Origin of the sequence: Brevundimonas fluminis (genome assembly GCF_003934285.1) — a bacterium.
Taxonomy (GTDB): Bacteria; Pseudomonadota; Alphaproteobacteria; order Caulobacterales; family Caulobacteraceae; genus Brevundimonas; species Brevundimonas fluminis.
In genome coordinates, this window is the sequence record NZ_RQWJ01000002.1 from 651,643 (window position 1) to 857,352 (window position 205,710).

Annotated in this window: 206 protein-coding genes, 4 tRNA genes and 1 other RNA gene (1 of these 211 only partly in view); 106 read left to right on the plus strand and 105 right to left on the minus strand. The window is 70.5% G+C overall.

Annotation, left to right across the window (positions count from 1 at the left end; all coding sequences use genetic code 11):
• The 3 genes in view from EFJ44_RS03810 to EFJ44_RS03820 are tightly spaced (at most 37 nt apart) and all read left to right on the plus strand, a layout consistent with a single transcriptional unit that may run on beyond the window.
• Window positions 1–411, plus strand: the 3' portion of a protein-coding gene (locus EFJ44_RS03810; RefSeq protein ID WP_125255836.1) for an acyltransferase family protein. Its footprint begins 681 nt before the window's first position; the window shows 411 of its 1,092 coding nt (coding positions 682–1,092); the start codon falls outside the window, past its left edge; its stop codon occupies window positions 409–411.
• Window positions 408–884 (plus strand): DUF411 domain-containing protein, encoded by a 477-nt coding sequence (locus tag EFJ44_RS03815; RefSeq protein ID WP_125255837.1) that lies wholly within the window; start codon window positions 408–410, stop codon window positions 882–884. The genes EFJ44_RS03810 and EFJ44_RS03815 overlap by 4 nt, the downstream gene beginning before the upstream one ends.
• Window positions 885–921: 37 nt before the next feature.
• Window positions 922–1,410: a YybH family protein gene (locus tag EFJ44_RS03820; RefSeq protein ID WP_125255838.1), complete on the plus strand. Its 489-nt coding sequence runs from the start codon at window positions 922–924 to the stop codon at window positions 1,408–1,410.
• Between the two features lie 6 nt (window positions 1,411–1,416).
• Here EFJ44_RS03820 and copD (EFJ44_RS03825) read toward each other — a convergent pair whose 3' ends face one another.
• The 3 genes from copD (EFJ44_RS03825) to EFJ44_RS03835 form a co-directional block, all read right to left on the minus strand.
• The gene (copD, locus tag EFJ44_RS03825) at window positions 1,417–2,331 is read right to left on the minus strand and encodes a copper homeostasis membrane protein CopD (RefSeq protein ID WP_125255839.1); all 915 of its coding nucleotides are present in this window, start codon (window positions 2,329–2,331) and stop codon (window positions 1,417–1,419) included.
• Window positions 2,332–2,334: 3 nt separating this feature from the next.
• On the minus strand, window positions 2,335–2,697 hold the full coding sequence (copC, locus tag EFJ44_RS03830; RefSeq protein WP_125255840.1) for a copper homeostasis periplasmic binding protein CopC: 363 nt from the start codon (window positions 2,695–2,697) through the stop codon (window positions 2,335–2,337).
• A 97-nt stretch (window positions 2,698–2,794) separates the two neighbouring features.
• A complete protein-coding gene (locus EFJ44_RS03835) occupies window positions 2,795–3,073 on the minus strand; it encodes a heavy-metal-associated domain-containing protein (RefSeq protein ID WP_164511838.1) in 279 nt (92 codons plus the stop codon).
• Between the two features lie 37 nt (window positions 3,074–3,110).
• Between EFJ44_RS03835 and EFJ44_RS03840 the strand changes: the two genes are divergently transcribed.
• The 7 genes from EFJ44_RS03840 to EFJ44_RS03870 all read left to right on the plus strand — a co-directional run bounded on the left by EFJ44_RS03840 (window position 3,111) and on the right by EFJ44_RS03870 (window position 11,022).
• Window positions 3,111–3,515: a hypothetical protein gene (locus EFJ44_RS03840; RefSeq protein WP_125255842.1), complete on the plus strand. Its 405-nt coding sequence runs from the start codon at window positions 3,111–3,113 to the stop codon at window positions 3,513–3,515.
• 94 nt (window positions 3,516–3,609) lie between these two features.
• Window positions 3,610–4,881: a TolC family protein gene (locus tag EFJ44_RS03845; RefSeq protein WP_206426855.1), complete on the plus strand. Its 1,272-nt coding sequence runs from the start codon at window positions 3,610–3,612 to the stop codon at window positions 4,879–4,881.
• Complete coding sequence (locus EFJ44_RS03850; protein WP_125255843.1) at window positions 4,878–6,128, plus strand: efflux RND transporter periplasmic adaptor subunit; 1,251 nt, start codon at window positions 4,878–4,880, stop codon at window positions 6,126–6,128. The genes EFJ44_RS03845 and EFJ44_RS03850 overlap by 4 nt, the downstream gene beginning before the upstream one ends.
• An 11-nt stretch (window positions 6,129–6,139) precedes the next feature.
• On the plus strand, window positions 6,140–9,316 hold the full coding sequence (locus tag EFJ44_RS03855; protein WP_125255844.1) for an efflux RND transporter permease subunit: 3,177 nt from the start codon (window positions 6,140–6,142) through the stop codon (window positions 9,314–9,316).
• Window positions 9,313–10,041, plus strand: a complete 729-nt coding sequence (locus tag EFJ44_RS03860; RefSeq protein WP_125255845.1) for a HupE/UreJ family protein — start codon at window positions 9,313–9,315, stop codon at window positions 10,039–10,041. The genes EFJ44_RS03855 and EFJ44_RS03860 overlap by 4 nt, the downstream gene beginning before the upstream one ends.
• Before the next feature lie 15 nt (window positions 10,042–10,056).
• A complete protein-coding gene (locus EFJ44_RS03865; RefSeq protein ID WP_125255846.1) occupies window positions 10,057–10,671 on the plus strand; it encodes a transmembrane anchor protein in 615 nt (204 codons plus the stop codon).
• On the plus strand, window positions 10,672–11,022 hold the full coding sequence (locus EFJ44_RS03870) for a DUF3147 family protein (RefSeq protein ID WP_125255847.1): 351 nt from the start codon (window positions 10,672–10,674) through the stop codon (window positions 11,020–11,022).
• A 77-nt stretch (window positions 11,023–11,099) separates the two neighbouring features.
• Here EFJ44_RS03870 and EFJ44_RS03875 read toward each other — a convergent pair whose 3' ends face one another.
• The 4 genes from EFJ44_RS03875 to cpdR all read right to left on the minus strand — a co-directional run bounded on the left by EFJ44_RS03875 (window position 11,100) and on the right by cpdR (window position 13,583).
• Entirely contained in the window at window positions 11,100–12,428 is a 1,329-nt protein-coding gene (locus tag EFJ44_RS03875; RefSeq protein ID WP_125255848.1) for a type II toxin-antitoxin system HipA family toxin, read from the minus strand.
• A complete protein-coding gene (locus EFJ44_RS03880; protein ID WP_125255849.1) occupies window positions 12,428–12,679 on the minus strand; it encodes a helix-turn-helix domain-containing protein in 252 nt (83 codons plus the stop codon). Before EFJ44_RS03880 ends, EFJ44_RS03875 begins: the two co-directional genes overlap by 1 nt.
• Window positions 12,680–13,046: 367 nt before the next feature.
• Window positions 13,047–13,121, minus strand: a tRNA-Val gene (locus EFJ44_RS03885).
• Between the two features lie 105 nt (window positions 13,122–13,226).
• Complete coding sequence (gene cpdR / locus EFJ44_RS03890; RefSeq protein ID WP_125255850.1) at window positions 13,227–13,583, minus strand: cell cycle two-component system response regulator CpdR; 357 nt, start codon at window positions 13,581–13,583, stop codon at window positions 13,227–13,229.
• Between the two features lie 101 nt (window positions 13,584–13,684).
• Between cpdR and EFJ44_RS03895 the strand changes: the two genes are divergently transcribed.
• Window positions 13,685–14,494 (plus strand): N-formylglutamate amidohydrolase, encoded by an 810-nt coding sequence (locus EFJ44_RS03895; RefSeq protein ID WP_125255851.1) that lies wholly within the window; start codon window positions 13,685–13,687, stop codon window positions 14,492–14,494.
• Window positions 14,495–14,722: 228 nt separating this feature from the next.
• Here the strand turns inward: EFJ44_RS03895 and EFJ44_RS03900 are convergent, their stop codons facing one another.
• Entirely contained in the window at window positions 14,723–15,421 is a 699-nt protein-coding gene (locus EFJ44_RS03900; RefSeq protein ID WP_125255852.1) for a DUF599 domain-containing protein, read from the minus strand.
• A 99-nt stretch (window positions 15,422–15,520) separates the two neighbouring features.
• Here EFJ44_RS03900 and ppa point away from each other — a divergent pair, with 99 nt between their 5' ends.
• The 8 genes from ppa (at window position 15,521) to EFJ44_RS03940 (ending at window position 25,776) form a co-directional block, all read left to right on the plus strand.
• Entirely contained in the window at window positions 15,521–16,090 is a 570-nt protein-coding gene (gene ppa, locus EFJ44_RS03905) for an inorganic diphosphatase (protein WP_125255853.1), read from the plus strand.
• A gap of 4 nt (window positions 16,091–16,094) precedes the next feature.
• The gene (locus tag EFJ44_RS03910) at window positions 16,095–16,964 is read left to right on the plus strand and encodes a TIGR01459 family HAD-type hydrolase (RefSeq protein WP_125255854.1); all 870 of its coding nucleotides are present in this window, start codon (window positions 16,095–16,097) and stop codon (window positions 16,962–16,964) included.
• 38 nt (window positions 16,965–17,002) lie between these two features.
• Window positions 17,003–17,464, plus strand: a complete 462-nt coding sequence (locus EFJ44_RS03915; RefSeq protein WP_125255855.1) for a MaoC family dehydratase — start codon at window positions 17,003–17,005, stop codon at window positions 17,462–17,464.
• Window positions 17,465–17,466: 2 nt separating this feature from the next.
• A complete protein-coding gene (locus EFJ44_RS03920; RefSeq protein ID WP_125255856.1) occupies window positions 17,467–18,414 on the plus strand; it encodes a bifunctional riboflavin kinase/FAD synthetase in 948 nt (315 codons plus the stop codon).
• Window positions 18,415–18,550: 136 nt separating this feature from the next.
• Complete coding sequence (gene ileS, locus EFJ44_RS03925; protein WP_125255857.1) at window positions 18,551–21,457, plus strand: isoleucine--tRNA ligase; 2,907 nt, start codon at window positions 18,551–18,553, stop codon at window positions 21,455–21,457.
• 3 nt (window positions 21,458–21,460) lie between these two features.
• Window positions 21,461–23,320 (plus strand): cobaltochelatase subunit CobT, encoded by a 1,860-nt coding sequence (gene cobT / locus EFJ44_RS03930; protein ID WP_125255858.1) that lies wholly within the window; start codon window positions 21,461–21,463, stop codon window positions 23,318–23,320.
• 73 nt (window positions 23,321–23,393) lie between these two features.
• Window positions 23,394–25,079 carry a putative bifunctional diguanylate cyclase/phosphodiesterase gene (locus EFJ44_RS03935; RefSeq protein WP_164511839.1) on the plus strand — a complete coding sequence of 562 codons (1,686 nt, stop codon included), beginning with the start codon at window positions 23,394–23,396 and terminating at the stop codon, window positions 25,077–25,079.
• A gap of 190 nt (window positions 25,080–25,269) precedes the next feature.
• Window positions 25,270–25,776, plus strand: a complete 507-nt coding sequence (locus EFJ44_RS03940) for a hypothetical protein (RefSeq protein WP_125255860.1) — start codon at window positions 25,270–25,272, stop codon at window positions 25,774–25,776.
• A gap of 58 nt (window positions 25,777–25,834) precedes the next feature.
• Here EFJ44_RS03940 and EFJ44_RS03945 read toward each other — a convergent pair whose 3' ends face one another.
• Window positions 25,835–26,233 (minus strand): hypothetical protein, encoded by a 399-nt coding sequence (locus EFJ44_RS03945; RefSeq protein ID WP_125255861.1) that lies wholly within the window; start codon window positions 26,231–26,233, stop codon window positions 25,835–25,837.
• Between the two features lie 67 nt (window positions 26,234–26,300).
• Entirely contained in the window at window positions 26,301–26,906 is a 606-nt protein-coding gene (locus EFJ44_RS03950) for a DNA-3-methyladenine glycosylase (RefSeq protein WP_125255862.1), read from the minus strand.
• A 76-nt stretch (window positions 26,907–26,982) separates the two neighbouring features.
• Between EFJ44_RS03950 and EFJ44_RS03955 the strand changes: the two genes are divergently transcribed.
• Together EFJ44_RS03955 and scpA are read left to right on the plus strand one after the other, a co-directional pair.
• Window positions 26,983–28,377: a methylmalonyl-CoA mutase family protein gene (locus EFJ44_RS03955; protein ID WP_125255863.1), complete on the plus strand. Its 1,395-nt coding sequence runs from the start codon at window positions 26,983–26,985 to the stop codon at window positions 28,375–28,377.
• Window positions 28,374–30,524, plus strand: coding sequence for a methylmalonyl-CoA mutase (scpA, locus tag EFJ44_RS03960; RefSeq protein ID WP_125255864.1), 2,151 nt, complete (start codon window positions 28,374–28,376; stop codon window positions 30,522–30,524). Before EFJ44_RS03955 ends, scpA begins: the two co-directional genes overlap by 4 nt.
• Window positions 30,525–30,528: 4 nt before the next feature.
• On the opposite strand, the gene EFJ44_RS03965 is transcribed toward scpA, so the two are convergent.
• The 8 genes from EFJ44_RS03965 to EFJ44_RS04000 form a co-directional block, all read right to left on the minus strand.
• Complete coding sequence (locus EFJ44_RS03965; RefSeq protein ID WP_125255865.1) at window positions 30,529–30,942, minus strand: DUF6491 family protein; 414 nt, start codon at window positions 30,940–30,942, stop codon at window positions 30,529–30,531.
• Between the two features lie 8 nt (window positions 30,943–30,950).
• Window positions 30,951–31,361, minus strand: a complete 411-nt coding sequence (locus EFJ44_RS03970) for a hypothetical protein (RefSeq protein ID WP_125255866.1) — start codon at window positions 31,359–31,361, stop codon at window positions 30,951–30,953.
• A gap of 25 nt (window positions 31,362–31,386) precedes the next feature.
• Window positions 31,387–33,180, minus strand: a complete 1,794-nt coding sequence (gene mnmC2 / locus EFJ44_RS03975; RefSeq protein WP_125255867.1) for a tRNA (5-methylaminomethyl-2-thiouridine)(34)-methyltransferase MnmC2 — start codon at window positions 33,178–33,180, stop codon at window positions 31,387–31,389.
• A gap of 104 nt (window positions 33,181–33,284) precedes the next feature.
• On the minus strand, window positions 33,285–33,548 hold the full coding sequence (locus tag EFJ44_RS13765) for a hypothetical protein (protein WP_164511840.1): 264 nt from the start codon (window positions 33,546–33,548) through the stop codon (window positions 33,285–33,287).
• A 125-nt stretch (window positions 33,549–33,673) separates the two neighbouring features.
• Window positions 33,674–33,946: a hypothetical protein gene (locus EFJ44_RS03985; RefSeq protein WP_125255868.1), complete on the minus strand. Its 273-nt coding sequence runs from the start codon at window positions 33,944–33,946 to the stop codon at window positions 33,674–33,676.
• 3 nt (window positions 33,947–33,949) lie between these two features.
• Window positions 33,950–34,360 (minus strand): hypothetical protein, encoded by a 411-nt coding sequence (locus EFJ44_RS03990; RefSeq protein ID WP_125255869.1) that lies wholly within the window; start codon window positions 34,358–34,360, stop codon window positions 33,950–33,952.
• Window positions 34,361–34,451: 91 nt separating this feature from the next.
• The gene (gene motA / locus EFJ44_RS03995) at window positions 34,452–35,321 is read right to left on the minus strand and encodes a flagellar motor stator protein MotA (RefSeq protein WP_125255870.1); all 870 of its coding nucleotides are present in this window, start codon (window positions 35,319–35,321) and stop codon (window positions 34,452–34,454) included.
• An 84-nt stretch (window positions 35,322–35,405) separates the two neighbouring features.
• Window positions 35,406–37,205, minus strand: a complete 1,800-nt coding sequence (locus tag EFJ44_RS04000; protein ID WP_125255871.1) for a long-chain-acyl-CoA synthetase — start codon at window positions 37,203–37,205, stop codon at window positions 35,406–35,408.
• A gap of 334 nt (window positions 37,206–37,539) precedes the next feature.
• Here EFJ44_RS04000 and EFJ44_RS04005 point away from each other — a divergent pair, with 334 nt between their 5' ends.
• On the plus strand, window positions 37,540–38,133 hold the full coding sequence (locus EFJ44_RS04005; protein WP_125255872.1) for a hypothetical protein: 594 nt from the start codon (window positions 37,540–37,542) through the stop codon (window positions 38,131–38,133).
• 50 nt (window positions 38,134–38,183) lie between these two features.
• Here EFJ44_RS04005 and EFJ44_RS04010 read toward each other — a convergent pair whose 3' ends face one another.
• Genes EFJ44_RS04010 through EFJ44_RS04020 form a run of 3 tightly spaced genes read right to left on the minus strand, consistent with a single transcriptional unit; the run spans window position 38,184 to window position 41,008 of the window.
• Window positions 38,184–39,467, minus strand: coding sequence for a PQQ-dependent sugar dehydrogenase (locus EFJ44_RS04010; RefSeq protein ID WP_241209668.1), 1,284 nt, complete (start codon window positions 39,465–39,467; stop codon window positions 38,184–38,186).
• Window positions 39,468–39,514: 47 nt separating this feature from the next.
• Window positions 39,515–40,054: a lipocalin family protein gene (locus tag EFJ44_RS04015; RefSeq protein WP_125255874.1), complete on the minus strand. Its 540-nt coding sequence runs from the start codon at window positions 40,052–40,054 to the stop codon at window positions 39,515–39,517.
• A gap of 60 nt (window positions 40,055–40,114) precedes the next feature.
• On the minus strand, window positions 40,115–41,008 hold the full coding sequence (locus EFJ44_RS04020) for a DUF1206 domain-containing protein (RefSeq protein ID WP_206426856.1): 894 nt from the start codon (window positions 41,006–41,008) through the stop codon (window positions 40,115–40,117).
• A gap of 96 nt (window positions 41,009–41,104) precedes the next feature.
• Here EFJ44_RS04020 and EFJ44_RS04025 point away from each other — a divergent pair, with 96 nt between their 5' ends.
• The 3 genes from EFJ44_RS04025 (at window position 41,105) to EFJ44_RS04035 (ending at window position 43,785) form a co-directional block, all read left to right on the plus strand.
• Window positions 41,105–42,040 (plus strand): ABC transporter ATP-binding protein, encoded by a 936-nt coding sequence (locus tag EFJ44_RS04025; protein ID WP_125255875.1) that lies wholly within the window; start codon window positions 41,105–41,107, stop codon window positions 42,038–42,040.
• A complete protein-coding gene (locus EFJ44_RS04030; protein WP_125255876.1) occupies window positions 42,040–42,807 on the plus strand; it encodes an ABC transporter permease in 768 nt (255 codons plus the stop codon). Before EFJ44_RS04025 ends, EFJ44_RS04030 begins: the two co-directional genes overlap by 1 nt.
• A gap of 81 nt (window positions 42,808–42,888) precedes the next feature.
• On the plus strand, window positions 42,889–43,785 hold the full coding sequence (locus tag EFJ44_RS04035; protein ID WP_125255877.1) for a hypothetical protein: 897 nt from the start codon (window positions 42,889–42,891) through the stop codon (window positions 43,783–43,785).
• Between the two features lie 6 nt (window positions 43,786–43,791).
• Here EFJ44_RS04035 and EFJ44_RS04040 read toward each other — a convergent pair whose 3' ends face one another.
• On the minus strand, window positions 43,792–44,172 hold the full coding sequence (locus EFJ44_RS04040; RefSeq protein ID WP_125255878.1) for a hypothetical protein: 381 nt from the start codon (window positions 44,170–44,172) through the stop codon (window positions 43,792–43,794).
• A 90-nt stretch (window positions 44,173–44,262) separates the two neighbouring features.
• Here EFJ44_RS04040 and EFJ44_RS04045 point away from each other — a divergent pair, with 90 nt between their 5' ends.
• The 3 genes from EFJ44_RS04045 to EFJ44_RS04055 are packed head-to-tail and all read left to right on the plus strand — an operon-like array spanning window position 44,263 to window position 45,742.
• On the plus strand, window positions 44,263–44,607 hold the full coding sequence (locus EFJ44_RS04045; RefSeq protein WP_125255879.1) for an ArsR/SmtB family transcription factor: 345 nt from the start codon (window positions 44,263–44,265) through the stop codon (window positions 44,605–44,607).
• Window positions 44,604–45,089 carry an SRPBCC family protein gene (locus EFJ44_RS04050; RefSeq protein ID WP_125255880.1) on the plus strand — a complete coding sequence of 162 codons (486 nt, stop codon included), beginning with the start codon at window positions 44,604–44,606 and terminating at the stop codon, window positions 45,087–45,089. Before EFJ44_RS04045 ends, EFJ44_RS04050 begins: the two co-directional genes overlap by 4 nt.
• On the plus strand, window positions 45,086–45,742 hold the full coding sequence (locus EFJ44_RS04055; protein WP_125255881.1) for a glutathione S-transferase family protein: 657 nt from the start codon (window positions 45,086–45,088) through the stop codon (window positions 45,740–45,742). Before EFJ44_RS04050 ends, EFJ44_RS04055 begins: the two co-directional genes overlap by 4 nt.
• Here the strand turns inward: EFJ44_RS04055 and EFJ44_RS04060 are convergent.
• Both EFJ44_RS04060 and EFJ44_RS04065 read right to left on the minus strand, forming a co-directional pair.
• Window positions 45,714–46,451, minus strand: a complete 738-nt coding sequence (locus tag EFJ44_RS04060; RefSeq protein ID WP_125255882.1) for an NAD-dependent deacylase — start codon at window positions 46,449–46,451, stop codon at window positions 45,714–45,716. The genes EFJ44_RS04055 and EFJ44_RS04060 overlap by 29 nt on opposite strands.
• Window positions 46,452–46,462: 11 nt before the next feature.
• Window positions 46,463–47,287, minus strand: coding sequence for a hypothetical protein (locus tag EFJ44_RS04065; protein WP_125255883.1), 825 nt, complete (start codon window positions 47,285–47,287; stop codon window positions 46,463–46,465).
• Window positions 47,288–47,555: 268 nt separating this feature from the next.
• Here EFJ44_RS04065 and EFJ44_RS04070 point away from each other — a divergent pair, with 268 nt between their 5' ends.
• From EFJ44_RS04070 to EFJ44_RS04120, 11 genes are all read left to right on the plus strand, one after another.
• A complete protein-coding gene (locus tag EFJ44_RS04070) occupies window positions 47,556–48,128 on the plus strand; it encodes an OmpA family protein (protein WP_125255884.1) in 573 nt (190 codons plus the stop codon).
• A gap of 65 nt (window positions 48,129–48,193) precedes the next feature.
• Window positions 48,194–49,300, plus strand: a complete 1,107-nt coding sequence (locus EFJ44_RS04075; RefSeq protein WP_125255885.1) for an S-(hydroxymethyl)glutathione dehydrogenase/class III alcohol dehydrogenase — start codon at window positions 48,194–48,196, stop codon at window positions 49,298–49,300.
• Window positions 49,301–49,310: 10 nt separating this feature from the next.
• The gene (locus tag EFJ44_RS04080) at window positions 49,311–49,712 is read left to right on the plus strand and encodes a VOC family protein (protein WP_125255886.1); all 402 of its coding nucleotides are present in this window, start codon (window positions 49,311–49,313) and stop codon (window positions 49,710–49,712) included.
• Window positions 49,713–49,773: 61 nt separating this feature from the next.
• Window positions 49,774–50,166, plus strand: a complete 393-nt coding sequence (locus EFJ44_RS04085) for a VOC family protein (protein WP_125255887.1) — start codon at window positions 49,774–49,776, stop codon at window positions 50,164–50,166.
• A gap of 70 nt (window positions 50,167–50,236) precedes the next feature.
• Window positions 50,237–50,935, plus strand: a complete 699-nt coding sequence (locus EFJ44_RS04090) for a hypothetical protein (protein ID WP_206426857.1) — start codon at window positions 50,237–50,239, stop codon at window positions 50,933–50,935.
• Complete coding sequence (gene fghA / locus EFJ44_RS04095) at window positions 50,935–51,768, plus strand: S-formylglutathione hydrolase (RefSeq protein WP_125255888.1); 834 nt, start codon at window positions 50,935–50,937, stop codon at window positions 51,766–51,768. Before EFJ44_RS04090 ends, fghA begins: the two co-directional genes overlap by 1 nt.
• Window positions 51,769–51,771: 3 nt before the next feature.
• Window positions 51,772–51,996: a hypothetical protein gene (locus EFJ44_RS04100; RefSeq protein WP_125255889.1), complete on the plus strand. Its 225-nt coding sequence runs from the start codon at window positions 51,772–51,774 to the stop codon at window positions 51,994–51,996.
• A gap of 89 nt (window positions 51,997–52,085) precedes the next feature.
• Window positions 52,086–52,694, plus strand: coding sequence for a superoxide dismutase (locus EFJ44_RS04105; RefSeq protein WP_125255890.1), 609 nt, complete (start codon window positions 52,086–52,088; stop codon window positions 52,692–52,694).
• Window positions 52,695–52,794: 100 nt separating this feature from the next.
• Window positions 52,795–53,739 (plus strand): MBL fold metallo-hydrolase, encoded by a 945-nt coding sequence (locus EFJ44_RS04110; RefSeq protein ID WP_125255891.1) that lies wholly within the window; start codon window positions 52,795–52,797, stop codon window positions 53,737–53,739.
• 150 nt (window positions 53,740–53,889) lie between these two features.
• The gene (gene rpsD / locus EFJ44_RS04115; protein WP_125255892.1) at window positions 53,890–54,507 is read left to right on the plus strand and encodes a 30S ribosomal protein S4; all 618 of its coding nucleotides are present in this window, start codon (window positions 53,890–53,892) and stop codon (window positions 54,505–54,507) included.
• 86 nt (window positions 54,508–54,593) lie between these two features.
• Complete coding sequence (locus tag EFJ44_RS04120; protein WP_125255893.1) at window positions 54,594–55,022, plus strand: hypothetical protein; 429 nt, start codon at window positions 54,594–54,596, stop codon at window positions 55,020–55,022.
• 4 nt (window positions 55,023–55,026) lie between these two features.
• Here EFJ44_RS04120 and EFJ44_RS04125 read toward each other — a convergent pair whose 3' ends face one another.
• Both EFJ44_RS04125 and grxD read right to left on the minus strand, forming a co-directional pair.
• The gene (locus EFJ44_RS04125; protein ID WP_125255894.1) at window positions 55,027–55,455 is read right to left on the minus strand and encodes an acyl-CoA thioesterase; all 429 of its coding nucleotides are present in this window, start codon (window positions 55,453–55,455) and stop codon (window positions 55,027–55,029) included.
• A gap of 6 nt (window positions 55,456–55,461) precedes the next feature.
• Window positions 55,462–55,809, minus strand: a complete 348-nt coding sequence (gene grxD / locus EFJ44_RS04130) for a Grx4 family monothiol glutaredoxin (RefSeq protein ID WP_125255895.1) — start codon at window positions 55,807–55,809, stop codon at window positions 55,462–55,464.
• A 111-nt stretch (window positions 55,810–55,920) separates the two neighbouring features.
• On the opposite strand from grxD, the gene EFJ44_RS04135 reads away from it, so the two are divergent.
• Window positions 55,921–56,997, plus strand: a complete 1,077-nt coding sequence (locus EFJ44_RS04135; RefSeq protein WP_125255896.1) for a flavodoxin family protein — start codon at window positions 55,921–55,923, stop codon at window positions 56,995–56,997.
• A 3-nt stretch (window positions 56,998–57,000) separates the two neighbouring features.
• Here the strand turns inward: EFJ44_RS04135 and EFJ44_RS04140 are convergent, their stop codons facing one another.
• From EFJ44_RS04140 to map, 7 genes are all read right to left on the minus strand, one after another.
• On the minus strand, window positions 57,001–57,924 hold the full coding sequence (locus EFJ44_RS04140; RefSeq protein WP_125255897.1) for an aldo/keto reductase: 924 nt from the start codon (window positions 57,922–57,924) through the stop codon (window positions 57,001–57,003).
• Between the two features lie 2 nt (window positions 57,925–57,926).
• Window positions 57,927–58,166, minus strand: a complete 240-nt coding sequence (locus EFJ44_RS04145; protein WP_125255898.1) for a BolA family protein — start codon at window positions 58,164–58,166, stop codon at window positions 57,927–57,929.
• Between the two features lie 58 nt (window positions 58,167–58,224).
• Entirely contained in the window at window positions 58,225–58,740 is a 516-nt protein-coding gene (locus tag EFJ44_RS04150; RefSeq protein WP_125255899.1) for a GNAT family N-acetyltransferase, read from the minus strand.
• Complete coding sequence (locus tag EFJ44_RS04155) at window positions 58,737–59,720, minus strand: glycosylasparaginase (RefSeq protein ID WP_241209669.1); 984 nt, start codon at window positions 59,718–59,720, stop codon at window positions 58,737–58,739. The genes EFJ44_RS04150 and EFJ44_RS04155 overlap by 4 nt, the downstream gene beginning before the upstream one ends.
• Window positions 59,721–59,869: 149 nt before the next feature.
• Window positions 59,870–60,592 carry a RadC family protein gene (gene radC, locus EFJ44_RS04160; protein WP_125255900.1) on the minus strand — a complete coding sequence of 241 codons (723 nt, stop codon included), beginning with the start codon at window positions 60,590–60,592 and terminating at the stop codon, window positions 59,870–59,872.
• Between the two features lies 1 nt (window position 60,593).
• A complete protein-coding gene (locus EFJ44_RS04165) occupies window positions 60,594–62,123 on the minus strand; it encodes a M28 family peptidase (RefSeq protein WP_125255901.1) in 1,530 nt (509 codons plus the stop codon).
• A 58-nt stretch (window positions 62,124–62,181) separates the two neighbouring features.
• Window positions 62,182–63,003 (minus strand): type I methionyl aminopeptidase, encoded by an 822-nt coding sequence (gene map, locus EFJ44_RS04170; protein WP_125255902.1) that lies wholly within the window; start codon window positions 63,001–63,003, stop codon window positions 62,182–62,184.
• 86 nt (window positions 63,004–63,089) lie between these two features.
• Between map and EFJ44_RS04175 the strand changes: the two genes are divergently transcribed.
• Window positions 63,090–63,848 (plus strand): competence/damage-inducible protein A, encoded by a 759-nt coding sequence (locus EFJ44_RS04175; RefSeq protein WP_125255903.1) that lies wholly within the window; start codon window positions 63,090–63,092, stop codon window positions 63,846–63,848.
• Between the two features lie 4 nt (window positions 63,849–63,852).
• The gene (locus EFJ44_RS04180) at window positions 63,853–64,761 is read left to right on the plus strand and encodes a sugar phosphate isomerase/epimerase family protein (RefSeq protein WP_125255904.1); all 909 of its coding nucleotides are present in this window, start codon (window positions 63,853–63,855) and stop codon (window positions 64,759–64,761) included.
• A gap of 1 nt (window position 64,762) precedes the next feature.
• Here the strand turns inward: EFJ44_RS04180 and EFJ44_RS04185 are convergent, their stop codons facing one another.
• Window positions 64,763–66,262 carry a DEAD/DEAH box helicase gene (locus tag EFJ44_RS04185; RefSeq protein WP_420897369.1) on the minus strand — a complete coding sequence of 500 codons (1,500 nt, stop codon included), beginning with the start codon at window positions 66,260–66,262 and terminating at the stop codon, window positions 64,763–64,765.
• Between the two features lie 366 nt (window positions 66,263–66,628).
• Between EFJ44_RS04185 and EFJ44_RS04190 the strand changes: the two genes are divergently transcribed.
• Complete coding sequence (locus tag EFJ44_RS04190) at window positions 66,629–68,677, plus strand: TonB-dependent receptor plug domain-containing protein (RefSeq protein ID WP_164511841.1); 2,049 nt, start codon at window positions 66,629–66,631, stop codon at window positions 68,675–68,677.
• A gap of 21 nt (window positions 68,678–68,698) precedes the next feature.
• On the opposite strand, the gene EFJ44_RS04195 is transcribed toward EFJ44_RS04190, so the two are convergent.
• The 7 genes from EFJ44_RS04195 to aroA all read right to left on the minus strand — a co-directional run bounded on the left by EFJ44_RS04195 (window position 68,699) and on the right by aroA (window position 76,140).
• Entirely contained in the window at window positions 68,699–68,938 is a 240-nt protein-coding gene (locus tag EFJ44_RS04195) for a hypothetical protein (RefSeq protein WP_125255907.1), read from the minus strand.
• Window positions 68,939–69,087: 149 nt separating this feature from the next.
• Window positions 69,088–71,028 (minus strand): peptide MFS transporter, encoded by a 1,941-nt coding sequence (locus tag EFJ44_RS04200; protein WP_125255908.1) that lies wholly within the window; start codon window positions 71,026–71,028, stop codon window positions 69,088–69,090.
• A 312-nt stretch (window positions 71,029–71,340) separates the two neighbouring features.
• A complete protein-coding gene (gene mscL / locus EFJ44_RS04205) occupies window positions 71,341–71,763 on the minus strand; it encodes a large-conductance mechanosensitive channel protein MscL (RefSeq protein ID WP_125255909.1) in 423 nt (140 codons plus the stop codon).
• Window positions 71,763–72,053, minus strand: a complete 291-nt coding sequence (locus EFJ44_RS04210) for an integration host factor subunit beta (protein WP_125255910.1) — start codon at window positions 72,051–72,053, stop codon at window positions 71,763–71,765. The genes mscL and EFJ44_RS04210 overlap by 1 nt, the downstream gene beginning before the upstream one ends.
• A 281-nt stretch (window positions 72,054–72,334) precedes the next feature.
• Window positions 72,335–74,041 (minus strand): 30S ribosomal protein S1, encoded by a 1,707-nt coding sequence (rpsA, locus tag EFJ44_RS04215; RefSeq protein WP_125255911.1) that lies wholly within the window; start codon window positions 74,039–74,041, stop codon window positions 72,335–72,337.
• Between the two features lie 126 nt (window positions 74,042–74,167).
• A complete protein-coding gene (cmk, locus tag EFJ44_RS04220) occupies window positions 74,168–74,827 on the minus strand; it encodes a (d)CMP kinase (protein ID WP_125255912.1) in 660 nt (219 codons plus the stop codon).
• Window positions 74,824–76,140: a 3-phosphoshikimate 1-carboxyvinyltransferase gene (aroA, locus tag EFJ44_RS04225; RefSeq protein WP_125255913.1), complete on the minus strand. Its 1,317-nt coding sequence runs from the start codon at window positions 76,138–76,140 to the stop codon at window positions 74,824–74,826. The genes cmk and aroA overlap by 4 nt, the downstream gene beginning before the upstream one ends.
• A gap of 105 nt (window positions 76,141–76,245) precedes the next feature.
• On the opposite strand from aroA, the gene EFJ44_RS04230 reads away from it, so the two are divergent.
• Complete coding sequence (locus tag EFJ44_RS04230) at window positions 76,246–76,707, plus strand: TIGR02300 family protein (RefSeq protein WP_125255914.1); 462 nt, start codon at window positions 76,246–76,248, stop codon at window positions 76,705–76,707.
• Between the two features lie 117 nt (window positions 76,708–76,824).
• A tRNA-Ala gene (locus EFJ44_RS04235) sits at window positions 76,825–76,900 on the plus strand.
• Window positions 76,901–76,944: 44 nt separating this feature from the next.
• Here EFJ44_RS04235 and copD (EFJ44_RS04240) read toward each other — a convergent pair.
• From copD (EFJ44_RS04240) to EFJ44_RS04250, 3 genes are all read right to left on the minus strand, one after another.
• Window positions 76,945–77,847 carry a copper homeostasis membrane protein CopD gene (copD, locus tag EFJ44_RS04240; protein ID WP_125255915.1) on the minus strand — a complete coding sequence of 301 codons (903 nt, stop codon included), beginning with the start codon at window positions 77,845–77,847 and terminating at the stop codon, window positions 76,945–76,947.
• Window positions 77,844–78,203, minus strand: a complete 360-nt coding sequence (copC, locus tag EFJ44_RS04245) for a copper homeostasis periplasmic binding protein CopC (RefSeq protein ID WP_125255916.1) — start codon at window positions 78,201–78,203, stop codon at window positions 77,844–77,846. Before copC (EFJ44_RS04245) ends, copD (EFJ44_RS04240) begins: the two co-directional genes overlap by 4 nt.
• Before the next feature lie 73 nt (window positions 78,204–78,276).
• Window positions 78,277–78,849 carry a tetratricopeptide repeat protein gene (locus tag EFJ44_RS04250; protein ID WP_125255917.1) on the minus strand — a complete coding sequence of 191 codons (573 nt, stop codon included), beginning with the start codon at window positions 78,847–78,849 and terminating at the stop codon, window positions 78,277–78,279.
• Between the two features lie 60 nt (window positions 78,850–78,909).
• Between EFJ44_RS04250 and EFJ44_RS04255 the strand changes: the two genes are divergently transcribed.
• The 3 genes from EFJ44_RS04255 (at window position 78,910) to EFJ44_RS04265 (ending at window position 80,170) form a co-directional block, all read left to right on the plus strand.
• Entirely contained in the window at window positions 78,910–79,353 is a 444-nt protein-coding gene (locus EFJ44_RS04255) for a DoxX family protein (RefSeq protein ID WP_125255918.1), read from the plus strand.
• Between the two features lie 95 nt (window positions 79,354–79,448).
• Window positions 79,449–79,868: an Hsp20 family protein gene (locus EFJ44_RS04260; protein WP_125255919.1), complete on the plus strand. Its 420-nt coding sequence runs from the start codon at window positions 79,449–79,451 to the stop codon at window positions 79,866–79,868.
• A 47-nt stretch (window positions 79,869–79,915) separates the two neighbouring features.
• Complete coding sequence (locus EFJ44_RS04265) at window positions 79,916–80,170, plus strand: DUF1150 family protein (RefSeq protein ID WP_125255920.1); 255 nt, start codon at window positions 79,916–79,918, stop codon at window positions 80,168–80,170.
• Between the two features lie 4 nt (window positions 80,171–80,174).
• On the opposite strand, the gene EFJ44_RS04270 is transcribed toward EFJ44_RS04265, so the two are convergent.
• From EFJ44_RS04270 to EFJ44_RS04310, 9 genes are all read right to left on the minus strand, one after another.
• On the minus strand, window positions 80,175–80,639 hold the full coding sequence (locus EFJ44_RS04270; protein WP_125255921.1) for a PTS sugar transporter subunit IIA: 465 nt from the start codon (window positions 80,637–80,639) through the stop codon (window positions 80,175–80,177).
• Window positions 80,640–80,735: 96 nt separating this feature from the next.
• Window positions 80,736–81,356: a ribosome hibernation-promoting factor, HPF/YfiA family gene (gene hpf, locus EFJ44_RS04275; protein ID WP_125255922.1), complete on the minus strand. Its 621-nt coding sequence runs from the start codon at window positions 81,354–81,356 to the stop codon at window positions 80,736–80,738.
• A 75-nt stretch (window positions 81,357–81,431) separates the two neighbouring features.
• Window positions 81,432–82,937: an RNA polymerase factor sigma-54 gene (gene rpoN / locus EFJ44_RS04280; RefSeq protein ID WP_125255923.1), complete on the minus strand. Its 1,506-nt coding sequence runs from the start codon at window positions 82,935–82,937 to the stop codon at window positions 81,432–81,434.
• A 60-nt stretch (window positions 82,938–82,997) separates the two neighbouring features.
• Window positions 82,998–83,288, minus strand: a complete 291-nt coding sequence (locus EFJ44_RS04285) for a hypothetical protein (RefSeq protein WP_125255924.1) — start codon at window positions 83,286–83,288, stop codon at window positions 82,998–83,000.
• 55 nt (window positions 83,289–83,343) lie between these two features.
• Entirely contained in the window at window positions 83,344–84,141 is a 798-nt protein-coding gene (gene lptB, locus EFJ44_RS04290) for an LPS export ABC transporter ATP-binding protein (protein WP_125255925.1), read from the minus strand.
• A gap of 24 nt (window positions 84,142–84,165) precedes the next feature.
• A complete protein-coding gene (locus EFJ44_RS04295; protein WP_241209670.1) occupies window positions 84,166–84,660 on the minus strand; it encodes an LptA/OstA family protein in 495 nt (164 codons plus the stop codon).
• 2 nt (window positions 84,661–84,662) lie between these two features.
• Complete coding sequence (lptC, locus tag EFJ44_RS04300) at window positions 84,663–85,316, minus strand: LPS export ABC transporter periplasmic protein LptC (protein WP_125255927.1); 654 nt, start codon at window positions 85,314–85,316, stop codon at window positions 84,663–84,665.
• Window positions 85,317–85,319: 3 nt separating this feature from the next.
• The gene (locus EFJ44_RS04305; protein ID WP_125255928.1) at window positions 85,320–85,934 is read right to left on the minus strand and encodes a ribonuclease D; all 615 of its coding nucleotides are present in this window, start codon (window positions 85,932–85,934) and stop codon (window positions 85,320–85,322) included.
• A gap of 133 nt (window positions 85,935–86,067) precedes the next feature.
• A tRNA-Leu gene (locus EFJ44_RS04310) sits at window positions 86,068–86,154 on the minus strand.
• Window positions 86,155–86,332: 178 nt separating this feature from the next.
• Here EFJ44_RS04310 and EFJ44_RS04315 point away from each other — a divergent pair.
• Window positions 86,333–87,304, plus strand: a complete 972-nt coding sequence (locus EFJ44_RS04315; protein ID WP_125255929.1) for a complex I NDUFA9 subunit family protein — start codon at window positions 86,333–86,335, stop codon at window positions 87,302–87,304.
• Between the two features lie 4 nt (window positions 87,305–87,308).
• On the opposite strand, the gene EFJ44_RS04320 is transcribed toward EFJ44_RS04315, so the two are convergent.
• Window positions 87,309–88,109 (minus strand): undecaprenyl-diphosphate phosphatase, encoded by an 801-nt coding sequence (locus EFJ44_RS04320; protein WP_125255930.1) that lies wholly within the window; start codon window positions 88,107–88,109, stop codon window positions 87,309–87,311.
• A gap of 27 nt (window positions 88,110–88,136) precedes the next feature.
• Window positions 88,137–89,243, minus strand: coding sequence for a citrate synthase family protein (locus EFJ44_RS04325; protein ID WP_125255931.1), 1,107 nt, complete (start codon window positions 89,241–89,243; stop codon window positions 88,137–88,139).
• Between the two features lie 115 nt (window positions 89,244–89,358).
• On the opposite strand from EFJ44_RS04325, the gene EFJ44_RS04330 reads away from it, so the two are divergent.
• Genes EFJ44_RS04330 through queG form a run of 3 tightly spaced genes read left to right on the plus strand, consistent with a single transcriptional unit; the run spans window position 89,359 to window position 91,693 of the window.
• Window positions 89,359–89,922 carry a hypothetical protein gene (locus EFJ44_RS04330; protein ID WP_125255932.1) on the plus strand — a complete coding sequence of 188 codons (564 nt, stop codon included), beginning with the start codon at window positions 89,359–89,361 and terminating at the stop codon, window positions 89,920–89,922.
• Window positions 89,923–89,958: 36 nt separating this feature from the next.
• Window positions 89,959–90,636, plus strand: coding sequence for an FtsZ-binding protein FzlA (gene fzlA / locus EFJ44_RS04335; RefSeq protein WP_125255933.1), 678 nt, complete (start codon window positions 89,959–89,961; stop codon window positions 90,634–90,636).
• Window positions 90,637–90,661: 25 nt separating this feature from the next.
• Window positions 90,662–91,693 carry a tRNA epoxyqueuosine(34) reductase QueG gene (gene queG / locus EFJ44_RS04340; protein WP_125255934.1) on the plus strand — a complete coding sequence of 344 codons (1,032 nt, stop codon included), beginning with the start codon at window positions 90,662–90,664 and terminating at the stop codon, window positions 91,691–91,693.
• 4 nt (window positions 91,694–91,697) lie between these two features.
• On the opposite strand, the gene EFJ44_RS04345 is transcribed toward queG, so the two are convergent.
• Together EFJ44_RS04345 and EFJ44_RS04350 are read right to left on the minus strand one after the other, a co-directional pair.
• Window positions 91,698–92,243 carry an FKBP-type peptidyl-prolyl cis-trans isomerase gene (locus EFJ44_RS04345; RefSeq protein ID WP_125255935.1) on the minus strand — a complete coding sequence of 182 codons (546 nt, stop codon included), beginning with the start codon at window positions 92,241–92,243 and terminating at the stop codon, window positions 91,698–91,700.
• The gene (locus tag EFJ44_RS04350; RefSeq protein ID WP_125255936.1) at window positions 92,227–93,426 is read right to left on the minus strand and encodes a threonine ammonia-lyase; all 1,200 of its coding nucleotides are present in this window, start codon (window positions 93,424–93,426) and stop codon (window positions 92,227–92,229) included. Before EFJ44_RS04350 ends, EFJ44_RS04345 begins: the two co-directional genes overlap by 17 nt.
• Before the next feature lie 145 nt (window positions 93,427–93,571).
• Between EFJ44_RS04350 and EFJ44_RS04355 the strand changes: the two genes are divergently transcribed.
• The 3 genes from EFJ44_RS04355 to EFJ44_RS04365 all read left to right on the plus strand — a co-directional run bounded on the left by EFJ44_RS04355 (window position 93,572) and on the right by EFJ44_RS04365 (window position 94,930).
• A complete protein-coding gene (locus EFJ44_RS04355; protein WP_125255937.1) occupies window positions 93,572–94,096 on the plus strand; it encodes a hypothetical protein in 525 nt (174 codons plus the stop codon).
• A gap of 20 nt (window positions 94,097–94,116) precedes the next feature.
• Window positions 94,117–94,656 carry a BA14K family protein gene (locus EFJ44_RS04360; protein WP_125255938.1) on the plus strand — a complete coding sequence of 180 codons (540 nt, stop codon included), beginning with the start codon at window positions 94,117–94,119 and terminating at the stop codon, window positions 94,654–94,656.
• Between the two features lie 79 nt (window positions 94,657–94,735).
• Window positions 94,736–94,930: a hypothetical protein gene (locus tag EFJ44_RS04365; RefSeq protein ID WP_125255939.1), complete on the plus strand. Its 195-nt coding sequence runs from the start codon at window positions 94,736–94,738 to the stop codon at window positions 94,928–94,930.
• A 4-nt stretch (window positions 94,931–94,934) separates the two neighbouring features.
• Here EFJ44_RS04365 and EFJ44_RS04370 read toward each other — a convergent pair whose 3' ends face one another.
• The 3 genes from EFJ44_RS04370 to rplU all read right to left on the minus strand — a co-directional run bounded on the left by EFJ44_RS04370 (window position 94,935) and on the right by rplU (window position 96,500).
• Window positions 94,935–95,468: a GNAT family N-acetyltransferase gene (locus EFJ44_RS04370; RefSeq protein WP_125255940.1), complete on the minus strand. Its 534-nt coding sequence runs from the start codon at window positions 95,466–95,468 to the stop codon at window positions 94,935–94,937.
• Window positions 95,469–95,634: 166 nt separating this feature from the next.
• A complete protein-coding gene (gene rpmA, locus EFJ44_RS04375) occupies window positions 95,635–95,925 on the minus strand; it encodes a 50S ribosomal protein L27 (RefSeq protein ID WP_125255941.1) in 291 nt (96 codons plus the stop codon).
• Between the two features lie 26 nt (window positions 95,926–95,951).
• Window positions 95,952–96,500 carry a 50S ribosomal protein L21 gene (gene rplU / locus EFJ44_RS04380; RefSeq protein WP_125255942.1) on the minus strand — a complete coding sequence of 183 codons (549 nt, stop codon included), beginning with the start codon at window positions 96,498–96,500 and terminating at the stop codon, window positions 95,952–95,954.
• Window positions 96,501–96,651: 151 nt separating this feature from the next.
• Here rplU and EFJ44_RS04385 point away from each other — a divergent pair, with 151 nt between their 5' ends.
• The 4 genes from EFJ44_RS04385 to EFJ44_RS04400 all read left to right on the plus strand — a co-directional run bounded on the left by EFJ44_RS04385 (window position 96,652) and on the right by EFJ44_RS04400 (window position 100,712).
• Window positions 96,652–97,920, plus strand: coding sequence for an SAM-dependent methyltransferase (locus EFJ44_RS04385; protein ID WP_125255943.1), 1,269 nt, complete (start codon window positions 96,652–96,654; stop codon window positions 97,918–97,920).
• A gap of 61 nt (window positions 97,921–97,981) precedes the next feature.
• Window positions 97,982–98,638 carry a hypothetical protein gene (locus EFJ44_RS04390; protein ID WP_125255944.1) on the plus strand — a complete coding sequence of 219 codons (657 nt, stop codon included), beginning with the start codon at window positions 97,982–97,984 and terminating at the stop codon, window positions 98,636–98,638.
• 9 nt (window positions 98,639–98,647) lie between these two features.
• Entirely contained in the window at window positions 98,648–99,586 is a 939-nt protein-coding gene (locus EFJ44_RS04395) for a cation diffusion facilitator family transporter (protein ID WP_125255945.1), read from the plus strand.
• Window positions 99,587–99,617: 31 nt separating this feature from the next.
• Entirely contained in the window at window positions 99,618–100,712 is a 1,095-nt protein-coding gene (locus tag EFJ44_RS04400) for a CobW family GTP-binding protein (protein ID WP_125255946.1), read from the plus strand.
• On the opposite strand, the gene EFJ44_RS04405 is transcribed toward EFJ44_RS04400, so the two are convergent.
• A complete protein-coding gene (locus tag EFJ44_RS04405) occupies window positions 100,709–101,080 on the minus strand; it encodes an ammonium transporter (protein ID WP_206426858.1) in 372 nt (123 codons plus the stop codon). The two genes, EFJ44_RS04400 and EFJ44_RS04405, sit on opposite strands and share 4 nt — an antisense overlap.
• Window positions 101,077–101,373 (minus strand): autorepressor SdpR family transcription factor, encoded by a 297-nt coding sequence (locus EFJ44_RS04410; protein ID WP_125255947.1) that lies wholly within the window; start codon window positions 101,371–101,373, stop codon window positions 101,077–101,079. Before EFJ44_RS04410 ends, EFJ44_RS04405 begins: the two co-directional genes overlap by 4 nt.
• A gap of 127 nt (window positions 101,374–101,500) precedes the next feature.
• Between EFJ44_RS04410 and EFJ44_RS04415 the strand changes: the two genes are divergently transcribed.
• The 5 genes from EFJ44_RS04415 (at window position 101,501) to EFJ44_RS04435 (ending at window position 107,862) form a co-directional block, all read left to right on the plus strand.
• A complete protein-coding gene (locus EFJ44_RS04415; protein WP_125255948.1) occupies window positions 101,501–102,211 on the plus strand; it encodes a hypothetical protein in 711 nt (236 codons plus the stop codon).
• Between the two features lie 40 nt (window positions 102,212–102,251).
• Entirely contained in the window at window positions 102,252–103,217 is a 966-nt protein-coding gene (locus EFJ44_RS04420; RefSeq protein ID WP_125255949.1) for a WD40 repeat domain-containing protein, read from the plus strand.
• A gap of 30 nt (window positions 103,218–103,247) precedes the next feature.
• On the plus strand, window positions 103,248–103,940 hold the full coding sequence (gene mtgA, locus EFJ44_RS04425) for a monofunctional biosynthetic peptidoglycan transglycosylase (protein ID WP_125255950.1): 693 nt from the start codon (window positions 103,248–103,250) through the stop codon (window positions 103,938–103,940).
• 87 nt (window positions 103,941–104,027) lie between these two features.
• Complete coding sequence (locus tag EFJ44_RS04430) at window positions 104,028–105,902, plus strand: M2 family metallopeptidase (protein ID WP_125255951.1); 1,875 nt, start codon at window positions 104,028–104,030, stop codon at window positions 105,900–105,902.
• A 103-nt stretch (window positions 105,903–106,005) separates the two neighbouring features.
• Window positions 106,006–107,862, plus strand: coding sequence for a ubiquitin-activating E1 FCCH domain-containing protein (locus tag EFJ44_RS04435; RefSeq protein WP_125255952.1), 1,857 nt, complete (start codon window positions 106,006–106,008; stop codon window positions 107,860–107,862).
• Window positions 107,863–107,865: 3 nt separating this feature from the next.
• On the opposite strand, the gene EFJ44_RS04440 is transcribed toward EFJ44_RS04435, so the two are convergent.
• Window positions 107,866–108,777: an isopenicillin N synthase family dioxygenase gene (locus EFJ44_RS04440; RefSeq protein WP_125256086.1), complete on the minus strand. Its 912-nt coding sequence runs from the start codon at window positions 108,775–108,777 to the stop codon at window positions 107,866–107,868.
• 222 nt (window positions 108,778–108,999) lie between these two features.
• Here EFJ44_RS04440 and EFJ44_RS04445 point away from each other — a divergent pair, with 222 nt between their 5' ends.
• From EFJ44_RS04445 to cysC, 4 genes are all read left to right on the plus strand, one after another.
• The gene (locus tag EFJ44_RS04445) at window positions 109,000–109,671 is read left to right on the plus strand and encodes a YiaD family glycine zipper/OmpA-like lipoprotein (RefSeq protein ID WP_125255953.1); all 672 of its coding nucleotides are present in this window, start codon (window positions 109,000–109,002) and stop codon (window positions 109,669–109,671) included.
• Window positions 109,672–109,812: 141 nt separating this feature from the next.
• Entirely contained in the window at window positions 109,813–109,974 is a 162-nt protein-coding gene (locus tag EFJ44_RS13770; protein ID WP_164511842.1) for a hypothetical protein, read from the plus strand.
• Window positions 109,975–110,019: 45 nt separating this feature from the next.
• The gene (gene cysD, locus EFJ44_RS04450) at window positions 110,020–110,937 is read left to right on the plus strand and encodes a sulfate adenylyltransferase subunit CysD (protein WP_125255954.1); all 918 of its coding nucleotides are present in this window, start codon (window positions 110,020–110,022) and stop codon (window positions 110,935–110,937) included.
• A complete protein-coding gene (gene cysC, locus EFJ44_RS04455; RefSeq protein WP_125255955.1) occupies window positions 110,937–112,763 on the plus strand; it encodes an adenylyl-sulfate kinase in 1,827 nt (608 codons plus the stop codon). Before cysD ends, cysC begins: the two co-directional genes overlap by 1 nt.
• Before the next feature lie 117 nt (window positions 112,764–112,880).
• Here the strand turns inward: cysC and EFJ44_RS04460 are convergent, their stop codons facing one another.
• Both EFJ44_RS04460 and EFJ44_RS04465 read right to left on the minus strand, forming a co-directional pair.
• Entirely contained in the window at window positions 112,881–114,044 is a 1,164-nt protein-coding gene (locus EFJ44_RS04460; protein ID WP_125256087.1) for an OmpA family protein, read from the minus strand.
• A 139-nt stretch (window positions 114,045–114,183) separates the two neighbouring features.
• On the minus strand, window positions 114,184–114,843 hold the full coding sequence (locus EFJ44_RS04465) for an acylneuraminate cytidylyltransferase family protein (protein WP_125255956.1): 660 nt from the start codon (window positions 114,841–114,843) through the stop codon (window positions 114,184–114,186).
• Window positions 114,844–114,920: 77 nt separating this feature from the next.
• Between EFJ44_RS04465 and EFJ44_RS04470 the strand changes: the two genes are divergently transcribed.
• From EFJ44_RS04470 to EFJ44_RS04485, 4 genes are read left to right on the plus strand one after another with little or no spacing between them, the layout of a single operon-like run.
• Window positions 114,921–115,700: an ABC transporter permease gene (locus tag EFJ44_RS04470; RefSeq protein WP_241209672.1), complete on the plus strand. Its 780-nt coding sequence runs from the start codon at window positions 114,921–114,923 to the stop codon at window positions 115,698–115,700.
• A gap of 24 nt (window positions 115,701–115,724) precedes the next feature.
• Window positions 115,725–116,906: a KpsE/RkpR family capsule polysaccharide export protein gene (locus EFJ44_RS04475; RefSeq protein ID WP_206426859.1), complete on the plus strand. Its 1,182-nt coding sequence runs from the start codon at window positions 115,725–115,727 to the stop codon at window positions 116,904–116,906.
• Window positions 116,903–117,580 carry an ABC transporter ATP-binding protein gene (locus EFJ44_RS04480; protein ID WP_125255957.1) on the plus strand — a complete coding sequence of 226 codons (678 nt, stop codon included), beginning with the start codon at window positions 116,903–116,905 and terminating at the stop codon, window positions 117,578–117,580. Before EFJ44_RS04475 ends, EFJ44_RS04480 begins: the two co-directional genes overlap by 4 nt.
• Window positions 117,577–119,928 (plus strand): glycosyltransferase, encoded by a 2,352-nt coding sequence (locus EFJ44_RS04485; protein ID WP_164511843.1) that lies wholly within the window; start codon window positions 117,577–117,579, stop codon window positions 119,926–119,928. Before EFJ44_RS04480 ends, EFJ44_RS04485 begins: the two co-directional genes overlap by 4 nt.
• Before the next feature lie 9 nt (window positions 119,929–119,937).
• Here EFJ44_RS04485 and EFJ44_RS04490 read toward each other — a convergent pair whose 3' ends face one another.
• Entirely contained in the window at window positions 119,938–124,149 is a 4,212-nt protein-coding gene (locus EFJ44_RS04490; protein ID WP_125255959.1) for a DUF4214 domain-containing protein, read from the minus strand.
• A 120-nt stretch (window positions 124,150–124,269) separates the two neighbouring features.
• Between EFJ44_RS04490 and argB the strand changes: the two genes are divergently transcribed.
• Genes argB through dapD form a run of 3 tightly spaced genes read left to right on the plus strand, consistent with a single transcriptional unit; the run spans window position 124,270 to window position 126,700 of the window.
• A complete protein-coding gene (gene argB / locus EFJ44_RS04495; RefSeq protein WP_125255960.1) occupies window positions 124,270–125,196 on the plus strand; it encodes an acetylglutamate kinase in 927 nt (308 codons plus the stop codon).
• Entirely contained in the window at window positions 125,193–125,852 is a 660-nt protein-coding gene (locus EFJ44_RS04500) for a pyrimidine 5'-nucleotidase (RefSeq protein WP_125255961.1), read from the plus strand. Before argB ends, EFJ44_RS04500 begins: the two co-directional genes overlap by 4 nt.
• Window positions 125,849–126,700 carry a 2,3,4,5-tetrahydropyridine-2,6-dicarboxylate N-succinyltransferase gene (dapD, locus tag EFJ44_RS04505; protein ID WP_125255962.1) on the plus strand — a complete coding sequence of 284 codons (852 nt, stop codon included), beginning with the start codon at window positions 125,849–125,851 and terminating at the stop codon, window positions 126,698–126,700. Before EFJ44_RS04500 ends, dapD begins: the two co-directional genes overlap by 4 nt.
• A 13-nt stretch (window positions 126,701–126,713) precedes the next feature.
• On the opposite strand, the gene fba is transcribed toward dapD, so the two are convergent.
• From fba to EFJ44_RS04540, 7 genes are all read right to left on the minus strand, one after another.
• Complete coding sequence (gene fba, locus EFJ44_RS04510) at window positions 126,714–127,799, minus strand: class II fructose-bisphosphate aldolase (RefSeq protein ID WP_125255963.1); 1,086 nt, start codon at window positions 127,797–127,799, stop codon at window positions 126,714–126,716.
• A 110-nt stretch (window positions 127,800–127,909) separates the two neighbouring features.
• Complete coding sequence (locus EFJ44_RS04515) at window positions 127,910–129,106, minus strand: phosphoglycerate kinase (RefSeq protein WP_125255964.1); 1,197 nt, start codon at window positions 129,104–129,106, stop codon at window positions 127,910–127,912.
• Complete coding sequence (locus EFJ44_RS04520; RefSeq protein ID WP_125255965.1) at window positions 129,103–129,438, minus strand: hypothetical protein; 336 nt, start codon at window positions 129,436–129,438, stop codon at window positions 129,103–129,105. Before EFJ44_RS04520 ends, EFJ44_RS04515 begins: the two co-directional genes overlap by 4 nt.
• A 32-nt stretch (window positions 129,439–129,470) precedes the next feature.
• Window positions 129,471–130,478: a type I glyceraldehyde-3-phosphate dehydrogenase gene (gene gap, locus EFJ44_RS04525; protein WP_125255966.1), complete on the minus strand. Its 1,008-nt coding sequence runs from the start codon at window positions 130,476–130,478 to the stop codon at window positions 129,471–129,473.
• A 104-nt stretch (window positions 130,479–130,582) separates the two neighbouring features.
• A complete protein-coding gene (locus EFJ44_RS04530) occupies window positions 130,583–131,875 on the minus strand; it encodes a S41 family peptidase (RefSeq protein ID WP_125255967.1) in 1,293 nt (430 codons plus the stop codon).
• Window positions 131,875–133,458: an ATP-binding protein gene (locus EFJ44_RS04535; RefSeq protein ID WP_125255968.1), complete on the minus strand. Its 1,584-nt coding sequence runs from the start codon at window positions 133,456–133,458 to the stop codon at window positions 131,875–131,877. The genes EFJ44_RS04530 and EFJ44_RS04535 overlap by 1 nt, the downstream gene beginning before the upstream one ends.
• Entirely contained in the window at window positions 133,455–134,162 is a 708-nt protein-coding gene (locus EFJ44_RS04540) for a response regulator (protein WP_206426860.1), read from the minus strand. Before EFJ44_RS04540 ends, EFJ44_RS04535 begins: the two co-directional genes overlap by 4 nt.
• 129 nt (window positions 134,163–134,291) lie before the next feature.
• Here EFJ44_RS04540 and EFJ44_RS04545 point away from each other — a divergent pair, with 129 nt between their 5' ends.
• The 3 genes from EFJ44_RS04545 to EFJ44_RS04555 are packed head-to-tail and all read left to right on the plus strand — an operon-like array spanning window position 134,292 to window position 137,522.
• Window positions 134,292–135,011 carry an EF-hand domain-containing protein gene (locus tag EFJ44_RS04545; protein WP_125255970.1) on the plus strand — a complete coding sequence of 240 codons (720 nt, stop codon included), beginning with the start codon at window positions 134,292–134,294 and terminating at the stop codon, window positions 135,009–135,011.
• Between the two features lie 55 nt (window positions 135,012–135,066).
• Window positions 135,067–136,299 (plus strand): S41 family peptidase, encoded by a 1,233-nt coding sequence (locus EFJ44_RS04550; RefSeq protein ID WP_125255971.1) that lies wholly within the window; start codon window positions 135,067–135,069, stop codon window positions 136,297–136,299.
• Complete coding sequence (locus tag EFJ44_RS04555; RefSeq protein ID WP_125255972.1) at window positions 136,296–137,522, plus strand: S41 family peptidase; 1,227 nt, start codon at window positions 136,296–136,298, stop codon at window positions 137,520–137,522. Before EFJ44_RS04550 ends, EFJ44_RS04555 begins: the two co-directional genes overlap by 4 nt.
• Here EFJ44_RS04555 and purT read toward each other — a convergent pair.
• The 3 genes from purT to tkt form a co-directional block, all read right to left on the minus strand.
• Window positions 137,519–138,715, minus strand: a complete 1,197-nt coding sequence (gene purT, locus EFJ44_RS04560; RefSeq protein WP_125255973.1) for a formate-dependent phosphoribosylglycinamide formyltransferase — start codon at window positions 138,713–138,715, stop codon at window positions 137,519–137,521. The two genes, EFJ44_RS04555 and purT, sit on opposite strands and share 4 nt — an antisense overlap.
• On the minus strand, window positions 138,712–139,479 hold the full coding sequence (locus EFJ44_RS04565; protein WP_125255974.1) for a hypothetical protein: 768 nt from the start codon (window positions 139,477–139,479) through the stop codon (window positions 138,712–138,714). Before EFJ44_RS04565 ends, purT begins: the two co-directional genes overlap by 4 nt.
• 69 nt (window positions 139,480–139,548) lie before the next feature.
• On the minus strand, window positions 139,549–141,498 hold the full coding sequence (gene tkt, locus EFJ44_RS04570) for a transketolase (RefSeq protein ID WP_241209683.1): 1,950 nt from the start codon (window positions 141,496–141,498) through the stop codon (window positions 139,549–139,551).
• A 139-nt stretch (window positions 141,499–141,637) separates the two neighbouring features.
• Between tkt and EFJ44_RS04575 the strand changes: the two genes are divergently transcribed.
• From EFJ44_RS04575 to EFJ44_RS04600, 6 genes are all read left to right on the plus strand, one after another.
• Window positions 141,638–141,889 (plus strand): hypothetical protein, encoded by a 252-nt coding sequence (locus EFJ44_RS04575; protein WP_125255976.1) that lies wholly within the window; start codon window positions 141,638–141,640, stop codon window positions 141,887–141,889.
• Window positions 141,889–142,206, plus strand: a complete 318-nt coding sequence (locus EFJ44_RS04580) for a cell division protein ZapA (RefSeq protein WP_125255977.1) — start codon at window positions 141,889–141,891, stop codon at window positions 142,204–142,206. Before EFJ44_RS04575 ends, EFJ44_RS04580 begins: the two co-directional genes overlap by 1 nt.
• 96 nt (window positions 142,207–142,302) lie before the next feature.
• Window positions 142,303–142,464: non-coding RNA, 6S RNA (ssrS, locus tag EFJ44_RS04585), on the plus strand.
• 97 nt (window positions 142,465–142,561) lie between these two features.
• Window positions 142,562–143,119 (plus strand): 5-formyltetrahydrofolate cyclo-ligase, encoded by a 558-nt coding sequence (locus EFJ44_RS04590; protein ID WP_241209673.1) that lies wholly within the window; start codon window positions 142,562–142,564, stop codon window positions 143,117–143,119.
• Window positions 143,116–143,940 carry a TIGR00282 family metallophosphoesterase gene (locus EFJ44_RS04595; RefSeq protein WP_125255978.1) on the plus strand — a complete coding sequence of 275 codons (825 nt, stop codon included), beginning with the start codon at window positions 143,116–143,118 and terminating at the stop codon, window positions 143,938–143,940. Before EFJ44_RS04590 ends, EFJ44_RS04595 begins: the two co-directional genes overlap by 4 nt.
• 274 nt (window positions 143,941–144,214) lie before the next feature.
• Window positions 144,215–144,661, plus strand: a complete 447-nt coding sequence (locus EFJ44_RS04600) for a hypothetical protein (protein ID WP_125255979.1) — start codon at window positions 144,215–144,217, stop codon at window positions 144,659–144,661.
• On the opposite strand, the gene EFJ44_RS04605 is transcribed toward EFJ44_RS04600, so the two are convergent.
• From EFJ44_RS04605 to EFJ44_RS04635, 7 genes are all read right to left on the minus strand, one after another.
• Entirely contained in the window at window positions 144,637–146,127 is a 1,491-nt protein-coding gene (locus tag EFJ44_RS04605) for an amidohydrolase family protein (protein ID WP_125255980.1), read from the minus strand. The two genes, EFJ44_RS04600 and EFJ44_RS04605, sit on opposite strands and share 25 nt — an antisense overlap.
• Before the next feature lie 65 nt (window positions 146,128–146,192).
• Window positions 146,193–147,761: an alkaline phosphatase D family protein gene (locus EFJ44_RS04610; RefSeq protein WP_125255981.1), complete on the minus strand. Its 1,569-nt coding sequence runs from the start codon at window positions 147,759–147,761 to the stop codon at window positions 146,193–146,195.
• A 54-nt stretch (window positions 147,762–147,815) separates the two neighbouring features.
• Window positions 147,816–149,192 (minus strand): cytochrome P450, encoded by a 1,377-nt coding sequence (locus tag EFJ44_RS04615; protein WP_125255982.1) that lies wholly within the window; start codon window positions 149,190–149,192, stop codon window positions 147,816–147,818.
• Between the two features lie 44 nt (window positions 149,193–149,236).
• Window positions 149,237–149,662 carry a DUF305 domain-containing protein gene (locus tag EFJ44_RS04620; RefSeq protein ID WP_125255983.1) on the minus strand — a complete coding sequence of 142 codons (426 nt, stop codon included), beginning with the start codon at window positions 149,660–149,662 and terminating at the stop codon, window positions 149,237–149,239.
• Between the two features lie 2 nt (window positions 149,663–149,664).
• Window positions 149,665–150,036 carry a hypothetical protein gene (locus EFJ44_RS04625; RefSeq protein WP_125255984.1) on the minus strand — a complete coding sequence of 124 codons (372 nt, stop codon included), beginning with the start codon at window positions 150,034–150,036 and terminating at the stop codon, window positions 149,665–149,667.
• Window positions 150,033–152,249, minus strand: coding sequence for a phosphoribosylformylglycinamidine synthase subunit PurL (purL, locus tag EFJ44_RS04630; protein ID WP_125255985.1), 2,217 nt, complete (start codon window positions 152,247–152,249; stop codon window positions 150,033–150,035). The genes EFJ44_RS04625 and purL overlap by 4 nt, the downstream gene beginning before the upstream one ends.
• A 33-nt stretch (window positions 152,250–152,282) precedes the next feature.
• On the minus strand, window positions 152,283–153,092 hold the full coding sequence (locus EFJ44_RS04635) for a hypothetical protein (RefSeq protein ID WP_125255986.1): 810 nt from the start codon (window positions 153,090–153,092) through the stop codon (window positions 152,283–152,285).
• Between the two features lie 152 nt (window positions 153,093–153,244).
• Here EFJ44_RS04635 and EFJ44_RS04640 point away from each other — a divergent pair, with 152 nt between their 5' ends.
• Window positions 153,245–153,586 (plus strand): hypothetical protein, encoded by a 342-nt coding sequence (locus tag EFJ44_RS04640; protein WP_125255987.1) that lies wholly within the window; start codon window positions 153,245–153,247, stop codon window positions 153,584–153,586.
• A 23-nt stretch (window positions 153,587–153,609) separates the two neighbouring features.
• On the opposite strand, the gene EFJ44_RS04645 is transcribed toward EFJ44_RS04640, so the two are convergent.
• From EFJ44_RS04645 to purC, 6 genes are all read right to left on the minus strand, one after another.
• Window positions 153,610–154,257, minus strand: coding sequence for a hypothetical protein (locus EFJ44_RS04645; protein WP_125255988.1), 648 nt, complete (start codon window positions 154,255–154,257; stop codon window positions 153,610–153,612).
• Window positions 154,258–154,262: 5 nt separating this feature from the next.
• Complete coding sequence (locus EFJ44_RS04650; protein WP_125255989.1) at window positions 154,263–154,964, minus strand: hypothetical protein; 702 nt, start codon at window positions 154,962–154,964, stop codon at window positions 154,263–154,265.
• A gap of 97 nt (window positions 154,965–155,061) precedes the next feature.
• Window positions 155,062–155,724: a phosphoribosylformylglycinamidine synthase subunit PurQ gene (gene purQ / locus EFJ44_RS04655; protein WP_125255990.1), complete on the minus strand. Its 663-nt coding sequence runs from the start codon at window positions 155,722–155,724 to the stop codon at window positions 155,062–155,064.
• A 33-nt stretch (window positions 155,725–155,757) separates the two neighbouring features.
• Entirely contained in the window at window positions 155,758–156,225 is a 468-nt protein-coding gene (locus tag EFJ44_RS04660) for a YbhB/YbcL family Raf kinase inhibitor-like protein (protein ID WP_125255991.1), read from the minus strand.
• Window positions 156,226–156,262: 37 nt separating this feature from the next.
• Window positions 156,263–156,493 (minus strand): phosphoribosylformylglycinamidine synthase subunit PurS, encoded by a 231-nt coding sequence (gene purS / locus EFJ44_RS04665; protein WP_125255992.1) that lies wholly within the window; start codon window positions 156,491–156,493, stop codon window positions 156,263–156,265.
• The gene (gene purC, locus EFJ44_RS04670) at window positions 156,493–157,251 is read right to left on the minus strand and encodes a phosphoribosylaminoimidazolesuccinocarboxamide synthase (RefSeq protein ID WP_125255993.1); all 759 of its coding nucleotides are present in this window, start codon (window positions 157,249–157,251) and stop codon (window positions 156,493–156,495) included. The genes purS and purC overlap by 1 nt, the downstream gene beginning before the upstream one ends.
• Before the next feature lie 252 nt (window positions 157,252–157,503).
• Here purC and EFJ44_RS04675 point away from each other — a divergent pair, with 252 nt between their 5' ends.
• On the plus strand, window positions 157,504–157,827 hold the full coding sequence (locus EFJ44_RS04675; protein ID WP_206426861.1) for a DUF1476 domain-containing protein: 324 nt from the start codon (window positions 157,504–157,506) through the stop codon (window positions 157,825–157,827).
• Window positions 157,828–157,952: 125 nt separating this feature from the next.
• Here EFJ44_RS04675 and EFJ44_RS04680 read toward each other — a convergent pair whose 3' ends face one another.
• Together EFJ44_RS04680 and purB are read right to left on the minus strand one after the other, a co-directional pair.
• The gene (locus EFJ44_RS04680) at window positions 157,953–158,549 is read right to left on the minus strand and encodes a fasciclin domain-containing protein (protein ID WP_125255995.1); all 597 of its coding nucleotides are present in this window, start codon (window positions 158,547–158,549) and stop codon (window positions 157,953–157,955) included.
• Window positions 158,550–158,646: 97 nt separating this feature from the next.
• On the minus strand, window positions 158,647–159,948 hold the full coding sequence (purB, locus tag EFJ44_RS04685) for an adenylosuccinate lyase (RefSeq protein WP_125255996.1): 1,302 nt from the start codon (window positions 159,946–159,948) through the stop codon (window positions 158,647–158,649).
• A gap of 137 nt (window positions 159,949–160,085) precedes the next feature.
• Between purB and EFJ44_RS04690 the strand changes: the two genes are divergently transcribed.
• Complete coding sequence (locus EFJ44_RS04690) at window positions 160,086–160,751, plus strand: glutathione S-transferase (protein WP_125255997.1); 666 nt, start codon at window positions 160,086–160,088, stop codon at window positions 160,749–160,751.
• A 207-nt stretch (window positions 160,752–160,958) separates the two neighbouring features.
• Here the strand turns inward: EFJ44_RS04690 and EFJ44_RS04695 are convergent, their stop codons facing one another.
• Together EFJ44_RS04695 and EFJ44_RS04700 are read right to left on the minus strand one after the other, a co-directional pair.
• Window positions 160,959–162,578, minus strand: a complete 1,620-nt coding sequence (locus EFJ44_RS04695; protein ID WP_125255998.1) for a lytic transglycosylase domain-containing protein — start codon at window positions 162,576–162,578, stop codon at window positions 160,959–160,961.
• A gap of 130 nt (window positions 162,579–162,708) precedes the next feature.
• A complete protein-coding gene (locus EFJ44_RS04700; RefSeq protein ID WP_125255999.1) occupies window positions 162,709–163,512 on the minus strand; it encodes a uracil-DNA glycosylase in 804 nt (267 codons plus the stop codon).
• A gap of 186 nt (window positions 163,513–163,698) precedes the next feature.
• On the opposite strand from EFJ44_RS04700, the gene EFJ44_RS04705 reads away from it, so the two are divergent.
• From EFJ44_RS04705 to EFJ44_RS04740, 8 genes are all read left to right on the plus strand, one after another.
• Window positions 163,699–165,351 carry an electron transfer flavoprotein-ubiquinone oxidoreductase gene (locus tag EFJ44_RS04705; RefSeq protein WP_241209684.1) on the plus strand — a complete coding sequence of 551 codons (1,653 nt, stop codon included), beginning with the start codon at window positions 163,699–163,701 and terminating at the stop codon, window positions 165,349–165,351.
• A gap of 55 nt (window positions 165,352–165,406) precedes the next feature.
• The gene (locus tag EFJ44_RS04710; protein WP_125256001.1) at window positions 165,407–167,215 is read left to right on the plus strand and encodes a tetratricopeptide repeat protein; all 1,809 of its coding nucleotides are present in this window, start codon (window positions 165,407–165,409) and stop codon (window positions 167,213–167,215) included.
• Window positions 167,216–167,219: 4 nt separating this feature from the next.
• On the plus strand, window positions 167,220–168,119 hold the full coding sequence (locus EFJ44_RS04715) for a 4-(cytidine 5'-diphospho)-2-C-methyl-D-erythritol kinase (RefSeq protein WP_125256002.1): 900 nt from the start codon (window positions 167,220–167,222) through the stop codon (window positions 168,117–168,119).
• Window positions 168,120–168,312: 193 nt separating this feature from the next.
• The gene (locus EFJ44_RS04720; protein WP_125256003.1) at window positions 168,313–169,263 is read left to right on the plus strand and encodes a fasciclin domain-containing protein; all 951 of its coding nucleotides are present in this window, start codon (window positions 168,313–168,315) and stop codon (window positions 169,261–169,263) included.
• 79 nt (window positions 169,264–169,342) lie between these two features.
• Window positions 169,343–170,254 (plus strand): glycine--tRNA ligase subunit alpha, encoded by a 912-nt coding sequence (locus tag EFJ44_RS04725; RefSeq protein ID WP_420897375.1) that lies wholly within the window; start codon window positions 169,343–169,345, stop codon window positions 170,252–170,254.
• A complete protein-coding gene (locus EFJ44_RS04730) occupies window positions 170,251–170,664 on the plus strand; it encodes a hypothetical protein (RefSeq protein WP_125256005.1) in 414 nt (137 codons plus the stop codon). The genes EFJ44_RS04725 and EFJ44_RS04730 overlap by 4 nt, the downstream gene beginning before the upstream one ends.
• Complete coding sequence (gene glyS / locus EFJ44_RS04735) at window positions 170,664–172,784, plus strand: glycine--tRNA ligase subunit beta (RefSeq protein WP_125256006.1); 2,121 nt, start codon at window positions 170,664–170,666, stop codon at window positions 172,782–172,784. Before EFJ44_RS04730 ends, glyS begins: the two co-directional genes overlap by 1 nt.
• 67 nt (window positions 172,785–172,851) lie before the next feature.
• Window positions 172,852–173,232 (plus strand): DUF559 domain-containing protein, encoded by a 381-nt coding sequence (locus tag EFJ44_RS04740; RefSeq protein ID WP_125256007.1) that lies wholly within the window; start codon window positions 172,852–172,854, stop codon window positions 173,230–173,232.
• A gap of 31 nt (window positions 173,233–173,263) precedes the next feature.
• On the opposite strand, the gene EFJ44_RS04745 is transcribed toward EFJ44_RS04740, so the two are convergent.
• The gene (locus EFJ44_RS04745) at window positions 173,264–174,016 is read right to left on the minus strand and encodes an SIMPL domain-containing protein (RefSeq protein WP_125256008.1); all 753 of its coding nucleotides are present in this window, start codon (window positions 174,014–174,016) and stop codon (window positions 173,264–173,266) included.
• A gap of 170 nt (window positions 174,017–174,186) precedes the next feature.
• Between EFJ44_RS04745 and EFJ44_RS04750 the strand changes: the two genes are divergently transcribed.
• Window positions 174,187–174,259 (plus strand) — tRNA-Ile (locus tag EFJ44_RS04750).
• Here the strand turns inward: EFJ44_RS04750 and EFJ44_RS04755 are convergent.
• Entirely contained in the window at window positions 174,257–175,738 is a 1,482-nt protein-coding gene (locus EFJ44_RS04755) for a right-handed parallel beta-helix repeat-containing protein (RefSeq protein WP_125256009.1), read from the minus strand. The genes EFJ44_RS04750 and EFJ44_RS04755 overlap by 3 nt on opposite strands.
• Before the next feature lie 14 nt (window positions 175,739–175,752).
• A complete protein-coding gene (locus EFJ44_RS04760; RefSeq protein ID WP_125256010.1) occupies window positions 175,753–177,207 on the minus strand; it encodes a tetratricopeptide repeat protein in 1,455 nt (484 codons plus the stop codon).
• Window positions 177,208–177,455: 248 nt separating this feature from the next.
• On the opposite strand from EFJ44_RS04760, the gene EFJ44_RS04765 reads away from it, so the two are divergent.
• The 6 genes from EFJ44_RS04765 (at window position 177,456) to EFJ44_RS04790 (ending at window position 183,063) form a co-directional block, all read left to right on the plus strand.
• A complete protein-coding gene (locus EFJ44_RS04765) occupies window positions 177,456–177,953 on the plus strand; it encodes a GAF domain-containing protein (protein WP_125256011.1) in 498 nt (165 codons plus the stop codon).
• 49 nt (window positions 177,954–178,002) lie between these two features.
• Complete coding sequence (locus EFJ44_RS04770) at window positions 178,003–178,680, plus strand: SDR family NAD(P)-dependent oxidoreductase (protein WP_125256012.1); 678 nt, start codon at window positions 178,003–178,005, stop codon at window positions 178,678–178,680.
• A 2-nt stretch (window positions 178,681–178,682) separates the two neighbouring features.
• Entirely contained in the window at window positions 178,683–179,504 is an 822-nt protein-coding gene (locus EFJ44_RS04775) for an HpcH/HpaI aldolase/citrate lyase family protein (RefSeq protein WP_125256013.1), read from the plus strand.
• Window positions 179,501–181,513 carry a capsular polysaccharide biosynthesis protein gene (locus tag EFJ44_RS04780; RefSeq protein WP_241209674.1) on the plus strand — a complete coding sequence of 671 codons (2,013 nt, stop codon included), beginning with the start codon at window positions 179,501–179,503 and terminating at the stop codon, window positions 181,511–181,513. Before EFJ44_RS04775 ends, EFJ44_RS04780 begins: the two co-directional genes overlap by 4 nt.
• A gap of 48 nt (window positions 181,514–181,561) precedes the next feature.
• Window positions 181,562–182,713, plus strand: a complete 1,152-nt coding sequence (locus EFJ44_RS04785) for a beta-ketoacyl-ACP synthase III (RefSeq protein WP_125256014.1) — start codon at window positions 181,562–181,564, stop codon at window positions 182,711–182,713.
• Window positions 182,714–182,796: 83 nt separating this feature from the next.
• Window positions 182,797–183,063 (plus strand): hypothetical protein, encoded by a 267-nt coding sequence (locus tag EFJ44_RS04790; protein ID WP_125256015.1) that lies wholly within the window; start codon window positions 182,797–182,799, stop codon window positions 183,061–183,063.
• A gap of 69 nt (window positions 183,064–183,132) precedes the next feature.
• Here the strand turns inward: EFJ44_RS04790 and EFJ44_RS04795 are convergent, their stop codons facing one another.
• A complete protein-coding gene (locus tag EFJ44_RS04795; protein ID WP_125256016.1) occupies window positions 183,133–183,657 on the minus strand; it encodes a porin family protein in 525 nt (174 codons plus the stop codon).
• A 219-nt stretch (window positions 183,658–183,876) separates the two neighbouring features.
• Here EFJ44_RS04795 and EFJ44_RS04800 point away from each other — a divergent pair, with 219 nt between their 5' ends.
• Window positions 183,877–184,461, plus strand: a complete 585-nt coding sequence (locus tag EFJ44_RS04800) for a hypothetical protein (protein WP_125256017.1) — start codon at window positions 183,877–183,879, stop codon at window positions 184,459–184,461.
• Window positions 184,462–184,535: 74 nt separating this feature from the next.
• On the opposite strand, the gene ppdK is transcribed toward EFJ44_RS04800, so the two are convergent.
• Window positions 184,536–187,226 carry a pyruvate, phosphate dikinase gene (gene ppdK / locus EFJ44_RS04805; RefSeq protein WP_125256018.1) on the minus strand — a complete coding sequence of 897 codons (2,691 nt, stop codon included), beginning with the start codon at window positions 187,224–187,226 and terminating at the stop codon, window positions 184,536–184,538.
• Window positions 187,227–187,382: 156 nt separating this feature from the next.
• Between ppdK and EFJ44_RS04810 the strand changes: the two genes are divergently transcribed.
• Window positions 187,383–189,482 carry a malate synthase G gene (locus tag EFJ44_RS04810; RefSeq protein WP_125256019.1) on the plus strand — a complete coding sequence of 700 codons (2,100 nt, stop codon included), beginning with the start codon at window positions 187,383–187,385 and terminating at the stop codon, window positions 189,480–189,482.
• 1 nt (window position 189,483) lies between these two features.
• Here EFJ44_RS04810 and EFJ44_RS04815 read toward each other — a convergent pair whose 3' ends face one another.
• From EFJ44_RS04815 to EFJ44_RS04825, 3 genes are all read right to left on the minus strand, one after another.
• On the minus strand, window positions 189,484–190,854 hold the full coding sequence (locus tag EFJ44_RS04815; RefSeq protein ID WP_125256020.1) for an HlyD family type I secretion periplasmic adaptor subunit: 1,371 nt from the start codon (window positions 190,852–190,854) through the stop codon (window positions 189,484–189,486).
• On the minus strand, window positions 190,851–192,578 hold the full coding sequence (locus EFJ44_RS04820; RefSeq protein WP_125256021.1) for a type I secretion system permease/ATPase: 1,728 nt from the start codon (window positions 192,576–192,578) through the stop codon (window positions 190,851–190,853). The genes EFJ44_RS04815 and EFJ44_RS04820 overlap by 4 nt, the downstream gene beginning before the upstream one ends.
• 79 nt (window positions 192,579–192,657) lie before the next feature.
• Entirely contained in the window at window positions 192,658–193,893 is a 1,236-nt protein-coding gene (locus tag EFJ44_RS04825; protein WP_125256022.1) for an ammonium transporter, read from the minus strand.
• A 322-nt stretch (window positions 193,894–194,215) separates the two neighbouring features.
• Here EFJ44_RS04825 and EFJ44_RS04830 point away from each other — a divergent pair, with 322 nt between their 5' ends.
• A complete protein-coding gene (locus EFJ44_RS04830) occupies window positions 194,216–197,044 on the plus strand; it encodes a M16 family metallopeptidase (RefSeq protein WP_125256023.1) in 2,829 nt (942 codons plus the stop codon).
• Window positions 197,045–197,105: 61 nt separating this feature from the next.
• A complete protein-coding gene (locus EFJ44_RS04835) occupies window positions 197,106–198,551 on the plus strand; it encodes an aldehyde dehydrogenase family protein (RefSeq protein ID WP_125256024.1) in 1,446 nt (481 codons plus the stop codon).
• A 61-nt stretch (window positions 198,552–198,612) separates the two neighbouring features.
• Here the strand turns inward: EFJ44_RS04835 and EFJ44_RS04840 are convergent, their stop codons facing one another.
• The 4 genes from EFJ44_RS04840 to EFJ44_RS04860 form a co-directional block, all read right to left on the minus strand.
• Window positions 198,613–201,285, minus strand: coding sequence for a TonB-dependent receptor domain-containing protein (locus EFJ44_RS04840; RefSeq protein ID WP_125256025.1), 2,673 nt, complete (start codon window positions 201,283–201,285; stop codon window positions 198,613–198,615).
• A gap of 83 nt (window positions 201,286–201,368) precedes the next feature.
• Window positions 201,369–202,808 carry a hypothetical protein gene (locus tag EFJ44_RS04845; protein WP_164511816.1) on the minus strand — a complete coding sequence of 480 codons (1,440 nt, stop codon included), beginning with the start codon at window positions 202,806–202,808 and terminating at the stop codon, window positions 201,369–201,371.
• Window positions 202,809–202,995: 187 nt separating this feature from the next.
• Window positions 202,996–203,787, minus strand: a complete 792-nt coding sequence (locus EFJ44_RS04855; protein WP_125256028.1) for a PDZ domain-containing protein — start codon at window positions 203,785–203,787, stop codon at window positions 202,996–202,998.
• A 41-nt stretch (window positions 203,788–203,828) separates the two neighbouring features.
• The gene (locus tag EFJ44_RS04860; RefSeq protein WP_125256029.1) at window positions 203,829–205,418 is read right to left on the minus strand and encodes an alpha-glucosidase; all 1,590 of its coding nucleotides are present in this window, start codon (window positions 205,416–205,418) and stop codon (window positions 203,829–203,831) included.
• Window positions 205,419–205,710 lie beyond the last annotated feature (292 nt).

Consider the following 205,710-nt stretch of genomic DNA (forward strand, 5'->3'; position numbering starts at 1 on the left):
CTGCTGGCGCTGATGCAGACCGGCGCGGACGACCGGCTGATCGTTCTGGCGGCGGGACCCTTCATCCTGTCGCTCGCCATGCTGGCGAAGAGCGGCGTGCGCACAGTCCTCTCTCACCCAGCGCTGCTCTTCGGCGGCGAAGCGTCATTTGCACTTTACCTCGTCCACATCCCGATCCTGATGGTCTGGCGCAACGCGGCCCAGGCGTTGTTCGACCTGCCGGGGGACTACAGGATGCAGCTTGCGGAACTGGCGGCGATGCTTGTGTTGACGCTCGTGGCGGCGGCGGCCATCCATGTGTTGGTCGAGCGTCCCGGACGAAGGGTCTTGCGCGGAATGTTCGCGCCGATGTCGTCGGACCCTTCGGAAGCCAGACGTTCGGTCCACAGCGATCAGGGAGAACCGCTATGAACGCCATCTCGATGTCGCGTCGCCTTGTCCTGGCGGCCATCGCAACTGTCGCGACGACCGGGGTGGCCTGCGCCAAGACGCCTCCGCCTCGTGACCTGACGGTCTATAAAACGCCGACGTGTCCCTGCTGCGACGGCTGGGTCGCCCACATGCGCGAGGCCGGCTTCACCACCGCCGTCACCGTGGTGGACGATCTCCAGCCCATCCGCCAACGCGCCGGATTGCCGGATGCTCTGGCGTCCTGCCACACCGGGATGATCGGCGGCTATGTCGTGGAAGGCCATGTCCCGGCGGCGGACGTCATTCACATCCTAGACCAGAGGCCGTCGGCCGTCGGTCTTACGGTTCCCGGCATGCCATTGGGGTCGCCGGGCATGGAGACGCCGCAGGGGCGTCGGCAGCCCTACGACACCTTGCTGGTGCTACGCTCCGGCGAGACCCGAGTCTTCGCGCGTCACAATCAGCCGGCCTGACACGGCCACCAAGATCAACATCCAACTCGGAGCCGTGATGTCCCGCAAATGTTTCGCCCTCTTCCTGTCTATCGCGGCGCTTTCGGCTGCGCCCGCCTTCGCCCAGGATCACGCCCATGGTGCTGATGCTGCGGCCTCCGTGGCGGCCGAGGCCACGGAGGCCGCGACGGTCGTCGACGCCTTCCACGCCGCCTTGCAGTCCGGCGACACGGCCGGCGCCCTGAACTTCCTGGCTCCCGACGTGATGATCTTCGAGGGCGGCGGCGCGGAGCGGTCGCGCGAGGAGTATGCGTCCCACCACCTGGTCTCCGACGCCGCCTTCTCGGCCGCCACCGAGGCGTCGGTCACGCGCCGATCAGGATGGGCGTCGGGCGACGTCGCCTGGATCGTCAGCGAGGGCCGCACGACGGGCCAATTCAATGCCCGCGCGGTGAACCTGCTGACCGTAGAGACCATGGTGCTGAGGCGCGGCCCCGAGGGCTGGCGCATCCAGCACATCCACTGGTCCTCGCGCACGCCCCGCTGACGGCGATCACATCGAGGCAGGCGGTGGCAGGGTGCCCATCACGGCGACGACCGCCAGGAGCATCGCGCCCGCCGCCGTTTCGAGGACGACGCTGCGACGCAGGCTCAGGATGACGGGTCCGGGGTCTTCGTTTTTCGCGAGCGCGGACCCCAGCGCCGGGACGTGTCGGTAGCGATTGTCGGCCGCCAGGACGGCCATCCACCCGAACAGCAGCAGCTTGACCACCAGCAGAGCGACATAGGCCCCGGCGCCGAACGCCTCTGGACTCGGAGGCCCGACCAGGAACGCGGTGTTGACGAGCCCGCTGACGACCAACAGGCCGACCGCTGCGGTGCCGATCCCGGAGAACCCGGCCAAGGCGCGGTGGATCGCCGGATCGTCCGACACCGATCGACGCGTCAGCAGGCATACGAAGGCGGCGAGCGCGCCCAGCCAGACCGACGCCGCTAGGGCATGGACGAGGTCGGCCCCCAGATGCAGCCAGCGCCCCGCGCCTTCGGTCGCCGCGCCATGCCCGGTCCAGGCGAAGCTCGCCGTGACGATTGCTCCGAGCACGCCCGCCAGCAGCCAGAGGGCGCGTGTGGGCCGCAGGATCAGGACCAAACCGAGAGCCACGATGCCCGCGATCGTCCGCACGACGTAAGCCTTGCCCAGGGCCGTGCCGGTGATCATGAACGACAAGGAAGAGGGCTTGAGCGCCTCGCTCAACGATCCCGCCATCACGGCAGTCTGAGCGGTCAGGCCCGCCAAGGACCCGACAGTGACGACCACCGCCGCCGCGATCAACGTCGGCCGCAGCCAGTTCAGGGCGAGCCGATCCGCACTGCGCAAGCCGTAGATGAGGAACAGCGGCACGCCCATGAGGACGACCGCGCCGACATACTGAAGCCAGCGCAGGGCGATGACTGCGAGGTCGAGCACCGCCTATCGCACCGTAAAGCTGTAGGTCCCGGTCATGCGGTGGCCGTCGCTGGACGCGATGCGCCACTCGACGCGATAGACGCCGGCCGCGAGCGGGCGTGTCATGGTTCCGGTCAGCGTCTTGCCGTCCTCGGACGCCGCGACCCGGATCGCGACCTTCTCGCCCGCCGCATTTACCACGTCGAAGCTGGAGAAGGCGGGCACGCTGCGCTCGCTGAAGGTCAGGCTGACCGTCCGCGTCGGGGCGATGATGGAGTTCGCCGCCGGGTTCGAGCTTACCAAGCGAGCGTGGGCGGAGGCTGGCCCAGCGGCGAGCGCCACGGCGGCGACGACCGCGACGAACGGGGCGGGGTGGAAGGGACGCATACTCAGTCTCCAGACATTTGGCCGTTTCCGACCTTCGGCTGATCTACGCGCGCTGGGCGCGTTTCCCTCATTCTCACTGGCACCATTGCCTGCGCGCTCATCCTATTGAATAGCCCGCGCGCTCAATGACTTCCCTGACGCGAGCCGCATCGACGTCGCCTTCGATGCGCACGGTGCCGCTCGCGATCTCGACCTCCGTGCGCGCCGTCGGCACCACTTCCAGAACGGCCGCTTTCACCGTTGCGACGCAGTGACCGCAGGTCATCCCATGGACTTTCAACTCAACCATCGTCGTCGCCTTTTCACTCGACGACGACACAGGTGGGGTCTCCCCCCATGGGAAGGTCAAGGGCGGATGATCGACGTTGCCGAACACAGCCCGAGCGGTTACACGGACCGAAGGAGCGTCGATCTTGCCGCAAGCCTTCCGCATCTTTTGCATCTGCCTCAGCGTCGCCCTTCTGGCGGTGTTGAACGTGCATGCCCTGGCGGAGACGCAACACGCCGCCGGCCACGGCGCCGGCTGGCCGCCTGTGTCGTTGACGTCCGTCGATGACAACCACGGTGTTCATGTGCATGTCGCGCCGGCCGAGGCTTCAGATGAAGACCCGGAGACGGACGGCGATCAACAACCCATCGGGCACCATCACCACAGCGGCGGTGATCCGCACGCCGCGATCCCGACGCTTTCGCGGTCTCCGGTTCATGTTCTCGCCTTGGCGGCCGACCCGCTGACGCCCGGCGCGGATCACGCCTTGGTTGGCTGGGACCGAGAAGGCCCGGAAGACCCTCCGAAACGGACGCTGACGGTTATCTGAACCGGCGCGGCCGAGCGGTCGCGCGCGCCCTTTTTCGGAGATTTCCTTGAGACACCCAACCGCCGGCTTGGCCGGACGGCGGGCGCGAGCCGCGATGGCATCCGCGCTCGCCCTTACCGCAGGCCTTGGCCTGCCCTGCGGCATGGCCTTGGCCCAGAACGCCGCGACCGCCGAGGCGCCGCTTCCGACGCTGACGCTGCCGGACGCGCTCGCCCGCGCGGCCCAGGCTGACCCGAGCATCGCCGGAGCGGACGCCCGCTCCCGTGCAGCCGAGGCCGGCGTCCGTCAGGCCGATGTGCGCACCAACCCCCGTCTCGGCGTCGCGGTCGAGAACCTGCCGACAGTCGGCGGCGGCGGACTGATCGACCGCACCGAGGTGCGCGTGACATATTCCCAAGAGTGGGAGCGCGGCGGGGATCGCGTCGCCCGCACGGGCCGGGCTCGCAGCGAAGCCGATCTGGTCGCGGCGGAAGCGCGGGTGAAGCGGCTGGACCGCCTGGAGCAGGCGCAGCTCGCCTACATCGAAGTGCTGATCGCCGAGGCCGAACTGGACGTCGCACGGCAACGGCTTGCCTTAGCGGAGCGGGTTCAGGCCGAGACCTCACGCCGGGTAGCGGCGGCGCGCGATCCCCTTTTCGCAGGGTCGCGGGCGGAGGCGGAGTTGGTCGAGGCCCAGATCGATCTGGACCAGGCGGAGACGAGGCTGCGCGTCGCCCGCATCGCCTTGGCGAAGTTCTGGGACGGCACGGTGGACTTCTCCATCCCGTCGGCCCTGTTTTACGACACTTCCGCCTCGCGGCTGCCTGTCGGCGACATCGCCCAGGCAGACCTGCTCGTGTTCCATGCGCGGCGCGATCTGGCGGCGGCGGACGCCGCCGTCCAGCGCGCCGCCGCCGTGCCCAACGCCACGGTCGACGTCGGCCTGCGGCACGACTGGGATACGGGGGGCGTCGGCCTGGTGATCGGCGGATCGATCCCGCTTCAGCGTTACGACCGCAACCAGGGCGCCATCGATCAGGCGGAGGCCCTGGCGACCGCCGCGACGGCGGACCGAAATGCGTTCCGCTTGGAGAAGGACCGCGAGGTCGCTCGGCTTCAGGTCGACATCTCGGCCGGCGCCAGCGAGGCCAGACGCCTGCGCGAAGACGCCCTGCCGCTGGCCGAGCGCGCCGTCGCCGAGGTCGAGGCCGGCTTCGCCAGAGGCGGCTTCACCTACAACGACGTGGTCTCCGCCCACCGCTCCCTGCTCGATCTGCGGCTGCGGCTGGTCGAGGTCCTTTCCGAACTCCATCGAGACGTCGCGCGCCGTGACCGGCTGACCGGCGCCCACGATCCCCTCATCCTGCAATCGGAGGCGCGCCGATGAGCCCGTCCAATCTCATCCGGGCGGCTGCGGCGGCCCTGTTCCTGGCCGGCGTCGTCGGCGTCGCGTCCTGCTCGGACGCCCCGTCCGCCGAAAAGGCCGAAGCCGAGGCCGGCGACTACGAGCGCGGCCCGCACAACGGCCGCCTTTTGCGGGATGGCGATTTCGCCCTGGAGATCACCCTCTATGAGGAAGGGCCAGAGCCGCTGTTCCGGCTGTATCCGTATCTGAAGGACAAGCCGCTGGACCCGCGCCAGGTTCAGGCCTCGATCGTGCTGACCCGGCTGGGGCCGAAGGTCGATCGGTTCACCTTCACGGCGGAGAACGACTATCTCGCCAGCCCCGGCGTGGTGTTTGAGCCCCACTCCTTCGACGTCGCGGTGTCGGCGACGCGGGGCGGCCGGCGATCCGCCTGGACCTATGCCTCCTATGAGGGGCGGACCACCATCTCCGCCGACGCCGCCCGCACCGGCGGGGTCACGGTCGAGCGCGTCGGCCCGGCGGTTCTCGGAGAAACCCTGCCGCTGACCGGCCGGGTCGAAATCACCCCGGAAGGGCAGGCCGAGGTCCACGCCCGCTATCCCGGCCGCGTCATGGCGCTGAACGTCCAGCTCGGCACGCGGGTGTCGCGCGGACAGGTGATCGCCCGCGTCGAGTCCAGCGAGAGCCTCCAGACCTATTCGATCACGGCGCCCGTCTCGGGCATCATCGTCGAGAAGAACGTCAACGTCGGTTCGATCACCGGCGGCGCTGACCCGATGCTGAGGATCGGCGATCCGACCCGGCTCCACGCCGAGTTCCTGCTCTACCCTCGCGACGCCGAGCGCGTCCGGGCGGGCCAGAGGGTCACGGTCAAGAGCCTGGCCGGCGACTACACCTTCAACGGGGCGATCGAGGCGGTCCTGCCCTCGACCGACCTGACCAGCCAGGTGATGATCGCCCATGTCGACCTGCCCTATCAGGGCGGCGTCTGGCGGCCGGGCCTGGGCGTCTCAGGCGAAGTCCAGGTGGGCGCGGGCGAGGTTCCACTGGCGGTGCGCACCCGCGCGCTCCAGCCCTTCCGTGATTTCACCGTTGTCTATGCCCGCTTCGGCACGACCTATGAGGTGCGGATGCTGGAACTGGGCAGGCGGACCCCGGAATGGACCGAAGTCTTGTCCGGCATCGACCCCGGCGTCGACTACGTCGTCGACGGCGCCTTCCTCATCCGCGCGGACGTCGAGAAGTCCGGCGCGAGCCATGACCACTAAAGGCGCGGACCATGCTTGAACGCATCATCGCGCTGTCGATTCGGTTCCGCTGGATCGTCATGGCGCTCGTCCTTCTTGCCTGTGCGGTCGGCGTCTGGAGTTTCCAGCGTCTGCCCATCGACGCCACGCCGGACATCACCAACGTCCAGGTCCAGATCAACACCGAGGCGCCCGGCTTCTCGCCGCTGGAGTCCGAACAGCGGATCACCTTCCCGGTCGAGACCGCCATCGCGGGCCTGCCGGGGCTGGAATACACCCGCTCCATTTCCCGCTATGGCTTGAGCCAGGTCACCGTCGTCTTCGAGGACGGGACGGACATTTACTTCGCCCGCCAGCTCGTCAACGAGCGGCTCCAGGCGGCGCGCAGCCAGCTACCCGAGGGTCTGACGCCCGAACTCGGCCCCATCGCCACGGGGCTGGGCGAGATCTTCATGTATACGGTGGAGGTGGAGCAGGGGGCGCGCCGTCCCGACGGCGAACTCTACACGCCCGAAGACCTGCGCACCCTCCAGGACTGGGTGATCCGGCCCCAGCTTCGGAACACACCCGGCGTCACCGAGGTCAACACCATCGGCGGCTTCGAGCGCCAGTATCACGTCACCCCCTGGCCGGATCGCCTCGCTGCCTATGGCGTGACGATGGCGGAGGTGGTCGAGGCGCTGGACCGCAATAACGCCAACGTCGGCGCGGGCTACGTCGAGCGGTTCGGCGAGCAGTATCTGGTGCGCGTGCCGGGGCAGGCGACCTCGCTCGAAGACCTCGGCGCCATCATCGTCTCGAACCGCAACGGCGTGCCCGTGCGGGTCGCCGACGTCGCCGATCTGATCATGGGCGAGGAACTGCGCACCGGAGCGGCGACCGAGGATGGCCGCGAGGTGGTGCTGGGCACCGTCTTCATGCTGGTGGGCGAGAACAGCCGGACGGTGGCCCAGGCCGTCGCCGCGCGGCTGGAGACGGCGGCCGAGGCCCTGCCCGCCGGCGTGCGCGCCGTGCCGGTCTATGACCGGACCGACCTGGTCGATCGCGCCATCCATACGGTGGAGAAGAACCTGGTCGAAGGCGCGCTTCTGGTCATCGTCGTGCTGTTCCTGCTGCTCGGGAACATCCGCGCGGCCCTGATCACGGCGGCGGTCATCCCCATCACTATGCTGATGACCATCACCGGCATGGTGCGGACGGGCGTGTCCGGCAATCTAATGAGCCTCGGCGCGCTCGACTTCGGCCTGATCGTCGACGGGGCCGTCATCATCGTCGAGAACTGCCTGCGTCGGTTCGGCGAGGCGCAGCACCGAAAGGGTGGCCTGCTGACCCGTGACGAGCGGTTCGCCCTGGCGGCCTCGGCCTCCAGCGAGGTGATCCGGCCGTCCCTGTTTGGGGTCCTGATCATCACCCTGGTCTATGTGCCGATCTTCGCCCTGACAGGGGTGGAGGGGAAGATGTTCCACCCCATGGCGATCACCGTCGTCATCGCCCTGACCTGCGCCCTGGTCCTGTCGCTGACTTTCGTCCCGGCAGCCGTTGCGATGTTCGTCACCGGCAAGGTCGAGGAAAAGGACAGCTTCGTCATGCGCGGCGCCCGGCGCTTCTACCAGCCGGCGCTGGACATGGCGTTGCGGATGAGGGTCGTCTTTGTCGCCGTGGCCGTGGCGCTGGTTGTCATCGCTGGGTTCGGCGCCAGCCGCATGGGCTCGGAGTTCATCCCGAACCTGGACGAGGGCGACATTGCGCTGCACGCCCTGCGCATCCCAGGCACCAGCCTGACCCAGGCGGTGCAGATGCAGGCGGCGCTGGAACGACGGCTGTCGCAGTTCCCCGAGGTCGAGCGGGTCGTGTCGAAACTCGGCACGGCCGAAGTCGCCACCGACCCCATGCCGCCGTCGGTCGCCGACACCTTCATCATGCTGAAGGATCGCAAGGACTGGCCAGACCCGAGGAAGCCCCGCGCCCAGCTTGTCGCCGAGATGCAGGAAGCGGTCGCCGAAGTTCCCGGCAACAATTACGAGTTCACCCAGCCGATCCAGATGCGGTTCAACGAACTGCTGTCGGGCGTCCGGGCCGACGTGGCTATCAAGGTGTTCGGCGACGATCTGGACGAGCTTTTGGAAGTCGCGGACGGGATCGAAGGCGTGGTCGGCGACATCGAGGGCGCCGCCGACGTCTCGACTGAACAGGTCACGGGTCTGCCGGTTCTTCAGATCACGCCGGACCGCGCCGCTCTGTCGCGGCTGGGCATCAGCATGGAAGATGTGCAGCAGGTGGTTTCGGCCTCCATCGGGGGCGTCGTCGCCGGTCAGGTGTTCGAGGGCGATCGGCGCTTCGATGTCGTCGTCCGTCTGCCCGAAACCCTGCGCCAGGACACCGAGGCGATCGGACGCCTGCGCATCCCGGTGCCGGGCGCGGGCGGACCCGCCTTCGTGCCGCTGGAAGAGATCGCCACCGTCGTCGTGGAGAAGGGACCAAACCAGATCAGTCGCGAGGACGGCAAGCGCCGCGTCGTCGTCACGGCCAATGTGCGGGGTCGCGACCTCGGCTCCTTCATCGCCGAGGTTCAGGAGAAGGTCGGGGCCGAGGTCGAGGTGCCGCCCGGATACTGGATCAGCTACGGCGGCACGTTCGAGCAACTGATTTCGGCTGCCAAACGCCTTCAATTTGTGGTGCCGGTGGTGCTGCTGCTAATCTTCGGCCTGCTGTTCGCCCTGTTCCGCTCGGTGAAGGACTCCGCGATCGTCTTCTCCGGCGTGCCCTTGGCCCTGACCGGCGGAGTGGCGGCCCTGGCGATGCGGGGCCTGCCGTTGTCGATCTCGGCGGCGGTCGGCTTCATCGCCCTGTCCGGCGTCGCCGTGCTCAACGGCGTCGTCATGGTCAGCTTCATCCGAGGTCTGATCGAGGAGGGCAAGCCGCTGGGCGAAGCCATCCGCGAGGGCGCCCTTACCCGGCTGCGGCCCGTGCTGATGACCGCCTTGGTCGCCAGCCTGGGGTTCGTGCCGATGGCCGTGAACGTGGGCGCCGGAGCCGAGGTCCAGCGTCCGCTGGCGACCGTGGTCATCGGCGGGATCATCTCCTCGACGATCCTGACCCTGCTGGTCCTGCCCGCCCTCTACAGCCTCGTCCGCGGCCGTCCGCCGCGCCCAGCCGGCACACGGCGAACTTGGCTGAACCGTCTTCCCTTCTACCGGAATGACGCATGACCGCCGCGCCCCCTCGATGGGCCGCCTGGCTGAGGACGCCCGCCGGCGTCCTCATACTGGGGCTGCTAATCCTGTTCCTGAACGGCCTGCTCACGGCCGCCTTCGCCCATGGCGTCGCCGATGGCGACAAGGGCTACATTCAGGAGACCTCTGGCTTCCTGTTCTGGCCGTTTCTGTATCTAGGGGCCAAGCACATGGTCACCGGCTACGACCACCTGCTGTTCCTGCTGGGGGTGATCTTCTTCCTCTACCGGATGAAGGACATCAGCATCTATGTGACGCTGTTCGCCGTCGGCCACTCCTCGACCCTGCTGCTGGGCGTGCTGACCGACGTCAGCGTGTCCAGCTATCTCGTCGACGCCATCATCGGCCTGTCGGTCGTCTACAAGGCGCTCGACAACATGGGGGCCTATCAGCGCTGGTTTGGGGTCCAGCCCAACACCAAGGTCGCGACGCTGGTGTTCGGCCTGTTCCATGGCTTCGGCCTGGCGACCAAACTCCAGGACTTCAACCTGTCGCCCGACGGCCTGATCGGGAACCTGCTGGCGTTCAACCTTGGCGTCGAGATCGGCCAGCTTCTGGCGCTAAGCGCCATCCTGATCGTCATGGGTTTCTGGAGGAAGACCTCCGGCTTCTGGCGTCACGCCTACACCGCCAATGTGGTCGTCATGACCCTCGGCTTCATCCTGGCGGGCTATCAGCTCGTCGGCTTCTTCGTCGCCTGACCGGAGACCTGACCCATGTATAGCGCCGACAAGCCCGACGCCTCCGAACTGCCCTCGACCGGCCAATTGCTGAAATCCACCGGCATCGCCGCCGTGATCGCATCGGCCCTCCTCGTCACCGTCGTCCTGCCGGCCGAATACGGCGTCGACCCCACCCGGATCGGCTCGGTTCTCGGCCTGACCGAAATGGGCCGCATAAAGATGCAGCTCGCCGCCGAGGCCGAAACGCAAGATGCGGGTCTGGCCGTGGCCGCGACTGCCCCAGCCGCCGTCACCACCACCGCCCCGGCCGAGACGACCTCTGCGACGAGCGGCCAGCGCTCGGATGAAACCGTCATCACCCTCGCCCCCGATCAGGGTGCCGAGATCAAGCTGGTGATGGCCGAGGGCGCACGCGTCCGCTTCACCTGGACCAGCAGCGGCGGTGCGATCAACTACGACACCCACGCCGACCGTCCCGGCACGCCCTACCACGGCTACGGCAAGGGCTCGGAACAGCGGGTCGAGGGCGAACTGGTCGCCGCCTTCGACGGCAGCCACGGCTGGTTCTGGCGCAACCGCACGGGTGAGCCGGTGACCATCACCCTGCGCACCGAGGGCGCGTATTCAGAGGTCAAACGGGTGGTCTAGATGCTCTACTTCGTCCTGAAGGCGGCGATCTCCGGCGTGCTCATCGCTGCGATCTCGACCGTGTCCAAACGCTACCCCGGTTTCGGCGCGCTGATCGCGTCCCTGCCTCTGATCTCGGTGCTGGGGATGATCTGGCTTTGGCGTGACCGCCCGGACGCGGAGAATATGGCCCACCATGCCGTGGCGACCTTCTGGTTCGTCCTGCCGTCCTTGCCGATGTTCCTCGTCACCCCGGCGCTTCTGAAGACGGGCTTCAATTTCTGGGCGGCCCTGATCGCGGGATGCCTGCTCACAATCGTCCTCTATAGCCTGATGATCTGGCTCGGACCGAGGTTCGGCCTGCGGCTGTGAAAGCGAGCCCCAAGCCCAGCGATCGGCATCTCGAACCGCCGAAGGCGGACATTCTGAATGTCGGAAACCATTCATCTTCAGAACTCTCCGTAAGCCGTCTCTAGTATCGTGAGGCGCCGCGGCAGGATGGCCTTGATCGCCTCGTGAGCCTCCGTGTGAAAGTCGGGCGGCATTTCGCCGAGCGCTCGATCCGGCGCCGTCCGGACCGCCTCCATGATCTCGTCGATGACCCTGCGCATAAGCGACGGACCCAGCCCTCCGGCCTTGCCGCTTTCGATGAAATGCCGACCCACCACGTCGTCGATCCGATAGTGCGGCGTGGCCCCCACGCTCATGGCAAGTCGATATTCCCTGTGACGGATCTGCCTGCGATCGAACGCCGGCTGGGCGGTCAGCACGTCGTAGAAGGGCGTCAGTTCAAAACGCCCGCCCGGGCGCAGGAACAGGCTGAAGTTCTTGGCATGACCGTCCGTGGCTCCGATCAGCCAGAACAGGATCTGGCTCCGGAAGAAGGCTGCCCTGTCCCGTGCGGGGTCGTCCGCCTCCTGGAGACGCTCGAGGATCTGCAGCGTGCCGGGTCCCCCTCTGTCCTGATACTTCTGGCTGGAAGGGAAAGACAGCGCCTGGCACAGGTCTTCCTGCGGAAGGCGAAGCAGTCGGCCGTCCGCTCGCCAGGTGCGATCGAACCGTTCGACGACCAGGGCACGTCTGTCTCCGAACGTGGCGATTTCCGTCGTGGCCGTCTGCAGCCCGAAGGCGCGCATCAGCGCCAGACAGTAGTGTTCATTGTCGACGCTGTGGCTGAGATCGATCTCGCCTGAAGCCGTCGGAATCCGACCGAGCTGGGGCTTGATGATGTGGGTGGTCGGCGTCGTCCCGACAGGTCGCTTCCATCGCCCCTCGTGGAACAGAAGAGCCGTCTTCTCCTGTGCCCCGGCGATGGAGATCCTGAAGCCCTCGTCGGGATTGATCCCCATGGGCGCCCGCGCAAGATTTGCGAGCAGGTGTTCGATTTCGGCGTCGCTGATGTCCTCCGCCCTGATGCCCCCAGAAACGTCAGCGTCGAGGCCGTCAGGCAGGAACTGCATCGCGCCGATGCAGTCTCGCCCGATCTGCTCCAGCAGACTGTAGGCGTCAGCCCCCTTCGCTCCGGTCTTCTCGGCCACCTGGCGGCGAACCGCCGGGCTGTCGGGCAGCAGGTTGTCGAATACGGCCGTCACCGCCGCGCCGCGCCGGGCGGACTTCTGGAGCGGCAGAGACAGGGACACCGGGAAGGCGTTCGACCAGTCGAGCCAGTCGCGATCGTACTGGAAACTTACGGCGCCGCCGGCATCCTTCTGCAGGTGGCCGACGAGACGACCGTTGATCAGGACATTGAGCGGGGGATGTGTCCTCGCTCGTCCCATCAGAAGAGGTCTGCGATGTCTTCAGACGAGCTCTTCGTCCGAGGCTGGATCGTCATCTCGAGGTCCAGGGCGGAAAGCACGGCGTAGATTGAGGACAGGCGGGTGCCCGGCTGGCCGCTTTCGAGCTTGGAGAGCATTTCCTGGCGCAGGCCCGCGAGGCCGGCCAGTTCGGTCTGGCTCAGACCCCGCTGCTTGCGATGTCGCTGGATCAGAACGCCCAGCTGTTTCGGCGATCGGGCAAACGCACTCATATCGCACCTCCTATTCGGTATCGCGCATACCGGAAGTTTATGCGTTTTTCAACATATTTTTACTTTATGCGGTTTAGCGCATAATGATGGATTATGCGCTAAACCGCATAAGCTGACAGGCGGCCAGCGCCGTTGAGCGGAGTCGAAACTCCCGGGACACCCTCCGAAGTCGGAGGGCTGGGGCTCCGACGGGAACCATGAGCCTACTGCCCCACCAGCACATTTTCAGTGCAGGGCGTTTCGCCGAAGTTCGCGCTGTTTCAGTTCTTCTGCCCCACTAGCGCCCCACTAGCCCAGAAACGCAATGCGCGGACGGGCGAGAGGTCGCCCCGAACCTCGCTAGATGGCTGATTTTCTTGAAGAAAAATGGTGGACGCGACAGGGATTGAACCTGTGACCCCTACGATGTCAACGTAGTGCTCTCCCGCTGAGCTACGCGTCCGCCGTGGCGGTTCCGGCGTCGCGCTGGGCGGCCCCGGAACGGGAAGGCGGGGTCCATAACCCGCCGGATCGCGGGCCGCAAGTCCCGCCCTTCGACCTATGGCCGTCAGGCGGCGATCATCTTCTCCACCTCGCCCACCAGGTCGCGCAGGTGCACGGGCTTGGACAGAACCTTGGCCTGGGGCGTGGCCTGGGCGGCCGAAAGGGCGACCGCGGCGAAGCCGGTGATGAACATGATGCGCAGGCCGGGCTGGCGCTGGGCGGCGACGCGGGCCACCTCGATGCCGTCGGCGCCGGGCATGACGATGTCGGTCAGAAGCAGGTCGTAGGGGCCGTGATCGAGGGCGTCGATGGCGTCGTCGCCGTTCTCGCAGTCGACCACCGAATGGCCGGCCCGCTCCAGCGCGCGCGTCAGGAAGCCGCGCAGCGAGGAATCGTCTTCCGCCAGAAGAATGCGCGCCATGTGTGGTTCGTGGTCCCCGATTGAGCCCGCACTCTAGCCGCGCATCCGTAAACCGGCCATGAAAACCGGCGGATTCGCAGGGGGTTGGAAAGACGGCGACGATGAATCAGGACGCGGGCGGACGAGGGGAGGGGCGGCCGGCGACGGCGTGGGTGTTCGCCTCTCCCCACTCGGGCGCCGCGGTTCCCGCCGACATGCGCGCCGCGCCGGGATTGTCCCGCCGCAGCCTGAGAAGCGCCGAGGACGCGCTGGTCGACCGCCTGATCGGGTCCGGCGCGGCCCGGGGGGCGGCCCTGTTGCTGGGCGGCGTCAGCCGCGCCTATGTGGACCTCAACCGCGGACCGGAGGAGCTGGATCCTCACCTGATCGAGGGGCTGGAACCCGGACGGCCGGTCTCGCCCCGGGCGGCGGCCGGGTACGGGGTGATCCCCAGGCTGTCGGGCGACGGACGGCCGCTGAACGGGGCGCGCCTGACGCGGGCCGAGGCCGAGGCGCGGGTCGCGGCCTGGCACGCCCCCTATCACGCCCGGCTCACGGCGCTGATGGAGGCCGCGAAAGAGGCGCATGGTCGGGCGATCCTGGTCGACTGGCACTCCATGCCGGCGTCGCGTGAGGCGGGCGCCCCGCAGGTGGTGATCGGCGACCGGCACGGCGAGGCGTGCGCGCCGGAGCTGACGCGACGGCTCAAGGGTCTGTTCGAGGCCGAGGGTTGGCGCGTGGCGCTGAACGCCCCCTACGCCGGGGGGTGGTCGACGCAGCGGTGGGGTCGGCCGGGCGAGGGGTTCGAGGCGGTGCAGATCGAGCTGGACCGGGGGTTGTACCTGGACCCGGCCACCCTGCGGCCCGGTCCGGGCTGGGCCCGATGCAAGGCCGGGGTGGAGCGCGTGATCGCCGCCCTGCTGCCCGGATGAAAAAAGGGCCGCGCCCGGGGGCGCGGCCTGAAAAGTCTATAGGGAGGAAACGCCCAGGAAGGGCATGACGCCCGAAGGCGTCACGGTGAAGTTAGGTTGCAGTGCACAATCCGTCAAGGCGCAATCGTCTGGCGCGGATCACGACGAGTAACGCGTTTTCGGTGCGCCGTTTCGAGCTGTAACCGATTTCATGCGCGAAAATCGTTCCGGGGCGACGCGGTCGCCGCATCATCGACCCATGTCGGGGTCCAGCAGCCGGCGGGCCTGACGGATGGCGCGGGCCGCGGGCGAGCCCGCCTGACGCCACAGCAGCAGGGCGAAGGCGAGGATGACGCCGCCCGCCAGCCACCATGGCCCGAACAGCCAGGCCGCCGCAGCCAGCGCGAAGTAATAGGCCCTCACCCCCTGGCTGAAGGCCGAGAGGGCCGGGTTCAGCAGGTCCGCCGCCGCGGCGCCCAGCGCCACCCGGTCCGCCTCTGTGTGGGCCTCCGGAGAGGCGCCGATCAGCGCCAGCGCATAGTTCATCTGGCGGATGGACCAGATGAAATCGAGCAGGCCGCGCACGAGGCACAGCAGGATCAACCCCAGCTTGATCTCCAGCAGGCGACGCGGGACGTCCTCCGCGCCGACGGCGGCGAAACCGTCCAGCGCCTGCTGGTCCCCGAACAGGATGCCCGCCACGGCGGCGATCAGGAGCAGGTTGGTCGAGGCGAAGAAGCCGCCCGAGTTGATGGTGTGGCCCATCAGCTGGCTGTCGACCAGACGCGGCGCCTCGCGGTGGCTCATGGCCGTCATCCACACGCGGCGGATGACCATCATGTCGTCGTTCAGCGTGCCCGTGCGGCGCGCGAGAAGGCCCAGCAGCGGGCCGTAGCCGAGCCAGCACAGGGCGAAGAGGGCCAGCGCGAAACCGTCCAGAAGGGTCATCCGCCACGCTCCATGGGCGCCGTGCGCGCCTTGCCTCCGCCACGACCGGGGACTATCACGCCCGCCTCCCCGTCTCGCAGTCGCACAATCAGGCCCGTCATGAACATCGACGCCATCCCCGTCGGCCCCAATCCGCCCTGGGACCTGAACGTCATCATCGAGATCCCGCAAGGGGGTCTGCCGGTCAAATACGAGATGGACAAGGCGTCCGGCGCCCTGTTCGTCGACCGTTTCCTGCACACCGCCATGTACTATCCGGCCAACTACGGCTTCGTGCCGCACACCCTGTCGGCCGACGGCGACCCCTGCGACGTGCTGGTGCTGAACCCGACGCCGGTGGTGCCCGGCTGCGTCATCCGCTCGCGCCCGATCGGCGTGCTGATCATGGAAGACGAGAAGGGCATGGACGAGAAGATCCTGGCCGTGCCGGTCGACGCCCTGCATCCCTACTACACCGACGTCGCCAGCTATCGTCAGCTGCCGGCCATCATGATCGAGCAGATCGAGCACTTCTTCCTGCGCTACAAGGACCTGGAGAAGAACAAGGACACCACGGTCAAGCGCTGGGGCGACGCCGGCGAGGCCGCCGAGCTGATCGCCCAGGGCATCCGGGCGCACAACGACAAGCTGAAGGCCGACGGCAAGTCCGGCGCGGCCAACGCGGCCTGACCGAATGAGCGCCCCGCCCGCGCCCCTGCCTCATCTGGAAGCGGTCGCCGGCGACTATGACGTGCTGTTCTGCGACGTCTGGGGCGTGATCCACAACGGCCGGGAGAGCTGGCCGGGGCCGTGCGAGGCGCTGGCGAGGTTCCGCGAGCAGGGCGGCAGGGTCGTGCTGGTTTCCAACTCGCCGCGGCCCTCCTCGGACGTGGTGGCACAGCTGGACCGGCTGGGCGTGCCGCGTGAGAGCTGGGACGCCTTCGTCACCTCGGGCGACGCCACCCGCATGGTGCTGGCCGACCGGGCGCCGGGGCCGGCCTGGGTGATCGGTCCGGACCGCGACTGGCCGCTCTACGAGGGGCTGGGTCTGAAGACGGCGCACGGCGCCGGGGACGCGGCCTTCATCTCCGTGACCGGTCCCTACGACGACGCCGTCGAGACGCCCGAGGACTATCGCGAGCGGTTCCTGCCCGCCGCCGCCCGCGGGATCGAGATGATCTGCGCCAATCCGGACAAGGTCGTGCGCAAGGGCGACGACCTGATCTATTGCGGCGGCGCGCTGGCCGACCTCTACGCCGAGCTGGGGGGGCCGGTGACGCTGGCCGGCAAGCCGTTCGCCCCGATCTACGACCTGTCGATGATCGAGGCCGAGCGTCTGCTGGGTCGCCCGGTCGATCGCGCTCGGGTGCTGTGCGTCGGCGACGGCGTCGTCACCGACGTGAAGGGCGCGAACGATCAGGGGCTGGACTGCCTGTTCGTCGCCGCGGGCATCCACGACGCGGCGGCCGACGACGACGGCCTGCTGGATCCGGCGCGGGCCAGGGCCCTGCTGGAGGCCGAGGGTCTGACGGCCAGGTACGCGGCGCTCGAACTCGCCTGGTGAGAGTGGCCAAAGCGGGCGGACGCGGCTAAGCCCGGCTCATGACCCAGAGCGTTCAGGCCCATCCGTCGGGCGGCTACATCCTCGAGGAACTGTCGGTCGGCATGACGGCCGAGAAGGCCGTTCCGGTGGACGAGGCGCGCATCCAGCAGTTCGCCGAGGCCTCGGACGACTTCAACCCGCTGCACGTCGACGAGGCGTTCGCCGCGAAGACCGCCTATCGCGGGCGCATCGCGCACGGCCTGCTTTCGGCGTCGTTCGGATCGGCGGTCGTGGGGATGATCCTGCCCGGCGCAGGGTCCATCTTTCTGAGTCAGAACACCGCCTTTCACAAGCCGGTGCGGATCGGCGACGTGGTGACCGCGCGCGTCACCGTGGCGGCGATCGATCAGGAGAGCGCGCGGGTGACGCTGCGCTGCGAGGGCCTGGTCGGGGACGACGTCGTGCTGGACGGCGAGGCCACCGTGCGCGTGCCGCGCCGACGCCGACCGGCCCGGGACTGAGAATGGCCGCCCGCATCGTCCGGGCCTGGCGCGACCTGCCGGCGGAGCTGAAGGGCGCGGCGGTGGCGGTGGGCGCCTTCGACGGCGTGCACCGGGGACATCAGGCCGTGATCGCGCAGGCGCGCGAGGCGGCCGAGCGCCTGGGCGCCCCCCTGGCCGTCGTCAGCTTCGACCCGCATCCTCGCCGCTGGTTCCAGCCGGACGCCGCCCCCTTCCGCCTGATGACGCCCGACCAGATGGCGCGCGCGCTGGGCGATCTGGGCGTCGCGACGCTGTTCCTGCTGCCGTTCGACGCCGAAATGGCGGCGATGACCCATGAGGCGTTCGCCGGGGACGTGCTGGCCGACGGCCTCGGCATTCGGCACGCGGCGGTCGGCTTCGACTTCACCTTCGGCAAGGGGCGCACGGGTTCGCCCGAGGCGCTTCGCGCGCTGGGTGGGCGGCTGGGCTTCACCGTCTCCACAGTCGACCGGATCGACGACGCCGGTGGGCTGAAGTTGTCGTCCAGCGCGGTGCGCGAGGCCCTGAATGCCGGAGACATGGCGCGCGCCGCCGCCATCCTGGGCCGGCCCTTCGCCATCGAGGGCGAGGTGATCCACGGCGACAAGCGCGGCCGCACGATCGGCGTGCCGACGGCCAACGTGCCGCTGGGCGACTACATGCGTCCCGCCTTCGGGGTCTATGCGACGCGGACGCGTCTGCCCGACGGCCGCGTCGTCGACGGCGTCGCCAGCCTTGGCGTGCGGCCGATGTGGCGGCTGGAGGAGCCGCTTCTGGAGGTCTGGCTGTTCGACTTCGACGGCGATCTGTACGGCCAGACGGTGGAGACGGAACTGGTCGCGTTCCTGCGCCCGGAAAAGAGCTTCGAGGGCCTCGACGCCCTGAAGGCCCAGATCGAGGCGGACGCCGCCGCGGCGCGCGAGGCACTGGCGAATGCCCCCCGCGGCTGATAGACCGCAGACACCATGACCGTCCGCGTGATCCGTGTGATTTCGATTAGCCGCCCGGCGTAGCGCCGCAGGGCCTTCCCCGCGCACGCCGGGATCATTTCGAACTTCACGCGAACGATCGAACGACGAGAGACTCATGGCCGACGCCGGCGACACTGCTGCTTCCCCCACGCGCGACTGGCGCGAGACCGTCTTCCTGCCGGAGACGCCCTTTCCCATGCGCGGCGGCCTGCCTCAGAAGGAGCCGGAGATCCTGGCGAAGTGGGGCGACCTGTACGGCGACCTGCGCAAGCTGCGGCAGTCGCAGGGCGCCCCGCTGTTCGTGCTGCACGACGGCCCGCCCTACGCCAACGGCGACATCCACATCGGCCATGCGCTGAACAAGACGCTGAAGGACTTCGTGGTGCGGTCGCAGTTCCTGTTGGGCAAGGACGTCGATTACGTGCCCGGCTGGGACTGCCACGGCCTGCCCATCGAGTGGAAGATCGAGGAGCGGTTCCGCGCCGAGGGCAAGCGCAAGGACGAGGTGTCCAAGGCCGCCTTCCGCGCCGCCTGCCGCGAGTACGCCGCCGGCTGGATCGACGTGCAGATGGCCCAGTTCAAGCGGCTGGGCGTGCTGGGCGACTGGGCGAACCGCTACGCCACCATGGACTTCTCCACCGAGGCGGCCATCGTCGCGGAGTTCCACCGCTTCAAGAACTCCGGACAGCTGTATCGCGGCTCCAAGCCTGTGATGTGGTCGCCGGTCGAGCGCACGGCGCTGGCCGACGCGGAGATCGAGTACCACGACCACGTCAGCCCCACGGTCTGGGTGAAATTCCCGGTGACGGGCGCGAGCGACGACCACGACGACGACCTGCTGGCCTTCCGCCACGCGACGCCCTCTGTGGTGATCTGGACGACCACGCCGTGGACCCTCCCGGCCAACCGGGCGATCAGCTATGGCCCCGAGATCGACTATGGCCTGTACGAGGTCACGGCGATGGAGACGGGGCTGGAGTTCGAGCCCTGGGCCAAACCGGGCGACCGGTTGATCGTCGCCGACAAGCTGGCCGAGGACGTCTTCAAGGCCGCGAAGATCGCGGCCTGGACGCGGATAGACGCGATCAATCCCTCGGGCCTGGAGTGCGCCCACCCGCTGGCGGCGCTGCATTCCGGCTACGGCTTCTCGGTGCCGCTCCTGGCCGGCGACCACGTCACGGACGACGCGGGCACGGGCTTCGTGCACACGGCGCCCGGCCACGGCGCCGACGACTATGAGGTGTGGAAGGCGCACGGCCATCATGAGGTGCCCGACACGGTGGACCCGGACGGCGCCTACTATCCCTCCGTCCCCCTGTTCGCGGGCCTGAAGGTCATCGAGACCGAGGGCAAGAAGGACAAGATCGGCAAGTTCGGCCCGGCCAACAAGGCGGTGACCGAAGCCCTGATCCAGGCCGGAAACCTGCTGGCGCGCGGCCGGCTGGAGCATTCCTATCCGCACAGCTGGCGCTCCAAGGCGCCGGTCATCTTCCGCAACACGCCGCAGTGGTTCATCAAGATGGACGCGCCGCTGAAGGGCGGAGACACGCTGCGGGAACTGGCGCTGACGGCCATCGACGACACGTCCTTCCATCCGGCGGCGGGCAAGAACCGCATCCGGTCCATGGTCGAGGGCCGACCCGACTGGCTGATCAGCCGCCAGCGCGCCTGGGGCACGCCGCTGGCCATGTTCGTGGACAAGCACACCGGCCAGCCGCTGAACGATCCTGAGGTGGACGCCCGCATCCTGGCCGCCGTGCGCGAGGGCGGGGCCGACGCGTGGTTCGAGCGGCCCGACGCCGACTTCCTGGGCGTGCACGACCCGGCCAACTACGAGAAGATCACCGACATCCTGGACGTCTGGTTCGACAGCGGCTGCACCCACGCCTTCACGCTGGAGGGTCGCGCCGACAGCCACTGGCCGGCGGACCTGTATCTGGAAGGGTCGGACCAGCATCGCGGATGGTTCCAGTCCAACCTGCTGGAAGGCTGCGGCACCCGCGGCCGGGCCCCCTATCGCGCGGTCCTGACGCACGGCTTCACCCAGGACGAGAACGGGGAGAAGATGTCCAAGTCGCGGGGCAACACCACCGACCCCGCCGTGGTCATCAAGGAATCGGGCGCCGACATCCTGCGCCTGTGGGTGGCGCTGGTGGACTATGCCGAGGACCAGCGGATCGGGAAGCAGATCCTGCAGACCACGGTCGACGCCTATCGCAAGCTGAGGAACACCGTCCGCTATCTGCTGGGCGCGTTGAACGGCTTCGACGAGGCCGAGCGGATCACCGACTACGACCAGTTCCCGCCGCTGGAGAAGTTCATCCTGCACCGCCTGTGGGAGCTGGATGGGCAGGTGCGCGCGGCCTACGCCGAGTACCGCTTCCAGGACGTCGTCCGGCCGGTGCTGGAGTTCTGCTCCGGCGACCTGTCGGCGCTGTATTTCGACGTCCGCAAGGACAGCCTGTACTGCGACCGCCCCGACGCGATCCGCAGGCGGGCGGCCCGCACGGTGATGCACGAGGTCTTCCTGCGCCTGACCGCCTGGCTGGCCCCGCTGACGCCCTTCACGATGGAAGAAGCGTGGGGCACGTTCGCGCCGGAGGGCGGCTCGAACTGCGCGCGGGTGATCCCGGAGACCCCGGCCGCGTGGGAGAATGCGGCCGAGGCCGGGCGGTGGGCGAAAGTCGAGACGGTGCTGGAAGTCGTCAACGACGCCCTCGAGGCCGCGCGCCGCGACAAGCGCATCGGCGGCGCGCTCGACGCATGGCCGATCGTCACCGGCCCGGCGGGGATCTTCGCACCATTCGAGGGGCTGGATGCCGCCGAGGTGTTCCGCACCTCGGGCGCCGAGCTCCGCGAAGGCGGCGACGCCGTGACGGTCGAGGTCCAGGTGGCCGGGCATGCGAAGTGCGCCCGCTCCTGGCGGCGCGTGCCGGACGTCGGCTCCGATCCCGAATACCCGGAGCTCAGCGCGCGCGACGCCGACGCCGTGCGGTGGCTGGACTCGCGGAAGGCCGCATAAGGCATGGCCGACGACAGCCCGCAGGAGGTCTTCAAGCGCGCGCTGGCCCATGCCGCGCGGGCCCTGGCCGAGCGGGCGGAGCTGGAGGTCAGCTACGGCTCCGACGGGCCGCGGCTGACCGCGGACGGGCTGGTCTTGCCGCATCCGCCACGCGATCCATCGGGGCCGGAGGCGGCGAACCTGCGGGGCCAGGCCGACCGCATGGCGCTGCGCCTCGCCAACCACGACGAGGCCCTCCACGGCCGCTCGCGACCGTCCGATCCGCAGGCGGCCGAGGTCTATGACGCGCTGGAGCAGGCTCGGGTCGAGGGATTGGGCGCGCGGGTCATGGCCGGAGTGCGCGCCAATCTGGACGCCGCCACCCTGACGCGGCTGGAGCGGACCGGCGCCCTGCGCGTCACCGACGCCGAGCGAGTGCCGGTGAACGAGGCCGTGGCCCTGATGGTGCGCGAGCGCCTGACCGGCACGCGCGCGCCGGACGGCGCCGGGGCGCTGCTGGATCTGGTGCGCGACGCGCTGGAGACGCGCGCGGGCAGGGAGCTGGACGCCCTGGTCGACGCCGCGGAGGACCAGACGGTCTTCACCGAGCGGATGAAGGCGGTGCTGCGCGCGCTGGACCTCGACCCCGGCGACGGTCAGGGCGACGACGCCTCGGACGACGCCGGCGAAGATGAGCCCGATCCCCAGGAGCCGGACGCGGCCGACGATCAGGACGAGGACGATGAGGACCCCGGCGGCGGCGACGGCCAATCGATGGAGGGCACGGCCGACGACGACCAGTCCGATCAGGAGCGCCAGTCGCGCCCGGACGGCAGCCCCGTCGAGAGCGACGGCGACGCCTCCGACATGGGCGAGGAGATGCCCGACGCCCCGCCGCAGCGGTCGGGCAAGGGCGCGAACGGGCCGGACCCCGCCGCCTATCGCGTCTTCACCACCGCCTTCGACGAGACGATCGACGCGGCCGACCTGTGCGATCCGGTCGAGCTGGGGCGGCTGCGCGCCCTGCTGGACCAGCAGCTTTCGGCCCTGTCGTCGGTCGTGGCCCGGCTGGCCAACAAACTGCAGCGCCGCCTGATGGCCCAGCAGAGCCGCAGCTGGACCTTCGATCTGGAAGAGGGCGTGCTGGACGCCGCGCGCCTGAGCCGCGTGATCGTCGATCCGACCAGCCCCCTGCTGTTCAAGGCCGAGAGCGACAGCCCGTTCCGCGACACGGTCGTGACCCTGCTGCTCGACAACTCCGGCTCCATGCGGGGCCGGCCGATCATGGTGGCGGCGGTCTGCGCCGACATCCTCGCGCGGACGCTGGAACGCTGCGGCGTGAAGGTGGAGATCCTGGGCTTCACCACCCGCGCCTGGAAGGGCGGGCAGAGCCGAGAGGCGTGGATCACGGCGGGCAAGCCGGCCAATCCCGGTCGCCTGAACGACTTGCGCCACATCATCTTCAAGGCGGCGGACGCTCCGTGGCGCCGGGCGAAGAAGAACCTCGGCCTGATGATGCGCGAGGGCCTGTTGAAGGAGAACATCGACGGCGAGGCCCTGCTGTGGGCGCACGAACGGCTGATGGCGCGCCCGGAGCAGCGGCGCATCCTGATGGTCATCTCCGACGGCTCGCCGGTGGACGACTCGACCCAGTCGGCCAACCAGCCGCTGTATCTGGACCGGCACCTGCGCGAGGTGATCGCGGACATCGAAAATCGCTCGCCGGCCGAGCTGCTGGCCATCGGCATCGGCCACGACGTGACCCGGTGGTACCGACGCGCGGTGACGCTGGCCGACGTGGAGCAGCTGGGCGGGGCCATGGTGGAGAATCTGGCCGCCCTGTTCGAGCAGGAATCGTCCACAGGTCGCCGCCGCGCGGCCTGACCCGTTCACCTCCGTTAAACCACGCCTGCACACCCGACGTTCAGCCGGGCCCCCTAGGTATGGGACGATGGCCATGGACCCGTCGCCCCGTCCGACCGCCTCCCGCCCCGCCGCGCGCGGACCCGTCCGGCTGTCCGCACTGTCGACGCTGGGCGTGCGGATGCTGCTGATCCAGACCCTTCTGGTCGCGTCGGTGCTTGCCGTGGTCGGCGCCTCGATGGGGTTGAGCCTCGGCGAGGACATGTTCCTGGTCTGGCTGGCCGTCGCGGGTCTGGTCGGCGCCGCCATGCTGACGCTCGGCAGTCTGGCCGCCTCCGGCACCGTGACCCGCCCGATCGACCGCCTGAACGACGCCGTGCTGGCTCTGCAGAAGGGCGAGCACGTCGAGGTCGAGGTCACGTCCGACGACGAGATCGGCCGCCTGTCGAAGGGCTTCAACGCCATGGTTTCGGTCCTGCGCGATCGCGAGGACAAGCTGACCCATCTGGCCCTGCACGATCACGAAACCGGCCTGCCCAACCGCCGCTTTCTCGAGCGCCAGTGCGCGCGGACCCCAGACGTGCGCGTCGTCGTCGTCGGGCTCGACCGCCATGAGGTCGTCCGGGGCGCGATCGGTCATGACGCCATGATCGCCCTGCTGCGCACTCTCGGCGCGCGTCTGGCCGTGCTGTCGGGCGGCGCCGCCATCGCCCGGATCGGCGCGGACGCGCTCGGGCTCGCCATGGCCGGCAAGGACGCCGACGCCGTGGAAGACATGGTCGCACGCCTGCTGCAGGCCTCGGAAAGCCCCATCATCGTCGCGGGCGCCCCCATCGACGTGTCGCTGCGCGTCGGTGTGGCGGGCCGGGGCGGGCCGGGCGCCAAGCTGGATTCCCCCATCGATCGCGCCGCCGTGGCGGTGGAACAGGCCCGCGCGGCCCATCGTCCCTGGGGCCGGTTCGACGAGGAGGCCTACGGCGACCCCGCCGCGGCCCTGTCCCTCATCAGCGAACTGATGTCGGCGCTGTCGCACGATCAGGTCGGCGTCGCCTATCAGCCCAAGTGGGACTGCCGCGCGCGCCGGGTGACGGGCGTCGAAGCCCTGATGCGCTGGACCCACCCCCGCCGCGGGGCGGTGCCGCCCGACTTGTTCATCGGCATGGCCGAGGAGACCGGCCACATCCGCGCCCTGACGGAATGGACCGTCCGCCGCGCCATCGACGACCAGCGCCGTCTGGCCGACGCGGGCCACCAGGTCTGCATGTCGGTCAACCTGTCCGGCCGACTGCTGGCCGACGAAAGCTTCGCCGAAACCCTGATCGTCGCCGCCCGCGGCGCTGCGGGCCGGCTGCGCGTCGAAATCACCGAAACCGCCGCCATGCACGATCCGGAGGCCGCGCTGCGCATCATCGACCGGCTGGTGGCGGGCGGCATCTCGGTCTCGCTGGACGACTACGGCTCCGGCCTGTCGTCGCTCGCCTATCTGAAGCGGATTCCGGCCGACGAACTGAAGATCGACAAGGCCTTCGTCATGGGGCTGGACCAGTCGTCTCGCGACGCCCTGCTGGTCAAGTCGACCATCGACCTGGCCCACGGCCTGGGCATGAAGGTCACCGCCGAGGGCGTGGAGACCGAGACCTCTCTGGCCCTGCTCAGCGGCATGGGCTGCGACATGGCCCAGGGCTACTACGTCGGCCGTCCGGTTCCGCTGGACGAGCTGATCGCCAAACTGGACGCCGACGCCGATCGCAGCGGCGGAAACGCCACCGCCGTGGCCTGACGGCCGCCCGACTTCGGGAAGTTCGCATTTCTGCCGCGCGAAACCGTCCGCGACCGTACGTGTTCGCCATCAGGACGCCGTCGGCGGTCACGGAGACGGACGCTCGCCCCGAAGCGTCCTGATCAGGTCGCGCTTGTCAGCATCCCGGGCATGGCGCAGGGTTTTTCCCGGATGAGGGAGGGGTCGGCCGATGCTCGCCTTGCTGCTGTCCCTGACGATCGCGTCGTCGGCGCAGGACCCGGCGCCGGGCGTGCAGGACCCGCCGCCGCCTGCCGCACCCCGGCCTGCCGCGGGAGAGTCCGCCGTGGCGACCCTCCAGGGCTGCGCCATGGAAGGGGAGCGCTGGGTCTGCCGCTACCAGATGCCGGAAATCCGGGTGGTCGAGCAGCCGCCGCGGAGTCTCTCCGTCCAGCCGGCGACCGCGCCCGCCGGGGCGCCCGCGGACGTGGGCGTGCTCAGCGAGGCGGACCGCGCGCTGGTGACCCGATGCGCCGACGCCGGGTGGTGGTCGCTTTGCCTTCCGGGAGACCGTCGGCGGGCCCGGGAACTCAAGGACGCCGCCGCCGCCTATGACGCCAGGAGGCGCGACGTGGCCGGGCTGCTGGCTGAAGGACGCTGCGAAGCCGCGGTGAACGCGGCGCTGCAGGCCGGGCATCTGAATCTGGCGCGCGAGGCGCGGGCCTTCTGCGGCCGCTGAGTTCCGCCCGTGAAAAAAGGCGCCGGTCGCCCGGCGCCTTTTTCGATCCCGGTCCGGATCACTCCGGCGCGACGCAGTCCGTGCGGTCGCGGCAGTCGGCGAAGCGCACTTCCGGCGGATCGATGATCACCTCGGACGGACGCACGATGACTTCCGGCCGCTCGATGAAGATCTGCGCCGGACGCACGCGCACGGGCGGGGCGTCGACGTAGACCGGCGGTCCGGCGATGTGAATCACCGGGCCGGCGACGTCGACCGGACGGCCGATGACGCGGATGCCCGGAGGCGTGATGCGGATGGGCGCCCCGGGCGAAACCGGACGATAGAAGTCCACCACGCGGGTGCACTCGCAGTATTCGTGGTCGGTATGCGGCCGCTCCGGGCAGCCGTGCGGGTCCGGCATGGCCATGCCCGCGGTCAGCGAAAAAGTAAGCGCCGTCGAAAGCAACTCGATCATGGACATCCCCTCCAGCCGAACCTCGGTATCCGAGATATGGTTAACGAGCATACGGTCAAGCCGGTCGTCAATCGCTCGTTCCGATATTCGCCTGAAAGGCGAGCGGACACCGTGCGAAGGGACGGCTCAGCCACGGGGAGCCGGCTTCGCCCCAGCGACGGGGCAGGTCTGCGGCCTTGGTGATGCCGATGCGCGGGCCGCACGCCAAGGCAGGGGACGCCGCGCCCGGCGTCAGCGAGAAAGGCGCCGCCAGCATCGGAGCGTGATCGAGCGAGGCGTCGACGCCCAGCGCCTGACAAAGCCGGGCCGGTCCGGAGCACAGCAGGCGCGCGGTCTCGACGCCCCGGCGCGCGCGCATCGCTTCCAGACCCTGCGTCGGTTCCAGCGCCCGGATCAGAACGGCCCCGCCCGGGCGGTCGCCGCAGACGAGGTTCAGGCACCAGTGCAGGCCGTAGATGCGGTAGACGTAGGCGTGCCCCACCGGCCCGAACATGGCCGCGTTGCGGGTCGTGGGACCGCGGAAGCTGTGGGCGGCGGGATCGCCCGCGTCATACGCTTCGGTCTCGACGACGCGGCCGCCGACGCCGTCGACCGACAGCATCGCGCCGATGAGCCGCCGCGCGACCTCGTCCACGGGCCGGGCGAAGTCGTCGGGTGAGAAGGCGTCGGGCATGGGCGTCAGGTGCGGCCCGGCCCGCGGCGGGTCAAGGCGGTTTGACCCGGTTCGCGCCCGGCCGCATTAAGCCGCCATGCCGAACGTCGCCTTTCCGACCCCCACGCCCGCCGACTGGCGCCTCCTTGCCGAGAAGGCGCTGAAGGACCGGTCGCCGGAGAGTCTGGTTCATCTCGATGCGGACGGCCTGGCCGTGCGGCCGCTTTACGCCGCCGCGACCGGCGTGACCCCGCTGTTCGCGCCCCGGCCTTCGGACGCCGACGGACGCGCCTGGGAACTGCGGGCGCAGGTGGAGTCCGACGATCCGGTCGAGGCGAACAGGCAGGTGCTGGCCGAGCTGGAAGGCGGCGCCGCCTCGGTGCTCCTGTCCGGCGCGGTGCTGGCCGACAGCGAGCCTCTCGGCCGCGCCCTGGACGGGGTGGCGCTAGAGCTCGCCGCCGTGGGACTGGACGCCGGTCTCCGCGGGCCCGACGCGGCCAACGCCCTGGCCGTGGTGGCCAAGGGCGCGCCGCGCGCCCGCCTGATGTTCCACATGGACCCCGTCTCCGCCTTCGCCGCGACGGGGGAGGCTCCGCGGACGCTTGAAGAGCACTTGACCCTGGCGGCCAACACCGCGGCGCGTCATGCCGACGCCTATCCCGAAGCGAGCTTCTTCCTGGCCTCCGGACGGGCGGCGCATGAGGCCGGCGGATCGATCGCCCAGGAACTGGCCTTCGCCGCCGCGAACGCCGTGGCGTTGGTGGAGGCCGCGCGCGGGGCCGGAATGTCGCCGGAGGCGGCGCTGCACGGCACGGTCCTCGGCGTGGCGGTGGATCAGGAATACTTCGACGGTGTGGCCAAGGTGAGGGCCCTGCGCCTGATGTGGCGGTCGATCTGCGTCGGCTACGGCGTCGAGCTGGACGCCAGCATCGAGGCGCGGTCGTCGCGGCGAATGCTGTCGGCGCGGGACCCCTGGCCCAACCTGCTGCGGCTGACCGCGGCAGGCTTCGCCGGGGCGGTCGGCGGGGCGGACGCCGTGGTTCTGGACGCCTTCACGCAGGCGTGCGGGGTCCCCGACGACTTCGGCCGGCGGCAGGCGCGGAACACCCAGTTGGTGCTCATGGAAGAAGCGAACCTCGGTCGGGCGGACGATCCGGCGGCGGGCAGCTGGTATCTGGACCAGCGCACGCGCGAATTGGCCGAGGCGGCCTGGGCCGAGTTCCTGTGGATCCAGTCCGAGGGCGGGGTCGTGGAATGCCTGCGCGGCCATCTGATCCAGCCGCGCGTCGCCAGGGCGCGTCAGACGCTCGAGGCGGCGCTGGCGAACGGCGGCGCCCATCTGGTCGGGGTGACGAAGTTCGTCGATCCGCATCCCCGACCGGCGGCGGCGACGCCCAAGCCCGTGGCTGCGCCGGACGGCGGCGGCGACGCCTGCGTGCCCATGACGCCCATCCGCCTCCCCGCCTCCCTCGAGGGGGGGGGCGCCCGATGAGCGCTCCGGATTTCTCGAAGATCGCCCTCGATCTGTCGCCGGTCGGCGCGGGTCCCGCGCGGGAGTCATGGTCCACCCCCGAAGGCATCGAGATCGCGCCCGCCTATGACGCGTCAGCCCTGAACGGACTGGACTTCATCCACGGTCTGCCCGGCATCGCGCCGTACCACCGCGGCCCCTATCCGACCATGTACGCCCAGAATCCGTGGACGGTGCGCCAGTACGCGGGCTTCTCCACGGCCGAGGAATCGAACGCCTTCTACCGGCGCAATCTGGCCGCCGGGCAGAAAGGACTGTCGATCGCCTTCGATCTGGCCACGCACCGTGGCTACGACAGCGACCATCCGCGCGTGAAGGGCGACGTCGGCATGGCGGGCGTGGCCATCGACAGCATCTACGACATGCGGACCCTGTTCGACGGCATCCCCCTGGACCAGATGTCGGTGTCGATGACCATGAACGGCGCCGTACTGCCCATCCTCGCGCTCTACGTCGTGGCGGCCGAGGAGCAGGGCGTCTCGCCCGAAAAGCTGACCGGGACCATCCAGAACGACATCCTCAAGGAGTTCATGGTCCGCAACACCTACATCTATCCGCCCCAGCCCTCGATGCGGATCATCGCGGACATCTTCGCCTGGACGGCGGCGCACGCGCCGAAGTTCAACTCGATCTCGATCAGCGGCTATCACATGCAGGAGGCGGGGGCGTCCGCCGATCTGGAGCTGGCGTACACCCTGTCGGACGGGATCGAGTACGTCCGGGCGGGCGTCGAGGCGGGCATGGACGTGGACGCTTTCGCGCCGCGCCTGAGCTTCTTCTGGGCCATCGGCATGAACTACTTCATGGAGGTGGCCAAGATGCGGGCCGGCCGCCTGCTGTGGGCCGAAGCGGTCGCCAAGTTCGGGGCGAAGAATCCGAAATCGCTGGCCCTGCGCGCGCACTGCCAGACGTCCGGCTGGTCTCTGGCGGCGCAGGACGTCTTCAACAACGTGTCGCGCACCATGGTCGAGGCCATGGCCGCGGCCGGCGGCCAGACCCAGAGCCTGCACACCAACAGTCTCGACGAGGCCCTCGCCCTGCCGACCGACTTCTCGGCCCGCATCGCCCGCAACACCCAGTTGCTGCTGCAGATGGAGACGGGGCTGACCCGCGTCATCGATCCGTGGGGCGGCAGCTTCTACGTCGAGCGGCTGACGCACGAACTGGCCGAAAAGGCGCGCGCCCACATGGCCGAGGTGGAGGCGCTGGGCGGCATGGCCCGGGCCATCGAGGCCGGCGTGCCCAAGCTGCGCATCGAAGCGTCGGCGGCGAAGACCCAGGCCAGGATCGACACCGGCCAGCAGACGGTCGTCGGCGTGAACCGCTACCTGTCCGACCAGATCGACGACATCCCGGTGCTGAAGGTCGACAACGCCGCCGTTCTGGCCGCCCAGATCGACAAGCTGAGGCGGCTGCGCGCCGAACGCGACGAGGCCGCGACGCGGGCGGCGCTCGACGCCTTGACGGCCGGGGCCAAGGGGGACGGAAACCTCCTGGCCCTGTCGATCGACGCGGCGCGGGCCAAGGCCACCGTCGGCGAGATTTCCGATGCGCTGGAGGCCGCCTTCGGCCGGCACGTGGCCACCGTTCAGACGGTCTCGGGCGTCTATGCGAAGGAGGCGGGCCGCGACGCGCGCTTCGCCCGGGCCCGCGACATGGTCGCCGCCTTCGTGGAGAACGACGGCGGACCGCCCAGAATCCTGATCGCCAAGCTCGGTCAGGACGGACACGACCGGGGCCAGAAGGTGGTCGCCACCGCCTATGGCGACCTCGGCTTCGAGGCGACGGCCGGCAGCCTGTTCCAGACTCCGGCCGAGGCGGCCCGGGAGGCTGTGGAGAAGGGCGTCCACGCCGTGGGGGCCTCCTCCCTCGCCGCCGGCCATCTCACCCTTGCGCCCGAACTGATCGCCGAGCTGAAGAAGCTGGGGCGCGAGGACATCATGGTCGTCGTCGGCGGGGTGATCCCGCCCGCCGACGTCCAGCCGCTGCTCGACGCGGGCGTGGCCGCCGTCTATCCGCCCGGCTCGGTCGTCGCCGAAACGGCCATCGACCTGATCGAAAAGCTGAACCGGCGCCTGGGCTACGCCCAGCCGAAGCCGGGCGGCTGACGCGTCAGGGGCGCAGCCGGGGCTCCAGCGCCGCGATCTCGCCCTCCGTCAGGCGGCGCTCGACGCGCGCCCGGCAGCGCGTGTCGTTCTCGCCCTGGAGTCCGGGGCCCGAGACGGCGATTTCGACGGAGTCGCCGACGCAGGCCCGTCCTCCGCCCGGACCGGCCGTCAGCGCGATGCTGCGGGCCGAGGACATTCCGCGGCAGAAGCCGCTGTTCAGTTCATAAACCTGCCCCCGTCCGGCCCGGACGTAGACCTGGGCGTCGCTGGCGGCGCGAAAGTTGCGGACTGTGTCCGGGATGAAGCAGGCGCGTTCGCCTCGTCCCCCGTCCACGGTGGCGGGCGGCACGTCGCCCGCCGCGCACGCCGAGAGGGCGAATCCGGCGATCGGCAGAAGGGCGGGGAGCAGGCGTTTCATTGACGGCCTCACGGACGTTGGTGGCTGGGCAGGGCGGCGATCTCTTCGGCGGTCAGCACGCGCATCACGCGGGCGCGGCAGACGTCGGTGGACGAGGACGCGCCGGGCGTGGCGATGCGCAGGGAGTCCGACGTGCACAGGCGCCCCCCGCCGATTCCGCCGGCGTCCGGCAGGAAGGCGAGCCGCTGCGCGAAGTCCAGGTTGTTGCAGCCGTAGGCTTCGATCTCGAACACGTCGCCGCTTGCGGCGCGCACGAACACCTGACCCGTCCGGCCCTGACGGAAATTGCGGACCTGGTCGCTGCTGAAGCAGCGGGTCTCGGCCCGGGGCGAGCCGTCTTCGGTCATTCCGTCCGTCGTCGGCGCGCAGGCCGATGCCGAGACGGCGGCGGCCGTGGCCGCGATGAGCAGGATGCGCATGATCTGTTCCTCCGCCTTCCTCGCCTTAACGATCCTTGCGATCACGCCGTTCCGCAAGCCGGACCGGCGACACGCGCGTGGCCAGTCGCGCGGGAAGGGGGGAGGGCGCGCCGACCGCCAGGGCGGCGACGTGCTCGCCCAGCAGAGGGGCCAGGGCGAAGCCGCGTGAGCCCAGGCCCCCCAGCACGAAGACGCGGTCACCCAGCGCGCCTGCGACGGGCAGGCGGTCGGGCGTGGTCGCGCGGATCGCCGCTCGCGCGTGCCGGATCGTCGTGCGGCCGACCTGAGCGGCGAGGTGCGGCAGGCGCGCGGCGAGGGCGTCCAGATTGCGCTTGGTGTCCGCCGGGTCGACGCCGACGTCGGTGCGATCCCGATCGTGCGTCGCGCCGAACAGGAGGCCGTCGACCGTGGGCGCGACGTAGCCGCCCCACGCGGCGACGGGGCCGCCTGGTCCCTCGATCCATTCCGCCTGTCCGCGCACGGGACGCAGTCCCAGCTCCGGCGCCAGGGCGTCCAGGCCCCATCCCGCGGACAGAACGACGGCGTCGGCCTCCAGGGTCGCGCCGTCGTCGCTCCTGATGAGGACGCCCCGACCCTGAGTCTCCACAGCGATCGCGCGCAAGCGTGCGAGCTCGACGCCGGCGGCCCACGCCTCCAGCACCATGGGCGGGCGGACGACCATCGCCCGAGCCATGAGCAGTCCCCCGTCCGCCCGGGGTCCGCCCAGCCGGCGGGCCGTCTCATCCGCAGACAGCCGGGTCATCGCGCCCGCGGGCCAGAGGTCCTGCACCGCGACCTTGTCGTAGCGCGCGCCGTCCCGGGCCGTCTGCTCGAGCTGGATCACGCCCCGCGCCAGAACCGCGCCGTCGACGGCGTCGTAAAGGTCACCCGCGCGCGCGAGGGACTGGGCGAACAGGGCGGCGATGTCGCGGTCGCCGACGTCGAGCCGCGGCGTGACCAGGGCGGCCGGGAAACCCGACGCGCCGGCGCCCGGCGCCTCCGCCTCGATCAGGATCGGCTCGGCGCCCAGTTCGAGGAGCGCGCGCGCCGTGGCGAGGCCGGCGACGCCGCCGCCGACGACCGCGACGCGCCGCTTGGGCGATGTTGGGGCGATCGTTCCCGCCGCCCGCGCCTCCAGCCGTTCGCGCTTGCGGCCATGGCCGGGGCGCTTGTCGACCGTGAAGCCGCGGTCCTGAAGGCCGCGCCGCACCGCGCCGGCGACGGTGAAGGTCGCCGCCGCCGCGCCGGGGGCCGAGCGGGCCGCGACGAGGTCGAGCACGGCGTGGCTCCACATCTCCGGATTGGCGGCGGGGGCGAAGCCGTCGAGAAACCAGGCGTCGGCGCGACCGCTCCAGTCCATGAGGGCGCCTTCGACGGGCGCCACCGCCAGATCGAGGGTCACGCCCCAGTCGCGCGGCAGGAGAAGCCGGTGGAAGCCCGGCGTCCCGGAAGGCCAGGCGGCGATCAGCGCGGCCGTGACGTCCGCCAGTTCGGGCCAGGCGGAAAGCGCCCTGCCGGCCTCCTCGCGCGACAGAGGGAAGGCCTCGACGGAGAAGACGTGCAGGCGACCGCCTGCCGGTCGCGTCCGGAGCCAGAGGTCGATCAGGGCGGCGACGTTGAGCCCCGTCCCGAAGCCCAGCTCGGCCACGGTGAACCGGTCGCGGCCGGCCCATCCGTCCGGCAGGCCGCAGCCCGACAGGAAGACCGCCCGGCTCTCGGCCAGCCCATCCTCGCGGGAAAAGTAGACGTCGCCGAAACGGCCGGAGACCGGCGCGCCGTCTTCGGTCCAGTCCAGTCGGGGGGAGCGGTCTTCGGTCATCGCGCTCGCGGTGCCACCACGAGCGCCTTTCGCGCAACGAAAAAGGGCCGCCCCGTGAGGAGCGGCCCTTTCCGTCAGAGGCCCGAAGGCCTCTTCAGCTCAACTTAGTGAGCGGCAGCCGGGGCTTCGGCAGCGGCCGGAGCGGCAGCGGCGTCGGCGGCCGGAGCCGTCGCGGCGTCGGCAGCGGCGGTTTCGGCGGTCGCGGCGGCGGCGCCGGCTTCGGCGGCGGCGGTTTCGGCCGTGGCGGCGGCTTCGGTGGCTTCGCCGGCGGCGGCTTCGGCTTCAGCGGCCTTGTCCTCGGCGGCGGGCTGGCAGGCGGCCAGGGCCAGGGCGGCGGCCGAAGCGGCGATCAGGGCAACGATGCGCATTTTGAAATTCCTTAAGGAGGATCACGGGGTCATGAATCCCCGCACCCCTGCAATAACGGAATCGTGAGCCCCCCCGCAAGCGAATTCTCACGGGTTCGTGATCCGTGGGAAGTCGCCTGCCGACGTCAGCGCGGCGGCGTCGGGGCGGAGGCGCTCGGCTCGACCGGCAGGACCGGCGGCGGGTCGCCCGGCCCCGGGTTGATCTGCGGAGGCGGCGTGCCGTCCTCCGGGGGCGGCGCCGGCTCCGGCTGCAGGGCGCCCGGCGGGGTCGGCTCGGGCGGGGCGGCGCCCGGTTCCGCGCCCTGCGGGACCGAAGCCCGGTCTTCCGCCGGTTGCCCGCAGGCGGACACGCCCGCGGTTGCGGCGGCCGCCAGGGCGATCAGAAGGGTCCTTCGCATCGCTCAGTTCTTCTTGTCGAGTTGAGGATTGGTGGGCGAATAGGCGTACGGCATGACCTGGCCCGTCTGGGTGCCGGCGGCCGCCTGGGTCTCGCGCGTGTTGCGCGAGGGCGCATCGGCGGGGATGGAACTGTCGACCTGGCCGGTGACGGCGACGGAGCCGGACGTGCCCGAGGTCGAACCGGCCGTGCCGCCGGTCGAGGTGGAACCCGAGCCGCCCGAAGACGCGCCCGACGCGCCGGACGTCGCGGCCGAAGATTCGGTCGAGCCGGAGGCCATGTCGCCCGTGGCCGTCGTGGACTCGGCGTCCATGGCGGCCTCGTCGACGGCGGGTTCTTCGGCCGGACGGTTGCAGGCGGAAAGGCTCAGGGCGGCGGCGCCGGCGGCGGCCAGCATCAGGGTGCGAGACGTCATGGAAACTCTCCCGTTCAGTCCGGCGCGGCGCCGGGACCTGCAGGAGATAACCCCGGTCGTCCGATGACGGTTCCGTGACCGCCCGTGATCGTCAGGCCTCGGTCGGAGCGTTCGACAGCGTCTCTTCCATCTCGGCGAAGCTGGGCTGGGCGCCGGAAGGAATGTCGCCGCGGCCGATCTCGCAGGAGATCTGGGCGGCGTTGCCGTGCAGGTGGGCCACCAGCACCGACTGGATGATCTTGTAGAAGGCGCCGTCGCCGTCGACGATCTCTTTCAGGCGGCTGGCCATCGGCCCGACCAGTCCATACGCCAGGAACACGCCAAGGAAGGTGCCGACCAGGGCGCCGCCGATCATGCCGCCCAGCACCTCCGGCGGCTCGGTGATCGAGCCCATGGTCTTGATGACCCCCAGCACGGCGGCCACGATGCCCAGCGCGGGAAGGCCGTCGGCCATGGTCTGCAGGGCGTGGGCGCCGGCGAGGCCCTCGTGGTGGTGCTTCTCCAGCTGCTTCTCCATGGCGTCCTCGATCTGGTGCGGATCCTCGAGGTTCATGGTCATCATGCGCAGGGTGTCGCAGATGAAGTCCGTGGCGAAGTGGTCCTTCAGGATCTTCGGGTACTTCTGGAAGATCGTGGACTCCGCCGGCTTCTCGATGTGGCTTTCCAGGGCGATCACGCCCTTGGACTTCATCGTCTTGGTCAGCTGGAACAGCAGCGAGAGCAGATCCTTGTAGTCTTGCCGCTTCCACTTGGGCCCGGCGAACACCTTGGCGAACCCGCCCAGCGTCGCCTTGATCGTGCCGACCGAGTTGCCGATGAGAAAGGCCGCGACGCCCGCGCCCAGAATGGCCATCAGCTCATAGGGCAGGGAGTGGAGGATCACCTCCATCTTGCCGCCGGCCAGGATGTAGCTGCCGAACACCATGCCGAACAGCAGGACGATGCCGATGATCTGGAACATGGGCGCGGAAAAGCCTTCGGCCGGGAGAGGGACGTCCGGCGAACATTGGCCCGTTAATGCTTAATCCGGAGTTGCCGGAGGCGCTTACAGCCGCGTCTCGCCCGTCAGGATCGCTTCCCGCGCCTTGGCCGACAGCTTCGTGTAGCCGTTCTTGCCGCCCTTGACCCAGACGCCGCCGGGGACGCGGTCGGGGTCGAAGCCGTCGGCGACGAGATCGGACTTGCGGTACTTGAAGGTGCCGGTGGTGTCGGCGGCCTTCAGTTGGCGCACGAAGCAGGGCCGGGCGTAGGTCGGCAGCTCGCGGTCCACCCATTCGGCGAAGGCGGCGGGCTCGAACTTGCCGTCGGTGACCAGGGCGACCATGCCGGCCTTGCCCTCCTGACCCGGCACGGGGACGCCGTAGGCCACGACTTCCTTCACCCCTGGCGCGTCGGCCAGACGTTGCTCGACCTCGGCCGTCGAGACGTTCTCGCCCTTCCAGCGGAAGGTGTCGCCGATGCGGTCGACGAAGTAGAAATAGCCCTGACGGTCCTGGCGCATCAGGTCGCCGGTGCGGAACCAGCGGTCGCCCTTTTTGAAGACGTCGGTGAGAACCTTTTTCTGGCTGGCGGCCTTGTCGGCGTAGCCGGAGAAGTCGTGCCGGTTGTCGTCGGCGATCAGGCCGATCGCCTCGCCGATCTCGCCCGGGCGGGCCAGACGGCAAAGGCCGTCGGAGCCGCGCACAGGCAGTTCGGTGTCGAGGTCGAACTCGACCAGGCGGATGTTGATCTGCTTCTTCAGGAAGCCCGGGACGCGGCCGATCGCGCCCATCTTGCCGTCGAAGTTGAAGACCGAGACGTTGCCCTCGGTCGAGCCGTAGAACTCCAGCACCCTGGGGATGTTGAAGCGCGGCTGGAACTCTTCCCAGACGTCCGGACGCATGCCGTTGCCGTAGGCGAGGCGCAGCTTGTGATCCCGCTCGCCCGGCGTCTCCGGCGCGTTGACCAGATAGCGGCACAGCTCGCCGATGTAGACGAACAGGGTCGCGCCCGAGGCCTTCACGTCCGGCCAGAAGTTCGTGCTGGAAAAGCGCTTGCGCAGCACCAGCCGCCCGCCGTTCAGCAGGGCCGGTCCCACGCCCACGAGGCCGCCGGTGGAGTGATAAAGCGGCAGGACGTTGAAGGTGACGTCCTTCTCCGTCGCCTCGGTGCAGCCGGCGAAGGCCCGCATGTAGGTGCGGGCCCGCGCATGGGTCACGCGCGCGGCCTTCGGCAGCCCGGTGGTGCCCGAGGTGTAGATGAGCAGGGCCGTCGAGCGGTTGGTCAGGCCATGGCGCAGGTTCCGCGGCGGGCGCACCGAACTGGCGCCGCGCACCGGCTTGTCCAGATCGCGCCGGTCGCTGGTCTCGTCGGCGTCGTTCAGGCCCAGCACCCACAGCATCAGATGCCGGTCGATGAAGGGGCGGGCCTCCTCGACCTGTTTCCAGCACGTCTCGTCGGCGACGACCTGGCTGGTGTTGGCGATGGCGATGCAGTGGGCCAGCGCCTGACCGGTCAGGTTGGTGTTGATCAGGGCCGTCGTCACGCCGACCTTGGAAAATCCGACCCAGGCCGCCAGGTATTCCACCCGGTTGCACATCATCAGGGCGATCACGTCGCCCCGCTTCAGATTGCGGCCCCGCGCCCAGTGGCCGAAGCGGTTGGCCAGCTGGTCGAACTCGCGGTAGCTGACGGCGCGCCGCTCGTCCTCGACGGCGATCCGGTCGCCGAATTTGTCGACCGCTTCCTCGACGTCGTCGCAGACCAGGTCGAGGCTGTCGAGCGACACGGGCTTGATGCGCTTCAGCAGGCGGCTGAGCCCCTTCGCGAACCGCACGTCGCGTCGGATGTCGGCGATCAGGCCCATCGGTCGGTGATTCCCTCGTGCCAAGGCTGCCCCTGACGTCGGTGATGACGGCGCCGTCCCCCGTGGTCAACCACCAGGGGAATGTCGATGGCGTTCGTCGCAGGCCTGTGACCCCTCCGGCACGACGCAGGGTAAACTTCGCCGTTTTTCTGCCCGACCCCGACAAGCAGTTCGCGGTTGATCGGCCACAATGCCGAAGCATTTCCAAAGAAACTGCGCAGGTTCAGCGTCGCCATAACTGTGGCACGCTCAAGGTATCTTGGCGGCTCGACTGGCGACGCCGGAACGTCCCTCCGATATCGGGGTTCAGTCAACCAACGCAAGGAGGAAGACCATGAGCGTCACCTATACCGACCACGAGTATGACCGTCGCGACGACGTCGTCGAAGAGGCCTACGTCCCCGTTTACGCCCGCAAGCGCGCCGCCCGCGGCCGTGCCGGGGCCCGCGGCTTCAAGACGTGGATGATCCTCGCGCCCCTGGGCGTGCTGGTGGTCGGCGGCGCCTCCGCCGCGATGCTGATGAACGGCGGCGAGGCCGAGGTCGTCGAGGCGCCGGCAGCGTCGGCTCCGGCCTTGGCCCAGGCTCCGCTGACCGATCTGATGACTTCGACCGCCGCGAGCGACCCCGCCGCCCTGACGGCCCTTCGCCCGGCGGAGCCGGTGGCGACCGCCCCGGTGGCCGCCGCCCCGGTCGCAGCGCCCGCTCCGGTCCGTCGCGCGGCCCCGGTCCAGCGCCGCACGGCGCCCGCCGCCGCTCCGGTCGAGTCGACCGCGGCCGACGATGCGGGCGACGAGGCCACGGCCGATCTGAACCGCGCGCAGGCGACGCGGAGCGCGACCGCGCCGACCTTCGCTCCCGCCCCCGTCGCCCCGACCGCGACGCCGCCGGCTCCGACGATCCAGGTCCAGCCGTTTCCGGGCCAGTGAGCCGTTCTCCGGACTGGAGAACCCTGAACCCCGGCTTCGGCCGGGGTTCTTCAATTGGTCGGCGCCGCCGGCGACACCCGCCAGATCACATTGCCGACGTCGTCCGCGACCAGCAGGGCGCCCCGTCCGTCGAAGGCGACGCCGACGGGCCGGCCCATGGCGCGGCCCTCCTCGTCCAGAAAGCCCGTCAGCACCGGGATCGGCATGCCGTCCGGCATGGCCCCGGCGAAGGGCACGAAGATCACCTGGTAGCCGTTCGGCGGTTTGCGGTTCCAGGATCCGTGCTGGCCCACGAAGGCGCCGCTCCGGAACCGCTCCGGCAGAAGCGAGCCTTGCGAGAACGCGAGGCCCAGCGACGCCGTGTGCGATCCCAGCGCATAGTCCGGCTTGATCGCCCGGGCGACCATGTCGGGATTGGCGGGCCGGACCCGCTCGTCCACGATCTGGCCGTAATAGCTCCAGGGCCACCCATAGAACCCGCCGGGCCGGACCGAGGTCATGTAGTCCGGGACCAGATCCGGCCCCAGCTCGTCCCGCTCGTTGACCGCGACCCACAGGGCGCCGGACGCGGGGTTCCAGTCGATGCCGACGGGGTTGCGCAGGCCCGAGGCATAGACGCGCCGGGCGCCGGTCGCGGGGTCGATCTCAAGAACGGCGGCGCGGTCGACCTCCTCGTCCAGCCCATTCTCGCCGATGTTCGAATTCGAACCGACCCCCACATACAGTCGCGCGCCGTCGGGCGAGGCGACCAGGCTCTTGGTCCAGTGGTGGTTCCGGCCGGCCGGCAGGTCGGCGACCTTGCGCGCGGCGACCGTGATCCGCGTCTGGCCCGTTTGGTACGGGAAGGCCACCACGGCGTCGGCGTTGGCGACGTAGAGGGTCGACCCGATCAGCGCCATGCCGAAGGGCGAGGTCAGGTCGGTCAGGAAGGGCGTCTTCAACTCCGCCGTCCCGTCGCCGTCGGCGTCGCGCAGCAGGGTGATCCGGTTGGCGCTCGGCACGCCGGCCCCGGCCTTCTTCATGAACAGACCCATGAACCAGCCGCGGACGCCGCCTTGCTTGTCCTCGGGTTTCGGCGGAGCGTTGGACTCGGCCACCAGCACGTCGCCGTTTGGCAGCCGGTACAGCCAGCGCGGATGGTCCAGCCCGCTGGCGAAGGCCTGGACCCGCAGGCCTTCGGCCGGCGTCGGCATGCGACCCTCAGGCCAGCCGATCGCGTCGGCGACCTTGACCTGCGGGATGAGGCTGGCCGCCGGCGCCGGCAGGGTGGGATTGGGGCCATACCCCGCCTCCGGCGGCAGCGCCTGCGGCCCGCCGCACGCGGCGAGGACCATGGACAAGGAAAGGCAGGTTGCGGCGGCGACGGCACGCATGGGCGACCTCACAGGGTTTCGGGAAACTCCAGCCGGCTCACATCATAGCCCAGTTCGCCCAGACGGCGGACGAGGCCGTCGCGCTCGGCGGTCGAGGGGACCTCGCGGGTGTAGATGAAGGCCTTGTCCAGCGTGGGGCTGGTGGCGATGAACCACGAATAGTCGTCGGCCCGGTCCAGCACCCAATAGTCCCAGGTCACGAAACCCCAGAAGTATTTCACGCGCAGTTTGGCGTTGGTGCCCGGATCGAGGATCTGGCCGGCGCCGTCGACCGCCTTTTCGCGGCCGGTCGGCGTGTCGACCTGACAGGTGTCTCGAACCTCGACCCGCGTCGGCGCGGTCAGCCGATAGTTCGAGGCGCCGGCCACGCAGCCGTCGGTGATCGACATCGGGGTGCGCGCGATTTCCAGCCAGCGACCCGACCACAGCCGCTCCGCGTCGACGGGCTTCGTCGGCTGGGGCGCGCGGTACTCGGACGGCGAGGGTGCGGTGACGCAGGCCGACAGGGCGAGCGCGGCGGCGGCGGCGGCGAGGGCGTTCAGGCGCATGGTCCACTCCGTTTCCGGTTCAGCGGCGAGCTACGGCCACGGTTCCCGGCCGGACGCGCGTCAAAGCACCTCACGCGGCGGGCGGATGCGGCGCCAGCGGGCCTCCACGAACGAGAAGGCCCCGAAGGCGATCAGGCCCAGAGCCATGGCCGACAACGCCCAGGGCCCCGCCGGCTGCCGCTCCACCGCTTCCAGCGCCGCGCCCAGACTCGTCACGTCCGAGGGTTGGGCGTGGAGGCCGGCCAGAACGACGATCGCGCCGAGGGGCAGGTAGGCCAGACCTCGGGCCATGTAGCCCCAGCGTGCCAGCGGGGCGACCTTGCGGCACAGGCTTTCGGAGCAGGCGAGATGCTGGGTGAAGTCCTCGCGCCAGGCCCGCGTGACGTTGGCGACGCCGATGCCTAGGATGGCCAGGCCGCCGGCCGCCAGCAGCCAGTCGCCCCAGGGCAGGGACATGACCGTTTCTGCGGTCTGACGGCTGGCGACGACCGCCTCGGCTTCCGCATCCTCCGGCTTGTCGAACAGCAGGCCCGACGCGCCGAGGGCCATGGCCGAGTAGCCGAGCGCGCTGAACAGCTGGCCCATCCGCGCCATCAGGCCTTTCCGGTCTTTGCCCTCGTGATCGGCGTCGAACACCGCCTGCATCAGGCGCCACATGACGAAGGCGGCGAGACCAAGGATCACCAGCAGCAGCCACAGCCGCCCGAACGGACGGGTGACCAGCCAGGCCAGTGCCCCGCCGGTTCCGACGGCCTCGCCCACCCCGAACACGCCCAGCAGCGTCAGCACGCCGACCGACAGGTAGACGAACCCCCGCGCGCCGAAACCGACCCGTGCCGCCCACTCGATCCAGTGCTTCAGCTCGGGCGTCCGGGCCAGGAACGGAACGCGCCTGCGCGACCAGGCGCCGAGACGGGCGAGGCGCGAGCGGACGGGCAGGGGGATCATCGTCATGGCGGCGTCGAAACGCGCGCGGCGGACAACCGCTCCGCTTGCCCTTGCGGAACATCCGGCGTGGCATATCTGCTCGGGACCGCGCGGGGAGGGGCCATGGCCGGCGTCATCGAAATCCGGGGTCTGACCAAGACCTACAAGTCCGGGCTGAAGGCGCTGGACGCCGTCGACCTGTCGATCGAGAAGGGCGAGATCTTCGCCCTGCTGGGACCGAACGGCGCGGGCAAGACGACGATGATCTCGATCGTCTGCGGCATCGTCACGTCCAGCGAGGGCTCGGTCACCGCCGCCGGCCACGACATCCGCAAGGACTATCGCAAGGCCCGCTCGGCCATCGGCCTGGTGCCGCAAGAGCTGACCACCGACGCCTTCGAGACCGTGTGGGCCACCGTCACCCTCAGCCGCGGCCTGTTCGGCAAGGCGCCGAACAAGCCGTTCATCGAACAGCTGCTGAAGGATCTGTCCCTCTGGGACAAGAAGGACGCGAAGATCATGACCCTGTCCGGGGGCATGAAGCGCCGGGTCATGATCGCCAAGGCGCTGTCGCACGAGCCCGACATCCTGTTCCTCGACGAGCCGACGGCCGGCGTGGACGTGGAGCTGCGCAAGGACATGTGGGCCATGGTGCGCCGCCTGCGCGAGCGCGGCGTGACCATCATTCTGACCACCCACTACATCGAGGAGGCCGAGGAGATGGCCGATCGGGTGGGCGTCATCCTGAAGGGCCGTCTGGTGCTGGTCGAGGAGAAGACCGCCCTGATGAAGAAGCTGGGCCGCAAGACGCTGACGCTGCAGCTGCAGGAGCCCCTCACCGCCCTGCCGCCCGAACTGGCGGAATGGACGCTGGCGCTGAACGCGGACGGGACCGAGCTGGAATACGTCTTCGACTCCAATGCGGAGAAGACCGGCGTGCCGTCCCTCATGCGCCGCCTGTCGGACCTGGGCGTCGGCTTCAAGGACCTGTCGACGAAACAATCGAGCCTGGAAGACATCTTCGTCGGTCTGGTCCACCAGTCGAGGGAGGCGGCGTGATGGCGTTCAACGGTCACGGCGTCTGGGCCATCTATCGCTTCGAGATGGCGCGGACCTTCCGCACCCTGTGGCAGTCGATCATCACGCCCGTAGTGACGACGGCGCTGTATTTCGTCGTCTTCGGCTCGGCCATCGGCAGCCGCATGGGCGGCGTGTCGGAGGTGCCCTACGGCGCCTTCATCGTGCCCGGGCTGATCATGCTCAGCCTGTTCACCAACTCCATCTTCAACGGCAGCTTCGGCATCTATTTTCCGAAGTTCACCGGCACGATCTACGAACTGCTGTCGGCGCCCATCTCGCCGCTCGAGACGGTGCTCGCCTACGTCGGTGCGGCGGCCACCAAGTCGGTCATCCTTGGTCTGGTGATCCTGGCCACGGCGGCGCTGTTCGTGCCGCTGCAGATCCTGCACCCCTTCTGGATGCTGGCCTTCCTGATCCTGATCTCGGCCACCTTCAGCCTGTTCGGCTTCATCATCGGCGTCTGGGCGCAGAGCTTCGAGCAGCTGAACTTCATCCCTATGCTGGTGGTGACGCCGCTGACGTTCCTGGGCGGCGCCTTCTACTCGATCGACATGCTGCCCCCGGCCTGGCAGACCGTCAGCCTGTTCAATCCGGTGGTCTACCTGATCAGCGGCTTCCGCTGGGCCTTCTTCGGCGTCGGCGACGTGCCGGTGGCGATCAGCCTCGGCGCGACCCTGATCTTCTTCTTCGTGCTGCTGGCCTTCGTCGGCTGGATCTTCAGGACCGGCTGGCGCCTGAAGAACTAGGGCCGGCCGCCGCCAAGAAATCGTCGGGATCGGGCGGCACGGTCGCGCGCTTCAGTACGCGTCCCGCCCGAGTGAGCCCGAATGTCCGACGACGAGCGTCGCCCGCCTTCCCCCGCGCCCATCGACTGGCGCCGTTCCGCCGCGCCCGTGTTCCGGGCCGGCCCGCTGCCGGGCGGGCAGAGACTGGAGCCGATCCCGCAGCCGCCCCGGCCGCAGCCCGCGCGGCCGGCGCCGTCGCGACCGGTGAACCTGTTCCGCGACTCGCTGGTGCCCCAGGCGCGCCCCGCCGCCGCGCCGACCCCGACGCCGGCGCCCGAGACCCCACCCAAGCCGACGCCGTCGCCGGACCTGACGGTGCGCCCCTTGCCGCCCACTTCGGCGCCCGACCTGCCCCGGGCCGCCCCGGCTCCCGCCGCGAAGGCCACGTCGGCGCCCGCCCCGACGCCCCCGCCGGTCGTGCCCGACGCCCCGGGTGAAGCGATCGTCGTTCCCGGCTTCGCACAGACGGCCCGGCGGCCCGGCCCTTCCCGTCCGGTCCTGATCGGCGGCGCCGCGGCGGCCGTTCTGGCGGCGGGCGTCGCCGTCTGGCTTCTGATCCCGCGCGCGCCCGAGGCGCCGGCGCCCGCGTCCCCGGTCGCCCTGCCCGGGGCCGGTGCGCCGGTCGCCGCGACGCCCGCCGGGACGGCGCCCGAAATCGTCGATCCGGTCGTTCAGCCCGTCGCGACGGCGTCGGCGGCGAGCCGGCCCCCAGCCGAAGAGCGGACCGCGACGCCTGCGCCCGTGCGGGCGACGGTCCCGCCGGAGGCCGCCCCGGTCGAGCCGGAGACGCCCGCCGCGGCGACGCCCTCGCCGCCGCCCGCGCCGGTCATCGAGACGGCGCCCCTGATCGAGCCGACGCGCCAGCCGCCGGCGGAGCCGCCGCCCGCCGATCCGACGCCGCGCACCGACGGGGAGACCATCGTCACGCGCCCGCGCTGACCGGCGTCAGGCCTTCAGCGTGACGTAGCCGCGCTCGACCATACGCCGCAGGCCCTCATAGGCCTCGGCCAGCTCCTCATAGGCCGCGCGAGCGGACGTCAGCCGCGCGATCTGGTCGGGCGTGGACGGCGCGCCCGATTCCGACTGGCGCAGGGCTTCGGCGACCCATCTCGCCCGGGCGGTCGCGGTCAGCACCGCCAGCCTCTGGAAGGTCGCGGGCTCCACCCCCTGAAGGGCCTGTCCGACGACCTCGCGGTTGGCCACGAAGGCGGAGTAGTCGATCTGTTCGAGCTGCCCCCGCAGCCGCCGCTGCTCCTGCGGATCGATGTCCTGCGGCTCGAAATGGTCGCGGGTGCGGCGGTAGCTCTGGGTCTGGATCGTGGACATGACGGCCATCCGGTTGCCTGTGAGGCGAAGGCTGCGCCGCGTCGCTTAACGGGGGGTTGCGCCCCTCCGGCCGGCTTGATACTTAAGTGAATGCTTCAACATCAGCCTCTGGATCTGGCCTTCCATGCCCTGTCGGACCCGACCCGTCGCCGGATGGTCGAGCGCCTGACCCTCGGCCCGGCCTCGGTCAGCGATCTGGCCGAACCCCTGCCCATGTCCATGTCGGCCGTGGTCCAGCATCTGAAGGTGCTGCAGGACGCAGGCCTGGTGACCTCGGAGAAGGTGGGGCGGGTGCGCACGTGCCGCGTGGATACGCACGCCCTGTCCGCCGCCGAACGCTGGATCGCCGAGCGGCGCTTGGCGATGGAAGGCCGGCTGGATCGCCTCGGCGCCTTCCTCGACGCGACGAAACCCGAAACGGAGCCCCGCGAATGACCGACCGACTGGCCCACGGCATGTTCACGCTGGAACGCCGCTACGACGCCTCGCCCCCGCGCGTCTTCCGCGCGTGGTCGGATCCGGTCGCCTTCCGGCGCTGGTTCGTGGAGAGCCCCGGCGCGACCATTCTCGACTGGGCTCATGACCTTCGGGTCGGCGCGCACGGCGGCGGCCGCTATCGCTTCGGCGGGCCGGAGACTCCGGTCGGCTTCAACGAGACGGTCTTCCTCGATCTGGTGGAAAACAGCCGCATCGTCCTGGCCTACGTCATGGGCCGGGAGCTGGGCGGGGAGCACCGGCGGGAGTCGGCCTCGCTGGCGACCGTTGAACTGCTTCCGGACGGCGACGGCACGCGGCTGATCTACACCGAACAGGGCGCCTACTACGGCGACGACGGCGGCGCCCACGTGCCCCTGCGCAAGGAGGGCTGCGCCGAGATGCTGGAGAACCTGGCCCGCGAACTGGAGGCGAACCCGTGAGCTTCACCCTCTGGCTTCATCCCTACGCCGGCTACGGTCAGAAGGCGTCGACCGCCGCCTATGAGCTGGGCGTGCCATTCACCCTTCGGGTGCTGGACCACGCGGACGCGGACCTCATGGCGGAGTTCGGCCGGCTGTCGCCCTTCGGAAAGATGCCGGTGCTTGTCGACTCCGAGGGTCGGACCGTCTTTGAATCCAGCATCGTGATCGAGTGGATGGATCGCCACGCCGGCGGCGGCCGTCTGATCCCCGCCGACCCGGACGCGGCGCTGGAGGCGCGGCTGATCGACCGGATCGTCGACACCTATGTGGGCGGGCCGATGAACCGGATCGTCTTCAACCGGCTGGGCCGGGCGGGAACCCCGAACCCGGTGGCGATGGAACAGGACGAGGCCGAGCTGGCGCGCGCCTGGGACTGGCTGGAGGACCGCCTGTCCGACGGCCGCGAATGGGGCGCCGGCGAGACCTTCTCCCTGGCCGATTGCGGCGCCGCGCCGCTCATGACCTATGCCCGCAGACTGGTTCCGTTCGGCGACCGGCCGAGGCTGCGGGCGTGGCACGCGCGGCTGAAGGCGCGGCCGTCGTTTCAGCGTGCGCTGGACGACGCCGCCCCGTACGGAAACCTCATGCCCGCGCCCCCTGCGGAGGACTGAGCAGCTCGTCCACCCATCGCGGGACTTCGACCGACGCCGGGCCGAGGCGGGATTCGTCGAACAGGTGCGTGCCCATCGACGGTTCGAGATTGATCTCCACCGTCCGCGCGCCCGCCGCCCGCGCGGCGCGCACGAAGCCGGCGGCCGGCCAGACGGCGCCGGAGGTGCCGATGGAGACGAACAGGCCGCAGGCCGCCAGCGCCGCCTCGATCCGGTCCATCTCCAGCGGGATTTCTCCGAACCAGACCACGTGGGGACGCATCCGGCCGGCCGGGTGATGCGGCGACGGCTCGTGCGCCGCCATGGGGCCGGGCCAGTCCATGACGACACCGGAGGCGGTGCAGCGCGCCTTCATGATCTCGCCGTGCATGTGGATCAGCTCGAAGCCCGCGCCGGGCGGCGCCTCCGCGTGCGCCCGATCGTGCAGGTCGTCGACGTTCTGCGTCACCAGCGTCAGCCGTCCCGGCCATCGCGCCGCCAGCTCCGCCAGCGCGCGGTGCGCGGCGTTCGGATGCACCGTCGGCAGGGCCGCGCGGCGCAGGTCATAGAAGCGCTGGACCAGCACGGGATCCCGCGCGAACGCCTCCGGCGTCGCCACGTCCTCGAACCTGTGCCCCTCCCACAGCCCGCCCGCGTCGCGGAAGGTCGGCACCCCGCTCTCGGCCGATATGCCTGCGCCGGTCAGGATGACGATGTCGTCCGTGCTCATGCCTCGGAGTATCAGAGCCCCAGCAGATCCCGCCAGCGCCAGCTGCCGGTACCCAGCGCCACCTTGGGGCCGGACGCCGTGCCGTCCAGCGAGACGACGGCCAGACCGCGCACCGTCTCGTCCTTGCAGGCGCGCGGCGCGAAGCCGACCTCCACCGCCACGGCCTGGCGCAGTCCTGCCAGGCCCTTGCCCGCCTGGCCGGGGCTCTGCAGCCAGTCGCCGTCCCAGACCAGCACGGCCTGTCCCGACGCGGCGCGCGCGGTCAGCGTCGCCGCCACGGCCCGGCGCAGGTCCAGATCGTCGCGCAGCGCCCGCTCCAGTCGCCCGACCATGTCGCAGGCTCCGCCCGCGCCGTCGCCGCCGGGTCCGCCGCCGCCCGCGCCCTCGCCCGATCCCCGGCCCCCCGCGCGCAGCGCGCCGGCCAGCCGGGCGCCGCCGATGACGGGGAGGTCCGGGACGGAAGGCGCGGCCTCGGGGGCCGCCGGGCGCGTCGGCACGTCGGCCGGGGGACGCGGCGTCTTTCGGGCCGTGACGGGCGGACGCGGCGCGGGCGAGGGCGCGCGGGAGGCTTCCGGCGCGGGCGCCGCGTCAGTGCTTTCCGCCGCCGGCCCCGCGGCCGCCGGTTCAGGATCAGGATCGGGAGCGGGCGGGGGAGGCGGCGGCTCCGGCGGGATCAACTCGATCAGCGTCACCGGGGGCTCCGCCGGCCGCGTGTCCGGCGGCCGCACCGACAGGCCGAGGATCATCGCCGCCTGCAGCCCCACCGCGACGGCCAGCGCCGCCGACCAGCGCCCCGCTCCGGATCCCTCGCTCGAAGATGTGGCGGGCCGTCTCATGCCTGTGGATGAAGCGGCGCCGCGTGTCAGGATCGTGGCCGCGCCCTTCCTGACCCGCCGCGTCCCGGCGGCGCCGCCCGCGACAATCCGCGTCGCCGCCCGTTTGTTCCGAACGGACACGAATCTTGCCGAAAACACGACATACCGCCGTTCGAAACGCCAAAACATTGCCCGGAGCACGCCATTAGGTCGCCCCGCCTGCTCCGGTAGCTGCCCCGCTTGCGCATGAGGGCCGAGGTGGCGCGCCGGCGATGATGGAGTTCTCCCCTTGACCCGATCCAACCTGCGCACGGCCCTCATGGGCGGCGCCCTGCTGTCTCTCGGCCTGGTCGTCAGCGGCTGCGCCAGCCACCGCTTCGTGCGCGACAACGTCGCCGTGGTCGACCAGCGCGTCACCGGCGTCGAAGGCCGCGTGACCCGGGTGGAAGGCACCGCCGGCGAGGCCCTGGCCCGCGCCGACGCCGCCCACAAGCTGGCCGAAGGCAAGTTCCTGTACGAAGTGGTCCTGTCCGACGACTCGGTGAAGTTCCCGAACGACGCCAGCGACCTCTCGCCGGAAGCCGAGGCCCGCCTGGGCGAGCTGGCCCAGCGCCTGAAGGCCGAGAACCGCAACGTCTACCTGGAGATCCAGGGCTTCACCGACGCGGCAGGCGAAGAGGCCTATAACATGCAGCTGGGCGAGCAGCGCGCCGAGGCGGTGCGTCGCTATCTGAGCCTGCAGGGCGTGCCGCTGAACCGCATGGCGACCATCTCCTACGGCGAGACCAACCCGGTCGCGGACAACACGACCCGCGAAGGCCGCGCCCAGAACCGCCGCGTGGCGATCGTCGTCCTGTCGTAAGGGCTGGCGAACCCTGCGGATGCCCCCTAATCGTCGGCGCGTCCGACGATTAGGGGAGCCCGCCCATGAAGACCCGCGCCGCCGTCGCCTTCGAGGCCAAACGCCCGCTCGAGATCGTCGAGGTCGATCTGGAAGGGCCGCGCGCCGGAGAGGTGCTGGTCGAGATCAAGGCCACCGGCATCTGCCACACCGACGCCTACACCCTGGACGGTCTGGATTCGGAGGGAATCTTCCCCTCGATCCTGGGCCACGAGGGCGCGGGCGTGGTCGTCGAGGTCGGGCCGGGCGTGACCTCGGTCGCGGTTGGCGATCACGTCATCCCGCTGTACACGCCGGAATGCCGCCAGTGTAAGTCGTGCCTCAGCCGCAAGACCAACCTCTGCACGGCCATCCGCGGCACCCAGGGCAAGGGTCTGATGCCCGACGGCACCAGCCGCTTCAGCTACAAGGGCCAGGCGATCGCCCACTACATGGGCTGCTCGACCTTCTCGAACTACACCGTCCTGCCCGAGATCGCGGTGGCGAAGATCCGCAAGGACGCCCCGTTCGACAAGGCCTGCTACGTCGGCTGCGGCGTGACCACGGGCGTCGGCGCGGTGGTCAACACGGCGAAGGTGGAGCCGGGCGCCAACTGCGTGGTGTTCGGCCTGGGCGGCATCGGGCTGAACGTCATCCAGGGGCTGAAGATGGTCGGAGCCGACATGATCGTCGGCGTCGACGTCAATCCGTCGAAGGAAGAGTGGGGCCGCCGCTTCGGCATGACCCACTTTGTGGACCCCGGGGATCACTCGGACATCGTCGCTCATCTGGTCGAGCTGACCGGGGGCGGCGCGGACTACACCTTCGACTGCACGGGCAACACCACCGTCATGCGTCAGGCGCTGGAGGCCTGTCATCGCGGCTGGGGCGAGAGCGTGATCATCGGCGTGGCCGAGGCCGGCAAGGAGATCGCCACCCGCCCGTTCCAGCTGGTCACCGGTCGCGTCTGGAGGGGCAGTGCATTCGGCGGCGCGCGCGGCCGCACCGACACGCCGAAGATCGTCGACTGGTACATGGACGGCAAGATCGAGATCGACCCGATGATCACCCATGTCCTGCCGCTGGAGCGCATCAACGAGGCCTTCGACCTGATGCACGAAGGCAAGAGCATCCGCAGCGTGGTGGTCTTCTAGGAGAAGCGCGATGGGGCGGTGGTACACCCGACCGGTGCTCTTCGTGACGGACGTCGACGCGTCGCTGGAGTTCTACCGCCGCATGGGCTTCGTCGAGGCCTGGAAGTTCGCACAGGAAGGCTCGCCCGCCGCGCCCCCGACCGGACGGGCGGAGGGGGCCTCGATCGTCGCCCAGACCAGTCTCAATGACTGCGAGATCGTCTTCAGCCGCCAGCGGCCCGACCGGGTCGGCAAGGGGATGCTGTTCATCGAGCTGGTCGCCGACGACTGGAAGGCCCTGCCCGCGGCGCTCGAGGCCGGCGGCGTCCCGTTCCGCGAGGGCTGGTGGGGATACCGCTCGCTTATCGTCACCGATCCCGACGGCAACGAACTGTACTTTCCGGACCCGAGTGATCCGGGCGTCGCCCTCTGAGCTCTTGCACCTCGCAGTCAGTTCGCTAAAACAACTGACAGAACTGCTCGGGAGGGATCGCATGTTCACCCACGTCACCGTCGGCGCGAACGACGTCGAGGCGTCGCGCCGCTTCTATGACGCCGCGCTCGGCGCGCTGGGCGTCGAGCCGGCCAGCGGGCCGGACGCCAAGGGCCGCTATTGGTGGCGCACCCGCATGGGGGCCTTCGCCGTCGGCACGCCCATCGACGGCGAGCCCGCCTGTCACGCCAACGGCGGCACCATCGGCTTTCACGCCAAAACGCCCGAGATGGTCCAGGCCTTCCACGACGCGGGCGCAGCCTCCGGCGGCACGGCCATCGAGGACCCGCCGGGCGAGCGGAATGGGCCATTCGGCAAGCTGATCCTGGCGTATCTGCGCGACCCGTCCGGCAACAAGATCTGCGCCATGCACCGCCCGCAGAACGCGGGCTGAACGATCTCAAAGCGCCCCGCACGTCCTCGATGGCGCTATGTTCGGCGGCCGCAGACATAGGAGCGCCGTTGTGAAGTTCGATGCCCAGAAAGCTCTGATCGCCTATTCCGGCGTGCTGACCGCCGTCATGGTCGGCGTCCTGGTATCAGGCGCCGCCCCCGACCGCTCGGCTGAATTCAGCCAGATCGACGTGCAACGCATAAATGTGCGCGAGCCGGACGGGACGCTCCGGATGGTCATTTCCAATCAGGCGTCGTTTCCCGGCATCCCGGTACGGGGGCGGGAATACCCGCACCCGAACCGCCGCACGGCCGGCATGCTGTTCATGAACGACGAGGGCACCGAAACCGGCGGCCTTATCTGGAGCGGGGGTGAGACCAATGGAGTGCGCCACTCGACCGGGAGCCTGACCTTCGACCGCTATGAGCAGGATCAGGTGGTGCAGCTGTTCGAGGATGAGATGGGCGGCGCCCGCTCGTCGGGCGTGCGGGTCTTCGACCGGCCTGACGGCAGCATGGGCTTCGACCAGCTGGAACGTATCGGGGCCCTACCGGCGGAACAGCAGGCGGCGGCCTATGCGGAGGCCGGGTTCGGCGGCAAGCCGCGCGGCTTCTTCGGGCGGCAATCCGACGGAGCCTCGGCCGTGGTCCTGCGTGACGGGGAGGGGCGACCGCGTCTGCGCATGACCGTGACGGCCGACGGCGCCGCGAAGATCGACTTTCTGGATGAAACGGGTCAGGTGTCGCGCACCCTGACGCCGGAGGACTGATGCAGACGGTCAAACAGCACGCCGTCCACGGCGGCACGCTGCGCTATCTGAAGCACGACAGCGCCGTCACCGGCACGCCCATGACCCTGTCGGTCTTCGTCCCGCCGGGCGAGGGCCCGTTCCCGGTGCTGATCTGGCTGTCGGGCCTGACCTGCACCGAGGACAATTTCACCACCAAGGCCGGCGCCTACCAATCGGCCGCGGAACATGGCTTGATCGTCGTCGCGCCGGACACTTCGCCCCGCGGCCCGGGCGTGGCCGACGACCCGGCTTATGACCTCGGGCAGGGGGCGGGCTTCTACGTCGACGCCACCCAGGCGCCGTGGGCGCCGAACTTCCGCATGGAGACCTACGTCACGGACGAGTTGATCGCCCTGATCGATGCGGAGTTTCCCACCACGAAGACCCGCTCCATCTCCGGCCACTCAATGGGGGGGCATGGGGCGCTGACGCTGGCGCTGAACCATCCCGAACTGTTCCAGTCGGTCTCGGCCTTCGCGCCGATCTCCAGTCCGACCCGCTGCCCGTGGGGCGAGAAGGCGCTGGGCGCCTATCTCGGCGACGACCGCCGCGCTTGGTCCCGCCACGACGCGGCGCTGCGGATCGAAGGCGGAGCGGCCCACGGCGTCTACGACGACCTCCTTGTCGACCAGGGCGACGCCGACCCCTTCCTGACCGAACAGCTGAAGCCCGACCTGCTGGTCGAAGCGGCGCGGGCCTCGGGCCAGAAACTGACCCTGCGGATGCAGCCTGGCTACGACCACAGCTACTTCTTCATGGCCAGCTTCATCGCCGACCACGTGGCGTTTCACGCCCGGCGGCTTAAAGGCTGACGGATGACCGCACCCGACCACACCGAGATGTTCGCCGCCCTGTGCCGCGAGGTGGGCTTCTGCCTGCACGAGAAGGGCGAGGCGCGCGTGATCGCCGCACTGCCCCAGGGACTGGACGCCGCCGTGCGCGCCGTTCTGGCGGCCGAGGGCGTGGACGAGCCGAACGCGCCGGGCGACCTGAAGCGCGCCATCCGCGACTGCCTGAAGGCCAACCTGCCGCAGGCCTGACCGGAACGGAATCCGGCCGCCGTCGCTTGGGTTTTCAGCCCCGGCGCCTATCTGCAGCGCCTCAGGAACCCCAAGAACGGAGCCTTCCCATGGCCTTCACCCTGCCGCCCCTGCCTTACGCTTACGACGCGCTGGAACCGGCCATCGACAAGGAGACGATGACCTTCCACCACGACAAGCATCACCAGACCTACGTCGACAATCTGAACAAGGCCGTCGACGCCGACCCGGCCCTGCAGGGCAAGTCGCTGGAAGAGCTGTTCGCGACGACGTCGAAGCTGCCCAAGGCGGTGCGCAACAACGGCGGCGGGCACTGGAACCACAGCCTGTTCTGGGAGCTGTTGGCGCCTGAGGGTCAGACCGGCGAACCGTCGGCGGAGCTGAAGGCCGCCATCGACCGCGATCTGGGCGGTTTCGACAAGTTTAAGGAAGACTTCAACGCCGCCGGCGCCGGCCAGTTCGGCTCCGGCTGGGCCTGGCTGATCGTCCAGGACGGCAAGCTGAAGGTCACCTCGACCCCCAATCAGGACAATCCGCTGATGGACGTCGCGGACGAGAAGGGGACCGTGGTCCTGGGCGCCGACGTGTGGGAGCACGCCTATTATCTGAAATACCAGAACCGCCGCGCCGACTATCTGAAGGCCTTCTGGTCGGTGGTGAACTGGAACAAGGTCAACGCGCTGTTCGCCGCGGCCTGACGTCGCGGGGGCCGGACCGTCGCGGAAACTTCACCGCGGCGGTCTGGCGCCGGGCCGAAGCCTGACCATATCGACTCCCGAACTCCTGGGAGGCTGATCCATGACCGCGCATTTCAAGCTCGCCGCCGCCGCCGCGGCGCTCTCGGCCCTGCTGGCCGCCTGTTCCCCCGCCGCCGAGAAGACGGAAGGCGCCGACACGGCGGCTGCGGCGGTCCAGGCCGGCGCCGACGTCCAGCCGTTCAAGGTCGGCGCGCTGGACGTCATCGCCCTGCGCGACGGCGGCATGACCGGCGTGCCCAACGACAACAAGATCCTCGGCGTCGGCCGCACGCCGGAGGAGGTCGCGGCCGTCCTGACCGCCGCCGGCCTGCCGGGCGACAGCTTCGACCTGTCGATCCAGCCGCTGCTGGTGCGCGACGGCGACGCCGTGGTCCTGATCGACGCGGGGGCGGGCGCCGGCATGGGCGCGGGCGCGGGCAAGCTTCCGGCGTCGCTGGCCTCGGCCGGCGTTCAGCCGGGTCAGGTCACGGACGTCCTGATCTCGCACGGCCACGGCGACCATGTCGGCGGCCTGGTCACGGCCGACGGGGCCCTGACCTTTCCCAACGCCACCATCCGCATGACCGAGGCCGAATGGACCGCGCTGAAGGCGGACGCGTCCATGGCCGCCGTCGTCGCCGCCATCACGCCGAAGGTGGAGACCTTCGCGGCGAACGCGCAGGTCACGCCCTCCATCAAGGCCTACGCCATCGACGGACACACGCCCGGCCACACCGGCTATGAGATCGCCTCAGGCTCCGAGCGGCTGCTCTACATCGGCGACATGGCGCATCATCACGTCATCTCGGTGCAGCGCCCCGACTGGCGCATCCAGTTCGACGGCGACGCCCCGACCGCGCAGGCCAGCCGCAAGGCCGTCTTCGGCCGCGCCGCCGACGAGAACCTGCGCCTCTACGCCGTCCACTTCCCCTTCCCGGGCCTGGGCCGCGTGCGCCGCGAGGGCGAGACCTTCGTCTGGGTCCCGGAAACGCCCGCCCAACCTTGACGAACCGGGGCGGGGCCGTCATAAGCCCCGCCTTCACGCCACCGACCCCGTCGGCGGCGCGAGACCACTACGGACGATGCGTGGACCGCCGTTGAGATCGCATTCCCACTCCCGGGGATGCCGGGCCGCATCAGCATAGAGAGACGACGTATGTCGAAGCGCCACAGCGCCAAGTACAAGATCGACCGCGCCATGGGTGAAAACCTGTGGGGCCGGTCCAAGTCCCCGGTCAACAAGCGCAGCTACGGCCCCGGCCAGCACGGCCAGCGCCGCAAGTCCAAGGTCTCGGACTTCGGCCTGCAGCTGAAGGCCAAGCAGAAGCTGAAGGGCTACTACGGCAACATCACCGAGAAGCAGTTCGCCAAGACCTATGAGCTGGCGGCCCGCAAGAAGGGCAACACCGCCGAGGCCCTGATCGGCCTGCTGGAAGCCCGACTGGACGCCGTGGTCTACCGCGCCAAGTTCGTGCCGACCGTCTGGGCCGCGCGCCAATTCGTGAACCACGGCCACGTCACCGTGAACGGCAAGAAGGTGAACATCGCCTCCTACTCCGTGAAGATCGGCGACGTCGTCGAGGTCAAGGAAAAGAGCCGCAACATGGCCCTGGTCCTCGAAGCCCAGCAGTCGTCGGAACGCGACGTGCCGGACTATCTGGAGATCGGCGACCGCGGTTTCTCGGTCCGCTACGTCCGCGTCCCGGAACTGGCCGACGTGCCGTTCCCGGTGAAGATGGAGCCGAACCTGGTCGTGGAATACTACGCTTCGTAAGGCGGCCAGATCGAAGAACGCGAAAGGCCCTGCTCCGGCGGGGCCTTTTTCGTTTCCGAAGGTTCCGTCGGGGCCGGAATCCGGGCATGTTGCCGCTACGTCAGCGTCTCGTCGGGGAGATCGCCATGCGCGCCGCCAGCTTCGCCCTCGTTGCCCTTTCCGCCGTCGCCCTGTCCGGCTGCGGCCTGACGCGCCTGCTGGATCGCGGCGAGCCGGCGCCGACGGCCGAACTGGACCCGGCCGTCCACGCCGCCGCGGTCTCCGGCGACCGCGCCGTGGTGTGGGTCGCGTCCAACGGCTGCACCGACAAGGCAAGCCTCAGCGCCGTGGTCCAGCGCCGCCACGACGGCCCGCAGCTGGTGCTGTCGCGCCTGCGCCCCGACGACTGCGGCCGGCCGCAGTCGGTGGAGATGACCTGGACGTTTGAAGAGCTGGGGCTGAAGTCGGGCGAAAGCCTGACGATCGCGAACCCCTATCGCCGTCCGCCCGACGCCATCGACGTCGCCGCCCGCTGACGCGTCAGGCGCGCTCGAAGGCGGGAAGCATGTCCGCGGGGATGCGGTGCGGCCGCATGGTCGCGGCGTCCACCAGCACCCATTCCGTCACGCCCTGGGCGCACAGCCGGCCCTCGCCGTCCTCGATGCGGACGTAGCGGTTGAAGCGCGGACCCTGCGGCTCGCCCACCCAGGTGCGGGCCTTGACCCCGGTCGCGTCCGGGGGCAGCGGGCGGAAATAGTCGACCTCATGCCGCGTGCCGACCCACGACCACTTCGCCCGCGTCTCGGCGTCGAAGCGGGCGTTCCAGTGCGCCGTGCCCGCGTCCTGCAGCCAGCCGACGTAGACCACGTTGTTCACGTGCCCGTTCTCGTCGATGTGCTCGGGCCGGACCTCCAGCGGCAGCTCGAAGATCTCCCTGTCCGGACGCGGCTCCAGCTGCGCGCGCGGCATCCGGCGTCAGGCCTCGCCGAGGGGCACGCCCTTGTCGTTCAGCAGGGCGGTCAGCTCCCCCGCCTGGAACATCTCGCGCACGATGTCCGATCCGCCGACGAACTCGCCCTTCACGTACAGCTGCGGGATGGTCGGCCAGTCGGTGAAGACCTTGACGCCTTCGCGCAGGGCGTCGTCCTGCAGCACGTCCACGCCGACGAACGGCGCGCCGACGTGGTCGAGGATCTGCACGGCCTGCGCCGAGAAGCCGCAGCGCGGCGCGTCCGGGGTGCCCTTCATGAACAGCACCACGTCGTGGTCTCCCACGGTTTTCGCGATGAAGGCGTGGACGGGGTCGGCGGAAGCGTCGGTCACGGCAGGGCCTTTCAGGTTCGTGGCTCAGGTATGGAGGCGAGGCGGCGGGGTCAAGCGACGGAACGGCGCGCGTCACGGCCGCGTTTGTCGGCGGTCAATCCCGGAGAGCGCATGCCGACCCCAGTTCCTCGCAAGGGCATGCCCTCGCCCCGACTGAACCGCGAGGACTTCACCGCCCGATTCCTGAGCCGGTTCGCCGACCCGGCCTTCGGCGCCCTGGCGGCCGAGCTGGAGAAGATCGCCGGCGTGGCGTGGGAGGCCTACGACGAGGGGCGCAAGTCGCCGGTGACGCGCAAGGCGGGCCCCGGTTACGCGGATCCGGACTACCACCTGTCGGTCGACTGGATCGCCGCGAAGGAGATGATCGACCAGGCCCGCGCGCGCTTTGAGGATGCCGACGGCCCGCTGCGCGTCCTGCTGATCAACGGCTCGTCGCGCTCCGAGCACACCTGCCCCGGCGAGATGTCCAAGTCGTACCGCTTGGTCCAGCTGGCCGAGACGACGCTGAATGAAGCCGGGATCGAGACCACGATCCTGGACCTTTCGCGCCTGTCCAGCGAGTTCGGCCGCGACATCCACCCGTGCAAGGCCTGCTTCTCGACGGCGGCCGCGCTCTGTCACTTTCCCTGCAGCTGCTACCCGAACTATTCGCTGGGCCAGGTCCACGACTGGATGAACGACATCTATCCGATGTGGATGGAGGCCCATGGCGTCTTCATCGTCACGCCGGTCAACTGGTACCAGGTGTCCTCGCCGATGAAGCTGATGATGGACAGGCTGGTCTGCGCCGACGGCGGCAACCCCGACCCGACCCTGACCCACGGCAAGGACGCGAGGAAGGCGAAGGAAGAAGAGCTGAAGGGCTGGGACTATCCCCGTCATCTTCAGGGACGCGTCTTCTCGGTCGTGGTCCATGGGGACGTGGAGGGTGCGGAGAACGTGCGGCGCTCGGTCTCCGACTGGCTCAAGTTCATGAAGTTCACGCCCGCCGGCCCGGACGCGGAGATCGATCGGTACATCGGCTATTGGGAGCCCTACGCCACGAGCCACGACGCGCTGGATCGCGATCGGGGCATGCAGGCCGAGGTGCGGATCGCGGCGGAACAGCTGGGTCGCGCCCTGAAGGCCCGGCGCGCGGGCGAGCTGGTCACGACGTATGAGGGCCTGGAGAGTCCCCGCCAGAAATAGGGGTCAGGCCGCCGCCTTCGCGCCGGCCACGCGCGCCATCTCGATCTGGGCGGCCAGTCCGGGCGGCATGTCGCGGTCCGGCACCTCGGCCACGACCGCCAGCCGTTCCGCGCTGCCCGGACTGATGACCGCGCTCGAGACGCCCGGATCGGTCAGGACATAGGCGAGGCAGATCGTCTCCGCGGGCCAGCCCGGTGTCTGGTGCAGAAAGGCGAACGTGCCCGCGCCCGCCAGAGGATTGTCCGCCTTCCGCGGGCCGCCGAAGCCGAACAGCCCGGTCCTCTTCGGCTGGTTCACCTGCGCCGCCCTCTTCGCCGACTGGAATTCCTCGGGGAACCAGCCGTGGACGAAGACGGACATGTCCTGTTCCCGCGCAGTGCGCAGCCGGTTGCGGACCCGCCATTCCGAATTCACGTGATAGGGCGTCGACAGCACGTCGAAGGCGCCGGTCGAAACGTAGGCGTCCATCACCTCGCCCTCGCCGCTCACGCCCAGAAGGCGTACCCGCTGGTTGGCGCGCAGGGATTTCAACGCGTTCAGCGCCGTCTGCGGCAGCTCGTGGTCGGCCGGCTGGTCCAGCATCGCCACGTCGAACCAGCCCAGGCCGGAGACGCGCAACGCCCGGTCCATGGCCTCGGTCATGCCGTCCCCGGAGAAGTCGCGCTCGGATCCGCGACGTCCGTCTCCGGCGCCGAGCGTGATCGCCACCTGCACCAGCTTGCGGTCGACGTGTCGCAGGGCCTCGCCCAGCACCTCGGCGAGCACCGGGTCGGCGTTCTCCAGCCGGTAGGAATTGATGCCCGCTTCCAGCGCCGTGTAGATCAGCTCGCAGCCCGCTTGTGGGCCGCGCGCCAGATCGCGCTGGGACAGGCTGAGCGTCAGGGCCGAAACCGCCTGGCCGCCGTTGCCGAAAGGCCGGTATCGCATGCTCAGACCTCCTCGGGCGTCAGGGTTTCCAGCGCCAGCGCGTGCAGCTCGCCGCCCATCTGGCCCTTCAGGGCGGCGTAGACCGCCTGGTGCCGTCTGACGCGCGCCATGCCGGCGAAGGCCGGAGACACCACGCGGGCGCGGTAGTGATCGCCGTCGCCGGCCAGATCGACGATCTGGATGTCGGCGTCAGGAAACGCCTCGGCGATGTGCGCGCGCAGGGTTTCGGCGGACATGGGCATGCGGCGGACGCTCTCCGGACTTCGCCGCCAAGGGTGCCGGGTAAACCTTAACGGGCGGCTACGGGCGCGGCCGCTCAAGCAGGATCACCGGCTCGCCCCGATAGGTCGTGCGGACGTACTCGGCATAGCCCACGCGCTCCGCCAGCGCCCGCGACGGCCCGTTCTCCGGCGAGATCATGCAGACCGTGCGCGGCGCCTTCAGCACGCCGTCGCACCAGTCCAGCGCGGCGCGCACGCCTTCCCCCGCCAGTCCCTGGCCCTGGAACCGCGGCGCGACGCCCCAGCCCAGTTCGGGCACGTCGATGGGGGGATCGACCACGCGGCGATAGTCCAGCACGCCGACGCTGCCCACGTACTCGCCCGTCGCGGTCAGCCGCATGGCCCAGTTGCCGTAGCCGACGGCCGCCCAGTGTCCGACGTCGCGCAGCAGACGCGTCCAGACGTCCTCGGAACTCAGGCCCGCGGGAAAGATGTGCCGCACGAACTCCGGGTCCGACCAAAGGGCGCACAGCTCCGGCCACTCGGCCTCGGTCATGGGGGCCAGCGTCAGCCGCGCCGTCGTCAGCACCGTCATGCGAACAGCGCCCCGGCCCGTTCCATCCGGGTCTCGCCCGTCGCGTCCGTCACCGCGTAGGTGAACCCGGGTTGCAGGGCGAAGCCGCCCGCGCGCCCGCGCTTGTCCAAGGCCAGCAGCGCCACCTGACTGCCGGCCACCCTCGTGCCCCGCAGACGCGCCAGCCGCTCGATCACGCTGCGACAGGCGGCCGTCGGATCCATCCCGTGCCGCATCGCTTCGACGACCGCGTGGCTGCCCGCCACCCGCACCACGTCCTCGCCCACGCCGGTCGCCGTCGCGCCGCCCACCTCTCCGTCGACGTAAAGGCCCGCGCCGACGATCGGACTGTCGCCGACCCGCCCGCGCATCTTGAAGGCCATGCCAGACGTCGTGCAGGCGCCCGCCATCCGGTTCTGGCCGTCGATCGCCAGCAGGCCGATGGTGTCGTGATTGTTCGGCCCCCCCGGCATCGACGCCCAGCCCTCGTTCTCGCTGTTGGGGCGCGGGGCGTATTCGCTGCTCTTCAGCCACTCGCGCCACGCCGCCTCGGCCGCCGGGGTCAGCAGGCTCTGCGTCGGAAAGCCCTGCGCCACCGCGAACTCCCGCGCCCCGGCGCCGACCAGCATCCAGTGCGGCGTCCTCTCCATGACCTGCCGCGCGACCGAGACGGCGTGGACCACGTCCTCCAGCGCCGCGACGGCGCCGATGCCGCCCTCATGGTCCATGACGCAGGCGTCCAGCGTCACCCGCCCGTCGCGGTCGGGCATTCCGCCGAGGCCGACCGAACCGTTGCCGCCCTCCGCCTCCACCACCCGTCCCCCCGCCTCGACCATGTCCAGCGCGGCGCCGCCGGCGCGTCGACGCTCCAGGCCCGCCGCATTGGCCTGCCGCCCGAAGTCCCAGGTCGACACCATCACGGCGGGCGGCGGGTCGGAGAGGGCGGCGGGGGCCACAGGCATCAGAGCTCCAGCGGCCAGGGCTTCGCGTCGTGTGGCCATTTTCATCTCCGCTCATCCCGGCGAAAGCCGGGACCCAGTGCTTTGGGCGACGACCGCTTCCAAGTTGACGGACTGTCGATCCCCGACGCCTGCGCTTCAAGCAAAAGAACTGGATCCCGGCTTTCGCCGGGATGAGCGGGATGCAGAATTCACATCAACCCCAACTGCTTGAAACTGGCCACGCCCTCGCGCCCCACCACCAGATGGTCGTGCACCGTGAGCCCCAGCGCCCGCGCCGCCTCGACCACCTGCTTCGTCATGTCGACGTCCGCCCGGCTCGGCGTCGGATCGCCGGACGGATGGTTGTGCACGATGATCAGATTCTTCGCCGAGAGCTCCAGCGCCCGCCGCATCACCTCGCGCGGATAGACCGGCGCGTGATCGACCGTGCCCCGGTTCTGCACCTCGTCCAGGATCAGCTGGTTCTTGTTGTCCAGATACAGCACCCGAAACTGCTCGCGCGGCTCATGCTGCAGCGACAGCCGCACATAGGCCAGCAGCGAGGTCCAGCTGGAGATGACGGCGCGCTTGCCGGCCTCCTCCTTCGCCACGCGCCGCGCGACCTCGTGCAGGGCCGCCAGATCCAATGCCGTCTCGGCGCCCACGCCCTTGGTGCGGCCCCTCGCGTCCTCTGCCCGCACGGTCATCAGGTCCTCGACCGAGGCAGCCAGCACCGCCGCCAGCGAGCCGAACCGGGACAGCAGGGCCTTGGCGATCGGCTTCACGTCCCCCTGCGGCTGGCTGCGGAACAGGAACAGCTCCAGCAGCTCATAGTCCGGCAGGTGGTGGACGCCCGCGCCGCGCGCGCGGTCCCGCAGGCGCTCCCGGTGGCCCGCGTGGTGGGGCTTCCTGGCGGGCACGCCCTCGGCCACGTCAGTTCCCGCGCGGCCGGTTCGGGCTGTCCGGCAGCCACTGCGGCGGCTGGTCGGCGTCGGCGACCGCCTCGACCAGGGCGAACCAGAAGGTATGGAAGTCCGCCTGCGCCTGGAAGTCGATCGGCGTGGTGAGGTCGTCCTGCGGCGCGTGATAGCGGCGGCGGTACCAGTCCAGATAGGCGTCGTGGGCCGGGGTGCCGTAGTCGAGGCCGAACAGGAAGCTGACCGCCGGCACGCCCTTCTGCATGAAGGGCCAGTGGTCCGAGCGCCGCAGCAGACCGCGCTCCGGCTCCCGGTCGGGCCGCACCTCGATGCCCATGGGCCCGGCGACGTCGCGCACGGTCTGGCCCAAGGTCGAGTCGTCCAGCGCCAGGGTGGTCAGGATGGTCAGCGGATAAAGGGGTCGGAGCTGGTCCAGGTTCAGCACGGCCACCGGCGTCGGCGCGCCGGGCGTCGGGTGATCCGCCAGCCAGCGCGATCCCCACAGTCCCTTCTCCTCGCCGGTCACCGCCGCGAAGATCACTGGCCGTCGCCATCCCCGTCCCGCGCGTTCGTCGGCCAGCGTCATGAGGGTCGCCACATAGGCGGCGTCGTCGAACGTCCCGTTGTACAGGCCGTCGCCGTCCACCGGCGTGCCGTAACCATAGCCGTCCAGGTGGGCGATCAGCAGGATGGGCTGGTCGGCCAGCGCCGGGTCCGTGCCCGGCAGCACGCCCAGCACGTTGGCCGAGGCATAGGCGCGCTCGCGCGTGGCGAAGGTCGCCTGCAGGCGGGCCTTCAGTTCGAAGGGCGGCAGTGCCTCATTGCGCCCGCCCGCGGCCAGCACGGCGGCGCCGTCCAGGCCCGCGGCGGCGGCCAGCGCCTCGAAGGTCGGCGCGGCCATCCTCAGCGACGGGATGGTCGCCGCGCCCGGGGTCATTTCGGCCAGGATCACGCTGCGGGCATAGGCCAGCGGCCAGCGCGGCGGTTCGACCGTGAAGCTCATGTCGTCGACGTTGACGATCGCCACGGCGCCCGCTTCCGTCGCCGCGCGCAGCCGGCCGCCGCCGGTGGTCTGCCCCTCGCGCCGCGCGCCCAGGCAGACGACGATCTTCTCGGACACGTCGGCCATGTCCTCCGGCCGGCACCAGCCGCGCCAGACCATCGGCGCGTCGAGGCTCGCCGCCAGATCCCACTGCGGACCCACCGAGATCTCGTGCAGGAAGCGCAGCGGCCGGCGGGTCCCGTCTTCGTGCAGGACCGTCAGGCTGGTGCCCTCGGCCGTCACCTCCACGTCCTTGAAGGCGATGTTCTGGAACCAGCCGCCGTCGTCGCCCGCCGGCCTCAGCCCCGCCGCGTCGAACCGCTCCGCGACCATGGCGGCGGCGCGGTCGTAACCGGGGGAGCCGGTGTCGCGCCCCTCCATCTCGTCCGAGGACAGGGCCCTGGTGGTCTCCCACCAGTTCGCCGTCCGCGCGTCCAGCGCGGGGCCGCCCGCGCACCCCGCCAGCGTCAGGGCGGCCAGCGCCGGCATCCAGAATTTCCGCATGATCGACGTCCTCCAGCCCACGCGACGGTGACCCGCCGCCCGGCCGGGCGTCAACCGCTCAGAATTTCGGCCGGAACAGGCCCGCGGGGCTGGCGGTGAACAGCTCGACCCCGTCCTCGGTCACGCCGACGGTGTGCTCGCACTGGGCCGACAGCGACTTGTCGCGGGTGACGGCGGTCCAGCCGTCGCTCAGCACCTTCACGTGCGGCTTGCCCAGGTTCACCATCGGCTCGATGGTGAAGAACATGCCGGTCTTCAGCACCGCGCCCTCGCCGCGCCGGCCGTAGTGCAGGACGTTCGGGCTGTCATGGAACAGCCGGCCGATGCCGTGGCCGCAGAAGTCGCGCACGACGCTCATGCGGTTGGCCTCGACCACTTGCTGGATGGCCCAGCCGATGTCGCCGAAGGTGTTCCCCGGCTTCACCATCGCCAGCCCCGCCTCGAGCGAGTCATAGGTGACGTCGATCAGTTTGCGCGCCCGGGTGTTGATCTCGCCGATCGCGTACATGCGGCTCGAGTCGCCGTGCCAGCCGTCCACGATCACCGTGTGATCGATGTTGACGACGTCGCCTTCCTTCAGCACCCGGTCGCCGGGAATGCCGTGGCAGACGACGTGGTTGATCGAGGTGCAGACGGTCTTCTCATAGCCCTTGTAGCCCAGGCAGGCGGGCAGGGCCCCGTGGTCGAGGGTGAACTCGCGGATGCGGTCGTCGATCTCCTGCGTCGTGATGCCGGGAACCGCGAACTCCGTGATCATGTCCAGCGCCTGCGCCACCAGCTTCCCGGCCGCGCGCATGCCCTCGAACGCCTCCGTGTCATGCACACGGATCTCGTGGGTGCGGACCAGGACGTCGTCGTCCAGCTCGGGCGTCTCGTACATTCAGGAAGTCTTCGTCAGGCGGCGGAGGGATGCAGGTGGACACGATAGCACATTCGCGCAACCGCGGGATCGGCTAGACAGGCGACATGACGACGCCATCACCCACCGCCGCCGTTCTGGTCATCGGAGACGAGGTCCTGTCCGGACGGACGCAGGACACGAACACCCACACGATCGCGCGCTTCCTGTCGGCTCTCGGCGTCGACCTGATCGAGGCGCGGGTGATCGGCGACGACGTCGAGCGGATCGTCGAGGCGCTGAACGCCCTGCGCGCGGCCCACGACTACGTCTTCACCACCGGCGGCATCGGCCCGACCCACGACGACGTGACGGCCGAAGCGGCGGCGCAGGCCTTCGGCGTGGCCCTGCCGGAGCATCCGGCGGCATTGGCCATCCTGCAGAAGCGATACGGCGACGACTTCAACGCCGCCCGCCGACGCATGGCGCGAATCCCCGAGGGCGGCGTCCTGATCGCCAATCCGGTGACCGACGCCCCCGGCTTCCAGATCGGCAACGTCTTCGTCATGGCCGGCGTGCCGAAGATCATGACGGCCATGCTCGAGGACGTGGTCCCCCGCCTTCGCACCGGCGCCGTCGTGCATTCGCGCACCCTGCGCGTGAGGGGAGTGGGCGAGGGCAGCGTGGCGGAAACCCTGTCCGCCGCCGCCCGCGCGAACAGGGATCTCAGCTTCGGCAGTTATCCGTTCGGACACGGCTCGATCGGCGAGATCGGGACCAATCTGGTGGTCCGCGGACGGGAACAGGCCGCCGTAGAGGCGGGGGCGCGCGCCTTGGCCGAGGCGCTGCGCGCCGCGGACGTCTCCGTCGAAGCCGTGGGGGCGTGAGCGGATGCCGCCCCTCTCCCGCCGGGCCGTGCTGGCCGCGGCGCCCGCCGCACTTGCGGCCTGCGCCACCCTTCCGGGTCGGGTGCCCCCGGTGATCGGACTGCAGCTGTTCAGTCTCGGCGACATGGTCGAGCGCGACCTCGACGGCACGCTCGCCGCCGTCGCGTCGATCGGCTTCCGGACGGTCGAGACCGCGGGTCTGGCCGGTCGCACGGCCTCGCAGTTCCGCGCGGCGCTGGACCGTGCGGGTCTGGAAGCGCCGGCCATGCACGTCGGCTGGGACGCCCTGACCGGGGATCTCGAGACGGTGGCTAGGGACGCCCGGACGCTGGGGGCCGCCCACGTCGTCCTGCCCACCTTTCCCCCACCGGACGGCGCGTCGGGGGCGGCCGACGGACAGGGCTGGAGCGAGTGGATGGCCGGCGTCGGCGCGGCCATGACCGCCGACGACTGGCGCCGCCTCGCCGACAGGATGAACCGCATCGGGCGGGACCTCTCCGTCTCCGGCGTGCGGCTGGCCTATCACAACCACGATCCGGAGTTCCGGCCCTTGGGCGACGCCACGGCGCTGGACGTGCTGATGGACGCGACCGATCCGGCTCTGGTGGATTTCGAGCTGGACGTCGGCTGGGCCGTGACGGGGGGTCTGGATCCGGCCGCCCTGATCGCCGCGCGGTCCGACCGCATACGCCTGCTGCATCTCAAGGACGTGCGTCCCGAGGGGCCTCCGGGCTTCGCTCTTCGGCTGACCTCGGTCGCCGCCGGCACGGGCGTGGTCGACTGGCCGCGCCTGCTGAACGCGGCGCGCGCCGCCGGCATCGCCCTCATGTTCCTGGAGCAGGAACAGTTCGACCGCCCCCGGCTGGAGGCGGTCGAAGCCGGCTTCGATTTTCTGACGAGGGCGGCGGGCTAGATCAGCCCGCCTTCTGGCCGCCGTACCCCTTGCCGCCGTTCGACGGGCGGCGACGGCGCGGGCGGCGCTTCAGCTCGCCGACGGGCCTGGGCTCGGCCGAAGGCGCCGGGCGTTCGCCGGCCATCGGATCGTAGGTCTTCACCGCCGCCGGACGCTCGGCGTGATGCGTCCGGTCTCGCTGGCCGCCCGGCTTGCGCGCCCGATGCGGCTGGCCGCCGCTCTCGGGGCGCTCGCCCTGACGGCGGTTGCGGCCGCGGCCGCCGCGGCCCTGCTGCTCCTGACGTTCGGAGACGCCGGCCGAGTCGATGCTCGCCTTCTTGCCCACCCCGGCGGCCATGATGGTCGCGTCCAGCTGGGCCAGTTGCTTGTCGTTGCGGCGGTCGATGGCCGGGATCTTCTGGCGGGTGGTCTTCTCCACGTCGCGCAGGAGCTTCATCTCGTCGCCCGCGACGAAGCTGATCGCCGTGCCGTCCTTGCCCGCCCGCGCGGTGCGGCCGATGCGGTGGACGTAGCTTTCCGGCACGTGCGGCAGCTCGAAGTTGACGACGTGGGTCACCTTGTCGACGTCGATGCCGCGCGCGGCGATGTCGGTGGCGACCAGCACGCGCAGCTTGCCGTCCTTGAAGGCCTGAAGCGCGCGCTCGCGCTGCGGCTGGCTCTTGTTGCCGTGGATGGCCCCGGCCTCGACGCCGCCGGCTTCCAGGTAGGCCGCGACCTTGTCGGCGCCGTGCTTGGTCTTGGTGAAGACCAGGCAGCGCGTATAGGCGGGATCGCTGAACAGCTCGGTCAGCAGGGCGCGCTTCTTGCCCTGTTCGACCCAGATCACCGACTGCTTGATGCGCTCGACAGTGGTCGCCTGGGGCGTCACCTGCACGCGGACGGGGTCCTTCAGCAGGTCCGACGCCAGCTTGCCGATCTCCGACGGCATGGTGGCCGAGAAGAACAGGTTCTGGCGGCGCGCCGGCAGCTTCGCCGTGATCTGGCGGATCGGCTTGATGAAGCCCAGGTCCAGCATCTGGTCGGCTTCGTCCAGGACGAAGATTTCGGTCTGCGACAGGTCGACGTTCTTCTGCTGGATGTGGTCCAGCAGGCGACCCGGCGCGGCGACCAGGACGTCCAGACCCTGCTGCAGGGCGCGCTCCTGCGCCCCGTACTTCACGCCGCCGAAGACCACGGCGACGCGGAAGCCCAGGTTCTTGCCGTAGGTCTTGAAGCTCTCGGCGATCTGGGTGGCGAGTTCGCGCGTGGGGCTCAGCACCAGGCAGCGCGTGGTGCGCGGCACCGGCGGGGTGCGGTTGGCGGCCAGCCGGTGCAGGATCGGCAGGGCGAAGGCGGCGGTCTTGCCGGTGCCCGTCTGGGCGATGCCCAGCAGGTCCTTGCCCGCCATCACGTCGGGGATGGCCTTGGTCTGGATCGGGGTGGGCGTCTCATAGCCCGCGGCCTTCAGCGCGCTCAGCAGCTGCGGGTTCAGGCCGAAGGTCTCGAAGTTCGATTGCGTCACGTGGCGTCTTTCATGTGCGAAGACGCGCGCGGCCGGACGGTTGTCGGGCATCGACGCACGCCTTCGGGCCCATGCCGGGCCTTCAGTGCGGGCGTCGCCCCGCGTGTCGTGGCGACGAATGATCTTGAGGAACCGGCCGCTGCTACGGAAAAGCCCGGGAAGGGGCCCACACGCGCCGGAGCGCCGGTCGTCGCGAGGGTGCGACGGCCCCGCAGATGGGCGTCCAATGGGGCCAAGTCAAGGCAAGGAGGCCGAGCCGCCGCGCTTCCGCCCGGAACCTGTCTCCGAATTCACCCACCTTGCCGCCTTGTAACTGGAGGGCGGAGACGGCGCGGTCCACTCAGGCTGCCGACAGGGAGAGGGACGATGAAGACCATTCTGACGACGGGTGCGGCGATCTGCGCGCTCATGGCCGGAACGGCGCAGGCGCAGGTGATCCAGACGCCGACTGCCGACCCGACGTCCGCCGCCGACCAGACCGGCGTGCTGGTCTTCACGCCTGACTTCTTCGCCAACGCCTCGCCCAACACCGCGCTCGACATGATCGCGCGCCTCCCGGGCTTCCAGTTCAATCCGGGGAACAACGGCACGCGCGGCTTCGCCGGCGCGGCGGGCAATGTGCTGATCGACGGCGACCGGCCGTCGTCCAAATCCGACGGGCTGGAGGGCGTCCTCCGCCGCATCTCGGCCGACAGCGTGGAGCGCATCGAACTGATCCGCGGCGGCGCGCCGGGCATCGACATGCAGGGCCAGACGGTGGTCGCCAACGTCGTGCTGAAGCGCACCGTGACCACCGAGCGGGTCCTGGAAGCCAACGCCTACTTCTATCCGGACGGTTATGTCGGTCCGGTCCTGGCCGGCCAGTGGTCGCGCCGCGAGGGCGAGACTCAGACCGAGGCCAGCTTCTCGGCCACCACCGACCGCACCGACGGCACCGGCGACGGCTTCCGACGGCGCTACGACGTCAACGGGAACCTGATCCAGGACGCCGACCTGGTCCTGTGGGACCGCTTCCGCAACATCCGCGGCACGGGCGCGATCCAGCGTACCGTGGCCGGCGGGCGCCTGCGCGTGAACGCCCTGCTGGGCTGGGGCACGCACGAGTTCGAACAGGACCTGCTGATCCGTTCCGGCCCCGGCGCCGACAGCTTCAACGTCGAGGAGAACGAGGAGCTCGACGGCGAGCTGGGCGTGAACTGGTCGCGCGATCTGAGCCCGCGCACCTCCCTCGAACTCACCGCCCTGCAGCGCTACGGGCAGGAAGAATACGTCGGCGATTCCGCCGGATCGGGCAACACCTCGACCTTCACCGCCGACGCCACGGCCGGCGAGTCCATCGCCCGGGGGGTGCTGCGCTTCCGCCCCAACGACCGCTGGGCCTACGAGACCGGCGGCGAGGTGGCCTACAACTTCCTCGACAGCGACACGGCCTATTCCGAGAACGGCGTCCCTGTGCCGCTCGGCAACGCGTCGGTGAAGGTCGAGGAGCTGCGCGGCGAGGTCTTCGGCCAGGCGACGTGGCGCCCCTCGGACCGCTGGACCATCGAGGCCGGCCTGCGGGTCGAGGTGTCGGAGATCAGCCAGTCGGGCGACACCGACCTGTCGAAGTCGTTCGTCTATCCCAAGCCCCGTCTGCAGGCGACCTTCACCCCCGCGCCGGGGCACCAGTTCCGCCTTCGCGTGGAACGTGAGGTGGGCCAGCTGGACTTCGGCGACTTCGTCGCCTCGGCCGACATCGACATCGGCCAGGTCGAGGCCGGAAATCCGGATCTCGAGCCGCACAAGGCGTGGGAGATCGAGGCCGTCTACGAACGTCGCTTCTGGGACAAGGGCGTCTTCGACGTCACCTACCAGCACGCGGAGGTCGAGGACGTCATCGACATCATCCCGCTGGTCGGCGGTTTCGAGGGCGTGGGCAACATCGGCGACGGCACCTCCGACTTCTTCCAGCTGCGCCTGACCCTGCCCACGGACCGGCTGGGCGTTCCCGGCGGCCGCCTGATCGCCCGCGGAAGCTGGTCCTGGACCGAGGTCACCGATCCGCTGACCGGCGAGCCGCGCCGCTTCCAGGGCAACCAGTATTTCGGCTGCGGCGTCGACTTCAATCAGGACCTGGCCGGCGGCCGATGGTCCTGGGGCTTGCAGCACGGGTGCAACGTCGACCGGGGAACCAGCTTCCGCATCCGCGAGGTGCGTGAAGGCTACTCCGAGCCCTTCGTCACCCTGTGGGGCCAGTGGAAGCCGGACGACCGCACGACGGTCCGCCTCGACCTCGGCAACGCCACGGACCGGCAGAACGGCTACGACCGCGACATTTACACCGGCCCCCGCGACGTCAGCCCCGTCGCCTACCGCGAGGTGCGCCGCACGAAGATGAGCCCTTGGCTGTTCGTCCAGGTCCGCCGCACGTTCTGATCCGCGACGCCGGGCGCCGCGTCAGTTCCAGGGCTGCGCTCCGCGGCAGTACGGACGGCCGTTGTAGAGGAAGCAGTATTCGACGCCGCCGGCGGTGACGATCCAGGCGCTGTCCCCGGAAGCGGCGTCCTGGGCGGGCTGGGCGGCAGCGGCCGTCCGGGCTTCGGCTTCGGCGCGCGCGGTCAGCCCGGCTCCGCCGACCACGCCGGCCACGCCCGCGACGACGGCGGTGACGATCAGGGTTGCGGTTTGCTTATGCATGGATGCTCCTCCTGGAAAGGGAAAGCGTCGCCAGGTGGCCGGAATGCGTCAATCCGGGCGGGCCTGACGATGTGTGACGGTCGCGCCGCCCACAAAAAAGGCGGCTCCGTCACCGGAGCCGCCCTCTTCGTTTCAGCGGTGATGCGCGATCACAGCGTGGTGGTCTGCGGACGGGCGACGTTGCCGTCCTCCTGACCCCGATCGGTCAGCGTCGGTCCGGGGTGGTTGTCCGGATCGTTCACCCCGTGGGACCACTTCTTGATGAAGAAGCTGATCAGGATGAAGCCGATCCCGATCCCCACGCCCCACAGGCCGATCATGTTGAAGGTGTCGAGCGAGGTCTGCAGCGCGGCCTCGGGGTTGGTCACCTGGCCGCCCACCGTCTCGGTGCCCGCGGCGGCGGCGATGATGCCGCCGACGAAGTGGGCGATCGACGACGCCATGAACCAGACCGCCATCATGAAGGACACGATCGAGGCCACCGAGAGCTTGGTGATCTCGGACAGGCCGACGGGGCTGAGGAACAGCTCGCCGGTCGTGTGCAGCAGATAGAGCAGCCCCAGCAGCACCAGCGGCGTGCGGAAGGCGTCGTCCACCATGCCGGAGTTGGCGCCCCAGACCACGACCAGGAAGCCCAGGCCGACCTGGATGATGCCCAGGCCGAACTTCACCACCGGGTTCGGGTCCATCTTGCGCGAGGCCAGGAAGGCCCACAGCGCCGCCAGCACGGGCGCCAGGATCAGGATGAAGCCGGCGTTGAACGACTGGGTCTGGGCCGCGGTGATCGAGGTGTCGATCCACAGCCCGCCCGTCGTGGCGATGCCCGCGGCGGCCAGCTGATCGGGCGTGCCGTAGGGGATGCCCAGGATCGTGCCGGCCGTCTGCGTCAACGACAGGTCGACGTTCCGGTCGGCGAACAGGTTCAGCGACGAGCCTGCCTGTTCGAACAGGGTGAAGAACACCATCGAGCCGAAGATCAGCACCATGGCCAGCATCATCCGCTCACGGGCCACCTTGTCGCCCCGCAGCTTGAAGACGATGAACCAGGTGATGAACGACAGCGAGGCGATGATCGAGGCGATCAGGCCCCAGCCCACCAGCCCGTGGTTCGGCACGACGAAGTACAGCGCCGCCACGCCGACGAAGCCCAGCAGATAGATCAGCCATTCGCGGTTGATCGGCCCGAGCACGGGCTTCTTGATCAGTTCGGGATAGGGGCTCTCGCCCTTGCCCTGCAGCAGGGGCTTGCCCAGCCAGAAGACCAGCAGGCCCAGCGCCATGCCGACGCCCGCCAGGCCGAAGCCCCAGCTCCAGCCGTAGTTCTGGCCCAGGTAGCCGCACAGCACGGCCGCCCAGAACGCCCCCAGGTTGATGCCGTAGTAATAGAGGGTGAAGCCGGAATCCCGCCGCGGATCGCCCTGCTTGTAGAGCTGTCCGACCAGGGTCGAGATGTTGGGCTTCAGGAAGCCCACCCCCATGATGATCAGCGACAGGGCCAGATAGAAGGCCATGACGCCGTTCTGGTCGCGCTCGGCTTCCAGCTCATAGCTGCCGCTGGGCAGCACGTTGGGCAGGGCGCCGCCGGGGGCCAGGCCCTCGATCGTCAGGCCGTCTTCGCCGGATGTGTACTCGTACGCCTGGCCGTCGACCAGCAGTCGCGTTTCGCGGGCCGCCGCGCGGCCTTCGATCTGGACCGAATACTCCTGACCGCCATAGGTCAGGGTCTGGGTCGCCGGACGCCCCTCGAAGGCCATCAGTCCGTGGCCCATCACCAGAAGGACCGCGCCGAACATGATCGCCTTGCGCGTCCCTATGTAACGGTCCGCCACGATGCCGCCGATCAGCGGCAGCAGGTAGACCAGCGAGCCGTACGTTCCGTACTGGCCGCTGGCGAAGCCGTCGTCGAACAGGAAGTGCTGCGTCAGGAAGAAGATCAGCAGGCCCCGCATGCCGTAGAAGGAGAAGCGCTCCCACATCTCGGCGAAGAAGCAGATGATCAGACCCCTGGGATGCCCCTTCAGGATCTGCATCAGCACGGGCAAGCCCGTGACGAGGGTGATGATCACCCCCAGCAGAATGACGACGTTCATGCCTACCCTTGGACTGCCGGGCTTGCGCCCGTGTTGAACCCTCGCGGATCACGCCAGCGCGCGTCCGCCCCCATGTCGCGCGGATAAGGCCATCGCAAAACCGTCATTACAAGCCGCAACATGGCGTGAAGCCGGCGGCGGGGGCCGGACACGGCGCCGGGACGGGCCTCGTTCGGGCGAAACCGGCTATGGTTCGGAAAATCTCCGGGCGCCGGACGACGGGGTCGGTCGGCCGCTTGACCGTGTCCGTGCGATGTCCACGAAAGTGCGGCCGGACTGTCCAAGGGTGTCCAAGGGCGGATCAGCCCCGACTCACCCCCTGGGTCGGGCCCGCAGTTCGTCGCGGATTTCCGCCAGCAGCGCCTCGGTCGGCGTCGGCGCGGCGGGCGCCGGGTCCGGCTCCGCGGCCTTCTCACGACGCAACTTGTTGATCGCCTTGACCATCAGGAAGATCACCGCCGCGACGATCAGGAACTGGATCAGGGTGTTGATGAAGGCGCCGTACTGGATGGCCACCTCTTCGACCGCGTCGGTCGCGGGATCTTCCGGGGCCAGCACCCACTTCAGCCGCGAGAAGTCGACGCGGCCCAGCGCCAGGCCGATCGGCGGCATGACGACCTGCTCGACCAGACTGGTGACGATCTTGCCGAACGCCGCGCCGATGATGACGCCGACGGCCAGATCGACGACGTTGCCCCGGCTGATGAACTCCTTGAACTCGGAGAACAGCCCCATCAGGCGTCGCCGCTCGCGTTCAGCCGCTCGCGCAGCTCCTTGCCGCTCTTGAAGAAAGGCACCGACTTGGCGGGCACGTCGACGGCTTCGCCGGTGCGCGGATTGCGCCCCGCGCGCGCCGGACGGTCTCGCACCGAGAAGGCCCCGAAGCCGCGGATTTCCACCCGGCCGCCCTGGGACAGGGCGTCGGTCATCCCGTTCAGTATGACGTTGACGACGCGTTCGACCTCGCCGTGAGTCAGGTGGCGGTTCTCCGCCGCCAGCTTCTCGATCAGTTCGGACTTGATCATGCAGGCCCCCGCCCGTGAGTCCCATGTCCGGAACCGTACGTGGTCGCCCGGTTCCGACGCCACCCTAGACCTCGCGTGCGGGGCGAGAAAACCCCTCGGGCGCCGAATAACGTCGTGATCGTGGTGAACTTTCGCCGACGGGCACGAAAAAGGGCGGCGGAATCTCTCCCGCCGCCCTTCTTTCTTGTGGTCTGCCGCGCGGGCCGCGGGCCCTCGCTGCCTGAGACCGGGCCTCAGGAAGCGAGCGACCGCGTCGCGAGCGTCAGGCCCTGGACGAGGCCCTATTCTTTCGAGCCGGCCTTTTCGCGGAGCGCGGCGCCCAGGATGTCGCCCAGCGAGGCGCCCGAGTCCGAAGACCCGAACTGCTCGATGGCTTCCTGCTCGTCCTTCATCTCCAGCGCCTTGATCGACACCGAGATGCGGCGCGAGGCCTTGTCCACGGCGGTGATCATGGCGTCGACGCGGTCGCCGACGGCGAAGCGCTCGGGGCGCTGCTCGTTGCGGTCGCGCGACAGGTCCGACTTGCGGATGAAGGCCGAAACCGGGGCGTCGTCCTCACCGAACTTCACTTCGATGCCGCCCGTCTCGATCGACGAGACGGTGACGGTGACCTGCTGGCCGCGCTTGTAGGTGTCGCCCTCGCCGATCGGATCGCCGCCCAGTTGCTTGATGCCCAGCGAGACGCGTTCCTTCTCGACGTCGACGTCCAGCACCTTGGCCTTGACCATCTCGCCCTTGCGGTAGCGCTGGATGGCTTCCTCGCCCGAGACGTTCCAGTCCAGGTCGGACAGGTGCACCATGCCGTCGATGTCGTTGTCCAGGCCGATGAACAGGCCGAACTCGGTGGCGTTCTTGACCTCTCCCTCGACCGTCGAGCCGATCGGGTGATTGGCCACGAAGGCGTCCCACGGATTGTCCTGGGCCTGCTTCAGGCCCAGCGAGATGCGGCGCTTCGAGGCGTCGACGTCCAGCACGACCACGTCGACTTCCTGCGAGGTCGAGACGATCTTGCCGGGGTGGACGTTCTTCTTGGTCCACGACATTTCCGAGACGTGCACCAGGCCTTCGACGCCGGCTTCCAGCTCCACGAAGGCGCCGTAGTCGGTGATGTTGGTGATGCGGCCCGTCATCTTGGCGCCGACCGGATACTTGGCTTCCACGCCGTCCCACGGATCGGTCTGCAGCTGCTTCATGCCCAGGCTGATGCGCTGGGTGTCCGGGTTGATCTTGACGATCTGCACCTTGACGGTGTCGCCGACCGCCAGGACCTGCGACGGGTGCGAGACGCGCTTCCACGACATGTCGGTGACGTGCAGCAGGCCGTCGATGCCGCCCAGGTCCACGAACGCGCCGTAGTCGGTGATGTTCTTGACCACGCCTTCGCGGACTTCGCCTTCCTGCAGCTGGCCGACCAGCTCGGTGCGCTGTTCGGCGCGGGCTTCTTCCAGGATGGCGCGACGCGACACGACGATGTTGCCGCGCGGACGGTCCATCTTCAGGATGGCGAACGGCTGTTCCTTGCCCATCAGGGGGCCGACGTCGCGGACCGGACGGATGTCCACCTGCGAGCCCGGCAGGAACGCCGAGGCGCCGCCCAGGTCGACGGTGAAGCCGCCCTTCACGCGGCCCACGATCACGCCGTTGACCGGCTGGCCGTCGGCGAACACCACTTCCAGACGCGTCCAGGCTTCTTCACGACGCGCCTTGTCGCGGCTGATGACGGCCTCGCCCAGGGCGTTCTCGACGCGCTCCAGATAGACCTCGACGTCGTCGCCGACCTTGGGGATCACGGCGCCTTCGCCGATGCCGAACTCACGGGCGGCGATGCGGCCTTCGGTCTTCAGACCGACGTCGATGATGATGATGTCCTTCTCGACGCCGACGACGCGGCCGTGGACGACCTGGCCTTCGCCAAGGTCGCGCTCGCCGAGCGTGTCGTTCAGAAGCGCGGCGAAATCGTCGCGGGTGGGGGTCAGGGTGTCGGTCATGAAGCTCTGGGGTTGAATGAAAGGCTGGGGCGCGCGACCGGACGGTCCCGCGCGGGGTTGAGATGTCGGAAGTCAGGTCGTCAGGATGCGAGGCCGATGGCCAGGGCGCCCGCGGAGATCGGCGACCTACGCGTTGGATTTGCCCATTCGGGCGCGCGCGGCCTCGATGATGCGGCGGGCCGCATCGAAGGCGGCGTCTATATCCAACTCGGTGGTGTCGAGCAAGACCGCGTCGGCTGCCTGCACCATGGGCGCGGCGCCCCGGCCCGCGTCGCGCTCGTCGCGCCGCAGGATGTCGGCCAGCATGTCCTCGAAGGCGATGACCTCGCCCCGGCCGGTCAATTGCTTCCAGCGCCGCGTCGCCCGAACCTCAGGCGTGGCCGTGACGAACAGTTTGGCCGGGGCGTCCGGCGCGATCACCGTGCCGATGTCGCGCCCGTCCAGCACCGCCCCGCCGGGCCGTGCCGCGAAGGCCCGCTGGTAGTCCAGCAGCGCCGCCCGCACGCCCGGATGCCCCGCAACCCGGCTGGCCGCCTCGCCCGCGCCGCGGTCGGTCAGGCGCTCCACGTCCTCCAGATGGGCCGCGTCGATCTTTCGCGCCGCCGTCTCGGCCGTCGCCGCGTCGTCCAGATCCCCGCCCGCGTCCAGCACCGCCAGGCCGACGGCGCGATACAGCAGGCCGGTGTCGAGGTAGGGCAGGCCATAGTGCCGGGCCAGCCTCGCGGCCACCGTTCCCTTGCCCGAGGCGGCCGGGCCGTCGACGGCGATGATGAGGGCGCGGCTCATCCGACGTCGGCTCCCAACTCACGCATCATCTGCACGAACCCCGGAAAGCTCGTCGCGATCATCTCCGGCTCGTCCACGGTCACCGCCCGTTCCGCGGCCAGACCGAGGATCAGATGGCTCATGGCGATGCGGTGGTCGCCGTGGGTGGCCACGGTCGCGCCGCCCGCCACGCGCCCGCCGGTGACGGTGAAGCCCTCCGGCTCCTCGACCACCCTCACCCCGCACGCCTGAAGCCCGGCGGCCATCAGGGCGATGCGGTCGCTCTCCTTCACCCGCATCTCGCCGATGCCGCGCATGACCGTCTCGCCGCGGGCGAAGGCGGCGGTGGCGGCCAGGATCGGATACTCGTCGATCATCGAGGCGGCCCGGTCCGGCGGGACGACCACCCCCGTCAGGGCCGAGTGTCGCGCCGTCAGGTCGCCGACCTCCTCGCCGCCCGCCGCCCGACGGTTCGAGACCATCAGGTCCGCGCCCATCTCCAGCCACGTCTCGAACAGGCCGGTCCGCAGCGGGTTCAGCATGACGTTCCGCACCGTCACCTCGGCCCCCGGCACGATCAGCCCCGCCGCCAGCGGGAAGGCCGCGGAGGAGGGGTCGCCGGGCACGGAGACGTCCGTTGCGGTCAGCGTCTGTCCGCCCTCCAGCGTGATCCGCCACCCGGCGCCCTGGTCGTTGACCTGCACGTGCGCGCCGAACGCCGCCAGCATCCGCTCGGTGTGGTCCCGGCTCTTCTCGGGCTCGGCCACCACGGTGCGCCCCGCCGCGTTCAGCCCGGCCAACAGGATCGCCGACTTCACCTGGGCCGAGGCGACCGTCTGCGTGAACGTGAGCCCGGACAGTCCACCGCCCGTCAGCGTCAGCGGCAGCCGATCCTCCTCCGCCGCCCACTCGAAGCGCGCGCCCATCTCCGCCAGCGGCGCGGTCACCCGCTTCATCGGCCGCTTCCGCAAGGACGCATCGCCGTCGAACGTCGCGGTGATCGAATGCCCCGCCGCCGCCCCCATCAGCAGGCGCACGCCAGTGCCGGCGTTGCCGCAGTCGATCATGCCGGCGGGCTGGCGAAATCCGCCGCGCCCCGTCACGCGCCAGCGCCCCGGCGCCAGCCGCCGCACGTCCGCTCCGAACGCCTCGACCGCCCGCGCGGTGGCCGCCACGTCGTCGCCCTCCAGCAGGCCCTCGATCTCGGTGACCCCCGTCGCCATGGCCCCCAGGATCAGCGCGCGATGGCTGATCGACTTGTCGCCCGGCGCCGTCACGACGCCGCTCAGGGGCCGTCCGGGACGCGCGGTCAGGGTGTCGGGCGAGGTCGCCAAAGTGCGGAACCTCCGGGCTTTGCGGGACGGGGGTTTTGACAGCGGCCCCGCGCGGTGGCAAGGGAGCGCCCCGCTTTCCGGCAACTCCTTTTCCAGGGTCTCCCCGTGGCCAATCCCGAACTGGGCGCCAAGCAGGTCTGTCCGAACTGCCAGGCCAAATTCTACGACCTCAACCGCCGTCCGGCGCACTGCCCGAAGTGCGCCACGGAATTCGACCCGGAAGAGGCGCTGAAGCTGCGCAACCGCCGCGGCCGTCCCGCCGGCCTGCCCGACGCCGACGACGAGGCCGAGGATCAGGTCAAGGACAAGAAGGCCGACGGCGACGAGGACGAGGAAGAAGAGACCGTCGTCACCCCCGAGATCGACCAGGAAGGGCACGAGCCGATCCTGACGCCGGACGACGAGGACGAGGACGCCAAGGATCCGACCGAGGAGTCGGGCATGGGCGAGGCCGGCGACGACGATCTGTCCGACGACGACGACGATTCCGTGCCCTTCATCGAGGACGAGGACGACGACGATTCCTTCGAGGACGAGATCGTCAAACCGGGTGACGACGAGGACTGAATCCGGGTCGAAAATAAAAGGCGGAACCGGGCTTGATCCTCAAAAAGCCCTGACATAGGTTCCGCCGCCTCGCCGGGGGGCGACACCAATCCCCGGCGAACCGACCTGCGAGGGTTCGGGGCTATAGCTCAGTTGGTAGAGCGCTTGAATGGCATTCAAGAGGTCAGCGGTTCGACTCCGCTTAGCTCCACCACAACGGCCGCTCCCTGACCGGGAGCGGCCGTTTCCAATTCCGCCTCAGGCGTGCACGGGCGGGGGCTGGAGGCCCAGGACGGCGACGACCGCCAGCAGTGTAACGGCGATCAGGACCTCCAGCGTCAGGCTCCGCGTCAGGCGGTCGAAGGCGGGCCGCGGTTCGCCCTTCGCCTGCGCCCTCGCCAGGGCCGGCGTCAGCCGCCACCGGTTCGACGCCGCCAGCGACAGCAGGGCGGCGAACAGGGCCAGCTTGACCACGAGCAGTCGTCCCCAAGCGCCCTCCAGCGTCTGATCGATCCGCTCGACGCCGACCAGGAAGGCGGCGTTGACGAGGCCCGTCAGCGCCAGCGTCGCGACCGCGACGGTCCCCACCGATGAAAAGGCGGCGAAAGCCTCCGGCGTCGCCGGATCGCGGGCCGCTTCCGGTCTTCGGCAGATCAGGGTGAGCGCCGTCAGCGCCCCGAACCAGATCGTGGCCGAGATCGCGTGCAGGGCGTCTGCAAGGGGGTGCAGCATCGCGCCCACCCCTTCCGTCGCGCCGGCATGTCCGCTCCACGCGAAGCTGCCGACGGCGATCAGGCCGAACGCGGTGGCGGCGCTCCAGCGCAGGCGCCCGGGACGCAGGGTCGCAGCCGCCGCCACGGCCATCGCGGCCGCCGCACGCACGAGCATGGAGAGTCCCAGCCCTGTGTGCAGGGCCACCATCAAGAGCGCATCGCGGTTCAGGGCGTCCGCCCACGCCCCCGCCATGACCGCGGTCTGCGCGAGGACGGCGAGCAGGGCGCACGACGCCGTGGCCACGGCGCCCGCGACCACCAGGACGCCCGCCCCGGACAGGCTCAGGCGCCTTCCCGCCGTCAGCAGGAACACCGGCACGCCCAGCAGCAGGCACGCGCCCGCGTACTGGACCAGCCTCAGGCCGATCAGAGCATCTTCGCCGCTCACCGAACGGTGAAGGTGTAGGACCCCGTCATGCGATGGCCGTCGCCGGAGGCGATGCGCCAGTCGACGCGGTGCACGCCCGGCGCAAGCGGCCGCGACAGGGTCCCGGTCATCGACCTGCCGTCGTCGCCGTGCGCGATCCGCACCTCTGCCTTCCGTCCCTCGGCGTCGACGACGTCGAAATCCGAGAACGTCGAGACGATGCGGCCGCTGAAGGTCAGGCCGACCGTCCGGGTCGGCGCGACCACGCTGTTCGGGGCCGGCGTGGCGGACGCCAGGTGCGCATGCGCCGCGGCGCTTCCCGTCGCCAGCGCCACGACGGCCGCGGCGACGAAGGGGAGGGTGCTGAACCGTGACATGGTCGAACTCCGCTGCATGACGACGCCGACTTCATGCCCGGACGTCGTGGCCATTCCAAGGAGGGACCTCGGCTCAGTCCGGCCGGCCGTGCCGGGCGACCCAGTCCGACTTCAGGGAATCGACCTTTCGGCGATCGACCTGTTCCGCCAGTTCGGGCCCGATGGCCTCCAGAATACGGGCCGCATAGGCGTCGCCCGCCTCGGACGCCAGTTCCAGATAGGCCGCGCCCAGCGTGGGGTCGGCGGCGCCGCCTTCGCCGGTGATCAGCATGCCGGCGAGTCCGCGCAGGGCGTGTGCCGATCCATGTCTCTCGGCGGCCCTGCGGTACCAGTCGCGCGCCTGGGCCGGGTCGGGCGCCGTCCCCTGACCGAGGGCCAGCATGACGGCGGTCGAGATCATCCCCTTCTCGTGGCCGGCGTCGCCCGAGGCGCGCACCCAGCGCCACGCCTCGCGCTCGTTCCGGGTCACGCCGTCCCCGTTGAGCAGCATCATCCCGATTTCCCACTGCGCTTCGGCGTCGCCCGCCTCGGCCCGGACCTTCATGTCGCGGTACAGGACTGCCGCCTCGGACGGGGTCTGCGCGGCCACCGCGGCCGGGGTGGCCGCCGCGAGGAACAGGATTGACGCGAGGATGGACCACCGCATGACTGGCTTCCCGGTGAAGGCGCGTCGCGCCGGATCACCGCAAGGGGAGGGGAGAAACGCATGAGCCGCAAGGGTTTGATCACCGGCCCGGGGCTGGACCGCTTCGCCGACGAGGCGATTCTGCTGCTGCGGCTCTACCTCGGCGTGTTCCTTGTCTGGGGCGTCTGGGACAACGTCACCTCCGCCGCGCGGATGGGGGAGTTCCAGGGCTTTCTGGCCGCCCTCGGCTGTCCCTTCCCCGCCGTGGCCGCCCCGGTGTCGGTCTACGCCCAGCTGCTGATCGGCGTCCTCCTCGTCCCCGGGCTTCTCGCGCGCTGGGCCGGCCTGCTGCTGGCGGTGAATTTTCTCGTCGCGGTCACTCTGCTCGCCACCGGCCTCGAGGCTCACGGAGAGGCCGTCGCCCGCGAGGTCTTCGGTCCCATGATGTGCGTCCTGGCCGGCCTGGTGCTGGCCACGCACGGGCCGGGACGGTGGTCGGCCGACGCGCGCCTCGGCCGCGGTTGAACCGGGGTCGGCGGCTTCCCATCTGAGAGCCTCGCCGGGCCTCGCCGATCGCGGGGGGCCTTGAGGCGGACGGCCTGCCTCGGGGGCTTGAGACCATGACGACGCGCACCCTCCTGTTCGACAGCCCCTTCCTGCTGGGCTTCGACCAGACCCGGGCCCTGATCGACCGCGCCCAGCGCGCCGCGGGCGAGGGCTACCCTCCCTACAACGTCGAGAAGCGCGGCGACGCGTCGGTGCGCATCACCCTGGCGGTGGCCGGCTTCACGCCCGACGACCTGTCGGTGACCGTTGAGGGCCGCCAGCTGACCGTCTCCGGCAAGCGCGAAGCCGCCGAGGGCGAGGCCAACGCCTATCTGCACCGCGGCATCGCCGCCCGCGGCTTCACCCGCGCCTTCGTCCTCGCCGACGGCCTTGAGGTGACCGGCGCGGTTCTGGAGCACGGTCTGCTTCACGTCGATCTGACCCGGCCGGAGGAACGACCGTCCGTCCGCCGCATTCCCATCTCGCAGGCATGAGCGCCCGCGAAGACAAGCCGCTTCAAGGAGCTTCAGGAATTTCCGCCATGACCCCGTCCATGACCAAAAGAGCCCTCGCCGAACTCGGCGCTCCGGACATGGTCTACGTGCGACAGGTCGCGGCGGCGGAGATCCTGGGCGACGCGCCCAAGGCGGCCCTGAAGGGGCTGGACATCGATCCGGACCAGATCCTTTACGCCGTGCACAGCGCCGACGGCGAACGGCTGGCCGTGCTCATCGACCGGGAGGCCGCCTTCGCCGCCGCCGTGGCCCACGAGCTCGAGCCCGTCTCGGTCCACTGAAAGTCTACGCCGCTTCGGCCTCCGACTGACGCAGCAGCAGGGCCAGCACCGCGTCCGGATTCTCCGCGCGGCGCAGTTCCTCGCGCAGTTCCGGAGCCCGCAGCGCGCGCGATGCCGCAGCCAGCGCCCTCAGGTGCCCGGCGCCGTCCTCCGGCGCCGCGAACAGACCCAGCAGCAGGTCGACCGGCCGCTCGTCCAAAGCTCCGAAGGGGACCGGCTGGTCGAGCCTGAGGAACACGGCGCTCACGCCCTGCAGACCCGGGATGCGCGCATGAGGCACCGCCACCCCGGCGCCGAGAGCGGTCGAGCCCAAGGCCTCGCGTTCGTTCAGGGCGTCATAGACCGCCTGGGCGTCCAGCCCGTAGGCGTGGGCGGCCGCGTCGGCCACCGCGTGCAGCGCCTGCCGCTTTGAGGTCACGCCGCCGCGAAGGTGAACCCCTTCGACGGGCAGCAATGCGCCGATGTGCATGATTTTCCCCGAACGCCCTACGCTCACTGCCGGCGCGGCCGCGGCCTCTTAGCCGCGAACCGGCGCCGAATGAAGACGAAATCCCGGCGCGGCTGCTCAGCCGCGTCCGTTCGCCCCGGTTCTGGCCGGATCGATCCAGCCGATGTTGCCGTCCGGTCGTCGATAGACCACCGACACGCCGCCATGGCCGGCGTTCTTGAACATCAGGACCGGATAGCCGGTCATGTCGAGCTCAAGCACGGCCTGACCCACGGTCATGACGCGGACGGGCGAGTGCCCCTCGGCGATGACCATGCCCGCAGGCGCCTCGCCCGGGGCGCCGGCGTCGCCGAACTCGTCGTCCTCGACCGTGTCGGGAGACCTGAAGACGGTGGCGGCCGCCATTTCCGTCTTCTCGGGCGAAAGCCCCGCGGGACCGGCATGGTGGTTCTTCAGCCGGCGCTTGTAGCGCCGCACCCGCTTCTCGAGCTTGTCGAGGGAATCAGAGAAGGCCGCATGGGCATCTCCGCCCAGCCCGGTGGTGACCAGCGTCTGCCCCGAAGCCAGTCGGACCCAGCAATCGACCTTGAAGCCGGGGCCGTCCTTGGAGACCACGACCTCGGCGTCCTGCCCGCCTCTTTCGAAGTATTTTCCAACCCCGTCGTTGAGTTCCTGGGAGATGCGGGAGCTCAAAGCGTCGCCGACATCCACGTGCTTACCGCTGACCTGGACTTGCATGTCCCTAGAACGCGACCGGGCGCGTTCGGTGTCAACGGACCTCACAAATTTGTGGTCAAGCTTCAGTTCGCCGCATCAGCCGGCGCGAAGCATGCGCTTCCGCTGCATCGAGGAGGGAATGCGCAGGGCTTCCCGATACTTGGCGACCGTCCGGCGGGCGATGTCGATGCCCGCTTCCTTCAGGATCTCGACGATGGCGTCGTCGGACAGCACGTCCTTTTCGGCCGCCTCCGCTTCGATCATCGTCTTGATCCGGTGACGCACGGCCTCGGCCGAATGCGACGCCTGTCCGTCGACCGACGCGATGGCGGCGGTGAAGAAGAATTTCAGCTCGAACAGGCCGCGCGGCGTGGCGATCCACTTGTTCGAGGTCACGCGGCTCACGGTCGATTCGTGCATGCCGATGGCGTCGGCGACGGTCTTCAGGTTCAGCGGCCGCAGACACTCCACGCCGAAGGCCAGGAAGGCGTCCTGCTGGCGCACGATCTCGCTGGAGACCTTCAGGATGGTCTTCGCCCGCTGGTCCAGCGACTTCACCAGCCAACTGGCCTGGGCCGCGCATTCGGCGACGAAGGTCTTCTCCTGATCCGACCGTGCGCCCGAGGCGACGACGCCGTGGTAGCGCTTGTCGACCAGCAGCCGGGGCAGGGTGTCGGCGTTCAGCTCCACGCGCCAGCCGCCGGCCGGATCCGGCTTCACGATCACGTCGGCCACAACCGTCTGCGCCGGCTCGCCGCCGAAGCCCGCGCCGGGACGGGGCGTCAGCGCCTTCAGCTCGCCGATCATCTCGGCCAGGTCCTCGCCGTCGACGCCGCAGACCTTCTTCAGGCCGGGCAGGTCGCGCTTCGCCAGCAGGTCGAGATTGTCCAGCAGCGCCTGCATCGCCGGATCCAGCCGGTTCCGCTCGGCCAGCTGCAGTCCCAGGCACTCCGGCACCGAACGCGCCATGATCCCCGTCGGCTCGAAGCCGTGGCAGACCTTCAGCACCGCCTCGACCCGGTCCAGACCGCAGCCCAGCCGGTCGGCCACCTCGTCAAGGTCGCCGCGCAGGTATCCGCCCTCGTCGACCATGTCGATCAACACGTGGGCGATCGCCAGATCAGCCGGCGACAGGCGCCCCGCCGAGGCCTGGGCCTGCAAATGCTCCCACAGCGTCGCCTCGCGCGTGTCAGGACGTTCCAGCTCGCCGTCCGGCGCCGAGCCGCCGGCGCCGACGCGGCTCCAGTCGTTCAGCCCCGCCTGGGCCTCGGCCGTCGGGGCGGCGGCGGTTTCCGAAGCGTCGTTCCAGCCGTCCTCTGCGCGAACGTCCATGGCCTCGTCGGCGGCGGACGAGCGCCCGTCCTCGAAGCTGAGTTCGGTTTCCGACGAAGCGGCGGCCTCGGCGGCCTCGGCGGGCACGGCCTCGCCCTCGCCCGGCGCGTCGGGCTCGTCGCGCTGCAGCAGCGGATTGCGCTCCAGCTCCGCCTCGACGAAGGCCTCCAGCTCCTGGTTCGACAGCTGCAACAGCTTGATGGCCTGCTGCAGCTGGGGCGTGACGACCAGCCCCTGCCCCTGCCTGACCTCAAGCCTCTGACCCAGCACGTCGTCGCTCCCGCATCCGGATGGCCCGGAACTTGCTGGGCCACGTTTGCGCCGAAGCGGTTAACGGGGGTCTAAGCCCGGCCTCACGCCGTTCTGTCGCTCCGCCCATTGCTGGTCGAACACGACGCGCGCCTCTGCCAATCCGTCGCGGATCACGTGCGTCTCCCGCTCGGTCATCCAGAAGCCGAAGACCGAGACGTAGAAGCCGATCGAAAAGATCAGGTGCAGGGCGCGGTGATCTCTGGCCTCGTCGTCATGGTAGAGCGGCGTCCCCGGCATGGCCCAGCGGAACCAGACCAGCAGTCGGCCGGGTGCGGTCAGCATCCATTCTAGGAATTCGAAGGCGCGCATCACGGCGTCATGCGCGAGGACCCATGAAGGGTCGGTCAGCACAGGCGGTTAACGGCTACCGGTAGCTGTCGCCCAGGTATACCCGCCGGACCTCGGGGTCGTTCACCACCTCGGCGGCCGTGCCTTCGAACAGCACGGCGCCGGACGAGATGATCGCGGCCCGGTCGATGATGTCGAGAGTCTCACGCACGTTGTGGTCGGTGATCAGGACGCCGATGCCCTGATCGGCCAGATATCGGATGACCTGGCGGATGTCGGCGATGGCGAGGGGATCGATGCCCGCGAAGGGTTCGTCCAGCAGCATGAAGGCCGGTTTGCCCGCCAGCGCCCGCGCGATCTCCACCCGCCGCCGCTCGCCGCCCGACAGGCCGGCGGCGGACGCCTTGGCCAGGTGCGACACGCCCAGCTCCTCCATCAGGCGGTCGGTCTCCTCGCGCACGGCGGTCTTGCCCGCCTCATGCAGTTCGACGACGGCGCGGACGTTCTCTTCCACGCTCATGCCGCGAAAGATGCTGGCCTCCTGCGCCAGATAGCCCAGGCCCATGCGGGCGCGCTGGTACATCGGCTGGGCCGTCACGTCCTGCCCGTCCAGCAGGATGCGGCCGCTGTCCGGCGGGATCAGGCCGGTGATCATGTAGAAGCAGGTCGTCTTGCCCGCCCCGTTCGGCCCCAGCAGGCCCGCGACTTCGCCCCGGTCCAGGCTCAGGGAGACGTCGCGCACGACCTGCCGCGGGCCGAAGCTGCGGGCGAGGTGCTCGACCCTCAGCCCCCGCTCGCCGCGCACGGTCTCGGGCGCCGCGTCGGGCGCGGTCTCCGGTTCCAGATTGAGGGCGGACAGTTCCTTGCGGGCCACGTTCGGGCGACCGGCCTCGCGGCCTCAGTCGTTCCCTTCCGGATAGAAGACGCCCTGCACCCGGTTGCCCGCCGCCGTCGGCGCGCCGGCCATGCGGCCCGTCTCGGTGCGGACGTTGTAGACCAGCCGTCCGCCGCGCACGACGTTCTCGCCCTGCGCCAGAATGACCTCACCGGTCACGACCAGCTCGTCGGTGTTCAAATCATAGACGGCGCGGTCGCCGCGCATGGTCTGGGTCGGCGTGACGAAGTAGACCTCGCCGACGGCCTCGACCCTCTCCACGCCGTTGGTCCCGTTGGAGGTCGTCAGGTTGACGCGGTTGGCGCGAAGCCGGTTCTGACCCTGGGTGATCTCGGCCCGGCCGATCAGCGAGAAGCCTCCCGGCGTGATCTCGACGTCGTCGCCGCCCCAGGCGATCGGCGCGTCGGCCGAGTTGCCCGGCGACTGCGCTCCGCCCGCCACGGGCAGGGCCAGGACGACGGCGGCGGCCAGTACGCCGAGTGTCTTGCGCGTGCTCATTCTCATCGATCCGATCCGGCGGGGTTGATGACCCCGCGCACCTTCTGGTCGCCCATGCCGCGGAAGCGGATCCGCTCGCCCTGGTCCTCGATCACATAGGCCGAAGCCTTGATGGTTCCAAGCGGCCCCGTCCCCTCGATGCCCTTGTTCCCGGTGACCGTGCCGGTCTCGGTGTTCATCACCGCCTCGGGCGTCACCAGGGTGAAGCCGCTCTCGCCGTCGGCGATGCGCACGTTAGGGCCGATGGTCACGGTCCGGGCGGCCTGATCGTATTCGCCGCCGTCGGCCGTCATCTCGGTCACCTTGCGGCCGCCGAGGTTGAGCCGCAACACCGGTCCCAACAGGCGATAGCGGCCCGTCGACGGGTCGCGCGTGGCGCCCTTGGCCCCGATCATGAAGGATCGGCCCTGATCGTCCTGGCCATGGAAGACGGCGTTGACCAGCGCCTGCTCCTGCCGCGTCTCCGCGTTTCGCTCGGCGCCCGATATGACGGTGCGCAGGGCGACCCAGGCGATCACGCCGCCGGCCAGCACCACGATCAGGATCGGCAGCACCCGGCGCAGCAGGCGCACCCTCTGCGAGCGCGCGCGCCACCGGGCCGCTTCCCGGCCGAGGCGACCGTCGTCGTCGGACGGGGGAGGAGAAGGACCGGTCACGGCTCAGGTGTGGGCGAAGACGTCGATTTCGTCCCACCCCTCAAGATCCAACCGTGCCCGCGTGTTCAGGAAATCGAAGCAGGCCTGGGCCAGGGCCATCCGACCCTCGCGCTCGAGCATGGCGATCAGCCGCTCACGCACCGCGTGCAGGTGCAGCACGTCGGACGCGGCATAGGCGAGCTGCTCGGGGCTCAGCTCCGCGGCGCCCCAGTCGCTGGACTGCTGCGCCTTGGACAGGTCCACGCCCGCCAGCTCGCGCACCACGTCCTTGAGCCCGTGTCGGTCGGTGTAGGTGCGCGCCAGCTTCGACGCGATCTTGGTGCAGAACAGGGGTGCGGTCTCGATTCCCAGATGCAGCTGGAACATGGCCACGTCGAACCGCCCGTAATGGAAGATCTTCAGCACGGCCGGGTCCGTCAGCACCCCCCGCAGGTTCGGACAGTCATAGGCGGGCCGGTTCAGCCGCACCACGTGCGCGTCGCCGTCGCCGGCCGACAACTGCACCACGCACAGGGCGTCGCGCCGGTAGCGCAGCCCCATGGTCTCGGAGTCCACGGCGACGATGGGGCCCAGGTCCAGCCCGTCGGGCAGGTCGCCCTGATGGAAATGCACGGTCATGGGAAGGCTCATACACGACAGGGCGGCCAGCATCACCCCGCCCTCAAGCGGCGAGCGGCCGCGTCGCGAGCGGTAGGGCGAGCGTCAGGACTCAAAACGGCGTCGCGATCGCTCGCGACGCCGTTTGAAGAATTGGTGCCCAGGAGAGGACTCGAACCTCCACGACCTTTCAGTCACTGGCACCTGAAGCCAGCGCGTCTACCAATTCCGCCACCTGGGCATCTCGTCCGGGCCGCCGCATGGGCTTCCCGTCGGAAGGCGCGGACCCTTAAGGCAGGCGCCCATGCGGGTCAACGGCCTTTTTCACGCCGCGCGTTTGCCCGCCGTGCGGTCCTCGTCTATCCCGCCCCCGAACGCCGCGCGCAGGGTGCGCCGGCCGACGCTTGCGGAGATTCAGCATGGTCGCGACCACCCAGGGTCTGGTCACCGTCTTCGGCGGCTCCGGCTTCGTCGGGGCCCAAGCGGTTCGGGTGCTGGCGCGTCGCGGCTGGCGCGTCCGCGTCGCGGTCCGCAACCCCAACCAGGCGGTTGAGCTCAAACCGGCCGGCGACCCCGGCCAGATCCAATTGATCCGCTGCGACGTGAACGACCCGGCCCAGGTGGCCGAGGCCTGCCGCGGGGCCAACGCCGTCGTGAACCTGATCGGCATCCTGTTCGAATCGGGGAAGCGTACCTTCGAGGCCATGCACGTCGACGCCGCCCGCCGCATCGCAGAACAGGCGCGCACCGCCGGCGTGAGCCGCTTCGTGCAGGTCTCGGCCATCGGCGCCGACGCCGAAGGCAAGTCCGCCTATGCCCGCAGCAAGGCGGCCGGCGAGGCCGCGGTGCGCGAAGTTTTCCCCGACGCCGTGATCCTGCGCCCGTCGGTGGTCTTCGGCCCGGGCGACGACTTCCTGAACCGGTTCGCCGTCATGGCCACCTTCGCGCCCGCGCTTCCGCTGGTCGGGTTCGGCAGGACGAAGTTCCAGCCGGTCTACGTCGGCGACGTGGCCGAAGCGATCGCCCGGTCGGTCGAGGACGTCTCCCTCGCGGGCCGCACCTTCGAACTGGGCGGGCCCGCGACCCTGACCTTCGAGGAGGTGCTGAGGCTGGTCCTGCGCGAGACCGGCCGCGCCCGGCTTCTGGCGCCGCTGCCTTTTTCCGTCGCGCGCGCGATCGGATCGGTGGCGCAGCTCAGCGCCTTCGTGGGCATCCCGCCCGTCCTGACGCGCGATCAGGTTCTGTCGCTGGAAACGGACAACGTGGTCGCCGACGGCGCCGAGGGTCTCGCTGCGCTCGGCGTGCAGCCCACGGGCATGGAGGCCGTCGTCCCGTCCTATCTGTGGCGCTACCGCCGCGGCGGCCAATTCGCGGAGAAGGCGACGTTCTGATCGGTCAGTAGACCCAGATCGCAAGCAGTCCCACGACGCCGACCACGATCCGCCACATGGCGAAAGGCGTGAACCCGTGCTGGCCGACGAAGTCGACCAGGAACCGCACCACGGCCAGACCGGCCAGGAACGCCGTCAGGAAGCCGATGCCGATGATCCAGCCGAAGCTGAAGTCCATCGTCTCGTACTCCTTCAGCAGGGCGTAGGCGAAGGCCCCGACCATGGTCGGGATGGCCAGGAAGAAGCTGAACTCCGCCGCCGCCGGCTTCTCCAGCTTCAGCAGGATCGAGCCCGAGATCGTGGCGCCCGACCGCGACACGCCGGGCACCAGCGCCAGGCACTGGAAGAGGCCGATCAGCAGCGACGTCCTCCACGTCAGCTTCATCGCGTCGAAATGCTGCGGCTGCGGCGCGAACCGCTCCACCGCCATCAGCAGGAAGCCCCCGACGATCAGCATGATGCAGATCACCTCCGGCGTCTCGAACAGGATGCGGGTGATGAAGTCGTACAGGAACACGCCGGCGAACAGCGAGGGCAGGAAGGCGATCAGCACGCTGATGGCGAAATGGCGGGCCTCCGGCCGCGTCGGCAGGCCGATCAGCACCTTCCACAGCTTCGTGAAATAGACGCTGATCACGGCCAGGATGGCGCCCAGCTGGATCATCACCACGAAGGTGTTCCAGTTCTGGCCCTGCAGGCCCAGCGCCTCGCGCAGAAGCAGCAGATGGCCGGTCGACGACACGGGAATGAACTCGGTCAGGCCCTCGATCAGGCCGAGTAGAATCGCCGCCAGCCAGTCCGCCATGAAGCCCCCGATGTCCGGATCGCCGGGTCAGTCGTCACCCGGCCGTGGCCCCACATAGCGCAACCGCGCCCGGATGGGCGAGCCCGAACGACGCTGGTCCAGCGCATGCCCCAGAAGTCCGGTCAGCCGGCCGAGCATGACCAGGTCGGCCGCCGCCTCCCGCGGGAGATCCAGCGCCCGCGTCGTCAGCGCCAGCGCCAGGGCCAGGTCGGCCGGCCGTCCGGCCGCGTCTTCGACGCGCCGGCGCACCGCCTCGAGGTCGGGCGGAAGGGCAAGGACCGAAAGCAGGGCGGGCCCGCGCGGATCGACGACGGAGAGGCCGTCCTCCAGCGGCGTCTGCGGATCGCGCCGGGCGGCGACCACGAAAGCGGTGGCCGCCTGCGTCCGGCGCATCAGCTCCGCCGTTCCCAGCGTGGTCAGTCCGGCCAGGGCCGCGCCGGCCATGCAGGCCCCGCCGGAAGCCGCGGTGCGGGTCGCCAGCGCCGCGGCGCTCATCCGTCCGTCAGCGCACAGGACCAGCGCCCGGCGCAGCAGATGGGCGTCGCGCTCGATCATCTTCCAGCCGCGGGCCAGCCGCTGATGGAAATGGGACCGTGGTCCGGGCCCGCTGGCGGCGTCGACCGCCTCGTTCAGCGCCGCCGCCGCCTCGGCGATCATCTCCGCGGGGTCGTCCCCGGCGCGGGGACCGGCCTCGCCCGCCCGGCGAGCCAGCGTGGCGAAGACCCGCGACCGGATCGTTCCCGCGGTGAACAGGTCGACGCGGGGTCTCAGATCGACGAACGGCTGGATGCCCCCCGCCGCCCACAACAGCCGCGCCGTCTCCTCCAGCGTGGCGGTCTCGGCCAAGGCCAGGGCGTCCCGCCCGCGGTAGTAAGGACGCCCGTCGATCTCGGTGCTCAGGCTGGACAGCAACTCCGCCTCGCCTCGCGCCGCGGCCTTCTCCACCGCGGGGCCGATCTCCCCCCGGATCAGGCGTTCGATGTCGGTCGAGGCGTACTGGCTCCGGCGCGGGTCGGCGGGATCAGGACGGGCGGTGATCCGACCGCGGCTGACGTAGGCGTACAGCGTCTGGGTCTTGACCCCCAGCCGCGCCAGCGCCTCGCCGCGCCCGATCCATCCGGTTCCGCCGTCCATCCGGAGGCACTCCGCATCCGTTCGCCGATCCAGATGACGGCGTTTGATGACGTTATCCCTAATGCGGGCCGAAACGGGGCCTTGGATCAGGCCGGAAGGCCGCTACAACCGGCCCATGAGCTCCGAAGTCGCCCCGTTGGAAAGCCGGCCCCGTCTGCGGCCGGTCGTGGCCCTGCTGTCGATCCTGATCGCGGCCTTGCAGGCCTTCGCGCTCGCCGCCACCGGATCGATCGCCGCCGGCGCGGCCCTGGTGGCCACGGCGCTTCACCTCGCGGGCTTCGTCGATCTGCTGATCGCCCGGGATCGCGATGGGCGAGGCGGCGGTCGGTCCTTTCTCGCGGGGATGGCGCTAGCCGCCTCGGGCCTTCTGGCCGCCGCGGCCGTGGCGCGGATCCTGTGGCCGCAGGCGATCACGGCCGGCACGGCGGGCGCCCTGGCGCTGGTCGCGGCCTCGGCCCTGGCTCTTGCGGGGACCTCGGCGCCCGGCCTGCGCCGGCGTGTCGGCTCCGACGACCCCGAAGCCGCCGCCGACCCCTCGGTCCTGCTGGTCGCCGCCGTCGGCCTGAGCGGCGCGGCGTTCCTCGGGTCTCCGGCGCTCGACGGGGCCGCCGCCCTGATCGTGGCCCTCTGGCTGGCCTGGGGCGGAATCGACGATCTGCGCGCGGACTCGCCGCGGTAAACGCGCCCTTAACGGCCCCATGTCATCGCTCGCCGGATGAGCGGCGTCCTGCACCACTTCGCCTTCGATCCCGCCTCGCGCGCCGCGCGGCTGGCGCTGGGCGAGGCCAGGGTGGCGTTCGAGGAGAATGCGGTGCGTCCGTGGGAGTCGGACTGCGTCGTGGCGACCCTGAACCCCTCGGGCATGCCGCCGGTGTTCGTCACGCAGGAGCGCGAGCGGCCTCTGACCCTGTGCGAACTGCCCGCCATTCTCGGCTGGATCGAGGACCAGTCGCCCGGCGCCCTGCTGCCGACGGACCCGGTCGAGCGGGCCGAGGCCCGTCGGCTGGTCCACGCCTTCGCCCGCCGCTTCAACGACGAGGTCGACGCCGTTCTTCTGCATGAGCGGCTGGAGAAGCCGCTGCTGCGCCTCGGCCCGCCCGAGGCCCGCGCCCTGCGCGAGGGACGCGAGAACCTGAAGGCGCATCTGGCTCTTCTGGAAGGTCTGCTGGCCCGACGTGACTGCCTCGCCGGCCGCCGCTTGTCGCAGGCGGATCTGGTCGCAGCCGCCCACCTGTCCGTGCTCGACTTCTTCGGCGAGGTGTCGTGGTCGAACTGGCCGGCGCTGAAGACCTGGTACATGCGCCTCAAGTCCCGCCCCTCCTTCCGCCCCCTGCTGTCCGACCGGCTGGCGGGCCTGCAGGCCGCGCCCCACTACACGGACCTCGACTTCTAGGACCGGAGGAGGGTAGGGGCCGCGGATGGCCGACTTCCGCGCCTTCATCCGCGACCGCGCGACCGAGCTGGGCTTCGACGCCTGCCGCTTCGCCTCGGCTTCCAAGCGGTGGGCGGCGGGCGAACGGCTGGCGCACTTCGTCGAGGCGGGCCGCCACGGCGACATGGTCTGGATGGAGACGACCCTCGACCGGCGAGCCCACCCGACGGCCATGTGGAACGGGGCGCGCACGGCGATCGTGCTGGGCCTCAACTACGGACCGGACGCCGATCCCCTGCCGGAGATGGCCGACCGCTCGGCCGGCTACGTCTCGGTCTACGCCCGGGGCGACGACTATCATGAGGTCATCAAGGGCCGGCTGAAGACCCTCGCCGGACAGATCGCCGCGCGGACCGGCGAGGAGGTGAAGGTCTTCGTCGACACCGCGCCCCTGATGGAGAAGCCCCTGGCCCAGCGGGCCGGCCTGGGCTGGCAGGGCAAGCACACCAACCTGCTCAGCCGCGAGCACGGCAACTGGCTGTTCCTCGGGGTGATCCTGACGGCGGCGGTGATCGAGCCGGACGCGCCCGAAGACGAGCATTGCGGCAGCTGCACCGCCTGCCTCGACGCCTGCCCGACGAGCGCCTTTCCCGCGCCCTTCCAGCTCGACGCCCGGCGTTGCCTGTCCTACCTGACCATCGAGTTCGCAGGGCCCTGGCCGGAGGAGTTCCGGCGCGCCACGGGCAGCCGCATCTACGGTTGCGACGACTGCCTCGCCGTCTGTCCGTGGAACAAGTTCGCCCGCTCGGCCTCGGAGATGCGGCTCCGCGCCCGTCCGGAACTGGCGGCCCCGCGTCTGGAGGACTTGCTGGCTCTGGACGACGCCGCCTTCCGCGCCGTGTTCTCGAAGAGTCCGGTCAAGCGCATCGGGCGCGACCGCTTCGTCCGCAACGCGCTTTACGCCGCGGGCAACAGCGGGGATCCGTCGCTTGTCGAGCCCGTGAGGGCGCTGGTCTCCGATCCCGATCCGGTGGTGGCGGACGCGGCGGAGTGGGCGCTGGCGCGCCTGTCCGCCTAGGGCCTCACCCCATCGCCACCGTCGCCGCCCGCTCGCCGCCCGGAGTCTCGGCCACGTCCAGCAGGCGGATGCGGAACACCAGCACCGCATTTCCCGGGATGACCGGCGGGGATCCCCGTTCGCCGTAACCCAGCGTCGGCGGGACGTAGACGATCCACTCGTCTCCGGGCCGCATCAGCTGCAGCGCCTCGGTCCACGCCGGGATGATGTTGCCGGCCGGCTGGCCTTCCGGCGTCGTGACGAAGGGCAGGTCGCGGGTGAACGAGCTGTCGAAGACCTCTCCGTTGGTCAGGGCTCCCTCGTAGTGCACGCGGACCAGATCGTTCCGGTCCGGCTGAAGGCCGGAGTTCGGGCCGCTTTCCAGCACCTTGTACTGCAGGCCCGATTCCAGCGTGACCACGCCCTCGGCGCGGGCGTTCGATTTCAGAAAGAACTCTGCGGCGCGCAAGGCCTCGGCGTCGGCGCCGCCCGCGTCCTCGGCGCCCGCGCCGCACCCCGCAAGCGTCAGCGCGAGCGCGGCCGCCGTGAGAACCTTACCGCCGAAGGGCATAGCCATGCTCCACCAGAGAATCGCCGATCTCCTCGGCATGCGCCCCGTCGCGCGTTTCCACCAGGATGTCGAATTCCGCGCCCTTGGCAGGCACGTCCAGCGACAGGCGATCGTGGACGATCTCGATGATGTTGCCGCCCAGTTCGCCGATGATCCCGGCCATGCGGGACATCATGCCGGGCCGGTCGTCGCCGATGATCCGGTACATGACCAGCCGGCGCTCGCGCACCAGTTCGCGGTTCAGCACCACGGCCAGCATGCGGGCGTCGATGTTGCCGCCGCACAGAACCAGCCCGACCTTCATCCCGCGGAACTTGTCCGGATGTGCCAGCAGCGCCGCAAGCCCGCCGGCGCCCGCGCCCTCGGCCACAGTCTTCTCCAGCGTCGCGAAGAAGGCCACGCCGCGCTCGAAGTCGGCCTCCTCGCAGACCAGCACCTCCTCGATCAGCGGCTCGGCGATGGCGTAGGGGATGTCGCCCACGGCCTTGATGGCGATGCCCTCGGCGATCGTCTGCCCGCCGCACTTCGGTTTCAGGCCCTGACGCCGCATGGAGAACGACGGATACATCGCCGCCTCCACGCCGAAGATGCGGACGTCCGGCTTCAACGCCTTGGCGGCGACCGAGGACCCGGCGATCAGCCCACCGCCCCCGATCGGGATGACCAGCGCCTCCAGCTCCGGCGCGTCCTCCATGAACTCGAGCCCGCACACGCCTTGCCCGGCCACGATGCCGGCGTCGTCGAAGGCCGAGACGAAGACGAAGCCCTCCTCATCGCGCAGGCGATGCGCCTCCTCGGTCGACCCGGAGAAGTCGAGCCCCTTGATCACGACCTTGGCCCCGTGCCGCCGAGTGCCCTCGATCTTCACGAAGGGCGTGCCCTCGGGCATCACGATCGTCACCGGCACGCCCAGCCTCGCGCCGTGATAGGCCAGCGCCTGGGCGTGATTTCCCGCGCTGGCGGCCACGACGCCGCGCCTGCGTTCGTCCGGGCTCAGCAGCGACAGACGGTTAAGCGCCCCCCGCTCCTTGAAGCTGCCCGTGTAATGAAGATTGTCGAACTTCACCCACACCTCGGCGCCGGTCAGCTCCGAAAGCTTGCGCGAATGCCGCACCGGCGTGCGGTCCACCTGCCCGGCGATGCGGTCGCGGGCGTCGAGGATGTCCTGAAAGGTGACCTGCATGGGCTCCCCGGGGCGTTTCCGCCGGGGTTCGGCCCCCGGTCGTTCACCGCCTTTTGACGCGCGGTCGATCCGGCCGCAACCTTGACCTTGGCGACCGCGTTGGGACTCATGTCGGCAGTCCCCGAAGTCTGTCCGGAGTTCCGCCATGTCCCGCCGCTCGCCCGTCCTTTTCACGCTCGCCGTTGCCGCGGCCGCGCTGACGGCGGCGGCCTGCGCCCCGACGACCGGCGGCCCCGGCTTGCCGATCCCCGTCGAGGACGACTCGTTCGACCCGTCGGACTTCGCCTGGTCGACCCATTCCGGATCCAGCTCGATCGACGGCCGCGTCGACTATCGTCCGGGTGGCGTGGCCTACCGCTGCTCGGGGTCCGTCGGCCTGGTGCCGGACACGCCCTACACGCGCTCGCGCTTCCGCGTGCTCTACGGCTCCACCGACCGGGCCGCCGTGCCGGAGGAGGTCGTGCGCGCGCGCAACGTGCCGGATCCGAACGCCGACTACCGCGCCTTCACCCGCTCGGACGCCTGTTCCGACAACCGCTTCGACTTCGCCGGCCTGCCCGACGGCAGCTGGTTCCTCATCGTGCCCGTGTCGGGCGCCGACGGTGGCCGCATGGTGCTGATGCGCCGCGTCGTGACCCGCGGCGGCCCGATCAGCGTGTCCCTCAACTAGGCCTTCCAGGAGCCCGTCCCATGAAGTCGTTCGCCGTCGCCTTCGCCGCCGCCGGCTTCATGCTCGCGGCGGGCTCCGCCACCCCAATGCCGGCAAATGCCCAGGTCATCGCCGGCTGGAACACCGCCGGCCAGTGGGACCGGGGCGGCGACTACCGCTGCGACGCCTATTGGGACGCGAACCGCACTGACTGCGACGCCGCCTGGCGCACGCCGCGCGGCGGCGCCCGGTACGACTATCGGGGCCGTGGTCACGGTTACGGTGACCGCTATGGCTACGGCTACGATCACTCGTCCTATGGCTACGGCCACGGCCGCCACGACCGCTGGCGGGGACACGGCCGCCAGTACGGCCACGGCTACGGATGGCAGGCGCCGGCCACGGCCTACCCGGCGGCCTACGGGCGGCCCGATCTGGTCTATGGCGGCTCCGATCACGGTTACGGCTACGGCGCCCGCGACCCGCGCCGCGTCGACTGGTGCCGGCGGAACTATCGTTCCTACGACCCCTACAGCGGCTACTACCGGGCGTATTCCGGTCGTCTGGTCTGGTGCGGCTGAAGTCTAACCGCGTTCGCCATCTTTACGCCTTTCGCGCCCGGTCCATGGAGCCCCTTGGATCAGTCGTGGGAGCGCGTTCATGTCCCAGCACAACATCGTCGGCTCGGAAGCCTTCCAGAAGCGGCCGCAGGTTTATCTGCGCTCGGTGAAGTCGGGCGGCGTGCGGCGGGTGCGCGCGCGCACGGCCCTGGCCTTCGGACTGGGGGTGGCCGTGACGGTGATCGGCGGCATCGTGGCCGCCGCCGCCGTCTTCATGCCGGCCATGGGCGCCTGAACCCTCAGGCCAGCCACACCATCCGGCGCGTGTCCGTCCAGTCGCCGCGCGCCTTCGAGAATCCCCTGCGCACCTCGCCGGTGTAGAGAAAGCCCGCCTTCTCAAGCACCCGGCCGGACGCCGGATTGTCCGTGAAGTGGCCGGCCGTCAATGCGCGCCGCCTCCAGGCCTTCTTCGCCCAGACCAGGGCGCCCTCCAGAGCTTCCGTCGCCAGACCGCGGCCCCAGTACGGCCGCCCGATCCAGTAGCCCACCTCGGGCGCAGGATCGGCGTCCTCGAACAGGCCGATCACGCCCACCGGGCCCGCCTCCTCATGGTCGATGACGAAGGTCGCGGCACGGCGCGGATCCTGCGCCTGCACGGCCTCGACGAAGGCCAGACCGTCGGCCACGCGATAGGGATGCGGCATGCGCAGCGTCATCCTGGCGACGTCATAATCCGACGCAAGCTCTGACAGGCGCGCGGCGTCGCGCGCCTCCGGCGCCCGCAGGGCCAGCCGCCGCGTCTCGATGACGGGGGTCTTCTCGATCACGCACATGGTCGCCTCGTCGGTCGTGCCGCCCCCTTGCGTCAGGGCTCGGGCGGCAGAGGCGGGGAAACGAAAACGGGGAGCCCGGTGATCCGGACTCCCCGCGGAAAACATTCCCTGGTCCGGATCGGGGCCTATTCGGCCTGCGCGATCCGGAAACCTGTTTCGGGATCGCTTATTCGGCGGCCAGTTTCTGGGCCGAGACGTCGTTGGCCGGAGCGGCCACCGACACGTAACAACGGCCGCCACGCTTGGTGGTGAACGTCACGGCGCCGTCGGTGAGGGCGAACAGCGTGTGGTCGCGGCCCATGCCCACGTTGGTGCCCGGGTGCCACTTGGTCCCGCGCTGACGAATGATGATGTTGCCCGGCACGACGCGCTCGCCGCCGAACTTCTTCACGCCGAGGCGCTTCGACTCGGAGTCGCGACCGTTGCGCGACGAACCGCCGGATTTCTTGTGAGCCATGGGTCTGTCCTAACTCGTCTTCAGTCTTACGCTTCGTCGGTCTTGGCGGCGGTCTTCTTGGCCGGGGCCTTCTTCGCCGGAGCCTTCTTGGCGGCGGGCTTCTCCTCGGCGGAGGCTTCGGCCTTCGGCGCGGCGGCCTTGGGGGCCTTGGCCTTCTTGGCGGCGGCTTCCTCCGAAACGCGCGGGGCCAGGCCGCGGGCGCGGGCGTTCATCTCGGCCTTGGTCATCAGCGAGGTCTCGCCGTCCCACTTGGCCTTTTCGCCGGCGCCCTCGATGCCGGTGATGCGCAGGACCGATTCCATCTGGCGATGGCCCTTGGTCCGGCGATAGCCCTGGCGGCGGATCTTCTTGAAGATCTTCACCTTCTCACCCTTGCGGGTTTCGACCAGCGTCGCGCCGACGAAGGCGCCGTCGATCAGCGGAGCGCCCAGGGTCACGCCCTTGTCGCCGCCCAGCATCAGGACTTCTCCGAACTTCACGTCCGAGCCCGCGTCGCCGTCGAGCTTCTCGACCACGATCACGTCGCCCGGTTGAACCCGGTACTGCTTGCCGCCGGTCTTGATCACCGCGTACATCTTGGAGCCTCAGCGTAACGCAAAAACGGATGCGCCCGCCGGGTGACCCCGCGGGCGAAGAGCGGCGACATATGCGGACCGCCCCCCTTGAGTCAAGGCGAAACGGGCCGCAGGAAGCCTTTCGGGGCGTTTTGTCGGCCGGGGATTCAGCATGAGCGCAGAACACGCCGCCCGCAAGGCGATCGCCCGTCTCGGCGCCGCGCTCGGCGCCGATCTGTCGGCGCGGCTCTGGACCGGTGAGATCGTGCCCCTGATCCCCGGCGCGCGGGACGATCTGGTCGTGGTGATCGCCGGTCCCGACGTGGTGAAGCGCATCCTGCTCGCCCCCGGCGCCGAGACCGCCTTCCGCCTGATGGCCGAGGGGCGACTGCGGGTCGAAGGCGGCTCCCCCCTCGAAGCGCTGGACCGGATCGACCACGGCCGGCTGGTGCACCTCCGCAAGGCGCTGGACCGGAAGGCGCTGGCGCGCGAGGCGTGGCCGCTCTTGTTCGTCCCGTCGCGGCCGCGCGAATCGGCGCCCTCGGCGGATCCGGAGACGGGCAGGGGTCGCGACCGCGCCGGGCGTGCGGACGCCGACTTCATCCGCTTCCACTACGACGTCGGCAACGACTTCTACGCCCTGTTCCTCGATCCGGAGCACGTCTACTCCAGCGCCGCCTTCTCATCTGAGGCCGACGATCTGGACGCCGCCCAGATCCGCAAGCTGGACCGGATCTGTCGCAAGCTGGACCTCAAGCCGGGGGACCGGCTGCTGGACATAGGCTGCGGCTGGGGCGCGCTGGCGATCCATGCCGCCACGCGCTTCGGCGCCTCGGTCCACGGCGTCACCCTGTCGCCGGCCCAGCTGTCGTTCGCCCGGAATCGCGTCGAGGCGCTGGGCCTGTCCGACCGCATCACGCTGGAGCTGAGGGACTACCGCGACCTGATGGGGACCTGGGACGCGGTCAGCCAGATCGAGATGTTCGAGCACCTCGGCTTCCGCAATCACGATCTGCATTTCCAGACCGTGCACCGCCTGCTGAAGCCGGGGGGGCTGTACCTGCATCAGGCGTCCGTCCGGCGCGGCGGCGTGCGGCCCGGACCCCCCGGCCGCCCGGCCCGCGCCATCACCCGCTTCATCTTTCCGGGGGGAGAACTGGACACCCTGGCCATGACCGTCGACGGCCTGGCCCGCCACCGGTTCGAGGTGCTGGACGTCGAGACCCTGCGCCCGTCGTTCGAGCGCACCCTGCGCGAGTGGTCGGCGCGTCTGCACGCCCGGAAGGCCGAGGCCGAAGCCTTGGTCGGACCGGCCCGCACCCAGCTCTGGCTGGCCTATTTCGCTCTGTTCGCCCGCGGCTTCGAGCGCGGCGTGGTCAGCGTGCACCAGACCTTGGCCCGGCGGCACAAGCCCGGCCGCCACGGTTCGATCTTCCGCTGACCTGCAGAAAATTTCTGTCGGCCTCTCGCGCGTTACAAAGTAACACTATATAGGCCGGGCCATGGTCGACGCCGCCGCCCATCCCCTGCTGCCCTCCCTGCTCGCCGGCGGCTTCGGCGTGGCCTTCCTTCATGCCGTTCTGCCGACCCATTGGCTGCCCTTCGTTCTGGTGGGCCGCGCCCAGCGCTGGAACGCGGGCATGACCATGGCGGCCGTGGTGGCCGCGGGTCTGGCCCACATCGCGTCGACGGCGTTGGTGGGCGGTCTGATCGCCATGGCCGGACTGGCGCTTGAGGGCTGGGTCGCGGGCCTGCTGCCCTGGCTCTCCGCCGCCCTGCTGTTCGCCTTCGGCATGTTCTATCTCGTCCGTGCCGCGGTCCGGCGACCGGTGCTGGCCGGCGGACCGGACGTCCAGACGCCCGAGCCGGGCGTGTCGGACCGCACCGCCTTCCTGGGCCTGATCGCCATGATGGCCGTCTCGCCCGGCGAGGTGCTGCTGCCCTTCTATCTGTCCTCGGCGGACCAGGGCGTCGCGGCGCTGGCCGCGCTCACCGTCGCTTTCGCCGCGGGCACCGTGCTGGGAATGGGTCTGTTCACGGCGCTCGCGCGCGCCGGCGCCTCGATCCTGCGACTTGAGCGCTGGGCCCGGTTCGAGGGCGCCGTGCTCGGTCTTGCCCTGATCGCCGTCGGTCTTCTCGTTGCGACCCGCGTCCACTAAGGCTTGCCCATGGCCCACGACGCCGCCCATTCACACGACCACGGGCACGACCATCACGGTCACCGGCACGATCACGGCCACCATCATCATGGCCCGGTGGACACCGGCGACTGGCGCTACGCCTTGGGCCTCGTCGTCAATCTCGCCTTCGTCGTAGTCGAGTTCACGGCCGGCTTCCTGTCCAATTCCACCGCCCTGATGGCCGACGCCGGCCACAATCTCTCGGACGTGCTGGGCCTCGCCATGGCCGGCGGCGCGGCCTGGCTGGCACGGCGCGCGGGGTCGCCCGACAAGACCTACGGCTACGGCAAGGCAACCGTGCTGGCGGCTCTGGGCAACGCCCTGTTGCTGATCTTCGCCTGCGGCGCCATCGCGCTGGAGGCCGCGCGCCGCTTCGCCGAGCCGGCCTCGGTGGAGTCGACCACCGTCATGATCGTCGCCGGCGTCGGCATCCTCATCAACTTCGGCACCGCCCTGCTGTTCATGAACCAGCAGCACGACCTCAACGCCCGCGGCGCCTATCTGCACATGATGGCCGACGCCGCCGTCTCGCTGGGCGTGGTCGTCGCCGGCGGCCTGATCCTGGTGACCGGTCTGGCCGTCATCGACCCGATCGTCAGCCTGATCATCGTCGCCGTCATCCTGTGGGGCACCTGGGGCCTGCTGAAGGACTCGGTCAATCTGGCGCTGGACGCCGCCCCGCGCGGCAAGGACGTCGTGGCGATCCGACAGGCGCTGTGCGACTTGCCCGGCGTCTCCGCCGTCCACGACCTGCACGTCTGGGGCCTGTCGACCACGAAGACGGCCCTCACCGCCCATCTGGTCCACGACGCCGATCCTGCCGGGCTCCTGGCCCAGGCTCGCGACCTGGCCCGCGCCCGCTTCGGCATCGACCACGTGACGATCCAGCTGGAGCCGACCGGCGCCCTCGATTGCGAAGGCTGCTGACGCCCTTTCGCCGCGCCCTGTCGCGCCCTAGATGACCGCCATGGAAAAGACCCCCGTCACCGTTCTCACCGGCTACCTCGGCGCCGGCAAGACCACGTTGCTGAACCGCATCCTCACCGAGGACCACGGCAAGCGCTACGCCGTGATCGTCAACGAGTTCGGCGAGATCGGCATCGACAACGATCTGGTCGTCGGCGCCGACGAGGACGTGTTCGAGATGAACAACGGCTGCGTCTGCTGCACCGTGCGCGGCGACCTGATCCGCGTCGTCTCCGGCCTGATGAAGCGCCAGCGACCGGGCAAGCCCGCGTTCGACGCCATCATCGTGGAAACCACCGGCCTCGCCGACCCGGGCCCCGTCGCCCAGACCTTCTTCGTCGACGACGAGGTGAAGGCCAGGACGCAATTGGACAGCGTGACGGCCCTGGTCGACGCCAAGCACGTCATGGCCCGGCTGGACGACTCGAAGGAGGCCCGCGAGCAGGTCGCGTTCGCGGACCAGATCATCCTCAACAAGATCGACCTCGTCTCCGCCGACGACCTGGCGGCCGTCGAGGCCCGACTGCGCGGCCTGAACCCCCTGGCCCCCATCGTCCACGCCGAGCGCGCGAACGTGCCGCTGGACCAGGTTCTGGGCCGGCACGGCTTCGACCTGGAGCGCATCAACGAGGTCCGACCGGAGTTCCTGAACCCGCCCCACGGCGCCGAGGGCCACGTCCACGACGAGCACTGCGGCCACGACCACTCGCATGATCATGGGCACGAACACGCCCACCATCAGCACCACGATCACGGCCACGACCACGGTCCGCGGGGCCATGCGCACGAGGACGACATCAAGGGCATAGCGCTGTCGCTGGACCGCCCGGTCGACGGCCAGCGGTTCACCCAGTGGCTCGACCGCCTGCTGGGCGAGCAGGGCCAGAACATCCTGCGCGCCAAGGGAATCATCGACGTGAAGGGCGAGGACCGCCGCCTGGTCTTTCAGGCGGTGCACATGATCCTGGAAGGCGACCTGCAGAAACCGTGGGGCGAGGCGGAGCGCCGCTGGTCCCGCGCCGTCTTCATCGGCCGCGACCTGAACGAGGCAGAGCTGAAAGCCGGTTTCGAGGCTTGCGCGGCCTAGGCGGTCGCGCGACGCCGCAGCGACAGGCACCAGCCGACCGTCACGGCGATGCCCAGCACGATGGCGCCGCATCCGATCAGGATCGCCTGATCCACCGGCAGCAGGGCGAAGGACGCGGCATAGATCAGGCCGCTGATCGCCAGCGACCACCCCGCCACCCGGTTGGCCGCCCGCGCCCGCGCGCCGGGCACGAACTTCTTGGGCGTGCGGTTGCCGTACCAGGCGATCATCAGACCGATGGCCACGAACACGATCCGCGTCGACGTGTCCGCGTCGATCATCCCGCGCCCCAGCGCCCAGTTGGCGGCCAGGGCAAGGCCGATGATGCCGCCCGCCCAGATCAGGCTGCCCGTGATTTCCTTGCTCATTTCGCAGGCTCCTCTTTTGCGGCCGGCGCCTCGGCGCCGCCGTCGAACGAATGGACGAAGCCCAGCAGTGCATCCTCGAGCACCGACAGCTTCAGGTGATAGATCACGGACTTCCCCACCTTTTCCGCGTGGACCAGGTCGGCCTCCTTCAGCACGGCGAAATGCGCCGACATGGTCGGCTTCGACACGTCGAACCGGTCGCTGATCTCCCCCGCGCTCATCGGCCCCGCGCGCAGCAGCTGCAGCACGCGGCGGCGTGTCGGATCGGACAGGGCCTTGAACACCGAGGTCATGATTTGATGTTTAGCCAACTATCGAAATGAGTCAAGCGGAGTCCTGACGGCTCCTGACGCGGGCGCGTCCGGCCACAATCGCGCCCGCATTCGCCGCCCAGCTTCACGCCCGGGAGGACCGAACCGAATGAAGCGCCTTGCCCTTATCGCCCTGGCCGCCGGCCTGCTGGCCGCCTGCTCCACCTACACCACGCCCGGCGCCGGGGTGGCTCTGGGCTCCATCATCGGAGCCGACGTGGCCGAGGCGATGGCGCGCGAACCCGCCGCCGTCTTCCCGTCGCGCATGGCGATCGTCCGCGTCGCCGCTCCCGGCTACGTCAGCCGATCCAGCGTCGGGGTGGGCGAGGGCGCCTTCAGCGTCGTCACCACGCGCGACATCGAGACGGACGAGAGTTTCCAGCGCCTCGGGCGCATGCCCGGGATCACGGCCGTCGCCCCCGTCAGCCGCCTGCTGGTCCCGGCGCACCTTGGCAGCGTCGCCGACCTGCGCGCCTCGGCCGCCCAGCTGCGCGCCGACGTGGTGCTGATCTACACCATCGACACGCGCTTCCGCACCGAGAGCGCCGAGCTGGGCCCGCTCCAGACCATCGCGCTGGGCTTCCTGCCGTCGAAGAAGGCCGTCGTCACCGCGACCTGCGCTTTCATGATCGTCGACGTGAGGACGGGCTTCATCTACGGCACGGGCGAGACCACGGCGATGCAGGACCAGCGCACCAACGTCTGGGGCACCGACAACGCCATCGAGGAAGCCCGCCTTCGCGCCGAGCGCCAGGCCTTTGAGGACGGATTGGGCGAGATCGAGAAGCTGTGGGCCTCGGTGATGCGCGAGCACGGGTGAGCCGGTCGACGACCCGCCCCCGGCGCCCTAAACCGCGCCCATGCAGCTGACCTTCGACGCCCAGCCCACCGCCGCCCTGTTCGACCGTTCAGGCGGGGTGTTCGCCCTGGGCGACGGCTCGATCCGGTTCGAGGGCGGGGAGCGCACCGACGCCCACGACGGCGCCGTTCTGTGCGCGGCGGTCCATCCGTCCGGCGACGGCGTGGTCACCGGCGGCGACGACGGCAAGGTGGTCTGGACCCGGCGCGACGAGGCGGTGGTTCTGGCCGACGCGCGGGGCAAGTGGATCGACGCGATCGACGCCTCGACCGAAAGCGGCCTGATCGCCTTCTCCCACGGCAAGACGCTGTCGGTGATCGACGCGAGGGATCCCGCCTTCCGCCGCGACTTCGAGCATGAGCGAACGGTCTCGAGCGTGGCCTTCGAGCCGAAGGGGCGCCGCATCGCCTGCTCGACCTACGGCGGGGCGGCCCTGTGGTTCGCCCGGATCGCCGACCAGAAGCCGACCTTCATGAAGTGGGCCGGCTCCCACACCGCCGTCGGCTGGTCCCCCGACGGCGCCTTCGTCGTCACCGCCATGCAGGACGCCCAGCTGCACGGCTGGCGCATCAGGGATCAGAAGAACCTGCGCATGGGCGGCTATCCTTCCAAGGTGCGGTCCTTCGCCTTCCTGTCGAACGGCCGGATGATGGCGACCGCGGGGGCGCAGGGCGCGGTGCTCTGGCCCTTCGTCGGTTCGGACGGCCCCATGGGCAAGGAGGCGACCGAGATCGGCTTCGACCAGAACGCGCTCGTGACGCTCGTCGCCGCCCGTCCGTCCAAAGGCATCTTGGCCGCCGGCCTCAACGACGGACGCGTCTGGACCGCCGACCCGGCTGCCCAGGGCCTGAACTTCGTGCGCGCCGACAAGGGCGCCCCCATCGCTGCGCTGTCGCTGAGCCCGGACGCCACGAGGGTGGCCTGGGCCGACGAAGACGGCAGCGCCGGCGTGAGCGAGATCGCTTGATCCGCACGCAAGCTTGACCATCATGGAGGCATGAGCGCGCCCCGTCGCCTCGGCTGCCTCGGCGCCGTCGGCCTCTTCATTCTGGTGCTGGTGCTGCTGCCGGTCGGCGGCGTGGCCATCCACGGCGTGGTGCCGCCGCTGACCACCTTCCTGATGGTCGAGCAGGGCCTGAAGGGGAAGAAGGCCGACTATCGCTGGCGCGGCCTGAACGACATCTCGCCCCGGCTGGTCGAGGCCGTCATCGCGGCCGAGGACGCGACCTTCTGTTCCCACCGGGGCTTCGACATGAAGGCCATCGAAAAAGCGCTCGAGTCCAACGCCCGTGGGCGGCGCGTGCGCGGCGGTTCGACCATCAGCCAGCAGACGGCCAAGAACGTCTTCCTCTGGTCCGGCCGCAACTGGCTGCGCAAGGGTATGGAAGCCGGATACACGGTCCTGATAGAGGCTTTCTGGTCCAAGCGGCGCATCGTTGAGGTCTATCTGAACGTCGCCGAATGGGCGCCGGGCGTCTACGGCGCCGAGGCGGCGTCGCAGAAGTGGTTCGGCAAGTCCGCGGCCGACCTGACGCCCCGCGAGGCGGCCCGCCTCGCCGCGATCCTGCCCAGCCCGCGTCGCTATCAGGCGGCCTCGCCGGGCCCCTACGTCCGGAGGCGCGCCTCGCGCATCCAGGCCGCCATGGGCACGGTCCGGAACGAGGGGCTTGCGGGATGCGTGCTGGACTGACCCGCCAAGCTTGACGCCACGGCTCCGCTGTCCTCCCTTGCCCGCCGAAACGACGCGGGTCAGCCGCGCGCCCATGGGAGACGCCTCGTGAAACGCACCCTTCTGAACTCCGCCGCCCTGATCGCCTCGGGCGCCCTGCTGGCCGGCTGCGCCGCCATGGGCATGGATCGCCCGGCCGCGACGACGGACTCGGCGCCTGCGGCCTCGGCCGACGCGGCGACGCGGTGGCCGATCTCCGCCCAGGGCGCCGCCGACTTCGTGGCCGACGCCGAGACGCGCCTCGCCGAGCTCAGCGAGTTCGTGGCCCGCACCCAGTGGACCCGCGCGACCTACATCACCTACGACACCATGTGGCTGGAGAGCCGCGCCAACGCCCAGTACACGGAACTGCAGGTGTCGCTGGCCAACGAGGCGGCGAAGTTCAAGGACGTTCCGGGTCTGGCGCCCGACGTGGCGCGCAAGCTGGATCTGCTGCGCCTCGGCATCGTCCTGCCCGCCCCGAACCGGCCCGGCGCCGCCGGCCAGCTGTCGGACATCACCACGCGCCTCGATTCGACCTACGCCACCGGCAAGTTCGACTACCAGGGCAGGCAGATCACGCTGGACGAAGCGTCGATCCTGATGGCCGAGAGCCGGAATCCGGCCGAGACGAAAGCCCTCTACGAGGGCTGGCGCACCGTCTCTCCGCAGATGAAGGACGACTATGCCAACATGGTCACGATCGCCAACGAGGGCGCCCGCGATCTGGGCTATGCCGACGTCGGCGCCCTGTGGCGGTCAGGCTACGACATGGAGGCCGACGCGTTCGCCGCCGAAACCGACCGTCTCTGGAACCAGGTGAAGCCCTTCTACGAGAACCTTCACTGCTACGTCCGCAGCCGCCTGCACGAGAAATACGGCGACGCCGTCCAGCCGGACACCGGCCCGATCCGGGCCGATCTGCTGGGCAACATGTGGTCGCAGCAGTGGGGCAACATCTACGACGTCGTCGCGCCGAAGTCGGGCGGCGAGGCCGGCTACGACATGACCTCCCTGCTGGAAGCCAAGGGCTACGACGCCGAGAAGATGGTCCGCACGGGCGAGGGCTTCTACACCTCTCTCGGCCTCGCGCCCCTGCCGGACACGTTCTGGGAGCGCAGCCAGATCACGCGCCCGGAAGGCCGCGAGGTGGTCTGCCACGCCTCGGCCTGGGACCTCGACAACCTGGAGGACGTGCGCATCAAGATGTGCACCCAGGTCAACGCCGACGACTTCTACACCGTCCACCACGAGCTTGGGCACAACGTCTATCAGCGCGCCTACAAGGACCAGCCGTTCCTCTTCAAGAACGGGGCGAACGACGGCTTCCACGAGGCGATCGGCGACTTCGTCGGCCTGTCGGCGCTGACCCCCACCTATCTGAACCAGATCGGCCTGCTGGACCGCGTGCCGGGTCCGGAGGGCGACATCCCCTTCCTGCTGCAGATGGCGCTGGACAAGATCGCCTTCCTGCCGTTCGGCCTGATGGTCGACCGTTGGCGCTGGGACGTCTTCTCCGGCGAGACCACCCCGGCCGAATACAATGACGCCTGGACCGCCAACATGCTGAAGTACCAGGGGCTTACGCCTCCGGGCCCGCGGCCGGCGAACGCCTTCGACCCGGGCGCCAAGTACCACATTCCCGGCAACACGCCGTACACCCGCTACTTCCTGGCCCACATCTACCAGTTCCAGTTCCACCGAGCGGCCTGCAAGCAGGCGGGCTGGACCGGGCCGCTGCACCGCTGCTCGATCTACGGCAACAAGGAGGTCGGCGCCCGCTTCAACGCCATGATGGAGATGGGCCAGAGCCGCCCGTGGCAGGAGGCGATGTACGCCTTCACCGGCGAGCGCGGGAACGACGCCACGGCCGTCGCGGACTACTTCGCGCCGTTGAACGTCTGGCTGACCGAACAGAACCGCGGCAAGGATTGCGGCTGGTAGGCGTTAACCCTCGGCGTTGGTCGAAGCCTTAACCGCGACCGGCGATCTTCCAGCCCGATGACCGTGGGCGATCCGCGCCCGCGCGTCAGGGGCGCGGACGCACGTGAAGAAGATCTGGACCCGGCTGAACGACCTCGTCCGGCGCCTGGCCGACGACGCGCGCGGCAACGCCGCCATGCTGTTCGGCCTCGCCCTGCCCGGGCTGATCCTCATGACCCTCGGCGGCGTGGACATCCACCGCGCCTCCACGGTGCGCATCAATCTGCAGGACGCGCTGGACGCCGCCGCCCTGGCCGCGGCGCGCAGCACCTACACCGCCGACGCCGACATCCAGCGGGTCGGCATGGCCGCCCTCCGCGCCAACCTGGCCGCCTATCCGGAGGTCACCCTCCTGACCGCCGGCACGACCTTCCGCCTGACCGACGAGAAGATCGTCGTCGCCGACGCGCGCGCCAACGTGAAGACCCTGGTCGCGAACATCTTCCTGCCGCCCTACGGCCAGTTCATGGACGACTACCTTCCGGTGGGCGCCCACTCCGAGGTCAACCGCTCGGCCCGCAACGTCGAGGTCGCCCTTGTGCTGGACACCACCGGCTCGATGGCCGGCCAGCGCATCATCGACCTGCGCGCCGCGGCCAAGGAGCTGGTCGACATCGTCGTCCAGGACCAGCAGACCCCCTGGTATTCCAAGGTGGCCGTGGTCCCCTATTCCATGGCCGTGAACGTCGATTCCTATGCCGCGTCCGCGCGCGGCGACATCAGGGGCTCGACGAACGTCACCAACGCCACCTGGACCACCGGTCCGGTGAAGGACATCAGCGGGGCGACCAAGGCCCGGCCGGTGGTCATCACCTCCAGCAACCACGGCTTCCAGAACGGCGACGTGGTGTGGATCACCGGCGTCAGCGGCATGACCCAGCTGAACAAGAAGGCGTATACCGTCACCAACCGGACGTCGAACACGTTCGAGTTGTACCGCAACGGCAGTCGCGTCGATGGTCGCGACTACAATTCCTATTCCAGCGGCGGCAAGATCCAGAAGTGCCAGACCAGCGACTGCTCGGTGGTCATCACTTCGGCCAACCACGGGCTGTCGAACAACGACTACGTCTACTTCACCGACGTGGGCGGCATGACCGAACTGAACGGCGACACATTCCTCGTCGGCAACGTCACCACCAACACCTTCACCATCGACATGCAGGCGTCGTCGAGCCTCAACCCCTACACTTCGGGCGGCAAGGCCTGGTGCGCCCAGGAAGGCTGCACCTACTTCGCCTTCGAGAACCGCTACGACGACCTGGTCACCCAGAAGATCTCGACCTGCGTCACCGAACGGACCGGAACCAACGCCTGGACCGACGCCTCGCCGACCCTGCACAAGGTGGGACGAAACTACCCCAGCTCGTCCAATCCCTGCCTGACGAACACCCTTCGCCCGCTCTCCAGCAACAAATCCGCGATCAAGACCTCGATCGACGGCCTGACCGCCTCGGGATCGACCGGGGGGCACATCGGGGTCGCGTGGGGCTGGTACGCGCTTTCGCCGAACTTCGGCGGCCTGTTCGGCTCGTCCGCGGGCGGCAGCTACGATCCGACCCGCACGCTGAAGGCCGTCGTGATCATGACCGACGGCGAGTACAACAGCGGATACTGCAAGGGCGTGATCGCCCGCAATTCGACCTCGGGCTCCGGCGACACGACGAAGCACATCAACTGCGACGCCCCGAACGGTCACCCGTTCGACCAGACGCTGGCCCTGTGCACGGCGATGAAGCAGGCGGGGATCGTGGTCTACACGGTCGGCTTCCAGGTCGTGGACGACGAGCGCGCGCGGACCATGGTCAACGACTGCGCCACCTCCAGCCGCCACGTCTACATGCCGACGTCCGGCACCGCCCTGTCCGACGCCTTCGCCGCCATCGGCCGGGACATCACCCGGCTGCGGATCTCGAAGTAGGCGTCAGAGCAGCCGGATCTCGCGCAGGCGCTCGGCCAGATAGTCGTCGGCCGTGATCGCCTTGCCGGCATAGCGGTCGGGATTGTCCGCCGTGATCGTCGACGGCAGGGTCTCGATCCGGAAGTCCGGATTGAAGTGGAGGAAGAAGGGCGTGGAATAGCGCGCGAAGCCGCGCCGCTCGGGCGCGGGATTGACCACCCGGTGGGTGGTCGACGGCAGGACGTGGTTGGTCAGGCGCTGCAGCATGTCGCCGATGTTGACCACCAGCGCGCCCGGCGGCGGGGCGACGTCCAGCCAGCTGCCGTCCTTCTCCTTCAGCTGCAGGCCGGCCTCCTCCGCGCCCAGCAGCAGGGTGATGACGTTGATGTCCTCGTGCGCCCCCGCCCGCACGCCCGGCGCGTCGGCCGGCACCGGCGGATAATGCAGCAGCCGCAGGACCGAGTTCCCCAGCTGGACCTTGTCGTCGAAATAGTCGTCCGCCAGCCCCAGATGCCGCGCGATGGCGCGCAGCAGCCTGCGCCCCAGAGCGTCCAGCGCCTCGTACATGCCGTAGACGTGCTCGCGGAAGCCCGCGACCTCGGTCGGCCACAGGTTCTGCGGCATGGTGGCGGTGTAGGCGTGGCCTTCCGGCAGCTCGCGGCCGGTGTGCCAGAACTCCTTCAGGTCGGCCGCCTTGGCGTCCTTGGCCGCCTCGACCCCGAACGGCGTCAGACCGCGCGCGCCGCCGGTGCCGGGGCGGTGATACTGGCGCTTCAGGTCCTCGGGCAGGGCGAAGAAGGCCTTGGCGTCCGCCACCGCGGCCTCGATCAGGTCGGCGTCCAGCCCGTGATCGGAGATCACGGCGAACCCGTAGCGCTCGAACGAGGCGCCCAGATCGCGGGCGAAGGCGTCGAAGTCGGCGTCGTAGCCGGTCATGGAAACGGGGCGGATGCCGGGGGCGGGGCTGGCGGAGTCGGGCACGGGCACGGATCCTGGAAGCGAAAAGGTCGCGGACGTCCTACGCCCCCTCGCCCCGACCCGCAAACGTCCGGCTGTCGCATTCCCCCCGCGCGGCGTTCATCCTGGATACAGGGGAACCTTCACCATAAGGGGACGTTCAGCGGCCATACCGGCTCAACCACGAAAGGCGTGCCTTCCATGCGCTCCAAGATCTTCCTCACCGGCGTCTGCGTCCTGGCCCTCGGGGCCGCGGCCTGCACCACGACCGATCCGTACAGCTCGACCCCGAACCGCAACAACACCGGCACCGGCGCGATCGTCGGCGCCGTCGGCGGCGCTCTGGTCGGCTATCTGACCAACACCTCAAACAGCGAGCAGGGCCGCAAGAACGCCCTTATCGGCGCGGGCGTCGGGGCCCTGGCCGGCGCGGCCGTCGGCCAGTACATGGACCGCCAGGAACAGGCCATGCGCGAGGAGCTGTCGGGCACCGGCGTCGGCGTCGTCCGTCAGGGCGACGTCCTGGTCCTGCGCATGCCTTCGGACGTGACCTTCGGCACCAACCAGGACGCCGTGAACCGCAACTTCTACGCCGTGCTCGACGACGTGGCCGGCGTGCTGCAGCAATACGACCGCTCGACCATCGACATCATCGGTCACGCCGACTCCGACGGCGCGGACGCCTACAACCTCGACCTGTCGCAGCGCCGGGCCTCGAACGTGGCTCGCTACCTGATCGACCGCGGCGTTCTGCCGGCGCGCATGTACGTCGAGGGCCGCGGTGAGAGCCAGCCGATCGCCTCGAACGCGACGGCCGAGGGCAAGGCCCAGAACCGCCGCGTCGAGATCATGATCCGGCCCTTCACCGGCTGATCCGACGGCGATCGACACGATCCGACCGGCCGGGGCTCCGCTCCGGCCGGTTTTTCGTCGATCGGCGTCATGTCACGCTTGCGGCTCGCGCCGGCCCGTGCTGTCTGCACGTGACGGGCGTGGAGTCGGGAGTCTTTTCGCGTGAATGGGGACGACAGGGGCTGGATCGAGGGCGCGCGGCTGACGCTGGTCGCCGTGATCAGCGCCTTGGTCGCCGCCACCCTGGTCATCCAGATCGGCTCCGCCGTCCGCGACGGCCGCCAGGTCCAGGCCCAGCCGCAGGTCGTCCTGACCTCCCACTGAGCGCGCCCCCTTGCCGCGCGACCCGGGGAATGCCACCCAGACCCCATGACGACGCCCGCGCGCGCCCTGTCGCCCCTGCTGCGGGCGCTCGAGGCCGAAAGCCTGCACATCCTGCGCGAGACGGCGGCCGAATGCGCGCGGCCCGTCCTGCTCTATTCGATCGGCAAGGACTCCGCCGTCCTGCTCCATCTGGCCAGGAAGGCCTTCGGGCCCGGCCCCCTGCCGTTCCCCCTGCTGCACGTCGACACGACTTGGAAGTTCCGGGACATGTATGCGCTCCGGGACCGGGTGGCGGCCGATCCGGACCTCGACCTGATCGTCCACCGCAATCCGGAGGCGGAGGCTAAGGGCGTCAACCCCTTCGACCACGGCTCGTCGGCGCACACGGACCTGTGGAAGACGCAGGGGCTGAAGCAGGCGCTGGACGCCGGCGGCTTCGACGCGGCCTTCGGCGGCGCCCGCAGGGATGAGGACGCCAGCCGCGCCAAGGAACGCGTCTTCTCGGTCCGCACGCCGGGTCACGGCTGGGATCCGCGTCGCCAGCGGCCGGAGCTCTGGGACCTCTACAACGCCCGCCTCAAACCGGGCGAGACGTTGCGCGTCTTCCCCCTGTCCAACTGGACCGAAGCCGACGTCTGGGACTACGTCCTGGCCGAGGACATCCCGGTGGCGCCGCTCTATCTCGCGGCGGACCGACCCACGGTGGTCCGCGACGGCAAGCTGCTGATGGTGGACGACGACCGCATGCGCTTCCTGCCCGGCGAGACGCCGGTCCTGCGTCGCGTCCGCTTCCGCACCCTGGGCTGCTGGCCCCTGACCGCCGCGGTCGAGAGCGACGCCGACACGCTTGAGGCCGTCGCCGCCGAGGCCCGGGCCGCCCGCACCTCCGAACGCGCCGGCCGCCTGATCGACAAGGACCGCCCGGGGTCCATGGAGCGCAAGAAGCAGGAGGGTTATTTCTGATGGCCCGCGCGCCCGGCGATCGCCTTCGCGTCCTGACCTGCGGCTCCGTCGACGACGGCAAGTCGACCCTGATGGGCCGACTGATGCACGACCTCGGCGCCGTGCCCGACGACGTGGCCGCCGCCGCGACTGGCCCCGACGGCGCGCTCGACTTCGCCTCTCTGGTCGACGGGCTGATGGCGGAAAAGGAGCAGGGCATCACCATCGACGTGGCCCACCGCTACCTGTCCACGCCCGGCCGCGACTTCCACCTGATCGACGCTCCGGGCCACGAGCAGTACACGCGCAACATGGTGACGGGGGCCAGCCAGGCCGACGTGGCCCTGGTCCTGATCGACGCCGTTCGGGGCATGACCGCACAGACCCGCCGCCACGCCCTGATCGCCGCCCTGACGCGCGTGCCCACGGTCGTCTTCGTGGTCACCAAGATGGACGCGATGGGCTGGGACCCTGAGCGGTTCGAGGAGCTGGTGCAGGACGCGCTGGCCTTCGCGTCGGCGCTGGAGCTCAAGGCCGTCCAGGTCGTCCCGGTCTCGGGCCTGACGGGGGAGAACGTGGCGCGCCCCGCCGCGGCGGCATGGGTAGAACGGGCGACCCTTCTGGACCGGCTGGAGGCCGCACCGGTCGCCTCGGCGACGGGCGGACCCTTCCGCATGCCCGTGCAATGGGTCCGTCGCGACGGCGTCGACCGGGCCTATGCCGGAAAGGTGGCCTCCGGCCGGATCAGGGCGGGCGATCTTTTGCGGGTCCAGCCGTCCGGCAGGACCGCGGCGGCGCTCCAGGTCGTGGGTTCAAACGGGGTCGTGGAGGCCGGCGAGGCCGGTCTGACCTGTTCCGTCGTGCTGGATCGTCCCGTGGACGTGGCGCGCGGAGACGTCCTCGTCGCCGCCGACGCGCCGCTGGAGACGGCCGACCAGTTCGAGGTCGATCTGGTCTGGATGGGCGACGATCCGCTGCTGCCCGGGCGCGTCTACGACCTCAAGATCGGCGCGCGCACCGTCCCGGCCCAGGTCACCGAGATCCGCCGCCGGGTCTCGGTCGAGGACCTGGTGCCCCTGGCGGCCAAGACGCTGGAGCTCAACGACGTCGGCGTCTGCAACCTCTCGCTCGGCGCCGAGATCGCCTTCGCCCCCTATGCCGAGGACCGGACGCTCGGCGGATTCATCCTGATCGACCGCGCCAGCCTGAACACGGTCGGCGCGGGAATGATCCGCTTCGCCCTGCGGCGGGCGCACAACGTCCACCGGCAGGCCCTGACGGTCGACGCCGCCGCGCGCGCGGCGGCCAAGGGCCAGAAGCCGACCGTGCTCTGGTTCACCGGCCTGTCCGGGGCCGGAAAGTCCACCATCGCCGACGCCGTTGAACGGCGCCTGCATGACATGGGGCGACACACCTATCTGATCGACGGCGACAATCTGCGCCATGGCCTCACGCGCGACCTGGGCTTCACCGACGCGGACCGGGTCGAGAACATCCGTCGCGCGGCCGAGGCGGCGCGGCTCATGGCCGACGCCGGCCTGATCGTTCTGGTCTCCCTGATCTCCCCCTTCGCCTCCGAGCGCCGCATGGCGCGCGAACTGATGGGCGAGGGTCGGTTCCTGGAAGTGTTCGTCGACGTGCCGCTTGCCGTGGCCGAGGCGCGCGACGTCAAGGGCCTGTATCGAAAGGCCCGCGCGGGCCAGCTGGCGAACTTCACGGGCCTCGACAGCCCCTATGAGCGGCCGGAGGCGCCGGAGCTGCATCTCCGGGCCGACGCGGAGACGCCGGAAGAGGCGGCGGACCGGGTGGTCGCCGCCCTGCGGGAGCGGGGCCGGCTTCAGGCCTGACCGGCGCTCGCCTTCCGGCGCCCCGGGCGACGCATCATCCGAAACGGCGAAGGGCCCGCCGGAGTGATCCGGCGGGCCCCTGCTTCAGTCTTTCGACGTGGCTTCCGTGCTTGGGGCTCAGAAGTTGATGTCGATGGTGGCGCGGCGGTTCAGCGGCTCGCGGACGCCGTCGGCGGTCGGACGGGCCAGCTCGCGCTCGCCGCGGCCGTCGACGCGCAGGACGCCGGAGTTGACGCCGCGGGCGACCAGGGCGTCGGCCACGGTGCGCGAGCGGCGCATGGCGAGGCCTTCGTTGTACTGGGCCGAGCCCGAGGTGTCGGCGTGACCGACGACCAGGATCGAGGTCGGACGACCCGAGGCGGCGTACTGGGCGGCCTGGGCGATCACGTTGTTGGCGTCGGCCGACAGGGCGGTCGAATCCCACTCGAAGTAGACCACGAACTGGCGGGGGGCCGGACGCGGCGGCTGCGGCGGGGTCGGCGGCACCGGGGCCGGCGGACGCACGACCGGCGGCGGCGGAACGACCGGCGGCAGCGGCGGCGGCACGACGACCGGCTCGGCGCCGAAGGCCCAGCGCAGGCCCAGGGTCAGCGAGTGGTCCTCATACGGGCCCTCGAAGTTGCCGAAGTTCACCGGACCCGAGGCGATCGAGTCGAACTCGAAGTCGGTCATCAGGTAGCGGTAGGTCAGGTCCAGGTCGAGACGCTCGCCCAGAGCCATCGACACGCCGGCCAGGGCCTGCGCCGCCAGCTTGGCGGAGGAGTCGTCGGCCGCGATGGTGAAGCCGCGCTGGCCTTCCTGGGTGCCGATGAAGTCCGTGTTGATCCGCGCCACGCCGGCGCCCAGACCCACGAACGGACGGATGCCCCAGCTGTCGTCGCCGAAGTCGTAGATCACGTTGACCATCAGCGTGGCCGCGTCGATCGTGCCGTCCGGGCCCTCGCAGGCGCCGGCCGGGCTCGGCTGGCAGATGCCGGTCGGCAGACCGCCGCCCAGCTTGTCGACCGTCTCGATGTCGGCGCCGCGATAGCCGCCTTCCAGCTCCACGCGCCAGTTCTGGTCGAAGCGGTAGCCCAGACGGCCGAACGCCGCCCAGTCCTCGGCCAGCTCGAACTCATATTCCGAGCCCGTGCCGTCGAAGTCCCACGCCGACGCGTCGGCCTTGTGCCAGCCCGCGTCGATCGCGCCGTACCAGCCCAGCGGATCCGCCGAAGCCGCGCCGGCCGACAGCGCCATGGCGGCGGCGGCGCCGGACGCCAGATAAATACCCTTGAGACGCATCGGAAATCCCTCAGCCCTGTTCACGATATGTGCGGCGGACACGCCGCCTCACAAGTTGCATACCAGCGCCGACGGCCACGGTCGAGCCAGAACGGCGCCGCTTCGGTTTAGGCGGAAGACCGTGGTTCCGGGGTCACGCTCACCCCAGACGGGCGAACAGAAGGGATTCGCACGCCGCGAACTCCTCGGCGGTGTCGACGTCCCAGGCGCGATCGGCGGGCAGGTCCACGGCCAGACAACCGGGAACCCGGAAGGTCCCGGCGGCGATCACGGCGGCGGGTCGGCCCACGTACACGGCGCCGTTGATTATCCGCACGTCTTCGACCTCGAGCCCGGGCGGCTCCAGCCGACCGTCGGCAAGGCGGCCATAGAAGGCGGGCGGCTTCGGCAAGGGCGAGGTGGCGATCGCGGCCGGCGCGCCGGCGTCCCGACAGGCCCGCACCACGCGATCGACGTCCGCCGCCGTGCGCAGGGGCGAGGTCGGCTGCAGCAGCACGACCAGATCCCAGTCCCCGCCCACCGTACGCAGCGCATGGTCCACGGCGTCGATCACCGAGGCGTCGGGGCCGCTGAGCTCCGCCGGGCGCAGGAAGGGCGGGGCCAGGCCCATCCCGGCGGCGACCTCCGCCACCGCGGGATCGTCGGTCGAGACCACGGTCCGGTCCAGGGTCGCGGCGCCGAGGGCCGCGTCCAGCGTCCAGGCGATCATCGGCCGGCCGGCCATCGGCCGCACGTTCTTGCCCGGCAGCCGCGTCGACCCCGCCCGGGCCGGAATGATCGCGATGGTCCCGTCGCTCATCGTCCAGAGGTGCCCACCGCGCGGGCCGGCGTCAACGGCGGCTTGCGCGCCCCGCCCCGGCCCCGCATCGTGCCGGCGTGAGTTCCGTCCGCGCCCTGCAGTCCCATTCCCGCGTCGTCGGCGCCCTGATGATGCGCGAGCTCATCACCCGCTTCGGCCGGGACGGCCTCGGCTTCCTGTGGCTGGTCGGCGAGCCGCTGCTCTTCTGCCTCGGCGTGCTGGGCCTGTGGGCGCTGATCCGGCCGGAGTACGAGCACGGCGTCCGGCTCGGGCCCATGGTCATGACCGGCTACATGGCCCTGCTGCTGCTCCGGCATCAGATCGGCTGGAGCCTGAACGCCCTCTCGGCCAACCAGGGCCTGCTCATGCACCGCGGGGTGGCCGTGCTGCATCTCTATCTCGCGCGCAATCTGCTGGAGTTCCTCGGCGCCACCGCCGCATTCGCCGCCGTCTACGTCCTGCTGGCGGCCCTCGGCCAGGTCGGGCCGCCGCAGGACTGGACGCTGATGTACGGCGGATGGGGCCTGCTCGGTCTCATGGGCTTCGGCCTGGCCCTGATCTTCGCCGGCCTGGCCCAGAGATATGCCGTCATGGAGCGGATCGTGCCGCTGCTGACCTACGCCATGATCCCGATCTCGGGGGCCTTCTTCATGGTGTCCTGGCTGCCGCCCGCCGTTCAGGAGGCGGTGCTGTGGATTCCCCTGCCGCACGCGGTCGAGATGCTGCGTGCCGGCGTCTTCGGCGAATTCGTGGAAACCCACTGGAATCCCGTCTATGCCTCGGTCTGGAGCGGGATCCTGATCCTTCTGGGTCTGGCCCTGACCGCCGGCGCCCGTGACCGGCTCGAAACGGAGTAGGGCGCGGCCCCGATGGCGGACCCCATGAGCGATCCCGAACGCCCCGCCGCCCCTGTGACCGGCCTCTTTCCCCGCATGGAGGCCGCGCGCCGCCGCTCGCGCCTGCCGTTCTCCGACCGCCGCCTGCCGTGGGGCTTTCTGCTGGTGGTCGCGCTGCCGACGCTGGTCGCCCTCGTCTACTTCCTCCTCGTCGCGTCACCCCGCTATGTGTCCGAGGCGCGCTTCATCGTCCGGGCGGGACAGCAGCCCACGCCGTCCTCCATGGGTCTCGCCCTGCAGGGCGTCGGCCTCGCCCCGGCCCAGACCGACGCCTTCGCCGTCCACGACTGGATGCGTTCCCGCGACGCCGTGGTCGAGCTGCGCGACCGCGCGCGGCTGGAGGCGGTGCTGGGCGCCCCGGGCGCCGACCCGTTTTCGCGCTGGCCCCGCTTCGGAGAGGGGCGTTCGGTGGAGGGCCTTCACCGGGCGTACCGCCGCTTCGTCACCGTCGGCTACGACTCCACCACGGGCATCAGCGTCCTGCGCGTCGAGGCCTATCGGCCGGAGGACGCGCGGCGTCTGGCCGAGAGCCTGCTTCAGGGCGGCGAGCGCCTGGTCAACCGGCTCAACGAGCGCGCCGCCGCCGACGCGGTGGCCGAGGCCACCCGCGCGGTCGACGAGGCCGAGGCGCGGCTGGCGCTGGCGTCCTCGCGCCTGACCGGCTTCCGCAACCGCCAGCGCTTCATCGACCCGCAGGGCGCGGCCGAGGCGGGTGGCCAGGTGATCGTGGCGCTGACCACCCAGCTGGCCACGCTCAGGGCCGACCGCGCCCAGCTGGCCGCCGAGGCGCCGCAGAGCCCGCAACTGCCCAGCCTCGACGGGCGCATCCGGGCTCTGGAACGCCAGATCGCCGCCGAGCGGGCCAAGATCGCGGGCGCCGCCGACAGTCTGGCGCCCCAGGTCTCGGCCTATGAGGACCTCGTGCTGGAACGTCAGTTCGCCGATCGCCAGCTGGCGGAGGCGACCACTGCCCTCGTCGAGGCCCGACAGGAGGCGCGGCGTCAGTCGCTGTATCTGGAACGCGTCGCCGGACCCCTGGCCGCGGACGAGGCGACCCGGCCCCGGCGCTGGCGCTCCATCCTGATCGTCCTGTTGTCCAGCCTGCTGATCTGGGGCGTCGGCCGGCTGCTGGTGCTGGGCCTGCGCGAGCACAGGCAGACGGCATGAGGGCCCTCGGCGCCCCGCCCGGACTGACCGTGCGCGGCCTCGCCAAGGCTTGGCCCAGGGCGGCGCGTCCGGTGTTCGCCGACCTCGACTTCGACCTGGCCCGCGCGGGACGGCTCGCGGTCCTCGGACGCAACGGCCAGGGCAAGTCGACCCTGATCCGCATCCTCGGCGGCGCCTGGACGCCCACGCGCGGCACGGTCGCCTGGCGCATGCGCCCGTCATGGCCGATCGGCTTCGGCGGGGGCTTCCAGGGCAGCCTTTCCGGGCTGGACAACGTCCGCTTCCTGTCGCGCCTCTACGACCGGCCCTTCGAGCGGACGCTGGAGCGCGTCGAGGACTTCGCCGAACTGGGCGCCGAGGCCATGAAGCGGCCGGTCAAGCATTGGTCCGACGGCATGCGCGCCCGCCTCGCCTTCGGCCTGTCGCTGGCGGTCGAGTTCGACTGCTACCTGATCGACGAGGTCGTGGCCGTCGGCGACGCCCGCTTCCAGGAAAAGTGCCGTGTGGAGCTGTTCGATCGCCGCGCCGACCGCGCCTTCGTCATGGCCTCCCACGACGACCGGCTCATCCGCGACCACTGCGACCGCGCCCTGGTGATCGAGGGCGGCAAGGGCCGGGTGTTCGAGGACGTGGGCGAGGCGCTGGACGTCTACGCCTGGCTGAGGGCGGCGTGAGCGAGGCGCTGGCCGAACGCGTCGCCGCCGCCGACGCGGCCCGCGACGCGCGGGACTGGACGCGCGCCGCCCGGCTCTACGCCGAGGCCCTCGAGCTCGACCCGACGCGCGACGACCTCTGGGTGCAGCAGGGCCATGCCCTGAAGGAATCCGGACGCCGCGACGCGGCGGAATCGGCCTATCGGCGGGCGCTCGCCCTCCGCCCCACCGTGGGCGACAGCTGGATGCAGCTGGGGCACCTGATGTCGCTTCAGGACCGGATCGACGAGGCGGCCGAAGCCTATGCCCGGGCCGCGTCACTGGACCGGTCGCTGTCGGACGCCGTCGGGGGTCTGAGAGGGGCGCTGGCGCGCGGCGCGGTCGTGCCGGACGACCTGCGGCGCGAGGCCGCCCGGGCCGTCCGTCCACCGTCGCGGCGAACGCGGCTGTTCTCGGCCGACGCCGCGGCCCTGTCCGGCGCGTTTCAGGAAGCGCTCGACGCCCTCGGCGACGACGCCCCCCGCGACGCCGTCGAGGCGGTTCGGGCCGGGCTGGAGGCCCTGCCCCGTTTGGCGCCGTCCCGGGCCGAGGGACCGATCGCCGTCTTCGACGTATCGGACCTGATCGGCTACTTCGCCCATTCGCGCCTGCCCACGGGCATCCAGAGGGTGCAGATCGAGGTCCTGTCCGCGCTGCTGAACGACCGGCGCACGGAGCCGCGTACCCGGGTCTGCGCCTTCGACGAAACCCGCGACGACTGGGTCGGGGTCCCGCCGGACATGTTCCTGGACATCGCCGAGGCCGCTCTCGGCGGCGGCGACCTGACCGAACCCGGCTGGCGCATGCGGCTCGCGGCTTTGCGCACCGAGCTGGCCCTCGCGCCCGCGCTGGACTTCCCGACGGGCGCCTGGCTGATCAACCTCGGCACCTCCTGGTGGCTGCAGAACTACTTCCTCAAGGTCCGCGAGGCCCAGCGCCGGTTCGGCGTGCGCTACGTGCCCTTCGTCCACGACATGATCCCGGTGATGGCGCCCGAGCACTGCGTCCAGCCGCTGGTGCGGGATTTCGTCAGCTGGGCGCTGGGCGTCTTCGCCCATGCCGACGCCTTCCTGACCAATTCCGAAGCCTCGCGCGCCGACCTGCTGGCCGTGGCCCGCCGGCTGGGCGTGGAGGTCCCGCCCGATCGGGTGCGCGCCGTCCGGCTGGACGCCGACTTCCGCAAGCCGGGTCAGGAGGGGGGAGATTCGGTTCTTGAGCGGCACGGCCTGACGCCCGGCGGCTTCATGCTGTTCGTGTCCACGATCGAGTCGCGAAAGAACCACGTCGAGGCGCTGGCCGCCCTCCAGCGTATGCTGGCGGCCCACGGCCCTTCGAGGACGCCGAAGCTGGTCTGCGTCGGCGGCAAGGGCTGGCTGAACGACGCCGTGTTCGCCCGCCTGCGGTCCGATCCCGCGCTGGCCCGACACGTGCTCATCCTGTCGGGCGTGCCGGACGCCGGGCTGGACCATCTGTACCGGACCTGCCGCTTCACCCTCTACCCCAGCCTCTATGAGGGCTGGGGCCTGCCGGTCACGGAATCCCTCAGCCACGGCAAGGTCGTCCTCGCGTCGAACCGCTCCTCGGTGCCCGAGGCGGGCGGCGACCTGGCGGTCTATTTCCAGCCCGGCGACCTCGACGGCCTGACCGAGGCGATGGAGCGTCTGAGCTTCGACGACGGGTGGCGCGGGTTGCTGGAGCGCCGCATCCGCGAGCGGTTCCGTCCGCGCCCGTGGAGCGAGCTGGGCCGGGACATGCTGGCGGCGATCGACGACTGGGCCGCCGCCGGAGCGGCGTCGCCGCGGGAATGGCCGCTTGCCGTGCCGGGCCGGCTTCACCGTCTGTCGAGGTCGCTGGCGCTCGGGATCGGGCCCGGCGACAGCGCCGACGAGATCTTCCGCGACGGCCCCGGCTGGGCTGCGCCCGAGGCGTGGGGATGCCGGGCGCTGGCCAGCGGCGCCGATCTGGTCTTCCGCCTCGGCCTGCCGAAGGGCACGCCGCTGCGGGTGCATCTGGGCCTGCACGCGCCGGGGGAGGGACGGGCGTACGGCGTCCGGCTGGACCACTGCGCCGCCACGACGGGTCACGTCCTGGCCGATGCGGTGAGATGGGTCGTGCTGGACGCCGTCGCGCCCGGACCCGATGGCCCGATCCGTCTGCGCCTGACCGCCGCCCCGGACGGCCGCGATCCGCATCGAGGAGAACGCGTCGAGATCGGCGTGATCGGATTCATGGTCTGCGCCGCCGACGACCTCACGGCCCGCGCCGATTTCCAGGCCGGAATCGCTTCGGGCGGCTGGGGTCTCCAGCCGCCCGAAGGTCGTCTCGCCTGACCTGACCCCTTACTGGAAGGCGTCGTGGGTCGGCAGCTGGTGCCAGCTGTCCTCGACGTCGAGGGCGGCGGGCTTCAGCGGGTCGGGGGTGAGGGCGGCCATCGCCTCTTCCAGCGCCAGCTCGGCGGGCGAGGCCGCGAACAGGGCGTCGAGGTCCAGACCGGTCTCGGCCGGCAGGATCTGCGCGCCGGCGTCCTTCGGCGTCACCGGCAGGAAGTCGTCGGCGGCGAAGACCGGCAGCTCGCGCGCCACGTCGCCGTCCAGACGGGCCGACAGCCCGGCCCACTCCCGACCGGCGTCGGCCGCCGGCATCGGCAGGAAGGCGTCGTCGTCCAGACCCGGCAGGACCTGCGGTCCGGCGTCCTTGGCGGAGACCGCCGCGTCGTCCGGCAGGCCCGGCAGCACCTGGGCGCCGTCCTCCTTCGATCCGGCGTCGGCCTCCAGCCCCGGCAGGATCTGCGGGCCGGCGTCCCTGGACCCCGAGGCCTCCGGATCGGCCGGCACGGTCTGCGGTCCGGCCCCGTCGTCCTTGCCGTCGTCGTCCAGACCCGGCAGCACCTGCGGCCCGGCCTCGTCGTGGACGATCTTCGCGCCGGTCTCGACCGGGGCCGGGGCGGCGGCCTGCAGCGAGACGCCGCCGACCAGGTTGGGCAGGTACAGGGCGCGGTGCTCGGCCGATTCCGACACCTCGGCCAGCATCTGGGCGCGGGTGATGGTCCCGGCGTTCAGCCCGGCCGTGTAGGCCGCCAGGCCGCCGGCGTCGGCGGCGCGGTTCAGGGCCGCCTGATAGACCGCCTCGACGAACTGGGCGTTGGACAGGCCGCCGTAGCGGGCCTGCCCCTCGGCCGAGGCGAGGAAGGCCGTGGCCACGTCCAGCAGGGTCGCCCCCCCGGCCATCGACGCCCGCCAGGTGACCAGGCCGTTCTCGTCCGGCAGGCGGTCGAACACGGTGTCGAACAACCGCGCCAGGCTCTCGGTCACGGCGTCGCCGACCCACAGGCCGGCCGACAGGGTCGACCAGGTCGCCGTGCGGCTCTCGGCCGACTCGGCGATCACCAGCATCAGGGCCTGACGGGTGTTGCCCGCGTTCAGATAGGCCAGCCAGTCGTTGATCTCGGCGTTGGACGGCTGACGGTCGAAGGCGTTCTGGTACAGCCGCTGGACGTACTGGACGTCGGTCAGGGTCCCGAAGCGGCTGACGAACTCGTCCGAGGTCAGGAAGCGCCGGGCCATCTCCGCCATCGACACCCCGCCCTCCAGCGCGTCCAGCTGGACGTGGAAGCCCTCCGCGTCCGGGGCCCGGTCGAAGGCCGCCGAATACAGCCGCATCAGCTGCGCCGCCTGGCTGTCGGCGTTGAACGTGGTCAGGCCGTCGACGAAGGCCGCCGCCTCGATCCCCGTCAGCGTGTCCGTCCCGCCCTCGCGGCCGCCCGCCACCGTCGTGGAGTTGACCGTCGCATAGCCCTTCCGCGCCCCGGCGTAGCCCGACACGTCGTAGCCGTCGCCGCCGATGATCGCGTCGTTGCCGCCGCGGCCGGTCAGGACGTCGTTGCCCGCGCCGCCGTTCAGCGTGTTGGCTCCGGCATCCCCGCGCATGACGTCGTTGGCGGTGCCGCCGATCACGGCTTCAACGCCGGACACGGTGGAGGCCGTGCCGCCGATGCTGATCGTGCCGGCCGCCAGATCGACGATCACGGCGCCCGCTCCGGTGGCGTTCAGGGTGTCGAAGCCGCCGCCGCCGTTGAAGACGTCGGAGCCGCCCCCGCCCGTCAGGTTGTCGTTGCCCTCGCCGCCGTTCAGCACGTCCGCGCCGACGCCGCCGACGAGGGAGTCGTCGCCGTCGTCGCCGTTCAGGGTCGAGCCGCGCAGGGTGATCGGGACGGGCGTCTGGCTCGGCACCGAGACGTGGATCGTGTAGGTCGCGCCCGCCGGCGGAGCGCCGGTCACCAGGGTGCCGCCGCTGCCGGAGACCCAGCGCGAGATCGAGATGTAGAAGGTCCCGGATTCGGTGGCCGTGTAGGTGATGGCGGAGTCGGTCGAGGCGCCGCCGTCGACGTCGGCGCCCGCCGCGTCGTCGTTGGTGACGAGCACCGTCTGGCTGGGGCCATAAAGCCTCAGCACGGTGTCGAAGCCCGCGCCGTCCACGTCGATGACGATCTGGTCGCCCGCCGTCACGGTGAAGGCGTAGAACTCCTGGGCGCCGTGCGACGTCCCGCGGATCGTCGAGTGGGGCACCGTCGTCGCGTTGCGGATGTCGGCGTTGCTCTGCAGGTCGAAGGTTCCGTTCAGGTCGACCGCCTCGAAGAAGGAGCCGTTGGCCGTGCCCTGGCCCTTCACCACGTCGTCGGCCGCCGACTCCGCCGGCGCGCCCGCGATCAGGGTGTCCGCGCCGCCGCCGCCGTTCAGCGTGTCGATGCCGCCGTTCCCGCGCAGGACGTTGGCGTTCCCGTCGCCGGTCAGCACGTCGTTGTAGGTGGAACCCTGAACGTCCTCGATGCCTGACAGGGTGTCGTTCCCGGCCGCGCCGCTCGCCGTCCCGGTCGCCAGGTTGACGGTCACGCCGCCCGAGGCGAGGCGATAGTCGGCCGTGTCGCGCCCGTTGCCGCCGTTCAGCGCGTCGTTGCCGAGGCCGCCGTCGAGAACGTCGTCGCCCTCGCCGCCGTTCAGCGTGTCGTTGCCAGAACCGCCGTTCAGGACGTCGTCGCCGCCCAGGCCGTTGATGGTGTCGTTGCCGGCCAGACCGCCCAGGTTGTCGGCGAACTCCGTGCCGTTCATCGTGTCGTCGGTCGGATCGCCGGCCACGGTCAGCCCGCCCGTCGGAGCGGCCGCGATGGTCTGGTCGGCGAATTGCAGGAACTCGACGTTGGTGATCGTGTCCGTGCCGTCCGGCCCCGTCACCGTGCCGATCTGGCCGTTCCAGGTGATGGTGTACTGGCTGCGGTTGCCGCTGAACACGACCGTGTCCGAACCCAGGCCGCCGTCGATGACGTCGTTGCCGGCCCCGCCCGTGATCCGGTTGTTGGCCGAGTTGCCGCGGATCTGGTCGGCGCCGTCGCCGCCGATCGCGTTCTCGATCACCGCGCCCATGGCGATCGCCACGTTGCCCACCAGAGCGCCGACGCTGGAGAAGGCGCCCTGCCTCAGGTCGATGACCTGGTTCTGGGCGTAGCCGGAGAAGTCGAAGGTGTCGATGCCGCCCGCATCCCACACCGCGAAGATCAGCAGGCTGGCGCCCGAGGTCGCGCTGAACCAGCTGCGGTCGGCGGTGGAGTTGAAGCCGTAGACGGTGTCGCCGGTCCGCGTCGTCATGTTGGCGCCGTACAGGCGCTGGGCCGCGGCGATGTCGTCCAGCAGCGGCACGGCCGAGTAGTATTGCTGGTTGCCCACGCGGTAGCTGGCGCCCGTGAGCGTCTCGGAGAAGTAGCTCATCAGCGAATACTGACGGCTGTCCTCGAAATAGACCGCGTGCTGGGCGTAGGTGATGCTGACGCCGGGCCCCGCGTTGTAGGCGGCCGGGTGGCTCAGGCCGATGGCGTGGCCGATCTCGTGCGTGAGCACCTGAAGGCCGTACTGCAGCGCGATCGGGGTCGCGTTGTAGCCGAGGCTGTTGTTCACCCAGACGTCGCCCTGGACCGCGCCGGGCAGCGCCGCGGCGACGGAACCGGCCGATCCCGGCAGATAGGCGAAGGCGGCCGCGCCTTCGGCGCCGTCCGCATAGTTGCCGAACAGGATCGTGGCGTTGTTCGAATACTCGCTGGCCGCGTCCTGAACGCGGTTGAACACGATGTTCGCAACGTCGGACCAGGACTGCAGCGCGGCCAGCGTCGCCGCGATCTGGGTCGCGTTGAAGGTGCTGAAGCCCGTCGTGCCCTCGGGCATCGTCGTCGGCGCGGTGCTGCGGAACGCGAACGTGACGGTGACGGGCTGGCCGATGCCGGCCGCCCAGGTCAGGTTCGATCGCGTGATCTGGGCCCCCGCGTCGGCCGGCGAAAGCGAGGGCTTGCCGTTCGGGCCCGTGCCGCCGCGGTCGTCGGCGTTGATGATCGCTCCCTGAGACCCGTCCTCGGCCGCTTCCGCCACGCCATGGAACCGGCCGCATCCGGCGCACAGGCCATAGCTGGAAATGGCGCCGAACAGGTCGGGCGACGCGTCGCCGCCTCCCTCCACGAACGGACCGCTGCGAACGGAGGCCTCGCGGCCCGAGGAGAAGGCGTCGAACATGGTGACCCACCCGGCATGATTACGTCTGGCGAACACCGTATCCCAGATGGACGGAACCACAAGCGCAGCGGTTGTCGCGCGCCGCCTTCCTAAGGCCGCGCCGGTCCGCTATGGGCGCGCATGGACGAGATCGAACGCCAGTCTGAAGAGCGCGGCTGGGCCACGGCCAGGACCCTGGCCGAGGCCTTGCCCTACATCCAGGTCTATGACCGGGAGACCGTGGTCATCAAATACGGCGGACACGCCATGGGCGACTCCGCCGTGGCCAGGCAGTTCGCCGCCGACGTGGTGCTGCTCAAGCTGATGGGCGTGAACCCGGTCGTGGTCCACGGCGGCGGACCCCAGATCAGCGCTATGCTGGACAAGGCGGGCGTCCGGTCGGCCTTCGTCGACGGTCTGCGCGTCACCGACGCCGACACCATGCAGGTGGCCGAGATGGTCCTGTCCGGCGCCGTCAACAAGGAGATCGCCCACTGGATCACCGTGGCCGGCAAGGAGGCCGACGTGCGCGGCATCGGCCTGTCGGGCAAGGACGCGGGGCTGCTGACCGTCGAGAAGACCCGCAGGACCAAGCGGGATCCCGACAGCATGATCGAGCACGAGGTCGACCTGGGCTTCGTCGGCGAACCGACCAGGGTCGACGCCAAACTGCTGACCCGGCTGCTGGAATCCGACGCCGACTGGGTCCCCGTCGTGGCCCCGATCGGCGTGGCGGAAGACGGCCTGACCTACAACGTCAACGCGGACACCGTCGCGGGCGCCCTGGCCGGCGAGTTGAAGGCCAAGCGCATGCTTCTGCTCACCGACGTGCCCGGCGTGAAGGGCGCGGACGGGCAGATCATCCGCCAGATGACGCTGGGCGAGGCGTCGCGGCTGATCGAGGACGGCGTCGCCACCGGCGGAATGATCCCCAAGCTGCAGACCGCCATGGCCGCCGTGCGCGCCGGGGTCGAGGCGGTGGTCATCCTCGACGGTCGTCGGCCCCACGCCATGCTGGTCGAACTGTTCACCGAGACCGGCGCCGGCACCCTGGTGAAGGCGGGATGAGCGACCTGCGGCACGTCACGTCGTGGGTCTTCGACATGGACGACTGCCTCTACCCTCGCGCGCAGGGCGTGATGCGGCTGGTGCAGGAGCGGATCAACGCCTTCATGATGGCCGCCGTCGGCCTGCCGAAGGACGAGGCCCGCGCCCTGCAGCTCCAGTTCCTGAACGAGCACGGCACGACCCTGGCCGGACTGATGGCCAACTACGCCGTCGATCCCGCCGCCTTCCTGCACGACGTCCACGACGTGCCGCTGGATTCGCTGGAGCCCAATCCCGAACTCGCCGACCTGCTGGGCCGTCTGCCCGGCCGCAAGTTCGTGCTGACCAACGGCGCGCGCATGCACGCCGATCGGGTTCTGGCCCGGATCGGCGTGGCGGGCCGCTTCGACGGCGTCTGGTGCATCGAGGACATGGACCTGGTGCCCAAGCCTGCGCCCGCCACCTTCCGCCGGTTTCTGGATCGCTACGACGTCGACCCGCACGCGGCCGCGTTTTTCGAGGACACGCCGCGCAACCTGATGCCGGCCAAGGCGCTGGGCATGGCCACCGTCCTGATCGGCGACGGCCACGGGCACGAGATCGGCGACTGGGTCGATCACCGCGCCGACGACCTGACCGACTTCCTTCGTCCGCTCGCTCTCAGAGACGCCGCATGACCGACCATCTGGAAACCGTGATCGAAGCCGCCTGGGAGGACCGGGCCGACGTCTCGGCCGCGACGCACGGCGAGGTGCGCGACGCGGTCGATCAGGCGCTGGAGATGCTGGATTCCGGCCGCGCCCGCGTCGCCTCGCGCGGCGCCGACGGGACCTGGACCACGCATCAGTGGCTGAAGAAGGCGGTGCTGCTGTCCTTCCGCCTGAACGAGAACGCCCTGATGCGCGCCGGCGATCGCGGCCCCAACAGCGGCGCGCCGGGGATCGGCCCCTACTGGGACAAGGTGCCCAACAAGTTCGGCGACATGACCCCGACGGAGTTCCAGCACGCCGGATTCCGCGCCGTTCCGGGCGCGATCGTCCGCAAGGGCGCGCACATCGCGAAGAACGTGGTCCTGATGCCCAGCTTCGTGAACATCGGCGCCTTCGTGGACGAAGGTTCCATGGTCGACGCCTGGGCGACGGTCGGCTCGTGCGCCCAGATCGGGAAGAACGTCCATCTGTCCGGCGGCGCGGGCATCGGCGGCGTGCTGGAGCCGCTGCAGGCCAACCCGACCATCATCGAGGACGGCTGCTTCATCGGCGCTCGCGCCGAGGTGGCCGAGGGCGTCATCGTGCGCGAGGGCGCGGTCCTGGCCATGGGCGTCTATCTGTCGGGATCGACGAAGATCGTCGACCGCGCGACCGGCGAGGTCTTCCGCGGCGAGGTGCCGGCGTATTCCGTCGTCGTGCCGGGCGCCTTGCCGGACCCCAACGGCGGGCCGAGCCTCTACTGCGCCGTCATCGTCAAGCGCGTCGACGCCCAGACCCGCGCCAAGACCGGGGTCAACGAACTGCTGCGCGACTGACCCCGGCGGCGGCTCAGGCTGCGGCGGCCGACGCCTTGCCGAAGTGCGGGTCCAGTTCGCCCGAGGCATAGCGCTTGGCCATCTGGGCGGTCGACAGGGGCTTGATCCTCGACGCCATGCCCTCGCAGCCGAACTGCTGGAACCGTTCCTGGCACAGCTTCCGCATCGCCTCCTTGGCGGGCTTCAGATAGGCGCGCGGATCGAACTCGCCGGGCTTCTCGGCCAGCACCTTCCGGATGGCGCCGGTCATGGCCATGCGGTTGTCGGTGTCGATGTTGATCTTGCGCACGCCGTGCTTGATGCCGCGCTGGATCTCCTCCACCGGCACGCCCCAGGTCTGGGGCATCTGGCCGCCGTACTGGTTGATTATGTCCTGCAGGTCCTGCGGCACCGAAGAGCTGCCGTGCATGACCAGGTGCGTGTCCGGCAGGCGGCGGTGGATCTCCTCGATCACGTTCATGGCCAGCACCGCGCCGTCCGGCTTGCGGCTGAACTTGTAGGCGCCGTGGCTGGTGCCCATGGCGATGGCCAGGGCGTCGACCTTGGTCTCGCGGACGAAATCCACCGCCTGATCCGGGTCGGTCAGCAGGGCCGAATGATCCAGCTTGCCCTCGAAGCCGTGGCCGTCCTCGGCCTCGCCCATGCCGGTCTCCAGCGACCCGAGCACGCCCAGTTCGCCCTCGACCGACACGCCGCAGCTGTGCGCCATCTGGACGACGCGACGGGTGACGTCGACGTTGTACTCATAGCTGGCGGGGGTCTTGGCGTCCTCTTCCAGCGAGCCGTCCATCATCACCGATGTGAAGCCGTACTGGATGGCGGTGGCGCAGGTCGCCGGCCCGTTGCCGTGATCCTGGTGCATGCAGACCGGGATGTGCGGATACAGCTCGACCAGGGCGTCGATCAGGCGTGCCAGCACCACGTCGTTGGCATAGCTTCGGGCCCCCCGCGACGCCTGGATGATCACCGGTGCGTTGACGGCCTCGGCGGCCTCCATGATCGCCAGGCCCTGCTCCATGTTGTTGATGTTGTAGGCGGGCAGGCCGTAGTCGTTCTCGGCGGCGTGATCGAGCAGCTGGCGCAGGGTGATGCGGGCCATCGCGGGCGTCTCCTGAAATGATCTTGTTCTTGCCGCCGGGCTTAGCGCCACAGGCCGCCGAAGTCACGCAATGTAACAACCCGGCCCGCGGTCCGATCCGTGGTGTGGCCTCAGGTCCGCAGGGCTTCCACGCCCGGCAGGGGCTTGCCCTCCATCCACTCCAGAAAGGCGCCGCCGGCGGTGGAGACGAAGGTCATGTCGTCCGCGACGCCCGCATGGTTCAGCGCCGCGACGGTGTCGCCGCCGCCCGCGACGGCGATCAGCGCGCCGGTGGTCGCCAGCTGGGCCGCCGCCTGCGCCGCCTTGACCGTGGCGGCGTCGAACGGCGGCACCTCGAACACGCCCAGCGGGCCGTTCCAGATCAGGGTGCGCGACAGCGCCATGCCCTTGACCAGCTTCTCGACGGTCAGCGGTCCCGCATCCAGGATCTTCTCCTCGTCGCCGATCTCCTCGCGGGCCAGGACGGTGCGGGTCTCCGCGCCCGGCTTTACCTCGGTGGCGACCACCACGTCGATCGGCAGCAGGATCTCGCAGCCCCGGGCCTCGGCCTCGGCCAGGATCTCGCGCGCGGTGTCGGCCATGTCGCGCTCGGCCAGCGAGCCGCCGATGTCGATTCCTTGCGCGAACAGGAAGGTGTTGGCCATGCCGCCGCCGATGGCCAGGCGGTCCAGCTTGCCGACCAGGTTCTTCAGCAGGTCCAGCTTGGTCGAGACCTTGGCCCCGCCGACGATGCCGATCACCGGCTTGACCGGGTTGCCCAGCGCGGCGTCCAGCGCCTCAAGCTCCCGACGCATGCTCTCTCCGGCATAGGCGGGCAGCAGGCGCGCCAGTCCCTCGGTCGAGGCGTGGGCCCGGTGCGCTGCGGAGAAGGCGTCGTTGACGTACAGGTCACCGACCTCGGCCAGCTGCTGCGCGAAGGCCGGATCGTTCTTCTCCTCGCCCGCGTGGAAGCGCACGTTCTCGAGCAGGATCACCCCGCCCGCGTCCAGCTCCGCGACCGCCGCCTTGGCCGCCTCGCCGACGCAGTCCTCCGCGAACCGCACCGGCGCGCCCAGCAGGTCCGACAGCGGCTGCACGACGGGCCGCAGGCTCATCTCCGGCACGACCTTGCCCCTGGGCCGGTCGAAATGCGCCAGCAGCGCCACCTTCGCCCCCGCGTCCCGCAGCCGCTGGATCGTCGGCAGGGCGGCGCGCAGGCGCGTGTCGTCGGTCACCTTGCCCCCCTCCATCGGCACGTTGAAGTCCACGCGCACCAGCGCGATCTGTCCGGCGAGATCGGAGGCGTCGTCGAGGGTGCGGAAGGTCATTTGGCCAAATTGCTCCAAATCTCAGCCTGCCCTGGGCTCAGAGTTTCGTAGAAGACTTCCCCTTCCCTAGGGCCGGGGATCAGGTCCGCAGCGAAGCTTGCCGCTCCGGCTGTGAGTGCCAGACCGAGAAAGATCCAGCGAGCGCGTCCTCGATGAAGCCGCGCGAGTTGGAAAATCGCCGCGAGCCAGACCCCGCCTATGAGGCCCAGAATAGTCGGAACAGTCCAATCGAGGACATAGGACTTCGGCTGGAAGGAGAACCACATGGCGTGGCCGACAGCGTAGAGCGCGCCGCCGGCGAAGGCGCCGAGCAGAACTACGACGATGGACACTGGCCAGAGCCAGCGCCGTCGCCCGGCTCCCCTCACAGGAACTTCGCCATCTCCAGCGCGGTGTCGCTCATGCGCGTGGCGAAGCCCCACTCGTTGTCGTACCAGCTCAGCACGCGGGCCAGTTTGCCGTCGACGACCTGGGTCTGGGGCAGGGCGGCGGTGCTCGACGCGGAGACGTGGTTCAGGTCCATCGACACGACCGGGTCGTCGGTCGTGTGCAGCACGCCCTTCATCGGGCCGTCGGCCGCGGCCTGAAGCGCCTTGTTGATCTCGTCGGCGGTCACTTCGCGGCCGGCCACGACCTTAAGGTCGACGACCGAGACGTTCGGCGTCGGCACGCGGATCGACGAGCCGTCCAGCTTGCCTTTCAGTTCCGGCAGGACGAGGCCCAGCGCCTTGGCCGCGCCGGTCGAGGTCGGGATCATCGACAGGCCGGCGGCGCGGGCGCGGTAGAGGTCCTTGTGCATGGTGTCCAGCGTCGGCTGGTCGCCGGTGTAGGCGTGGATCGTGGTCATGTAGCCGCGCTCGATCCCGAACAGGTCGTGCAGCACCTTGGCCACCGGGGCCAGGGCGTTGGTGGTGCAGCTGCCGTTCGAGACGATGATGTCGTCCTTCGTCAGGGTCTCGTGGTTGACCTTGAAGACGATGGTCTTGTCGGCGTTCTCGCCGGGGGCGGAGATCAGCACGCGCTTGGCGCCGGCCTTCAGGTGGGCCTCGGCCTTGTCGCGGGCGGTGAAGATGCCCGTGCACTCGAACGCGATGTCCACGTTCAGGTCCTTGTGCGGCAGGTTCGCCGGGTCGCGCTCGGCCGTGACCTTGATCTTGCCCAGACCGACGTCGATCCAGTCCTCGCCCGAGGTGACCGTGCCGGGGAAGCGGCCGTGGACGCTGTCGTACTTCAGCAGGTGGGCGTTGGTGGCCACCGGGCCCAGGTCGTTGATCGCCACCACCTCGACGTCGCGACGGCCGTGCTCGACGATCGAGCGCAGGACGAGACGGCCGATGCGGCCGAAGCCGTTGATGGCGACGCGGACGGTCATGGTGGGGGCTCCCGAGGCTGTGAGGTTCGTTGGGCGCCTCAATGGAACCGCGACGCCCGGGGATCAACCCCGGACGCGTAACAAGGCGTGATCGACTGTTTCGCTCAGGGCGTCCGCCGCACCCGCGACGACGGGCCGTTGACCCCCGTCAGGTCGAAGCCGGTGACCGCGCCCGACCCGTCGCGCAGGAAGACCACCCTCATGCCCGGTTCGCCCGCCCGCATGAAGACGTCGCCGCCCAGCGGGACCAGCCTCCACGCCGGCCGCCGTCCGCGGATCGCCCGCAGGCCCTCGACGTCCGCCGTGAGCGTCCAGTCGCCGTAAGCGCCGACGTAGGCCGCGAGATCGACCTCGACAGGCTCCGCGCGCAGCGCCTGCGCCGCCCACTGCGCATCCGTCCGGCCCGGCTCCTTCTCCAGGATCGCGTCCAGCGCCAGCAGGTGCGCCGTCTCCAGCGCCCGGTCCCAGGGCGTCGGCACGTCGGGGACCACGCCGGTCCCCTCCCAGTTGCCGCCGGTCAGCGGGTTCTTCGGCGACCCCGCGGACACGAACACCAGGAATCGCCCGCCGACCGGGACCATGCCGCCGGGGTTCGCCGCGCCGCCCGAAGCCTCGCCGACGACGGTCGCCCGATCCGCCGCCTGCAGGGTGTAGGGGAAGGCCTCGCCCGCCGACCCCGTCCGCCCGCTGGTCAGGACATAGACCGGCACGTCCGGCCGCGGCGCGGGGTGGAAGACCTCCGGCGCCTCGCGCGTCGTCCCTTCGCGGCTGTGGAAGACGTTGTAGACGTCGCGATCCGGCCCGACGAAGGCGCTGACCAGATAGCCGACCATCGACGGCGCCCCGCCGCCGTTATCGCGCAGATCGACGATCACCGCGTCGGTCCCCGACAGGAAGTCCAGCACGGCGTCGGCCCGCCTGCGCGCCGGATCGTCCGCGTCGCCGAAGAAGATGTTGGCGAACGACTTCATCTCGACATAGCCGACGTTCCCCGGAAGGATCCGGACGTCCGTGAAGCCGAAGTTGCCGCGCACCACCGCCGGCGGCGGCGCGGGCGGGGGACCGCCCTCAGACGGGCGGCGCAGACCGGGGCGAGGCAGGGGCGGGGCCGTCTCCGGCGCCTCGGGATCCCAGACGACGTTGAAATGGGCGTCCTCGGGCTTCAGCCGCCGCGTCAGGCTGGTCGCCAGGTCGCGCGGATCGGTCAGGGCGTCGAACGCGCCCGACGCGGCCTCGGCCTCCAGTTCGTCGGCGATGCGGTCGCCCTTGGCCGGATCGAAGTAGACGCCGCGGACCGCCCCGGCGACGGCGGCCACCGTCTCGCGCGGCGGCGGCGCCTCCTGGGCGAGGGCGGGTCCGGCCCACGTCAGGGCGCAGGCGACGATCAGGGCGCGCATCAGGCGGTCTCCTCGTGAAGCGGCAGGGTCAGTTCGGCGGACAGGCCGCCCTCCGGGCGGTTCTTCACGTTCACGTCGCCGCCGTGGGCGCGGGCGGCCTGCCGCGCCACGGTCAGGCCCAGTCCGGCGCCGCCCGTCTGGCGGCTGCGGCTGGGCTCCGCGCGGTGGAAAGGCTCGAACACGGCCTGAAGCTGGTCCTCGGGCAGGCCCGGCCCGTCATCCTCGACGCGCACCACGGCGCGGCCGTGCGAAACCTCGGTCGAGACCCTTGCCGACCCGGCGTATTTCAGCGCGTTGGCGATCAGGTTGGCGACGGCCCGACGAACGGCCGTCGGATCGGCCCGCACCCGCAGTTTCGGACCCGCCTCGAAGGTCACGCCCTCACCGGTCTCGGAGAAGCCGCGCGCGCAGTCGCCGGTCAGGGCCGTCAGGTCGAAGGTTTCCACCCGCTCCGGCGGCGCCTCGCCACGGACGTAGGCCATGGCCTGGGCGATCAGGGCGTCCATCTCCTCGACGTCGCCGGCCATCTTGTCACGCAGGGCCTCGGGCGCCTGTTCGGCCCGGAAACGGAGGCGGGTCAGGGGCGTCCGCAGGTCGTGGGCGATCGCGGCGACCGTCTGGGTCCGTCGCCGCATGTGATCGCGAAGGGACGCCTGCATGTCGTTGAAGGCGTCGATGGCGGTCCGCACTTCCGACGGCCCGGACGGCGTCAGGGGTTCCGCGTCCGGGTTCGCGCCCAGCCGTTCCGCGGCCGCCGCGAACACCCGGATGGGCCGCGTCAGCCGCCGCGCCATCCACCATGTCAGCGGCGCCAGCAGGAGCAGCGAGATCGCCAGCGCGAGCAGCAGCCGCGACTGCCACGGGGACAGCAACGCCCGCGGCGGCTCCACCGTGGCCCAGCGCCCGTCGTCCAGCCTCAGCGAGGCCGAAAAGGGCGCGAACGTCAGCCGGTCCGCCGTCACGGTGAAATGCCGCACCTCGGAGCCGTCGATCACTACCGTGCCGGCCGTGGGATGGCCGGCGTGGCGCGGCGGGACGGGCACGAGAGCGACCGGCGCCGGCGGCCGGGGGGCCTCGGGCGCCTCGCTCCACACGCCCTCCACCTCCGGCGGCCGGGGCGGCGGCGGCGGGGCGGGCGGCGCGACCGGGGCAGGCCCGGCGTCGCCCTTGCGCAGGACGTAGACGCTGCTCTCGGCGACCCGGGCCCGGGCCTCCATTCCGGCGGGCAGGCGGCGCTTGAACTCGTGCGGGCCGTCGGCCAGCAGCACGCGCACGTCCTCCGGCCGGGCGTCCAGCCGGGCGGCCAGCGCCGCGCTCAGGCCGGCCTCCATCGGGTCGCGGGTCCCGTCCGCGGCGGCCGCCACCGGCCGGGCGTCCAGCCGCCGCGTCAGCCGCTTGCCGTCGGCGGTGCGCGCGGGGCGGCCCTCCAGGGCGTCGGCGGCGGCCTGCAGGCTGAAGCCCGCCGGCGGCGGGTCGGGCGACAGCAGGACGACGGCGAAGGCGACGGCGTGCGACAGCATCACGGCCGCGGCCGCCAGCGCCGCCACCTGGACGAAGACGGGCAGGGCGCCGGACCGCCTCACCGCCGCGTCACCTTCGCGTCGAAGCGATAACCCTCGCCGCGCAGCGTGTGGATCAGCTCCAGTCCCGAGCCGTCGTCCAGCTTGCGCCGTAGCCGGCTGATGGAGACGTCCACCGCCCGGTCGAAGACGTCGGCGTCCTGCCCCCGCGCCTTCTCCAGCAGCTGGTCGCGCGTGAGCACCCGGCCGGCGCCTTCCGCGAAGGCGCGCAGCAGGGCGAACTCGCCCGCCGACAGCACCACGTCCTGGCCGTCAGGCCGCGTCAGCGAGCGTCGCATCAGATCCAGCCGCCAGCCGGCGAACCACAGGGCCGGACTTGCGTCGCCGGGCCCGGCCTCGCGCGGGCGACGCAGCACGGCCCGGATCCGCGCCAGCAGCTCGCGCGGATTGCACGGCTTGGGCAGATAGTCGTCGGCGCCGAGCTCCAGACCGACGATGCGGTCAGTGTCCTCGCCCATGGCCGACAGCATGACGATCGGCGGGCCGGCGCCGGCCAGCCGGCGCACGACCGACAGGCCGTCCTCGCCCGGCATCATCACGTCCAGCACGATCAGGTCCGGCCGCCTCGCCTGCAGCGCCCGGTCCATCTCGGCGGCGGAAGCCACGCCCTCGGCCTCATAGCCGTGGCGGGACAGGTAGTCGGTCAGCACCTCGCGGATGCCGGGGTCGTCGTCGACCACGAGGACGTGCGCGGAAACGTCGGTCATCGGCGGCATCATGGCCGCCCTTCGCGCCCGCGTCATTTCAGCGGTGAAACAAATCCGCGCGGGGATGAAACACGGGCGCAAGCGTCGCATGGTGGTCTCGGCTGACCGCGAACCCTCTCAGGATCCGACATGCTGTTCTCCCTGCCCCTCGCCGCCGCGCTGACCCTGGCCGTGCAGGATCCGCCGCCCGCTCCGCCCGCTCCGCCGGCTCCGCCTGCGGTCATGATGTTCAAACACGGTCCCGGCCTCGACAAGGACGGCGACGGCTTCGTCTCGCGTGAGGAGTTCGCCGCGCCCATGACCGATCACTTCGCGCAGATGGACAAGGACGGCGACGGCCGGCTGTCCACCGACGAGCTGCACGCCATGGGCCCCGGCGAGCACGACGTCATGATCCGGCATGCCGGACCGATGGTCTGGACCCGCGGTCCCGTCGTGACCGGCGACGGCGAGCGCCGCCACGTCTTCGTCATGGGCGGCCCGGAAGGCGGCGAGACCCGCACCTGGACCAGCGAGGACGGCCGCGAGGTCCGCGTCGAGACCGTCGTCATGCGCGGCGGCCCCGGTGCCCCGCCGATGCCGCCGCATCCCCCGCACCCGCCCCACGCCCCGGGCGCTCCGGTCATGATCCACCTTGAGGGCGGTCCCGAGGCCACCTTCTTTCGCGGTCCGGCCGAGCTCGACGCGAACGGCGACGGCCGCGTCACCGAAGAAGAATTCCTCGCTCCCATGCGCGAAGGATTCCGCAAGATGGACGCGGACGGCTCCGGCGCCCTGGAGGAGGGCGAGCGCGGTCACGGCGACGTCCGGGTGATCACCCGCCGGCAGGGCGCCCCCGCCGCCGAATGAGGCCGTGCGCGGTCCCGCTTGCGGGCGGGGCCGCGCCGACCTTATCGTCCGGTCCATGACGTCCGGACGCCGAACCGACATCCTGCGGGCCGCCCTGATTGGGGCGGCCTTGCTGGGCGCGCCCGTCGCCCATGCGCAGGAGACGGCCTCCGCCGCCGCCTCAGCCGCCGACGACGCCCAGCGCCGCGGCCTCAACGCCCGGGTCTTCGACCGGGTCTGGACCGAGGTGAAGCGCGAATACTACGATCCCTCGCTGAACGGCGTGGACTGGGAGGCGGCCCGCGACGTCTGGCGGCCGCAGGCCCTCGCCGCCACCGACGACGGCCAGCTGTACGCCGCCATCAACGGCATGCTCGATCTGCTGGACGACGCGCATGCCCAGGCCTCGTCGCCCGCCTCGGTGCGGCGGCAGAACGCCCAGCACCGCGACCGCGCCGTGCTCGGCGTCACGGTCGCCCGTCAGGACGACGGCGGCTACCGCGTCGAGGCCGTGCGCGACGGCTCGGCCGCGGCCGACGCCGGGGTCCGGATCGGCTGGCGTCTCGTCACCGACGCCGGCGGCTGGACGCCCGACCACGACGTGGTGGAGGGCAGGCCGGTCCACGTCGTCTTCGCCGACGGCGAGGCGCGCCACGCCTTCGACCTCACGCCGCGCGTCATGCCGCCGATCCCGGTGTTCACCGCGGACCGCTCGCGCCCCGGCGTGCTGGTGCTGCGCGCCCGCGCCTTCGACCCCGGCATGGGGCGCTGGATGGGCGAGGAGCTGCGCGACCTGCCGCCCGAGACCGACGTCGTTCTGGATCTGCGCGCCAACGCCGGCGGGCGCCTGTGGGAAGCCGAGGCCGTGCTGTCCTGCTTCCTGCCGCACGACATGCCTTGGGCCTGGCGCACGGGTCGGGGGGCCCCGCGCCGGCTGCTGAAGACGACCGCCCCCTGCGGGTCTCTGGAGGCCCCGATCCCGAACGACCTCGCCGTGCTCGTGGGGCCGGCCAGCCGCTCGGCCGCGGAGCTGACTCCCGCCGCCCTGCAGGAATCCGGTCGCGCCGTCATCGTCGGCGCCCCGACGTCCGGCGCCGTCCTGATCTCGCTGGACACAGACCTGCCCGACGGCGGACGCCTGACCCTCAGCCGCGCCGACTTCGTCACCATCTCGGGCGTCCGTCTGGAGAAGCGGGGCGTCCGGCCCGACGTGATCACCGCCACCTCGGACGAGGCGCTGGACGCCGCGGTCGCCGCCCTGGCCGATCCGGTGGAAGCCGCCGGCGCCGCAGGGCAGGAGGCGCCGTGATCCTGAGGCGGCTCGCGCCGCTTCTCGTCGCCGTCGCCTGGCTGGCGGGGTGCGCCCCGAACCTGCCGTTCGCCGTCGACGGGGTGGTGCCGCCGCCGGTGGTCGTCGCCGACGGCTCGCCCGAGCGTCGCGCACTGAACGCCCGGGTCTACGACGCCGCGGTCGGCTACGTCGCGGAGCATTACTACGACCGTGACCTGCGCGGCGTGGACTGGGCGGGCGAGGCGGCCGCGCGGCGCGAAGCGGCGATCGCTGAACCGACGGAGCAGGGCTTCTACGCCCGCATGCACCCGCTGTTCGACCTGCTGGACGACCGCCACACCAGCGTGACCTCGCCCAGCCGCCGCGCGGAGCTGCACGCCAGCCGTCTGGGTCAGTCGGGCGCAGGTCTCGGCCTGTCCGCGACGCGGATCGGCGACGACTGGATCGTGACCCGCGTGCGGGAAGAGGGCCCGGCCGTCGCCGCCGGCGTTCAGGTCGGCTGGCGTATCGTCACCGTGGATGGACGGCCCGAGCTTCTTGCCGTGACCCCCGCCCTGGGCCGGACCTACGCCTTCGTCTTCGAGGACGAGAACGGCGCGACCCGGGCGATGGACATCACCGCCGTCGACCTCCCGCCGCGCCCGTTGCAAGAGGCGACCCGGCGCGACGACGGCGTGGTGGTTCTCCGGTTCGACCGTTTCGACGACGCCGCGGTCGCGTGGCTGGAGACGCAGATCGCCGCCTTCCAGGCCGATCCGCCCCGCGGCGTGATCCTTGACGTGCGCGACAACGGCGGCGGCCTGCTGGCGTCCCTGGGCCAGATCGTCGCCATGCTGCATCGGGACCAGGTCGCCTATGCCCGCCAGAAGGGCCGCTTCATCGACACGGAATACGTCACCCGTCCGCGCGAGACGGTGTGGACCGGCCCCGTCGCCATCCTGACCGGACCGGCGTCCGGCAGCGCGTCCGAACTTCTGGCGGCCCATCTGCAGGAGTTCGACCGGGGCCTGGTCGTGGGACAGACCAGCGCCGGCGCCGTCATCGGCTCCCGCTACGTCGAATTGGCGGACGGCGGCGTGCTCTCGCTTAGCCTCAACATCATCCTGACCCCGCGCGAGCGCCGTTCGCTTGAGGGGGTGGGCGTGACGCCGGATCTGGTCGTAGAGCCGTCCCTGGCCGACCGGCGCGCCGGCCGGGACGTGGTGCTGGAAGCGGCGGTCGCCGCCCTGCTGGCCGACTAGACGGCGAAGACCTTCACCCGCGACGCCGCCTCGCGCGCCCGTTCGCGGGCCTGGTCCGTCGTATCGCCGCGCGCCGTGGCCACGCCCATGCGCCGCCGCTCGAAGGCTTCCGGCTTGCCGAACAGACGCAGGTCGGCGGTCGGGACCGACAGGGCCTCGGCGACGCCCTCATAGGCCACCCCGACGGCGTCCATGCCGCCGTAGATGACCGCGCTGGCGCCTGTGTCGCGCCGCGTCACGTCGACGGGCAGACCGAGAATGGCGCGGGCGTGCAGGGCGAACTCCGACTGCACCTGCGTCGCCAGCGTCACCAGCCCGGTGTCGTGCGGACGCGGCGAGACCTCGCTGAACCAGACCTCGTCTCCCTTGACGAACAGCTCCACGCCGAACACGCCCAGCCCGCCCAGCGCCTCCGTCACCTTGCCGGCGATGTCCTGCGCGCTTGTCAGCGCCGCGTCCGACATGGCCTGCGGCTGCCAGCTCTCGACATAGTCGCCCTTCACCTGCCGGTGGCCGATGGGATCGCAGAAGTCGGTGGCGAGGGCGCCGTCGCGCATCGAGCGGACGGTCAGCAGGGTGATCTCGAAGTCGAAGTCGATCCGGCCTTCGACGATCACTCGCGCCGCGTCCACGCGCCCGCCGGACTGGGCGTAGGCCCAGGCGTTCCCGGCGTCCTCCAGGGCGTCGATCATCGACTGCCCCTTGCCGCTGGACGACATCACCGGCTTGACGAAGACCGGCAGGCCGATCCGGTGCGCGGCCTCGCGCAGCTCGTCCGCCGAGCCGGCGAAGGCGTAGCGCGACGTCGGCAGGCCCAGCTCCTCGGCGGCCAACCGGCGGATACCCTCGCGGTTCATGGTCAGCTGCGTCGCCCGCGCGGTCGGGATCACAGTCGCCAGACCCGCCGCCTCGATCTCGGCCAGCACCTCGGTGGCGATCGCCTCGATCTCCGGCACGATGAGGTGCGGCGCCTCGGCGAGGATGACGCCGTTCAGCACGTGCGGGTCCGTCATCGGGATCACGTGGCTGCGGTGCGCCACCTGCATGGCCGGCGCGTTGGCATACCGGTCGACCGCGATCACCTCGGCGCCCAGCCGCTGCAGCTCGATGGCCACCTCCTTGCCCAGCTCCCCCGCACCCAGCAGCATGACGCGGACGGCTGTGTTGGAGAGGGGGGTGCCGAGGCGGGTCATTCGATTCCGTATTCCTTGATCCATTCTGCTTCAGCCTCCCGAAGCAGGCCAACAAGCTCGGCTGAAGCCCCCAAGGCTTCCGCCTCGTCGGCGGTAATGAACTGCGCCGAGCCGCACGCCATGGCCGCATGGGGGAGAGAGGCGAAATCCACACCGATGCGCCCGCTGTCCAGCAGCCAAATCGCCAGAGTTTCGTTCGCGGCATCGGAGCCGAAGTAGCCGTCGCATTGCTGAAGCCACGCCCCGTCGGTTTCCGGGGCTGATCGAACCTCGGCGCGATACCATTCAAGCAAGGCCGGTGACAGTGTCGTAGCCGGCATTTGTCCTGGCCATTCCGTGGACGCTGTGATCTCGGCTCCGGGCCACAGAGTCGCCCAATCCGGCACGCCGCCCGTCCTCCGGTCGAACGTCAGGCGGTACAGATCGACGGTCGGATGGGCGCCGCCGCAGTAGTAGCCTTCGTTGATTTCGATCGAGAGAAAGCGAGGGCCCGTGAACAACCGACCGACGGTTCGGGACCATTCAGCATACTGGTGACCTGAGCCCAGACAGTCGGCGCGGTTGCCCAGCGCAGCCTCATCCAGCTGAGTAAATAGGGCATTCAGCGGCTCTGACCCTTCCCCCGTCAGGCGGGGCATCAGCTCGAAATCGGGGTGCGGACCGTCCGGCCAGATCAGGCCGTCGGCGTCGGGCGCCTGGGCGCAGGCGGACAGGGCGGTTGCTGCCGCAAAAACGAGGACGCTTGCGCCCAGACCTAAGTTCAAGCCCCGCATCTTCACTTCCCTGCATCGAGTGACAGCCTAAGCTGGTTCCTTCTCCCGACGGGAGAGGGATCAGAGTCTGGACTTAACCGCCGCGACCACCGCCTCGGCGGTGATGCCGAACTTCTCGTACAGCACCTCCGCCGGGGCCGAGGCGCCGAACCCGGTCATGCCGACGAAGCCGCCGTCCTCGCCGATGAAGCGCTCCCAGCCCTGTTTGATGCCGGCCTCGACGGCGACGCGCACCGTGCCGCGGCCGATGACCGACGCCTGATAGGCGGCGTCCTGCCGCTCGAAGAGCTCGAAGCACGGGACCGAGACGACGCGGGTGGGCAGGCCCTCGGCCTCCAGCGCCTCGGCCGCCTTCAGCGCGACAGGCACTTCGGTGCCGGTGGCGAACAGGGTCGCCTTGGCCTCTCCCGACGCGCCGCGCAGCTCATAGGCGCCCTTGGCCGACAGGTTCTCCGACGCGGCCGTGGTCCGCACGGCGTCGGTCTTTTGTCGCGACAGGGCCAGGGCCGACGGCGCGGTCTTCGTCTCCAGCGCGACGCGCCAGCATTCGAACGCCTCCACCGTGTCGGCCGGGCGGAACACCAGCAGGTTCGGAATGGCCCGCAGCGCCGCCAGATGCTCGACCGGCTGGTGCGTCGGCCCGTCCTCGCCCACGCCGATCGAGTCATGCGTCAGCACGTGGATCACGCGGATGCCCATCAGGGCGGCCAGCCGGATCGAGGGTCGGTTGTAGTCCGAGAACACCATGAAGGTGCCGCCGTAGGGGATGACACCGCCGTGCAGCGCCATGCCGTTCATGGCCGCCGCCATGCCGTGCTCGCGGATGCCCCAGTTGACGTACCGCCCCTCATAGGTGGGCGCGTCCAGGATCGGCGTGCCGGCCACGAAGGTGTTGTTCGAGCCCGTCAGGTCGGCCGAGCCGCCGATCATTTCCGGCACGGCGCCGAACAGCCTGGCCAGGGCGGCGCCCGACGAGGCGCGGGTGGCCTGCGCCGGCTTCGTTTCGATCAGTTCGGCGATCCCGGCGTCCAGCGCGTCGAAGGCGTCGGCGGGCAGGTCGCCGTTCATGGCGCGGGTGAAATCGGCGCCTTGCGGATGGGCTGCCAGCCTGGCCTCCCAGGCCTTGCGGACCTTGGCCCCGCGACGGCCGACCTTCTTCCAGGCCGAGGCCACCGCCTCCGGCAACTCAAACGGATCATGGGTCCAGGACAGGCCCAGCCGGGTCGCGGCGATCTCGGCGGCGCCCAGTGCCGCGCCGTGCGTCTTGTGGCTGCCTTCCATGGTGGCGGCGCCGCGGCCGATCTTGGTCTTGCAGGCGATCAGGGTCGGCTTGTCCTGCCTGATCGCCCACTTCATCGCCGCGCGGATCGCGTGCATGTCGTGGCCGTCGACGGCCTTCACCGCCCATCCGGCCGACTTGAAGCGGCCCTTCTGATCGGTTGCGTCGGACAGTCCGACCTTGCCGTCGATGGTGATCTCGTTGTCGTCCCACAGGACGGTCAGCCTGCTCAGGCGATAGCGGCCCGCCAGCGTGATCGCCTCCTGGCTGACGCCCTCCATCAGGCAGCCGTCGCCGGCGATGACCCAGGTGCGGTGGTCGACCAGATCGTCGCCGTACTTCGCCGCCAGATGCCGCTCGGCCATGGCGAAGCCGACGGCGTTGGCGAGGCCCTGACCCAGCGGGCCGGTGGTCGTCTCCACGCCCGGCATGTGGCCGAACTCGGGGTGACCCGCGGTCTTCGATCCCCACTGACGGAAGTTCGACAACTCCTCCTTCGTCGCCGCCTTCACGCCCGTCAGGTGCAGCAGGGCGTAGATCAGCATCGAGCCGTGGCCCGCCGACAGGATGAAGCGGTCGCGGTCGGCCCAGTCGGGCCGGCTCGCGTCGAACTTCAGGAAGCGGCTGAACAGCACCGTCGCGACGTCGGCCATGCCCATCGGCATGCCCGGGTGACCCGACTTCGCCTTCTCGACCCCGTCCATCGCCAGCACGCGGATCGCGTCGGCCATCTGCTTCGGGGTCGCCTTGGATGCGGGTTCGGGACCGGTCACGGGGAGGACCTTTCGTCGGAGGGCGGAAAAAAGGGAGGCGGCGGCGCTTTACCGCGCGGGCGTGGCGGGTTCTATACGGATTCTGAAAGGAGGGCACATGGCCGACGCCGCCGCCGCCGCCCGGGAGAGGGTCGATCGGGCCCTGTCCCTGCTCGAGCGCAGGGTTCTGGACCTGAAAGCCCGCCCCGCCACCGCCCGTCCCGTGGCCGACGACGACCTGTTCGCGCCGCGCGTCGATCCCGTCCGCACCGCCGAGCTGGAGGCCGCCGGGCGCGAGGCGTCCGAGGCCCTGGCCATCGCCGCCCAGGCCATCCGTCACGCCCTGGGCGAAGACGGGGAGGCCGCCTGATGGCCACCGTCACCGTCGAAGTGAACGGCCGCCCCTACGCCGTCGGTTGCGCCGACGGTCAGGAAGACCGCGTCCGCATGCTGGCGCGCCAGTTCGACGACCACGTGCGCGGCGTCGCGTCCGAGGTCGGCCACGTCGGCGACATCCGCCTGTTCCTGATGGCCGCGCTGCTTCTCGCCGACGAACTGCACGAGACGCGGCTCGCCGGCGGGGTCGTCACCCCGGCCGGCGATCCCCCGCCCGCCGCCAACGACGGCGTGGCCGAAGCGCTCAACGCCGTCGCGGCGCGCCTCGAGAAGCTGGCCCAGACGATCTGACGCCTCGCGCAGCGAGCGGCCGCGTCGCGAATGACAGGGCGCAGGAAACCCCGCCATTGTTCCGCCCCTCCGTCGCGCCTATCTTCGTCCCCGGCGGGTCGGCTGCGGCTCTCGTCGAAGGCAACACATCCCAGCGACCTTAATCGTCTCTAAGGGAGCTGTCCCTGTCCGGGCTCGTGGGCCTGGGCACTACGGCGCCCACCTGGTTCGCCAGGTCGAGGGGATTGAACCGTCCTTCACGGCCCTCGCGGCCCCCGCCAACCTCTTTTTCTGTGGGCCTGACGCTCGCGCCGCGGGCGCTCGCTGCCTGAGGCCGGGCCTACCGCTCGACGCGGGCAAGGCGTATGGCTCGCCCGTGAGCCCGCATCCGACCGACAAGCGTGAACTGCGGGCCGCCATGCGCGCCGAGCGCAAGCGGCTGAGCGGGCTGGACGCGACGGTCGCCCATCGCGTCGCCGATCACGCCGGTGATCTGCCTCCCGCGGCCGTCGTCGCCGTCTACCGCGCCATCGGCACCGAGCTGGACGCCGCGCCGCTGGCGGCCGCCCTCGTCGCCGGCGGCCGCGAGCTCTGCTTGCCCGTGGTGGCGGAGCCCGACGCCCCGATGATCTTCCGCCGCTGGGCGCCGGGCGAGCCGCTGGAGCCCGATCTGGTGGGCGTGCCCGCCCCTCTGCCGTTGGCCGAACGCGTCGAGCCCGACCTGATCGTCACGCCCTTGCTGGCCTTCGACGCGCGAGGCTGGCGGCTGGGGCAGGGCGGAGGCCACTACGACCGCACCTTCGCCGCCCTGCCCGCCGCGACCCGCGTCGGCCTGGCCTACGCCGGGCAGGAGGTGGGAGGGCTGCAGGTCGAGCCCCACGACGTTCGTCTGCATGGCGTCCTGACCGAGATGGGCTATAGGCCCTTCGGATGAGACTGGCTTTTTTCGGCGACGTGGTGGGCAAGTCCGGCAGGGACGGAATCTCCGACCATCTGCCCGGGCTTAAGCGCGATCTGAAGCTCGACTTCGTGGTGATCAACGCAGAGAACGCCGCGGGCGGCTTCGGCATCACCGAACACACGGCCAACGAGCTGTTCATGGCCGGCGCGGACTGCCTGACGCTGGGCAACCACAGCTGGGACCAGCGCGAGGCCCTGACCTACATCGTGCGCGAGCCGCGCCTGATCCGCCCGCTGAACTATCCGCGCCTGATGGACGCCCCGGGCGCCGGGGCCAATCTGTTCGAGACCCACTCGGGCCGCACCGTTCTGGTCATGAACGTGCTGGGCCGCGTCCACATGGACCCGATGGACGACCCGTTCAGCGCGGTGGAGAAGGAGCTGGCCGCCTGCCCGCTCGGCATGGCCGCCGACGCGATCATCGTCGACATGCACTGCGAGGCGACGTCGGAGAAGATGGCGATGGGCCACTTCTGCGACGGTCGCGCCAGTCTGGTGGTCGGCACCCACACCCACGTGCCCACCGCCGACTGCCAGATCCTTCCGGGCGGCACGGCGTACCAGACGGACGCCGGCGGCTGCTGCGACTACGACTCGGTCATCGGCAATGAGAAGGAAGAGCCGCTGCGCCGCTTCACCACCCGCATCAGCGGCGGCCGCTACAGCCCGGCATCGGGTCCGGCCACCATCTGCGGCGTCTACGTCGAGACGGACGACCGCACCGGTCTGGCCACGCGGATCGAGCCGATCCGCGTCGGCGGGAGGTTGAGGCGGGCGGTTCCGACGCTGGCTTGATCCTCGTCATCCCGGCCGCAGCCGCGCAGCGGCGGAGAGCCGGGACGGGCATGGGCTTTCTTGTGCGCGCTCCGGGCGACCAAGGCGACCCGGAGCTAGGGTCGGCATTGGCCAGCCGTGGCCCGGCTCGCCGCTCCGCGCCGTCCGGGCGCTCCAAGGATGCACGCGACCGTCCCGGCTCTCGCCTTCGGCTCGGCCGGGATGACAATGGCGGACGGGCTGGTCACTCAATAGAGCCGGCGCCATTCTCGCCAAAGGTCAGGGAGCGGTGGGCATGGTCGCACCAGAAGTTGCCGAGGCTGTGGGCGGGGAAAACCATGGTCGGCTGGGGATGTCCGCCATCTTGCATGGGCTGGATCCGGCGATCGACTGGGCCAGCAAGCTCGGACTGACGCTCGCGGTCATGACCTTCGTCGTGGTGATCGTGGATTTGGCCATGCGAGGGCGCTTGAGACAGACCGCGTTCGCCTTCACCCATCTGTTGGCTTGTCTGCCTTTGATCGGGGCCCTCCACGCGGCGTCTCAGGGAACCGTGAACTACTGGCTTGCCGTTCCCGCGGACGACTCTCCTCTCGGCAATTTCCCGCTCATTCAGGCAGCAGTGGCGGTGCTGATGGGCAGCTTTCTGTCCGGCCTCGGCGTGATCCTGACCTTCGTTCTCCGGCTCGATGACGCGTGGCGCGGGCGGAAGGGCGATCACCCCCGCGCCACGAACCCGTAGCGCCGGTTCGACGGCTGCGGCCCCGCGGCCAGATAGTCCGCCTTGATCGCCGCGAACCGGTCGCCCGCCACGCGCGCTTCCACCGTCGGCACGTCCACGCCATAGAGCCGGGCGTTGTTGCCGCCGAAGACGGCGGCCTTCACCGGTCCGTCGGCGGCGCCCAGTTCGGCGAAGCCGTGGGCGCGACGCATGTCCTCGGGGATCTCCAGCCGGCGCAGCCCCTCGATCTGCCACTGGGGCGAGCCGGTCCAGACCGCGTCGGTGCCCCAGCAGACGCGCTCGACCCCCAGCCCCCTGATCAGCGTGCCCATGATGGCGGCGCACATGCGCGGCTCGGCGATCAGGGTCTGGGCGAAGATCTGGCCCAGGTCGCCGTGGACGTTCGTGACCCCGTGCTTCTCCGGGATTTCCGCCAGGTCGGTGACCCAGTCGATGCGGCCCGTTCGCTCGAACTCGGCCAGCGCCCACTCCGGATCGTCCAGCCGGTAGGCCGAGTGGTAGATGACGAAGTTCAGCCCCGGCCAGTCCTTCGCCGCCTGCGCCACGTCGTCGACGCGGGCAAAAGGCGCCAGGTCCGGGAACCTCTGGTCCGCCCCGCGCCCCCACAGTCCCTTGTGCACGCAGACGGTGGTCACCCCCGCCGCGGCCATCAGCTCATAGCCGCGATAGGTCTCTTCCGAATCCATGCGCCAGGGATGCTTCGCGGTCTCCTTGTGGGTGTTGTCGCCGACGGTGTAGCCCTTGACCGAGTCCGGCTTCAGCTCCAGCGCGGCGGCCAGATCGTCCAGCCAGCCGGGCGCGCCCGGCGTCATGATGGCGTGGCTCATCATCCGCACGCCGCCCGCCTCCGCGTTCACCTTCGCCCTGGCCTCGGCCATCTGCCGGTTGGTCAGGAACCAGTCTTCGGGAATGTCCGACGGCGCCGAGGAAATCAGGGCGATCTTGGTGTCGCTGTCGAGGAAGATTTCCTTGAAGTAGTTGTCGAACTTCAGGTCCTCGATGGTCTGGGCGCCCGACGCCGACAGCTGCGGGTTCCAGCCCTGCGCCGCGACCGACTCCCGCAACCGCACGAAGTTCGTCAGCCGCGTGTCGTCGCGCAGGAAATGGGTGTGCATGTCCATGATGAACTGGCCGGACAGGGCCCTCGCCCTTTCGTCCGCCAGCTCCGGCGTCGACGCCTCGGCCGTCCCCACATCGAACACGGGACCGAAGGCGCCGTTCAGGGCCGCGAACCCGGCCGCCATACCCGACGCCGTCTGGAAGAAGCGCCGCCGGCTCATGCCCAGCTTCGGCGCCACGGCGTCGGCCAGCGCGTAGAGGCGCATCTCCGCCTCGCGCTGCCTGCGGCTCTGCGCGACGGGTCGGTACTCCTCCGAAGACACCATCCGCACGGGCAGGGGCGTTCGCGGCTCGCTGCGCTCGGCCGGCGTCAGCGCCGCCATCTCCTGGTCGGACAGTCCGCGCATGGCTTCCTCCTCCGGTGATCGGCGAAGGCTAGCACCGCCCCCGGCGGGCGCGGAGCACGATTTCGTCAGGCCGGCAGGACCCGCGCATCGCCCGACTGGACGACCATCGTCGCGCGTGTCGAAAGCGTGCCGCCCTTCTCCGACACCTTGTCCAGGACCTTGAACTCGGTCCGCCACGCCTCCGGCGTCACGTCGCAGACGACGTAGCCGCGCTGGGCGTTGTTGAACTTCAGGAAGGGGTTGTCGGCCAGATAGCGGCGGCCGTCCGCGCGCTGGTCCTGCCCGTCGCCCGAGGAGCTGATCGACGTGGTCACGAACTCGCTGGCGATCGGCGCGGCCGACGGTTCGCGGCCGTTCAGATGCAGCTCGCCGGCGTAGTTCTGGTGCTCGTCGCCGGTCAGAACGACGACGTTCTTCATCCGCCGGTCCTGAATCCGCTTCAGCAGCCGGTTGCGCGGAATGCGATAGCCGGCCCAGGTGTCCACGTTGAAGCCGAGGTCCGGCCCTTCCTTGCGGTCCAGATCCATCATCATGATCTGCTGCGCCAGCACGTTCCACCGGGCGCGGCTCTGGTCCAGTCCCCGGTACAGCCACTGCTCCTGCGCCTCGCCCAGCACCTGGGCCTCCGAGGCGTCGACCGCCGCGCAGGTGGTCGCCCAGGCGTCGCCGCACGGCTGGTCGGTGCGATGCTGGCGCGTGTCCAGCAGGTGCAGGTCCATCAGGCCGCCCCACGACGCCCGGCGGTACAGCTGCGTCGCCGACCCCCGGGGGAAGGCGGAGCGCCTCAGCGGCATGTGCTCGTAGAAGGCCTGCATGGCCGCCTGCTGCCGCAGCATGAAGACGGCCGGGTCCGTGCCGTCCTGATCGAGGGCCGAGACCCAGTTGTTGTCGATCTCGTGGTCGTCCCACGTGCAGAACCACGCCGTCGAGGCGTGCGAGGACTGGAGGTCCGGGTCCAGCTTGTACTGGGCGTAGCGGCGGCGATAGTCGTCCAGCGAATAGACCTCGCCGCCCAGGTGCATGCGGGGGTTTTCGATGGTCCCGCCCGAGCCGGTGTAGGTCCGGTTGCCGCGGCCCTCGTAGATGTAGTCGCCGTAGCAGTAGATGAAATCGAGGTTCTCGGCCGCGGCCTTGCGGTGCGCGGTGTAGAAGCCCTGCTCATAGGCCTGGCAGCCGACCACGCCGAAGCGGGCGCGTGCGACCGCCGCGCCCGCCGCCGGCGCCGTCACGGCCCGGCCGTACGGCGTGCGCTCGCGGCCGGACGAAAAGCGGTAGAAATACTCGCGGCCGGGCTGCAGACCCTCGACCTCGACGTGGACCGCGTGCGCCAGTTCCGGCCGCGCGACGGCCTCCCCCGAGCGCACGATCGTGCCGAAGCCGCGGTCGGCCGACACCTCCCACTTCACCGGCACGGCCGCTGAGGGCATGCCGTGGCCGATCTCCAGCGGGCGCGGCGCCAGTCGCGTCCAGATCACGAAGCCGTCCGGCGTCGGGTCTCCCGCAGCGATGCCCAGTTGGAAGGGATATTCCGCCCAAACCGGATCGGCCAGCGCTCCGCGCGCCAGTCCGGACGCGGCCACGCCCCCGCCCAGCGCAAGGATCAGCGAGCGACGCGAAGGGACGGGCAGGCGCATGGGCAGGGTCTCCGGATTTCGCTCCCGGATACCGGCCGATCGTGACGGTTCTGTCTAGGCCCGGGCGCGCAGCCGCAGGCGGATGGGCCGGGCGCTGCGCAGCGTGATCTGGTGCACCGGCCGCGGCTCCGCCGGCGCGATGGGCTCGACCTCCGCCGCCTTGAGGATCGTCGCCAGCGCGATCATCGCCTCATTGAGAGCGAAGGTCGCGCCGATGCAGACGCGGGGCCCGGCGCTGAAGGGAATGTAGGTCCAGCGGTCGATGGCCTTGCGGGTCCGGGGCAGGAACCGTTCGGGCCGGAACTCTTGCGGCGCGTCCCACAGCAGCTCATGCCGGTGCAGCACCCAGGGCGATATCAGCACGGTGGCGCCGGCCTTGATCTCCTGCCCGCCGACCACATCGGGACCCAGCGCCCGACGCGCCAGCGTCGGCGCCGGGGGGAACAGGCGCATGGCCTCCTCGATCACCGCGCGCGTCCACGGCAGATGCTCGGCCCAGTCCGGGGCGTCCGGGTCGAACGGGTCGGCCTCGTCGCGCAGGCGCGCTGCGACGTCCGGCGCCCGGCTGATCAGGTGCAGCGCCCAGCCCAGCGTCCGCGCCGTCGTCTCATGGCCCGCCAGAATGAAGGTCAGCACGTTCGAGGCCACCTCGTGATCCGACAGGCCGTCGCCGCCGTCCTCGTCGCGGGCGTTCAGCAGGGCGGTCAGCAGGTCGTCGGCGACCCGCTCGCCGGCCTCGATCTGCGCGCGCCGCCGCGCGACGAGCGCCGACACGCGGGTTTCGAAGAAGCGACCGGCTCCCGCACCGGTGATGCGGCCCAATCGCGGGATCCAGTCCGGCGCCGCCAGCACGTCGAGCGGGTCGATCCGCGCGGCCAGGGAGAGGTAGGAGTTCAGCGCCTTCTCGAATCCCCGCGCGTCGCCGTCCAGCTGGTCGGAGAACAGGGTCGCCGACAGGATGTCGAACGTCAGTCCCGACATCTCGGTGTCGAGGTTCAGCACGCGAGGTCCCAGATCCAGCCGCCAGCCCTCGACGCGTCGCCGCGACCGATCCGCCATGCGTCCGGACATCGTCGCCGTGCGCGCCGGCGTGAACAGCGGCGCCAGGATGCGGCGGACCCGTCGCCACGCCTCCCCCTCGGTCAGCAGCAGGCCGTCGGCCAGCATCGGCCCCAGCACCCGGCGCTGCAGCGCGCCCTTCTCATAGTTGGCGGCGTTGGCCGACAGGACGTGACGCACGCCCTCCGGATGGCTGACCACCAGGATCTCGCCCAGGGCGGAGTCGCCGTGCAGCTGCGGCTCGCGGAAATGGCGCTCGGACCACATGCCCAGCGGATCGCGCCACCCGACCCACAAGAACGGGATCAGGCCCAGCGGCCTCGTCCGCCGCCGGGGCGTCCACGGGCGAAAGGCGGGAGAACCGTCGGCCATGCGGGGAGTCTAGGCCTGCCGGGTGACCGCGATAAGGCCCCGCGTCAGTTGGCCGCCGCCGGCTTCCACGCCCGCATCTCGGCGATCTCGCGCGTCTGGGCGTCGATCACGGCCCGGGCCATGCGGCGGATCTCGGGGTCCTTCGAGTTCGCCAGCGCCACCTCGGCCATCTCCACCGCGCCCTCGTGGTGCGCGATCATCTTGGCGATGTAGGCCTCGTCGACGGTGGCGCCCGAAGCGTCGGCCATCTTCCGATGCATCGAGCTTTCCGACGCCGCGAAGGCTGCGTCGCCTGCACCGGGGCTGGCCGGTCCGTGCCCGGTCGGGTGGGCGCCCGACGTCTCGCCGTCCTTCACCGTCGCGGCGTGGCGCTCGGCCGAGGCGTCGCGCATGGCCTGCTCGACCGGATCGCCGCCGCCCTCGCACGCGGTCAGCAGCAGGACGGGCAGGGCGATCAGCAGGCGCTTCATGGTCAGCTCCTCGGCGGCAGGGTCGACGACTTGGTGCGGCCGTCTCGGTGGGTCACGGTGGTCGGCGCCCGCTCGCTCTGCGCGGGGATCAGGCCGGCGATGCGGACGTAGACGCGGTCGGTCGCCGAAGCGCCTGCGGCCTGGACGCACAGGGTGCTCTCGCCCTCGCGGCCCCATGGCGTCTCGACGGCGTCGACCACGTCCTCGCTGCCGTCGACGAAGGCGACGATCCGCGCCCGCAGGTCGCGGTCGACGCCCATGGCGTAGCTGCCGAAGCTGACCTCGACGTCGCAGCCCTCGCGAACCGCCGGCGGCTCCGCCGTCTCGCAGCCCGCGAGGGTCAGGACGGCGATCAGGGCCGCGGCGCGGATCACGCCCGGCCCTCGATCCACGCCGGCAGCCAGCTCTCGTGCATCTCGCGCAGGTGGGCCAGCGGGATGCGGAACAGCTCGCCCTTCTCGCCGGCCGAAGCGAAGTCCGTGCCCTTGGCCCGGCCCACGACGCTGGCATGCAGGCCCGCGGCCTGGGCCCTGGCGATCAGATCGACCGGATCGGCGACGGCGGTCAGGTAGCGCGCCTGATCCTCGGCGAACAGCAGGACGTGCGCGTGGGCGTGGCTGGTCGCGTCCAGCTCCACGCCGCAGTCGCTGGCCAGGGCCATGTCCGCCGCCGCGCCGATCAGGCCGCCGTCCGACAGGTCGTGGACGCAGGTCAGGTCGCCGGCTTCGATCAGCCCGCGCACGAAGTCGCCCGTCCTGCGCTCCAGCGCCAGGTCGACGGGCGGCGGCGCGCCGTCCTCGCGGCCCAGCACCTCGCGCAGATAGATCGAGGCGCCCAGCTCCCCGTGCGTCTCGCCGATGAGCACCAGCACGTCGCCCTCGACCATGCCGCCGAAGCCGCAAACGGTGTCGTAGTTGGGCAGCAGTCCGACTCCGCCGACGGTCGGCGTGGGAGGGATCGCGGCCCCGTTGGTCTCATTGTAGAGGCTGACGTTGCCGCTCACGACGGGGAAGTCCAGCGCGCGGCAGGCCTCGGCCATGCCGTCGATGGCGCACACGATCTGACCCATGATCTCCGGGCGCTGCGGGTTGCCGAAGTTGAGGTTGTCGGTGATGGCGATCGGCCGCGATCCGACGGCCGTCAGGTTCCGCCAGGCCTCGGCGACGCACTGTTTCCCGCCCTCGTACGGGTCGTTCTGGACGTAGCGGGGGGTGCAGTCGCTGGTGACCGCCAGACCCTTGTCCGTCCCGTGCACCCGCACCACGCCCGCGTCGGCGCCGGTGGCGGAGTCGTGCAGGGTGTCGGCCATCACGTGGCGATCGTATTGCTCCCAGATCCAGCGCTTGGACGCCATGTCGGGACAGCAGACGACGCTCAGGACCGCGTCGGGCCAGCTGTCGGGCGCGGGCACCTCCTGCGGCGACAGGCGCGGCTGCAACTCGGGCTGCACCCAGGGCCGGTCGTACATCGGCGCGTCGTCGAACAGCGGCGCCAGCGGCACGTCGCAGACGACCTCGCCGTGATGCTTCAGCACCAGACGGCCGGTGTCGGTGGTCACGCCGATGGTCGCGGCGTCCAGGCCCCATTTCCTGAAGATGCGCTCGCCGTCCGCCTCGCGGCCCGGCTTCAGCACCGCCAGCATCCGCTCCTGGCTTTCCGACAGCATCATCTCGTACGCCGTCATGCCCTCTTCGCGCTGCGGCACGGCGTCCATGTTCAACTCGATGCCGACGCCGCCCTTGCCGGCCATCTCGACCGAGGAGCTGGTCAGCCCGGCCGCGCCCATGTCCTGGATCGCGGCCACCGCGCCCGACGCCATCAGTTCGAGGGTGGCCTCGATCAGCAGCTTCTCGGCGAAGGGGTCGCCGACCTGGACGGTCGGGCGCTTCTCGTCGGAATCCTCGTCGAACTCCGCACTCGCCATCGTCGCGCCGTGGATGCCGTCGCGGCCGGTCTTGGAACCGAAATAGACCACCGAGTGGCCCGCGGCCGGCGCGGCCGAGTAGAAGATGGCGTCCGACTTCGCCAGGCCCACGCACATGGCGTTGACCAGGATGTTGCCGTTGTAGCCGGCGTGGAAGTTGGTCTCGCCCGCCACGGTCGGCACGCCGACGCAGTTGCCGTAGCCCCCGATGCCCGACACCACGCCGCTCACCAGCCGCCGCGTCTTCTCGTGCGACGGGTCGCCGAAGCGCAGGGCGTTCAGCAGGGCCACGGGCCGCGCGCCCATGGTGAAGACGTCGCGCATGATGCCGCCCACGCCCGTCGCCGCGCCCTGGTAGGGCTCGATGAAGCTGGGGTGGTTGTGGCTCTCCATCTTGAAGATGCAGGCGTCGCCGTCGTCGATGTCTATGACCCCGGCGTTCTCGCCGGGCCCGCAGATCACCCGCGGCCCCTTGGTCGGGAACTTGCCCAGATGGATTTTCGACGACTTGTAGCTGCAGTGCTCCGACCACATCACCGAGAACACGCCCAGCTCGACCTGGTTGGGCTCGCGCCCCAGTCGATCCAGCACGATCTGGTATTCGTTCGGAGCCAGGCCGTACTCGGCGGCCAGCTCGGCCATGGACTTCTCGGGTGCGCTCATGGGCGGGCCTTCTAGCCCGCGTCGCCCCGCCTGTCAGCCGTGCGACGCGTCCGTGCGCTCCACGCCGCGCCTGAGCCCCATCGCGAGGATCACCGCGCCCACCAGGACCACGCCGGCGGCGCCCAGCGCGCCGAAGGCGAGCAGCGGGTTCCGCTCCTGCTCGGCCGCGAACACGGCGACCAGACCCCAGGAGATGGGCAGCGGATAGGCGAGGGTCCGCGTCCGTTCCGTCACCCACAGGCCCAGCAGCGTCACCGCCCCGACCGCCAGAAGGGACCAGATCACCGGGTCGACGCCGGCCGGGAGGCCGCCGTTGCCCGTCACGACCGTCAGCAGATTCACCGGCGAGGCCACCGTCAGCCATCCCGCCAGCGCCGCCAGCGGCCAGACCACGGTCGTCCTGTCCCGATCCAACCGGCCCAGCCCGCGGATCAGGGCCGCGTTGCCCAGCAACGGGACCAGGAGCACGATCAGAGAGCCGAAGATCAACAGGATCGTCGCCAGTTCCGCGTCCAGCGCCGCGGCCACGGTCCACCACCCGATGCCCAGCAGGGCCGCCACCGACGGCCACCCCATGCGCCGGATCGGCTCGCTCTCGCCCGTCTGCGGCAGCACCTGCCGGATCGCGTAGACCAGCAGACCGAGAAAGATCAGGCCCCAGATCGAGAAGGCGTAGCTGGCGACCCGCAGGTTCTCGTCGGAATCCTGCGAGAACTCCGCCGGACTCTGGCCCCAGCCGACCGCGTTGATCCCGTAGTTGACGATGATGGCGAACAGGGTCGCCGCCAGCACGACCAGGCGGCGCGTCTTCTGGGCGGCGGTGGGTCGGACGATCGAGGACATCTACGGCTCCGCTTGAGGCTCGCACAGATACGCGCGGGACCGTACGCGGGTTCAGATTTGTTTGCGGTGACGCTGGAACGGGGGCGATTCGCCGCGGTTCTCGCCTCGACGCCCGCACCTCCCCGAGGGCGCTTTCAGGAGAGAGACGAGAGATGGCCCAGGAAAACCAGACCCCGCAATCCCGGCCCCAGCCCGAGCGCGACGGCATGCTGGCCGCCCAGACCGACGCCGGGACGCTGAACAGCCAGTATGACGACGACGAAACCGCCGGTCTCGACGAGACGGTCGAAGCCAACCGCGGCCGCGAGCAGGGCCTTGGCATGGGCGCCCGCGAGCTGAACGCCCAGGCCGATCCGGGCGTCGACATGGCCGCCGACGAGGACGAGGTCACCGACCTCGACGACGAGGACGAGGAAGACGACGTCGAGGCGCTGGACGGCGACGTGGCCGTTCAGGGCGACGACGAAGACGAGGAAGACGGCGCCGGCGTCTGATCCGGCGACGGACCCGGGCCGCCTCAGCGGTCCGGGTCTTCCTCGGTGTCGGTGTCGTTGATCGTCACCCGGACCTCGCCGTCATAGGCGAACACCCGCGTGGCGTGGCGCTCCTGGCCAGTGGTCCAGTTGCTGGCGCCGTAGCCGGTGTAGATCACCGTCGTGTTGGTCCCGACGTTGATCGCGCTCTCCGTTCGGCCGACCCGGGACGGATCCGCGGACACCACGACGAAGGCGTCTCCCGGCCTCGGCCGAAACTGGACCGAATAGACCGGGCCGCGGCTGAACCAGTCCGAATCGACGAAGCCGCGGGTCTCGCGGCCCTCCGCGTCCAGCACGCGCACGCGCGGCGAAAAGATGCGGTCGTAGCCCAGCAGGCCTCCGACGATCAGCGTCTTGTCGTCCAGGTCGGTCGGCAGGGCGTAAACGACGTACGGCCCGGCGCCGCCTTCTTGGGAGAGGCACGGCGAGCCGTATCCGAGAGGCGTGGAGACGACGTGGACCGCCGTCTCCTTCTTCGGCGTCAGGCTGACCGTCCGGCCGAGATCGGGCGACGCGTCGCAGTCGGCCCGGTCCCACGCCAGCAGGGGCGGGGGCGGCGGCTCGACCGTGGTGGCGCATCCGGCGAGGCCCAGGGCGGGGACCAACCCCGCCAGCAGCAGTGCGCGCATGGCCGTCACCGCAGCAGCTGGGCCGAGGTCTCGGCCACCCGCTGAAGGGCGTCCTCGATGCCGGCCGCCAGACGCGCCTTGTCCGCCAGCAGGGCGCTGCGGTTGTTGAAGAAGAACTCGGGGTTCGGCGGAATGGTGATCACGCCTTCGACCACGTTCAGGGGATTGTAGACGATCTGGTTCTCCATCAGCAGGGAACCGTCCGCCGCGCCGACAAGCTTCACCTTGGCCCAGACGTAGGGGCGGAACGGCTGTCCCGCGCCGGGGGACATGTAGCCGTACTCGATCACCGCCACGTCCAGATAGGCGTCCACGCCCTCGGGCGCGCCTGAGTGCGCCGGCAGCCAGTCGCGCTTGGCGCGCGCGCCGCTGGGCAGTAGGGCGACCTCATAGCCCTCCTGACCGATCTCCCGCATCAGCAGGGTCTCCAGCTCCCCTTCGGCGTCGAAGGACACCTCGCGCAGCGCGTCGTTCACCGCATCCTGACGCTCGGCCTGGATGCCGGCGTCCACCAGGGCCCCGATCAGGCCGAAGTTCGATCCGACCGAGGCGACTTCGTAGGCGATCGCCTTTTCAGGCATCGCGTCGTCCATGATCACCATGCGGTCGACCTGCGACGCGGCGCGGTCGTACGGCGTCGCGACGTAAGGATCGGCGCACGCGCTCAGGCACAAGGCCCCCATGAGGCCCAGCAGCTTCAATTTCATCGATGTACTCCCCCCAGACGGTGCGACGAGGGGAACAGCGTGGGCGGCAGTCTGTCAATCACGGGTTTCGCGCCGGCGAACATTCGCCCCCAACGCGTCAGGCGGCGTTCAGCACGCTCTGGAACAGCACCGCCCCGTCGGCGGAGCCGAGTTCCGCCTCGAAGGCGCGGTCGGGGTGGGGCATCATGCCCAGCACGTTGCCGCGCGCGTTCTGGATGCCCGCGATGTCGGCCACCGAGCCGTTCGGGTTGTCGACGTAGCGGAACACGACCTGGCCCTCGCCCTCGAGGCGCGCCAGCGTCTGGGCGTCGGCGAAATAGTTTCCGTCGCCGTTGCCCTGCGTCATCACCACCTCGCGCCGGCCCTGATAGCCGCTGGTGAAGCGCGTCTGGCCGTTGGCGACCTGCAGGGTGATGGGCTTGCAGACGTACTTCAGCCCGGCGTTCCGGAGCAGGGCCCCGGGCAGCATCCCGGCCTCGCACAGGATCTGGAAGCCGTTGCAGATGCCCACCACGGCCACGCCGTCGTCGGCGGCCGTCTTCACCGCCTGCATGATCGGCGACTGCGCCGCCATGGCCCCGCAACGCAAATAGTCGCCGTAGGAAAAACCGCCCGGAAGAACGATCAGGTCCAGGCCCTTCGGCAGCTCGGTCTCCCCGTGCCACACCATCTCGACCCGCTCGCCCGTTGAGCGCTCCACGGCGACCTTGCAGTCGCGATCGCAGTTGGACCCGGGAAAGACGATGACGGCGGCGCTCATGGCGCGGGCGTGTAGCAGACCGCCGCGAGTCTGTCAGTCGCCCTTGTTCTCATAGGTCGCCGTGATCGACGCCTTGGCCAGGGTGTGGAAGTGCAGGTTGAATCCGTACTTGGCGCCGGAGTCCTCCGGCGTGACCGGCAATTCGTCCACGTCCACCGCGAACGCCGTGAAGACGTAGCGGTGCGGCCCATGACCCGGAGGCGGCGCGGCGCCGCCGAATCCGGGCTCGCCGTAGTCGGTGCGGCCCTCGACCGCGCCCTTCGGAACGGGGCCGCCCGTTGGGATCTCGCTCACGTCCGCCGGGATGTTCGCCACCGTCCAGTGCCAGAAGCCCGAGCCCGTCGGCGCGTCGGGATCGAAGCAGGTGATCGCGAACGACTTCGTCCCCTCCGGCGCGCCGGACCAGGCCAGATGCGGGCTGGTGTTCCCTTTCGCCTGCACCTGGGCGTCCGGCAGCACGCCGCCGTCGGTCAGGTCGTTGGAGGTCAGGGTGAAGGTCATGGCGCGCTCCGGTTCCTGGATCAGGAGGGAACGTGCCTCAGCCGACCTCGATCCGGTAGCCCTCGATCACCGTGTTCGCCAGCAGCGTCTCGCACATGCGTTTGACCTCGGCCTCGTCCGGCTCGGCCATGTCGAACTCGATCAGCTTGCCGACGCGGGCGTTGGACACGCCGGTCCACCCCAGACCGTTCAGGGCGCCTTCGACGGCCTTGCCCTGCACGTCCAGCACGCCGGGCTTCAGAAAGACGTGCACGCTAACCTTCGCCATCAGTGCAGTCCCCCCTGAATCACCGTCGGCATGCCCTTCATGATGCCCAGGCGGCGGGCCACCTCGGTGTAGCTCTCGATCACGTCGCCCAGATCACGACGGAAGCGGTCCTTGTCCAGCTTGTTGCCGGTGGCCGTGTCCCACAGGCGGCAGCTGTCCGGGCTGATCTCGTCGGCCAGGATGATGCGGCTGTAGTCGTTTTCCCAGATGCGGCCGAACTCGATCTTGAAGTCCACCAGGGTGATGCCGACGCCGGCGAACAGACCCGACAGATAGTCGTTCACCCGCACGGTCATGGCCAGGATGTCGTCCAGCTCCTGGGTCGAGGCCCAGTTGAAGGCGGTGATGTGCTCCTCGGTGACCATGGGGTCGTTGAGCTCGTCCTTCTTGTAGTAGAATTCGATGATCGAGCGGGGCAGGGGCGTGCCCTCCTCGATGCCCAGCCGCTGGCTCATCGATCCGGCCACCACGTTGCGGCAGACCACCTCCAGCGGGATGATCTCGCATTCGCGGATCAGCTGCTCGCGCAGGTTCAGGCGCTTGATGAAGTGATTGGTGACGCCGATCCCGTTCAGCTTGCTCATGATGAACTCGCTGATCTGGTTGTTGATGACGCCCTTGCCCTCCAGCGTCGCCTTCTTCTGGGCGTTGAAGGCGGTGGCGTCGTCCTTGAAGTACTGGATGATCGTGCCCGGCTCAGGTCCTTCGTAGAGGATCTTGGCCTTGCCTTCGTACAGCTTCTTGCGTTTCACGTTCATGTCGGTCCCGATCGGACTGGTCGGCCCGGAAACGCGGATCGCGCGCCGTCGGCGGAAGGGCTGACGGGGGCGCAGGCGGATTCGGACGTCGGGGGGAGGTATAGGTCGCCGCCCCCCTTAAACGAAGCGTCCCTGCGACACAATTCCGCGCTTTGCGGGGGACCCGTCGACTTTGGTTGCGTTGGAACGGGGAGGGGCTATAGACGCCCCATCGCGCGGCCGCGGCGGCGCTTCAGGAGCTTGCGTACGGGAATGACCACCTTCGACGATCGGGAAAAGGGCTTCGAGACCAAGTTCGCCCTCGATCAGGAGCAGGAGTTCAAGGCCATGGCCCGGCGCAACAAGCTGCTGGGGCTGTGGGCGGCCGAGAAGATGGGCCTGTCCCCGGAAAGCGCCGAGGACTACGCCAGGGCCGTGGTCCGCGCCGACTTCGAACAGCCCGGCGACGAGGACGTGTTCCGCAAGCTGGACCAGGACTTCCGCGGCTCGGGCATCAGCGTGTCGGAGGGCGAAATCCGGTCCAAGATGGACGAGCTGGCCTCCATCGCCCGCGATGAGATCCGCGCCGGAAGCTGATCCTCGCCACGACGAATCGAAAAGGCCGCGGTCGGCGTGACCGCGGCCTTTTCCTTTGGCGCGAGAGAGCGTCGCGCCGGGCCCGGGACCGCCTCCTCCTCAGGAGCGGCCCCGGACGAACGCCGTCAGTTCGGCATCACCACAGTGTCGATGGCGTGGATCACGCCGTTGGTGGCGGCCACGTCCGTGGTCACGACCCGCGACGTGTTGCCGGCCGCGTCGGTCAGGGTGACCGAGCCGTCGGCGCCGGCGCGCGCGGTCAGCGTTCCGCCCTGAACGGTGGTCAGGGCAGCGGAGCCGCCGCCCTGCTGGATCTGTTGGGTCAGCGCCGCGGCGTCCACCCGGCCCGGCACCACGTGATAGGTCAGGATCCTGGTCAGGTCTGCCTTGCCGGCCGGGGCCATCAGGGCGTCGCGCGTGGCGGCCGGCACCTTTTCGAAGGCGGCGTTGGTCGGCGCGAAGACGGTGTACGGACCGGGGCCCGACAGCGTCTCGGCCAGGCCGGCGGCGGTCACGGCGGCGACCAGGGTCGAGAAGTCGCCGTTGCCCTGGGCCACGGCCACGATGTTGCCGGTGGCGGCCGGCGCCTCGGCGGTCATGGCGCCGTCCGCCGGCGCGGCCGCGTCCGTGGCCGGGGCGGTTTCTTCGGTGGACGGCGAGCAGGCGGCCGCCAGCAGGGCGGCGGCGGAAACGGCGGCGAGGCCGGCGAAACGCATGGTCATTCTGAATCTCCTGAGCGGCCGCGTTGATCGCGGCGTGCCGGAGATACTGCCGAGCCGCCGAAAGGATGCGGCGGCGCGACATGAGACCGCAGGGTGGTCAACCCTCGCCGAACACCCGCCGGAACACCGTGTCCACGTGCTTGGTGTGGTAGCCGAGGTCGAACAGGGCCTCGAGCTCTGCATGCGGCAGGGTGACGCGCGCATCCGCCTTGAGGAAGTCGAGGAACGCCCCCTCGCCGCGCCAGACCTTCATGGCGTTCTCTTGCACCGCGGCATAGGCGTCCTCGCGACTGACGCCCGCCTGGGTCAGGGCCAGCATGACCCGTTGCGAGAAGACGAGGCCGCCCAGACGGTCCAGGTTCTTGCGCATGTTCTCCGGATAGACGTTCAGCCGCTCGATCACGCCCGCCAGCCGGTGCAGGGCGAAGTCCAGGTGGATGCTGGCGTCCGGCCCGATGCCGCGCTCGACCGACGAGTGGCTGATGTCCCGCTCGTGCCACAGGGTGACGTTCTCCATCGCCGGCACCACGGCCGAGCGCACCAGCCGGGCCAGGCCGGTCAGGTTTTCCGTCAGGATCGGGTTGCGCTTGTGCGGCATGGCCGAGCTGCCCTTCTGACCCTTGTCGAAGAACTCCTCCGCCTCCAGCACCTCGGTGCGCTGCAGGTGGCGGATCTCGGTGGCCAGCCGTTCGATCGAGCTGGCGACGACGCCCAGCGCGGCGAACCAGGCCGCATGCCGGTCGCGCGGGATGACCTGGGTCGACGCCGGTTCGACCTGCAGGCCCATCTTCTGCGCCACGTATTCCTCCACCGCCGGATCGACGTTGGCGAAGGTGCCGACCGCGCCCGAGATGGCGCAGGTCGCGATCTCCTCCCGCGCCGCGACCAGGCGTCGCCGCGCGCGCTGGAACTCGGCGTGGTAGCCGGCCAGCTTCAGGCCGAAGGTCACCGGCTCGGCATGGATGCCGTGGCTGCGGCCGACGCAGACCGTGTCCTTGTGTTCTTTCGCGCGCGCCTCCAGCGCCGCCAGCACGCGGTCGACGCCGCCCAGCAGCAGGTCGGTCGACCGCGCCAGCTGGACCGCGAAGCAGGTGTCCAGCACGTCCGACGACGTCATGCCCTGGTGCAGGAAGCGCGCCTCCTCGCCGACGGTCTCGGACACGTGCGTCAGAAAGGCGATGACGTCGTGCTTGGTCGTGCGCTCGATCTCGTCGATGCGGTCGGCGTCCCAGACGACGTCCTTGCCCTTGGCCCAGATCGCCTCGGCCGCCTCGACGGGGATCACGCCCAGCTCGGCCATCTTGGCGGCGGCGTGGGCCTCGATCTCGAACCAGATCGAATACTTGGTCTCCTGCGACCAGATGGCGACGGCTTCGGGGCGGGAATAGCGGCTGATCATGGGCGCGGGGTGTCGGAGCCGCAGCCCCCTGAGTCAAGCGCCGCTTGTGGATCGGCCCCGCAATCTCGGGCGTCGGCGGCTGGTCGCGCGCGGCGGTGGAAGCTATGCCGAACCCTCAATCTTCAGGAGGCGGCCCCGTGGAACTCATTCTCGGCAATCTGGAGTTCTCGACCTGGTCGCTGCGTCCGTGGCTGGTGCTGAAGCGCTGCGGCGCCGACTTCACCGTCACCGAGATCCCGCTCTACGGCGGCGACTGGAAGGAACGGCTGGCCGACATCTCGCCCTCCGGCAAGGTGCCGCTCCTCAAGGTCGACGGCGAGACGATCTGGGACTCCCTGTCGATCTGCGTCTGGGCCGCCGAGCGCTTCCCCGAGGCCGGGCTCTGGCCCTCGGACCCTCACGCCCGCTGGCTGGCCCGGTCCGTCACCTGCGAGATGCATTCCGGCTTCATGGCCCTCCGCACCGACTGCTCCATGGGCCCGGACGCCGACGGCGTCATCCACACCATGGTCGGCCCGGATCGCGCGCCGCCGCCGAAGGGCGAAGCGGTCGCCGCCGACGTGCGCCGTCTTGTCGAGATCTTCCGCACCATGCGCGTCCGCTTCGGCGCCGGCGGACCCTGGCTGTTCGGCGAGTGGTCGATCGCCGACGCCTTCTTCACCCCGGTTGCCGCCCGCATCCGCCATTATCAGATCGACCTGCAGGCGCACGGCGACGACGGGGCGGCCCGCGCGTACTGCGAAGCGCTTCTGGACCAGCCCGACTTTCTCGAGTGGGTCCGCCTCGCAACGGCTTCACGTTAACTGCTTCGTCGAACGCCGTTTTAAGGGAACGGCCCGCATCATGCCGCATTCAGGTCGCGAGCTCGTTCGCGTCCGAACCCTGGAGCCGACCATGCGCCCGCCGCTCGATCCCCGCAGCGCCTCACCCGCGGCTTCCGCCGGGATGAGCGTGTTCGTGGCGATCCTGGTCGCCTGCTGCCTTTCGGCGATCCTGCTGACCAGCCTGATCTAGAACCGCAGCGTCGGCTGCGTCGGCGGCGCGGTCTCCTCCGGCCGTCCCTCGACGGGCGGCGCGATCGGTTCCGGCACGAAGTCCAGCGACAGCGGAACGCCGTCCGCGCCCGCGGCCACCGCGTCCAGGGTGTTCAGCGGCCGTCCCTGGATGCGCTGATAGATCCAGTAGGCCGCCACCACCTTCTCGACGTAGTCGCGCGCCTGCGGCACGTCGATCGTCTCGATCAGCAGCAGGGGGTCGGCGTCGGGCCCCAACCTGCGGATCGCGCCCAGCATCGGCCCCGGCCCGGCGTTGTAACTGGGCACGACGCGCAGCAGATCGCCCTCGAACGCCGTCAGCCCCAGCATGCGCAGGATGTAGCCCTGGCCCAGCCGCAGGTTCACCGGCGCGTCCCACAGGCGGCGCGGGTCGGTGACGAAGCCGCGGTCGCCGGTCATCTCCGCCGCCGTGGTCGGCATCACCTGCATCATGCCGTAGGCGCCGGCGCTGGAGACCGCCCGCGGATTGAAGCCGGTCTCCTTGCGCGCGACGGCGTAGACCAGCGACCGCTCGATGGTGAAGCCGCCCTCCGGCTGCACGTCGGGGATGGGATAGCGCGCGGCGTCGATGCGCTCGGCCTCGCTGTTGCGCGGCGTCAGCTGGGGGGCCAGCACCCGGCCCAGTCCCCGCCACATCAGGGCGTCGTCGGGGTTCCGCGCGTCGCGCCAGCCGCGGGCGTACTCGACCCGCGCGTCCGTGGTGCGCCCGACCTCGATCAGGGCCACGGTCCGCCGCGCCTGCGCGTCGCGCTCCACGAACCGCTGCAGGGCCTCGACGCTCAACCCTTCGGGCAGACCTTCGAATTCCGGCGCGGCGACGCGGTCGGCGGCGTAGGGCCGCGGGCCGCCGCCCAGGTTCTCGATCACCGGCTCGACGCCCAGCCGGCGCAGGGCGATCTGGCCGTAGAAGGTCGCCGGCCAGCGCGCCGACAGCCGCAGCATCGGCTGGACCATGTGCGGCCGGCCGGCCCGTTCCGCCGCCCGCGAGGCCCAGAAGGCGGCGCCGGCCCGGACCCAGGCGTCCTCGACGGGATTCTCGGCCACCCGCTCGAAAGCCAGGTAGGATTCCTCGTACCGGCCCAGCCGCCAGGCCGAGAGGCCCGCCGTCCACCAGTCGCCGATGGCCACGCCCGTGTCGTAGGCGCCCGTCAGGTCGTCGGCGTTGAAGGCGACGCGGGCCGCCTTGCCGGCGTCCGATCCGGCCTCGGATTCCACGCCGCGCGGCCGTCGCGGCTCCGGCGCGCCGTCGGGCCGCCGCCGCATGGCCAGCGCATAGGCGCGCGGCGCCTCCGGAAGGTCGGCGTAGTCCTCCAGCCAGGCGGTCAGTTCCTCGAAGGTCGCCACGTGATCGGCGTGAAACAGCCGCTCGAACTCGATGGTGCCCAGCAGGATGCGGTCGCCCGCCGTCCGCGCCTGGTCGCGCGCCGCGTCCAGTTCGCCGCGTCGCAGGGAGTCGAAGGCGGTGGTGTAGCTCAGCCGGTCCGACGGGCTCAGCGCGCTGATCTGCGCCGCCGCGGGCAGGGCGGGCGCAAGGGCGGCGGCCACGATCAGGCCTGCGGCGAGTCGTCGGATCATGGCGGCCCTCCCCGAGCGGTCACCGGGCGTCCCGAAACGAACGGACCCCCTCACTTCGGCCGCCCTCGCGGCAAGCCGGGCGCCAGCCCGGCGCCCGTCCGAAATTCCGGCCCAATGGGGCGGTTTTGAGTCACTGCGCCGCGTCGAATCGCGCGGCGACGTCCAGCAGGTCGGCCCAAACCTCCCGCTTGGCCTGCGGCTGGCGCAGCAGGAAGGCGGGGTGAAGCGTGGGCATGACCGGCGCCGACACGTCGCCCTCCGCCAGCCGCCACTCGCCCCAGACGCCCCGCGCGCGGGTGATGCCCTCGTCGGTCTTCAGCACCTGCCGCGCCGCCGCCGCGCCCAGGGTCAGCACCGCCTTCGGCCGCATCAACTCGAACGTCCGCTCGAGGAAAGGCGCGCAGACCGCCTGTTCCTCGGCCGTCGGAGTGCGGTTTCCCGGCGGGCGCCAGTAGACGGTGTTGGTGATGAAGGCGCGATCGGTCAGGCCGGCGGCGGCCAGCATCCGGTCCAGCAACTGCCCCGCCTTGCCCACGAACGGCTGACCCTTCAGGTCCTCCTCCGCCCCGGGACCCTCGCCGACGACCAGCAGGCCGCCGGCCGGGTCGCCCCGTCCGAACACCGCCTGACGCGCGCCCATGGTCGACAGCGGGCAGCCCTGAAACGCCGCGATCGCCGCCTGCAGCTGCTCCAGATCCAGCGCCGCGGCCGCCGCCCTTCGAGCCTCGGCCATGGCGTCGGCGATCCCGCCGGTCGCGGCGACGCGCAGGGGCGACGCCGTCGCCGCTCCGCCGGACTTCGCCGCCGCCGCCGCCGGGCTGATCGGCCTCAGCCGGTCGACGGGCGCGTCCTCGAAGCACGCGTCCACCCCCGCCTCTGCCCAGAAGGCCATCAGCGCTTCGACGGCGCGCGAGTCGGCGGCGGGTGCGATCATTCCGCTCAGGACTAATCCTTGACCGTCCCTGCGTCACCTCCCGATAAGGGTCGAAACTCCGTAAACACGAGGACGCGGCCCATGACCGATCAAGAGCGCGAAGGCGGGGCGAAGACGGCCTGGCAGGACGCGGTGATCGACAGGCTGCCCGCGCTTGAAGCGCTGACCGGCGTCGAGCGCGAGGTCATGGAATACGACGTCGTCGTCGTCGGCGCCGGCCCGGCCGGCCTGTCCGCCGCCATCCGCCTGAAGCAGAGGGCCGCCGCCGCCGGCAAGGAGATCAGCGTCGCGGTGCTGGAGAAGTCGGCCGAGATCGGCGGTCACATCCTGTCCGGCGCGGTCATCGATCCGAAGGCGCTGACCGAACTGTTCCCGGATTGGAAGGATCGCGGCGCGCCGCTGGAGACGCCGGTCACGAAGGACCGCTTCCTGCTTCTCGGGCCGGCCGGCCAGGCCGAGATCCCGATGCCGCTGCTGCCGCCGATCATGCACAACGACGGCTGCTGGATCGCCTCCCTCGCCAACCTGACCCGCTGGCTGGGCGAGCAGGCCGAGGCGCTGGGCGTGGAAGTCTATCCCGGCATGGCCGCCAGCCACGTGGTCTGGGAAGAGGAGACCGGCCGCGTGAAGGGGGTCGTCGCCGGCATCTTCGGCGTCGACCGCGAGGGCAGGCCGACCGACGACTTCCAGCCCGGGATCGAACTGCACGGCAAATACGTCTTCATCGCCGAGGGCGTCCGCGGCTCGCTGGCCAAGACCATCATGGCCAAGCATCACCTCTGCGACGCCTCCGAGCCTCAGAAGTTCGGCATCGGTCTGAAGGAGCTGTGGCAGGTCCCGGCGGAGAAGCACCGTCCCGGCCTGGTCCAGCACACCACCGGCTGGCCGCTGGACGAGAACACCGGCGGCGGCTCCTTCCTCTACCATTTCGGCGACCGATACGTGGCCATCGGCTACGTCGTGCACCTGAACTACAGGAACCCCTGGCTGTCGCCGTTCGACGAGTTCCAGCGCTTCAAGCATCACCCGGCCATCGCCGAACATCTGGAGGGCGGCACGCGCGTCTCCTACGGCGCGCGCGCGATCACCGAGGGCGGCTTCCAGTCCGTGCCGAAGCTGGCCTTCCCGGGCGGCGCGCTGATCGGCTGCTCGGCCGGCTTCGTGAACGTGCCGCGCATCAAGGGCAGCCACAACGCCATGAAGACCGGCATGATGGCCGCCGACGCGGCCTGGGACGCCGTCATGGCCGGCCGCTCCGGCGACGTGCTCGACGCCTATCAGGCCGCCTACGAGACCAGCTGGGTCGCGAAGGAGCTCAAGCTCGTCCGCAACGCCAAGCCCTATCTGTCGAAGTTCGGCACCACCCTGGGCGGCGCCTTCGGCGTCATGGAGATGTGGCTGGGGTCGCTGACCGGCCTGACCGTTCCCTGGACCATGAAGCACGGCAAGACCGACGCCGCCTCGACCGGTCTGGCGAAGGATCACAAGCCGATCGCCTACCCGAAGCCGGACGGAAAGCTGTCGTTCGACAAGCTGTCGTCGGTCTTCATCTCCAACACCAATCACGCCGAGGACCAGCCCGCGCATCTTAAGCTGCTGGACCCGTCGATCCCGATCCGGGTCAACCTGCCGAAGTACGGCGAGCCCGCGCGTCTCTACTGCCCGGCGGGCGTCTACGAGGTCGTCTACGGCGACGAGGCGGCGAAGAGCGATCCGCGCTTCGTGATCAACGCCCAGAACTGCGTCCACTGCAAAACCTGCGACATCAAGGATCCGTCCCAGAACATCGTCTGGACCACGCCGGAGGGCGGCGGCGGGCCGAACTATCCGAACATGTGACCCCGATCCGGTGCGCGGCCTTGCGAATGCCGCGGAAAGCCGGTTCCTTCCGGCCATGACCGCGCGCCTGCTCCTCGCCTTCGCCTCAACGCTCGCCCTGGCCGCCCCGGCGTGGGCGCAGGAGCCGCCCGCCCCGGGACCCGGAGCGCCGGACATCCGACGGCCCGTGCCTGACGCAGCCCCCGACGGTCGGACGCCGGTCCCGCTGCAGGACGTCGAGCCCACGCCTCCGCCGCGCAGTCCCGAGATCTGGGAACCCGCGCCGATCGACGATCAGGGGCGCTCGGCCTACGGCCTGTTCCTGGCGGGCCGCCTGGCCGCCGCGCGCGGAGACGCCGGATCGGGCGCCGTCTACATGCGTCAGGCCCTGATGCTGACGCCGGAACAGCCCGTCGTGCGGGATCAGGCCTTCGCCACCAATCTGCTGGGCGGCGACCTGGCCTTCGCCGGCCGCGTGACGCCGGAAGGGGAGGGGGTTCCTGCCCTGGTCACCGAGGCCGGGCGGCTGGTCACCGTGGTTCAGGCCCTTGATCGCGGCGACGCCCGGGGCGCTCTCGCCCTCGTCGACGCCCGTCCGATCGCCCGACCGCACGCGCGCGCCGGACGTCTCCTGACCCCCTGGCTGGCCGCGTCCGCCGGGGACTGGGAGCGGGCCCTCGCGCCCGTGGCCTCGCTGGGGCCAGATTCCACCACCCTGTTCCTCCGCGCCGACCGCGCCCGCATGCTGGAGATGCGCCGCCGTCACGACGAGGCGGCGTCGGAATGGGGCGTGGTGATGGGGACGTCGCTGGGCCGGCGACTCTTCGCTCTCGACTACGGCGCCTTCCTCGAGCGGCGCGGCCGGCGTGCGGAAGCCGTGGCCTTCTACGACGGAGAGATCGCCGGCGGTCAGGCGGACGAGCGCCTGATCTCCGCCCGCGCCCGCGCCGCCTCGCGCGGTCGCCCGCCCGCCGTGGGCGACCTGCGACAGGGCGCGGCGGGCGCCCTGACCACCGCCGCCCTGCAGTCCAGCGCCGAGGGCCAGTTCGAGTTCGCCGCCGTCTACCTGCGTCTGGCCCAGGACGTGTCGCCCTCGGACCTGACCCTGCTCAACCTCGGCGACGCGCTGATGCAGGCGGGCCTCGAAGGTCCCGGCCGGGACGCGCTCGCCGGCATCTCGGCCGCCGACCCGTCCCTCTACGCCTCGGCCCAGCTGGCCGTCGGCGAAAGCCTCGTCCGCGAGGGCGAACACGAGGCCGCCCTGGTCCCCCTGACCCGCGCCGTGACGGCCGCGCCCTCGGCGCCGGCGGCCGCGCTCGCGCTGGCCGAGCGTCTCAACCACCTCGACCGTCACGCCGAGGCTCTGGAGGTTCTCGCCGGTCCCGCCTTCGGCCAGGGGGCAGCGTCGCCCGCCGCCTTGCGGGCCCGCGCCGTCGCCCTGCGCGCCCTCGGCCGCGACGCGGAGGCCGTGACGGCGCTGGAGGGCGTGCTCGCCGCCGCCCCGGACGACGCCGCGGCCCTCGGCCTGCTCGGCGGCATCTGGATCGATCAGGGCCGGGTGGAGGAGGGCGCCGCCCTCATCGCCCGCGCCGCCGAGGCGGACCCCGGGGACGTCGCCGTTCAGGGCGCCCTGGGCTGGTCGCAGTACCGTCGGGGCCTGTTCGAGGACGCCGTGTTGACGCTGGAGGCGGCGGTCGACGCCCGTCCGGGAGATGCGGTCGTCAACGATCATCTGGGCGACGCCTACTGGCGCGTCGGCCGCCGGCGCGAGGCGCGGTTCCAGTGGTCGCGCGCGCTCGTGCTGGATCCCGGCGCCGAGCTGGAGGCCGACCTGCGCCAGAAGCTGGAGGTCGGCCTGCCCGACGCGGCGCCGTCCGGAACCTGAGCCCGTGCGCCTGCGCGCCTTCGCTCCGGCCAAGATCAACCTGTTCCTCCACGTCGCCCCGCCGCGGGTGGACGGCAAGCATCCTCTGGCCGGTCTGACCGTCTTCGCCGACGCTGGCGATCTGCTGACGCTGGACACGGAGGGACCGCCCGGTCTGCGCGTGGAAGGGCCGATGGCGGACGGCGTGCCCACGGGGGGCGACAATCTCGTGGTGCGGGCGCTCGACGCCTTTGCGGCCGCGACGGGCGAAAACGCGACCCGGCCGTCGATCGTGCTCGAGAAGCGCCTGCCCGCGGCCGCCGGGATCGGCGGCGGGACGTCGGACGCGGGGGCGGCCCTGCGACTGGCCCGCGCGGCGATGGCTCCGGGCTTGCCGGACGCCGCCCTCATGGAAATTGCGGCGGGTCTCGGCGCCGACGGCCCGATGTGCCTTTTCCCGACGGCGACCTGGACCGAAGGACTGGGCGAGATCCTCACCCCCGAACCCCGCTTGCCGCCGCTGCACGCCGTGCTGGTCAATCCGCGCGTTCCCGTGCCGACCGGTGCGGTCTTCGCGGCCTACGACGCCGGCCCGGTGCGCGAGGCCGACAGGCCCGCGCCGCCGGACGACTGGTCGGTCGACGGCGTGCTGGCCTGGCTCGCCGGTCAGCGCAACGACCTGCAGGCGCCGGCGGAGGCGCTGCATCCCGTCGTCGGCGAGGTTCTCCGCCTCGTCCAGTCGCGTTCGGAGGTGGCCCTGACCCGGATGAGCGGGTCCGGCGCGACGGCGTTCGGCCTCTGCCGGACTGCGAAGGAGGCGGCGCGAGCCGCGGGCGGGCTCCTCCGGGACCGGCCCGATTGGTGGGTGGCAGCGGTCAGGCTTGACCAGGTCGACGGCGATCCGCGCCCGATTTCGGCGGGTTGACGTTCGAACAACGGCCATTCTGCCGCGATCACGCCCAGATCACGGCAAGCTCAAGGTCATGTCATGCCGACGATTACTGGCCCGGAACTGAACCGGAAATGAACGCATTGCTCGACCAAGCTTCCTGGACTGGGGGCTGATCCCAAGTGTTCCTCCCCTGAACCTTGGCTGTTCACTCTGGAAGGAGAACGACATGCTGAAGACCCGTCTCATGACGGCCGCCGCCGCCGTCGCCCTGTTCGCCGCGCCCGCCGCCTTCGCGCAGGAGGCGCCCGTGCCGCAGCCGACGACCCCGCCGGCCCAGGACCCGGCGCAGACGCCGCCGACCCTGCCGCCGACCACCCCGGCCGACGGCACGACGACGGCCCCGGCGCCGAGCGAGGCGCCGACCGCCGCCGTCACCGCGCCGGCCGGGCAGCCGAACTCCGTCGTCGCCGTGCTGCGCGCGGACGGGCGGTTCACCACCCTGCTGTCGGCGCTGGACGCCGCGGGCCTGACCGCCGTGCTGGAAGCCCAGCCCGCCGTCTCGATCTTCGCCCCGACGGACGAGGCCTTCGCGGCCCTGCCGGAAGCCGAGCGCACCCGTCTGATGGACCCCGCGAACCGTGAGGAGCTGCGGTCGCTGCTGCTCTACCATGTGATCGCGGCCGACGTTCAGTCCAGCCAGATCACCGGCGCCCGCGGCGGCGTCCCGACCGCGGGCGGCGCCCAGGTCCAGCTGGACGGCACCGGTGAGGCGATCAGGATCGACTCCGCCACGGTGGTGACGGCCGACATCGACGCCTCCAACGGCGCGGTCTTCGCCATCGACAAGGTGCTGACGCCCTCGGCCAGCCAGGCCGCCATGGGCGACGAGGAAGAGGTCGCTCCGGCCGGTCCGCCGGCTCCGGCCGCCGCGGGACAGTCGACCGAGCCCGCCGTCCCGGCCGAGCCGGCCTCGGACCGTCCCGTCGGCGTGACCACCACGACTGAGCCGGTCACCCCGGCCGCCGATGCGGCGGATGAGGCGACGGCTCCGGACCAGCCGGTGGCGGAGGGCCAGGAGCCGGCCGCGACGACCGCCGAGCCGGCCACCGACGACACCGCCACCCCGCCCGCCGGCGAGGAGGATATGGACGAGGAGCCGACCGACCCTCAGGCGTAAGACCGCCTCCGGCCCTTCGTCCTCGGGCCATCGGTTGAGTTGGGAAGCGGCGGGCCCTATCAGGGTCCGCCGTTTCCGCATGCCCGCTCCCCGAGGTTCCGTGGCCGCCGACAGACCCCTCTCGTTCCAGGACCTGATCCTGACGCTTCAGCGCTACTGGGGCGCGCAGGGCTGCGCCCTGCTGCAGCCCTACGACGTCGAGGTCGGCGCCGGCACCCTCCACCCCGCCACGGTCCTGCGCGCGCTCGGCCCGCGTCCGTGGAAGGCCGCCTACGTCCAGCCCAGCCGCCGCCCCGGCGACGGCCGCTACGGCGAAAACCCCAACCGGCTCCAGCACTATTACCAATTCCAGGTCATCCTGAAGCCCAACCCGGACAACCTGCAGCAGCTGTATCTCGGCTCGCTGGAGGCCATCGGCATCGACCCGAAGCTGCACGACGTGCGCTTCGTCGAGGACGACTGGGAAAACCCCACCGTCGGCGCCTGGGGGCTGGGGTGGGAGGTCTGGTGCGACGGCATGGAGGTGACCCAGTTCACCTACTTCCAGGGCGTCGGCGGCATCGAGGTGGACGTCGTCTCCGGCGAGCTGACCTATGGGCTGGAGCGGCTGGCCATGTACGTGCAGGGCGTGGATGACGTCTACGACCTGCGGTTCAACGACGAGGGCCTGACCTACGGCGAGGTCTTCCTCGAGAACGAGCGCCAGCAGTCGGAAGCCAATTTCCACGGCTATGACGTCGACGGGCTGAAGCGGCGCTTCGAGGACATGGTGGCCGAGGTCGGCCGCCTGCTGGAAATGCGCGGCCCGCAGGATCAGAAGCTGGTCCTGCCCGCCTACGACCAGGTGCTGAAGGCCAGCCACCTGTTCAACCTGATGGACGCCCGCGGCGCCATCGCCGTCGCCGAACGCCAGAGCTACATCGGCCGCATCCGCGACCTCTGCAAAGCCTGCGCGACGGAATGGGTCGAACAGGAAAGGGCGCGGGCGTGAGCGACGACCGCGTCGTCTCCCTGACGTCCCGCCGCGCGGACCCGAAGCCGCCCTTGGGCGCCTGTCTGGTGTTCGCCAATGATCGTCTGCGGATGCCGATGGAAATGGGTGCGCCCTGCCCGGTCTGGACCGTGTCGCCGTTCGTGGAGGCCGTTCCCACCGGACGCGACCAGCCGGTCCCGGTCTACGCGCGTTTCGGCATGATCGAGTACTCGCCGCACGGCACCAGTGGTGAGGTGTTCGAGACTGAGCATGGCATCACGGCCGACCTCTATTTCGAACGCGAGATCTTCGCCCTCCTGCAGGGCGCGGCTCTCTCGGCGGCCCCGCTGACGCTGTTCATCACCTTCTCCGCGACGGACGGTGCGCCTCCCACCCTGATGCTCTCCGTTGAGCGCCGGACCGACTGATGCCCCAGCTGCTTCTCGAACTGTTCTCCGAAGAGATCCCGGCCCGCATGCAGGCGGGCGCCGCGCGCGATCTGGAGCGGATGGCGACCGAGCGGCTGAAGGCCGCCGGGCTGGGCTTCGACGCCCTGACCACCTTCGCCGGCCCGCGCCGCCTGACGCTGGTCGTCGACGGCCTGCCCGCCGCCACGCCCGACCGCGAGGAAGAGCTGAAGGGGCCGAAGGCGTCGGCGCCCGAGCAGGCGCTGGAGGGCTTCCTGCGCAAGACCGGCCTGACCCGCGACCAGCTGGTCGAGCGCGACGGCGTGCTGTTCGCCGTCATCAGCCAGAAGGGCCGGGCGACCGCCGACCTGGTCCCCGCCATGGTCGACGAGATCGTGCGCGGCTTCCCCTGGCCCAAGTCGATGCGCTGGGGCACGGGCGCCCTGCGCTGGGTGCGCCCGTTGAAGCGGATCGTCTGCCTGTTCGACGGGGTGGTCGTGCCCTTCGACGTGGACGGCATCGCGTCGGGCGACGTGACCGAGGGGCACCGCTTCCTCGGCAGCGGCCAGCCGTTCGCGGTCCGGGACTTCGCCGATTATCGCCGGAAGCTGGAGCGCGAGCACGTCCTGCTGGACGTCGCCGACCGCAAGCTGCGCATCCTCGAGGGCGCCAAGGCCGCCTGCGCCGACCGCGGCCTGACGCTGGTCGACGACGACGGCCTGCTGGACGAGGTCGCCGGCCTCGCCGAATGGCCCACGCCGATCCTGGGCGACATGGACCCCGCCTTCCTCGACCTGCCGCCCGAGGTGGTGCGTCTGTCGATGAAGGTCCACCAGAAGTACTTCGCCGTGCGCGACCCCGCGCGCGACGGCTTGGCCCCGCACTTCGTCGTCGTCGCCAACGTCGAGGCCACCGACGGCGGCAAGGCGCTGGCCGCCGGCAACGGCCGCGTCCTGTCCGCCCGCCTGAACGACGCCCGCTTCTTTTGGGACGAGGACCGCAAGACCGGCTTCGACGCCTGGCTGAAGAAGCTGGAAGGGGTCACCTTCCACGCCAGGCTCGGCACGATGGCCCAGCGCGTCGACCGCATCGCCGCCCTGGCCCGCGAGATCGCCCCGCTGGTCGGCGCCGATCCGGATCAGGCCGAACGCGCCGCCCGTCTCGCCAAGGCCGATCTGGCGTCGGGCATGGTCGGCGAGTTCCCGGAGCTGCAGGGGGTCATGGGCGGCTACTACGCCCGCGCCGAACACGGCGACGCCGTCGCCGACGCGATCCGCGACCACTACCGGCCGCAGGGCCCCTCCGACGCCGTCCCGACCGCGCCGCTGACGGTCGCCGTGGCCCTGGCCGACAAGCTGGATACGCTGGTCGGCTTCTTCGCCATCGACGAGAAGCCCACGGGGTCGAAGGACCCCTTCGCCCTGCGCCGCGCCGCGCTGGGCGTGATCCGGCTGGTGCTGGAGAATGGGGTTCGGATGCGCCTGCCGGGTCCGGCAGTCAGCACCTTCTGGATGTTGCCTGAGGCCACAATGCTTCCGCCTGGCACGATGCCTGCGGCAGCTATCGACTTCATTAGTCGGGGCGAGCAGTTCCAGCGGGAAGTGTACGGTCCGATTGAACGAGAAATGCAGGCCTTCTTCGCCGACCGCCTGAAGGTCCTCCTCCGCGACCAGGGCAAGCGCCACGACCTCGTCGACGCGGTCTTCGCGCTGGGCGACGACGACTTGGTCCGCATCGTGCGGCGGGTCGAGGCGCTGGACGCCTTTCTGGCGACCGACGACGGCGCCAATCTGCTGGCCGGGCACCGCCGCGCCTCCAACATCCTCAAGGCCGAGGCGAAGAAGGGCGACGTTCCCACGGGCATGGTCCAGACCGGCCTGCCGAACCAGCCGCCCGAGGAGACCGCGCTGGCCTTCGCCGCCGCCGCCGCCCAGACCGCCGTGGATCAGGCGCTGGAGGCCGAGGATTTCGCCGCCGCCATGCGGGCCCTGTCGGCGCTCCGCGCGCCCGTCGACGCCTTCTTCGAGGCCGTGCTGGTCAACTCCGACGTCCCCGCCGAACGTGACAACCGCCTGAAGCTGCTCGGCCAGATCCGCGCGGTGATGGGCCGCGTGGCGGATTTCGACCGGATCGCGGGCTAAGCTGTCCTTCTCCCCTCGGGGGAGAAGGTGGCGGCCGAAGGCCGTCGGATGAGGGGGCTTTCACCGGATGCGTCAGTCGCCGGACAAGACCCGCCGCGCGCGCCGCCTGCGCCGCGAGTTGACGCTGGCCGAAAGTCGGTTCTGGAGCATGGTCCGCGACCGCCGACTGGACGACCTGAAGTTCCGCCGCGAGACCCTGCTCGCCGGCCTGACGGTCGACTTCTACTGCGCCGAACTGAAGCTGGTCGTCGAGCTGGACGGCGGGGTTCACCGCCTTCGGGAAGCCGAGGACGCGGCTCGCGACGAGCGCCTGTGCTCCGCCGGCTTTCGCGTGCTCCGGTGCGGCAATGAGGCTTTTCTCAACAATCCGGCCGTCCTGACCGGAGAGATCAGACGGCTGGCGGTCCAGATGCGCCGCCAGCCCCCTCATCCGTCAGGCTCCGCCTGACACCTTCTCCCCCGAGGGGAGAAGGGCTCTTCTACCGCACCAGATCATACACCCCGGTCACGTCGATCCGCACGGTCAGCTCGCCCGGGGCCACCGAGGTCGAGGCGTCCTGGGCCATCTCGGCGCGGGCGTACATCGGCATCGGGCGCGGCGGCTGGGGCGCATAGCCGCCGCCTTCGGTCAGGTTGCGGATGCCGCCCAGCGGCACGCCCAGGGCCTGGGCGTACAGCGCCGCCTTCTGCTGCAGCGAACGCACGGCCAGCAGGCGGGCCTCGTTCTCGGCGGCGGTCGGGTCCTTCAGGCCGAAGCCGATGCCGTCGATCTGGTTGACGCCGGCGGCGACGACCGCGTCCACGACCTGACCCGTCCGGGCGAGATCCTCGACGCGCACGGTGACGCGGTTGGACGCCTGATAGCCGCGCAGGCGGGGCGGATTGTTCTCGACGTAGTCGTACTGGGCCGACAGGTTCAGGCCCGAGGTCTGGACCAGCCGCGGCTCGATGCCGGCGCGGCGCAGGGCGGCGGTCACCTCGGCCATGCGGGCGGCGTTCTGGGCCATGGCCTCCTGCGCCGTCGGGGCCTCGGTGACGACGCCGAAGTTGATCGTGGCCATGTCCGGCGCGACCTTCACCTCGCCGTAGGCGGCCAGCGTCAGGGCCGGGCGGTCGACCACGGCCTGCACCACTATGGGCGCGCCGCCGTCGGGCTGCGACTGGGCCATGGCGGCCGGGGCGAAGGTCAGGGCGGCAAGGGCGGCGCCCAGGGCCAGGGATTTGCGGGTCATGCGGAGAGCTCCGGAGAGAGGGTTTGGACCGGCCGCACCTTGGCCGTTCCGTCCTGAACCGGAGCGTCGGGAAACGGTGCAGGTTCCGTTCATCGAGGTGAAATCCGCGTGGGAATCGCGGCCGCTTGGCGACCGCCCGCGCGCCTGCTACGCCCACGGTCCCGCCCGGCGGGCCCGTAGCTCAATGGTTAGAGCCGACCGCTCATAACGGTCTGGTTGCAGGTTCGAGTCCTGCCGGGCCTACCGCCGCCGGCGGCCGTCGTACCAGCGGTCGTCGCCGTAGGACGAGCGGTCGTCGATGTAGCGGCCTTCGCGGTCGTACCAGCCATAGCCCTGCTGATAGCCGTCATAGCCCTGCAGGGTGTAGCCGTGGTCCTCGTACGGAATGCCCAGCAGCGCCTCGTCCTCCTCGTACCAGGTCTGCGGATAGCTGCCGTAGGCGCACTGCCAGCCCTGGCCGCCGGTCCAGTAGGGCTCGTAGCGGCCGCGATAGCGCTCGCGGAAGCGGGCCCGGCAGACGTGCTGCGACCAGACGCGGTTGCCCGAGGCCTCCACCACGGCGCGCGGCTCGGCGTAGATGACCTCCCGCACCCGGGCGAAGACGTTGTCGACCACCACGGCCCGCCCCGAGGCGGCGGCCAGGCCCAGGGTGTCGGCCACGATGCGGCTGTCCTTCAGCGTCAGCTCGCCGTTGTACAGGACCACGCCCTTGTCGGTGCGGCAGATGTTGCTGTCCTCGATCTTCACCGAGGCGCCCTCGATGGCCACGCCCTCGACGTAGCCGCAGATCTTGGTGTTGGTCACCTCGACCCGGCCGTAGTCGCGGCCCGAGCGCACCACCATGCCGATGCTGCGCGGACCGAAGTTGTTGGGCACGCCGACGCCCTTGAGGGTCGAGGTCGAGATGGTGACCGTCTGGCCCGCGCCCGGCGTGACCTCCAGCCCGGACTGGGCCCCGAACACCACCATGTCGTAGGCGGTCATCGACGCGCCGTCGGCGATGATGGCGGGGCTGACCGTCTGGGCGTCGATCACCGCGTTGCGGATGTCCAGCAGGCCGCCGTCCATGTAGATCGCCGCCTCGTCGCCGACGTGGCGGAAGCCGACGCGGTTCATCTCGATCTGGGCGTCGTAGCCGATGACGCAGGCCGCGTCCCCGGCGTGGGGCGAGGTGAACACCACGTCGCGCACGTTGACCCGCACGCCGGCCGCCACCGTCATGCAGGGAAGGCCGTCGGGCGCCTGCAGGGTGATCGACGGGTTGCGGTCCCAGTCGCGCGGGTCGAACCCGCCTTCGCCCAGGATGGTCAGCGGCTTGTCGACGTTCAGCCAGCCGACGCAGGGCCCCCCGCGCGCCCGCAGGATCAGGGTCCCGCCCGGCCGCACCCGCCGCACCGCGTCCTCGACCGCGCCGGTGCCGGGATTGCCGCCGCAGTCGACCAGCACGACCTCTTCCTGACCGCCCGGCCGGATCGGTCCGGGATAGGCGGGGCCGGGGTGCCCGTATCCATGTTGCGGCCGGCTCCAGCGCCGGTGCGAGCCGCGGCGCGAGGCGCTGCGCGACGGCGGATCCAGCAGGATGCCGAAGTTCGGGCGCGTCGTGCTCTCCACGCGCGCGGCGTCCTGGGCGAAGGCGGCTTCGGGCGCCAGCGAGACGCCCAAGCCGGCGGCCAACAGGGCCGAGGCGGCGACCAGTCCGTGACGGAGGGTTTTGCGGGTCATGGGTACGCGCCCTCCTATCGGCGCTGCTGCGAGCGGGAGACCTGGGCCAGGACGGCCTGCAGGCGGGCGGCCGACGGGGCGAAGCCGGCCAGCGCCGAGTCGATCCTCAGCACCACGGCCTCGGCCTTGTCCTGATCGGCGACGCCGGCCACGCCCAGGGCGAAGTAGGACGACAGCGCGAACTTGGCCTCGGGGCTGCCTTGCCGCGCCGCCTCCTCGAACCAGTGGAAGCTGCGGGCGTAGTCGATCGGCACGCCGATGCCCTCGGCGTACATGACGGCCAGCACCAGCTGCGCCTCGGACGAGCCGTTCACGGCCGCCAGCTGGATCGCGCGCACCCGCTCCAGAAGCGACAGCCGCCCGTCCATCGGATGGCCCAGCACCGCCTCCAGCGTCTCGACCTCGCGCTTGCTCAGCTGCGTCGGCTGCGACGCCGCGATCTCGGAAATGCCGAGATAGCGCAGGGCCCGGCCCACGTGGATGAACGGCAGTTCGGTGATGCGGCTGGTGGCGTACTCGAAGGCGTCGCCGCGCGGTCGGCTCTCGTCCGAGAAGGGCACGCCCGACGCCGGCGCCTTGTTGGGATAGAATTCGAACGGCGGCACCCACTGGCGGGCCTTGGCCTCGACGAAGCGGCCGTACTGGGTCCGGTTCGGCGACGAGCGCTCGAAGTCCTTCAGCAGGACATAGGAGCCGACGTCCCCGGTCTGCACCGCCAGATAGTTGTACAGATAGGCGTCGACGTCGTTTCGGCGGAACAGGCCGGTCGCGGCCTGCAGCCCGTCGCGGCCGTTGTTGCGGCGTCCCCAGGCCTCGCGGCCCTGCGGGTTGTCCTGCGGCTCGCCGAACGGGCCGTACAGGCCGTCGTGCAGACGGGCCAGGGTGCGGAAGCCCGGCGCGTCCTGCGTCGACAGGATGTAGATCACCCGGTCGCGGACGGCCTCCTGCTCCTCCAGCGTCATGCGAGACAGCGTGCGGTCCAGCCGGCGATAGGCCGAGGCGCGCTCGTTGGCTCGGCAGTCGTCATAGCGCGACAGCGGCCGCCAGCCGCCGAACGGCCCGCGGTTGACCCGGTTGATCGGGGCGAAGCCTTCCTCGTTGGCCAGGGCCATGGCCAGCCAGGTCGCGCTCTCGATCGGATCCTCGATGTTCTTGTCGGTCGCCCGCTCGGCCGCATAGCGCGACCCCAGCTCCAGCTGGGCGAAGAAGTCGCCGCGGAAGGCCGCCTTGCGCAGCACGCGCAGGCCGCGCTCCTGATCGTTGAACTCGGCGCCCGTCAGCGAGGCCGGACGCGGGCAGCCCTCGTCGGCGTTCCCTCCGACGCGGCGGAAGAATTGCGGCGTCTGCTCGCCGCAGGCGGCCATGGCCAGAAGGGCGGTGACCAGCAGGACGGCGACGAGGGCGACGGCGATCGCGCGCCCCGGACCCCGGCGGCCGTGATCGCGTCCATGGGCGCCGCGCTCGGACATGTTCCCCTCATCCCCCACGCCACGACCAACGGCGGCCGTTAACCATTTCCCAAACCGGCGGTCCGGTCCAGTGAACTTGGCGATATGGTTAACGCCGAAAGCGACAAAGCGTTGCCGCACCAAGGCCGCAATGTGTCGAGAGACGCCGAAAGCCCTTGAGAAGCTACGCGGTTCGCCCGTCGCGCGAAGCTGGCGCAGGGCGTTTCCGACCGCCATATGCCCGTCTTGAGCCGAATCAGGAGCCGCCCGTGGCCTACGTCGCCCGCACCGACCGTCCCGCCGACAAGGCCGCGCGCTACCTCGAGGTCGAGGAGGAGATTCTGGCCGTCCTGGACGGCGAGCCGAATCTGACCGCGCGCATGGCCACCGTCGCCTCGATGCTGGCGGACGCCTTCGACGCCTACTTCTGGACCGGCTTCTACGTCGTCGATCCGGCGAAGCCGGGCGAGCTGGTGGTCGGACCGTATCAGGGCACGCTCGGCTGCCTGCGCATTCCCTTCGGCCGCGGCGTCTGCGGCGCGGCGGCGGCGACCGGGCAAACCCAGGTCGTGGCCGACGTCCACGCCTTTCCCGGCCACATCGCCTGCGATTCGCGCTCGGCCAGCGAGATCGTCGTGCCGGTCCGCGACGCTTCGGGCGCCCTGATCGCCGTGTTCGACGTGGACGCCACCGTGCCCGCCGCCTTCGACGCCGTGGACGCGGAGGCTCTGGAGCGCATCCTCGGCAAGGTGTTCGCGGCCGGTTGATCCGCCGCGTCCGGGGCCTATGGTCCCGCCCCGAAGGCAGGAGCGGCACATGGACCAGGGCGTCGTCGTCATCACCGGGGGGCAGGGGGCGCTGGGATCGGCGGCCGCCGAACTGGCGCTCGAGCGCGGCTGGGCCGTCGCCCTGATCGACCACGCGCCGGGCGACGAGGAGGCCCCCGACCGGTTCGTGCTCGGCGGCGTCGACCTGACCGATCCCGTGCGGGCCCAGGCCGCCATGGACCGCGTCGCGGACCGGTTCGGCCGCTTCGACGCCCTCCTGAACGTGGCCGGCGGCTTCGTCTGGCAGACCACCGAGGCCGACGCTCCGGCGCATGAGAAGATGTTCCGCCTGAACGTCCTGACCTGCCTGAACGCCACCCGCGCCGCCCTGCCGCACCTCAAGCGGTCGCCCGAGGGCCGGATCGTCAACGTCGGGGCCAACGGGGCGCTGAAGGCCGACGCCTGCATGGGGGCCTACGCCGCCTCCAAGTCCGGCGTGCACCGGCTGACCGAGGCGCTGGCCCGCGAGCTCAAGGACACGACGGTCACCGTCAACGCCGTCCTGCCGTCCATCCTCGACACGCCGCAGAACCGCTCCGACATGCCCGACGCCGACCCCGGGGACTGGGTCGCCCCGCGCGATCTGGCCGCCGTCATGCTGTTTCTCGCCTCGCCGGAATCGCGGGCCATGCGCGGCGCCCTGATCCCCGTCACGGGCCGCGTCTGACCATGCGGGCGCGCAGCGTCCTCTTTCTGCCGGCGTCGAACCCGCGCGCGGTGGAGAAGGCGCGAACGCTGGATTGCGACCTGGCCGTCCTGGATCTTGAGGACGCCGTCGCGCCCGGGAGGAAGTCCGAGGCCCGCGCCGCCGCCGTGGAGGCCGTCCGGGCCGGCGGCTTCGGCCCCCGCCTCGGCGTGCGGATCAACGGCGAGGGCACGCCCTGGCACGCCGACGACCTCGCCGCCCTCGCAGAGGCGGATTGCGACCTGATCGTCCTGCCCAAGGTCGAGGACGCCGCGATCGTCGTCCGCGCCGCCGGGGTCGCGCCGGGCGCCCGGCTGATCGCCATGATCGAGACCCCGCCGGCCCTGTTCCGCCTGCCTGAGATCGCCGGGGCCCACGCGGCCCTCGACGCCCTCATGTTCGGCGTCAACGATCTCGCCGCCGCGCTGGGCACGGGGCCGTCCGACGACCGGGAGCCCTTGAAGGCCTGGCTGGCCGCCGTCGTCGCCGCCGCCCGCGCGCACGGGATCGCGGCCATCGACGGCGTCTTCAACCGCTTCCAGGACGACGACGGCTTCGCCCGCGAGTGCGCTCAGGGCGTCCTCTACGGCTTCGACGGCAAGAGCCTGATCCACCCCCGCCAGATCGCGCCCGCCAACGCCGCCTTCAGCCCGTCTCCGGAGGCCGTGGCCCGCGCCCGGGCGATCGTCGCCGTCTTCGAGGCGCCGGACGCGCAAGGCAGGGGGGCGGTGTCGCTCGAGGGCGAGATGGTCGAACGCCTTCACCTCGACACAGCGCGCCGGACGCTGGCCCGGGCCGGAGGGTGATCACGCCGGAGCCCGCCTGGGCCTGCACGCCCGGCCTGCTGGGCCTGCCGCATCGCCGCGCGCTTTTGCCCGAGCACGCCTTCCGCGCCCTGCCGGGATCGGACGTGAAGGCGGTGCTGGGATGGGGCATGAAGCGCTCGTCCGCCCCCGGGCGCGCGTGGGCGCGTCTGACCGGCCTGCCCTACGTCTCGCTGGAGGACGGCTTCCTGCGCTCCGTCGGGCTGGGAGAGGCGGGGACGCCGTCAATGTCGCTGATCGTCGACGGTCTGGGAGCCTATTACGACTGCTTCCGCGGCTCCCGGATCGAGGGGGTCATCGCCGGGACGGCCACGCGACCCGAGCGCCTGCGCGCCCGCGCGCTGATGGAGGCCGCCGTCGCCCACGGCCTGTCGAAGACCAATCTCGGACGACCGCTGGACCCCGCGATCCTGAGGCCGGGGCGGCGCGTCCTGATCGTGGACCAGACGGCGGGCGACGCCTCCATCCCTCTGGGGCACGCGGGGCCGTGGAGCTTCGCCCGCATGCTGGCCGCCGCGCGTCAGGACGAGCCGGACGCGCAGTTGATCGTGAAGCGGCATCCGGCCGTGGCGGCGGGGCTGAAGCGCGGCTGTCTGGATCTGTCGGACGCGCGCGATCTGACGGTCGTGGACGACGTGCGCGCCGCGGACCTGCTGGACGCGGTGGACGCGGTCTACGTCGTGACCAGCGGCCTGGGGTTCGAGGCCCTGTGGCGGCGGATGCCCGTCCGCTGCTTCGGCGCGCCGTTCTATGCCGGCTGGGAGCTGACCCAGGACGACGTGACGCCGCCACGCCGCGGCGTGCCCCGCGCCGTCGAGGACGTGGTCCACGCGGCGATGATCGCCTGTTGCCGCTGGGTCGATCCGGTGACGGGCGAGGCCTGCGCGCCGGAGGAGGCGGTCGAGCGCCTCGCCGCCCTGACGCGACGCGCCCGGCGGCTGGAGGGGCGGTGGCATGCGATCGGCTTCACGCCGCCGAAGCGGGGGGCGGTGCGGCGGTTGATGAACAGCCCTCTCGGGGCGCGTGGGGGGATCGCGTTCCACCCCTCCGCCACCTCCGCCCTGTCCGCCGCCAAGTCGGACGGGGGGCGCTTGGTGGTGTGGGCGGGGAGGGAGCCGGAGCAGCTGGCGGAGCAGGCGAAGGCGATGGGCGCGGCTCTCTTCCGCATGGAGGACGGCTTCCTGCGGTCGCGGGGGCTGGGCTCGGATTTCACGCCGGCGCTGTCGGCGGTGCTGGACGGCACGGGCGTCCACTACGATCCGTCCGCGCCGTCGGATCTGGAAACGCTGATCCAGCGGGGCGTCTCCGAGGCCGACCGGGCGCGGGGCGCGCGGCTGCGGGCACGGATCGTCGCGGCAGGACTGAGCAAGTACAATCTGGGCGGCGCGCCGGCGCCGGACTGGCCGACGGACCGGGACCGCATCCTGGTCCTCGGCCAGGTCGAGGACGACCGCTCCGTCCTCCTGGGTTGCGAGACGATCCGCACCAACGCGGCCCTGCTGACGGAGGTGCGCCGTCTGAACCCGGACGCTTTCCTGATCTGGCGCGACCATCCTGACGTCCGCGCGGGAAACCGCATCGGCGTCCTGCCGCCGGACGCCGCGGCCCTCGCCGACGCCCGAGCGGACGACCTCGACGTCGTGGCCTGCATCGAAGCCGCCGACGCCGTCGCCGTCATGACCTCGCTCGCGGGCTTCGAGGCCCTGATCCGCGGCAAGCGCGTCCTGACCTTCGGCCGCCCCTTCTTCGCCGGCTGGGGCCTGACCCAGGACGCCCTCCCGGTCCCGCGCAGAACCGCGCGGCCGTCGGTCGACGATCTGGTCGCCGCAGCCCTGATCCTGCACCCGCTCCACGTCGCGCCGAACGGAGTTCCCTGCGAAGCCGAGGACCTGGTCACGGCTCTCGAAGCGGCGCCGGAACCGCGGCGGAGATCACGCGTCACGCGCGCCGTGACGACCGCCCTCGACCGGCGTCCGCCACCGGCCTATTGAAGGTCTTCAAAGACAACGAAGGTCGGCGGGGGCCGCCTCAGGGAAGACATGACCACATCCGTCATCGCCGCCACCGGCCTGTTCACGCCGGAGCAATCGATCACCAACGAAGAGCTGGTCGCCGCCTACAACGCCTGGGCCGAGCGCTGGAACGCCCGGCACGCCGACCGCATCGCCGCGGGCGAGCTGGAGGCCCTGACCCCCTCGTCGGTCGAGTTCATCGAGAAGGCGTCGGGCATCAAGAAGCGCTACGTGCTCGACAAGGCCGGCATCCTGGACCCCGCCCGCATGGTGCCGCACCTGCCGGAACGGTCCAACGACGAGCTGTCGATCCTCGCCGAAATGGCGGTCAAGGCGGCGGAACAGGCCATCGCCGCCTGGGGCAAACCGGTCGGCGAGATCGGCGCCGTCATCTGCGCCGCGTCGAACATGCAGCGTCCCTATCCGGCCATGGCCATCGAGGTGCAGCAGGCGCTGGGCATCGAAGGCTTCGCCTTCGACATGAACGTGGCCTGCTCCAGCGCCACCTTCGGCATCAAGACGGCCGCCGACTTCATCGCCTCGGGCTCGGCGAAGGCCGTGCTGATGGTCAATCCGGAGATCTGCTCCGCCCACCTGAACTTCCGCGACCGCGACAGCCACTTCATCTTCGGCGACGTCGCCACCGCGGTGATCGTGGAAAGCGCCGGGACGTCCGGGCCGGGCGGCTGGGACGTGCTGGGCACGCGTCTGAAGACGGTCTTCTCCAACAACATCCGCAACAATTTCGGCTTCCTGAACCGCGCCGCGCGCCACGACGCCGACGCGATCTCCGACCCGTCCCCCCTCGGCGACGGGAAGTCGGACAAGATGTTCGTCCAGCAGGGCCGCAAGGTCTTCAAGGACGTCGTGCCGATGGTCTCCGACATGATCGTCGACCACGCGCGGGACCTCGGTCTCGATCCCGCGTCGCTGGATCGCCTGTGGCTGCACCAGGCCAACATCAACATGAACGAGATGATCGGCCGCAAGGTGCTGGGCCGCGACCCGTCGCCGGACGAGAACGTCATCATCCTCGACGACTACGCCAACACCTCGTCGGCCGGTTCGATCATCGCCTTCCACCTGCATCAGCAGGGTCTCGAAACCGGCGACGTCGGCCTGATCTGCAGCTTCGGCGCAGGCTATTCGGCCGGGAGCGTCTTCGTGCGCAAGCGCTGATCCGATCACGATTTTGCGCTCACGCTTGCACCCGGCAGGCGTTTTTGCGAACGGTTCCTCGTCGAGAACAAGGGGGAACCCGAATGGCTCAGACGGCCCGCAATGCGCCCGTGAACGATCCGCTGGTGTGGGACATGGCCGAGGTGCTCAAGCGCTTCGGCGGTTCGGCGCACCAGACCGTGGTCATCGACTGCGTGGCGGCCATGCGACGACAGAGGGGCGAGGACGTGCGCAAGCCCGATCTCGCCGCCCGCATTCTTGAGCTGTTCGAGACCTGCCGCGACTTCTTCGTCCGCCCGTTCGGCGAAGGGTCCCAGCGCTGGGCGCTCGCGCCGGGCCTCGCCGTCTGACCGCCCGGCCATGAAGAAAGGGCGCGCCCTTGCGAGCGCGCCCCTTCCTGACGACCCTGGATCGCGCGATCAGAACTTGCGCACGTAGCCCAGCGACCAGACGTCGGCTTCGCCGCCGTCGTTGGTGAAGTCGCGACGGGTCCAGTCGGCGCGGATGCCGTTGCGGCCGTCGATGAAGTAGTTGGCGCCGACGCCGTAGTTCCAGCTCTCACCGGAATCGCTGGCAGAGACGCCCGCGGCCGAGGCCTTGATCTCGGTCGTGCCGTAGCCGCCGCGCGCGAACAGCTCGAAGTTCGGCGAGATCGGCAGGATGCCCACCGCGTACACGGCGGCGTCGTACTCGTGCTCGACGTTCACGGTCGTGGCGCCGACGGTCACGTCGTCGTCCGACACGCCGAACGAGGCTTCACCCTCGACGGCGAAGTTCGGGTTGAACTTGTAGCCCATGCGGCCGGTGACGGATCCCAGATCCACGCCCTCGACGTCGGCGGTGGCGTAGCTCACCGAACCGTAGACGTTGGACGCGTCCTGCGCCATCGCCGGGGCGGCGAACAGGGCCGCGGCGGCGGCGGTATAAAGAAAGACATTACGCATTGTTGCTCCAATCGTTGGATGCGGTGACTTCTCCGGTCACCGGCCCCACCCAGCGACCGACTAAATAGGCGAGCTTCGACGCTGTTCCACATTGCTTCTTCTACATGTTCGGCGATGTTGAAAACTTGACACACTCGACGTTACGCCAATCCCGGCGGGATGTTGTCTAAATCGGGGCGGCAGATTACCTTGCGCTCATCCTCACCGTCGGAGCCCGCCATGACCCGCATCGCCGCCCTCCTCGCCGTGCCCGCCCTCCTGCTGTCCGCCTGCGAGGACCCGGCCCAGGAGCCCGCCTCCGCGCCGGCCGACACCGCCGTCACGCCGGGCCCGGCGGCGCCGCCCGCGACCTCACCCGCGCCCGCCTCGACCCGCGTGGTCGGCCTGGACCCCGAGGGCCTGCGTCTGATCGATCGCCAGTCGGGCTCGACCGCCAGCCTCGCCTTCGGTCAACCTGCCGAGCAGGTGCTGGCCATGGTCGGCGCCTCCCGCGGCGCGCCGGCCGAACGCGGCACGAATTCGGAATGCGGCGCCGGGCCGCTGGACTTCGCCTCGTGGGACGACGGCCTGACCCTCTGGTTCCAGAACGGAAACTTCGCCGGCTGGGCGACCAACCGTCAGGGCGCCACCCTGATGACCGGCGTCGGCGTCGGCTCGTCGCGCGCCGACCTTGAGGGCGCCCACGCCGTCACCGTGGAGGAGACCACCCTGGGGACCGAGTTCACCTTCAGCGGCGTCTCCGGCCTGCTGGAAAACGGCCGCGTCTCCAACCTGTGGGCCGGCGTCAGCTGCAACTTCCGCTGACCGGAAACCGGCTGCACAAGGTCAAAGGAAACTCCAAGCTTGTGCAGCCCGATTGTCCAAGGCTGTCCAAATGATCAGCGATCCTTCTCTCGCGCCTCGCCGCCGCGGGCGACCAGCGCGGCCTGCGCCGCCGCCAGCCGCGCGATCGGCACGCGGTAGGGGCTGCAGCTGACGTAATCCAGCCCCGCCCCCTCGCAGAAGGCGATCGAGGCGGGATCGCCGCCGTGCTCGCCGCAGATGCCCAGCTTCACGTCCGCCCGCTCGGCCCGGCCGCGCTCGGCCGCGATGCGGATCAGGTCGCCGACCCCCTCCTGATCCAGCCGCACGAACGGGTCGGCCTCGAAGATTCCCTTGTCGAGATAGGCCTGCAGGAAGCGCCCGGAATCGTCGCGTGAGATGCCGAACGTCGTCTGCGTCAGGTCGTTGGTCCCGAAGCTGAAGAACTGGGCGTGCTTCGCCAGATCGCCGGCGCGCAGCGCCGCGCGCGGCAGCTCGATCATGGTCCCCACCAGATATTCGACCCGATCCCCGGTCTCGGCGAACACGGCCTCCGCCGTCCGGTCCGTCAGTTCGCGCAGGAACTTCATCTCCGGCCCCAGCGCGACCAGGGGATGCATGATCTCCGGCACGGGCGCCTCGCCCGAGGTCTTCTTCACCTCCAGCGCCGCCTCCAGCACCGCCCGAACCTGCATCTCGTAGATCTCGGGATAGGCCACGCCCAGCCGGCAGCCGCGGTGGCCCAGCATGGGATTGGTCTCGTGCAGATCCCGCGCCCGCTTCTTCAGCTTGGCGGCGTCCAGCCCCTGCGACGCCGCCAGGGCGTCGATCTCGGCGTCGGTATGGGGGATGAACTCGTGCAGCGGCGGGTCCAGCAGGCGCACGGTCACCGGCAACCCCGTCATGATGGTGAACAGCTCGACGAAGTCCGCCCTCTGGAACGGCGCGATCCGGGCCAGGGCCCTCCGGCGTCCGGCTTCGTCGTCGGCCAGGATCATCTCTCGCACAGCGGCGATCCGCGTGTCGTCGAAGAACATGTGCTCGGTCCGGCACAGGCCGATGCCCTCGGCGCCGAAGCCGCGTGCGGTCCGGGCGTCCAGCGGGGTCTCCGCGTTGGCCCGCACCTTCAGACGCCGCACCTGATCGGCCCAGGCCATCAGCGTCTGGAAGTCGCCGGTCAGCTCCGGCTCGATCATGGGGACCGCGCCCTCCATGACCTCGCCCTTCGACCCGTCGATGGTGATGACCTCGCCGGCGCGGAAGGTGCGGCCCCGCGCGGTGAAGGTCCGGTTCTTCTCGTCGATGTGGATCTCCCCGGCGCCCGAGACGCAGGGCCGCCCCATTCCGCGCGCCACGACGGCCGCGTGGCTGGTCATGCCGCCGCGCGCCGTGACGATGCCCCTGGCCGCGTGCATGCCGTGGATGTCCTCCGGAGACGTCTCCTCGCGCACCAGGATCACCGCCTCGCCCAGCTGGCTCATGCGCTCGGCCTCGTCGGCGTCGAACACGACCTTGCCGGTCGCCGCGCCGGGGCTGGCGGGCAGACCCGCCGCCACCACCTTGCGCTCCGCCTTCGGGTCCAGCGTGGGATGCAGCAGCTGGTCCAGCGCCGACGGCTCGACCCGCGACACGGCCTCTTCCTGGGAGATCACGCCCTCGGCCGCCAGATCGACCGCCACCTTCAGCGCCGACTTCGCCGTGCGCTTGCCGTTCCGCGTCTGCAGCATCCACAGCCGGCCCTGCTCGACCGTGAACTCGATGTCCTGCATGTCGCGGTAGTGGGCTTCCAGCCGCCCGACGACGTCGACGAACTGGGCGAAGACCTCGGGCATCGCCTCTTCCATCGACGGCTTGGTCTCGCCCATCTCTTCGCGCCCGGCCCTGGTCAGCGACTGCGGCGTGCGGATGCCGGCGACCACGTCCTCGCCCTGGGCGTTGATCAGGAATTCGCCGTACAGCTTCGCTTCGCCGGTCGACGGATTCCGCGTGAAGGCCACGCCGGTGGCCGACGTCTCGCCCATGTTGCCGAACACCATGGACTGCACGTTCACCGCGGTGCCCCAGCTCTCGGGGATGTCGTGCATGCGGCGGTAGAATTTGGCGCGGTCGTTCATCCAGCTGGCGAACACGGCGCCGACGGCGCCCCACAGCTGATCGTGCGGATCCTGCGGGAAGGGCGCCCCCAGCCGGTCCTCGACGACGCGCTTGTAGTCGGCGACCACCCTCTCCCAGTCCCCGGCGTCCAGGTCGGTGTCGACCGTCACGCCCAGGCGGTCCTTGTGGTCGTCCAGAACCTCTTCGAAGTCGTCGTGGCTCAGGCCCAGCACGACGTTCGAATACATGGTGATGAAGCGGCGATAGGAGTCGAAGGCGAAGCGCCGGTCGCCCGACAGGGCCGCCAGCCCCTCGACCGTTGCGTCGTTCAGGCCCAGATTCAGGACCGTGTCCATCATCCCGGGCATCGAGGCCCGTGCGCCCGACCGGACGGAGACCAGCAACGGATTGGCGGCGTCCCCGAAGGTCTTGCCGACGACGCTCTCGACCTTGGCCAGCCCGGCCTTCACCTGCTCCGCCAGATCGGCCGGATAGGTCTGGCCGTTGGAATAGTAGTGGACGCAGGCCTCGGTCGTGATCGTGAAGCCCGGCGGCACCGGCAGGCCCAGCGACGACATCTCCGCCAGGTTGGCGCCCTTGCCGCCCAGCAGGTTCTTCATCGACGCGTCGCCGTCGGCGGATCCTCCGCCGAAGCCGTAGACCCACTTCGTCATCCGTCAGCCCCTTGAGCTTGTCCGTTTCGGCCCTGCCTAACGCGCGTCGCTCCGGAAAGGTAGCGCGTGGATGAAACATTCCGTGACCGACGGCGCTCTCTCGACTTCCGCGACGTCATCACGGAATGTTACAGCCGAGCCAGCCACGGAGCCGCCATGCCCACCCTCGACCGCGCCGGACTTCAGGTCGACGCCGAACTGGCGACCTTCCTCGAGAAGGAGGCGATGGCCGGGCTGGGACTCGACCTCGGGGCTTTCTGGCGCGGCACGGCGGACGTTCTGGGCTGGGCGGCGAGGCGCGGCGGCCAACTTCTGGCGGTCCGCGACGAGATGCAGGCGCGGATCGACGTCTGGCATGAGGGCCGTAAGGGCGCGCCGCACGACCCGGCGGAGACGCGGCGGTTCCTGACGGAGATCGGCTACCTCGTGCCCGAACCTGCGCCGTTCACGGTGGGCACGACCGCCGTGGACGTGGAGGTGGCGTTGAGGGCCGGGCCGCAGCTGGTGGTGCCGTCCCTGAACGCCCGTTTCGTGCTGAACGCCGCCAATGCGCGCTGGGGGAGCCTGTACGACGCCTTGTACGGGACCGACGCCCTCGGCGAGGCGCCGCCGGAGGGTTCCTACGACGCTGCGCGGGGCGCACGCGTGGTGGCCCGCGCCAGGGCGTTTCTGGACGAGGCCGTGCCGCTGGCAAGCGGAAGCTGGGCCGACGTGACCGACGCCGACGCGCCGCTGGCCGACCCGTCGCAGGAAGTGGGCCGCACCTCCCGGGGCCGCCTGTTCCGCCACAACGGCCTGCACGTCGAGGTCGTGATCGACCGATCGCATCCCATCGGCGCCCCGGACCCGGCGGGAATCGCGGACGTGGTGCTGGAGGCGGCGCTGTCGACCATCGTCGATCTGGAGGACTCCGTCGCCGCCGTCGACGCGGCCGACAAGACCGCCGCCTACCGGAACTGGCTTGGCCTGATGCGCGGCGACCTGTCCGAGACGTTCGACAAGGGCGGCGAGACCCTGACGCGCGAGCTCGCGCCGGACGTCGAGGTGACGCGTCCTGACGGCGCGACCCTGACCCTTCCGGGCCGCAGCCTGCTGTTCGTCCGCAACGTGGGCCACCTGATGACGACGCCCGCCGTCCTGTTGCCGGACGGGTCGGAGGCGCCGGAGGGGGCGCTTGACGCGATCGTCACCGCCCTGTGCGCCGTCCACGACCTGCGGGGCCTGGGCCGGTTTCGCAACAGCCGCGCCGGCTCGATCTACGTGGTGAAGCCCAAGATGCACGGGCCGGACGAGTGCGCCTTCACCGACGCCCTGTTCGACCGGGTCGAGGACCTGCTGGGGCTGGATCGTCACACGATCAAGGTCGGCGTCATGGACGAGGAGCGGCGGACCAGCGCCAATCTGGCCGCCTGCATCCACGCGGTCAGGGACCGCATCGTCTTCATCAACACCGGCTTCCTGGACCGCACCGGCGACGAGATACACACCTGCATGAAGGGCGGGCCGGTGGTGCGGAAGGCGGACATGAAGGCCACGGCCTGGATCGCCGCCTATGAGGCCCGGAACGTCGCGATCGGCCTGCAATGCGGCCTCGGCGGACGCGCCCAGATCGGCAAGGGCATGTGGGCCGCGCCCGACCGCATGGCCGAGATGCTGGTCCAGAAGGCGGGCCATCCGAAGACCGGCGCCAACACCGCGTGGGTGCCGTCGCCGACCGCCGCGACCCTGCACGCGCTGCACTATCACCAGACCGACGTCTTCGCCCTGCGCGACGAGATCGCGGCGCGCCGGGCGCCCTCGCTCGACGACCTGCTGACGTCGCCGCTGGCGAGCGGCACGAACTGGTCGGAGGCGGAGGTCGTCGAGGAGATCGAGAACAACTGTCAGGGCCTCCTCGGCTACGTCGTGCGCTGGATCGACCAGGGCGTCGGCTGCTCCAAGGTGCCCGACGTGCACGACGTCGGCCTGATGGAGGACCGCGCCACCCTGCGCATCTCGTCCCAGCATCTGGCCAACTGGCTGATGCACGGCGTCTGCACCCGCGAACAGGTCGAGGCGGCCCTCTTGAAGATGGCGGGCAAGGTCGACGCCCAGAACGCCGGCGACCCGCTGTATCGCCCCATGGCGCTCGATCCGGACGGCAGTCTGGCCTTACAGGCCGCCCGCGCCCTGATCTTCGAAGGCGCCGCCCAGCCCAACGGCTACACCGAGCCGCTGCTGCACCGGTTCCGGCGGGAGGCGAAGGCCGCCGGCTGACCTACTGCTCGCTGCCCGAGCGCCACAGCCCGCGCAGCAGGGGTTCGAACAGGTACTGAAGCGCCGTCCGCTTGCGGGTCAGCACCACCACTTCCACCGGGGCGCCGGGCCTGACGGCCGAAGCGGCCCGGCCCAGCTTCTTCACTTCGGCTTCCGGCACGACGATCTCCGTGCGGAACCATCGGCGACCGCTCTGCGGGTCAGACAACACGTCGGCCGAGATTCGGGTGACCCGTCCCTCCAGCCGCGGCGGGCTGCCTTCGCGCAGGCCGGGGAACATGATCTGCGTCGTCTGTCCGATCGCCAGGTTGTCGACGTCGGTCGGCGCGATCTCGGCCACGATCACCGGACTCGCGTCGTCGGGCACGATCTCCATCAACGTCTGGCCGGCCTGGATCACCCCGCCCGGCGTGAAGATGGTCAACCCCACCACCTGTCCGTCGGCGGGCGCCCGGATCTGGTTGCGCGCGATCTGCGCCCGCACCGAGGCCAGCCGCGGCTGCAGCTCGTTCAGCTGCACTTCCACATTCTTGAGCTGGTCGGCCACGTCCTCGTTCAGGGTCGTGCCGACCGAAGCCATCTGCAGGCGGGTCTCGCCGATCTGTTCGCCGATGCGCGCGATCTGGGCGCGCAGGTTGCCGTCTTCCCCCGCGAGGCGCGCGACCTCGCGCTCAAGGGCGCGCACCCGGCTGAGCGGCGCATAGCCCTGCTCCGCCAGACGGCGCACGTCGGCCAGTTCGTCCTCGATCAGGCGCCGCTGCTCGGCGTTGGCGGTGAGTTGACGCTGGAACCCGGCCTGCTGCTGCTCCAGCTGGCTGACGCGCTGGGACAGCACGCCGCGCTCCGTCGACCGCCCGCTGCTGCGCGCCCCGAACTGGCGCCGTTGCAGCGCCAGCGCCTCGTCCGCCAGCGGTACGTCCTCCGGCGGCAGGTCGGCGAACTCCGGTGGAGTCGGCACCGCCCCCAGCCCGTCCCGCTCGGCGATCAGCCGCGACCGCTGCGCCAGGAGAGCCAGCACCTGGCCGGCCAGTCCGCGCTCCGTCGCCTGCAGCTCGCCGCCCGCCACCTCGACGAGCACCTGTCCGGCCTTGACCGTGTCGCCTTCGGCCACATGCAGGGCCGTGACCACGCCGCCGTCGCGGTGCTGCACCGCCTGCCGGTTGCCGGACACCGCGACCTGTCCGGTCGCATACGCGCCGGCGTCCAACGGATAGAAGGCGGCCCAGCCGAGGAACAGCACGAAGAAGGCGAAGACGACCGCCAGCCCGATGCGCAGCTCCATCCGGGGCACGTCGGTCAGGCCGTCGCGCGGCGTCTCGGGCGGCGGCGGCGCCTGCGGCGGGGTGATGGGGGGGAAGGACAGGTCGCTCATCGGCCCGCGGCCTCCTCGGAGGCGCCGCGCATGCGGGCCAGCACCTGCTCGCGCGGGCCCTCGGCGACCACCGTCCCGCCGTTCAGCATCAGCAAACGGTCGACCCGCGCCAGCACCCCCGCCCGGTGGGCCACGATCACCACCGCCGCCCCGCGGGCCGCCGCGTCCCTGACCGCCGTCATCAGCGCCGCCTCGCCGTCCTGGTCCAGGTTGGAGTTCGGCTCGTCGAGCACCAGCAGCACGGGGTCGCCGTACAGCGCCCGCGCCAGCGCCACGCGCTGCGCCTGACCCGCCGACAGCCCCGCGCCGTAAGGACCCAGCACGGTGTCGTAGCCCTCGGGCAGACGCAGGATCATCTCATGCGCGCCGGCCGCCTGCGCCGCCGCCACCGCCAGCCGGTCGACCTCGGACTGTGGCGTCCCGGTCGCCGCCGCGAACCGGCTGACGTTGTCCTTGATCGTGCCCGCGAACAGACTGGGAACCTGCGGCAGATAGCCGATGAACCGGGCCAGATCGTCGCCCTCGCGCGCCTCGTACTCGGCGCCGTCCAGACGCACCGTGCCGACCGTCGGTTTCAACGCTCCGGCCATGGCCCGCGCCAGCGTCGTCTTGCCGGATCCCGACGGTCCGACGACGCCCAGCGTCTCGCCGGGCTCCAGCTGCAGCGTCACGCCGCGCACCTGCGGCTGCTCCGTGCCGGGCAGGCGCACCGCCACTCCCTCCAGCGCCAGCCGACCGCGAGGCGCGGGCAGGGCGGTCACCGGCCGGTCCGCGTCCGCCGTGCCCTCGAACAGGTCCGTCAGCGTCTTCCATCCCGCGCGGGCGGCGACCAGCGACGGCCACGCCCCGACCAGCAGTTCGATCGGCGCCACCGCCCGGGTCAGCAGCACCGAGGCGGCGATGATGGCCCCCGGCGAAAGCTGCCCTTCCACCGCCAACCACGCCGCGCCGCCCAGCGACAGCGACTGGAGCAGCAGGCGCAGGAACTTGATCGCGCCGGTGTAGCGCCCGCCGGTGAACTGGGCGTCGGCCTGACGGTCCGCCGCCGCCTGCCGCTGGCGCACCTGCCGCGCGATGCCGGCCCGCCGCATGCCCAGCGCCCGAACCACCTCCGCCTGTTCGGCGACGGCCTGCTGGGCGGAATAGGCGTCGACCTGGGCGTCGTGGGCCTGCTTCAGGCGCGGACGCGCGTCGCGCTCGTTCATCACCGCCAGAACAACCAGCAAGATGGCGCCGACCAGGGTCAGCACGCCGATGAACGGATGCAACAGGAAGCAGGCCAGCAGATAGATCGGCGTCCACGGCGCGTCGAACAGGGCCAGCACGCCCTGACCCGACACCGCCGTGCGCACCGCGTCGAACTCGCGCAGGGCCTGGGCGCCGGAGGCCTTGCCCGGCATGTCGATCATCCGCGCCAGGATGCGGTCGGCGAGCTGCCGGTCGAGGCGCAGACCCGCGCGGATCAGGATCCGCGTCCTCAGCCAGTCCAGCGTCGCCAGCGTCGCCAGGGCGAACACGGCCACGGCCGTGATCCACAGCAGGGTGGTGATCCCGCCCGTCGGCACGACCCGGTCATAGACCTGCAGCATGTAGATTGTGGGCGTCAGATAGAGCAGGTTCACCAGCGCGCTGAACGCCGCGGCCCAGACCAGGTGGGTCCGGCAGGCCTTCAACGCCTCGGCCAGGGGCTCCACGCCCGGTCGGTCCGGCAACAGCTTGAACACGCACGCATCCGTTCGCCGCCCGGTCACGCGGGCCTCGGCCGCAACATAGACGCGCCGAACCCGGCGGAACAGCGGCGTCTTAGTGGAGCGTCTCGCCGTGCAGGGCGGAATCCAGCCCTTCGATCTCCTGCTCGCGGTCGACCCGCAGGCCCGTGGTGAACTTGCAGACGAGCAGGATCAGCCCGGTCCCGACGGCGCTCCACGCGATCACCGCGATCAGACCGATCGCCTGCTTCAGGATCGTCGCGCCCTCCGCCGCGCCGTTGATCGCCGCGTCGGCGAACACGCCCGTCAGCAGGGCGCCCACGATCCCGCCCATGCCGTGCACGCCGAAGGCGTCCAGACTGTCGTCGACCTTCAGCCACCGCTTCAGCTTCACCGCCCCGAACCAGCAGGCGACGCCGGCCAGAAGGCCGATCGCCATCGCGCCCTGGGGGTTCACCAGCCCGGCCGCCGGAGTCACGCCCACCAGCCCGCCGACAAGCCCGGACAGCATGCCGAGCAGGGTCGGCCGCCTGTGGTCGATCCACTCGACGACCAGCCAGCCCAGCGCCGCCGCCGCCGCGGCCAGGATGGTGTTCAGCGCCGCCACCGCCGCGATGCCGTCCGCCGCCCAAGCCGATCCGGCGTTGAAGCCCATCCAGCCGACCATCAGCAGGCCTGCGCCGATGGCCGTGAAAGCGAGGTTGTGCGGGGCCAGGTTGTCCCGGCCGAAGCCGTGCCTCGGTCCCAGCACGAGGGCGCAGACCAGCCCCGCCACCCCCGCGTTGACGTGCACCACGGCCCCGCCGGCGAAGTCCAGCACGCCCAGACCGCCCATCCAGCCGCCGCCCCAGACCTGGTGGGCGACGGGCGCGTAGACGATCAGGTGCCACAGGGCGAAGAACAGCAGGGAGGCCGTGAACTTCATGCGCTCGGCGAAGGCGCCGGCGATCAGGGCCGGTGTGATGATGGCGAACGTCAGCTGGTACGCGACCCACAGGAACTCCGGCAGGGCCGGCGCCAGCGCATGCGCCGTGTCGATCCGCACTCCGTTCAGGAAGGCCGCGTCCAGGCCGCCGATCAGGGCGTTGCCGCTCCCGAACGACAGCGAGTAGCCGACGGCGAACCACAGCACCGTCACCACCATGAAGGCCGCCGTGGAATGGGCGACGGCGCCGATCACGTTCTTGCGCCGCACCATGCCGCCGTAGAACAGCGCCAGTCCCGGCAGCGTCATCATCAGCACCAGGGCGGTGGACGTCAGGATCCAGCCGGTGGCGGCCGGATCGATCTGCAGGGCGGCCTGATGCGGCAGCAGGGCGGCGGGGTTCATGGGCGGCGACGTCTCCGGGCGAGCGGTCGGGGAGGTCGGCCGCGCCGTCTCTGCGGGCCGCGGAATCGGAGTGGATCGTATTGCGCCGCAACAGGCAATTCATTTCGTGTGCGGCTCTGTATTCGCAGAGACGTGCGCCTCGCCCTCCGCGGCGGCGCCGAGGGGCAAGTTTCGACCTTGACCATTTTGCGCGCGCGTCCCCGCAACCTCCGAGGTTACAAAACCGCAATGTGCAGGGCCTTGCGCGGGCGACCCGTGCGGGCATCAATGCGGCCCGGAGCGCCGTCGGCGCCGTCAGAGCCGTGTTTTCAGGGGGATTTCCATGAGCCTGCCCACCCTTCGCCGCCTGCTGGCCGGCGGTTGCTGCGCCGCCGCGCTGCTGTCCGGCGCCGCCGTCGCCCAGGAGATCGATCCGAACGCGACCTCGATCGTCCCGGTCGCGGCGGCCGATCCGGCCGAACCCGCGCTGCAGCAGTTGCCGCCCCTGCCGGACGTGCAGATCCCCTACACCCGCTACGTCCTGCCCAACGGCCTGACGCTGATCGTCCATGAGGACCGCAAGGCCCCGATCGTGGCCGTGAACATCTGGTATCACGTCGGCTCCAAGAACGAGCCCACCGGCCGCTCGGGCTTCGCCCACCTGTTCGAGCACCTGATGTTCAACGGCTCGGAGAACTTCAACTCGGACTTCTTCAAGGCGACCGAGCTTCTGGGCGCCACCGACCAGAACGGCACGACCAACAAGGATCGCACCAACTACTTCCAGAACGTTCCGACCTCGGCGCTCGACTCGATCCTGTGGCTGGAAAGCGACCGCATGGGCCACCTGCTGGGCGCCGTCGACCAGGCGCGCCTGGATGAGCAGCGCGGCGTCGTCCAGAACGAGAAGCGCCAGGGCGAGAACCAGCCCTATGGCCGCGTCTGGAACGCCATCACCGAGGCGACCTATCCCGACGATCACCCCTATGGTCACACCGTCATCGGCTCGATGGACGACCTGAACGCCGCCGACCTGCCGACCGTGCAGCAGTGGTTCAAGGACTACTACGGCCCGGCCAACGCCGTGATCGTGCTGGCGGGCGACATCTCGCCGGAAGAGGCGCTGGCCAAGGTCACGCACTACTTCGGCGACATCCCCCCCGGGCCGCCCATCACCCAGCCGGCGCGCATGATCGCGCCCATGGTCGGCGAGCAGCGGGAGATCATGTACGACCGCGTCGGCCAGCCCCGCCTCTACAAGGTCTGGAACGTCCCGCCCGCGGGCGAGGCCGACGCCGATCACCTCGGCCTGCTGGCCCAGGTCCTGACCTCGGGCCGCAATTCGCGCCTCTACAAGCGGATGGTCTTCGACGACCAGACCGCGACCGGCGTCTCGGCGTTCGTCTCCGAAGGCGAGATCGGCAGCCAGTTCGTCATCGTCGTCACCGCCAAGCCCGGGCAGGATCTGGCTGCGCTCGAGGCCGTGGTCGACGAGGAGCTGGGCCGTCTGTTGCGCGACGGTCCCTCGACCAACGAGCTGGAGCGCGCCCGCACCTCCACCGGCGCCGGTCTGGTGCGCGGGCTGGAGCGCATCGGCGGCTTCGGCGGCAAGTCCGATCGTCTGGCCCAGGGCGAGGTCTTCCACGACAACCCCGACGCCTGGCGCGAAAGCTACGCCCGTCTGCTGGCCGCGCGTCCGCAGGACCTGACCGCCGCCGGCCGCGAGTGGCTGACCGACGGCTCCTACACCCTGGAGGTCCGGCCGTTCGATCAGTACGCGGCCGCCGCCACGGGCGCCGACCGCTCGGCCATGCCGGTCCCCGGTGAGACGCCGATGGCCAACTTCCCTTCGTTCGAGCGTTTCGAGCTGTCGAACGGCCTGGACGTGGTGCTGGCCACCCGCACGGGCGTCCCGACCGTGTCGATGAACCTGATCGTCGACGCCGGGACCGCCGGAGAAGGCGCGGACAAGGCCGGTCTGGCCGTCCTGACGCCCGCCGTCATGACCAGCGGCACCGACGATCTGGACGCGCTGGAAATCAGCGATCGCCTGCAACTGCTGGGCGCGACGCTCGGCGGCTCGTCCGGAGTCGACACGACCAGCATCTCCATGACGGCCATCGACAGCCGGCTGGAGGAGTCCCTGGATCTCTACGCCGACGTGATCCTGAACCCGGCCTTCCGCCCCGACGACTTCGAGCGGTCGCGCGTGCAGCAGGTCTCCGGCATCCAGCAGGCCGACCGGAACCCCGGCGCCGTGGCAAACCGCGTGCTGGCGGGCTCGCTGTACGGCTATGACAACCCGTACGGCCGTCCCACCTCGGGCACCGTGCAGACCGTGGGGGCCCTGACCCCGGCCGACGCCGAGGCCTATCACGCCGCCTGGTTCCGCCCCGACAACGCCACGCTGGTGGTGGTCGGCGACGTGACCCGGGCCGAACTGGTCCCCCTGCTCGAGGACAAGTTCCGCGGCTGGACGGCCCCGGCATCGGCCCTCCCGGCACGGCAGCAGCCCACGGCGGTCGCGGCCGCCTCGGGCCCGGTGATCTACCTGGTCGACCGCGCCGGTCCGCAGTCCACCATCACCGCGGGCCGCCTGGTCCCCGCGCTGGATCCGGCCACCGAGCCGGCGATCACGGCCATGAACACCGCGCTGGGCGGCTCCTTCACCAGCCGGATCAACATGAACCTGCGTGAGGACAAGGGTTGGTCCTACGGCGCGGGGTCGGGCATCCGCAGCGCCCGCGGCGAGCGCCTCTTCCTGGTCTCGACCGGCGTCCAGTCGGACAAGACGGCCGAGAGCCTGCTGGAGATCGACCGCGAGCTGACCGAGATCCTGACCGGCCGCCCGATCAGCGACGAGGAGCTGGCGGCGCACAAGTCGAACCTGATCCTCGGCATGGCCGGTCAGTGGGAGACCAACGGCGCGGTCGCCGGCGATCTGGCCCAGATGGTCGTCTACGGCCTGCCCGACGACTACTTCGACCGCTCGGCCGCCGGCATCGTGGCCACCACGCCGGCCACCGCCTCCGAGGCGGCCCGGGCCATCGTCGGCGACGGCCCGACGGTCTGGGTCGTGGTCGGCGACCGGGCCACGCTTGAGCCGCGCCTGCGCGCGCTCAACATCGGCGAGGTCCGGGTGGTGGACGTCTACGGCGCCCCGGTCCAGTAAGGCGCATCCAGACCCGGCCGGTTCGCGCCGGCCGGGTCGCCCGCCTTCACGGACCTCCGCCATGACCGACGCCCCGCTGGACCTCCATCACTGGATCGGCGGGAAGAAGGTCGCGGCCGATCGTCCGTCCGAACGGCGCAACCCGTCGGATCTCGACGAGGTGGTGGCCCGCCTGCCCGACGCCGGTCAGGCCGAGGTCGACGCCGCCGTCGCGGCCGCCCGCGCCGCGTTTCCAGGCTGGAGCGAAGCGTCGCCCGAAGTCCGCGCCGACGTGCTGGACCGCGCTGGGCAGCTGCTGTGGGATCGTCGCGAGGTCGTCGGCCGCCTGCTCTCGCGGGAGGAGGGCAAGACCCTCGCCGAAGGGATCGCCGAAACCGGCCGCGCCGCCCGCATCCTGCGCTATTTCGCGGGAGAGGCCCTGCGCCTGCATGGTCAGGCTCTGGACAGCGTCCGCCCCGGCGTTTCCGTGCGGACCCGACGCCGCGCCGTCGGCGTGTTCGGCCTGATCACGCCGTGGAACTTTCCCATCGCCATTCCGGCGTGGAAGCTCGCGCCGGCGCTCGCCTTCGGCAACGCGGTGGTGATCAAGCCCGCCGGCCCGACCCCCGCGACCGCCGAGGCGCTGGTGGCCATCCTGCACGAGGCGGGCCTGCCCGACGGCGTGCTGAACCTCGTGATCGGTCGGGGTCGCGTGGGGCAGGCGTTGGTGGACGATCCCGACGTCGACGGCGTCAGCTTCACCGGCTCCCAGGGCGTGGGCGCGGGCGTCGCCGCCGGCTGCGCGGCGCGGCAGGCCCGCTGCCAGCTGGAGATGGGCGGCAAGAATCCGCTGGTCGTTCTGGACGACGCCGATCTGGACCGCGCCGTGACCGTGGCGCTGGACGGCGGCTTCTTCTCCACCGGCCAGCGCTGCACCGCCTCCTCGCGGCTGATCGTCCAGGACGGAATTCACGACCGCTTCGTCGCGGCGCTCGCTGAAAAGGCGGCCGCCCTGCGCGTCGGCAATGCCCTGGACCCGCAGACCCAGGTCGGGCCCGCCGCCACCGACGACCAGATGGAGACGGTCCACCGCTGGATCGACACGGCGCGGGACGAGGGCGGCCGCATCCTGTGCGGCGGCGATCGGCTGGACCTGTCGCCGCGCGGCTGGCACGTGCCGCCGACCCTCATCGTCGACACGGCCGCCGACATGAAGATCAACGCCAACGAAGTTTTCGGCCCCGTCGTCTCGGTGGTGCGCGTGAAGGACTATGAGGAGGCCTTCGCCGTCGCCGACGCGGGAGAGTTCGGCCTGTCGTCCGGCATCGTCACGCAGTCGCTGAAGCATGCGACCGACTTCCAGCGCCGCATCCGCGCCGGCATGACCATGGTCAACCTGCCCACCGCGGGCGTCGACTACCACGTGCCCTTCGGCGGTACGAAGAAGTCCAGCTTCGGCCCGCGAGAGCAGGGCTTCGCCGCAGCCGACTTCTACACCTGGACCCAGACGTCCTACGTCTTCGCCTGACCCAAAGAAAAGCGGCCGGCCCCGGGGGGACCGGCCGCTGAAGTCGTCGCTTCGTCCGGGATCAGAAGCGGGTGGTCAGGCTGACGGAGCCGCTCTGGCCCAGGTCGTAGCCGTTGGCGACGATCCGGGTTCCGAGCTCCTGATATTCCAGGTACTCCTCGTCCAGCAGGTTCCGCAGCTCGATCGACAGGCCCATGTCGCGGCCCGCGTACTCGAAGTCCTTGCGGTAGACGAAGTCCAGCATGACGCCCGGCTCCTGGATCAGGTCCGGCTCGCCCGGCCGCCCGCGGGCCGACGACCGCTCCGACACCCAGGTGACCAGGAAGGTCGCCTGCGACCGGGCCGCATCGTCCTCCCAGCCGAACTGCAGGTTGGCCACATGCTCCGACTGGCCCTGCAGGCGGCTGCCGTCGATGATGTAGTCCGACGCCGGCCGCGACGCGCCCTGGGCCGACAGCGGGAAGACCAGGTCGCCGGCTTCGACCTGCACCTCGGACTGCGTCCAGGTGTAGTTGGCCTGAACCAGCCAGCGCTTGTCGGCGATGAAGCCCCAGCCCGCGTCCGGGAACTCGAAGTACTTCTTCCCGTCGACCTCGACGCCGTAGAGGATGGCCTTCGGCGCGTTCAGGTAGGTCTGCTGCAGCAGGTTGCCTTGCTCGTTGATGGACGATTCGATCGGGTTCTCGAGGTCCTTGTAGAAGACGCCGGCCGTGACGTACTCGCCGCGGTCGAAGTAGCGCTCGAGGCGCGCGTCCAGGTTCAGGATCTCGGTGTCGACCAGGTACGGGTTGCCGAAGAACAGGCGATCGTTGTCCGGGTCGAGGTACTGCTGCGGAGCCAGTTCGCGGAACTGCGGACGTCCGATGGTCTTCGACGCGCCCAGACGCAGCTGGGTGTCCTCCATGAAATTCCACGTCAGGGTCGCGGACGGCAGCCAGTAGGTGTTCTCCAGCGACGTCGGCTGGAACACCAGGGCTCCGCCGAACAGGTCGCGCGGCGTGACGAACTGGGTGGCGTCCTCGTAGCGGACCCCGGCCGAGACGTTGACCAGCGGCACGACCTCGGCCTCGACCTGCACGTAGGCCGCGCGGGTCTCCAGCCCCGCCTCATAGGCGGCCGAGCCGCCCGACGGGGTGATCTCCTGCAGCTCCCACAGCAGCGGGCCGATGTTGAAGTCCGAAAACAGGTAGTCGACGCGGCTGTCCTGCACGTCCAGCGGGATGGAGCCCGCCGCGGCGTAGAAGCGGAAGTCGCGGCGTTCGGCGTCGCGGGTGTTGTCCATCCACGCCACGCCGGCGCGGACGGTCAGGTCGCGCGCGTCGGACAGCGGGGTGGTCCAGGCCAGGTCGGCGCCGGCGCTCAGGATCTCGTCCTCCAGCTCCGAGAAGCTGGTGGAGTTGCGATACTGCTCGCCGTCGTGGCGATAGACGCCGTCGACGCCGAGGCCGTAGCGGATCACCTTCTCATAGGGGGAGTTGCGCGTGGTCAGGGCGTAGGCGCCTCGCCACGACAGTTCCAGCGCGCCGTCCATCAGGTCGTGCTCGCCGGCCAGCTGGGTGGAGAACAGGTCGCGCTCGAACCACTCGGTGAAGTCGTCGCGGACCTGGTTGCCGTTGACGCCCGGCGCGTCGAAGTCGACGCCGGCGCGCGTCCGGGCCTCCTTGGTCGTGCGTCGGACGTAGAGGTTGGTCCACTTCAGTTCGTGCGACTCGCCGATCCAGCTCAGGCCGCCGAGGAAGTTCAGACCGACGTCGTTCTCGGTCGACTGCACGTCGTAGTCGGTCTGGACGACCAGGGCGCCGGCGTCGAGGCGACCCGACTGCTGGATCGCGGTGCGGGTGCGCCAGTCGTTGTCGTAGCTGGCAACGAAGATCGCGCCCAGATCGCCCCCGCCGACCGTCCAGGTCCGGCCGCCCGAAAGCTCCAAGCCGAGGTTCGGCTGCATGTAGTCCTGCGTCTGCAGCAGGTTCAGCGGCGCGTTGACGAAGTCACGGCCGATCGCCTGCAGTTCGGCGCCGGTGAAGTTCGGGCCGGCGGCGACGCGGTTGCCCGTCGCGATCGCCTCGCGCAGCAGGCCCGGCACGTCGCGGGTGCCGTCGTCGAAGCCGGTGAAATCGGTGCGCGATCCGTAGTAGATCAGCCCTTCCTTGCCCGTGGTCTCCAGATTGCCGCCCACCGAGACCTGCAGGTTCAGGAACGGCTCGCGCGGCGCGCCGACGGTGCGCAGGTCGATCACCCCGCCGCCGAACTCGCCGGGATAGTTGGCCGAATAGGTCTTCTGCACCGTGACGCCTTCCAGCACGGAGGCCGGGAAGAGGTCCAGCGGCACGACGCGTTGCAGCGGCTCGGGGCTGGGCAGCGGCGAACCGTTGAGCAGCGCCGAGGAGTAGCGTTCGCCAAGGCCGCGCACGTAGACGAAGCGGCCCTCGACGATCGACAGGCCCGTGACGCGGGTCAGCGCCTGGGCGGCGTTGTCGTCGCCGGTGCGCTCCAGGTCCTCTTCGGTCAGGAAGGCCGCGACCTCCGAGGTCTCGCGCAGGGGCTCGGGGATGTAGCGGCCCAGAACGACGATCTCGTCGACCTGGGTCTCGGGATCCTGTTCGGGATCCTGCGAGGCGACGACGGGGTCGGTCGGCGGGGTCTGGGCGAACGCCAGGCCAGGCGCGGTCAGCGCGGTGCCGGCGAGCAGGAGTGCGCCCCAATTCCTGGAAAGCGTCTTGGAAAGCGTCTTCATGATCGGCGCCTTGGTCCTATGGGTTCGACGTGGAACGACATGAGGGGCGGCCGCGGGTGCGGCCGCCCCCCGGGGGCGCGGGATCAGCAGGTGGAGCCGGCGGCGATGCCGCAGGACCAGCCGGCGTACCAGGTGTCGGCGCTGTCGCGGACGGCCCCGACGTAGGTCGTGTTGACGAAGAACGGGTTCAGACCGGCGACCGGGGTCGGGGTCCGGCCGGTCTCGTTCGCGCCGTTGACCACGCCGTTCAGGGTCGAGGCGCCCGAGCCGTTGTTGGCGCCCGTGGCGAAGATGCCCGCGGTCGCGGCGTCCTGGTTGCCGTCGACGCGGAAGGTCGTCGCGCAGCTCAGATAGACCGAGTTGAACGTCGGCCCGTTCGTCACGGTGGCGGCGTCGTCGATGTCGAAGCAGGTGCCGGGCCCGGTGATCACCGAGTTGTACAGCTGCATGGCGTGACCGGTGTTCAGCAGCACGCCGTCGCCGCCGCCCGCGCGGCCGATGGCCGTGACGTTCGAGATGATCGGACGGGTGAACAGGGCCTGGTTGCCGGCCGACGACGATTCGAACATGCGGTCGCCGCCGTTGGCGCGCTGGCGAACGATCATGAACTGGACGTTGCCGCGATAGCCGGTGTCGGTGTCGAAGCTGTCGTCGTCGTTCCCGGTCAGAACCACGTACTTCAGGTTCACCGTGCCGCCGAACGGCTCGATGCCGTCGTCCGACGAGTTGTGGACCTGGATGTATTCCACGACCGTGCCGGAGCCGACGCCGGCCATGGTGATGCCGTTCAGCTCATTGCCCGGCAGGATCTGGAAGCCGGAGTGCTGCAGACGCATGTAGCGCAGACGGCCCGAGCTGTCGGAGGCGGTGTTGCCGCCGTAGAAGGCGTTGGTGCCCTCGACCTGGGCTTCACAGGCGATGTTCGGCGGGGTCACGCCGGCCGGGCAGGCGGCGATTGGCGCGCGGCCCAGAATGACCAGACCGCCCCACTGACCGATCGAGTCCTCGTTGGTCGTGCCTTCGATCGACTGGCGGCTGGTGAAGATGACCGGGCTGGTCGAGGTGCCCTCGGCGAAGATCTGCGAGCCGCGGTTGACGACGATGTAGTCCAGACCGCCCGAGCCGAAGACGCGGACGCCCGGCTCGACGGTCAGGATGCCCTGCTGGGCGCCGGCGATCGGGGCGGCCGGGTTCGCGCCGCGGTCCTGACCGACGTCGGTGCGTCCCGAAACCGAGTAGATCACGCCGGTGGTGTTCGACAGGACCAGGTTGCCGACGATCAGCGCCGGCAGCTGGCAGTTGCGCAGGACCGCGCCGCCCGCGGCCGTGATGGTGCCGACGTTCGAGGTGCCGGTCGGGCAGCTGGCCGGGGTCGTGCCGCCGCCGCCCCCGCCGCCGCCGCCGGTGCCGCCGCCGGTGCCGCCGCCGAAGTTGCCCTCGCCGGGGGAAGCCACTTCGGCCGAACCGCAGGCGGCCAGGGCCAGGGCGGCCGCGCCGGCCATCAGGATCTTGGTGAAACGCATCGTCGGTAACCCCTCGGAATGAATGAGCGGGTCACCCGTGCATCGTCTCGCCCAGCAACCCCGGGACGCTCGATTAGTGCGGCTTTGCGATGTGAGCGTGACGTTTATGTAATGCAGTGTGTAGATCGATCCGGAGTCAGACGTATCGTCACATTCGACTGAGCGAATACTTGAGACGGTGTTATGACTATCGGTCCGTCGTCGGAGCAAGCGTCGCCGTCAGAACCTGCCCGCCGCGCCGGTAGCGAACCTCGAGGGCTCGGCCCGACGAAAGCGTCTCGCCCAACTCCGCGACCCGCTCCTCGCTGGTGAGCGGCTCGCCGCCAACGCTCAGAATGACGTCGCCCTCTCGCAGGCCCAGGCCGCTCAGGGCGCCGCCCGCCGCGCCGCGCCGCCAGACGAAGCCCTCCACCACGCCGTCGCGCAGCTGCGGCCGCAGGGCGGCGGCGTACACGTCCTGTTGCGGCGCGCTCCGCCCCATGGTCGCGGCGACCTGGGCGGCTTCGGCGTCCAGCGCGGCCGCGCCCGGCGGCGCCGGCGGCGGAGGGGGAGCGGCGCTGAACTCCAGCCGGATCTCGCGGCCCCCGTCGACCAGCACCACGTGGTCCGTTCCGACGGCCCGCAGCTCCGGCGCCCCCCGCACCCCCTCGCCGCGCGTGAGCACGATCTGCACGCCGTCCGGCCGTTGCAGGATCGCCGAGGCGTCGGCCCCGGTCCGCGTGCCCATCAGTCTCCACGCGCTCAGCCCGCTCTCCTCGGCCAGTCCGGGCGGCGCCGTGCCCGCGCGGTGAAAGGCGTCGAAACGGGCGAAGACGCCGGCGTCGGCAGCCTGAACCTTTCCCGGAACCTCCGCCTCGACGCGTTGGGAGGCCAGCCGCCAGCCGCCGCCGACCGCGATCACGACCAGGACGGCGGCGAGCGCGATCTCCGTCCGGTTCGCTGAGGTCAGGCGGGGAAGGGCGGACGGACCGTTCGTCATGGCCGCGACATATCCCCCGTTTGTGACGTTCGCCGCACGTCTCAGGCGGGCGCCAGAATCCGGCCGGCCAGCGGCGCCAACCGCCGCGGGTCGCCGCCGCCCACCGACTCGACCACGACCCAGCCTTCCGGCGCCGGCCAGTCGCGCGCCTCGAAACCCAGGTTGAAGGCGCAGAGCCGGCGCTCGTCGTTCAGCGACCGCTCGAACACCAGCAGGTCCTTGTCCGACAGCAGGACCCTCATCTCGCCCGTGCGCAGGCAGGCCGTGTCCCGCCGCAGGGCGACCAGGCGCCGCGTCGCCGCCAGCATCGACGCCGCATCGGCGGTCTGGCGATCCACCGCGAGCTCCGGGTGGCGGGCGTCGACCGGCAGCCACGGCTCCCTCGTCGAGAATCCTGCGAACGGCGCGTCGGCGCGCCACGGCATCGGCGTTCGCGCCCCGTCGCGGCCCAGGGTCTGGGGCCAATTGGCGATCGCCTCGGGATCGACCAGCCGCTCGAACGGCACCTCCCCCTGCGGCAGGCCCAGCTCCTCCCCCTGATAGACGATGGCCGTGCCGCGCAGGCACATCAGCAGCAGCATCGAGACTTCGGCCAAGGCCCGCACGTCCCGGCCGTGCGCCCACCGCGACGCGGCCCGCGGGGCGTCGTGGTTGGAGAAGGTCCAGCTGGGCCAACCCTGTCCCTCGCGCCCGTCCCAGGCCTCCGCCGCCGTCCGGACCAGGGGCGGCGTCAGGGCTTCGGCGTACAGGTAGTTGAAGCCGTAGGCGCTGCTCAGACGGTCGGTCCCCTCGGTGAAGGCCTGCATCTCGGCCTCCGCGCCCTCGCCCGGAATCTCGGCGACGGTGAACCGCCCCGGGTACTGGTCCGTCAGCGCCCGGATGCGCTTCATGAAGTCGATCAGTCCGGGCTGCGACTGGTTGTGCAGATGCAGCTGGAAATCGAACGGCCGCGTCCGCCTGCCCCCCGGCGGGGCCGGCGGATTGTCGGTCAGGGCGGGGTCGTGCATGCCGAAATTGATGGCGTCGAGCCGGAATCCGTCCACGCCCCGTTCCAGCCAGAACCGGGCCACGTCCAGGAGGGCGTCCTGCACTTCCGGCAGATGGGTGTTCAGCTGCGGCTGCTCCGGCAGGAAGTTGTGCATCCAGTACTGGCCGCGCCGCGCGTCCCAGGTCCAGGCCGGTCCGCCGAACACCGACTGCCAGTTCGACGGCGGCGACCCGTCCGGCTTCGCGTCCGCCCAGACGTACCAGTCGGCTTTGGGGTTCTCCCGCGACCGGCGGCTCTCCGCGAACCACGCATGCCGGTCCGACGTGTGGGCGAAGACCAGATCGGTGACGACCTTGAGCCCCAGCCCGTGCGCCTTCGTCACCAGCCGGTCGAAGTCGTCCATCGTCCCGAACGTCGGATCGACCGCGCGATAGTCGGCCACGTCGTAGCCGAAGTCCTTCATCGGCGAGGCGTAGAAGGGGGACAGCCAGACCGCGTCCACGCCCAGCGCCGCCACATGGTCCAGGTGGGCGATCACGCCCGGCAGGTCCCCGACCCCGTCGCCGTCGGTGTCGGCGAAGCTGCGCGGATAGATCTGGTAGATCACCGCGCCGCGCCACCAGTCCTGATCGATTCCGGTCATGGGTTCTCCGCTGCGGTCGTCCTTCGTCGGACATCCCGCCGGGGCGGTAAAGCGTCAGGCCACTTTTGGTTACGGCCCGGCGAAACGCGCTGGACCGCGACCCGCGCGCGTGGAACTCAGGATTCACAGGGAGCGGAGCGTGCACGTCGCCTTCGCCGAGGGAGCCGACATGACCGACACGCCGACCGCTTCGAAGGGCACGGGGCTGGCCTTCGCCTATGTGACCACCCTGTTCTTCGCCTGGGGGTTCGCCACCTCGCTGATCGACCCGCTGATCGCGGCGGTGAAGAAG

Coding starts and splice junctions, on each gene's coding strand:
- EFJ44_RS03815 (WP_125255837.1), top strand. CDS start 408: ATGAACGCCATCTCGATGTCGCGTCGCCTTGTCCTGGCGGCCATCGCA.
- EFJ44_RS03820 (WP_125255838.1), top strand. CDS start 922: ATGTCCCGCAAATGTTTCGCCCTCTTCCTGTCTATCGCGGCGCTTTCG.
- copC (WP_125255840.1), bottom strand. CDS start 2,697: ATGCGTCCCTTCCACCCCGCCCCGTTCGTCGCGGTCGTCGCCGCCGTG.
- EFJ44_RS03845 (WP_206426855.1), top strand. CDS start 3,610: ATGGCATCCGCGCTCGCCCTTACCGCAGGCCTTGGCCTGCCCTGCGGC.
- EFJ44_RS03850 (WP_125255843.1), top strand. CDS start 4,878: ATGAGCCCGTCCAATCTCATCCGGGCGGCTGCGGCGGCCCTGTTCCTG.
- EFJ44_RS03855 (WP_125255844.1), top strand. CDS start 6,140: ATGCTTGAACGCATCATCGCGCTGTCGATTCGGTTCCGCTGGATCGTC.
- EFJ44_RS03860 (WP_125255845.1), top strand. CDS start 9,313: ATGACCGCCGCGCCCCCTCGATGGGCCGCCTGGCTGAGGACGCCCGCC.
- EFJ44_RS03865 (WP_125255846.1), top strand. CDS start 10,057: ATGTATAGCGCCGACAAGCCCGACGCCTCCGAACTGCCCTCGACCGGC.
- EFJ44_RS03870 (WP_125255847.1), top strand. CDS start 10,672: ATGCTCTACTTCGTCCTGAAGGCGGCGATCTCCGGCGTGCTCATCGCT.
- EFJ44_RS03875 (WP_125255848.1), bottom strand. CDS start 12,428: ATGGGACGAGCGAGGACACATCCCCCGCTCAATGTCCTGATCAACGGT.
- EFJ44_RS03880 (WP_125255849.1), bottom strand. CDS start 12,679: ATGAGTGCGTTTGCCCGATCGCCGAAACAGCTGGGCGTTCTGATCCAG.
- cpdR (WP_125255850.1), bottom strand. CDS start 13,583: ATGGCGCGCATTCTTCTGGCGGAAGACGATTCCTCGCTGCGCGGCTTC.
- EFJ44_RS03895 (WP_125255851.1), top strand. CDS start 13,685: ATGAATCAGGACGCGGGCGGACGAGGGGAGGGGCGGCCGGCGACGGCG.
- EFJ44_RS03900 (WP_125255852.1), bottom strand. CDS start 15,421: ATGACCCTTCTGGACGGTTTCGCGCTGGCCCTCTTCGCCCTGTGCTGG.
- ppa (WP_125255853.1), top strand. CDS start 15,521: ATGAACATCGACGCCATCCCCGTCGGCCCCAATCCGCCCTGGGACCTG.
- EFJ44_RS03910 (WP_125255854.1), top strand. CDS start 16,095: ATGAGCGCCCCGCCCGCGCCCCTGCCTCATCTGGAAGCGGTCGCCGGC.
- EFJ44_RS03915 (WP_125255855.1), top strand. CDS start 17,003: ATGACCCAGAGCGTTCAGGCCCATCCGTCGGGCGGCTACATCCTCGAG.
- EFJ44_RS03920 (WP_125255856.1), top strand. CDS start 17,467: ATGGCCGCCCGCATCGTCCGGGCCTGGCGCGACCTGCCGGCGGAGCTG.
- ileS (WP_125255857.1), top strand. CDS start 18,551: ATGGCCGACGCCGGCGACACTGCTGCTTCCCCCACGCGCGACTGGCGC.
- cobT (WP_125255858.1), top strand. CDS start 21,461: ATGGCCGACGACAGCCCGCAGGAGGTCTTCAAGCGCGCGCTGGCCCAT.
- EFJ44_RS03935 (WP_164511839.1), top strand. CDS start 23,394: ATGGACCCGTCGCCCCGTCCGACCGCCTCCCGCCCCGCCGCGCGCGGA.
- EFJ44_RS03940 (WP_125255860.1), top strand. CDS start 25,270: ATGCTCGCCTTGCTGCTGTCCCTGACGATCGCGTCGTCGGCGCAGGAC.
- EFJ44_RS03945 (WP_125255861.1), bottom strand. CDS start 26,233: ATGATCGAGTTGCTTTCGACGGCGCTTACTTTTTCGCTGACCGCGGGC.
- EFJ44_RS03950 (WP_125255862.1), bottom strand. CDS start 26,906: ATGCCCGACGCCTTCTCACCCGACGACTTCGCCCGGCCCGTGGACGAG.
- EFJ44_RS03955 (WP_125255863.1), top strand. CDS start 26,983: ATGCCGAACGTCGCCTTTCCGACCCCCACGCCCGCCGACTGGCGCCTC.
- scpA (WP_125255864.1), top strand. CDS start 28,374: ATGAGCGCTCCGGATTTCTCGAAGATCGCCCTCGATCTGTCGCCGGTC.
- EFJ44_RS03965 (WP_125255865.1), bottom strand. CDS start 30,942: ATGAAACGCCTGCTCCCCGCCCTTCTGCCGATCGCCGGATTCGCCCTC.
- EFJ44_RS03970 (WP_125255866.1), bottom strand. CDS start 31,361: ATGCGCATCCTGCTCATCGCGGCCACGGCCGCCGCCGTCTCGGCATCG.
- mnmC2 (WP_125255867.1), bottom strand. CDS start 33,180: ATGACCGAAGACCGCTCCCCCCGACTGGACTGGACCGAAGACGGCGCG.
- EFJ44_RS13765 (WP_164511840.1), bottom strand. CDS start 33,548: ATGCGCATCGTTGCCCTGATCGCCGCTTCGGCCGCCGCCCTGGCCCTG.
- EFJ44_RS03985 (WP_125255868.1), bottom strand. CDS start 33,946: ATGCGAAGGACCCTTCTGATCGCCCTGGCGGCCGCCGCAACCGCGGGC.
- EFJ44_RS03990 (WP_125255869.1), bottom strand. CDS start 34,360: ATGACGTCTCGCACCCTGATGCTGGCCGCCGCCGGCGCCGCCGCCCTG.
- motA (WP_125255870.1), bottom strand. CDS start 35,321: ATGTTCCAGATCATCGGCATCGTCCTGCTGTTCGGCATGGTGTTCGGC.
- EFJ44_RS04000 (WP_125255871.1), bottom strand. CDS start 37,205: ATGGGCCTGATCGCCGACATCCGACGCGACGTGCGGTTCGCGAAGGGG.
- EFJ44_RS04005 (WP_125255872.1), top strand. CDS start 37,540: ATGAGCGTCACCTATACCGACCACGAGTATGACCGTCGCGACGACGTC.
- EFJ44_RS04010 (WP_241209668.1), bottom strand. CDS start 39,467: ATGGTCCTCGCCGCGTGCGGCGGGCCGCAGGCGCTGCCGCCGGAGGCG.
- EFJ44_RS04015 (WP_125255874.1), bottom strand. CDS start 40,054: ATGCGCCTGAACGCCCTCGCCGCCGCCGCCGCCGCGCTCGCCCTGTCG.
- EFJ44_RS04020 (WP_206426856.1), bottom strand. CDS start 41,008: ATGACGATGATCCCCCTGCCCGTCCGCTCGCGCCTCGCCCGTCTCGGC.
- EFJ44_RS04025 (WP_125255875.1), top strand. CDS start 41,105: ATGGCCGGCGTCATCGAAATCCGGGGTCTGACCAAGACCTACAAGTCC.
- EFJ44_RS04030 (WP_125255876.1), top strand. CDS start 42,040: ATGGCGTTCAACGGTCACGGCGTCTGGGCCATCTATCGCTTCGAGATG.
- EFJ44_RS04035 (WP_125255877.1), top strand. CDS start 42,889: ATGTCCGACGACGAGCGTCGCCCGCCTTCCCCCGCGCCCATCGACTGG.
- EFJ44_RS04040 (WP_125255878.1), bottom strand. CDS start 44,172: ATGTCCACGATCCAGACCCAGAGCTACCGCCGCACCCGCGACCATTTC.
- EFJ44_RS04045 (WP_125255879.1), top strand. CDS start 44,263: ATGCTTCAACATCAGCCTCTGGATCTGGCCTTCCATGCCCTGTCGGAC.
- EFJ44_RS04050 (WP_125255880.1), top strand. CDS start 44,604: ATGACCGACCGACTGGCCCACGGCATGTTCACGCTGGAACGCCGCTAC.
- EFJ44_RS04060 (WP_125255882.1), bottom strand. CDS start 46,451: ATGAGCACGGACGACATCGTCATCCTGACCGGCGCAGGCATATCGGCC.
- EFJ44_RS04065 (WP_125255883.1), bottom strand. CDS start 47,287: ATGAGACGGCCCGCCACATCTTCGAGCGAGGGATCCGGAGCGGGGCGC.
- EFJ44_RS04075 (WP_125255885.1), top strand. CDS start 48,194: ATGAAGACCCGCGCCGCCGTCGCCTTCGAGGCCAAACGCCCGCTCGAG.
- EFJ44_RS04080 (WP_125255886.1), top strand. CDS start 49,311: ATGGGGCGGTGGTACACCCGACCGGTGCTCTTCGTGACGGACGTCGAC.
- EFJ44_RS04085 (WP_125255887.1), top strand. CDS start 49,774: ATGTTCACCCACGTCACCGTCGGCGCGAACGACGTCGAGGCGTCGCGC.
- fghA (WP_125255888.1), top strand. CDS start 50,935: ATGCAGACGGTCAAACAGCACGCCGTCCACGGCGGCACGCTGCGCTAT.
- EFJ44_RS04100 (WP_125255889.1), top strand. CDS start 51,772: ATGACCGCACCCGACCACACCGAGATGTTCGCCGCCCTGTGCCGCGAG.
- EFJ44_RS04105 (WP_125255890.1), top strand. CDS start 52,086: ATGGCCTTCACCCTGCCGCCCCTGCCTTACGCTTACGACGCGCTGGAA.
- EFJ44_RS04110 (WP_125255891.1), top strand. CDS start 52,795: ATGACCGCGCATTTCAAGCTCGCCGCCGCCGCCGCGGCGCTCTCGGCC.
- rpsD (WP_125255892.1), top strand. CDS start 53,890: ATGTCGAAGCGCCACAGCGCCAAGTACAAGATCGACCGCGCCATGGGT.
- EFJ44_RS04120 (WP_125255893.1), top strand. CDS start 54,594: ATGTTGCCGCTACGTCAGCGTCTCGTCGGGGAGATCGCCATGCGCGCC.
- EFJ44_RS04125 (WP_125255894.1), bottom strand. CDS start 55,455: ATGCCGCGCGCGCAGCTGGAGCCGCGTCCGGACAGGGAGATCTTCGAG.
- EFJ44_RS04135 (WP_125255896.1), top strand. CDS start 55,921: ATGCCGACCCCAGTTCCTCGCAAGGGCATGCCCTCGCCCCGACTGAAC.
- EFJ44_RS04140 (WP_125255897.1), bottom strand. CDS start 57,924: ATGCGATACCGGCCTTTCGGCAACGGCGGCCAGGCGGTTTCGGCCCTG.
- EFJ44_RS04145 (WP_125255898.1), bottom strand. CDS start 58,166: ATGCCCATGTCCGCCGAAACCCTGCGCGCGCACATCGCCGAGGCGTTT.
- EFJ44_RS04150 (WP_125255899.1), bottom strand. CDS start 58,740: ATGACGGTGCTGACGACGGCGCGGCTGACGCTGGCCCCCATGACCGAG.
- EFJ44_RS04155 (WP_241209669.1), bottom strand. CDS start 59,720: ATGGCCACACGACGCGAAGCCCTGGCCGCTGGAGCTCTGATGCCTGTG.
- EFJ44_RS04165 (WP_125255901.1), bottom strand. CDS start 62,123: ATGCGGAAATTCTGGATGCCGGCGCTGGCCGCCCTGACGCTGGCGGGG.
- map (WP_125255902.1), bottom strand. CDS start 63,003: ATGTACGAGACGCCCGAGCTGGACGACGACGTCCTGGTCCGCACCCAC.
- EFJ44_RS04175 (WP_125255903.1), top strand. CDS start 63,090: ATGACGACGCCATCACCCACCGCCGCCGTTCTGGTCATCGGAGACGAG.
- EFJ44_RS04180 (WP_125255904.1), top strand. CDS start 63,853: ATGCCGCCCCTCTCCCGCCGGGCCGTGCTGGCCGCGGCGCCCGCCGCA.
- EFJ44_RS04190 (WP_164511841.1), top strand. CDS start 66,629: ATGAAGACCATTCTGACGACGGGTGCGGCGATCTGCGCGCTCATGGCC.
- EFJ44_RS04195 (WP_125255907.1), bottom strand. CDS start 68,938: ATGCATAAGCAAACCGCAACCCTGATCGTCACCGCCGTCGTCGCGGGC.
- EFJ44_RS04200 (WP_125255908.1), bottom strand. CDS start 71,028: ATGAACGTCGTCATTCTGCTGGGGGTGATCATCACCCTCGTCACGGGC.
- mscL (WP_125255909.1), bottom strand. CDS start 71,763: ATGGGGCTGTTCTCCGAGTTCAAGGAGTTCATCAGCCGGGGCAACGTC.
- EFJ44_RS04210 (WP_125255910.1), bottom strand. CDS start 72,053: ATGATCAAGTCCGAACTGATCGAGAAGCTGGCGGCGGAGAACCGCCAC.
- rpsA (WP_125255911.1), bottom strand. CDS start 74,041: ATGACCGACACCCTGACCCCCACCCGCGACGATTTCGCCGCGCTTCTG.
- cmk (WP_125255912.1), bottom strand. CDS start 74,827: ATGAGCCGCGCCCTCATCATCGCCGTCGACGGCCCGGCCGCCTCGGGC.
- copC (WP_125255916.1), bottom strand. CDS start 78,203: ATGTCACGGTTCAGCACCCTCCCCTTCGTCGCCGCGGCCGTCGTGGCG.
- EFJ44_RS04250 (WP_125255917.1), bottom strand. CDS start 78,849: ATGCGGTGGTCCATCCTCGCGTCAATCCTGTTCCTCGCGGCGGCCACC.
- EFJ44_RS04255 (WP_125255918.1), top strand. CDS start 78,910: ATGAGCCGCAAGGGTTTGATCACCGGCCCGGGGCTGGACCGCTTCGCC.
- EFJ44_RS04260 (WP_125255919.1), top strand. CDS start 79,449: ATGACGACGCGCACCCTCCTGTTCGACAGCCCCTTCCTGCTGGGCTTC.
- EFJ44_RS04265 (WP_125255920.1), top strand. CDS start 79,916: ATGACCCCGTCCATGACCAAAAGAGCCCTCGCCGAACTCGGCGCTCCG.
- EFJ44_RS04270 (WP_125255921.1), bottom strand. CDS start 80,639: ATGCACATCGGCGCATTGCTGCCCGTCGAAGGGGTTCACCTTCGCGGC.
- hpf (WP_125255922.1), bottom strand. CDS start 81,356: ATGCAAGTCCAGGTCAGCGGTAAGCACGTGGATGTCGGCGACGCTTTG.
- EFJ44_RS04285 (WP_125255924.1), bottom strand. CDS start 83,288: ATGCGCGCCTTCGAATTCCTAGAATGGATGCTGACCGCACCCGGCCGA.
- EFJ44_RS04295 (WP_241209670.1), bottom strand. CDS start 84,660: ATGAGCACGCGCAAGACACTCGGCGTACTGGCCGCCGCCGTCGTCCTG.
- EFJ44_RS04305 (WP_125255928.1), bottom strand. CDS start 85,934: ATGACCGTGCATTTCCATCAGGGCGACCTGCCCGACGGGCTGGACCTG.
- EFJ44_RS04315 (WP_125255929.1), top strand. CDS start 86,333: ATGGTCGCGACCACCCAGGGTCTGGTCACCGTCTTCGGCGGCTCCGGC.
- EFJ44_RS04320 (WP_125255930.1), bottom strand. CDS start 88,109: ATGGCGGACTGGCTGGCGGCGATTCTACTCGGCCTGATCGAGGGCCTG.
- EFJ44_RS04325 (WP_125255931.1), bottom strand. CDS start 89,243: ATGGACGGCGGAACCGGATGGATCGGGCGCGGCGAGGCGCTGGCGCGG.
- EFJ44_RS04330 (WP_125255932.1), top strand. CDS start 89,359: ATGAGCTCCGAAGTCGCCCCGTTGGAAAGCCGGCCCCGTCTGCGGCCG.
- fzlA (WP_125255933.1), top strand. CDS start 89,959: ATGAGCGGCGTCCTGCACCACTTCGCCTTCGATCCCGCCTCGCGCGCC.
- queG (WP_125255934.1), top strand. CDS start 90,662: ATGGCCGACTTCCGCGCCTTCATCCGCGACCGCGCGACCGAGCTGGGC.
- EFJ44_RS04345 (WP_125255935.1), bottom strand. CDS start 92,243: ATGCCCTTCGGCGGTAAGGTTCTCACGGCGGCCGCGCTCGCGCTGACG.
- EFJ44_RS04350 (WP_125255936.1), bottom strand. CDS start 93,426: ATGCAGGTCACCTTTCAGGACATCCTCGACGCCCGCGACCGCATCGCC.
- EFJ44_RS04355 (WP_125255937.1), top strand. CDS start 93,572: ATGTCCCGCCGCTCGCCCGTCCTTTTCACGCTCGCCGTTGCCGCGGCC.
- EFJ44_RS04360 (WP_125255938.1), top strand. CDS start 94,117: ATGAAGTCGTTCGCCGTCGCCTTCGCCGCCGCCGGCTTCATGCTCGCG.
- EFJ44_RS04365 (WP_125255939.1), top strand. CDS start 94,736: ATGTCCCAGCACAACATCGTCGGCTCGGAAGCCTTCCAGAAGCGGCCG.
- EFJ44_RS04370 (WP_125255940.1), bottom strand. CDS start 95,468: ATGTGCGTGATCGAGAAGACCCCCGTCATCGAGACGCGGCGGCTGGCC.
- rpmA (WP_125255941.1), bottom strand. CDS start 95,925: ATGGCTCACAAGAAATCCGGCGGTTCGTCGCGCAACGGTCGCGACTCC.
- rplU (WP_125255942.1), bottom strand. CDS start 96,500: ATGTACGCGGTGATCAAGACCGGCGGCAAGCAGTACCGGGTTCAACCG.
- EFJ44_RS04385 (WP_125255943.1), top strand. CDS start 96,652: ATGAGCGCAGAACACGCCGCCCGCAAGGCGATCGCCCGTCTCGGCGCC.
- EFJ44_RS04390 (WP_125255944.1), top strand. CDS start 97,982: ATGGTCGACGCCGCCGCCCATCCCCTGCTGCCCTCCCTGCTCGCCGGC.
- EFJ44_RS04395 (WP_125255945.1), top strand. CDS start 98,648: ATGGCCCACGACGCCGCCCATTCACACGACCACGGGCACGACCATCAC.
- EFJ44_RS04400 (WP_125255946.1), top strand. CDS start 99,618: ATGACCGCCATGGAAAAGACCCCCGTCACCGTTCTCACCGGCTACCTC.
- EFJ44_RS04405 (WP_206426858.1), bottom strand. CDS start 101,080: ATGAGCAAGGAAATCACGGGCAGCCTGATCTGGGCGGGCGGCATCATC.
- EFJ44_RS04410 (WP_125255947.1), bottom strand. CDS start 101,373: ATGACCTCGGTGTTCAAGGCCCTGTCCGATCCGACACGCCGCCGCGTG.
- EFJ44_RS04415 (WP_125255948.1), top strand. CDS start 101,501: ATGAAGCGCCTTGCCCTTATCGCCCTGGCCGCCGGCCTGCTGGCCGCC.
- EFJ44_RS04420 (WP_125255949.1), top strand. CDS start 102,252: ATGCAGCTGACCTTCGACGCCCAGCCCACCGCCGCCCTGTTCGACCGT.
- mtgA (WP_125255950.1), top strand. CDS start 103,248: ATGAGCGCGCCCCGTCGCCTCGGCTGCCTCGGCGCCGTCGGCCTCTTC.
- EFJ44_RS04440 (WP_125256086.1), bottom strand. CDS start 108,777: ATGACCGGCTACGACGCCGACTTCGACGCCTTCGCCCGCGATCTGGGC.
- EFJ44_RS04445 (WP_125255953.1), top strand. CDS start 109,000: ATGCGCTCCAAGATCTTCCTCACCGGCGTCTGCGTCCTGGCCCTCGGG.
- cysD (WP_125255954.1), top strand. CDS start 110,020: ATGACGACGCCCGCGCGCGCCCTGTCGCCCCTGCTGCGGGCGCTCGAG.
- cysC (WP_125255955.1), top strand. CDS start 110,937: ATGGCCCGCGCGCCCGGCGATCGCCTTCGCGTCCTGACCTGCGGCTCC.
- EFJ44_RS04460 (WP_125256087.1), bottom strand. CDS start 114,044: ATGCGTCTCAAGGGTATTTATCTGGCGTCCGGCGCCGCCGCCGCCATG.
- EFJ44_RS04465 (WP_125255956.1), bottom strand. CDS start 114,843: ATGAGCGACGGGACCATCGCGATCATTCCGGCCCGGGCGGGGTCGACG.
- EFJ44_RS04475 (WP_206426859.1), top strand. CDS start 115,725: ATGAGCGATCCCGAACGCCCCGCCGCCCCTGTGACCGGCCTCTTTCCC.
- EFJ44_RS04480 (WP_125255957.1), top strand. CDS start 116,903: ATGAGGGCCCTCGGCGCCCCGCCCGGACTGACCGTGCGCGGCCTCGCC.
- EFJ44_RS04490 (WP_125255959.1), bottom strand. CDS start 124,149: ATGTTCGACGCCTTCTCCTCGGGCCGCGAGGCCTCCGTTCGCAGCGGT.
- argB (WP_125255960.1), top strand. CDS start 124,270: ATGGACGAGATCGAACGCCAGTCTGAAGAGCGCGGCTGGGCCACGGCC.
- EFJ44_RS04500 (WP_125255961.1), top strand. CDS start 125,193: ATGAGCGACCTGCGGCACGTCACGTCGTGGGTCTTCGACATGGACGAC.
- dapD (WP_125255962.1), top strand. CDS start 125,849: ATGACCGACCATCTGGAAACCGTGATCGAAGCCGCCTGGGAGGACCGG.
- fba (WP_125255963.1), bottom strand. CDS start 127,799: ATGGCCCGCATCACCCTGCGCCAGCTGCTCGATCACGCCGCCGAGAAC.
- EFJ44_RS04515 (WP_125255964.1), bottom strand. CDS start 129,106: ATGACCTTCCGCACCCTCGACGACGCCTCCGATCTCGCCGGACAGATC.
- gap (WP_125255966.1), bottom strand. CDS start 130,478: ATGACCGTCCGCGTCGCCATCAACGGCTTCGGCCGCATCGGCCGTCTC.
- EFJ44_RS04530 (WP_125255967.1), bottom strand. CDS start 131,875: ATGCGCGCCCTGATCGTCGCCTGCGCCCTGACGTGGGCCGGACCCGCC.
- EFJ44_RS04540 (WP_206426860.1), bottom strand. CDS start 134,162: ATGACCGACGTTTCCGCGCACGTCCTCGTGGTCGACGACGACCCCGGC.
- EFJ44_RS04545 (WP_125255970.1), top strand. CDS start 134,292: ATGCTGTTCTCCCTGCCCCTCGCCGCCGCGCTGACCCTGGCCGTGCAG.
- EFJ44_RS04550 (WP_125255971.1), top strand. CDS start 135,067: ATGACGTCCGGACGCCGAACCGACATCCTGCGGGCCGCCCTGATTGGG.
- purT (WP_125255973.1), bottom strand. CDS start 138,715: ATGACCCGCCTCGGCACCCCCCTCTCCAACACAGCCGTCCGCGTCATG.
- tkt (WP_241209683.1), bottom strand. CDS start 141,498: ATGGCCGACGCGATCCGCGTGCTGGCGATGGACGGGGTCGAGAAGGCG.
- EFJ44_RS04575 (WP_125255976.1), top strand. CDS start 141,638: ATGGCCGACGCCGCCGCCGCCGCCCGGGAGAGGGTCGATCGGGCCCTG.
- EFJ44_RS04580 (WP_125255977.1), top strand. CDS start 141,889: ATGGCCACCGTCACCGTCGAAGTGAACGGCCGCCCCTACGCCGTCGGT.
- EFJ44_RS04595 (WP_125255978.1), top strand. CDS start 143,116: ATGAGACTGGCTTTTTTCGGCGACGTGGTGGGCAAGTCCGGCAGGGAC.
- EFJ44_RS04600 (WP_125255979.1), top strand. CDS start 144,215: ATGGTCGCACCAGAAGTTGCCGAGGCTGTGGGCGGGGAAAACCATGGT.
- EFJ44_RS04605 (WP_125255980.1), bottom strand. CDS start 146,127: ATGCGCGGACTGTCCGACCAGGAGATGGCGGCGCTGACGCCGGCCGAG.
- EFJ44_RS04610 (WP_125255981.1), bottom strand. CDS start 147,761: ATGCGCCTGCCCGTCCCTTCGCGTCGCTCGCTGATCCTTGCGCTGGGC.
- EFJ44_RS04615 (WP_125255982.1), bottom strand. CDS start 149,192: ATGGCCGACGGTTCTCCCGCCTTTCGCCCGTGGACGCCCCGGCGGCGG.
- EFJ44_RS04620 (WP_125255983.1), bottom strand. CDS start 149,662: ATGAAGCGCCTGCTGATCGCCCTGCCCGTCCTGCTGCTGACCGCGTGC.
- purL (WP_125255985.1), bottom strand. CDS start 152,249: ATGAGCGCACCCGAGAAGTCCATGGCCGAGCTGGCCGCCGAGTACGGC.
- EFJ44_RS04635 (WP_125255986.1), bottom strand. CDS start 153,092: ATGTCCTCGATCGTCCGACCCACCGCCGCCCAGAAGACGCGCCGCCTG.
- EFJ44_RS04640 (WP_125255987.1), top strand. CDS start 153,245: ATGGCCCAGGAAAACCAGACCCCGCAATCCCGGCCCCAGCCCGAGCGC.
- EFJ44_RS04645 (WP_125255988.1), bottom strand. CDS start 154,257: ATGCGCGCACTGCTGCTGGCGGGGTTGGTCCCCGCCCTGGGCCTCGCC.
- EFJ44_RS04650 (WP_125255989.1), bottom strand. CDS start 154,964: ATGAAATTGAAGCTGCTGGGCCTCATGGGGGCCTTGTGCCTGAGCGCG.
- purQ (WP_125255990.1), bottom strand. CDS start 155,724: ATGAGCGCCGCCGTCATCGTCTTTCCCGGGTCCAACTGCGATCGCGAC.
- EFJ44_RS04660 (WP_125255991.1), bottom strand. CDS start 156,225: ATGACCTTCACCCTGACCTCCAACGACCTGACCGACGGCGGCGTGCTG.
- purS (WP_125255992.1), bottom strand. CDS start 156,493: ATGGCGAAGGTTAGCGTGCACGTCTTTCTGAAGCCCGGCGTGCTGGAC.
- purC (WP_125255993.1), bottom strand. CDS start 157,251: ATGAACGTGAAACGCAAGAAGCTGTACGAAGGCAAGGCCAAGATCCTC.
- EFJ44_RS04675 (WP_206426861.1), top strand. CDS start 157,504: ATGACCACCTTCGACGATCGGGAAAAGGGCTTCGAGACCAAGTTCGCC.
- EFJ44_RS04680 (WP_125255995.1), bottom strand. CDS start 158,549: ATGACCATGCGTTTCGCCGGCCTCGCCGCCGTTTCCGCCGCCGCCCTG.
- purB (WP_125255996.1), bottom strand. CDS start 159,948: ATGATCAGCCGCTATTCCCGCCCCGAAGCCGTCGCCATCTGGTCGCAG.
- EFJ44_RS04695 (WP_125255998.1), bottom strand. CDS start 162,578: ATGATCCGACGACTCGCCGCAGGCCTGATCGTGGCCGCCGCCCTTGCG.
- EFJ44_RS04700 (WP_125255999.1), bottom strand. CDS start 163,512: ATGATCGCACCCGCCGCCGACTCGCGCGCCGTCGAAGCGCTGATGGCC.
- EFJ44_RS04705 (WP_241209684.1), top strand. CDS start 163,699: ATGGAATACGACGTCGTCGTCGTCGGCGCCGGCCCGGCCGGCCTGTCC.
- EFJ44_RS04710 (WP_125256001.1), top strand. CDS start 165,407: ATGACCGCGCGCCTGCTCCTCGCCTTCGCCTCAACGCTCGCCCTGGCC.
- EFJ44_RS04720 (WP_125256003.1), top strand. CDS start 168,313: ATGCTGAAGACCCGTCTCATGACGGCCGCCGCCGCCGTCGCCCTGTTC.
- EFJ44_RS04725 (WP_420897375.1), top strand. CDS start 169,343: ATGCCCGCTCCCCGAGGTTCCGTGGCCGCCGACAGACCCCTCTCGTTC.
- glyS (WP_125256006.1), top strand. CDS start 170,664: ATGCCCCAGCTGCTTCTCGAACTGTTCTCCGAAGAGATCCCGGCCCGC.
- EFJ44_RS04740 (WP_125256007.1), top strand. CDS start 172,852: ATGCGTCAGTCGCCGGACAAGACCCGCCGCGCGCGCCGCCTGCGCCGC.
- EFJ44_RS04745 (WP_125256008.1), bottom strand. CDS start 174,016: ATGACCCGCAAATCCCTGGCCCTGGGCGCCGCCCTTGCCGCCCTGACC.
- EFJ44_RS04755 (WP_125256009.1), bottom strand. CDS start 175,738: ATGACCCGCAAAACCCTCCGTCACGGACTGGTCGCCGCCTCGGCCCTG.
- EFJ44_RS04760 (WP_125256010.1), bottom strand. CDS start 177,207: ATGTCCGAGCGCGGCGCCCATGGACGCGATCACGGCCGCCGGGGTCCG.
- EFJ44_RS04770 (WP_125256012.1), top strand. CDS start 178,003: ATGGACCAGGGCGTCGTCGTCATCACCGGGGGGCAGGGGGCGCTGGGA.
- EFJ44_RS04775 (WP_125256013.1), top strand. CDS start 178,683: ATGCGGGCGCGCAGCGTCCTCTTTCTGCCGGCGTCGAACCCGCGCGCG.
- EFJ44_RS04785 (WP_125256014.1), top strand. CDS start 181,562: ATGACCACATCCGTCATCGCCGCCACCGGCCTGTTCACGCCGGAGCAA.
- EFJ44_RS04790 (WP_125256015.1), top strand. CDS start 182,797: ATGGCTCAGACGGCCCGCAATGCGCCCGTGAACGATCCGCTGGTGTGG.
- EFJ44_RS04795 (WP_125256016.1), bottom strand. CDS start 183,657: ATGCGTAATGTCTTTCTTTATACCGCCGCCGCCGCGGCCCTGTTCGCC.
- EFJ44_RS04800 (WP_125256017.1), top strand. CDS start 183,877: ATGACCCGCATCGCCGCCCTCCTCGCCGTGCCCGCCCTCCTGCTGTCC.
- ppdK (WP_125256018.1), bottom strand. CDS start 187,226: ATGACGAAGTGGGTCTACGGCTTCGGCGGAGGATCCGCCGACGGCGAC.
- EFJ44_RS04810 (WP_125256019.1), top strand. CDS start 187,383: ATGCCCACCCTCGACCGCGCCGGACTTCAGGTCGACGCCGAACTGGCG.
- EFJ44_RS04815 (WP_125256020.1), bottom strand. CDS start 190,854: ATGAGCGACCTGTCCTTCCCCCCCATCACCCCGCCGCAGGCGCCGCCG.
- EFJ44_RS04825 (WP_125256022.1), bottom strand. CDS start 193,893: ATGAACCCCGCCGCCCTGCTGCCGCATCAGGCCGCCCTGCAGATCGAT.
- EFJ44_RS04830 (WP_125256023.1), top strand. CDS start 194,216: ATGAGCCTGCCCACCCTTCGCCGCCTGCTGGCCGGCGGTTGCTGCGCC.
- EFJ44_RS04835 (WP_125256024.1), top strand. CDS start 197,106: ATGACCGACGCCCCGCTGGACCTCCATCACTGGATCGGCGGGAAGAAG.
- EFJ44_RS04840 (WP_125256025.1), bottom strand. CDS start 201,285: ATGAAGACGCTTTCCAAGACGCTTTCCAGGAATTGGGGCGCACTCCTG.
- EFJ44_RS04845 (WP_164511816.1), bottom strand. CDS start 202,808: ATGCGTTTCACCAAGATCCTGATGGCCGGCGCGGCCGCCCTGGCCCTG.
- EFJ44_RS04855 (WP_125256028.1), bottom strand. CDS start 203,787: ATGACGAACGGTCCGTCCGCCCTTCCCCGCCTGACCTCAGCGAACCGG.
- EFJ44_RS04860 (WP_125256029.1), bottom strand. CDS start 205,418: ATGACCGGAATCGATCAGGACTGGTGGCGCGGCGCGGTGATCTACCAG.